Origin of the sequence: Rhodoblastus sp. 17X3, from assembly GCF_030056575.1 — a bacterium.
Taxonomy (GTDB): domain Bacteria; phylum Pseudomonadota; class Alphaproteobacteria; order Rhizobiales; family Beijerinckiaceae; genus Rhodoblastus.
In genome coordinates this window covers 1-177,102 of record NZ_JASHHX010000007.1, presented here as the reverse complement: position 1 = coordinate 177,102, position 177,102 = coordinate 1, and the positions used below count along the sequence as shown (strand labels likewise).

The following is a 177,102-nucleotide window of genomic DNA, read 5'->3' as shown; positions in this document are numbered from 1 at the left end:
GGGCGTTGAGCACGTCGCCGCGCACGCCGAAATCTTCCAGCGTCTTTTCGAGCGCGTCGGCGTTGACCTCAAGCTGGTCCTCCGGCTCTTCCTCGAAGGGCTGGACCGGGGGCATTGCCAGCGTCTCGACCGAAAGCGGCTCATATTGCGTCGCGTCGAAATCGAGCCGTTCGAGGAAGCCATTGGCGGGCTTGACGCGCCTGATGATCCTGGCCGGATCATTCGGCTCCTGAACCCGGACGGGCTCGGGCGCGGCTTCGAGCGGCGCGGCCACGGCTTTTACGCGCAGGCGCATTTTCGTAGGTTTCTCAGTTTCTGCGGCTATCGGGGCTGCGGCGACAGGCTCGGGCGCGGCAGGAGCCGGAGCGGGGGCGGGGGCGGGCGCGGAAATGCCGCCGAAGCCGACGCTGAAGGTGAAGCGCGCGCCCATGGCCCCGAAGGCGCCGAAGCTGGTCAGGTTCTGGGCAGCAACAGGCGCAGCTGACGCCGGCGCCAGAGATTCCGGCGCAGGGGATTCAATCGGTTCGGGTGCCGCGACGATCTCCGCAGCCTTTTCCGGCTCGGGCTGGGGCTTTACGCCATTGCGTTCCTGCATCACCCGGTCCGGCGTGCGGGCATAGCGCACGCGCGGCTTGGGGGCGTCGATGGCGTAGGACTGGGCGAGGCGGCTCTCTTCGAGACGGCGCGCTTGTTCTTCAGCCTTGAGCCGGGCCTCTTCCTCGATGCGGCGGGCTTCTTCCTCGGCGGCGCTGCGCTGCGCCTCCTCCTCGGCGAGGCGCCGGGCGATCGACGCTTGGGGCGTTCGGGTGAAGCGCACATTGGGTTGGTCGGCGCGCCAGAATTTCGGCGCCGGGCCTTCCTGCGGCGAGGCGACCACAATATCGGACTGGAATTGCGGCTCGATCTGGGAGGCGGCCAGAATCTCGCGGGATTTCTGCGCGGCCATGGCTTCGAGCCGGGCGCGGTCGTCCTGCTCGGCGGGGATGAAATGTTGCGGCGGATAGTCTGGCGAGGGCGGCGCGGGCGGCGCCCACTCGGCGGGCGGCAGGGCGACCGGCGCGCGCGGCGCCAAATCCTGGCCCGAATCGACGAAGACGGCGCGTGGGCGGCGGAAATGGGGACGATAGGGCGAGGGCTCCGACTCAGGCTCCTCGTCCCATTCCTGCAATTCAAAATTCGAGTCGATCTGGCGCATCTCCATGCCGTCGAGGCCGAAGGAGGCGCGTTGGGAGAGGGGCGCCGGGCGGTCGGCGCGACGGCCGGCGCCGAAAAAACGGGCCAGCCATTGGTCGAGTGTCATCAGCATGCAGGCATCGCCTTGAATACGCAGTACGACGCCCGCGGCCCGGACGAATCCTTAGCGCAACTTCGGGGGCGTTTCGGCAGCGAGAATGGGGCCTTCACGGTTAACGCCCGGTTTCGGAGCGGGCGACTTGCGCGCCCATCACGCCTGCCTTTCGGCGCCTTGCCAATCGGTAACTTGCGACCCGCCCGCGGATCGCCGATTGTGCCCCGGACAAGGCGCTCCAAAGGCCGCGAGGGACGGGATTCGATGAAATTGGCGAGGGTCTGGCGCGGCTTTTTGCGCGGTTGCGCGCGAATCAGGACCTGGGGGCGAATCAAGAGCTGGGGGCGGCTTTTCCGCACCACCGCCTTCAAACTGGCCATCGCCTATTTCGTCATCGTCGGGCTCGGCTTCACTCTCGTGCTGGAGCATGTCGGCGAAAATGTGCGCGAACTGATCAACGACCAGATGCGCCAGACCATCGACGCCGAGATCAAGGGGCTGGCCGACCAATATGCGGACGGCGGGCTCAATCAGCTCGTCGCGGTCGTCGAGCGACGCTCGCGGGCGCCGGGCGCCTCGATCTACCTCGTCGCCGCGCCCAATGGCGTCGCCGTCGCCGGCAATGTGATCGACCTGCCCGCCGGCGTGTTCAACCAGCCAATAGCGGTCGAGACGACCTATGAGCGCCTCGGCGAGCCCAATATCGCGCGCAGGGCCATCGCCCGCGTTTTCATGCTGCCCGGCAATTTCCGCCTGCTGATCGGCCATGATCTCGAAGACCGCGAGAGGCTGCGCCACATTCTCGGCTCGGCTTTGTTCACGTCGCTGCTGTGGCTGCTGGTGATCGCCACCTTCGGCGGGTTGTTCGTCGCGCGCCGCCTGCTGCGGCGGGTGGACGCCATGAGCGCCAAGGCGGCGACCCTGCTGGAGGAGGACCTGAAAGGTCGCCTGCCGCTGTCCGGCGCCAATGACGAGCTGGACCGCCTGGCGCGAAACCTCAACGCCATGCTCGACCGCATCGCCAGCCTGATGGAAGGCATAAGGCAGGTGTCGGACAATATCGCCCATGATCTGCGCACGCCTCTGACCCGATTGCGCAACAATGCCGAGCAGGCCTTGCAGATCGACAGCGGCGAGCCGGGCTGCCGCGCCGCGCTGGAGCAGGTGATCGAGGAATCCGACGACCTGATTCGCATTTTCAACGCCCTGCTGATGATCGCCCGCGCCGAATCGCAATCCTCGCGGGAGAATTTCACCGATCTCGACGCGGCGGATCTGGTCCGCGACATGGTCGAGCTTTACGAGCCCGCGGCGGAGGAAAAGGGCGTCGCCCTGAGCGTCGAGGCCGCAAACCCGGCGCCGATTCGCGGCCAGCGCGAGCTGATCGGGCAGGCGCTCGCCAATCTGATCGACAACGCCTTGAAATATGGCGCGCCCGAGCTTCCTGGCGCCGCCGCCGAAGTCAGCGTTTCGGTGGCGATCGCCGAAGACAAGGTCGAGATCGCGGTCGCGGATCGCGGGCCGGGCATCCCGGCGCCGGAACGCGCGCGGGTGCTGGAGCGTTTCGTTAGGCTGGAGGCCTCCCGCACAAGGCCGGGCTCCGGCCTCGGCCTCTCGCTCGCCGTCGCCGTCGCGCGGCTTCATGAGGGCGCGTTGCGCGTCGAGGACAATGCGCCGGGCCTGCGCGTCGTGCTGGTTCTGCCGCGTCGCAGGGAGGGGAGCGCGCCATGAAGACAATGAAGAAAACGCCCAACGCCCTGGGCCGCCCCCGTCCGGTCAAGCTGGCCGCCGCCCGCGTCCGGGTCGCGGACATGCTCGCCTCGGCGGGCGAGGATTGCGCTTCGGCTCTGCGCGCCCTGCCGGACTGGCCCAAGGTCGAAGAGGTTCTGGTCGGGATCGCCGACCAGTCGCCTTTCCTGTGGGGGCTGGCGCGGCGCGATCCCGCGCGGCTGTTGCGGATTCGCCAGCAATCCCCGGAGGCCGCGCTGGATGAGGCGCTGCGCCGCCTTTCCGCCTGCAATCTCGCCGATTGCACGGAGGCTCAGGCCAAGAGCCTGCTGCGCAAGGCTAAGCAGGAAACGGCCCTGATCGTCGCCTTGGCCGATCTCGCCGGGGAATGGGACGTTGTCGTCGCGACCAAGGCTTTGTCGCGCGCGGCGGACCGTTTCGTCGCCACGGCCCTGCGCGTCGCCCTGCGGCTTTCCGGCGACAAGCTGGCCCTGGTCGATCCCGCCGAGCCCGAGCACGCCTGCGGTCTCGTCGTGCTGGCGCTCGGCAAGCATGGCGCGATGGAGCTGAACTATTCTTCCGACGTCGATCTTGTCGTTTTTTACGAGTCCCGCTCGCCCGTCCTCGGCGCGGGGCCGGGGGTCAAGGCCAATTCCCTGCGCATTGTCCAGCATCTGGTGAAGCTGCTGCAGGAGCGCACCGGCGACGGCTATGTGCTGCGGGTCGATCTGCGCCTGCGGCCCGATCCCGGCTCGACCGCCGCCGCCGTCTCGCTCGACGCCGCGCGGCATTATTATGAGACGCTCGGCCAGAACTGGGAGCGCGCGGCCATGATCAAGGCGCGCCCCGTGGCGGGCGATCTGGCGCTGGGCATCGACTTCCTCGGTGAAATGGCCGCCTTCATCTGGCGCAAATATTTCGATTACGCGACCATCGCCGACATCCACGCCATGAAGCGGCAGATTCACGCCGCCAAGGGCCATGCCGAGATCGCCGTCGGCGGCCATGACGTCAAGCTGGGGCGCGGCGGCATCCGCGAGATCGAGTTTTTCGTGCAGACCCAGCAATTGATCTTCGGCGGGCGCCGCACGTTTCTGCGCGGCGCCCGCACGCTGGACATGCTGCGGCAATTGCACGCCGACGACTGGATCACCGCGCAGGCCTCGGACGAGCTTTCCGACGCCTATCTTTACCTGCGCGCGGTCGAGCATCGGTTGCAAATGCAGAACGATCAGCAGACCCAGCGCATGCCCGACGACGAGGAGGCGCTGAAACATTTCGCGCGCTTCTGCGGCTATCCCGGCGTCGCGGGATTTTCACGCGATTTGCTGCGCCATTTCCACGCCGTCGAAAAACATTACGCGCGCCTGTTCGAACATGCGCCGGGCCTCGACACCCGCGCCGGCAATCTGGTCTTTACCGGCGCGACCGATGACCCCGAAACGCTGGAGACCTTGCGGGACATGGGGTTTCGCAACCCCGCGCTGGCCGCCGAAACCGTGCGCGGCTGGCATTTCGGCCGCCGTCCGGCCGTGCGCAGCGCCCGCGCCCGCGAAGTCCTGACCGAACTGGTGCCGGCCCTGCTCGAAGCCTTTTCCAAATCCGGCGACGCCGATTCCTGCATGGTGGCCTTCGACGCCGCGCTGGCGCGCATGCCCGCGGCGGCGGAACTGTTCGCGCTGCTGAAGTCGCATGAGCCGATGCTGCAATTCTTCGCCGATATTCTCGGTGGCGCGCCGCGTCTGGCGCAGGTGATCGCGCAGAGCCCGCATGTGCTCGACGTCGCCATTGATCGGGGCGTGGCCGCCGCGCCGATGGATGTCACGGATTTTTCGGGGCGTCTGGCCCGGTTCCATGAGGGCGAGCAGGGGCTTGAAGCCTTCCTCGATGCGGCGCGCGTTTTCGCCAGCGAGGAAAATTTCATGATCGGCCTGCGGCTGTTCGCGGAGCTGATCGAGCCGGACCAGGCGGCGCGCGCCTATTCGTCGCTCGCCGAGGCCGTCGCGCGCGCTTGTCTCGCGCGGGTGCAGGCCAATTTCGCGCTCGAACATGGCGAGGTTCCGGGCGGGCGGTGCGTCGTGCTCGGCCTCGGCAAGCTCGGCTCGCGGGAATTGACCGCGACCTCGGACCTCGACCTCGTCCTGCTTTACGATTTCGACTCCGAGCGCGCCGAATCCGATGGCCGGCGGCCCCTGCACGCCATTGTCTATTACACCCGCCTCACCCAGAGGCTGATCGCGGCGCTGACGGCGCCGACCCGGCGCGGCAAGCTGTTCGAGGTGGACATGCGGCTGCGGCCCTCGGGCAACAAGGGGCCGCTGGCGACGCAGATCGCCTCGTTCCGGTCCTATCAGGCTTCCGAAGCCGAAATTTGGGAACATATGGCGCTGACGCGGGCGCGACCGATCGCGGGCGACGACAGCCTCGCCGCAGAGGCCTCGCAGCTGATCGCCGAAACGCTGTTCCGCCCGCGCGACCTCGCCGAACTTGCCAAGGCCGTGCGCGACATGCGCGCGCTGATCGGCAAGGAAAAGGGCGAGGACAATCCCTGGAACCTGAAGCTCGCCTCGGGCGGCCTGCTTGATGTCGAATTCATCGCGCAATACCTGACTTTGGCCCATGGCGCGGAGGCGCCGGGGCTGCGCGCGGCGGCGACGGCGGATATTCTTAAAGGCGCGGCGGAGGCCGGATTTCTCGATTCCGCGACGGCGGATAGCCTGCTCGGCGCGCTGGCGCTCTATTCGGGGGTCACTCAATGGCTGCGGCTGGCGCTCGACGAGGGCGCCGACCCGCGCCAGGCCGCAGACGGCGTCAAGCGCCGCATCGCCACCGCGACCGGCCTGCCCGATTTCGCCGTGCTGGAGCGCGAATTGACGGCGAAACGCAAGGAAATCCGGCGCATTTTCACTCATTTCCTGTCGCGCGAGGGCAAGGCGCGCAACCACGACGAAGACCATAACTGATGGCGTATGGCGCCGCGATAATGACCGGCGTATAAGGGGGAAACGGCCGAACGCGCGCGTGTGGCGCGCTTGCGACGATGGAAGCTTCGATGACCCGCATTCCCGATTTCTCGACACTCGCCCTCGACAAGGACCAGAGCGCGGCGCCGCCGGCCTTTTCCGCCGAACCCTGGCTGACCCCGGAAGGCATTTCGGTGAAGAGCGTCTATGGCCCCGACGACCTTGATGGGCTGGCTTCCGTCGATTCCTATCCCGGCTCCGCGCCCTTCCTGCGCGGCCCCTATCCGACCATGTATGTGAACCAGCCCTGGACCGTGCGGCAATATGCCGGCTTCTCCACGGCGGAAGATTCCAACGCCTTCTATCGCCGCAATCTGGCGGCGGGCCAGAAGGGCCTGTCGGTGGCCTTCGACCTCGCCACCCATCGCGGCTATGATTCGGATCATCCGCGCGTCGGCGGCGACGTCGGCATGGCGGGCGTCGCCATCGATTCGATCTATGACATGCGCACTCTGTTCTCGGGCATTCCGCTCGACCAGATGTCCGTGTCCATGACGATGAACGGCGCCGTCCTGCCGGTGCTGGCGCTCTATATTGTCGCGGCGGAAGAGCAGGGCGTGCCGGCGGCCAAGCTTTCTGGAACGATCCAGAATGATATTCTCAAAGAATTCATGGTGCGCAACACCTATATCTATCCGCCCAAGGATTCGATGCGCATCATTTCGGACATTTTTGCCTATACGTCGCAGAATATGCCGAAATTCAACTCGATCTCGATCTCCGGCTATCACATGCAGGAGGCCGGGGCGACGCAGGATCTCGAACTCGCCTATACGCTCGCCGATGGCGTCGAATATCTGCGCGCCGGCATCGGCGCCGGCCTGACGGTGGACCAGTTCGCGCCGCGCCTGTCGTTCTTCTGGGCGATCGGCATGAATTTCTTCATGGAAGTGGCCAAGCTGCGCGCCGCGCGGCTGCTCTGGGCCAATCTGGTCAAGACGTTCAATCCGCAATCGGAAAAGAGCCTGCCGCTGCGCACGCATAGCCAGACGTCCGGCTGGTCGCTGACCGCGCAGGACGTGTTCAACAATGTCGTTCGCACCCAGATCGAGGCCATGGCCGCGACTCAGGGCCACACCCAGTCGCTGCACACCAATGCGCTTGACGAGGCCCTCGCCCTGCCAACCGACTTCTCGGCGCGCATCGCCCGCAACACCCAGCTGTTCCTGCAGCAGGAATCGGGCACGACCAAGATCATCGATCCCTGGGGCGGCTCCTATTACGTCGAGAAACTGACCGCCGAGCTGGCCGAAAAGGCCTGGGCGCATATTCAGGAAGTCGAGGCGCTCGGCGGCATGTCCAAGGCCATCGAGGCCGGCATTCCCAAGCTGCGCATCGAGGAGGCGGCCGCCAAGACTCAGGCGCGCATCGATTCAGGCAAGCAGGCGGTGATTGGCGTCAACAAGTTCCGTCCCGAGAACGAACGGCCGATCGACGTGCTGAAGGTCGAGAACGCCGCCGTGCGCGCGCAGCAGATCGAAAAGCTGAAGCGCTTGCGCGCCGAGCGCAACGAGGCCGAGACGCAGGCCGCTCTGGACGCCTTGACCGAGGGCGCCAAAAGCGGCGCCAATCTGCTGGCCTTGTCCATCGAGGCCGCGCGGAAAATGGCGACGGTCGGCGAGATCTCTTTCGCGCTGGAAAAGGTTTTTGGACGTCATCGCGCGGAAATCAAGAGCATTTCCGGCGTCTACAAGCGGGAGGCCGGCGTGAATTCCACTGCGATCGCTTCAGTGCAGGCGCAGGTCGACGCCTTCGTCGAGAACGACGGCCGCCGGCCGCGCATTCTCGTCGCCAAGGTCGGCCAGGATGGCCATGATCGCGGCCAGAAGGTGATCGCCTCGGCCTTCGCCGATCTCGGCTTCGACGTGGATATCGGCCCGCTGTTCGCCACGCCCGAAGAGGCGGCGCGACAGGCGGTCGAGAACGATGTGCATATTATCGGCATTTCCTCGCTGGCGGCGGGCCATTTGACGCTGGTTCCGGAGCTGAAGGCGGCGCTGGAGAAGGAAGGCCGCTCCGACATCATGATCGTGGTCGGCGGCGTGATCCCGCCGCAGGATTTCGATGCGGTCTACAAGGCCGGCGCCTCGGCGATCTTCCCGCCCGGCACGGTGATCGCCGAAGCGGCGGGCAAGCTGATCGACGAGTTGAACAGCCGTCTTGGCTATTCCAAAGCCGCCGCCGAATGATTCAGGCCGAGGCCCAGCGCGCGGACGAGGATGGTTTTCTTGTCGCGACGGAGAACCCGCCAGACGAGCAGACGCAGATCATCCTGCTGAGCGGGCTGGCGAGCTTCAATGAATCGCGCGTCGGGCCGGACCCGGTGCGCGATCCGCGCAATCATCTCTGCGTCGTCGCGCGCGACGCCGCAGGGCGCGTGCGTGGGGGGCTGCAGGGCGTGATCGTGGGGGCCTGGCTGGCGACGGATCTGGTCTGGGTCGAAGAGTCTTACCGCCGCAGAGGCTTGGGCGCGCGCCTGCTCGCCGAGGCCGAGGCCGAAGCCCTGCGGCGCGGCTGCAAATGGGCCATCCTCGCCACATTCGATTACCAGGCCCCGGGCTTCTATTCCCGCCGCGGCTATGTCGAATATGCCCGCATGGAGGATTTTCCCTGGGGCTCGACCCGCTTCCAGCTGAGGAAGACGCTGACGTGAGCGCGTCCGACGCAACCGGGCAGCGCGGCGGGCGGGAGCGCCGCATGAGATGGCGCCGCGCCTTGTCGCGCGCGACAAGCAAGGCGTTGCGCGAACCTATCCGCAAGATTCGCGAGCCCACCCGCCAATTCCTGCTCAAATTCGTTCCCGGCGCTCCCGTCGAGATCGAATCCACGGCATCCCTGCCCGTCGTTCCCTATCAGGGCCAGACGCCCGGGCCGGGGACGCGAAGCCTCGTCTATGGCGAGGCGCGCGTCGCCATTCGCCTTCATCCACTCAGCCGGAATTCCGCCGACACCGACAATTTTCATTATGTCGATCACGAGGTCGTTCCACCGGGCCTGACGCTGGAGAATCCCGGTCCGCATTTCTGGTTTTCCCGGTCCGGCCTGATGCTCTCGCCCGGAGGCGGGATCTGGCCGCATTCCTTCACGGGGCCATTCCGGCCCGATCGTTTGCGGACGGTGAAATGCGTCAGCACATCGGCGCCGGAAAGCGCCGGCGGGACCGGACTGCGGTTCCATCCCGCGCTGCTGAAAGGCGCGCCGCGCATCGCGGACGCGCATCTGATCGTGGCGCAATCCGAGGCGCCGAACTTCGGCCATTACCTGCTGGATGTTGTTCCGCTGGTCCATCTGGGCAAGGAAATCGGCGCGCCCATGCTGTCATGGCCGCTCAAGCTCTGGCAGAAGGATATTCTGGCGCGGCTCGGCGTCGGACCGGGGCGGATTCGCGAGATCCCCTGCAAAACCCATCTGCTGGATCAGCCAGTCGTCAGCAACCGCCTGTCGGGTCTCGGCGCCCATATCGCGCATCCGCAGGCGAAGCGGACTTTCGACACGATCAAGGCCAATGTCCCGATCGAGCGTCACGCCTCCCTGCCGCGTCGTTTTTATCTCGTCCGCGGCCAGGGCCATGGCCGGTCGCTGAAAAACCGGGACGCGCTCGTCGAGGCGCTTGCCGCGCGGGGCGTCGTCGCGGTTCAGCCGGAACTGTTGAGCTTCGACCAGCAGGTGGCGCTTTTCGCGCGCGCGGATCTCGTGGTCGCGGAATTCGGCGCGGCGCTGGCCAATGTGGTGTTCTGCCCGCCCGGCGCGAAAGTCGTCGAGATCATCAGCGAGGGCCAGCACGACCCGTGGTCGTCCCATTTATGCGCCATGCTCGGGCTGGAGCATGTCGTCCAGTTCCAGGCGCTGTCCGAGGAGGAACGTCTTTCGCGCGGGGATCGTTTCGCGCCTTCCCCGGATTTCGCCTTTACTGCGGATGTGGCCGCGATCTGCGGGGCGGTCGATCAATTGGGCTGATGTTTTCGAGCCGCCTGAACGGCGGCGCTCCCAACGATTTTCGGGCCGCCTGAGCGGCGGCGCTCTTAACGATTTTTTCGGGCCGCCTGAGCGGCGGCCCGTTGGTCGCGGAAAATCAGCCGACAGCCTTTTCGTACTGGGCTTCGACATATTCCCAGTTCACCAGATTGGCGAGGACCGCCTTGATGAAGTCGGGACGGCGATTGCGATAGTCGATGTAATAGGCGTGTTCCCAGACGTCGACGGTCAGGATCGGGGTCGCGCCGTGGATTAGCGGGTTTTCGGCGTTCGGAGTCTTGGAGACGGCGACCTTGCCATCCTTGACCGCCAGCCAGGCCCAGCCCGAGCCGAACTGGGTCACGCCGGCGTTGGCCAGCTCTTCAAGGGCCTTTTCGACCGAGCCGAACGCCTCGACGAGCGCCTTCTCGACCTTGCCGGGAACCTTGCCGCCGCCAGCCGGCTTCAGATATTTCCAGAATTCGGCGTGATTCCAGATCTGGGCGACATTATTGAACACGGCCGGATTCTTGCCGAAGGATCCAGTGATGACCTGCTCGATGGGCAGGCCTTCCCATTCCGTGCCCTTGATGAGATTGTTGGCGTTGTTCACATAGGCGGCGTGATGCTTGTCGTGGTGAAACTCAAGCGTTTCAGCGGACATATAAGGCCCCAGCGAATCATAGGCATAAGGCAGGGGATCGAGAACGAAAGACATATATCTCTCCTGAGGAATATTGCGCCGGCAAAGGCGGCGCGGCGACCCGGGAGGGGCGGCGGCCAAAGGTAGAAAGATCGCTCCCGCAGCGCAAGGTTGCAAAAGCGACGAATTGGCCCAAATGATGGAATCAAATTTAAGCAATTTGCTTTTATATTGTTGGTTCAGGGCTCTCGCGGCCTGAACATTGTCTCGCGGAGAAAGGTTTTCCTCAGCGTGAAAGCGGATCGTACGGTCATTGTCTTCGGCGTTTTCCTGTTCCTCGTGGGACTGGCCGTCGCCTGGAACGGATACGGCTATGTTCAGATCGAACGTGGCTGGACCCTCGTCATCTCGGGTACGATCGCCTTTTGCGCGGGCCTGATCCTGATCGCCCTCGGCCTTGCTTTGCGGGAGCTGGCGGCCATTTCCGCCTCTGTCGCGAAATCGGCGCTGTTTCTGGCGAAGGCCCGGAACAATGGCTCGCCCCTGGCCGAGACGACGGAAGCGGCGACCCCCGCCACGCTTGCGCCCGTTCCGGCGCCGGTCGAGCCGGAGCGAGACTCCCATTTGGAGGAAGGGGAGCCCGAACCCGCCGAACCCGCGCCTTATTCTTCCGGGCCTTTCGTGAACGAGACCTTTTCGCCGGAAAGCTGGCGGAAGCCGCCGGCGTCGGAAAGGGCCAAAGCCGAGGAGGCCGCGCCTCTTCCCCGCGAGGAAGCCCTTCCGCCCAAGGCGCCGGTCTGGATGACGCGCGCCGGATCCTATCTCTCCACTTACGCCAGCGCCAGGACGGAGCCGCAGCCGGCCGTTCCGGAAAAGCCTTCCGTCGAGGAAAACGTCGATTGGCTTGAGCAGGCCATCGCGCATGAGGCCGGCGCCGAGAAAGACGCGGTCGAGCCTTCGGAGCATGAAAGCGCGGAACAGAAAACCGCCATCGAGGCCAGGTCGGTTGCCGCGCCCCATTGGCTGGAGCCTGAGGCGGAAGCCGGAGATCGCGAGGCGGAACACGAAGCCGAGCCTTTCGGCGAGAGCCACGAACACCTTCCAGCGCCCGAGCATAGGCCTGAGCCGGCGTTCTGGTCGGAACCGGAAATTGCCCCGGCGCCAGCGCCCGAGCCCGATTTCGCGCCCGAACCCGAACCCGTAGAACCCGAGGCGGAGCCCGAGCCGGAACTTGGTCCAGACCTTGAATATGCGCTGGCGCAAGAGTTCAGCCGGGAGCTTGGGCGAGAGCCCGCGCCAATCGCCGCGCCCGCCAAGCTGGAAGAGTCCGAACCGGAGCCTGCGCCTGCGCCTGAGCCGGCGCCGGAGGTCGAGTTCGAGCCGCGTCCCGCCATCATAGGCAGCTATGAGGCGCATGGGACGCATTACACCATGTATGCCGACGGTTCGATCGACGCGGAAACCGCACATGGCGTCTATCGTTTCGCTTCGATGGACGAATTGAAGCGTTTCATCGAAAAGTCCTGAGGGCGGGCCTTTACCGGCTCGCGTCAGGACTCTCGCCTCGAATGTCGCCGCCGACCGCCGCGACCGCGAAGGCCTGGCGCAGGGCGTCTTCCTCCAGCCCGTCGTAACGGCCTGCCGCGCCGCCATGGCCCGCGTCCATATTGGTCTTGAGCAGGATCGGCCCGCCCCCGGTCATGCGGGCGCGCAATGCCTGCGCCCATTTGGCCGGCTCCCAATAGGTCACGCGTGGATCGGTCAGCCCGGCCTCGATCAGCATGGGCGGATAGGCCTGCGCCTTCACATTGTCATAGGGCGAATAGGACAACAGGCGGCGAAAGACTTCCGCGCTTTCGATCGGATTGCCCCATTCATGCCATTCCGGCGGCGTCAGCGGCAGGCTGGCGTCACAGATCGTGTTGACCACATCGACGAAGGGCACTTCGGCGATGATCCCTCCGAACAGATCAGGGGCGAGATTGGCCACGGCGCCCATCAGCATGCCGCCGGCGCTGCCGCCTTCCGCAACGATCTTGCCCGGCTCGGTCAGGCCGAGCGCGCAGAGATGGCGGGCGCAGGAGATGAAATCCGTGAACGTGTTCGTCTTGTGCTCCAGCTTGCCCGCTTCGTACCAGCGCGAGCCTTTCTCGGTCCCGCCGCGCACATGGGCGATGGCGTAGAGGAAGCCGCGATCGATCAGGCTGAACAGGGTTTCATCGAAGGAATCGGGCAGGGCGGACCCATAGGCGCCGTAGCCATAGAGCAGCACGGGTCCGGGTCCGGGTTTGCGGTCGCGCCGCCAGACCATGGAAATCGGCACCTTTTCGCCATCAGGCGCGGTGGCGAAGTCAAGCCGCGACTCATAGGCCGCCGGGACGTGGCCGCCGGGAACCTTCTGCCGTTTCAGCAAAACGCGCGCGCGCGTGGCGAGATCATAATCGTAGATCTCTTCCGGCTCGGTCAGCGAGGAATAGGAAAGGCGCAGGATCGGCTGTTCGAAATCGAAATTGCGCTGCAGGCGCAGGTGATGGCAGGGCGCGTCGAAATGCAGCTCTTCTTCGGCGCCGTTGCGGCTTTTCGCCATCAGGCGCGGCTTGCAGTCCTCGCGCTCAAGCCAGACCAGCCAGTCGGCGAAAGCCGTGGCGTTGAAGATCATGCGGCCGGGGCGGTGCGGGACCTCCTCGCGCCATTCGCCCCCGTCGAGCGCATCGAGCGCGATGCTCAAGAGCTTGTAATCGAAGGCGCCGTCGGAATTGGTGCGCATGAAGAGGCGGTCGCGTCCCGGCTCTACGTCGTAGCGCAGGCCCTCGCGTCGGGGCAGGACAAGGCGGGCAGGGGATTCGGTCGCGGCGAGATCGACCAGCCAGCACTCGGAGCAATCATGGTCGCTGATCTTGATGACCGCATGGCTGCGCGACCGGGCGGCGCGGAGCCGCACGAACCAGCCGGGATCGGTCTCCGAAAGGATCAGGCGGTCCGTCGCCGGATCGGCTCCCAGCCGGTGCAGGAAGACCTGCGCGGAGCGGAAGTCGTCGTCCATGCGCGTATAGAGAAAGGCCCGGGAATCGCGGGTCCAGACGATGGTTCCGTCGCAATGCTCGACAATATCGGCGCCTTCCGCGCCGCTGGCGAGGTCCCGCCAACGGATCCGGTGCAATTCATTGCCGCGTTCGTCGCAGCTATAGGCCAGCAGTTTGTGGTCCGGCGAATGAAGCGCCTCGCCGAGGTCGAAAAAATCCTTGCCTTCGGCGAGGAGGTCGCCGTCGAGAAGAATGGTCTCGTCGCAGCCGTCGGCCGGCCTGCGGCAAATCAGCTCATGCTGGCCTTCGGCCCGGTAGCGGCGATAATAGAGCCAATCGCCGTCGCGCGCAGGCGGGTCGCTGTCGGTCTCGTCGATGCGCCCCTCCATTTCTTCGTAGATTTTATCGGCGAGCGGCGCGAGATCGGCCAGGACAGAATCGGCATAGGCGTTCTCTGCCTCCAGCAGCGTGCGAATTTCCAGCGGCAGGGCGCTCGGGTCCCGGATCGCATCGCGCCAGTTTTGCGCGCGAATCCAGGCGTAATCGTCGCAGATCTCCACGCCATGTGCGGCGAAACGATGCGGGCGGCGCTCCGCGCGCGGGGGCGTGAAGGAGCTGGCGCGGGCAAAAGGCGGCATGGCGATCGTTTCTCTGGCGGCGGAATGGACGCGGGCAGACAATATTCCCCGCTCGAGCGTTTCGCCAAGTCTTTGGCCCGCGGTCAAGAAAGTCTTGTCCTCGCGGCGCCACAATTACCGCCTTGCGCGTTGCGTCATGACTTGGCCCTTCGCGGCGCGAATAGTCGTCGGCTTCGTCCCGTTGCGCGGCGGCGCCGAATGACGGGACTTGACGCGGTTTTCGGCTGTTTCACGCTGTTTTCATGCAACAAATCATGCCTTCCAGCATTTTGCTGCGCCGCATAATTTCGCCCTTTATTTGCGTCCTGTTCAGATTTCCTGTTGAGCAGACACAGGCAAAACCATGTTTGTGAATAAAATCCGAAATTACCCGTTCGACGATATTGCAAAACACCACTTCTTGCCGTATCTAGAAGCTTAAGGGGCAAATGAATTGCTCCGGGCAGCGTATTCGCTGCGGCAATCGCCGCTGCGCGGGCGTCTTGCAAAATCTATTTAACCGTCTCAAGGAAAGCCTCGAAGCCATGAGCGACGCGGGTGCGCAAAATTACATTGATCTGGCTGCGGATATCGTTTCCGCCTATGTCAGCAATAATTCCGTTCCGGTATCTGACCTTCCGGGTCTCATCAGCGACGTCCACGCCGCCCTTTTGCGCGTGACGAGCGGCGTCGCGCCGACGGTGACGGAAGCGCCCAAGCCTGCGGTTCCGGTCAAGAAATCCATCACCAATGACTACATCATCTGTCTTGAGGATGGAAAACAGTTCAAGTCGCTGAAGCGCCATCTGCGCACGCAGTACAACATGTCGCCGGAAGACTATCGCGAGAAGTGGGGCCTCGGCGCCGACTATCCGATGGTGGCGCCCAACTACGCCAAGGCCCGCTCTCATCTCGCCAAGCAGATGGGGCTCGGCCAGCAGCGTCGCCGCACCCGCGCCAAGTAATCGGTTTTGTAATCGGTTTTGCGGCGCGCCGCGCCGCGACTTTTACATTCGCAAGTTCACAAGGGTCCGGGGCGACACGCCGCCGGACCCTTTTCTTGCAACGGCCCCCTGTGAAACCGCCTCGCGCGCCGGGGCGGCTCTACTTGTCCGCAAGGCGAATTTCACGCCATGCGGGGGCGCGATCGGCCTGGGTCAGGGTGTCGCGGCCTTTGCTCGTGCTCTCGCTCTTGACCGCGCCGGCCGCCTGGACCGCCAACGCCAGGCATTTCGCCGGTTCGGCCTTGCATGTCTTTTGGGCCGCCTGCGCCGCCATCTGCCCAAGCGCGGCGGCCTGGCCGCCAGCGGCGCCCGTCGCCTGGCCGGCGAGCGCGACGGCGGTCGTCCCTTCCAATTGGGCGATCTGGCTGAACGCGAGTCCAAGCCAGAACAGGCAACGCAGCAAGAACATGTCTCAGGCCTTTGCGGCGCATGCCGCTGTTTTCAGAATGATCGCCATCCCGTCGCCAATGTTCGTGGCGGGAGGGCCGTCTGAAAAAAGCCTAGCAGGCGCGCGTCGCAATTGGATCAAAACATTCGGTCAAATGCGGCGCCATGCTTTTAGCCAAATTTAAATCTTTGGCGACACGATGGAAACCAAGCTGAAACCATAACCGGACAATAATGCTTTCGAGAGCCGAATGATTTGCCTGCGTCTTAGAGGTCACTTAACGGGCGAGGCGCAAATTGGTTCGATGAAATGCGTCTTCTGGCGCATGGTTGGTATCGAGTAGAGGCCCATGTCGCACGGTGATGTGCAAAGGCCTGCGCTGGCGGCTTCCGCCGCGCAGCTTGGTGAATTCGAGCGCTGGCGCCGCAATCATTTCATTTCGCTGCGCCTGGCCCTCACCATGCCCTTCATGGCGCTTGCGCCGGTGTTCCTGCTTGTCCGCGGCGCTCCGAGCAGCTGGGACGTTGTGGCTTTCGCCTTTCTGCTGGCGCCGCTGGTTGGCGTCTACGCTCTCCATCGCTATGGCCGTTTCGACATCGCGCAGGCCGTCTGCGTCGGCGCGACCCTGCTGCTTGGCGTCGTGCTGACGCTCGCCAACGGGGCGATCACGATCGGGGCGGTCGCGTGCTTCCTGCTCGGCCCGCTCGAAGCGGCGCTGGGCGACATGCCGCGCTTCGCCAATGTGGGCGCGGTCGCCTCCCTCGCGGCCATGCTGGCGATGATCGCCGCCGCCTATTTCGGCGTGCTCTCGCCCCAAGGCGAAAGCGGCGCCTATGTTGATCTCGCGACAGTCGTTTCCGCCATGATGTATGGCGGGCTTCTGGCCGCCTGGAGCGCGCGCATGGGCGAGATGCGCGACCGCAACGCGCGGGCCAGCATCGCGGCCTATCGGGAACTGACCGAAACCGTCGGCGATCTCGTGGTCCAGCTTGACCGCACCGGCGCGGTGGTCGATTTCATCACCGATCCGGCGAACGCCTTCCGCCCCGCGCGCCGCGATCTTCTCGGCCGGGGCCTGTTCGAGCGCATTCTCGTCGCCGACCGTCCCGCCTTCCTGAAGGCCGTATCCGAAGGCCGGCTCGGCGATCAGATTTCCCAGGCGGAGTTCCGCCTGCGGGTCGAGCGGGAAGCCGGGCACGAGGACGAGCACGCCGCGCCGCGCTATATCTGGGTCGATATGCGCGCGCATCGCTCGCGCGCCGCCGAGGGCGCCGTCATGGCGATCCTGCGCGACGTCACTCCGATGAAGGACGCCCATGCGCTGGCGCAGGAAGCGCGCCAGGAGAGCGAACTGGCCAACGCCTGGCGCGAGCGTTTCCTCGCCAATGTCAGCCATGAGCTGCGCACGCCCCTGAACGCCATCATCGGCTTTTCGGAAATGCTGAACAATCCGGCGATGGCGCCGAAGGATCCGGCGCGCCAGCGCGAATATGCCGGCATCATCCACCAGTCCGGACAGCATCTCCTCAGCCTGGTCAACACCATTCTGGACGTGTCGAAGATCGAGACCGGCAATTTCGAGATCGAGCCGGAACATTTCGACATCGCCGGCCTGATCGATTTCTGCTGCGACGTCGTGAAGCTGAGGGCGGCGGAAAAAAAGATCGCGCTGACCCGTTCCTGCCTCCCGCAGGTCGGCGAGATCGTCGCGGACAAGCGCGCCTGCAAGCAGATTTTGCTCAACCTGCTGTCGAATGCGATCAAATTCACGCAGGAGGGCGGCTGCGTCGCGGTTCAGGTCCGCGCCGACGGGGCCTTCGTCGAAATCGCCGTGTCCGATACCGGCATCGGCGTGACCCAGGCCGATCTCGACCGCCTCGGCGATCCCTTCTTCCAGGCCAAGTCGACCTATGACCGTCCCTATGAGGGCGCGGGGCTGGGCCTGTCCATCGTGCGAGGCCTTGTCGGCCTGCATGGCGGGTCGATGACCTTCGAGAGCGCGCCCACGGAAGGGGCCTGCGTCACCGTGCGGCTGCCGCTCGACTGCCGCGAGGGACGCAAACACGCTGGCAATTATGTGAAAATTGAAACCCTGGCGCGGCGCGGTCGCCCGCTCGCGGCGTCCGACGCCACCCGCCCCAATGACACGGTGAAGAAAATTGCGTGAAATCGCCGCCGCTTCCGATTTCGATTTCGTCGCCCTGGAACCGCGGCGGCCCAGCGCCCGCAAGCGCGGCAAGGGGCAGAAGGCCGCCGCCGAGGCGCATCCGTCGCGGATCGCCGCTTTGTGGCGCTATCGCACGCCGGCGCTCGCCGCCGGCCTGCTTTGCGCACTTCTGGGCGGCATCGCCGTCAACGCCATGTTCCTGCAGCATGGCCGCCATCCCGCGCCGCTGTTCGGCTCGACCGTGAAGATTGAGCCGCCGAGGGCGCCGAGGCCGCCGGTCCGTCCGTCCTCGATCGACGCCCTGCTGACGGAGCGGATTCCGAGCGCGCCGCTACAGCCGGTCAATCCCGCCCAGGGCGCGGCGTTTTCGCCGCCCGCCGTCGACGACCAGCCCGGCGCCGCGCCAGCCAGCGCCGCCGCTGCGCCGCCCGCCGCGGCGCCTGTCAGGAAGATCCGCGACGCGATCGGCGCCCTGATCGCCGGCAATGGCGTCGCGACGTCGGAAGCATCAGGCAAGAGCGTGGCCGCCGCGCAGCGCGCGCTGCAGAAACTTGGCTCGCCGGTGAAGCCCGATGGCGAATATGGCGCGGCGACGCGCAAGGCGGTCGAAGCCTTCCAGCATGACAATCATCTCCCGGTCACGGGCGAACTCAACGCCAAGACCCGCCGGATGCTGTCCGCGCGCGCCGGACTCCCGGTCGATTGAGGTCGAGGGCCCTCTTTCCCGGATCAATCAGAGGTCGAGGCTTGCCTGAACGGCTGGCGCTCATCGCCGCCCATCTTGCGGGCAGGCCGGATCCCCGACGCTCGCCGGCATTGTCTGTGGCGATGGCCGCGTCCGCGGTAACCGTGGCGTAATGGCGCTTTCTACGACAGCTTTTGCCGGCGCGGCAATTGCGGCCATGGGCCAGGATCATGTCGCGCCTTCGGCTTCGTCGCGGAAATAAGCAGCGGGTCGCAGCGTCGCCTTGTTCGGGCCGTCAAGAAGCTCCGAATTCTCCGCAGGAGCGGTCGAAGGCTGAAAGCGTGTCCTCGAGATAGTTCGGCAGCAGCGGCGTCCCAAACAGATAGCCTGCTGAAATCGTCTCCCGTCGCCGTCCGGCTTCGGCAACCGCCGCCCGCCATTCCGCAGGCTCGAAATCGCCGCGCCCAATCGAGACGAGCGCGACGAGGGCGTCCAGTTCGTCAGCGTCGAGGGCGTCGATGAATTGTCGCAATTCCTGCCGGACAGGCCTGTTGGCGGTGTCGGTCAGGGTGATGGTCGAGCCATCGTCGGACGGATAGGACGCATCGGGCCTGACGCCTTCGTCCTCCGACAGGAGTTCGAGCGCCTTGACCACGATGAAGCAGACCTTGCCCGTGTTGATTTCCGGCATGTCTGGTTCGTTGTCGCGCTGCATTCGTGGCTCTTCTTCTCGCGGTTCCGGGCTGGTGAAAATCTTTGGACGCTAGCGAATCCATCACCGGGCGCCGCCGGGGCCGGCGCCGTGGCCAACTACCCAGGGCGTGGCGGCATCGATGTTGATGTGGCGCGCTCCATGCAGCGAAGGGACGGCTTCGCGCCAAATCCCATCCGGCGGCAGCCTCGAAAACTACCCATGCGGCAGATGACAGGCCGGTCGAGATCACGGCGACATCGGGATGACGCGGATTTCATTGCCAGAAAAGAAATTGCTGGGCGAGGGCCGCCAGACGAGCGGTCTGGGCCAACCGGGGGATTGGGCTGGCGCGCCGCGCCGCGGCCGCTATGATGCGCCCATGCGCCTACGCACCGATATCTGGGTCGCGGCCTTTTTGCGCCGTTGCGCCTCTGAAAATGTCCCGGTCTTCCTGCGTCGGCGCGGCGCGGCGGAAGCCGGCGCCATTTTCGTCAAAATCGACCGCCTCGATGGAACCGCCGCCCTTTTCGCGCCCGCGCCGCAGAGTGAGGCGCGCGAGGATGTCGCGCGGCTGTTTCTCCGCGCCCACCGCGACGAATGGATCGCCAGCGCCGACGTCGAGGCGAAGCTCGCAAGGGAAACCGGCTTCGATCCCGATCTGTGGATCGTCGAGGTCGAGGATCGCGCGGGCCGCGTGACGCTGGATCTGGTCTGACGCGCGCAGTCGTCAGGCGGCGCCGTTCTTCCTCAGGTCGCGCTGTGGCGCAGAGGCGCCGCGTTCGGCGTTTTGCGTTTGCGACGCGACATTCGCCGGAGTGGAAACCGGAGTCTTGGAAACTGAAGTCTTGGAAACCGGAGTGTTGGAAACTGAGCGCTCGAAACGCTGGCGCTCGATGCGCTGGCTGCCGGTCGCCGCCTCGATGATCCGCGACGCGACCCGGCGCGGCAAGCGGAACAAGTTCATGTTCCGGCCGAACAGTTCCGACGACAGCGCGACCCTGGGAAACGCGATCAGGAAAATTCGCGCAGCGGCTTCCTGCGGCAGACCGATGGCGATGAAAGCCAGAGTCAGCGCGTCGCCGCTCTCGTCCTTGACGATGCGCCGCGCGCAGAGCGAATCGCATTTGAGCAGGTCGGCGAGAAGCAGGGCGAAGGTCGCGCGCTTCTGGCGCAGCGCCGCCGCCTCAATGCGCGCAGTCGTCTCTTCGTCCAGACCTTCGCTGGCGAGCCGGCCGGTCTGGCCAAGCCCGGCTTCGAGCGCAAGGGCGAGGAGTTTCGCGCGCTCTCCTGCATTGGCCGAAAGATAGAGCGGCAGGCAGTCGAGCGTGAGCGCGCAGCGGTCGAGCAGGGCGCGCGCGAGCGCGGGATCGTCGCGTCCGCGCAGGGCGAGTTGGCGCAGGCTCTCGTTCGTGAGCGGGGCAAGCGAATTGCCGGCGAGCGCGCGGGCGATCTCGCGTTCGGGCCGCGCGGCGAGCAGCCGGACGATCTCGCGGTCGAGATCGCTGCGAGCAGCGACCGCGCTGGCCTGGTCGCAGGGTCCGCTGGCGGCGACATGGCGCAACTCCCTCCATTCGACCTGCGGGTCGGCGAGAAAGATCTCGCGCGCCGCCTCGCCGCCGCGCGCCTTGATCCGGGCGAGGAGGGAGGCTGGCGAGTCGGCGCAGCGCGCCAGCTTGCGGGCGACCAGGGCCAGCGTGGCCTCGTCGGCGGCATCGATCAGCCTGCCCGCCATTTCTTCGTAGAGACGGATTTCCTCCGGCGAATGCTGGGGCTGCAAGGCGAAGAGATCGGTGGTGACGCGCAGAAGCACCGGCCGCATTTCGCTCGGTTTGGCTTCCGCCGAGGCCGCGAGATCGCGCAGGCGGGCGTAAATGTCGGTCGGCATGACAAGGGCCCGGAAAAAGTTCGGATAAAGGGACCCTAGCCAAGCTTTATTGACACATCATTAACCATCGCAAAGGATTAATGAGGGCAGGACATCGGATGTCCGAAATTTTAACAAATGCGCTATTTCATTTTTCACGGTTGGGCGCCCGAGCGATTCGGGGCCGCCGGGCGAGGGCGAGAGCCATGGGCGAGATCCTGCCATTCCGCATTGAATCGAGGCCGCGCGCCGCGACTGTTTCTCCGCAAGGTCCGGCGGAGATCCTGTTTTTCATGGGCGTCCGCTACGAGCGCCATGAGGATGGGACAAGCGGACCGCAGAGCCGCGCGCCCGCGGGAACCGCGCCGCGCCGCCAGCGCCGCCGCAAGCGCGCCTGATTCCGCCGAGCGATCATTCCGGCGCGCCGCATCAGGGCGCAGGCTTCTCAACCGAACATGCGAAGCCGCCGCGCGCCGCCGCCGCCGCTTCATAATCGCCTGCGCGCAGGCTGAGCGTCCGGAACAGGACGAAGCCTCTCGCGCTGGGGGAAACCAGCCGCAATTCATCGTCCCCACCGCCAGACGCGCCCGTCTGGCCGGTATTGTCCTGCGCCGAATCCAGCGCATCGGCCTGCGCCTGGGTCACGACGAGGACATTGAACTTCCCGTTCGGCGTCTGCTTGTCATTTGCGGAATAGATGATCGTGCCGTCCGCCAACCTGACCGAAACGGAGGCGGGATGATCGCCATCGGCTGAGGCGCGCACGCGCAACGGGCCCTGGGCAAGATCGAATCGACACAGGGCAAGCGCGGCGAAGGGATCGGCGAAGGCCGATCCGCCGGAGACCGCGGCCGCGCGCGGCAGAAGCGCCTTTTCGCCGGGGGCGAGAGGCAGCGCGAGCTTGCGGAACGATGCGCCGGGCGCGAGCGCGGGCAGCGACAGCACCGCCAGAAGGTGGATCGCTACGGCGCCGAACAGGGCCGCGACAACCCAGGGGATCAAGCCGATGACGCGGTCGGCTGCCGAGAGGCGCGGGCTCATGAGCAGCCTTCCCGCGTGATCCCGGGAAGGACAAGCCCGTCCAGGGCGCCGGTGACGGCGCTGCTTGTCTGTTGATAGGCGCGCATCACGAGGATGAAGCGGCTCTTGTCCCCGAGCGGGAGCCAATTGCCCGGCTGCGCGTCGCGCGAGGCGTCGACGGTGAAGCCGCCGCCGGAGTCGCGCAGCAATGTGGCCGAGCTCAGGCCATAGCGATTGGCGGCGTTGGGCCTCAGCCGGCCATCGACGTCATAGGCGGCCAGCGTCCAGAAACGCGCGGAGGGGGCGCCGCCGGAAATGCGATAATCGCAGCGCGCGTCCAGCGCCGCGCCAGAGTCGTCCGTCTTGGCGATGAAGGCGAGGCCCTCGCCGGAGCCGAGCGGCAAGGCGCCGCTGGCGGCGAGAACGGCGCGGGCGTAGGGGTCGATTTCGGAATCGCCAACGCGCGGCCAGGTCGTCCACGGCCCGATCTCGACGGCGCCGAAAGGCGGATCGCCTTGCAGGGCCGCCAAGGTCGCCGCCAGGCCGAGGGCCAGGGCGGCGATCGCGGCGAAGGGCAATGCTCTCAATCCGTTCAAGACCCCACCTCTGCCCCGGCGCGCGATTGCGCCGGGCGAAAAATGCGCCGCTCACGCTATGCGAAGGGCGCATTGGTGGCATAAAGCCGGATTGTCTGGCAAGTTGTCTGGCAAGGCTTTCGCGCCCGAAGCGAAGGGCGCGGGCGGCGCCTCCGCGCCAGAGCGCCGGCGGCTCAGCGCCAAACGCCGGCGATCTTTCCGCCGAGGCCCCAGGCCGTTTCGCTCCAGCGGCTGGCGTTTTCCCGCAGGGCGGCGACGCGGTCGCCAAATTCCATCGCGCCGGGAACCGCAACGCCGAAGAGCTTCACGGAACGGTCCGTCGCCGGCTCCGCTGCCGTGGAAGCCGCCATGGGGGCGGGCGCGTGGGCCGCGAGCGGCGAGGAGGCTTTGGCGGCCGGCTCCGCGCGGCGAAGGGGCCGGGCGTCGGGCGCGGGCGCTGACGGATGCGCGGCGCTGGCGGACGCGGACGGATCGGTAAGCCCGGAGTCGGGACCCGGCGTGAAACTCGACAGGCTCCTCAGCGCGGCAAGCTGTTCCGGATAATAGGCCAGGCTCCGCACGCTGGACGCCTCTTTTGCGTGATCTGGCGGCGCAAACGCGCGGGCGGCCGAGGTTTGCGCGGGCGCGGGGGCGGGCCGCAATTCCAGCCCGGCGTCGAGCGCCATCAGCGCAATGGCGCCGGCGGCCAGCACGGCGGCGATCTTCACACGCCCGGGCGGCGGAGAAACTTGATCATTGGAAATTGGATTCATGCGCAGAGCCCCGTCGGCCTGTGCCGGCTCCGGCGCAAAATGCCGGCGCGCTTCTGACATCAGGCAACGCCATTCAACGAAGCCATTGCGGCTAAACCGCGACGGCTTTCCGGCCTTCTGATGTTCGCGGCGGCAGGGCCGAAGGAAAAATCGAGCGGCGCCAGCGGTTCACGCCATATTCAGACTCGCCCGGTCAATCTGCCGCATGGCCAAAATCCGCGCGCTGGCTTCGCTCCTATGCCTTTGCGGGCTGCTCTCCACCCTCGGCGCCGGCGCCGCTTGGGCCGATGGCTATCGCTTTGGCGGCTGGGGTTTCGGCGGCCCGCGATTCTGGGGCCACGGCTTTTCCGGCCCGCGCTACGACGGCCCGCCTGTCTATGACGCCGAACCGCTGCCGGACGACTATCCCGATGAGCGCGCCGGCATGCGTGCGGGGCCGCCGCATGGCCCGCCAAACGCCCCGCCGGGCGCGCCAGTTGGCGCGCCTCCCTCGGGCGCGCCGCCTTTCGGCCCGCGGAAATGCTATACCCCCGCCGAGACGCGCGAGCGCGTGGCCAGCGCCGGCCTCCGCGAGCCGTTCGCCTTGATGCGCAAGGCCTCCGCCATGACCCAGGCCGAGGCGCTGGCGGGAAAATTATGCCGATGGAACGATCTCGATATTTATGACATCAGCCTGCTGCGCGGCGACGGCGCGCTGATCCATGTATACATGAACGCCGCGACCGGCCAGGTCGTCGGCGCGTTGAACGCGCACTGAAAGGATGATCAATTGCGCCTTCTCGTGATAGAGGACGACAAGGACCTCAACCGCCAGCTGGTCGCCGCGCTGGAAGACGCGGGCTACGCCGTCGATGCCGCGACCGACGGCGAGGAGGGCCATTTCCTCGGCGACACCGAGCCTTATGACGCGGTGATCCTCGACATCGGCCTGCCGAAGATGGACGGCATCGCCGTCCTCGCGGCCTGGCGCAAGGCCGAGCGGACCATGCCGGTGCTGATCCTGACCGCCCGCGACGGCTGGTCCGAGAAGGTGAAGGGCTTCGACGCCGGCGCCGACGATTATGTCGCCAAGCCGTTCCACATGGAGGAAATTCTGGCCCGCCTGCGCGCGCTGCTGCGTCGCGCCACCGGCCACGCCAGCAGCGAGCTGACCTGTGGCCCGGTGTCGCTCGACACCCGTTCGGGCCGGGTGCTGGTCTCCGGCGCGCCGGTCAAGCTGACCTCGCATGAATACCGCCTGCTGGCCTATCTGATGCATCATTCCGGGCGGGTGGTTTCGCGCAGCGAGATCGTCGAACATCTCTACGATCAGGATTTCGATCGCGATTCGAACACGATCGAGGTTTTTATCGGGCGGCTGCGCAAGAAGCTCGGCGTGGATGTGCTCCAGACTGTGCGCGGGCTGGGCTATATGCTGGAGCCGGGCGCGGCTCCGGACCACGCCCAGACGCGCTGACATGAGGCGACTCGCCGCCACCTCGATCGCGACGCGGCTGTTCGTCTCCTCGGCGGCGGCCTGCGTGGTGATCCTCACCGTGGCGGGGCTGGTCCTGACAGCCCTGTACCGCGATACGGCCGAGGCGGCGCTCGATGAGCAACTGGGCGTCTATCTGCGCGCTCTCGTCGCCGACATCGCTTCGCCCCATGACGACACGTCCGACGCCGGCCAGCTCGCCGAGCCGCAATTCGAATTGCCGCTTTCGGGCTGGTATTGGCAGATCACCCGGCTCGACGTCAGCCCGACCGACATCCGCGCCTCGCGCTCCCTGTTCGCCTCGCGCCTGCAGCGGCTGCCGGACTCCGCCGCCGAGCCGGGGCAGGAGGGGCGGCGGCGCGGCAATATCGCGGGGCCAGACAACAAGCCGCTGCGGATGCTGGAGCGGGTCATCAACGCCGGCGACCAGGGCCATTTTCTGGTTCAGGTCGCGGCGACGACCCTGACCGTAGACGGGCAGGTCGCACAATTCGAAATCGACATCGGCGTCACTTTCTTCCTGCTCGCGTTGCTGCTGGTCGCGGCCATGGCGTTCCAGGTGCGCTATGGCCTGCGCCCGCTGCGGCAGCTGCGCCGCGATGTCGTCGCCGTGCGGCGTGGACAGGCCGAGGGCGTGGCCGGCGAGTTTCCGCAGGAGATCGCGCCGCTCGCCGAGGAGTTGAACCTGCTGATCGGCGCCAATCGCGAGATCGTCGAACGGGCGCGCATCCAGGTCGGAAATCTCGCCCATGCGCTGAAAACGCCGCTGAGCGTCATCGTCAATGAGGCCGATTCCGAGCAGACGCCGCTGGCGCGCAAGGTTGCCGAACAGGCCGAGGTGATGCGCGATCAGTTGAAATTCTATCTCGATCGCGCCCGCGCCGCGACCCGCGCCGGGGCGATCGGCGCCGCCGCCGATCCCGCGCAGGCTTTGGCCTCCATGGCGCGCGCTTTCGGCAAGATCTATCCGGCGATCGACCTCGCCGTGGATTGTCCCGAGGATTTGCGCTTTCGGGGCGAAAAGCAGGATTTCGACGACATGGCCGGCAATCTCATCGACAACGCCTGCAAATGGGCGAAAAGCGAGGTGCGGGTCGTCGCCGAGGCCTTGCCGTCGAGCGGCAGCGACCGTGTCTTCTTCGAACTGTCCATCGACGACGACGGGCCTGGCCTCGCCGCGGACCAGCGCGACGAGGCTTTGCGGCGCGGACGGCGGATCGACGAGAGCAAGCCGGGTTCGGGGCTGGGCCTGTCCATCGTGGTCGATCTCGCGGGGGCCTATGGCGGCAAGCTGAACCTGAGCGATTCGCCGCTCGGCGGGTTGCGCGCCGTTCTCGTCCTGCCTGCGCTGCCGCAGGACTGAACGCGCGGCGTCCCACGACGATTTTTGTGTCTTTTCGCCTTTCGCCGCGGGAAGGCGGCGTCTAATATGCCGCCAAATTCACGATCGCTATCGTTCTGGAGGTTTGCCGTGATGAATCTGGCCCGCGCCGGCCTGGCCTGCGCGCTCCTCGTGTCCCTGTCGGGTTGCGCGACCACGACGCCCGAGGCGACCGCCCCGGCGGCGGCCGCCGCCGCTGTGGCCCCGCCGCCGCCCTATACGGGGCTGGCCAGCGGCTCGCTCGGCGGCAGCCTTGACGCCGTCAGCAGGACCGCGGCCAATAATGCGGAAATCGCGGCGCTGAATTCCGGCGAACGCAAGACCTGGCGCGGCGACGACGGCGCCTATGGCTATGTGGCGCCCGGCGCCGCGACCGGCGATTGCCGCGAGCTCAGCCATACGATTTACATCAATGGACGGCCGCAAATCGGCAAGGGAACGGCTTGCCGCGCCGCCGGCGGTTGGAAGCTCAATTCCTGATTCCCTTGAGGATCAGCGCGTCTCGATCTTTCCGGGCGGCGGACCAGATGGCTCCGCCGCCTCATTTTTGAGCATTCATTGGCTATTTCTTGTGTTTTTGAGTGATTTAAGCGTCTGTAAGCTGAATTGAACGAGCGGAATCGCATTTTCGACAAGGTTGCGTTAGCTCAAACTGCCTGGATCGCGTAATATTGTGACGGATATCGTCGCGCGGTTGCGTCGCCGGCCCTGAAGACTGGCGTATTTCAGTTCGCGGGTCGGGAATTTCGTTTCCGGGAATTTCTCTTCAAGTCAGGATTTTTAATGCGCCTTCGCATCGGCTATGACATGGCCTATGAAATTTCGGCGGTCACGCCGATCATCTGTCTGCTCAACGTCCATCAGCGCCAGGCCGCGCAACTCGACCAGCCGGATTATCTGCACACCGAGCCGGCCTTGCCGCAGCGGACCTATCTCGACGGCTTCGGCAATCTCTGCACGCGCCTGGTCGCGCCGCCCGGCCTGATCCGCATGAAATCGAACGCCGTGTTTCATGCGAGGCGGACGATCGATCCGGTCAATACCGAGGCGGTCCAGCACGAAATCGCGGACCTGCCGGCGGATACTCTGGAGTTTTTGCTCGGCAGCCGCTATTGCGAGACCGATCTGCTCTCGAACGAAGCCTGGCGGCTGTTCGGCTCCTTCCCGCCGGGCTGGGCGCGCGTCCAGGCGATCTGCGATTTCGTTCATCAGCACATCCGTTTCGGCTACGATCAGGCCAACCCGACCCTTACCGCCTATCAGGCCTATCAGAAACGGACGGGCGTCTGCCGCGACTTCACGCATCTCGCCATAGCGTTCGCGCGCGGGCTGAATATTCCGGCGCGTTATTGCAGCGGCTATATCAGCGACGTCGGCCTGCCGCCGCCCTATGAAGAGCAGGATTTCTGCGCCTGGATGGAAGTGTTTCTCGGCGGCCGCTGGTGGGCGTTCGATCCGCGTAACAATGGGCCGCGCGTCGGCCGGATCCTGATGGCGCAGGGCCGCGACGCCGCCGACACGCCGCTGGTTCATTTCTTCGGCCCGCAAACCCTGCATGAATTTCGCGTCTGGGTCGATGAATTGCCGGACTGAACTTCTGCCGCGCCCGCCGGCTCCGACGCGATCGGTCCTTTTCAGGCGCCGATGGCGTTATTCGCCCAACTGGGCGCGGATCGCCTGCAATTCCTTGCGCCGCGCCTCGCACACCTTCGGGAAGGCGAGATTCAGCGATTCCAGCCGGCCCATAACGATGTGCGAGACAATCAGCCGCGCCGATAATTTGTCATCGGCCGGCACGACGAACCAGGGAGCGTCTTTGGTGCTGGTCGCGGACAGGCATTTCGCATAGGCCTTCTGGTAATCGTCCCAGTAGCCGCGCTCCTCTATGTCGGCCTGCGAGAACTTCCAGTTCTTCTCCGGCTCGTCGATGCGGGCGAGAAAGCGTTTGCGTTGCTCCTCTTTCGAGAGATGGAGGAAAAATTTCAGCACATGGACATTGTTCGAGGCCAGATGGCGTTCGAGATTCGTGATCGAGCGATAGCGCTCGCGCCAGAAGTCGCCGTCAGCCTCGCTGGGATCGAAGCCTTCGGCGCACAGCAATTGCGGATGGACGCGCAGGATCAGGACGCTCTCGTAATAGGAGCGGTTGAAAATGCCGATCATGCCGCGCTCGGGCAATTCGCGCGTCGTACGCCACAGGAAATCATGCTCCAGTTCGACGCCGCTCGGGTGCTTGAACGACGTCACGTGGCAGCCTTGCGGATTGACGCCGGACATGACGTGGCGGATCGCGCCGTCCTTGCCCGCCGCATCCATGGCCTGGAAGATCAGCAGCAGCGAGTCGCGGTCGCGGGCGTAGAGCTTTTGCTGGAGGTCGCTCAGCCGCTCGACATGATTTGCGAGGATCGTGTGGTAATCCTCCCTGGAGCGATGGACGGGATCGACCAGCGTGGGCCAGTCCGCGAGATCGACCTTGTCGCCCTCTTTCACCCGGAATTTCCGGGCGTCGATCACGCATTTTTCCCTCGCCATTTTTCGCTCTCCGGCGTTACGGAACCAGCACGGCGGCGCCGTCGAACGCGCCCGCGCGCAGGTCGGCGAGCGCGGAATTGGCGTCCTTGAGCCGGTAGATCCTGGTGGTGGTCTCGATGCCGAGTTCCGGTGCGAGGCGCAGGAATTCGACGCCGTCGCGGCGGGTGAGATTGGCGACCGAGACGAGCTGCCGCTCCTCCCACAGGATCGAATAGGGAAAGCTCGGAATGTCGCTCATGTGGATGCCGGCGCAGACCACCGCGCCGCCCTTGCGCACGGCGCGCAGGGCGGCGGGGACGAGCGCGCCTACGGGTGCGAAGATGATGGCGGCGTCGAGCTTTTCCGGCGGCGTCTCGTCTGAGCCGCCCGCCCAGGCCGCGCCGATGTTCCGCGCGAAGTCTTGGGTCCCTGTATCGCCGGTCCTGGTGAAGGCGAAGACCTGGTGACCCTGCTTCGCCGCGACCTGCGCCAGAATATGCGCGGCTGCGCCGAAGCCATAGAGGCCGAGCCGCTCGATGCGGCCCGCGCTGCGCCCGGCGATCTTGAAGGCGCGCCAGCCGATCAGCCCGGCGCAGAGCAAGGGCGCGAGCGCGGAGTCCTCGCCGGATTCGCCCAGAGGAAAGGCGAAGCGGGCGTCGGCGATTGTCATGGTCGCATAGCCGCCGTCCCGCGTGAAACCAGTGAATTCTGGATGGTCGCAGAGATTTTCATGGCCGCCGATGCAGGGGCCGCAGGCCTGGCAGGTATGGCCGAGCCAGGGCACGCCTACGCGCTCGCCGATCTCGAATCCGCTGACGCCCGGGCCGATCAGGTCCACCCGGCCGACGATTTCATGGCCGGGAATGATCGGAACGCGGGGATGCGGCAATTCGCCGTCCACGACATGGAGATCGGTGCGGCAGACGCCGCAGGCGGAAACCTTCAGGCGGATTTCGCCGGGGCCGGGCAGGGGATCAGGCCGCTCCGTCCATTCGAGCGGCGCGCCGATGCGGTTCAAAATCATGGCGAACATGGCTGCCATCCAGGGATGCGGCGCTTATAATCCCGACGTCGGCGCGCTGCTGTCAACGTTTTCTGCGATACAAGCCGTTTCGGCCGAGGGGAGAAACGCCGGATTTCTTGCGGGCTGCTTATCTTTGCCTTGACGCAAACGTGCGCGATATCTACGATTGGCGCCATTATACATAGCTGCAATCTTTTCGCCGTTCGCCGGGACATGATTTTTCAAGAATATCGATAGTATTGTCGTATCCGGGTAGCGGGTGTCTCAGACGAATTCCTTTGTCGCAAATTATCGAAGGACGCGCAGGCCAAAAACGAGGTCGAACAATGGCGGCGATCTGGGCCTTTTCCAAAAACGTTCCCCTCAGCGTTTGCGCGGATGCGCGCCTTTTGGGCGGGGGGACAAATTTGCAATATCCGGCAGGGAACGAACACGGTCAGGCCGGATGGGATGCAGGATTTATGTTTAATACTATTGGCGATCTGAGCGAAAAATTGGGGCAAGCCGCAGGACAAGTTGAAGGTGGGATTTCCAGGCTTGCTATTAACGTCCATGGATCCCCCGGTCAAATTGACGCTGACAGTTCGGGGAAAGGATATAATTTCACTGAACTTTGGAGAAAATATAGTTCGCCTTTGGTCTTCATCAACAGGTTGCTGAACGCCGGAGCCCCGGTTCTGATTATGGGTTGCCAAGCAGCTGCTGGAGATGAGGGCGCGTCTTTTCTTTGCGAATTGTCGAGCAGGGCGTTTACCGGTCGCCGGGTCGTTGGATTTACGACCATTGGTGTTTCAATGAGGCAGTATAGAAAAAGCGAGTACTGCACAGAGCCGGGCATGCGCGATTCAAATTACGATATGCCGTCGGAAGGATTGCCCGAAATTCAGAGGCAGCGTGAAAAAGAGGTTCTGACTTTGCCCTGGGCCAGCGAGACTTCGCCTCACGCCAAGATCGCGCTGGACGGCAAGATCATCGCGGGCGCTGAAGCGCCGCCTGATGCTGTCAATTATGCGTTTCAATCCTATTTGCCGGGGACTTGGCTCGCTGTCATCGGCGATTGGAACGGTTATTTTCTTTTCGAAGCGAATGGAAAAGTTTCCTGGATGGACGCTTCAATGCGCCCTCATCGCGGGAAATGGTGGACGATGGCTGGAAGCATCGACTGGAGTTTCTCGGACGATCCGCCCGGATGGGTTCGGCAATTCGAGATTTTGACGCCGATGAAATCCACGATGAATGGCGCAGTCACCATTAATGGCGTCCAGCATGGCTACTTCACGATGTCCAAACAAACCTGAAGCCGCCGGTGCGCGATTGGCCGGGATGATAAAGGCCCGGCGCCTGCGCGGCTAAAGCGAAGCCCAGGCGAAGACCGCGGTTGAGGCGGCGGCAAGGGCGAACAGGCCCCATTCCAGCAGGCCCCAGAAGGTGACGATCTCGCGGGCGTCCGCGTCGGGCTGGGCCGGCGAGGCTGCAAGCAGCCTGTTGTTCAGCGGCACGATGACGAAATAGGTATAGGGCCAGCTCGCCAGGGCCAGCAGCGCGCCGATCAGAAAGCGCACGTCCGAGGCGCGGCCGAAGGCGGCGAGGCCCGACAGGGCCGCGAGTAGAGCGAGGCCGCCAAGCAGCGCGAAGCCGCGCCGGTCGCTCGGCGCCCATTCGCGAATCATGGAGGCGTCGTCGAGGGCGAGGCGGGCCGGTTGCTCGACGAGGTTCAGATAAAGCGCGGCGCCGGCGAAAGCGGAGGCGAAGACCAGAGCGAGCAGACCAAACAGCATGAAAGGGTTCCGATTTTCCGCGCAAGCCGCGTGTTTGCGTCATAGCCCGTTTGCCGCGCGACCGGAAGCCTTTTCGCGCGCGGGCTCCAGCGCGTCGTTAACCGAGCTTTAAGCATGACATTGGCATGATCCATGCTTGGACGAAAGCATGAGAATATCGCCCAAGAATGAGCAGGTCGCGAAAAGCAATCGGGGCGAGGAGGCGGACCAAGGGGTAAACCGGATTGGCGACGATCCGGCCGGCGTGTGCAACACGTTTTACTGAGGACGACCAATGCCGATCACCCGCTGCATCTATTGCAAATTGCCGACGCGGATCCATTTCGCCTGGTGCCAGGAAAGCGGCGTCAAGGGCGAAATGCCGCCGGAAGCCCTGCGCCCCGGAAGCATCGTCATGGAAACGCGCGAATTGCGCTGGTGCAAGCCGGTGGGCGTGAAGAGCCAGCGCTGAACCCGAGCGAATTGATCGCCTCAAATTGATGGCCGCTGACGGGAACGGCCGCTCGTCCGCGCTTCGGCGGGCGGCGGCGTTGCAAAGCGCGCGATTTCGGTCCAGTAGTGACGCCTCTCCGATATCGTCGAAATGGCCTGAAAAATGAAGCGCGCTTTGCCCGTCACCCGCGAAGAGAATTTTCCCGATTGGTATCAGGCCGTGGTCGACCAGGCCGATCTCGCGGAAACCTCGCCGGTGCGCGGCTGCATGATTATCAAACCGTGGGGCTGGGGCATCTGGGAACTGGTCCAGAGCGCGCTCGACAGGCGCATCAAGGAAACCGGACACGAAAACTGCTATTTCCCGCTGTTCATCCCCATGAGCTTCATTGCCCAGGAGGCGAGCCATGTGGAGGGCTTCGCCAAGGAAATGGCGGTGGTCACCCATCACCGGCTCAAGGCGGTCGATGGCAAGCTGGTGGTCGATCCGACGTCCGAGCTGGAAGAACCGCTGGTGGTGCGCCCGACCTCGGAGACGATCATCGGCGACGCCTTCCGGCGCTGGGTCGCCTCCTATCGCGATCTGCCGATCCTCATCAATCAATGGGCCAATGTGGTGCGCTGGGAAATGCGCACCCGCATGTTCCTGCGCACCACTGAATTCCTGTGGCAGGAGGGCCATACGGCCCACGCCACCAGGGAAGACGCGCTCGAAGAGACGCTGAAAATGCTCGAAGTCTATCGCGAACTGGCGGAAGACATTCTGGCGATGCCGGTCGTGGTTGGCGAGAAGCCGGAAAACGAGCGCTTCCCCGGCGCCGATTCGACCTTCTCGATCGAGGCCATGATGCAGGACGGCAAGGCCTTGCAGGCCGGCACCTCGCATTATCTCGGGACCAATTTCGCCAAAGCGCAGAACATCCGCTACCAGTCGGCCACCGGCGAGCTGGAATATTGCCACACCACGTCATGGGGCGTGTCTACGCGTCTCATCGGCGGGGTCATCATGACCCACGGCGACGACGACGGCCTGCGGCTGCCCCCGCGAATCGCGCCCAGGCAGGTCGTGATCGTGCCAATGTTGCGCGACAAGCCCGAGGACGCCGAGCTGCTCGCCTATTGCGAGAAGCTGGAGGCGGAAATTTGCAAGCTTTCCGCTTTCGGCGACCCCTTGCGCGTAAAGCTCGACAAGAAGCCGATCCGCTCCGCCAACAAGCGCTGGGACTGGCTGCGGCGCGGTGCGCCGATCCTGCTCGAAGTCGGCCCGCGTGACATGGCGTCCGACCACGTGACCCTGATCCGCCGCGACAGATTGCGCGATGGCGACAAGGTGATCTCGCAGGGCCTCGCCCGCACTGACTTTCTTCTCCAGGCGCCGGCCTTGCTCGCCGAAATTCAGGCCAATCTCTACTCCGAGGCCAAGGGCCGGCTCGACGCCAATATTCGGACCGATCTGAAGGATTTCGACGCTATCGCGGCTTTTTTCGGCGCCGCTTCGGAGGACGACGACGCCAAATCCGGCTTCAAGGGCTGGGTGCGCGCGCCCTGGGCGCGGCCGACCGGCGCCGAGCTTGAGGCGGTCGAAGCGCGGCTCAAGGCGCTGAAGCTGACCCTGCGCAACATCCCGGTGGGACAGGGCGCCGCTTCCGGCGCCTGCGTCTTCAGCGGCCGCCCGGCGGTCGAGGAAATTTTGATCGCGCGCGCCTATTGAGGCGCGGGCGATCGTTCCGCATTTACATCATCCGCGCGTGCGGCGGGTGGTGAACCGCCCAAAGCTCCGTTGCGGCCGCAAGGACGACCAGCACACCGATAACGTAATGCGCCAGTACAGCGTGCATGACGTTGCCGAAGCCGATGACATAGGGCGAGGCCATGACCGCCAGTCCGACCAGCAGATTGACCCATTCCTCCCATTCCGCGAATTTTATAATCGCGGCGAAGGACAGGACGCCGATGATCAGTCCGCCGGTCCAGGCCGTGCGCGCCGCCATCTCATGGTCGCTGTATCCAAGCGCCCAAGGCGAGATAAAGAGCAGCACGCCGAGGACGAAATTGGCGTAGTCCTGGAATCGTGTTCCCGTGTTTTTGAAGCCAGCGAGGCCAGCCATAGCCGCCTCCCTTATTGTGCGACCGGCGCCATGCCGGCGCTTCTCGTCTTATTCGATGTAATTCGTCGCAAACGCTTTTCAAGCGCGGGCCTCGCTGGCAAAAGGCGCGATTCGCCCCGGCGATTCACGGGCTGCGCCCCGTCTGCGCGGATCGCTGGAGCTATGCTGGAAAATGTGGCACGATTTGCGGCGACCGCGGGAGCGCTGTCGGAGGACGTGATCCGCGCCGATTCGCGTGTGCGCCGGTTTGTTCTGGATCATTTCGGACATTCACGCACTTTACATATTGAGTTCCTGAACCTACGCCTTGTCACAAAAGATTCATCAAGCTGTCATTTTCCGCGGAGGCGCGCATGCTTCGTTGGCTCCAGGCCCTGATGCCGAAAGAGGAAAAGTTTTTCGACCTCTTCGAGCGTCACGCCAAGATCGCGCTCGAGGGCGCCCAGACCTTGCGCGCCGTGCTTGACGGCGGCCACAAGGTTCCAGCCTTGTGCGAGGCGGTGATCCGCATCGAAAATGACGCCGACGAGGTTTCGCGCGAGGTCCTGCTCGCGCTGCGCCGCAGCTTCATCACGCCCTTCGATCGCGGCGACATTCACGGCCTCATCAACGACATGGACGACGCCGTCGACCAGATGCGCCAGACCGTGAAGGCGATCGACCTGTTCGACGTCACGGAATTCGATCCGAACATGGTCCACATCGGCGATCTGATCGTGGAGACAGCGCGGATCGCGCTGGACACGATGCCGCTGTTGCGCGCCATGAACGCCAATGCGCAGAAGATCAACCTGGCCAATGAGCATATCGTCAGGCTGGAGGAAGAATCGGACGTCCTCTACATGAAGGGTCTGAAGGAACTTTATCAGGCGCATAAGGATGACCGTCCGATGGCTTACATCGTCGGAAAGGAAGTCTATTCCCATCTCGAAAAAGTCGTCGATTGTTTCGAGAACGTGGCGAACCGCATGAGCGGCATTCTTCTCGAACATTTGTGAGGACAGCCGATGGATGGGGCCTCCGTCGTTCTCGTCACGCTCATCGCCGTCGCCTTGCTGTTCGATTTCCTGAACGGCCTGCATGACGCGGCCAATTCCATCGCCACCATCGTCTCGACGCGGGTGCTGCGTCCGCAATACGCCGTGTTCTGGGCGGCTTTCTTCAATTTCATCGCCTTCGCCTTTTTCGGCCTGCATGTCGCCAATACGGTCGGCAGCGGCATTGTGGACGCTCATATCGTCGACGACCGGCTGATTTTCGGCGCGCTGACGGGCGCCATCGTCTGGAATGTCGTCACCTGGCTGGTCGGCATCCCGTCCTCCTCGTCGCATGCGCTGATCGGCGGGCTGGTCGGGGCTGGTCTTGCCAAGGCGGGAACCTCGGCCATCGTCTGGGCCGGGCTGAGCAAGACCGGCGCGGCCATCGTCCTGTCGCCGCTGCTCGGCTTTTATCTCGCTTTGCTGCTGATGCTGGCCGTCTCCTGGATTTTCGTCCGGGTCACGCCGATCGCGGTGGATTCGAGCTTCCGCATCCTGCAATTCGTGTCGGCTTCGCTCTATTCGCTCGGTCATGGCGGCAATGACGCGCAGAAGACCATGGGCGTCATCGCGGTCCTGCTGTTCGCCCATGGCGCCGGCGGCGCAACCTTTCATGTGCCGCTCTGGGTCGTGCTCTCCTGCCAATCGGCCATGGCGCTCGGCACCTTGTTCGGCGGTTGGCGCATCGTCCACACGATGGGGTCGAAGATCACGCGGCTGACGCCGATGCAGGGCTTCTGCGCTGAAACGGGGGGCGCAATGACCCTGTTCCTCGCCACGGGCCTCGGCATTCCCGTCTCCACGACCCATACGATCACCGGCGCCATCGTCGGGGTCGGGGCGGCGCGCCGGGTTTCGGCCGTGCGCTGGAACGTGGCGCAGAATATCGTCGTCGCCTGGGTCCTCACCATGCCGGCGGCGGGACTGATCGCGGCTCTGGCCTATGCTGGCGCGGGGTGGCTGGAGCCATGATCGCAAAAACCTCGAAGGGTCGGAAAAAGGCTCGGAAAGCGGCCAAGAGCCTTAAAGCGGTCGCGGTCGGGACGGAGCGGCTGCAATTTGCCGCGCTGCCCTGGCGTGTGGCCGATGGTCTTGAGATCATGCTGGTTTCGTCGCGCGAGACGAAACGATGGATCATTCCGAAGGGATGGCCCATGGCCGGGCGCAGCGGCGCCGCGGCGGCGGCCATCGAGGCGATGGAGGAGGCGGGCCTGCTCGGCGTCATCTCCGACGAGCCGATCGGCCATTTCACTTACGCCAAGCGGTTTTCGCGCGGTGAGGAGCTGTGCCGGGTCGAGGTCTTTTCGCTGCGCGTCGCGCGCCAGCGCGGCCACTGGCCGGAACAGCACGAGCGCGAGACGCAATGGTTCCCGGTCGCCGAGGCCATGGCGCTGGTCTCCGATCCCGAACTGGCGGACGTCATCGCGGCTTTTGCGCGCGATTTCAGCGCCTGACGCCATTGGCCCTTACAAAGGGCCGATAGGATGAGTTGGCGTCAGGCGGTTTTCGCGGCGCGTAAAACCCGGGCCAGCGCCATCAGCGGGAAATAATGGCAATAGAGGCCATAGCGCAGCATGAAGGCGCGCGACAGCTCCGGCCCCTGTTGCAGCCGCTCCGAAAGCAGCGGGTCGTTCAGCTTGATGGTCTGGCCGACGCCATAGCCGGGGAAGCCGGTTCCGGTGAATTCCGGCTCCGGCCAGGTTCCCTCGCTCTGGCGCTCGATCAGGAACTGGCAGCCGCGCGCGATGGCTGCCTGATCCTGCGGGCGATTTGCGGCGACAAGCCCCATCAAGGCCCAAGCCGTCTGCGAGGCGGTCGCGGTCCCGCGTCCGGCGCTTTCGGCCTGCATGTAGGAGGCGCAGCTTTCGCCCCAGCCGCCGTGATCCTGCTGGCGGGATTTCAGCCAGTCGCAGGCCCGGCTGATCGCAGCCTGGCCCATATCCTCGCCGGCGGCGGCGAGCGCCGGCAGCGCCGCGCCGACTCCATAGATGTAATTGACTCCCCAGCGCCCGAACCACGAGCCGTCCGGCTCCTGCTGCGCCCAGAGAAAAGCCAAGGCGCGGGCCATGGCCGGATGATGGCGCGAAATGCCGAGCCTCGCGAAAGCCTCGACGACATGGGCTGTGACGTCCACCGAGGGCGGGTCGAGAGCCTCGCCGAAGTCGCAGAAGGGGATTTTGGTCAGCAGTTGGTTGGTGTTGTCCTTGTCGAAGGCGCCCCAGCCGCCGCCTTCGCTCTGCATGGCGATGAGCCAGTCGACGCCGCGCTGCAGCGCCTCCTCGATTCCCTGCGCTCGCCATTTCGGGTCGTCGCGGAAGGGCGCCAGCGCAATCAGCGCGACGGCGGTGTCGTCGACGTCGGGGTAGGAATTATTGGCGTATTCAAAGGCCCAGCCGCCCGGCTTCACTCCCGGCAGCTTCACCGACCAGTCGCCGGGAACCAGAACCTGACGCTTCAGGACCCAATCCACCGCCTTTTCCACCGTCTCGGATTGCGGGGCGGGCGCGCCGGCGTCGTCGAAGGCGAGCAAAGTGAGGATCGTGTCCCAGACCGGGCTGTTGGTCGCCTGGATGAAGGTGGCGTCGCCGACATCGACGCGCCAGCCGGGATCGTTGAGGCAGTCCAGCCCCTTGGCCATCACGGGATGGTCGAGCGCATAGCCCTCCACATGCAGGGCCATCAGGCTGTAGATCCAGGGCGGCTGGATGCCGCCCCAGCCGCCGTCGGAATCCTGATGGCGGATGATCCATTCCAGCACGTGGCGGACCGCCGCGCCGCGCCATAGACTCAGGCCATGCTTGTGGCCGAACTCCTGCAAGCCGTGCAGTACCGTATCGGTCTTGCGGAAGAACAGGTCCCAGCCGCCGGCGTTCTTCTTGGGCGGCAGGTCAAAGTCGAAATTCTCGCGTCCGCCGGGGAAGAGCGCATCGAGGCGGCGCTGCGGCGGCAGGGGCCGGCTCGGCCGGCGCGCGGACAGCACGGCGATCGGCATCAGCGTCGCCCGCGCCCATTGCGCGAAGTGATAGATGTTGAACGGGAACCAGAGCGGCAGCCAGATCACCTCCGGCGGCAGGTTGGGCGTCTTCTCCCACGGCCATTCGCCGATCAGCGCCAGCCAGTAGCGGGTAAAGACGCGGACATTGCGCAGCCCGCCCTTGGCCTCGATCCAGCGCTGCGCCTTGACCAGAGCCGGATGGTCTTCCGGATAGCCGGAGACGCGGAGGGCCGCATAGGCCTCGACGGTGGTGTTGATGTCGCCATTGGGCGCGGCGTGATAGATCTCCCAGGCGCCGTCCGGGCGCTGCGTGTCGAGCAGCGATTGCGCCAGCCGCGCGCAGAGCGGGTGGTCGTCCAGTCCCAGGAACCACAGGCAGAGACGCCATTGCGCCTCCATGCAGCCATTGGATTCCGCGCGGCCGACCCAATGGCCGTCGGGCTTCTGCCGCGCGAGCAGCCAGTCGATCGCGGCCTGCGCGCTGGAGCGAAGCGCGGCGCGGAAATTGTCCGAGGCGGTTATTTCGGTGTCGCAGATCGTCAAGCCAAGGGTCTCCGCAGTTTCTCGTTGCCGTTTTAAGGACGGCGAGCCGCAAAAGGAAGCCCGGGCTTCGGCGACGCCGCTCAATCGCTCGCGCCGCCGAACAGGATGGCCATGGCCTTGCCCCGCGCGTCGCGGCTGGCGCCGGCCGCGCCGGCTATGCTGGCGTCCGGACCGGAAATGTCAAAACCCGCGTTCCGCAATTGCGCGACAAGAAAATCGACCGGGCGGCCAGTGAGCGGCGCGACGGCGGAGAGGGGCGCTCGCGCGACGGCGTTCATGGCCAGAACCGGCGGCGACGCGCTCTTGGCGCCGCCTGGCGGGACGAACGAAGCGAGCAGGACAACGGCGAACAGGGCGATGACCGCGCGTCCGACAGCGCTGGAGACGAAATAGCGTTTGAAGGCGTTCCAGTTGACCGCGACATGGAGGCCAGCGCCGGCGATGAACACCCAGCCAAGCCATTCATGGGCGATCTTGTTGAGACCGGTGTCGAAATGGAAGAACATCAAGAGGCCGGTGGCGGCCATCAGGCCGAAGGCGCCGATGGTGAAGGGCGTAGCCCAATCGCGTGAGATTTTCATGTCACATGCTCCGATTGCAGCAAGCTTGTCGCCCGCTTGACCTGTACAGGAGATGAACCGGTCCCGTCAGGCGTCGGTTTTTTCGTGGCGCAGATCCTCTCGCTCCCCTCATGGACGCGCCGCGCACAAAGGAGTAGGAGAGGCTCAAATCCCAGACCTCGGACCAGAAACATGCCTCCATATCGCTCACGCACTTCGACCCACGGCCGCAACATGGCGGGCGCGCGCGGCCTGTGGCGCGCCACCGGCATGAAGGACGGCGATTTCGGCAAGCCGATCATCGCGGTGGTCAATTCCTTCACCCAGTTCGTGCCCGGCCATGTCCATCTCAAGGATCTCGGCCAACTGGTCGCCCGAGAGATCGAGGCGGCGGGCGGCGTCGCCAAGGAGTTCAACACCATCGCGGTCGATGACGGCATCGCCATGGGCCATTCCGGGATGCTCTATAGCCTGCCCTCGCGCGAGATCATCGCCGACAGCGTGGAATATATGGCCAACGCCCATTGCGCCGACGCCCTCGTCTGCATCTCCAATTGCGACAAGATCACCCCCGGCATGCTGATGGCGGCGCTGCGGCTTAATATTCCGGCGGTGTTCGTCTCCGGCGGCCCGATGGAGGCCGGCAAGGTCGTGATCGGCGGCAAGACCAGGGCCGTGGACCTGATCGACGCCATGGTCGCGGCGGCGGACGCACATAACAGCGACGAGGACGTCGCCGCCATGGAGCGCTCGGCCTGCCCGACCTGCGGCTCGTGTTCCGGCATGTTCACGGCCAATTCCATGAACTGCCTGACCGAGGCGCTCGGCCTGTCGCTGCCGGGCAATGGCACCATTGTCGCCACCCATTCTGATCGCAAGGAGCTGTTCCTGCAGGCGGGACGCACCGCGGTCGAGCTGTGCCGCCGCTATTACGAGCATGACGACGAGTCCGTGCTGCCGCGCAGCATCGCCACCGTCAAGGCGTTCGAGAACGCCATGACGCTCGATATCGCCATGGGCGGCTCGACCAATACCGTGCTGCATTTGCTCGCCGCCGCCTATGAAGGCGGCGTGGACTTCCAGATGGCGGATATCGACCGCCTGTCGCGCCGTGTCCCGGTGCTGTGCAAGGTGGCGCCCTCCGTGCCGGACGTCCATATCGAGGACGTGCATCGCGCGGGCGGCATTTTCGGCATTCTCGGCGAGCTCGACCGCGCCGGCTTGCTCAACCGCGACGTCCGTTCCGTGCATAGCGCAAGCCTCGAGTCCGCGCTGAAGAAGTGGGACATCAAGCGCAATGACTGCATCGGCCTCAACACCTTCTTCCGCGCCTCGCCCGGCGGCATTCCGACCCAGGTCGCCTTCAGCCAGTCGCGCCGCTACGACGCGCTCGACGACGACCGCGCCAAGGGCGTGATCCGCTCGGCCGAGCACGCCTTCTCCAAGGACGGCGGTCTCGCCGTCCTGTTCGGCAATCTGGCTGAGGAGGGCGCCATCGTGAAGACGGCGGGCGTCGACGACAGTAACCTGACGTTCACCGGCCCCGCGCTGGTGTTCGAGAGCCAGGACGATTCTGTGCAGGCCATTCTGTCCGGCAAGGTCAAGGCGGGCGACGTGGTCGTGATCCGCTATGAAGGGCCGCGCGGCGGGCCGGGCATGCAGGAAATGCTCTATCCGACCTCCTATCTGAAAAGTATGGGCCTCGGCAAAGCCTGCGCGCTCATCACCGACGGGCGCTTCTCCGGCGGCACCTCGGGCCTTTCCATCGGCCATGTCTCGCCGGAGGCGGAGGAGGGCGGCCTGATCGGCCTCGTCGAGACCGGCGACCGCATCGAGATCGACATTCCGAATCGCGTGCTGCGCCTCGACGTCGCTGACGAGGAGCTGGCGCGCCGCCGCGCCGCGATGGAGGCCAAGGGCAAGGACGCCTGGAAGCCCGAAGGCCGCGACCGTCCCCTCAGCACGGCCTTGCGCGCCTATGCCGCCTTGACTACCAGCGCCGCCAAAGGCGCGGTGCGCGTCGTGCCCTGAGCGGGGGGCGCCCTCCGCCTTCACGCGATCCCGCGCCAAGATCTTTTTCCGCCGCGCCGCAGCTCTTTCCGCGGTGCGGCGTTTCTTTTGCGGCGCTTTTAATCGAAGATGTTCGACAAAGTGCTAACTCACTTTGGCGGAGTGGCTGGGTTAGACAAGTCGCAGTGAGCGTATTTCGGTCAAGGTCTCTTCTCGCGTCCAGTCGGGAGCGCCGCGCAGGCGAAAAGAACCAACGAAAACACGCCTCTGGAACTTGGGAGGTGCCGTAATGGCCGCAACTGCATTAGAAATCGAACAAAATCCGAAATTTCAGGAGCTCGTGGCCACGCGCAAGAAGCTCGGCTGGACGCTCAGCCTGGTCATGCTGGCCATTTATTTCGGCTTCATCCTGCTCGTCGCCTTCAACAAGGCGTTTCTCGGCACGCCGATTTCGCCGAATGGCGTCACCACAATCGGCATTCCGATCGGTCTCGGCGTCATCGTTTCCGCTTTCGTCCTCACCGGCTTCTATGTTGTCCGGGCCAACGCCCGCTATGACGAATTGAATCGCCAGATCGTCGAGGAGAGCAAGTGATGTCGCGCTTCAAGTCTCTCATTTTGGCGGCGGCCCTCGCCGCCCTGTCTTCGTCGGCCTACGCCGACGCTATCGCGGGCAAGGTCGAAAAGCAGGAGACCAATTTAACCGCGATCGCCATGTTCGCGATCTTCGTCCTGTTCACGCTGGGCATTACCTATTGGGCGGCCAAGCGCACCAAATCCGCCGCGCAATTCTATACCGCGGGCGGCGGCATCACCGGCTTCCAGAATGGCCTCGCCATCGCTGGCGATTACATGTCGGCGGCGTCCTTCCTCGGTATTTCCGGCCTGGTCTATCTGAACGGCTATGACGGCCTGATCTATTCGGTGGGCTGGCTGGTCGGCTGGCCTATCGTGACCTTCCTGATCGCGGAGCCTCTTCGCAACCTCGGCAAATTCACCTTCGCCGACGTGGCTTCGTTCCGCTTCTCGCAGACGCCGATCCGCATTCTGGCCGCCTGCGGCACGCTGGTCACCGTCGCCTTCTATCTGATCGCGCAGATGGTCGGCGCCGGCGCCCTGATCCAGTTGCTGTTTGGCCTGCCCTATATGTACGCCGTGATCGGTGTCGGCGCGCTGATGATCGTCTATGTGACCTTCGGCGGCATGGTTGCGACGACCTGGGTGCAGATCATCAAGGCCTGCCTGCTGCTCGCCGGCGCGTCCTTCATGGCCTTCATGGTTCTGTCGGCCTATGGCTTCAGCCCCGCGGCGCTGTTCGCCAAGGCGGTCGAAGTGCATCCCAAGCATCTGGCCATCATGGAGCCCGGCACGTTGATCAGCGATCCGATCTCGGCCATATCGCTGGGTCTGGCCCTGATGTTTGGCACCGCCGGCCTGCCGCATATCCTGATGCGCTTCTTCACCGTGGCTGACGCCAAGGCGGCGCGCAAGTCGGTGTTCTACGCGACGGGCTTCATCGGCTATTTCTACATCCTGACCTTCATTATCGGCTTCGGCGCGATCGTGATGGTTTCGACCAATCCGATGTTCCTCTCCGATGCGGCCAAAGGTCTGGCGGGCATCCGGGGCGGCTCGAACATGGCTGCGATTCATCTCGCGGACGCGGTCGGCGGCGACGTCTTCCTGGGCTTCATCTCGGCGGTGGCTTTCGCCACGATCCTTGCGGTCGTGTCGGGCCTGACGCTGGCGGGCGCCTCGGCGATCAGCCACGACCTCTACGCCACCGTCGTCAAGGGCGGCAAGGCCAACGAACAGGACGAAATCCGCGTCTCGAAGATCGCCACCGTCGTTCTCGGTGTCATCGCCGTGATCCTCGGCATCATCTTCGAGAAGCAGAACGTCGCCTTCATGGTCGGTCTGGCCTTCTCGATCGCGGCCTCGTGCAACTTCCCGGTGCTGCTGATGTCGATGATGTGGCGCGGCATGACGACCCGCGGCGCGGTGATCGGCGGCTTCCTGGGCCTCATCTCGGCGCTGGTTGGCGTGATCTTCTCGCCGGCGGTGTGGGAAGCCACCATGGGCTATCCGAAGGGCTCGGCGATGTTCCAGATCAGCAATCCCGCGCTGTTCTCGATGGCCATCGCCTTCGCCGGCATCTGGCTGTTCTCGAAGCTGGACACCAGTGCGCGCGGCGCTCAGGACCGGGCCGGCTTCGACGCCCAGTATGTCCGCTCGCAGACGGGCATTGGGGCCGCCGGCGCGTCGGCCCACTAAGCAAGATCGGGGCGCGGCTGAATCAGCCGCGCCCTTTTTCGTCTTCCCCGAATTTTCACCAATGCGCCGTCGATTTACGGCGATGTGACCATGTCCGTCATACTAGACAATGCGACGGCCCCCTTCGACCGCCTGACTCCCGAAGAAGCCGAATCCCTGCGCGGCGCAATGGATGTCGCCTATTTCCGCCCCAACGAGACGATCATCGCCGAGGGCTCGGCCCCGGAAGGTCTCTATATCGTCATCAAGGGCTGCATCGAGGAGCGCGAGCAGGGCGAACTGGTCGGCCTGCTCGGTCCCAAGGATTTCTTCGACAGTCGCGCCGTCGTTCAGGGCGTCGGAGTCAGCGGCTTCACCGCGCGCGAGGAAACCCTTTGCGCCCTCGCGCCCCGCGCGGACGTGCTGCGCCTGATCAATTCCAATCCGCGCTTCGGCGCCTTCTTCTACAGCGACATATCGCGCAAGCTCGAAGCTCTGGCGCAAAAGGATGAATCGAGTCAGATCGAATCCATGATGCGCGCGCGAGTGAGGGATCTTTACCTGATGCCCGCCGCGATCATCGACTCGTTCCAGAGCATCGCCTCGGCCGGCCGCATCATGCGCGACATCGACTGCAACGCGCTTTTGGTGCGCGACGGCGGGCGCACCGGCGTCATCACCGGAATGAATCTGTCCAAGGCGGTCGTGCTCAAGGGCATGACCATCGAGGAGCCGGTGAAGAGCATCGCGAATTTCGATCTCGTCACCGTCGAGCCGGATGAATTCGTTTCGCAGGTGCTCCTGTTGATGACGAAATACAACAAGCGCCGCATCGTAGTGAAAGAGGGCGACCTTTACATCGGCATCCTCGAAGACATCAATGTGCTGAGCTTTTTCGCCGGCAATTCCCAGCTGGTCGTCGGCCGCATCGATCGCGCCTCGACCCTGCCGGAACTGGGCGCGGCCGCCAAGCAGATCGCCGAGCAGGTGCGGCCCCTGCGCCGGCAGGGCGTGAAATTCGAGGTGGTGGCGGAAATCATCTCGGACCTGAACCGCCGCCTCTTCGCCAAATTGTTCGATCTCCTGTGTCCGCCTGAAATGCGCGACAAGGCCTGCCTCATCGTGATGGGCAGCGAGGGCCGTGGCGAACAGACCATCCGCACCGATCAGGACAATGGCCTGATCCTGTCCGAGCCAATCGACGAGGCGGCGCTGAACCGTTTCCGCGAGCAGTTCTCCGGCGCGCTGGCGGAGTTCGGTTTCCCGCCCTGTCCCGGCCATGTGATGGTCAACAACCCGCTGTGGTCGCGCACGATCGCCGAATATATCTCCGATTTCAGATCCTGGACGACGACGCCCGACGAACAGTCGTCCATGAATATCGCGATCTTTTTCGACGCCGAGGCCGTGGCGGGCGATGCCTCGCTGCTGGCGCGCGCAAAGAAGGATCTCGTCGAAAAGATCGTCAACGAGCGCGTATGCCTCGCGCGATTCGCCAAGGCCATCGAGGCGTTCGAGCCGCCGATCGGCCTGTTCAACACGCTGAAGACCTCGGAAGGCGAGGGTGATGCGCTGGACCTGAAGAAGGGCGGCATTTTCCCGATCGTCCATGGCGTGCGCTCGCTCGCCATCGAGCAGGGGCTGGAGGAGACCAACACCTTCAAGCGCTTGGCGAAACTGGCGGAGCTCGGGCTGATCAAGGAGGACTTCGCGCGCGATCTCGCCCGCGCGCTCGATTATCTCATGACCATCCGCCTCGACGCGCAGATCGACGCGGCCAAGAGCGCCAGCCTGCTGAAGCCGGCGACGCTGACCAGCATGGATCGCGACTTGCTGCGCGATTCCTTCCAGGTCGTGAAGCAATTGCGCGAATTGGTCCGCCGCCGTTTCAACCTGCATATGTTCTAGGGATCCGTCATGGCTCTGCGCTGGCTGATGCGGAAGTTGGATCATGTGACTCTGCGCGACAAGAGCTATGGCTTCTTGTTCGAGCCGGGCCCGCCGGACGAGGTGGTGTCGATCGATTGCGAAACGACCGGCCTCGACCCGAGCCGCGACGAGATCATCTCGGTGGCGGCGATCAAGATCCGGGGCGACCGCATCCTGGCGAGCGAGACGTTCCAGGCTGTGGCGCGGCCGCGCGTGGCCATCGCCGCGGCGGCGATCAAGGTCCATGGCCTGCGCGAGATTGACGTCTGCAATGCGCGCCCCATGATCGAGATCATACCCGATCTGCTGCATTTTATCGGGGGGCGGCCGCTGCTCGGCTATTACGTCGATTTCGACATCGCGATGCTGAACAATGACGTCGCGGAACTGCTGGGCATCCATTTGCCCAATCCGCGCATCGAAGTGTCGGGCCTGTATTACGAGCGCAAATATGGCGACGCGCCGCCCGGCACCCAGATCGACCTGACCTTCGCCAATATTCTGCGCGACCTGAATCTGCCGCTGTTCAACCAGCACGACGCTTTTTCGGACGCGCTGATGACGGCGATGATCTATGTGAACCTGAAGGATTACGCAGCGCGCGACGTCCGCATCGCCCGCCCGCGCATCAAGCCGTCCAGCGATTATCACGGCATGTGAAATCGGGGACCGCCTGCGGTCCCCGATCCGTCTCTTGTCAAACCAGCGGCTTGCCGACGGGCAGGACGTCGCGGCCGAACAGGCTGTGGAAAATGATGTGAAACATCATGTACCAGGCGCACAGCGCGCAGAAAATCAGGACCCAGGACGCGAAAAGCTTCAGTTCCGGATGGCCCCAGTTCACCAGGTCGAGGCTGACGAAGCCGATCATCAGAAGGGTGAAGCACAGGAACATCACCTTGGAGACCTTGATCGAGGCGATCCACAGGCCTGCCGAGAACAAGGTCCAGCCGAACAGGAAGAAGCCGAGGTCGTTTTCGGTCAGCGCGAGCATCTTCACGCCGCTGGTCGACGCAAGCAGATAGGCGCTGAGGGTGATCCAGAAGGCGCCATAACTGGAAAACGCGGCATAGCCGAAATTATTCCCCATCTTCTGTTCCTGGAAGCCCGCGATCATCTGCGCGGCGCCGCCGAAGATGAATCCAAGCCAGATCACTGGCGCGAGGCCGACCCAGCCGAGATTGTGGAATTGCAGCATCATGGTCGTCAGGCCGAAGGCGCCGAGGCCGACCACGGCGGGATTGCCGAGAGCCGGGGCAAGGGCCGGATCCGCCATGGTCGCGTCTTTTTCCTGCCGCTTCTGAAATTGCAGAGTGGCCGGCGCCGGCGCCGTTTCAGCGATCTTCATTTCCATATCTGCGGCCTTTCATAGTCGATTCAGGAATCCGGATGCGATGCGCTGTGACAAAAATCTCAGCGGAGTCTCAATTCCGCGATGCTTATCCGAAAGGCATGGTTCAAGAGACTAAACAATATGCCTAATTCTAAGGCCTATCTGAGGAACTATACTTTAGCATGCGTCAAAACGACCATGGGCGGCTTGCCAGACCACGGTGCCGACGGTTGACCCCAAGGAGCGGGTCGCGCAGCGAAAAGTTGAATAAGCTTTCGGCTCGGCCTATGCCGGGATTAAGGATTTTTCCGCGCGTGGGGAGGCGCCCTGACGTCCCAAGCGCGTGTCAGAGGAGCGCGACATTTGACGGACGTCACCCTGTTCGAGAACCGCGACGGCATCGCGCATTTCATTTTCAACCGCCCGCAAGCGCGCAACGCGCTCACCTTCGAAATGTACGAACATTTGCGCGAGGCCTGCGAAAAGGCGAACGAGGATCGTTCGATCCGCGCGCTGCTGATCTATGGCGCGGGCGACAAGGCCTTCGCCGCGGGCACGGATATTGCGGAATTTCGCGCCCTGCAATCGGCGCAGGACGCCGTCGATTACGAGGTCAAGATCGAGCGCGTGCTGTCCACGCTGGAAAAATGCCGCGCGCCGACCATCGCGGCCATCGCCGGGGCCTGCACCGGCGGCGGCGCGGCCATCGCCGCCTGTTGCGACCTGCGCGTCGCCGCGAGCAACGCCAAATTCGGCTTTCCCATCGCGCGCACGCTCGGCAACTGCCTGTCCGTGGCCAATTACGGCCGTCTTGCGCACATCATCGGCGCGGCGCGGGTCAAGGACCTGCTTTTCACCGCCCGGCTGATCGACGCCGATGAGGCCCGGCTGTTCGGCCTGGTCGGCGAAATCGTCGCGCCCGAGGCGCTGGCGGACCGCGCCGAGGAACTGGCGAAAACCGTGGCGGGCCATGCGCCGCTCACCTTGCGCGCGACCAAGGAGGCTCTGTTGCGACTGCGTCCGCCGATGGAGACGGGCGAGGACCTTGTCGTCATGTGCTATCGCAGCGCCGATTTTCAGGAAGGCATGGAGTCCTTCCTCGCCAAAAGGCCGCCGCAATGGCGGGGGGAATAGGATCGCCGTGACACAGGATCACGACGCTCTGACCGAGCGGCAGTTTGGCGCTCACGCGCGGGCCTATGTCGAAAGCGCCGTCCATGCGGGCGGCGCCGATCTCGCCGCGCTGACCGCGCGCGCAGCGCGCATTGCGCCGGCTCGCGCGCTCGACCTCGGGGCCGGCGGCGGGCACGTCGCTTACGCTCTGGCCGGCGTCTCGGGCGCCGTCGCGGCGGTCGACCTGTCGGCGGATATGCTGGCGGTCGTCGCCGCCGAAGCGGAACGCCGCGGCTGGAGCAATGTCGAAACGTTTCTGGCCTCGGCGGAAAGCCTGCCGTTCCCCGACGCCTCGTTCGACTTTGTCGCCAGCCGTTTCTCCGCCCACCACTGGCGCGACGCGTCCGCTGGTCTGCGGCAGGCCCGCCGCGTGTTGCGCGCGGGCGCCCCGGCAATTTTCATCGACATTGTCTCGCCCGGCGAGCCCGCCCTCGACACCCATCTCCAGGCCGTGGAATTGCTGCGCGACGTCTCGCATGTGCGCGATTACAGCGTCGCGGAATGGCGCGCGATGCTGGCGGATGCAGGCTTTTCCCTCGAGTCCTGCGAGAACTGGCGGTTGCGCATGGATTTCGCCGTCTGGACGAGTCGCATCGGCACGCCGGCCCCGCTGGCGGCGGCGATCCGTCTGTTGCAGCAGAAGGCCAGCGCCGAAACCCGCGCCTATTTCGCGATAGAAGACGACGGCGCCTTCCTGCTCGACGCAGCAATGTTCATCGCCGTCGCCGCTTAACCTTGACGTCTTTGGTCGGAACGACGGGCGGGTGTAAAGCATTGCTTCCGAGAAGCTGTTAAGTATTTAACCTTGTTTGCTTACCTAACGTGATAAAGTGCTTAAATTCATGATTAACGCTTCATTAAGTTGCGTCGGCTCGGCGTTTTTGTAGAATTTTATTTAAATGAAGGCGCATTCCCGTCCGGCCTCCGGAGCGACCTGCAAGGCCGCGAGAAGGGCGCCGGGGAGGGCCGGTTGCGCCATTTCGATTTTGTGAAAAATCCCATGAAGACCTCTAATTTCATTGACCGGCATGTCGGAGCCAGATTGCGTTTCCTGCGGCAGTCCAAGGGGGTGTCGCCGGACGTCCTGTCCCGGATGCTTGCGATTTCGGCCGGCCGCCTGGACGATCTCGAAGAAGGCCGCGAGCGCATTTCCGCCGATCTGATGCGGGTGTTGTCGCGCGTCCTGCGGGCGCCTCCGTCGGCGTTTTTCGACGGGTTCTCGGTGACGGCGGCGGGGTTGGTGCGGCTGACGGACGATGACGCCGGCGCGGCCGATGACGAAGAGCGGTTGTTGCGCGATTTCGCCCGCATTCGGGATCATGAAACGCGCCAACTGGTCCTGACGCTCGTTTCGAGCTACGCCGCTTTCGAGGGCATGGCCAAAGGATGAGCCACCAGGGCTGATTCAGGTCATTTGCCGCGCGGGCGCTGGGGCCGCAAGGCGACCTTCGCCGCCTATAAGGCCAAGGCTACGATGACCATGGCGGAACTGGTCGAGAAATATCGCGCGAGCAAATCCTTCATCGATCGCAGCGCCGTGGTGATGTCGCCGAAGACCCTTACCTCGCTGGACGACCGCGCGCCGGTGATCGCGCAAATGATGTGGGATCGCTGCGGCGTCCTGCCCCGCCACCTCATTTTCGTCGAGGTCACCCACGTCAAGACGCCCTATGTCGAGGACAATCGATACAGGGTGACAATTTTTCACCGCGCGCCGGATGGCGGCGGCATCATGGGCGTCGATCTGCGGTTCGGCTTCATGGAGGAGCCGGATGTGGAAAAATGGCTGGAGGACCTCGCCCGCCACCAGCAGATCGACCTGCCGCCGCAGCACCGGCGCTGGATCGTGCATGTCGCGCATGAAAACCTGCTGCCCGCGCGCAAGATGGACCTGTGGCGGCAGCTGCGCTTCCGCCTGTTTCTGTTCCTGCGCCTCGTTTCGCAGCCGACGTCCTTCTATTACGGCCTTGGCAACAATGTGCAGCTGACGGCGGAGATTTTCCCCGTGCGCGTGGGCTGACTTGAACTATTTCTCCTTGACCGCGACAAGTCGCGGTCAAGGAATCCCTCGCATAAGCTCGGCGGCGCAGTCGCGCCTAACCAAGCCCCACAAGTTTTGCCTGTGGGTCTTGGTATTAATTTCCAGTCAGCAGCACGATCTTGCCGAGATGGGCCGAGGATTCCATCAGCTCATGGGCGGCGCGGGCCTGTTCCAGCGGGAAACGCGCGTGGATCATCGGCTTCACGGCGCCGCTGTCGAGCAGGGGCCAGACCTTGTCCCGCAAGCCGGCGGCGATCGAGGCCTTGGTCGCCAGCGGGCGCGAGCGCAGTGTGGAGCCGGTGAGGGTCAGGCGCTTGAGCATCACGCTCATGAAGTCGAAATCCTTGACCTTGCTGCCCTGCAGGAAGGCGATCTGCACCAGACGGCCATCGGGCGCCAGCGCCGCGACGTTCTTCTGCAGATAGGGGCCGCCGACCATGTCGAGGATCACGTCCACGCCCTTCTTGCCGGTGAGCGCCTTCACTTCGGCGACGAAATCTTGCTCGCGGTAATTGATCGCGACATCCGCGCCGAGGCTCTTGCAGAATTCGACCTTTTCCGCCGATCCCGCCGTGGCGAAAACCCGCGCGCCGAAATGTTTCGCGAGCTGGATCGCGGTCGAGCCGATGCCGCTCGACCCGCCATGGACCAGAAAGGTCTCGCCGGGTTTCAGCGCGCCGCGCGTAAAGACATTGTCATAGACGGTGAAGAAGGTTTCAGGCGCGCCCGCCGCCTCGATCAGGCTCAGAAGCTTCGGCTTGGGCAGGCAGAGCGCGGCGTCGGCGAGGCAGAATTCCGCATAGCCGCCCGAGCCGACCAGCGCGCAGATTTCATCGCCGATCTTTACATTGTCCACGCCTTCGCCGAGCGCGACGACCCGGCCGGCGATTTCAAGGCCGGGGACTTCGCTCTCGCCGGGCGGCGGCGGATAGAGCCCCGCGCGCTGGATGCAGTCGGGGCGGTTGATTCCCGCCGCGACGACCTGGACCAGCACCTTGCCCGGGCCAGGCGCGGGGACCGGCGCCTCGCGCAGTTTGATCACCTCCGGGCCGCCGGCGCCGTCAAAAAAGATTTCGCGCATATTCGCGGGCAAAGCGGACAAGGTGGACATGGCGGCAAACTCCCGGTCAGAAGGCCTTGAGATAGAAGTGCAGGCTCAGCGCGAAGCCGATGAAGATCACAAACAGGCGCACATAAAGCGGCGGAATGCGCGATCCGGCATGGGCGCCCGCGAAGCCGCCGGCGATGGAGCCGGCGGAAAGTATGATCGCCTCCAGCCAATGGATGCGGCCGGAAAACAGGAAGACGCCGGTGGCGGTGGCGTTCATCAGCGTGGCGAGCAGCATTTTCAGGCTGTTCATCAGCACGATGTCCTTCAGTCCGTAAAGCGTCAGCGCCGCCAGCATCAGAATGCCGATGCCGCCGCCGAAATAGCCGCCGTAGATCGCCACGAAACATTGGGCGACCAGCACGCCCGTCGCGCTGAGCAATTGCTTCTCGGCATGCTGGGGCATGACCATGCCCAGAGCGAAGACGAGCGTCGCGCCGAGCAGCAGGAAAGGCACGGCGCGTTCGAAGAATTGTTCGGGCGTCGCGAGCAGCAGGACGGCGCCGAGAAAGCCGCCGACGAGCGAGATGATCGCAAGCATCTTGCCGTCGATGCGCGGGTCTTCCAGCGATTTCTTCAAGCCGCTGCGATAGGCGAAAGTCGTCGCCACCTGCGCGGGAAAGAGCGCGATGGTCGAGGTGGCGTTGGCGTCGATCGCCGGCAGGCCCGCCGCGATCAGCGAGGGAAAAGTGAGGAAGGAGCCGCCTCCCGCCAGGGCGTTGATGAAACCCGCGCCGAAGCCGGCGAGTACGACGACGAGAAACTGCATGGACGGGGATTCCGACGGCGCCGTGAGGGCGTCGGCGCGGCTTCTCCTTTAGCTGTATTCGTCTAAAAGGCCAAACTGTTGTTGAAAGGACAGGCAAATTCGCCGTTCGGCGCGGGTCATGCCGCAGAATTCGCCAAAACTGCACTATCATGGCCGCCTGAAAAGGCCGATTCCCTTTCCGCTCGCCGCCAGATCAAACGCGAAGGCTCAGAATGTTGGCTCCCGCTCCGTCCAGATTCGCCGCGCCCGCGCAACATGGCCTCCTGCGCTTTCTGAGCGCCCTGCTGTTGGTCGGCGCGGTTTGGGCGTCGAGCCAGGGCGCGGCGTCAACCGCTCTTTATGGCGGCGCGATGGGCGCTTTGGCGCTGCTGGGCTTTTCGGTCGCGCTTTCGGGCGCCGGTCGGGGACGGCTCGCCTTTGTCGTCGATTTCCTCGTCCTGTCCGCGCTCGGCCTCGCGGTCGATCCGCACCTCGCGATCTGGGCCGCGCCGCAGAATTATCCCGATATCCTGCGCCTTTCCCCGGTCGGGGGGCTTGTCGCGATCCTGCTCTATTATGCGGCTGCGTTATTGGGCTGGATGACGCGCGGAAAGCGAACCGGCGTCGAAGCCTGCGTCGCCCTGCTGGTGCTGCCTTTCGTGTTCAATCTCCTGCTTGGCCTCGGCTCGCCGTTGCTCGACCGCGCGGCGGGCGCGCTGGCCTTTGGCGCGCCGCTGCCGCTGGCGCGCGTCTTTGTGCGCGGCCTCGTTCTCTTCGTCGTCAACGAGGCCGTGGTCTATGGCGCCTGTCTCGCCATGGGCCGGCGCATGGCCCAAGGCGCGCTGCTTCATGGCGCGCTGCTTCACGGCGTGCTGCTGCTGGCCGCTTTCTGCGCCGCCGCCACGCCGCCGATCGCCGCGGCCGGCTCGACGCCCTTCGTCGCCGCGCTCGTGGCGCCTTTGCGCATCGCGGTTTCCGCTTTCGCCGCGGCGCTCGCGCAGGCAGGGCTTTGGGCCGAGGTTTATCTGGTCACGGCGGTGCTGGGCGACATCCTGCACGATGCGCCGCCGGTCGGGCGCAAGCTCTATGAAATCTGGCGCACGGGCGCCGCCAAGGGCGCCGTTTATGGCGCGGTCTTCATCGGCCTGCTGCTGGCGTTCGACGCCTTCATCGGCCAGCCCGAGGCGGTCTCGCTTTTGCTGCGCTCCGGCTCGATCGGCGCGGCGGTCGCGGGCGCGCTGCTGTTCCCGCTGGCGCGGACCATTCTGGAATCGACCGATTCCACGCCGCCCTTCCACAAGCGCCTCGCCGCGCAATATCATTCCGCGAGCAATTTTTGCGTGGGCGCTATTTGCGGAGTCGGCCTGTTGCAGGCTTTCGGGCGCGAGCTGCCGGCGGCGCCGGGCGACGAGCGCTTCCTGTTCGGCTTCGCGGTGGGCGCGCTCGCCTATGTCGGCGCCTTGCTCTATGGCGATTTCTCGGACATGGCCGGCGGCCTGCGCGCGCGCCTGCGCGGCTGGCGTCCCTACGCCCTTGGCGCTCTGCTTGGCGGGGTGCTCGGCGGCGCGATCTCGTGGTATTTCGACCTTGGCCAGCTCGGCGTTGTGCGCGCCCATTTCTTCGATCACGTCGCGGTCAATTACGGCGCGCTGGGCCATGCCGAAAGCGCTTACGTCATCACGCCCTTCTTCTCGAAATGGGGCGCGACCAATATGGGCATGGTCGAGGGCGGCGTGAAACTGCTCTATCTGGAATCGCTCTCGGGCGTGATCCAGTGGATTTTCGCCGCGCCCTTGTTCAGCATCAACATCTTCTTCCTGACGGCGCTGCTGAAGCGCGATCTCGCGCCGCTGCGCCAGCTGTTCAGCGCTGACGGCGCGCGGGCGCTCGCCGACAACGCCATCGTGGTGCTGCGCTGGGGCCTGTGGATGGCGCCGATCATCTACGCCTTCCTCAAGGTCGCGCCAGATCCGCAATGGTACAATCAGGACGGCCTGATCCGCACGACGGTCGCGACCTATATGAGCGCGGCGCTGCCGCCCTCGCAGTTCCACGACTGGAGCCTCGCCGTCTTCACGGCGCTGCTGACCTATGACTGGCTGCGCGTGCTGATCTGGTTCGACCACATGGGCCTTCGCGTCGCCACTCTGGTCAATCTGTCCTTCGTCGGCGGCGACATGGCGGACGAGCGCGCCGCGCGCTTCCTTGGCGCCAATGCGCGGTCTCGCGTGATCCCGGAAGGCATCCGCCGCTTCGGCACCTGGGCGCCGCTGCTCATTCCCTTCTACATCCCGCGCGGGGCCGAATGGGACAAGGCCTGGAGCGGCGCGGAAGCCGCGGCGAAAGGGCCGGTCTCTCCGCTCTCCAGCCTGCTGATCGGCTATGGCCTGTTCGCGCTTGGCGTCTGCCTCGCACTGACGATCTTCATCCTGACCCGGCCTCGCGCAGGGGCCAAAAGCGCCGCCGCGACAGGCGCGGTCGGCAACGGCCTGCTCACGCTGAATCTGGGGCGCGACGGGCAGGGCTTCTTCCGCGTCGAGACGGCGGCGCGGCGCGGACCGCCGATCGACATGACCCGCGCGGCGGACGATCCGATCCTGCCGCGCGGCGCCTTCCTCTATTTCAGCGAGGCGCAGGATGGCGCCGCGCCGCGCCTGTGGTCGCTCGGAAAGGCGCCGACCGGCGCGGGCTTCGGCGTTTTCGAGAGCGTGTCGAAAGTCCAGGCCCTTTTGCGCGGCGAGCGGGAAGGATTGCGCTGCGAGGCCGTCGTCGAAATGGCGGAAGGCGAGGCCGTCGCGATCTGGCGCGTTCGGCTGACCAACCAGCTCAATATCGCACGCAAGCTGCGCGTCGCCAGCTATCGCGATCTGGTGATGAACGAGGGCGGCGTCGAGCGGCGCGACGCAGCCTATAACGCACTTCATGTCGGGACGTTTTTCGTGCGCCCGCTCGGGGCGATCTTCGCCCGCAACCGCCTGCTGAAGAACCAGGCCGGCGACTTCGCCGACAAGCGCCTTTCGCGCGAGATCGCCTTCCACGCCGCGCTGCCGAATGAAGCGGCGCGGCTGATCGGCTATGAGGATTCGCGCAGCCGTTTCTTCGGCCTCGGCCAGCGCCGCGACCCCGACGTGTTCGCGCAAGGCCTGACCCTGCGCGATCCCGCCGACGAAGGCCTGCTCTATACGTTCGAGCCCTGCGCCGCCCTGATGCTGGAGGTCGATCTGCCCGCCGAGGGCGCGATCGAACTGGTGTTCCTCGATGGCTGGGCCGAAAACGAAACCGTCGCCGCGAAGCTCATCGAGCGGAATGGCGGCGCGACGCTCGCGCCCGACGAACTGGCGGAAACCTTCGCCCGCCGCCGCGCGCTCGCGCCGGCCATCGTTCCCGCCGGGCCGCGCTTCGCCTTCTCGGCCGATGGCCGCGAAGTAAAGACGGCGCCGGGCGCGCCGCGTCCCTTCGCCCATGTGATGGCGGGACCGCATGGTCTCGGCGTCGTCGCCTCGCATGATGGCGATCTGTTCGCCTTCCATCGCAACGCCCGCGCCAACAGCCTGACGCCCTTCCGCATGGGCGAGGGTCGCAACGCCCCGCCCGGACAGGCGATCTATGTGGTCGAAAAGGAAAATGGCGAGGCGCATTGCGCGACCCTGCTGCCCCTGCGCCGCGCCGACACGCGATACGAGGCGGCCTTCGGGCGCGGTTACGCGATCCATCGCAGCGAGAGCCCGCGCCTCGGTCTGGAGTTGACGAGTTTCGTCGCGCCCGACGAGGCGGTTGAAGTGCTTCAGCTCACCTTGCGCAACCACACCGACCGCGAACAATTCTACCGCGTGGTCCCGATGCTGGAGATCATTCTGGCCGAAACCCCGCCCGACGCTCTCGGCGCCGTCCGGACGCAGGCCGACCCGAGCGGAAACGCGCTCTATTTCGCCAATCCGGGCAACGCCTTCGTCGGCGGCTGGGCCTTTGTCGCGACCTCGCTCGACGCCGATTGCAGCGAAACGTCGCGCGCCAAAATCCTTGGCCGCGCCGTGAGCGATCCTCTGCTGCCTTTCCTCGCCGAATTCGGCCATGCCGACGCTGGCGCGGAGGACGACGGGCGCCGCGCCGCAGGCTTCTCCGGCGTGATCGCCGCGCCGCCCCGCGGCGAGGCGCGGGTCTGTGTCGTGCTTGGCGCCGCGCCCACGCTCGAAGCCGCGCAAGTCTTTGCCGCGCGCGCCGCCTCGCTCGATTTCGCGACAGAGAAACTCTCGGCGCTGGAAAAATTCTGGGAGGATCTGCTCGGGACCCTGCGGATCGAAACCAACCGGCCCGAATTCGACCGACTCGTCAACGACTGGCTGCCCTATCAATTGCTGACCGCCCGCCTGTGGGGACGCACCGGCCCGTCGCAGCGCTCGGGCGCCTATGGCTATCGCGATCAATTGCAGGACGTGCTGCCGCTGGTCGCGCTCGCGCCGGAACTGGCGCGCAAGCAGATCCTGCTGCATGGCCGCCAACAGTTCGTCGAGGGCGACGTGCTGAAATGGTGGCATGAGGCGCCGTCAGGCGATGTCGGCATTGGCGAGCGGACCCATGCGTCTGATCCGCATCTCTGGCTGCCCTATGTCACTGCGCGTTATGTCGCGGCGACCGGCGACAGCGCCATTCTTGACGAGATCCTGCCCTTCGTCGAAGCCGAGGACCTGCCGCGCGGCGTCGAGGGCGCGGTGGTCGCGCCGACGCTTTCGCATGAGCGCGCCAGCCTTTTCGACCATTGCCGCCGAGCCATTGCACATTCGCTGGGGAATATGGGGAAGAACGGCCTGCCGCTGATGGGCGCCGGCGATTGGGACGACGGCATGAATCTGGTCGGCTTCCGGGGCAAGGGCGAGAGCGTCTGGGTCGGCTTTTTCCTTTATGACGTCCTCACGCGTTTCGCGCCCATTGCCGAGGCGCGCGGGCAGGCGAAACTCGCCGAGGATTACCGTGACCGCGCGCTGAACTTGCAGGCTGCGCTCGATTCCTGCTGGCGCGGCGACCGCTTCGTGCGCGCCTTCGGCGACGACGGCGCGGAATTCCTGCCGCTCGGCGCCATGTCCTCGGCCTGGCCGACGCTTTCCGGCGCCGTGCAGAGCGAGCGCGGGCGCAAGGCGCTGGAAAACGGCCTCGCCGCCCTCGACAAGGGCGACCGCGTGCTGCTGGTGACGCCGCCCTATGACGAGAACTCCAAGCCCTTCCCGGGCCGCAGCGCGGATTACCCGCCCGGCGTGCGCGAAAACGGCGGCCAATATACCCATGGCTCGTCCTGGTTCGTGGACGCGCTGGTCAGGCTTGCCGAAAAGGCGGCGGCGGAAGGCGATTCCGCGCAGGCGTCGCAGGATCTCGCCCGGGCGTTCCAGGTCTGGGAATCGCTGTCGCCGCTGACCAAGACCAGCCCTGACAAGATCGACCTCTACGGCCTGCCGCCGCATCAGCAGCCGGCGGATGTCTATGACGGGCCGGGCTATGAGGGGCGCGGCGGCTGGGCCTGGTACACCGGCGCCGCCGCCCGCATGACCTCCGCCGCTTACGCCTTGCTGGGCGTTCGCGTCGAGGACGGCGAGCTGAAGCTTCGCGCCGACGCCTTTGAGGACAAGGCGGGGCTGCGCCTCAAGAGCGTGACATTCAAGGGCAAGCGAATTGGGGCCGAAGCCCGGGAGGGCGCCGACGCGTCGTGATCTCCGCCCTCAATCCGGATTGGGCAGGAAGCCCAGCAGCCGCAACAAGGGCGGCATGGTCAGGCCCTGCACGACGATGGAAAAAGCGACCACGGCGAAGGTGACGACGATGATCTCGTCGCGCAGCGGCAAGGCGGCCGGGAGAGACAGGGCCAGCGCGAGGGCGAGCGCCCCGCGCAATCCGCCCCACCACAGGACGTGCTGCTCCGGTAGCGAGACGGCGTTTTTGGCGCCGCGCAAGGCGAAGCTGAGCGGATAGACGGCGGCGGCGCGGGCTGCGAGCGCCAGCGTGATGATAGTGGCGATCACGCCTCGACCGTAATGCTCGTAATGCATGACCGCGACATTGGCGCCGATCAGCAGGAAGATGACGGAATTGGCGAGGAAGGCCGCAAATTCCCAGAAATTGGTCATGGCCTCACGGCCGCGCTGGCTGAGGAAGGACCGCTCGCCCGGGCTGAACACGCCGAAATTGCCCATGATCAACCCGGCCGTGACTGTCGCCAGCACGCCCGAGACATGAAGCTTTTCCGCCGCCAGAAAGGACGCGAAGGCCGCGATGGTGGAGAGCGTCAGCTCGACCAGATGTTCCGACGTGCCGCGCGACAGCAGAATGGCCGCGGCGCCTGCCGCCGCGCCGATTCCAATGCCGCCGCCGACGATGCGCGCGAGCGTCAGCGCCGTCTCGGCCGCGCCCGGGGCGTGTTCGCCGGCCTGGATCCAGGCGAGGACGAGGGCGAACAGCACGGCGGCGGCACCGTCGTTGAACAGGCTCTCGGCCTCGACCAGCAGGCTGAGGCGGCCGTGAAACCTGTTGTCCTTGAACATGGCGATGATCGCCACCGGATCGGTCGCGGAAATCAGCGCGCCGAACACCAGAGCCGGGGCGAGCGGCCAGTCCAGCAGCCAGACCAGCCCCATCGCCACGACCGCCATGGCGAGGATCGTGCCGAGGATTGAGAAGGTCAGGATCGGCGCCAGATCCGCGCGCAGGTCGCGCCAGCGCAGGGCCAGAGCAGCCTCGAACAGCAGCGGCGGCAGGATGAGGTCGAGGATGAGTTCGGAGGTGAGGTCCGGGCCGACGTCGATCCTGGAAAAGGCGAGCAGCGCGCCGACGACGACGAGGCCGATTGTATAGGGCAGCTTGACGCGCCGCGCGGCCATGGCGACCAGCATCGCCACGCTGAGCATGACGAGAATTTCCTGCAGACTTTCACCCATCATGCGTCCGTCCCAAGGTCAGTCCAGCGTCTGGCGGAACCGCAGGACCGCAATGGTCATGGCGGCGAGGGTGAAGGCGCCGAGCGCCGCCGTGTCGGCGGCGAGATCGGCGAAGCCCGCGCCTTTCAGCATCACGCCGCGCACGATGCGCAGATAATGGGTAAGCGGCAGGATCGAGCCGATGTCCTGCGCCCAGTCCGGCATGCCGCGAAAGGGGAACATGAAGCCGGACAGCAGGATGCTCGGCAGGAAGAAGAAAAAGCTCATCTGCATCGCTTGCAGCTGGTTCTTGGCGATGGTCGAGAATGTATAGCCCACGGAGAGATTCGCCACGATGAAAAGCATCGTCAGCGTGACGAATGTGCCGAGATTGCCGACCACCGGCACCTTGAAGATGAAGCGCGCGGCGAAGGCGATGAGGGCCATCTGGAGGAAGCCGACGGCGGCATAGGGAAGGATCTTGCCAAGCATGATCTCGACCGGATTGATCGGCATGGCGAGCAGAGATTCCATCGTGCCGCGCTCGACCTCGCGCGTCACCGAAAGCGCGGTAAAAATCAGCATGGTGAGGGTGAGAATGGTGCCGACGAGGCCCGGCACGATGTTCAGCCGCGTCTCGCCCGCCGGATTGTAGCGCTTCTGCAGGCGCACTTCGTAAGGCGCGGGCTTGGAAGAGAGCCGCTGCAAAGGCCCCAGCAATTCGCGTGTGAAGACCTGCGCGGCCATTCCGTTCAGCGCCATGGCCGCGCCATTGACGGCGGTCGGGTCGGCGGCGTCGGCGACCACGAGAATGGCCGGATTTTCGCCGCGCGCCAGCTTCCGGGCGAAGTCCTGCGGAATCTCGATGGCGAAATTGACATCGCCGGAAAGGAGCAGCGGATCAATCTCCTCGGGAGCGGAGAGCGCGTAGCGGATGTCGAAATAATCCGTGGCCTTCAGCGCCGTGATGAAGAGGCGCGAGAAGGCGCTGTGGTCATTGTCCAGCACGGCGGTCGGCAAGTGCTTGGGGTCTGAATTGATCGCGAAGCCGAACAGGATGAGCTGCATGACCGGAATGGCGATCATGGTGGCGAAGGTCAGCCGGTCGCGCCGCAGCTGGATCAGCTCCTTGACGAAAACGGCATAGAGCCGCTCCAGCGCGGCGGGAAGAAACGAAGCTTTTTCGCGCGCGGCGCTCATGAATAATTGTCCCGCGCGCGGCTCATCATGTCGATGAAGACGTCTTCGAGATTGGGGGCGTCGCGCTCCCAGACGAGGCCCGGCGCCGCGAATTGTTCCGCGACGCGGTCTAGCGCGGCGGCGTCGCGGCCCGCGACATGAAGCTTGGCGCCGAAGGGCGCGACCATGTCCACGCCGGGAGTTTGTTTCAGGATTTCGGCGAGCGCCGCCAGATCGTCGCCGGAGACGACGAAGGTGGAGAGATGCGACTGGGCGATGATTTCGGCCACGGTCCCCCGCGCCAGCAGATGGCCGTAAGCGATATAGGCGATCTCGTGGCAGCGCTCAGCCTCGTCCATGTAATGGGTCGAGACGAGCACGGTCAGGCCCTCGTGGGCGAGCTGGTGAATCTCGTCCCAGAAATCGCGCCGCGCCTTGGGATCGACGCCCGCGGTCGGCTCGTCGAGCAGCAGCAGTTCCGGCCTCGGCATAATGCAGGCGCCGAGCGCGAGGCGCTGTTTCCAGCCGCCTGACAATTCGCTCGCGAGCTGGTTGGCGCGCCCGCCAAGGCCGAGCCGCTCGATCGCCTCGCCCGCGCGAGCGGCGGGGTCGCGCAGGCCATAGACGCGGCCGATGAATTCGAGATTTTCGCGGATCGTGAGATCGGCATAGAGCGAAAAGCGCTGCGTCATATAGCCGGTGCGGCGCTTGATCTCGCGCTGCCGGGTGAGAATGTCGAAGCCGAGGCAGGTTCCTTCGCCGCTGTCGGGCGTCAGCAGCCCGCACAACATGCGGATGGTCGTGGTCTTGCCGCTGCCATTGGGGCCGAGAAAGCCATGAATGCGGCCCCGCCGCACCTGCATCGACAGGTCCTCGACCACCTTCTTGCCGTCGAAGCTCTTGTTGAGTCCGCGCACGTCGATGACGATTTCCGGCGCCTCGCTCATTTCGCAGCCTCCGCCGCGACGAGCCGCGCCGTGACCGGCAGGCCGAGCGGCAGAATGACGGAGGGATCGTCGAGCCGCGCATCGACGCGGAACACCAGCTTGCCGCGCTCCTGCAGCGAGAAGATCACCGGCGGGGTGTACTCCGCCTGCTGGGAGATAAAGGTCACGCGCGCATTGAGGCTCGGCGGGCAATTGTCGCAGGCGACCGCGATCTTCGCGCCGAGGGAAAGGCGCGCGAGCTGCGGCTCGGGAACGAAGAAACGGATCTTGCGGTTCTCGGGCGGCAGCAGGACGAGAATGGGCTGGCCGGCGCCGACGATTTCGCCGGGCCAGAAATAGACGTCTTGCACAATGCCGGAGGCGGGCGCGGAAACAGACTGGCGCGCGATGCGCACGTCGACCTGCTCCAATTGCGCCCGCGCCTGATAGACGGCGGCTTCGGCACCGGCGATTTCCTGGTTGCGCGACGGCAGCAGCCCGGCCTCGATCTGGCGTTCGGCTTCGGCGAGGCTCGCCTTGTCGCGGTCCAGCGCGAATTTCGCCTGGTCGCGCGCGGCGAAGGTGGTCGCGCCCCGGGGCAGCATCGCCTGTTGGCGGTCATATTCCGTTTGCGACAGGACCAGCGACGCCTTGGCGCGCTCCACGCCCGCGCGCAGAACCGCGATCTGCTCCGGCCGTTGCAGCGCCGCCTGAAAATTCTTCAGATTGGCTTCGGCCTGTTCGACGCGCGCCTGAGCCTCGGCGCGCTGCTGGTCAAGCACGGGCGTCGCCATGGTGAAGAGCGCCGCGCCCTTGGCGACCTGCGCCCCGGGCTCGACATTGAGCCGCAGCAGGCGCTCGCCCTCGATAGGGCCGATTTGCACGAGGTCGCCTTCGACATAGCCGGTATAAAGATCCTGCGGCCTGGAGGGCGCGAAGACCTTGCTGGCAAGCCAGACGAGCGCCAGAAGGACGAGGATCGGCGCGATCCATTTGAGCCGGTTTTTCATTTGGTTTTCTGGGTGAGGGCGCGGGTGAGCAGGTCGAAATGGGCTTCGATCAGCGCGCGGGAATCGAGCGGCTCGATAGGGGCGAAGACGACGCTCCAGATCACCGCGACGAGCGCGGGCGCGATGACCAGATGCGGGAAACGCGCGGGCTCGTCGGAGACGAATTCGCCGCTGGCGAGGCCCTTGGCGACAATGGCCCGGATCATCGCCATGCCGCGCGAAATGATCTCGCGATGGTAGAATTCGGCGAGCCCGGGGAAGCGTCCGCCTTCGGAAAGCACCAGATGCAGGACGCGCCTGCGGTCGGGGTCTTGCAGCGCGGCGGCGATGGCTTGACCCACCAGCCTCAGCAGCTGGCTCGCGGGGGCGGGGGAGGCGGCGACGGCCAGCTCGACATTCTGCAAGGTCACGCCGATCGTGCTCTTTACGATGGCTTCGAGCAGGTCGTCCTTGGATTTGAAATAAAGATAGATCGTGCCCTTGGCGACGCCCGCCGCCTTGGCGACGTCTTCGAGCCGCGCGGCGGAAAAGCCCTTGGCCGCGAAAACGTCCAGCGCCGCCGCGCGGATGGCGCGCATGCGGTCTTCGCGGTCGGATTCGGTGCGGGCCTGCCGCGCCATGGTCGCTCCGGGCTTGATTTTATGACTGACCATACAGTCATAATTTATTTCGGGCAATCCCTCGCATTGATCGGCGTCAAGGATTAGCCTCACGCTAGGATTACACTGGTGTCGCGCGGGCGGATGGCGCCGCGCGAGGGGAGGCGATCATGTTTGCGTCCGAAATCATGACGAGCCCGGTCAAGACGATCGGTCCTGACGCGACGATCGAGGAGGCTATCGGGCTCCTGCTGTCGTTGCATGTGTCCGGCCTGCCGGTGACGGACGCCGACGGGCGGCTGGTCGGGCTGGTCAGCGAGGGCGATTTCCTGCATCGCGCCGAACTCGGCACGGCCAAGCGCAAGCCGCGCTGGATCGAATTCTTGCTCGGTCCGGGCGAGGTCGCGGAATCCTATGTGATGAGCCATGGCCGCAAGGTCCATGACGTCATGACCCGCGACGTCGCGACGGTCGGCGAATCCGCCTCCGTCAACGAGGTGGTCGAGGTGATGGAGCGGCGCAAGGTGAAGCGTCTGCCGGTGGTGAGCGGCGATCGCGTCGTCGGCATCATCACCCGGGCCGATCTGCTGCGCACCCTCTCCCTGGCGGTCGCGCCCAAGCCGGCGACCGCTGCCGAGTGCACGGACCAGGCCATTCTCGACCGTCTGCTGAGCGAATTGCGCGAGCAGGGCTTCGCCTCGCCCAAGACCCTCGACGTGACCGTGGATCAGGGCGTTGTCACCCTGACCGGCGAGATCTTCGACGAAAGGCAGCGACCGGCGCTGGTGGTCGCGGCGGAAAACATCCCCGGCGTCAACCGGGTAATCGACAAGCTGGTATGGATCGAGCCTTTCTCCGGCATGACCATCGGCAAGACCGAAGGATTTTAGGCGAACAGCTCCATTGAGACGTGGCGGGCGAGGGCGGCTGCGCGCCACGCCTCGTCGCGGCTGATTGGCCCGCCGATGGCGGCGACCCTGGCGAGCGTCTCCTGCAGGGCCGCCGAGCCTCTCGGCGCGAAAATGTCCAGATTGGCGGCCAGGGCCTGTTCCAGAGCCTGCCGGTCGCCCGGCGTCGCGCCGATATCCGCCGCGAGGAAGAGGGCGAGGGCGGCGGCGAGGCCCGGCGTCGCCGCTGAGGACGGGCGCAGGAAGCGGAACAGGTTGCGCAGGCGTTTTTGCGCGCGCGGGTTATCGCCGGCCAGCGGCGCCAGCGCGTCCACGAGGCTCGATTCGAGCGGCGACAGCGGGGCGTCGAGCGCGGCCAGGGCGAGCGGCGCGTCCGGGCCGCCGGCGTCGAGCCGCAGCGGCAGCTGGACGCGGCGGGCGAGCGCGTCTGGCGCCCCGCGGAAAAGCTGGGCGTCCAGCGCATAGACCGCGATCAGGCCGGGGCGCGCGAGCAGGTCGTTCAGCCGGTCGAGCAGAGGCGCGGGAGCGGCGACGCTCTCGAAGCCGTCGACCGTGACCACGATGCGGCCCGGCGCGCCGGGGAAGCCGCCGCTCGCCAGCAGGGCCGAAACGGATTCGAGGAAGCCCAGCGCGACGTCGCGCTTCCGGGCGGCTTCGTCGGTCTCCATGAACAAGGGCGGGTTCTTGGCGGACCCGGCGGCGGCGGCGCGCCGCTCGGCTTCCTCCGCCTTCTGGGCCAAAGCGTGGGCTTCGCTTCCCAGCATTTCGACATTTCGCGCATGATGGGCGACGCTCTGGTCGATCTCGTGGCGCCTGGCCGCGACGTCCTCGTCAAGCAGTCCGGCGGCCTGGACGAGGGGATGCATGAAGTCGAAGGCGCGCCAGACATTGAGACCGAACAGGGCCAACGCGATCAGGGCGAAACCTTGCGCCGCCATCGGCAGCCAGTCGAGGCGGATTTGCAGGAAATCGGCGGTCTGCGCGCCGATCGAACCGGAGCTGGCGATCACGCCGAGCCAGACCGGCTTGTTGGCGGCGAGCCAGGCCAGGCCCGTGTTCACGGCGAAGCTCGCGGCGGAAAGCAGCAGCAGCCGGATCTGGCCGCGAAATGCGTAAAGGCCCCGCAGCGAGGCGAGCAGCCGCGAGACGAGTCCGCCGCTCTCATTGACGTCGCGGGTCAGGTCCTTGAACACGGCGAGGGGCTCGCCGGCGAAGCCGAACCGGCGCAGGCGCGGCTCGACGGCGCTGCGCATCTTTCGCGCATAGACGTCGACGCGGGTTCCGGGCGTGTCATAGAGCAGCGTTTCCTTGATGGCCGCGCGGCGGGTCTCGGTCTGGGCGAGCGCCTGCTTTTCCTGGCTCAGCTTGCGCCGCAGGGCGTCGAGCCGCTCATGGGCCGCCCGGGCGACGGTGGCGGGATCGGCGCCAAAATGCGCGCCTTCCTGCGCGGCTTCCTGGGCCAGCGCGCCATGGCGCCGCGACAGGGCGCGATAAAGCGCGGCGGCGAGCGAGCGCTCCGGTTCGGCGGCGAGGTCGCCGGCGCGCAGGGAGACGACGACTGTCGCGCCGGGCGCGGCGAGGCTTTCCGTCAGCCAGCCCAGCGCGCTGGATTTGCCTGCGCCGGCGGGAGCGAACAGTCCGGCGGCGAAGGGCGCCGGCGCGTCGGGCCGGCGCAGCAGGTCCGAAAGGCGCTTCAGCAGGGCCTGGGTCTGCGGTGTGAAAGCAGCCTTGTCCGGCCTGGCGGGGGCGTCGGTCTCGAAGGCGCCGCCGGCGACGGGGAGCGGAGCAGGGGCCGCCGCCGGGCCGGTCCACGGCAAGGAAGGCTCGGTCCGGCGGGAATCGGCTCCGGGGAGGCGCTCGGGAATGCGTTGTTCGGGAAGGACTGCGGACAAGGCTGAGCTCCTGTATCGGGCGCGGGCGCCAGTTTAGCCTGAATAATGGAAATCCGAAGCAGCGATAGGGCCAAAAGTGACTTTTTCTGCGGCGCCGCAACGCCGGCCAACGCCAAAAAGGTTTTCTCTTTTCTGCCTCATGCTCTAAAAGACGGCCAGCGAAATTCCCCTCCGCCGGCGCCTGTCGCCGGCCCAATCCTGAAAGCATTCACGCCAATGGCGCGGCAATTCGTTTATCACATGCAGGGCCTCACCAAGACCTGGCCCGGCGGCAAGAAGGTCCTCGACAACGTCCATCTGTCCTTTTATCCGGACGCCAAGATCGGCGTTCTCGGCGTCAATGGCGCGGGTAAATCGACCCTGCTGCGCATCATGGCGGGCATCGACAAGGAATATTCCGGCGAGGGCTTCGTCGCGGAAGGCGCCCGCGTCGGCTATCTGCCGCAGGAGCCCAAGCTCGACGACAGCCTCGACGTGCGCGGCAATGTCATGCTCGGCGTCGCCGACAAGAAGGCCGTGCTCGACCGCTACAACGAACTCGCCATGAATTATTCGGACGAGACGGCGGACGAGATGACCGTTCTGCAGGACGAGATCGAGGCCAAGGGCCTGTGGGATCTCGACAGCCAGGTCGATCAGTCGATGGACGCGCTCGGCTGCCCGCCCGACGACTGGCCCGTGGAGAAGCTTTCGGGCGGCGAGCGCCGCCGCGTCGCCCTGTGCAAATTGCTGCTGGAGCAGCCGGAATTGCTGCTGCTGGATGAGCCGACCAACCATCTCGACGCCGAGACGGTCAACTGGCTCGAAGGCCATTTGCGGACCTATCCGGGCGCGATCCTGATCGTCACCCATGACCGCTACTTCCTCGACAATGTGACCGGCTGGATTCTCGAACTCGATCGCGGCCGCGGCATTCCCTATGAGGGCAATTATTCCAGCTGGCTGAAGCAGAAGCAGAAGCGCCTGACGCAGGAAGGCCGCGAGGACGAGGCGCGCCAGCGCGCCATCGAGGCGGAAAGCGAATGGATCGCGGCCAGCCCCAAGGCGCGCCAGGCCAAGTCCAAGGCGCGTATCCAGCGCTATGAGGACCTCGTCGCCAAGCAGAACGACAAGGCGCCGACGACCGCGCAGATCGTCATTCCGGTGGCCGAGCGGCTGGGCCAGAACGTCATCGAATTCAAGCATCTGTCGAAGGGCTTCGGCGACAAGCTGCTGATCGACGATCTCAGCTTCAAGCTTCCCCCGGGCGGCATTGTCGGAGTCATCGGCCCGAACGGCGCGGGCAAGACCACGCTGTTCCGCATGATCACCGGGCAGGACAAGCCGGATTCCGGCGAGATTTTGATCGGCGAGAGCGTGCAGCTCGGCTATGTCGACCAGTCGCGCGACTCGCTCGACGGCAAGAAGAACGTCTGGGAGGAAATCTCGGGCGGCAATGACATCATCTATCTCGGCAAGCGCGAGATCAATTCGCGCGGCTATTGCTCGACCTTCAACTTCAAGGGCTCCGACCAGCAGAAGAAGGTGGAAATGCTTTCGGGCGGCGAGCGCAACCGCGTGCATCTGGCAAAAATGCTGAAGAAGGGCGCGAATGTCCTGTTGCTCGACGAACCGACCAATGATCTCGACGTCGACACCCTGCGCGCGCTGGAAGACGCCTTGGCGGATTACGCGGGCTGCGCCGTGATCATCAGCCATGACCGCTTCTTCCTCGACCGCGTCGCCACCCACATGCTGGCCTTTGAGGGCGACAGCCATGTGGAATGGTTCGAGGGCAATTTCGCCGATTATGAGGAAGACAAGAAGCGCCGCCTCGGCGTGGACAGCGTCATCCCGCACCGGATGAAATACAAGAAATTCTCGCGCTGATTTTTTACGCGACGGACGATCAAAGCCGGGCCTTGCAGCCCGGCTTTTTCATTTTGGGCAGGCCGGCTCAGCCCCAGGTCTTCCCCAGCGCGCCGAGGTTCGAGCGGGCGAGATCCTCTGGGGTCATGGCGATGCGGAATTCGACATCGGCTTCGAAGGTCAGATACCAGGGTTCGGCAAGGGCCGGGATGGCCGAGGCGTCCTTGACGTCCACCACCAGCGTTCCGCCGCGCTGGCCGGCCATTTCCGTGAAATAGGCCGCCTCGGGTTTGATCGTTTCGAGAATTTTCCCGATTCTCGGCCCCGCGGAGCCGTCGCGCACGAAGCTGTTGAAGGGTTCCGTCGGTAACGTGACAAACATGAGCATGCGCATGGGCGACCTCCCCGATCGTTGCTTTTGCACGCTAGTCCCTTGGGGCGCCGCCGCCAAGGCCGCATTGGGATCGCCTCCGGCTTGAAAGGCGCCCACGTCGAAATTCGCCTCTTGTTCGCGAAGGCGTTGCGCAAAAGTGGTTTCTATATAAACTATCAAAAAAGCTTCGCGGCAAAATTGTTCGGGGGAGGAACGGCGCGTGGAGGAGTTCGATTATCTCGTCCTTGGCGGCGGCTCGGGTGGCTGCGTCGTGGCGGGGCGGCTCAGCGAAGATCCGGCTCTGCGCGTCGCGCTGGTCGAGTCGGGCGACAAGGGCGACAGCTGGGTTGTCAGGACACCGCTCGCGGGCGCGCTGATGGCGCCGGTTCCCTTCCACAACTGGGCCTTTTCCACCGTCCCGCAGCCGGGGTTGGGCGGACGCCGGGGCTATCAGCCGCGCGGCCGGACGCTCGGAGGTTCGTCCGCCATCAATGCGATGGTTTATACGCGAGGGCACGCCAGCGACTATGACCGTTGGGTGGCGCTGGGCAATCCCGGCTGGTCCTTTCAAGACGTGCTGCCTTATTTCCGCAAGTCAGAGCATAACGAGGTCTTCGACGACGCCTTCCACGGGCGCGGCGGCCCGCTCAATGTCGCGGCCTCGCGCACGGACAATCCGTTCCACGATTATTTCCTGGACGCCGCGCGCCAGGTCGGCCACCCCCTCGTGGAAGATTTCAACGGCGCCTCGCAGGAGGGCTGCGGCGTCTATCAGGTTACGCAAATCAATGGCGAGCGGTGCAGCGTGGCCCGCGCCTACATCCATCCGCATCTGGCGACGCGGAAAAACCTTGCCGTGCTGACCGGGGCGCGCGCGCTGCGCCTCCTGTTCGAGGGCAAGCGGGCGGTGGCGGCGGAACTGGCGCTGGCGGGCGGCGAGCGGCGCGTGTTGCGGGCGCGCCGCGAAATCGTGCTGGCGATGGGCGCTTTCGGTACGCCGCACATCCTGATGCTGTCGGGCGTCGGCGACGCCACGCGGCTGGTCGCGGCGGGCGTCGCGCCGATCCATCATCTTCCCGGCGTCGGCGAAAATCTGCACGACCATCCCGATGTCGTTCTGGGCTATCGCTCTGCCTCGCGCGACCTGCTGGGGATATCGCTCGGCGGCGGGGTCCGGCTGGCCCGCGAAATCCTGCGCTACCGGCGCGAGCGGCGCGGCATGGTCGCGTCCAATTTCGCTGAGGCGGGCGGCTTTCTCAAGACGCGGCCCGACCTCGCAGCGCCCGACGTGCAATTGCATTTCGTGGTGGCCATGGTGGACGATCACGCCCGCCGGCAGCATCTCGGCCATGGCATGACCTGCCATGTCTGCGTGCTGCGGCCGAAAAGCCGGGGCGCGCTGCGCCTTGCCGGCCCGGACCCGCTCGCGGCTCCGCTGATCGACCCCAATTTCCTCGGCGATGCGGAAGATCTGGAAACGCTCGTCGCGGGCTTCAAGCTCACGCGGCGGATCATGGAGGCGCCCGCGCTGCGCGCGCATTGGAGCCGCGAAATGTGGAGCGAGGGCCTGCGCGGCGACGGTGACATCCGCGCCTTCCTGCGCCGCCGCGTCGATACGGTCTATCATCCGGTCGGGACCTGCGCGATGGGGCCGGATCGGGCCAACGCGGTCGTCGATGCGCGCCTGCGGGTTCATGGGCTGGAGGGCCTGCGCGTGGCGGACGCCTCGGTCATGCCGGAAATCGTGGCCGGCAACACCAATGCGCCGACCATCATGATCGCTGAAAAAGCCGTCGATTTCATACGCGCCGGATAAGGACCCGCAACAGCTCAGCCTTCGGCGGGCAGCGGCTCTCCGGCGCGCGAGGCCGCGAGCCATTTCTTCAGTTCGGTGACGTGTTCCTGCTCCTCGGCGACGAATTCGGCGGCGAGGGCCTTGATTTCGGGGTCGTCGGTCGTGTCGAGGACGGCCTTGTAATAGGTATGGCCGGCGGTTTCGGCGGCCAGGGCGATCTGCAAAGCCTCTTCCCGGCCAAGCATGGGGTCCGCGCCCCAGACGGCGGCGGCTTCCGGGCTTTCCAGATCCGGCCAGACGAAATCCTCGGGCTTCATCTCGGGCATTTCGCGAAAGCCGGACCGGGCCGTCGCCATCTCCAGATGCAGCCTGGAATAATGCGCCAGACGCCGGAACAGGCGCGCGACCTCGCGATTGCCGCCGCTTTCCATGGCGTCGGCCAATTCGCCGAACCGCGCCGCCGCCTCTCGCTCGAGATGGACCGAATAGGCCAGAAATTCTTCAACCGTCTGCATGTCCCATGCTCCAATTTTTCGCGCAGACCGCGGCGGCTGCGAAGCCGCCGCGCGCAACAGCGTCAGACCGCGTGCGACTTGCTCAGCCATTCCTCGCGGGCGATCCAGGCCTCCAGCACTTTCACGTGATCGGCCTCTTCCTTGACGAATTCCTTCGCCATGGCGACGACGTCGGGCAGCTTCGAGGTTCCGGCGACGGCGTAATAGAATTCATAGCCGCGCTTTTCGCCGGTCAGCGCCGCGCGAAGGGCGTCGAGACGCGACAGGTCGGCGTCGCCGGCGAGCAGCGAGGTGCGCTCCGGCGTGACGTGGTCCGGCCAGACGTAATCCGGCGGAACCTGCGCCGAGAGGTCCTTGCCCTTGGCGCGCGACTTGGCCTCGTTCAGATGCAGGCGGGAATAGCCCGACAGCTGCCGGAAAAGCTTCGCGACTTCGGCGTTGCCGCAAAGCTCCATCGAGGCGGCGAGGCCGTCGAAATGCTGCGCGGCGTCTTCCTCGACCTTGATGGCGTGGGCGAGGAAATCGTCGACGGAGGCGATCTCAATGGCGGCGCCCTTGTAGACCTTGGCGGCGATCGAGAGATGCGGCGGCTGGGCGGGGATGGTCTCGTCGCCCGCGAATTTGACGAGGATGTCCTCGTTGCGCACGAAGCACTGGCAGGCCAGGCGATGCAGCGGCGGGATGTCGTTGACTTCCGCTTCCTTGATCTCGTCCTTGGTGATCTTGCCGAGTTGGCGCAAGGCTTCCTTTTCCTTTTCCGTCAGCGCAACGCCATAGGGCCGCTTTTGGCTGAGGATCTGGACTTCGACGAGGCAGGAGCCGCATTCGCCATCCTGGCAATCGAAGGGAATCGGGATCTTGTTGGCCTTGGCGACGGCGAGGATCGTGCCGCGATCGCCAGCCACGGCGTAAACCGTCACGTCACGCGACAGGGATGGCGATGAAAATGTGATATTGGCCATGCAAATCTCCGGGAATGGCGCTCGCCCCGCGCGGAGGCGGGCGCGTCCGCCGCGGTGTGGCGGCAGGCGGCGTCACCGCTTCGATGCAAAGGCGAATTGGGCTGTCATGACGACGAAATTGTCCGCCGCGCGCCGAAATTGCCGGCGCGCTCTGGGCCAGCACGGTCCATGCCAGCATTCGCGGGTTTCCGGCATGCGGACGGCGAGACAATCGGCGTCGTTTCGCAACAAATATGTCCGCTGACGGACCCGAATGTTCGACAAAAGCCTGTCGAAACAAGCACGCCTTGTCCGGTTTTGCATCGGCAAGGCCGTGGGCAACGGGCGCCGTCCATAAATTGTGACAAAAATTATTCAGCGGCGGCGAGATGTTTTTTGGCGCCGCATAACAATACTTAAGCTCAAGCTGGTCAGAACGCCGACGCGGGGCCGCCAAAGGCCTGAACGGCGGTTAGAAGCCGCGCGGCGCGCGGCGCGAAGGTCCAGAACCGCGCGTCGGGCGAGAGATGCGGCCGCGCCTCGCCCGCGAGATGGAGCGCGCGTCCGCCGGGGAAATCCACGAACAGCAGCGCGGCGCGCGGGTCGTGGAGCAGATTGCCGAAAGTGTTGAAATAATTATTGCCCGGAAAATCGGGGATTTGCAGGACGCCGTCCTGCCCGAGCCGGACGAAGCCGGGCGGGCCGCCGCGATGGGACATATCGACTCCGTCAGGCCCGCGCGAGGCGATGAAAAACACGTCCGCCTTTGTGATCAAGGCGGCCATGGCGTCGCCGCCGACGGGCAATTCGGTCCAGCCGCCGGGATCGTCCGCGCCGGGGAAAAGCGTGCGCGGCGCAATATATTTCGGACAATTGCCAAAAGCTTCCTCGACCGCCAGTTCAAACCCGCCGGCGTGCGCCTCGGCGACGCGCCCATTGACGCGGTTGCGGCGGCGCGCGGCGAAATCGACGCCGATCAGGGCGAAGGCCGCGCCCGCTTGGGCCAGCAGGCGCTCGCCCGAGGGGAGGCGCGCGGCGATCTCCATATGGTGCGGCTCCGGGCACGTCAGGAATCCCGGCGCGCCACGCAGCAGCGACGCGGCGGGATGGCCCGCCTTATCGAGGCCAGCCACGAAAACCAGCGGCAGACGCGCGAAGAAATCGCGCTGCTGCGCGCTGAGAGCGGTCCGTATCACAGGCCCGATCTCCGGCGCGCCGGCCGCGCGCCGCGCCGCTTCTTCGCCCTCGTGCCAAGGACGGCGGTCTGGCAGGGGCCGGTCGGGCAAAGGCGTCGCCATGCCTCAGGCCGCCAACAGACCCGCCTTGGTGGCGGGCATGGGCGCGAAGCCGGGCAATGCTTCGATGCGGCGCAGCCAGGCGCTCAAATGGGCGTGCGGCGTCAGCGCAACTCCGCCCTCCGGCGCATGGGCGATATAGGAATAGAGCGCGACATCGGCGATGGTCGGCCGTTCGTTGACGAGGAAAGTCCTTGCCGCCAGCAGGCCGTCGAGCGTCGCGAACAGCCGCTCCGCGACGGCCTTGGCGCGGGCATGGTCGAAATCCATGCCGAAGACAGTGACGAGCCGCGCGCTGCATGGCCCATTGAACACAGGCCCTTGCGCGACGGAGAGCCAGCGTTGGACCTGTGCCGCGCCTTCGGCGTCGCGCGGCAGCCAAAGCCCGTCCGGGTCATATTTTGTCGCGAGATAGACAAGGATCGCGCAGGAATCCGCGACGACCACGCCGTCATCCTCGATCACGGGGACGGTCCCGAAAGGATTCAGCCGCAAGAACGCCTCGCCGCGCTGCTCGCCGCCCACGAGGTCGATCTGATGAAAATCGAAGGGCAAGTCCAGCAGGCGCAGCATCAGTTCCGCGCGATGAGAATGGCCGGACAAGGGGAAGCCGTGCAGCAGGATCGGCTTTGACGGACGCATGTCTTTCTCCCTGGATCGTTTGGGCCTTTGCGGCCTGATCCGACCAAATTAGTCCTTTTAATTTTCGAGTTAATAAGCAAAATTCTCATCAGACTATTGCGTAAATCGGAACAATCATATGGACCGGCTGGACTCCCTGTCGATCTTCGTCGCCGTCGCGGAACGCGGCGGCTTCATCGCGGCGGCGCGGAAATCGGGGCGCTCCCCGGCCGCCGTCAGCCGGGCCGTGGCGGCGCTGGAGGAAAGCCTCGGGCAGCGCCTGTTCAACCGCACCACCCGGGCCTTGTCCTTGACCGAGGCGGGCGAAAAACTGCTGGAGCGCGGGCGGCGCCTGCTGGCGGATTATGACGATATGTCCGATGCGCTGCAGGGCGGCGACGCGCCCCGGGGCGTTCTCACGCTCACCGCACCAGTCATGTTCGGACGGTTGCATATCATGCCGATCGTGCGCGATTTCCTTCGCGAGCAGCCGGGCGTCGACGTCAACCTGATGCTTCTCGACCGCATCGTGTCGCTGGTGGAGGACGGGATCGATCTCGGCCTGCGCATCGGCAAGCTGCCGGATTCCTCGCTGATCGCCATCCGGGTCGGGGCCGTGCGCCGGGTATTGGTGGCCTCGCCCGATTATCTTGCGCGGGCGGGCGTTCCGGGCGACCCCGCCGGTCTGGCGGATCACGCCTTCATCGCGACAATGGGTGCGGCGCCGCCGCCGAGCCATTGGAGCCTCGGGGCGGAAGAGGACAAGATGATCCGCTTTCGTCCGCGCCTGACAGTCAATTCGGTGGATGCGGCGCTCGACGCCGCTATGGATGGGCTGGGAATCGTGAGGCTGTTTTCCTATCAGGTCGCCGAGGCCGTCGCGCAGGGACGGCTGGTCCGCATATTGCAGGATTACGAGCCGCCCGCCGCGCCGATCCATCTGGTGCGGCCGCCGGGCAGGGCGCCGCGCAAGGTCGTGCTGTTCATCGAAAAGGCTGCGGACGCGCTGCGTGCGAAATTTGGCGCCGTTTAAGGCCGGAAATTGAAGAAAAATGCTTTCCGGCCGGGAAAATAACGCAGTTTCGACTTAGTCGGGATGCTCGGTTGACCGCGAGCGGGAGCGTGGGCAAAGTCTTCCGCTGGGAGAGACGTTCTGGATGCGCAAGCCGTTTGTCGTACTTGCTGCTTCGCTGAGCTTGGGATTGGCGCTGCCGCTGGTCTTTCCGGGCAAGAATTCCGCGCGCCGGTTTCAGGTCGTGAGCGAGGACGTTTGCCGCGGCGCCGCCAGCCTGCCGACGAAAATCAGCGCCTTTCCGAATTTTTCCAAGGCGGTCCGCGAGGAGGGCCGCGTGCGGATCGTCGCCATCGGCTCGTCCTCGACCGAAGGCGTGGGGGCCAGTTCGCCGGCCGCGAATTATCCCTCGCAATTGCGCGACATGCTTGAAAACGCCTTGCCGTCGGAATCGGTCGAGGTCGTCAATCTCGGCATTGGCGGCGAGAAGGCCGCGCAGACCGTCGAACGCATCCGGGGCGAGGTTCCGCGTCTCGGCCCCGATCTTGTGGTCTGGCAGGTCGGCACCAATGACGGGGTTTCGGGCGTGCCGCCGCGCGAATATGAGGCGACGCTGCGCGCGGCGCTGCGCTTCCTGAAACACAGCGAAGCCGATGTGCTGCTGGTTGGCATGCAATGGTCGCGCAAGCTCGCGGCCAATCCCAATTATGGCGCGATCCGCGAGGTCACCGCGCGGATCGCGCGCGAGGAAGGCGTCACGCTGGTTTCCCGCTACGAGGCGATGCGGCAATTGGGCGAGGCCACCGGGCGCGAGGATTTCATCGGGCCGGACAATCTGCACATGAACGATCGCGGCTATCGCTGCCTGGCCGAGCAGATCGCGGCGACCCTTTCCCATTCCTTCGATCAGAAGACGGCGGGTGGCAAGCTCTGAGCCCGGCCGGCGTCAGGATTTAGGCGCGACGGCGGCCCACCATTCGAGCGCGGCCTCGAGCGTGCAGGGCAGGGTTTCGCCAAGATCGCCAGCGAAGGCGCGCCAGCCCGGTTCGCGCATGGCGCCGACGCCGATCAGGGTGGGAACGCCGAGGCTCGCCGCCTCGCCGATTTCCGCAATCAGGCCGCCGCCCTCGATTTCGACGCGTCCGAAACGGGCGAGCAACAGCAGGTCGGGCGGCGAGGCGAGGCTTTGCGCCAGCAGGCCGGCGGCCTCGACAAGGGCGCCGGTGTCGAGCCGGCAGCCTTCCGAGCAGGCGCCGAGATCCTGCGTGAGATTGATGCGCCGGCCGCTGCCAAGTTCCGTCACGAAGATCGAGTCCCCGCAGGGTTCCTGCAGCAGGCCGCCGACGCGAAAGCCTTGCGCGGAAATGATGTCGCGCAGGGCCGCGAAAAGCGGGTCCACCGATTCGCCCTCGCGGTAGATCATGGCCGCCAACGCGGCGCGCGCGCTCATGCGCCAGCCTTCCGGATGACGAAGACCAGCGCCCCATCCGCCCGCGCCTGGCTTTCGAGAAGGTCGCCGGTCTCGCGCACCAGATTGGGCAGGTCGATCGCGCTCAAGGGGTCGGTGCAGGCGACCTCGATCGTCTCGCCCGGGGCGAGGGCGGAGAGGCGCCTGCGCGTTTTCAGAACGGGCAGGGGGCATTTCAATCCGCGCAGGTCGAGCGTCTTCAAGGGCTTCGCCTCAACATTTCCTCGGCTTGGGCGAGGTCTTCCAGCGTGTTCACGTTGAAGAAAGGATCGCGCCCGGTCGCCGGCCATTCGACGACCGTCATATCATAATCGCGCTGGAACTGGCCCACGCCGCGCATGTCTTTTTCCAGCAGGGCGTGGCGCAAATCGTCGCGCAAGCTTAGCGGCCAGAGCGCGATCACCGGATGGACGCGCCCGCCGGAGGCCGCGCAGGCAAGGCCCGAGCGCGTTCTTTTTCGCGTGGCTTCGAGCAGGCGGGAGGCGAGATCGTCCGGCAGGAACGGGCAGTCGCAGGGCAGGGTGAGCAGGAATTCAACGCCCGGCGCATGAGTAGCGGCGAAATCGAGGCCGCCGAGAACGCCCGCGAGCGGACCGAGCCGTCCGGGCGCGGCGTCCGGGGCGACGGGCAGGTTCAAATCCGCGAAAGGCGCCTGCGTCTCAACGTCCAAATCATGGAGATTGAGCGCGATCGCGCCGCCTTGCGCCCGCGCGGCGTCGGCCACGCGGTCGATCAGGCGGCGGCCGCCCAGCGGCAGCAGCGGCTTGGCGCGCCCCTCCATGCGACGGCCGAGGCCTCCGGCGAGGATCAGGGCGAGAAGATTGGCGTGCGGCTCGGTCATGACTTTTGTTTCAGGATCAATCTTTACGTGGGCGCGTCATTTGGCAATGAAGGATTGCGTCGGGCAGGGATGACGTATAAAGATATGTTTATATCCTTCTGGACCATAAATGACCGATCAGCCAGCAACCCTGCACGACGCACTGGCCAGCCTCGCCGCCATAGGCGAGGAATCGCGCCTGCGCCTCTATGTGCTTTTAGCGGAAGCCGAGCTTGCGGTCAGCGAATTGGTGACGATTTTGGGCCAATCGCAGCCGCGCGTGTCGCGGCATCTCAAACTTCTGTTAGAGGCCGGTCTGGTCGAGCGACGCCGCGAGGGCGCCTGGGCCTTCTTCCTTGCGCCGGAAAAGGGCGCCTCCGCCGCGCTGGCGCGGGCGATTCTGGCGCGGCTGGACCTCAATGACAAGGTGCTCGCAGCGGATCGCGCGCGCCTCGCCGAAGTGCGCGCGGCCCGCGCCGCGCAGGCGCAGAAATATTTCGCCGAACACGCGCCGGTTTGGGACGAGACCCGGCGTCTGCACGCGCCGGAGGCCGAGGTCGAGGCCGCGATTCTCGCCGCCGCTCTGGACGGCGCGCCGCGCTGGCGGCGGCTGCTGGACATTGGCTGCGGCGCGGGGCGCTGGCGGCGGCTGCTGGACATTGGCTGCGGCGCGGGGCGCATGCTGGAATTGCTTGCGCCACAGGCCGAGAGCGCGCTCGGCGTCGATCTTTCCGCCGCCATGCTCGGCGTGGCGCGGGCGCGCGTCGAACAGGCCGGGCTGCGCAATGTGCAATTGCGGCAGGGCGACATATACGCGCTGCCGGTGGAGCCGGGATCTGTCGATCTCGCCGTCGTGCATCAGGTCTTGCATTATCTCGACAATCCCGCCCGCGCCCTGCGCGAGGCCGCCCGCGCTCTGGCGCCGGGCGGAAGGCTGATCGTGGTCGATTTCGCGCCGCATCACTGCGAGATGCTGCGCGAAAAACATCAACACCGCCGCCTCGGCTTCTCCGCGGAAGAGGTCGCGGACCACTTGCGGCAGGCGGGGCTGGAGCCCCTGTCGCATCGCGACCTCGCGCCGGGCGATTCCGCTGGCGAGGACAAGCTCACCGTTTCCCTCTGGCTGGCGCGCGATCCGCGCCAAGCGATTCATCAAGCCGCCCACTGAGAGTTTCATGATGCAGGAGCAGAGGCTCAGCCGCCGCAATCACCGGCCGATCGACGTGTCGTTCGAATTCTTCCCGCCCAAGACGCCGGAAATGGAGACGGCGCTGTGGGAGGCGATCTCGCGCCTCGCCCCGCTGGGGCCGAAGTTCATCTCCGTGACCTATGGCGCCGGCGGCTCCACCCGCGAGCGCACCCATTCCACCGTCGCGCGAATCCTGCGCGAAACGGATATCAAGCCCGCGGCCCATCTCACCTGCGTCGGCGCGACGCGCGAGGAGGTCGACGAGGTCGCCCGCGCCTATTGGGACGTCGGCGTGCGCCATATTGTCGCCTTGCGCGGCGACCCGCAGGGCGGGCTTGGCGGCGCCTATGCGCCGACGGCAGGCGGCTACGCCCATTCGACCGATCTCGTGGCTGGCCTGCGCGCCATCGGCGATTTCGAAATCTCGGTCTCGGCCTATCCCGAAAAACATCCCGAGAGCGCGAGCTTCGAGCAGGACATCGACGTGCTGAAGCGCAAGATCGACGCCGGCGCGACCCGCGCGATCACGCAATTCTTCTTCGACAATGACCTCTATTTCCGCTTTCTTGACCGCGTGCGCGCGGCCGGGATCACAATTCCGATCGTGCCGGGCGTAACGGCGGTGCAAAATTTCAAGCAAACGGCGAATTTCGCCAGGCGCGCGGGGGCGAGCGTGCCGGACTGGCTGGGCGAGCGCTTCGAGGGGCTCGACAATGATTTGCCGACGCGGCGCCTGATCGCGGCGGCGGTGGCGGCGGAACAGGTGTTCGACCTGCTGGATCGCGGCGTCGAGCAGTTCCATTTCTATACGATGAACCGCGCCGATCTCGTCTATGCGGTTTGTCATCTGCTCGGCGTGCGCGCGGCGCCGGCGGAAGCGGCGACCTAGCTACGGCTCCTTCTCCCACAAGGGGAGAAGGAAAAGCTCGCGGGAAACTTGCGTCGGTATTCAAGAGGATGAACAGATGACCACGAAAAATCGCTTCGGCGGCAAGACGGCTCTTCAAGCCTTGACGGAAGCGGCGCGCGAAAGAATTCTCGTGCTCGACGGCGCCATGGGCACGATGATCCAGCAGCGCAAATTTTCCGAAGCCGATTTTCGCGGCGACCGTTTCGCCGATTGGCCGCGCGACCTTCGCGGCAACAATGATCTGCTGATCCTGACCCAGCCCGACGCCATTCGTGAAATCCATCTCGCCTATTTTCAGGCGGGCGCGGATATTGTCGAGACCAACACCTTCTCATGCACGACCATCGCCCAGGCCGATTACGGCATGGAATCGCTGGCGCGCGAGCTGAATGTCGCAGGCGCGCGGCTGGCGGTCGAAGCGGCGATCGAGGCCGAGAAGCGCGACGGCAAGACGCGATTCGTCGCGGGCGCGCTGGGGCCGACCAACCGCACCGCCTCGATCTCGCCGGACGTCTCCAATCCGGGCTTTCGCGCCGTGACCTTCGACGAACTGCGCGTGGCTTACAAGGAAACGGCGAGCGGGTTGATCGAGGGCGGAGCGGATATTCTCCTGCTCGAAACCATCTTCGATACGCTCAACGCCAAGGCGGCGCTGTTCGGCATCGACGAGGCCTTCGAGGAAACGGGGGTCACGCTGCCTGTGATGGTTTCCGGCACCATCACGGACCTCTCAGGCCGCACGCTCTCGGGCCAGACTCCCGCTGCGTTCTGGCATTCGCTGCGCCACGCAAAACCCTTTTCCATCGGCCTCAATTGCGCGCTCGGCGCGCGCGAAATGCGCGCCCATATCGCGGAGCTTTCGCGCATTGCCGATGCGTTCGTCTGCGCCTATCCCAACGCCGGACTGCCCAATGAATTCGGCCTCTATGACGAGAGCCCGGAGGCCATGGCCGATCTCGTCGGCGAATTTGCGGATTCGGGATTGGTCAATGTCGTCGGCGGCTGCTGCGGCACCACGCCGGCCCATATCCACGCCATCGCCAAGCGCGTCGTGGGCGTAAAGCCGCGCCCGATCCCCGTCATCGAGCCGCTGTTGCGGCTTTCCGGCCTTGAGCCTTTCACGCTGACGCGGGACCTCAATTTCGTGAATATCGGCGAGCGCGCCAATGTCACTGGCTCGGCGAAATTCCGCAAGCTCATTCAGGCCGGCGATTACGCCGCCGCGCTCGACATCGCGCGCGACCAGGTCGCCAATGGCGCGCAGATCATCGACGTCAACATGGACGAGGGCCTGCTGGATTCGCAGAAGGTCATGGTCGAGTTCCTCAATCTCGTCGCCGCCGAGCCGGATATCGCGCGCGTCCCGGTCATGGTCGATTCCTCGAAATTCGAGGTGATCGAAGCGGGCCTGAAATGCCTGCAAGGCAAGGCCGCCGTGAACTCGATCTCGATGAAGGAGGGCGAGGAAAAATTCATCGAACAAGCGAAGATCGTGCGCCGCCACGGCGCTGCCGCCGTAGTCATGGCCTTCGATGAAAAAGGCCAGGCGGACACCTTCGCCCGCAAGGTCGAAATCTGCGCGCGGGCCTACAAGATCCTGACCGAGAAAGTCGGCTTCCCGCCCGAGGACCTCATCTTCGACCCCAATGTCTTCGCGGTCGCGACGGGCATAGAGGAGCACAATCATTACGGCGTCGATTTCATCGAGGCGGCGCGCGAAATCCGCGAAAAACTGCCGCACGCCCATGTCTCCGGCGGGGTGAGCAATCTCTCCTTCTCGTTCCGCGGCAATGAGCCGGTGCGCGAGGCGATGCACAGCGTGTTCCTCTATCACGCCATCGCCGTTGGCATGGATATGGGGATCGTCAACGCCGGCCAGCTCGCGGTCTATGAGAAGATCGACCCGGAATTGCGCGAGGCCTGCGAGGATGTGGTGCTCGACCGCCGTCCCGACGCCACCGAGCGGCTGCTCACGCTCGCCGAGCAATATCGCGGCAAGGCGGGAGAGATTCGCGAGAAGGACGCCGCCTGGCGCGAGGCGGGCGTCGAGGCGCGGCTCGAATATGCGCTCGTCAATGGCGTGACCGATTTCATCGAGGCTGACGTCGAGGAGGCGCGAAGCCGTTCGACCCGCGCGCTCGACGTCATTGAAGGCCCGCTGATGGCCGGTATGAACAAGGTCGGCGACTTGTTCGGCGCAGGCAAGATGTTCCTGCCGCAGGTGGTGAAATCGGCGCGCGTGATGAAGGCGGCGGTGGCCTATCTGCTGCCCTTTATCGAGGCCGGCAAGGCCGAGGGCGACGAGCGCAAGAACGCCGGAAAGATCCTGCTCGCCACGGTCAAGGGCGACGTGCACGACATTGGCAAGAACATCGTCGGCGTCGTGCTCGCCTGCAATAATTTCGAGATCGTCGATCTCGGCGTGATGGTTCCGGCGCAGCGTATTCTCGACGAGGCGAAAGCGAGACAAGTCGATATCATCGGCCTCTCCGGCCTCATCACGCCCTCGCTCGACGAGATGGCTTTTCTGGCGTCCGAGATGCAGCGCGAGGGCTTCAACGTTCCGCTGCTGATCGGCGGCGCCACCACCAGCCGCGTTCATACGGCGGTGAAGATCGCGCCCAATTATGTGAAGGGCCAGGCGGTCTATGTCACGGACGCCAGCCGCGCGGTCGGCGTGGCGCAATCGCTGCTCGGGGCGGAGAAGGACAAATACCAGCAGGATTTGCGCGCCGAATATCAGCGCGTCGCCGAGGCGCACGCCAAGGCGGAAAGCGAGAAACGGCGCGTGCCGCTGGCCCGCGCGCGCGCCAATGCGTTCAAGATCGACTGGGAAGCCTATGCGCCGCCCAAGCCGAACTTCACCGGAATCCGCATCCTGTCCTCGCTCGATGTGGCGGAGCTGATCCCCTATATCGACTGGACGCCTTTCTTCCAGACCTGGGAATTGAAGGGGCGCTTCCCGAAGATTCTTGACGACGAGAAGCAGGGCGAAGTCGCGCGACAGCTGTTCGAAGATGCGCAGAAAATGCTCAAGCGCATCGTCGATGAACGCTGGTTCAATCCGAAGGCGGTGCTGGGCTTCTGGCCGGCCAACGCCATCGGCGACGATATCGCGCTCTACACCGGCGAGTCGCGGCAGGAGAAGCTGGCGACGCTGCACACCCTGCGCCAGCAGCTCGCCCGCCACGACGGCAAGGCCAATGTCGCTCTGGCCGATTTCGTCGCGCCGCAGGAGAGCGGCAAGGCGGATTATGTCGGCGCCTTTGTCGTGACCGCCGGTCCGGAGGAGGGCAAGATCGCCGACAAGCTCGCCCGCGCCAACGATGATTACGGCTCGATCATGGTCAAGGCCCTGGCCGACCGCATCGCCGAAGCCTTCGCCGAATATCTGCATGAGCGCGTGCGCAAGGAGTTCTGGGCCTATGCGCCGGACGAGGCCTTGAGCGCGGAGTCGCGGATTGCGGAAGATTATCGCGGCATCCGCCCGGCGCCGGGCTATCCGGCCCAGCCCGACCATACCGAGAAGCAGACCATTTTCGATCTGCTCGCGGCGTCGCGGCGCATCGGCGTTTCGCTGACCGAGAGCTGCGCCATGCTGCCGGGCTCCTCGGTCAGCGGTCTCTATCTCGCCAATCCGCTGGCGCATTACTTCGGCGTGGCCAAGGTCGAACGGGATCAGGTCGAAGACTATGCCGCGCGCAAAAACATGAGCGTGGCGGAGGTTGAGCGCTGGCTTGCCCCGGTGCTGAACTATACGCCCATGGGCGCCTGACGGCCGGGGGCGCGACAAGCGCCCCCGTCATGCCTCGCCCGAAGCGCCGTCACCCGGCCGCCTGTCTCGCCAGGGCGACGAGCAGATCGGTCTGGGTGAGCAGGCCAATGACACGGCGCCCGTCGTCCACCACCACGAATTCATGCGCACGTCCGTCAGACAGTTGCGCGACAAAATTCAAGGCGGGGCGATCCGCCTTGGCGACCAGCGCCGGCTTGGCGACGGCGGAGACAAAGACGTCGTCGCCGATCAGGTCGTTCGCCGTCACCATCCCCGCCAGCACGCCGAACCGATCGATCACGGGCAGACGGCGCAGGCGTCGCTCCCGCATGAGTTTGCGCGCCTCTGCGGTCGTCGCGTCGAGGTCGATGCTGATCACATCCTTCGACATGATATCGCCGCAGGCGAGCGGCCCTGTCACACGCTGGAAGACGCGCAATTCCACCTGCTGCACCAGTCGTTCAAGATCATCGCGGTCGATGTCGAAGGCTTCGTGCAAATCCGCCAGAACCGCATCGACATCTTCGGCGCGAACGCCGCCGCGCGTCTGGGGCGGCTCATCCTGCGTCCCGTGCAAACGGCGTGACGGCGCCGCTGCGACATGCGGATAGGAGTGTCGGGTGAACCGATGGAAAATCCAGCCAAGGCCGACCAGAATGAGCGAGTTGGCGCCGACCGGATTGAAAGCATAGAAAAAGTTCGCGCCATGGCTCTGATGCGTCGCCATCACGGTCATCAGGGCCACGGCGCCGCCGGGCGGATGCAGGCAGCGGGTCAGCGACATCACCAGGATGGCGAGGCCGACCGCGACGCCGGTCGCCAAAATCGGATCGCCGACGGATTGGCCGACGGCGACCCCGACCAGCCCGGAAAGGACATTGCCGCCAACGATCGACCAGGGTTGCGCCAGAGGACTGGACGGCACCGCGAACAGCAGCACCGACGAGGCGCCCACCGGCGCGACGATCAAGGGCATCATGCCGGCTTCTGGAATCGCCCGGCTGGAAATGTAGCCCGTGAGCCCAATCCCGAGCAGCGCGCCCAAACCGGCGAAGGCTCTATCAAGCGCCGTAGCGCCCGCGAGCGCCGGCGCCCATTGGCGTTTGCCTTGCGCCATATTTTCCTCGGCGGCTTGCTGATCGAACTGATCATGAATCGGAATGCTTATTTTATAGGCATACTGACGGATGCCGGCAAGTCCGACTCGCTAAGCGCGCAATTCGATGCGCGGTCTGAAACCGATCCGCCGCAGGAATCGTTTTGTTGGGGGCGCGGAGCGCAGGTCTCGGCTTCGACGGGAGAAAATATGCGCGCAAGGGTCAAACGACGCGTCTGGACCGGCGCCTCCGCGCTGATGCTTGCCGCTTCTGCGACGGCGGAAATTCCCACGCCGCCGCCCCGTCCGGACGACATGCCGTCGCCAGTGGTCGAGACGCCCTTGCCGCCGCCCCGTCCGGACGAATTGCAGCCGCCATCTTCCGAGGCTTCTCCGGCTCCGGCGTTTCCGCCGTCGCGTCCGCAAGACCTGCCGCCGCCGCAGGCCGGTTCTCCGCCGGCTGAGCCGCCAATCGCGGCGTCTCCGCCGCTGAATGAGCGGCCGGAAGATCCTGCGGCTTGCGACGCGCTGCTGGCGGGCGGGACGGTCGCCGCGACACGGATCGCGCCGATCTCGGACCAGAACGGCTGCGGCGTTTCGGCGCCGGTTTCGCTGGAGGCGGTGATCCTCGCCGACAAGCGCCGCGTCGATATCGAGCCGCATCCTGTCCTGCGTTGCGACCTCGCGGCGGAAGCGTCGCGCTGGATCGCGCAGGATGTGATCCCCGCCATCGAGGATGGCAAGAGTCGCGTCGCTCGCATCTCCGGCGTCGGCGGCTATGAATGCCGCGCGCGCAACCGGGAGCCGGGCGGTCACCTGTCCGAACATGCGCGCGGCGACGCCATGGACGTCACGACGATCGTCTTCGCCGATGGCCATGTCTTCACGCTGGCGAGCCGGTCCAATGACCTGACGGCGGCAAAAAGCCTGCGCGACTCCGCCTGCGCCCGCTTTTCGACGGTGCTGGGTCCGGGTGCCGACGCCGCGCACGAAAGCCATGTTCACGTCGATCTCGAACCGCGGCGCAATGGCGGCAAAATCTGCCAATGGGATCTGCGCTGAGTCCTGCTGCGGGCGTTGCGTCCGGCGCCCAAAAAGGCGCTTGCGCGCCCCGCGCTGCTGCGGTTTGCTGGGACGGCGCCGTTGGACCGGATGGCGTCGAGGTCATCGGGACCCGTGCGGGAGGAAAAAATGGACCACGCTGCCGAAGTGAAGAAATACGCCCCCAACGCCGATCAGGCCAAGGTAGATTCCCTTTTGAAATATTTGAGCATTGCTTTGCGCAATCCCGATTCGGCGCTGGTCGCCTCGTCGGACCCGGATGAATTGAAGACCGTGCACAACAACTGGGCCAAGAAGAAGCTGGGCGTGACCGACGACGCCGCCATCGACGCCGCGATCAAGACGGTCGTGGAGAAAATGAAGGGCAATAATCACAAATCGCGGGCGGCGTTCTACTATCTGGTCGCCGAAGCGCTGGGCAAGCTGGACGCTGTCTGAGCGTCAGATTGCCGCAGGCAGGGCGTCGAGCAGGGCCTTGAGGGTCTGCAGCGTCGAAAGATCAGCGATTCCGTCGACGCGTTCCGGGCGAAAATGGCGCTGGAAAGCGGCGACGGCGGCGCGCGTGGCGTCGTCGTAAACTCCGCTCGCCGGCGCGTCATAGCCATAGGCGGCGAGCATTTTCTGCAAGGCGCCGACGGGCGGCCCAATCGCGCCCGGCTCATAGGCCGGGCCGGGCCGGATCGGCGCCGGCGCGACCCAATGGCCGACGCCCGCCTCATGCAGCCGGGGCCAGGGAAAAAACTCGCCGGGGTCTTTCTTGCGCGCCGGCGCAATGTCGGAATGGGCGAGAATGCGTTCCGGCCTGATCTTCAGCCGCCGCGAAATGTCCTGGCACAAGGCGATGACGGCGGCGACCTGCGCCTCCGGATAGGGCGGCGAGCCGCCAATATGGCCGGGATGAACGATCTCGACGCCAATCGAGCGCGAATTCAGGTCGGTCTCGCCGGCCCAGTAGCTCATGCCGGCATGCCAGGCGCGCCGCGATTCCGGCGCGAGCTGCCAGATGCGCCCGTCCTCCCAGACCAGATAATGGCAGGAAACCTGCGCCTCGGGGCTGCATAGCAGGTCGAGGGCCGCCTCGCCGGTCGCAACGCCGGTATAATGCAGGATGAGCGCGTCGGTGGGGCCGCGCAGGCGCTCGCCGTGATTGGGCGAGGGCTGGCAATGGGTGGCGAGCGGGCTGTCGGGGCGCATGAGGCTCTGAATCAGGGGCGTCGGAATCGAAAAGGCGGCCCGCACGGGCCGCCTTGAAGGCAAATTGCTCGGGTGGGATTAATACCACGCCACGCAATGACGGCCGCCGTAGGGATCGACCTCGAATTCGGCGCAGCGGCGGCGCGGCGGAGGCGGCGCAGTGTTCGCGCCGATGATGCCGCCCGCGGCGGCGCCCAAGATGCCGCCGGCGACCGCGCCGCCGGCGGTGCCCGAAGCAAGGCCGCCAATGGCCGCGCCGGTTGCGCCGCCAAGAGCCGCGCCGCCGATCGCCCGATCTTGCGGCGTATAACAGCCGGAAAGGCCGAGGCAAGCCGCGAACGCGACCGTCGCCAGAATGGTCTTCTTCATCGAAAATCCTCCGATCCGCCCGGAGCGCTGGCTTCCGGACCCTAATGCTCAGACTGCGGGCCAGAACGGCGCACGGCTTTCCAGCGCCAACGTCGTTCGGAACAGGCGCGAAGCACCAATATCAGGTCGGCTTGGCCGTTCAAGGGCAAAAATACTCTATCCCCCGAAGCCTGTCCGGGCCGTGTCTGGCCGTAGGGATTGTCGAAAAGGCTTGACGCGCGGCCCCCTGCTGTTATGCGAGAGCGGCCAGTCGGCTGGATGGCCGCTGTCCTTCGGGATAGAGGAAAGTCCGGGCTCCACGGAGAAACGGCGCCGGATAACGTCCGGCGGGGGCGACCCCAGGGAAAGCGCCACAGAAAGTAAACCGCCTCCGCCAAGGGAATTTCTCTTCCGGAGGTAAGGGTGAAAGGGTGCGGTAAGAGCGCACCGCGCGGGCGGCAACGTCAGCGGCATGGCAAGCCCCGCCGGGAGCAAAACCGAATAGGGACGACAGGGCGAGGTCCACCGATCTTGTCCACCCTCTCCGGGGCGTCGTCCGGGTTGGTTGCACGAGACGGCCGGCAACGGCCGTCCCAGATGAATGGCCATCGCGCGCCGCAAGGCGCCATACAGAACCCGGCTTACAGGCCGACTGGCTCTTTACCTTGATTTCGGTGGGCTTGGATTTTGGTGGGCTTGGCGGGGATTTCGGCCCGCATGGCGGGCGCCGCCCGGCGGCGATCGCCGCAGCGTCAACAAGTTCTTAACGCTAACGATGCTTTAATGAACGGCAATGCATTTTCCCGAAGGCCATTGCTTCCGCGTTGACGCCCCAGATGCCGCATGTTAGCCGAAATCACACCCCAAGCGGCGCTTCGCCGGCGCCGTTCGGCGGAGGCCGGAGCCTTGGCCATCGCGTGGGCGCGACCGGCGGCGCGCGTCGAAATGCGCCGATTGCGCCGAAAAATCATCAGCCAGGCCGAGATTTTGACCCTTATCTCTTCCGCGCCAGCGGCCACCCTGTTTGCGCGAGGCTGCATATGACTGGAAGACAGCCCGACCCGAAGGCCGATTCGCCCCATCTGCCCGTGATGGCGGAGGAGGCGCTCGCCGCGCTCGCCGTCGCCCCCGGCGGCCTTTATCTCGACGGCACCTTTGGGGCCGGCGGCTACACGCGCCTCATTCTGGCGAAGGGCGGACGCGTTCTGGCGCTCGACCGCGATCCGAGCGCCATCGCGGCCGGCGCGGAGCTGGTCGCCGGGAGCGACGGACGGCTGGTTCTGGCCCAGACCCGATTTTCCCTGATGGAGACTGCGGCGCGCGAACGGGGCTTTACCTCCGAGGGAGACTGCGGCCCTTTCGACGGAATTGTGCTCGACATCGGCGTGTCTTCCATGCAGCTCGACCAGCCGGAACGCGGCTTTTCCTTCCGTTTCGACGGCCCGCTCGACATGCGCATGGAAAAGGCGGGCCGTAGCGCCGCCGATCTCGTCAACGAGCTGGAGGCGGAGCCTCTCGCCAATCTGCTCTATCTCTATGGCGAGGAACGCGCCTCGCGCCGGATCGCCCGCGCCATCGTCGCCGAGCGCGCCAGGGGGCCGATCACGACCACGGCGGCGCTGGCGCAGATTATCGCCCGCGCCAATCCAGGCAAGCCGCAGGACATTCATCCGGCGACCCGCTCCTTTCAAGCGCTGCGAATCGCCGTCAATGAAGAGCTGGACGAATTGACCCGAGCGCTGGAAGCGGCCGAGCGTCTGCTTCGGCCGGGCGGCCATCTCGCGGTGGTCACATTCCATTCGCTCGAAGACCGCATTGTGAAGCAATTCTTCGCATCGCGCTCCGGGCGCGGGCGCGCGGCTTCGCGGCTGCTGCCGGGAGAGACGCCGCCGCCAACGCCGACATTCATCCTGAAGGCCGGGCAGCCGGTCGCCCCGTCTCACGCCGAATGCGCGCGCAACCCGCGCGCCCGCTCCGCGAAACTACGCTGGGCCGAGCGCACGGACGCGCCGCCCACGCCGCACAAGGAGGGCCGCTGACATGTTGCGCATCCTCAACGTCCTCGCGATCATCGTGCTGGTCGGCTCGGCCGTTTACGCCTATTCGATCAAATATGCGACGCTCTATCAGGCCGAGAAAATGGCCGAGCTGAAACGCAAGCTGGCGTCGGAAACCAACTCCCTCGCCACGGTCCGCGCCGAATGGGCTCAGGTCGCCAACCCCGTGCGCGTCGAGGTCCTGGCCGATCAATATCTCGGCGGACAGGTGATGCAATTGTCGCAGATCGCGACGCTCGCCAGCCTGCCGGACAAGGCGTCGCGCGGCGACGAGATCGGCGCGAAACTTCAGGATCTCGGCCTCTCCGAGCCGACCAATACGCCCGGCGCCGCCGCGCCCTCCGCGACGCCCTCCGCCAAACCGTCCGCGACCAGGCCCGGCGCGTCAAGGCCGGCGGCCGTCGCCGGCGCCAAGCCGGGAAGGTGAGCCATGAACGCCGCTTCCGCGCAAATCTATTCCGCTCCCGAACCGGCGCCTGAAATGCATCCGGCGGAGCCAATGACGCCCGAATACGCGCAGCCGGCGGCGGCTGGGATCCCGCCCGCGCCTGCGCCGGCTCCCGCGCCGAAGAAGCCGCGCCGCCCGTTCGAACTGAAAAAGACCCTGCGCGACATCTTCTCGACCCATCCGTCGAAAAGCAGCAGCCGGATCCGCATCACCGCCGTCGCCTTTGGCGCGCTCTTTCTGGTCTTCGTCGGCCGTCTCGCCTATTTCGGCGCCAAGCCCGAGCAGCATTCGATCCGGCGCGAAGCGTCGGAGGCGATCTCCGCCGCGCGGCCGGAACTGGTCGACCGCAATGGCGAAGTGCTGGCGACCGACATCAAGGTCATGTCGGTCTTCGCCGAGCCGCGCAACATCATCGACAAGGACGAGGCGACGGAGCTGATCACGGCGGTGCTGCCTGACGTCAACGCCAGCGAATTGCGCGCCAAGCTCGGCTCGCGCAAGGGCTTCATCTGGATCAAGCGCGGCGTGACTCCGCAGCAGCAGCAGGAAATTTTCCGACTCGGCCTGCCGGGCGTGGGCTTCGTGCCCGAGAACAAGCGCGTCTATCCCAACGGCCCGCTCGGCGCCCACGTGCTCGGCTTCACCAATTCCGACAATAACGGCATCGCGGGCATCGAGAAATATCTCGACGGGCAGGGCCTGTCCGATCTGCACGACGCCGGCTTCAACCTCGCGCCAGAAAATCTGAAGCCGATCGCGCTGTCGCTCGACATGCGCGCCACCCATGCGCTGCGCGACGAACTGGTTCACGGCATGGAGCGTTTCCAGGCCAAGGCCGCCGCCGCCGCGATCATCGAAGTGAACACCGGCGAAGTCATCGCGGAGGCCTCGCTGCCGGACTATGACCCCAACAATCCCACGGACGCGCTCAAGCCCAACAACATCAACCGCCTGACGGTCGGCGTCTATGAAATGGGCTCGACCTTCAAGGCGCTGACCATCGCCATGGCGCTCGACTCGGGCAAGGTCAATCTCAATTCGCGGATCGACGCGCGCGGCGCCCTGCGCGCCGGGCACAGCTTCATTCACGATTACCATCCCGAAAACCGCGCCCTTTCGGTGCCCGAGGTCTTCACCTATTCCTCGAATGTCGGCACGGCGCGCATGGCGCTGATGGTTGGCGTGAACGGCCATAAGGCCTTTCTGCACAAGATGGGCCAGACGGACCGCATGCGCACCGAACTGGCGGAAAGCGCCGAGCCGATCGTGCCGCGCAACTGGAGCGAGGTCTCGACCATGACCATCGCCTTCGGCCATGGTCTGGCGGTCGCGCCGCTGCAGGCGATGATGGCTGTGGCCGCCCTCGTCAATGGCGGCTATCTCATCACGCCGACCTTCCTGAAGCGCCCGGCGGATTTCGACAAGGAGAGCGCGCCGCGCGTGATCCGCCCTGAAACCAGCGAGGCGCTGCGCTACATCATGCGTCTCAACGCCGAAATCGGCACCGCCAAGAAGGCCAATGTTCCGGGCTATTTCGTCGGCGGCAAGACCGGCACGGCGGAAAAAGTGATCGGCGGCCATTACAGCAAGACCAAGCTGTTCACGACCTTCATGGCGCTCGTGCCGTCCGACAAGCCGCGCTATCTGCTGATGACCGTGATGGATGAGCCGCAGGGCCTCGCCCAGGACGGCCATTACGCCACGGCGGCCTATAATTCCGGATATATCACTGGCCGTCTCATCGAGCGCGTCATCCCGCTGCTCGGGCTGGAGCCGCGCCTCGACCTGCCGACCCAGCCGTTCCCGCTGCTGGCGAAGCTCGGCTATGGCTTCGCCAACACGCCCGCCCGCCCCAGCGCCGGAGATCATTGATGCGGCTCGACGCGCTTGTGCCCGAAGCGCCCGCGGCGCTCGCCGCGCTCGATGTTTCGGGCGTGACCGCCGACAGCCGCGCGGTCGCGCCGGGCGCGCTGTTTTTCGCTATCGCCGGAGCCAGGGCCGACGGGATGCGCTTCGCGCCGCAGGCCCTCGCCGCCGGCGCCGTCGCCATCGTCGGCGAGACACCGCCGCAAGGCGAACTGGCGGGCGCCCCCTTTGTGCAGGTGCGCGACGTGCGCAAGAGCCTGTCGCTCGCCGCCGCCGCGCTTTATCCGCGCCAGCCGGAAACCGTCGTCGCCGTCACCGGCACCTCGGGCAAGACCTCGGTCGCGGATTTCACCCGGCAGATTTTCGCCTTTTGCGGGCTGGCCGCCGCCTCGCTCGGCACCATCGGCGTGGTCAAGCCCTCGGGCGCCGTCTATGGTTCGCTGACGACGCCGGACCCCGTGACCTTGCACAAGACCCTCGACGCTCTGGCGGGCGAGGGCGTCACCCATCTCGCGATGGAGGCGTCTTCGCATGGCCTCGACCAGCGCCGCCTGGACGGCGTGCGCCTGACGGCGGGCGGCTTCACCAATCTCTCGCGCGACCATCTCGATTATCATTCCGATCTCGACGATTATCTCGCGGCCAAGCTGCGCCTGTTCAACGATCTGCTCCAGCCGGGGCAGACGGCGGTGATCGCCGCCGATGGCGATTTTTCCGCCCGCGTCATTGAAGCTTGCCGCGCCCGTGGCCTCAAGTTGTTCACCGTCGGCGCGCAGAGCGAGGCGCTGCGGCTGAAGAACTCCCGCGCGGAGGGTTATTCACTGCGGCTCGATCTGGAATTTGAGGGCAGGGACATTGCGGTGAACCTGCCGCTCGCCGGCCTGTTCCAGGCGGAAAATGCGCTGGTCGCGGCGGGCCTCGCGCTCGCGGCGGGCGCGCCGCCCGAAAAAGTCTTTGCGGCGCTCGAATCCCTGCGCGGCGCGCCGGGACGTCTGGAGCGCGTCGGCGATAAAAAGGGCGCGCCGGTCTTCGTCGATTACGCCCACAAGCCGGATGCGCTGGAAAAGGCGCTCGTCGCCTTGCGGCCTTTCGCCAGGGGGCGGCTGATCGTCGTGTTCGGCTGCGGTGGCGACCGCGACGCGGGCAAGCGCCCGATCATGGGCGAGATTGCGACGCGCTGCGCCGATGTCGTCCTCGTCACCGACGACAATCCGCGCAGCGAGGATCCGGCGTCGATCCGCGCGCAGATACTCGCCGCCGCGCCCGGCGCCATCGAGATCGGCGACCGCGCCGAAGCCATTCGCGCCGGCGTCAAGATGCTGGGCGAGGGCGATCTGCTGCTGATCGCGGGCAAGGGTCATGAGACCGGCCAGCTCGTCGGCCAGACGGTGCTGCCCTTCTCCGATCATGACGAAGCGCGCGCCGCGCTCAGGGAGCTGGGGGCATGAGCGATTCTCTGCGGAGCGGCAACCTTTGGAGTGGACTCGGTCTCGTCGCCCCCCTGCGCGCCCGCGTCCTCGGCCTGCCGCCGGAGGGCGTCGGCGGCATTTCCATCGACACCCGCACCTTGCAGCCGGGCGACCTGTTCTTCGCTATCAAGGGCGACAACAGCGACGGCCATGATTACGTCGGCGCGGCCTTCGCGCGCGGCGCGGCGGCGGCGGTGGTGGACGAGGCCCATTGCGACGCGCTGAAACATCTCGGGACGCTCTATATCGTCCATGACGTTCTGAAGGCGATGGAAGGTTTGGGGCGCGCCGCGCGCAAGCGCAGCAAGGCCCGGATCATCGCGGTCACCGGCTCGGTCGGCAAGACCTCGACCAAGGAGGCCCTGCGCAAGGTGCTCTCGGACGCCGGGCCGACCCACGCTTCGGACAAGTCCTACAATAATCATTGGGGCGTGCCGCTGATGCTCGCCCGTCTGCCGGAAGACGCGCGCTACGCCGTCTTCGAGATCGGCATGAACCATCCCGGCGAGATCACGGCGCTGGTCGACATGGTGCGCCCGCATGTCGCCGTGGTGACGAATGTCGCGCCGGTCCATCTTGAACATTTCGCCAATGTCGAGGCGATCGCGCAGGCCAAGGCGGAGATTTTCCCCGGCCTCGTCAAGGGCGGCGTCGCCATCGTCAATCGCGATATCGAGACCTTCCCCATTCTGGAAGAAGCGGCCAAGGCCTCGCCCGCCGCCTATGTCCTGACTTTCGGCGCGGATAGCGCGGCGGACGCGCATCTCGCCCGGTTCGACGCCGAAGAGACTTTTTCGCGCGTGTCGGCGCGTGTGCTGGGCCAGGACGTGACTTTCCGGCTCGGCGCGCCGGGCCGCCACATGGCGATCAACGCCCTCGCCGTGCTGCTGGCCGCCCGGGCCGTCGGGCTCGATTTCACCGCCATCGCGGCCTCGCTGGCCGATGTCGCGCCGGCGCAGGGACGCGGCGCGCGCGAGACGCTCCAGCTCGAGCGCGACGATTCCGAAAGCCGTTTCGTGCTGATCGACGAAAGCTACAACGCCAATCCGGCTTCGATGCGCGCCGCGATCGACCTTCTGGGCGCGGCGAAGCCTTCGGGCGAGGGCCGCCGCATCGCCGTGCTCGGCGACATGCTGGAGCTGGGGCCGGGCGGGCCGGAGCTTCACGAGGCGCTGAAGGACGATCTGCTGCGCAATGAGGTCGATCTGACCTTCGCCGCCGGACCGCTCTCCCGTCATCTTTTCGACGCGCTTCCGTCCGAGAAGCGCGGCGCCTGGGCTGAAAGCGCGGGTGCGCTGGAGCCTCAGGTGGCCGAGGCCCTGCGCCCGGGCGACATCGTGATGGTCAAGGCCTCCAACGGCTCGAAATTGCACGCGCTCGCCGCCGGCCTCAAGGCGCGTTTCGCCGCGCCTGAACTGCAGAAGATCGAGGACTGAAAATGCTTACCTGGCTCGCGGAATTTTCGCATTACCTCAGTCTTCTCAATGTTTTTCGCTACATCACCTTCCGCGCCGCCGGCGCCTCGGCGACCGCCTTGGCTTTCGTCTTCTTCTTCGGTCCCGCGATCATCGCGTCTTTGCGCCTGAAACAGGGCAAGGGCCAGCCGATCCGCACCGACGGACCGCAGTCGCATCTGGCGAAAAAGGGCACGCCGACCATGGGCGGCCTGATGATTCTTTCGGGTCTCGTCGTCTCGACCGTGCTCTGGGCCAATCCCAAGAGCGCCTATGTCTGGATCACGCTTTTCGTGACGCTCGGCTTTGGCGCGATCGGCTTCTATGACGATTATCTCAAGGTCACCAAGCAGAGCCACAAGGGCTTTTCCGGCCGTTCGCGCCTCGCGGGCGAAGCCGGAATCGCCATGCTTGCCGCCTATTTCATGATGTGCGCATCGGCCTCCGGGCCGGTGGCGTCGATCGGCGATTTTTTCCACGCCTTCATCTCGCCCTTTACCGCCGCCTCGCCGGCGACCAAGCTGGCGGCGCCCTTCGTCCATGGCTGGATCGTCGATCTCGCCTGGCTGTTCCTGCCCTTCGCGGCATTCGTCATCGTCGGCTCAGGCAATGCGGTCAATCTCACCGACGGCCTCGACGGCTTGGCGATCGTGCCTGTGATGATCGCCTCCGCGACCTTCGGGATCATCGCCTATCTCGCCGGCAACGACATTTTCGCCCATTATCTCGGCATCAATTACGTGCCGGGCGCCGGCGAACTGACGGTCATGTGCGGCGCGGTCATTGGCGCGGGCCTCGGCTTCCTGTGGTTCAACGCGCCCCCGGCGCAGATCTTCATGGGCGACACAGGTTCTTTGGCTCTTGGAGGCATGCTGGGGTCCATCGCCGTGGCGGTGAAGCACGAGATCGTGCTGGCCATTGTGGGCGGCCTGTTCGTGATGGAGGCCTTCTCCGTCATCGTGCAGGTGGCGTCCTTCAAGATGACCGGCAAGCGCGTGTTCAAGATGGCGCCGATCCATCATCACTTCGAGCAATTGGGCTGGTCCGAACCGCAGGTCGTGGTGCGCTTCTGGATCATCGCTTTCGTTCTGGCCTTGCTGGGCCTCACCACGTTGAAGGTGCGCTGATGATTCCGATCACCTCCCTCGCCGGGCAATCGATCGCTCTGTTCGGCCTCGGCGGCTCCGGCCTCTCCACCGCCAAGGCGCTCGCCGCGGGCGGCGCTTTGGTCAACGCCTGGGACGATTCGCCCGCCGCGCGCGACAAGGCGGCGGCAGAGGGAATCTATCTGTTTGACCTGCGCGACGCCGACTGGTCCGGCTTTGCGGCCTTGGTGCTGGCGCCGGGCGCCCCGCTGACCCATCCGTCCCCGCATTGGAGCGCCGAGAAAGCCAATGAGGCGGGCGTCCCGATCGTCGGCGACATCGAATTGTTCTGCCGCGAGCGCGCGATGGTCGCGCCGGGCGCGCCGCTGGTCGCCATCACCGGCACCAATGGCAAGAGCACGACAACGGCGCTCATCGCCCATATCCTGCGCGAGGCCGGCTTCGACGTGCAGCTTGGCGGAAATATCGGCGTGCCGATCCTCGATCTGGAGCCGCCTGCGCCCGACCGCATCCATGTAATCGAATGTTCGAGCTTCCAGATCGATCTCGCGCCTTCGCTCGATCCGAGCGTCGGCCTCTTGCTCAATCTGACGCCGGACCATCTCGACCGCCACGGCTCGATGGAGAATTACGCCGGCATCAAACAGCGACTGGTCGAGGGCTCGGAATTCGCCATCGTCGGGCGCGACGACGATTGGTGCGAAGCGATCTTCCAATATCTGAAGCGCGCGTCGCATTCCGTCGTCGGCATCGCCAACAGCCGTCCGAATGCGCTCGCCAGCATCTGCTTCGAGGCCGGCCGCCTGCGCCGCGCATTCGCTCTGCCCGCGCTCAAGACGCTGGAAGAGAACCTGTTCGACCTCGCCCGCGCCCCGGCCTTGCGCGGCGCCCATAACGGCCAGAACGCGGCCGCCGCTTTCGCCGCCTGCGAGCGCCTCGGACTGGCGCATGACGAAATCGGCCTCGGCATGCGCTCCTTCCCCGGCCTCGCCCACCGCATGGAGCAGATCGGGCGCAAGGGCGCCGTTCTCTTCGTCAACGACAGCAAGGCGACCAATGCCGACGCCGCCGAAAAGGCGCTGCAAAGCTTCGACGACATTTTCTGGATCATCGGCGGCAAGGCCAAGGCGGGCGGCATCGAGCCGCTGCGGCCTTTGTTCGGCAAGGTCCGCAAGGCCTATCTGATCGGCGAGGCGGCGCCGGATTTCGCCGCCACGCTGGAAGGAGCCGTTCCTTACGAACAATGCGGGACGCTCGAAGTCGCCACGGCGGCGGCGGCGCGCGACGCCGCCGGGAGCGGCGCGGCGGAGGCGGTCGTGCTGCTGTCGCCGGCCTGCGCGTCCTATGACCAGTTCGCCAATTTCGAGAAGCGCGGCGACGCCTTCCGCGAACAGGTTCAAGCTTTGCTGGGTGAGAATGGCGCGCAGGGCGCGTTGTTTTGAGCGTTCATTTTGAGTCTTCGCCGCGTGATCTGAACAGGGCGGATTTCCGCCGCCAAAAAGGAGGTTTCCATGGTCTCTCGCGCGGAGCGCTCCATCGCCGCCGCCTGGTGGTGGACGGTGGACCGCTGGCTTCTCGCCGCCATCGGCGCCGTCATTGTGCTGGGCCTTGTCCTGATCATGGCCGGCAGCCCGCCGGTGGCCGATCGCCTGCATTTGCCGTCGTTCCATTTCGTCAACCGGCAGGTCGAATTCCTGATCCCGTCGATCGCCTTGATGCTGGGGCTTTCCTTCCTGCCGCCGCGGCACGTTCGCCGCGCCGCTCTGCTCCTTTACATCGTCTCGATGGGGCTGGTGTTCGCGGCCCTGCTGTTCGGCCATGAGGTCAAGGGCGCGCGGCGCTGGATCTTCGGCGTGCAGCCGTCGGAATTCCTCAAGCCCGCCTTTGTCATCCTCGCCGCCTGGGCGATCTCCGAAGGCGCCAAGCGCCGCGATGTTCCCGGGAACTGGATCGCAGTCTTCCTGCTGCCCCTGACTGTAGTGCCGCTCGTGCTCCAGCCCGATTTCGGCCAGACCATGCTGATTTGCCTGGTCTGGGGCGTCATGTTCTTCATGGCCGGGCTGCACTGGATCTGGCTCGCGGGGCTGGTCGGCTTCGCCTCCAGCGCGATCATGCTGGCCTATAAATTCGTGCCGCATGTGCGCGCGCGCATCATGCACTTTCTTGAGCCCGGCCAGACCGGCGGCGTCGCCGACACCTTTCAGGTCGACACCGCGCTCGACAGCTTCATTTCCGGCGGTTGGTTCGGCAAGGGGCCGGGCGAGGGCGTGCTGAAGCGCATCCTGCCGGATTCCCACACCGACTTCATCTTCGCCGTGACCGGCGAGGAATTCGGCCTGCTGTTCTGCATGGGCATCGTCGGGCTGTTCGCCTTCATCGTGCTGCGGGCGCTGCTGAAATCCGCCAGGAACGAAGACCCGTTCTGCCGTTTCGCCACGGCAGGGATCGCCCTTCTGTTCGGGTTGCAGGCCTCCATCAACATGGCGGTGAACCTGCATCTCATGCCGGCCAAGGGCATGACCTTGCCCTTCATCTCCTATGGCGGCTCGTCGCTGATCTCGCTGGGCATTTCCATGGGCTTCCTCATCGCCGTCACCCGCAAGAGGCCGAAATCGGAACTGATGTTCGACCGGCGCGGCGACGCGCCGCTCGCGGCGCCGGCGGAATGACCATGGACAATCTTATTCTTGTCGCCGCCGGGGGCACTGGCGGCCATCTCTTTCCCGCGCAGGCGCTTTCCCACGCCCTCGTCGCTCGCGGCGCGCGGGTGCGACTCGCCACCGACGAACGCGCGCTGAAATATGGCGGCGATTTTCCCGCCGAGGAGATTCACGAAATCGCCTCGGCGACGCCGACCTCGGGCGGCGTCCTCGCCAAGGCCGGGGCCGCGCTGACGCTGATGAAGGGCGTGGTCGAGGCCTATGGCCTGCTGGGCCGCATCAAGCCGCGCGTCGTGGTGTCCTTTGGCGGCTATCCGACCGTGCCGCCTGCGCTCGCGGCCTCGCTGCGCGGAATTCCGCTGATCCTGCATGAGCAGAATGCGGTGATGGGCCGCGCCAACCGCTTCCTGAGCCAGCGCGCGCAGGTCATCGCGAGCGGCTTCCCGACGCTCGACGGCCTTTCCGAGGCCTTGCGCGCAAAGGTCGTGCTGGTCGGCAATCCGGTGCGTCCGGCGGTGCTGGAGGCGGCGGCGCTGCCTTTCCCGGATTTCGCCGACGGCAAGCTCCATCTGCTTGTGACGGGCGGGTCGCAGGGCGCCCGCATCATGTCGGACGTCGCGCCCGCCGCCGTCGCCTTGCTGCCGCCCGAACTGCGCGCGCGGCTTGTCATCGTGCAGCAGGCGCGCGGCGAAGATCTCGCCCGGGTGCAGGAAGCCTATACGCGGCTGAACGTGGCCTTCGAGGCGGCGCCTTTCTTCGCGGACCTGCCATTGCGGATCGCCCAATCCCATCTCGTGCTGGGGCGCTCCGGCGCCTCGACGGTGTCGGAGCTGGCGGTGATCGGGCGCCCGTCGATCCTGGTGCCTTTCCCCCATGCGCTGGACGCCGATCAGGCGGCCAACGCCGCCCATCTGGCCAAAACAGGGGCCGCGGAGGTGATGCGCCAGACCGGTTTCACCCCGGACTGGCTGGCCGAGAGGCTCTCGCGGGCGCTCGCCGAGCCAAAAGACTTGACGCGGCGCGCGCAAGCGGCCAAGAGCGCAGGCATTCCCGACGCCGCCGAACGTCTGGCCGATCTGGCGCTCAAAACCGCCGGGCTTTGACGGCGGTCCCCAGCGCGAGCGAGGCCCATGATCGATCCCGGTTATGTCCAGACTTTTGCCGCCTATAACAAATGGCAGAACGCCAGCCTTCTCGCGGCCGCCTCGGGCCTGACCGACGTGCAGAGGCGCGAGGACCGCGGCGCCTTTTTCAAATCGGTCCACGGCAGCCTCAACCACCTGCTCTGGGCGGATGAAATGTGGATGAGCCGTCTCGCTGGCCTGCCGCGCCCTGAAACGCCCTTTCCCGGCGTCGAACACTCGGCCGATTGGGACTTTTTCGTCCAGCGCCGCGCCGAAATGGACGATTCCATCGTCTCATGGGCGGGAGGTCTCGTTCCCGCCGACCTCGCCGGCGACCTCGTCTGGCGCTCCGCCCTGCTGGGCGGCGAAGCCCGCCAACCGCGCTGGATCGCCGTCACTCACATGTTCAACCACCAGGCCCATCATCGCGGACAGGTCCATGCGCTGCTCACCGCCCTTGGCGCGAAGCCGAAGGACACCGACCTGATCCTGATGCCGCGCGTGGTCTGAGCCCAATTCATTGGAGTCGCAAAAATGAAATTGCCGAGCAAACTTGGCCCCATTCATTTCGTCGGAATCGGCGGCATCGGCATGTCGGGCATCGCCGAAGTGCTGCTTAACCTCGGCTATGACGTGCAGGGCTCGGACGCCTCCGACAACGCCAATGTCAAGCGTCTGCGCGACAAGGGCGCGCGCATCTTCCTCGGCCATAACGCCAAAAACCTCGGCGAAGCCGCCGTGGTGGTCGTCTCGACCGCCATCAAGCGCGACAATCCGGAACTGGCCGGAGCGCGCGAAAAGCGCCTGCCAGTGGTGCGCCGCGCCGAAATGCTCGCCGAGCTGATGCGGCTCAAGCAATGCGTCGCGATCGCGGGCACCCATGGCAAGACCACGACGACCTCGCTGGTCGCGACCCTGCTCGACGCCGGCGGCCTTGATCCAACAGTCATCAATGGCGGCATCATCAACGCCTATGGCACCAACGCCCGTCTCGGCGCGGGGGAGTGGATGGTTGTGGAGGCCGACGAGAGCGACGGCACCTTCCTGAAGCTGCCCGCCGATGTCGCCGTCGTCACCAATATCGACCCCGAGCATCTCGATCATTTCAAGACCTTCGACGCCATCAAGGAGGCCTTCCGCTTCTTCGTCGAAAACCTGCCCTTCTATGGCTTCGCGGTGATGTGCCTCGACCATCCGACCGTGCAGGAGCTGGTCGGCAAGATCGAGGACCGCCGCGTCGTCACCTATGGCGAGAACCCGCAGGCCGACGTGCGGCTCTCCAATATCGACCTGACGGGCGGCTTGTCGCGCTTCAATGTCACGCTTCGCGACCGCCAGCAGGGGCGCGAGGAAGTGCTGGCTGATCTGGTCCTGCCCATGCCCGGCCATCACAACGCGCTGAACGCCACGGCGGCGATCGCGGTCGCCTGGCAGCTCGGCGTCAGCATCGAGAACATCACGAAGGGGTTGGCCGCCTTCGGCGGCGTCAAGCGCCGCTTCACCCGCACCGGCGAATGGAAAGGCGCGATCATTTTCGATGATTACGGCCATCACCCGGTCGAAATCGCGGCCGTGCTGCGCGCCGCCCGCGCCTCGACCGAGCACAAGGTGATCGCCGTGGTGCAGCCGCATCGCTACACCCGGTTGCAAAGCCTGTTCGACCAGTTTGCGACCTGTTTCAACGACGCTGATGTCGTCATCGTCGCCGATGTTTATGCAGCCGGCGAGGCGCCGATCGAAGGCGTCAGCAAGGAGGCGCTGGTCTCCGCCATCAAGGCCCACGGCCATCGTCAGGCTCTGGCCCTGCCGCGTCCCGACGACCTGCCCGACATGATCCGCGATCTCGCCGCGCCGGGGGATTATGTCGTGCTGCTTGGCGCCGGCAATATCACGCAATGGGCCTATGCGCTGCCGGATCAGCTGGCGGCGGGAGACGCCTTGTGAGCCGGAGCTGCCTCGTCCTGCGCCATGTCGCGTTCGAGGGCCTTGGCGTGCTCGCGGCGCAACTGCATGCCGGCGGCTTCGTCACCCGCATCTGCGAGGTCGGCGTCGATCCCTTTCCGGGGGAAGAAATCCAGTCCTGCGATCTGCTGGTCGTGCTGGGCGGGCCGATCGGCGTTTACGAAACCGAGGCCTATCCGTTCCTGATCGAGGAGACGGCGGCCATCGGCGCGCGGCTTGCGGCGCAGAAGCCGACGCTCGGCATTTGCCTCGGCGCGCAATTGATGGCGGCGGCGCTCGGCGCCCGGGTCGCGCCAGGGCCGGCCAAGGAAATCGGCTATGCGCCGCTGACCCTGACCGATGAAGGCCGCGCATCGCCGCTCGCCGCGCTGGAGGGCGAAATGGCCCTGCACTGGCACGGCGACGCCTTTGACTTGCCTGCCGGGGCGAAGCGCCTCGCCTTCACCGCCTTTTGCCCCAATCAGGCCTTTGCGCTCGGCTCCCATGCGCTGGGGCTGCAATTCCATGCCGAGGTCGAGCCGTCTATGCTTGAAGCCTGGTTGATCGGCCATGCGGTCGAGTTGGGCAAGGCCGGGATCGATCCGCGCGAGCTGCGCGTTCAGGCGGCGCGATATGGCGCGGCGACGGCGGAAGCGGGCAAGAAGCTCTTCCGCGCCTGGTTCGAAGGAGCCTTCGCATGAGCGTTGAAACGAAGGACCTCGCGGCGGCGCTCGCGGAAAAAATGCCGGAGCTGCGCGGGCGGCTCGCGGCGCGCCAGCCTTTGGCGCCCTTCACCTGGTTTCGCGTCGGCGGCCCGGCCGAAGTCCTGTTCAGCCCGGCGGACGAGGCCGATCTCGCTTATTTTCTGCAAAACCTGCCGCTGGACGTCCCTGTTACAACCATCGGGCTTGGCTCCAATCTGATCGTGCGCGACGGCGGCGTTGAAGGCGTGGTGATCCGTCTTGGCGGCAAGGCCTTTGGCGAAATCTCCATCGAGCCGGGCCATCGCCTGCGGGCGGGCGCCTGCGCGCCGGACATGCGCGTCGCCAAGGCGGCGGCCGATGCGGGCCTTGGCGGGCTGGCCTTTTTGCGCGGCATTCCCGGCGCGATCGGCGGCGCCTTGCGAATGAACGCCGGCGCCCATGGCGGCGAAACCAAGGACGTTCTCGTCTCCGCGCGCGGCGTGGACCGCAGCGGCGCGATCCGTGAATTCCCGGTCGCGGACCTGCACATGACCTATCGCCACAGCGGCGCGCCCGAGGACGTCATCTTCACCAGTGCGCTGTTTCAGGGCCGCCCCGGCGATCCGGCGGAAATTCTGGCGGAAATGGACCGGATCACCGAGGCGCGCGAGCAATCGCAGCCGATCCGCGAAAAGACCGGCGGCTCCACCTTCAAGAACCCGCCCGGCGAGAAGGCGTGGCAGCTGATCGACCGCGCCGGCTGTCGCGGTCTCGTCGTCGGCGACGCGCAGGTGTCGGAAATGCACTGCAACTTCCTGATCAATCGCGGCGCGGCGACCGCCGCCGACATCGAAAACCTCGGCGACGAGGTGCGCGCCCGCGTGAAAGCGGCGACGGGCGTGGATCTGCATTGGGAAATCAAGCGCATCGGCGTGAAAAGCCTGGCGTAACCGTCACGCTCCGTCAGGGCGGGCCGAGCCTCCTCGCTGGGACGGCCGTTGAGAGGACAAGCAAATGACCAAACATGTCGCGGTTCTGATGGGAGGCCTTTCCAGCGAACGCAGCGTCAGCCTGCGCTCCGGCGAGGCCTGCGCCCGGGCGCTCGAGTCGGAAGGTTTCCAGGTCTCGCGCGTCGACGTCTGCCGCGACGTGGCCAGCGTCCTGACCCGGCTGAAGCCCGATGTCGCGCTCAACGCCCTGCACGGGCCGGGCGGCGAAGACGGAATCATCCAGGGCGTGCTGGAGCTGTTGCGCATTCCCTATACCCATTCGGGCGTGCTCGCTTCGGCGCTGGCCGCGAACAAGGACAAGGCCAAGATCGTCATGGCGGCGGCGGGCGTTCCGGTCCCCTCCGGCAAGGTCGTCACGCGGTTCGAGGCGGCGAAGGAGCATGTGCTGCCGCCACCCTATGTGCTGAAGCCGGTGTCGGAAGGCTCGTCCTATGGCGTGTTCATCGTGCAGGAGGGAACCTCCCATCCGCCGCAGGAGCTGCTGCGCGCCGATTGGTCCCATGGCGACCTGATGCTGGCCGAAAAATACATCGCCGGACGGGAGCTGACCTGCGCCGTGATGGGCGATCGGGCGCTTGATGTGATCGAGATCAAGGCCGCTGGTGGAGGCTGGTACGACTTCAATGCGAAATATGCGCCAGGAGGGTCTATTCACGAACTTCCGGCAAAAGTTAAAGAAAATATTTACCAAATCATCCAAGAGTTGGCTTTGAAGGCGCACAGGTCTCTGGGCTGTCGCGGCGTAAGCCGGACCGACTTCCGTTACGACGATCGCCCCGGAGGTACGGGCGAGCTCGTCGTGTTGGAAGTCAACACGCAACCGGGCATGACAGAGACCTCGCTAGCGCCGGAATTGGCCGCATATGCCGGCATTTCGTTCGGTGAGCTTGTGAAATGGATGGTGCACGACGCCTCCTGCGATCGGTAAACGGGCTGGATCCAGCCCTGGCTTCGCCGCGCGCCGCATTTGCCGCCGGGCCGGCGAGCCCGGCGCCTGGCTTCTCCTTGCTGCGTCCGCGCGGCCTGAGCCAGGTCAAGGCTTCCAGGAACAAGACTCCCATGCGCTCGCGCCGGGGACCGCGCGGCGGCGAAGGCAAGCTGGTCGGCTTCTTGCGCCTTCCAGGCCTCGGCTCCAGCCTGGTCATCGCCTTTCTCGCCGGAATCACTTATCTCGGCGCGTCTGCCGGCGGGCAATATCAGGATTTCATCCATGATTACGGCCGGCCGCGCGACATGGCCGCGCGCGCGCTCGGCTTCGGAATCGATTCCGTGACCATTGCGGGCCAGATCGAGCTGACCGAGGCGCAAATCCTGAACGCCGCGGGCGTGGACGCCAAGCAATCGCTGATGTTCCTCGATGTCGACCAGATGCGGAGCAAGCTGCTCGCGCTGCCGCTGGTCAAGAACGTGAGCGTGCGCAAACTGTTCCCTGACCGTCTGGTGATCGACGTGACCGAGCGCCGCCCCTACGGCCTGTGGCAGAAGGACGGCGCCGTCTCGATCATCGCAGCCGACGGCGAGCCGATCGACGCGTTGCGCGACCCCAAATTTGAATCTCTGCCTTTCGTCGTGGGCGAGGGCGCCAACCAGCGCATCGACGAATATCTCGGCCTGCTCGATGCCGCCGGCGATTTGCGAGGCAAGATTCGCGCCGGAATTCTGGTGTCTCAGCGGCGCTGGACGCTGAAAATGGCGTCGGGCGTGGACGTCATGCTGCCTGAAGTCAACGCCAAGGCCGCCGTGGCCCGGCTGGCGCGGCTCGAACAGGAGGCCCGTGTGCTCGAAAAGGACGTCGTCTCGCTCGACCTGCGCATCCCGGGCAAGCTCTACGTCCGCCTCACGGAAGAAGCCGCCGCCGCGCGCGAAGCGGCCAAGTCGCATGGCAAGGGAGCGCATATATGATCGCTTCCGTGCATCTGCCCCGGATCAAGCCGATCTCCACGCGCAAGAGCTCGATCCTTTGCGTGCTCGACGTCGGCGCCTCGAAGGTCGTCTGCCTGATCGCCAAGCTGATCCCGGCCGAGCCGTCCGACATGCTGCGCGGGCGCACGCACCGCACCCGCATCCTCGGTATCGGGCACCAGCGTTCGCGGGGCATCAAGGGCGGCGTGGTCATCGACATGGACGAGGCCGAAGCGGCGGTGCGCCTCGCCGTCGACGCCGCGGAGCGCATGGCCAAGGTCCAGGTCGAAAGCGTCATCGTCGCCAATCACGGCGGGCGCCTCGGCTCCACTTATTACCAGGCCAGCGTGCCGCTGGTGAACGGCGTCTCCGAGACCGATCTCCATCGGGTGCTGGAGGCCACCAGCCTGCGCACGGCCCAGCATGGCCGCGCCATCCTGCATAGCCTGCCCACCGGCTTCTCGCTCGACGGCGCCTCCGGCATCCGCGATCCCAAAGGCATGATCGGCGAAAGGCTGGGCGCGGACCTCCACGTCGTCAGCGCGGACGCCGCGGCCCTCAGCAATCTCCTGCTCGCCATCGAGCGCTGCCATCTGTCGATCGAAGCCGTCGTCGCGACGCCTTATGCGTCCGGCCTCGCCGTGCTGGTCGACGATGAGGCCGTGCTCGGCGCGACCGTCATGGACCTCGGCGGCGGCTCGGTCGGCATGGGCGTGTTCCGCGACGGGCGTCTCGTCCACGGCGACGCGATCGCGGTCGGCGGCAAGCATGTCACGATGGACATCGCGCGCGGCCTCAACACCCGTCTCGCCGACGCCGAACGGCTGAAGACCCTCTATGGCAGCGCGATCTCCTCGCCCTCCGACGACCGCGAGACGCTCGCGGTGCTTCAGGTCGGCGAAGAGGGCGAAAGCCCCATGCATATTCCGAAATCGCAGCTTTCGCGCATCATTCGTCCCCGCGTCGAGGAAATCCTCGAACTGGCGCGCGATCGCCTCAAGGCGGCGGGCTTCCCGGCGACTTCGGGCGGCCGGATCGTCCTGACCGGCGGCACGAGCCAGTTGACGGGCCTGCCGGAAGCCGCTCGCAGAATCCTTGGCGGGCAGATTCGCGTCGGGCGGCCGCTCGGCGTGCAGGGCATGCCGGAATCGGCGAAAAGCCCGGGCTTTTCGGCGGCGGTCGGCCTGCTGGTCTATCCGCAATTCTCCAATGTCGAATATTTCGAGCCGAGCCGTGCGGGGCAGGGGATCGAGCGACAGCAGGCGGGCTATTTCGGCCGGGTCGGCCGATGGCTCAAGGAAAGTTTCTAACGAGTGCAGCTCAGGGCCTGCGTTTTCGGTCCTGAGGTTTCAAAAAAACGGCAAACAGCGCGGGCGTGGCGCCCACAAGACAAGAGGCCATACCATGACGATCAATCTGAAAGCGCCGGAACTGCGCGAACTCAAGCCCCGCATCATGGTGTGCGGCGTGGGCGGCGCGGGCGGCAACGCGGTGAACAACATGATCACCTGCGGCCTGGCCGGCGTCGACTTCATCGTCGCCAACACCGACGCCCAGGCGCTGATGAGCTCGAAGGCGGAGCGCATCATCCAGATGGGCCTGCAGGTCACGGAAGGCCTCGGCGCCGGCTCGCAGCCGGAAGTCGGCCGCGCCTCCGCCGAAGAGGCGATTGAGGAAATCCGCGACCACCTCACCGGAGCGCACATGGTTTTCGTCACCGCCGGCATGGGCGGCGGCACCGGCACCGGCGCCGCGCCGGTCATCGCCCGCACTGCGCGCGAGATGGGCATTCTCACCGTCGGCGTCGTGACCAAGCCGTTCCAGTTCGAGGGCCAGCGCCGCATGCGTCTCGCCGACGGCGGAATCGAGGAGCTGCACAAGTCCGTCGATACCCTGATCGTCATCCCGAACCAGAATCTGTTCCGCGTCGCCAATGAAAAGACGACCTTCGCCGACGCCTTCTCGATGGCCGACCAGGTGCTTTATTCCGGCGTCGCCTGCATCACCGACCTGATGGTGCGCGAAGGCCTGATCAACCTCGACTTCGCCGACGTTCGCGCCATCATGCGCGACATGGGCAAGGCCATGATGGGCACCGGCGAAGCGACCGGCGAGCGCCGCGCGATCCTGGCCGCCGAGGCCGCCATCGCCAATCCGCTGCTCGACGAAGTCTCGATGAAGGGCGCCAAGGGCCTGCTGATCTCGATCACCGGCGGCAACGACCTCACCCTCTATGAAGTCGATGAAGCCGCCAGCCGCATCCGTCAGGAAGTGGACGAGGACGCCAATATCATCCTTGGCGCGACCTTCGATTCGGGTCTGGAAGGCGTGATCCGCGTCTCCGTCGTCGCCACCGGCATCGACAAGCCTGCCGGCGTCGCCGACGTCAACGACCAGCGTCTTGCCGAGGCCGTCGAGCGCATGCGCGCCCAGGCCGCGGCCCGCCAGGCCGAGACGGTCCAGGCCACGGCGCGTCCGGCGGCTCCTGCGCCCGCGCCCGAGACCTATTATTCGCAGGCTCCCGTGAACCAGGCGCCGGCGCAGCAGGCGGCTCCGGCCTACGCCCCGCAGCCCGCCCAGGCCCCGGTCTATGCCCAGCAGGCGCCCCAGGCGCCGGCCTACGCCCAGCAGCCGCGCGCGGTCGCGGAGCAGGCCTATGCGCCGCATCATCCCGATGTGCAGATCAAGCCCGCCTCGGCGCCCCCGGCGGCCTATCACGAGCCGGCGCAGGCCGCGGCGCGCCGCCCCGAACCGCCGATGATGCAGTCGGCCTTTGTTCCGCCGCCGGCTGAACAGCCGCTCCGCGCGCGGGCCATGCCGAACATCGACGAGTTCCCGGTGCCCGCCCAGAACCTGATGCGCGCCGCCGGCCATCAGGCTTCCGCCGCCCCGGCCGCGGAAACCCGCCGCCGCACCCTGCTCGAGCGTCTCGCCACCTTCGGGATGAGCCGCGCCGAAGAGCAGGCCGCTCACGCCGCGCCGCAGATGGCCCCGCAGATGGCGGCGCCCCAGATCGCGCCGCAGATGGCGCCTCCCGCGATCCCGGCTCCGCCGCCTGCTCAGGTCGCCTATGCGCCGCGCCCGGTCCAGCCGTCGCCGGCTCATCCTTCGCCTGCCCATGCCGAATACGCCAAGCGCCCGCCGGCGCAGCGTCCGGCCTCGGCGGTGGACGCCAATGGCCGCGGCTATCCCCGCGCCGAAGAAGACCATCTGGAAATCCCGGCCTTCCTGCGCCGCCAGTCGAACTGACGAATCGGTTCATTTGGACGAAAAAAGCAAAAACCCGCCGAAAGGCGGGTTTTTTGTGGTCTAGAAAGGCCGGCGCAGGCTAAAGGCAAACGTTTGATTAAGGCGAGTGGGACGAAAATGCGGTTAATTTGTAACAGGGCCGTAAGAAAGAGTGATTTGGTATGTCGCGGCCTGCGAGATACCTTCCAGATGTGACGAATCGAGGAAACTTATGGGGCCGCCTTTGGTTCCGGGCCTCCTCAGGAATTTCTTCCTGCCATTCGTTGAACCGCTGTCGGCGACAAAGCCGGTTTCCTGCGGCGAGACAATGGCGAAATTGCAACGATCCCGCCACCCGGCGGGACGAGCAGACGGAAAAAATATGAAGCCGCGCTTCCAGACGACTCTCCGCGACCGCATCGTCCTGTCCGGGGGCATTGGCGTTCATTCCGGCAAGCCCGTCCGTCTGGTCCTGAATCCCGCCGAAGCCGACAGCGGCCTGGTGTTCCTGCGCAGCGGCCTGCCCAATGGCGGCAGCCGCCGCATCGAAGCCAACTGGTCCAAGGTGACCATGACTGAACTCTGCACGGTCATCGGCGATGGCGCGCAGCACATGGTCGCCACCATCGAGCACCTCGTCGCCGCGCTGCGTGGCCTGGGCGTGGATAATTGCCTCGTCGAGGTCGATGGACCGGAAGTGCCGATCATGGACGGTTCGGCCGCCGCCTTCGTCGAGGCGATCGACCGCGTCGGCGTCAGGCAGCTCGGGGCCTCGCGCCGCTATATCAAGATTTTGAAGCCGGTCCGCGTCGAACAGGGCCGCGCCTTCGCCGAACTCCGCCCCGCCGACAGCGGCTTCCGGCTCGACGTCGAAATCGATTTCAAGAGCGAGGCGATCGGCCGCCAGCGTAAAATCCTGGATCTCGATCCCGCGGCCTTCCGCCGCGAACTGGCCGGCGCCCGCACCTTCGGCTTCCTGGCCGACGTCAAGCGCCTCATCGCCGCTGGCTTCGCGCTCGGCGCCTCGCTGGACAATTCGGTGGGCATCGACGACGATCGCGTGATCAATCCCGAGGGCCTGCGCTATTCCGACGAATTCGTGCGTCACAAGATGCTCGACGCCGTTGGCGATCTCGCCTTGGCTGGCGGACCGCTCGTCGGCGAATATCGCTCCTATTGCAGCGGCCACAAGCTGAATGTCGCCATTCTGGCGGCCCTGTTCTCCGACCGCACCGCCTATCGCTTCGTGGACGCCGCGCCGGCGCCGCGCGAAGGCGTTCGCGCCGATCTCGGCCTGGTCGCCTCGCCGGTTTTCATGCCTGAGCGCAGCTGAGGCCGAAAGCCGGAAGCTTTTCAAGGTCGAAACGATTTCTTCGCCCCTCGCGATTCCATCCCGGGGGGCGGCTCCATTCTGGCCCAAGGGCGTCCGATGGGCGGCCCGGCATGGTCGCCGGAACCCTGAAGTCTTAAAATTGCCGTAAAAAATCGCTTTTTCTTTTGCGCGCGCGGCGCTATTCGCGTGGGGGAACTGCGCGCGGGACTGAGGTCTCGAAGCGTTTCCGTCAAAGAATGTCTGAAGCAAGTGTGGGCGGTCAGCGCGCCCGCCTTACCACGAGCGTGTTTGAATGAACCATACGAACCCCAAAAGCCTCAAGACATTGCGCGTCGCCGTCCTGGCGGGCGCGGCCACGATGGCGTTCGTTTCATCCGCGCAGTGTTTTTCGCTGGAGGATCTCAATCCCTTCGGTGGCAGCAAATATGAAATGAAGGTTGATCCGAATGTCCCGGCGGAGCGCTATTACAACGAAGGCCTGATCAAGATCGAGAAACACGATTACGAGACCGCCGCCAAGGACTTCGCAACGCTGCAGAAGCAATACCCGTTCGGCGAATGGGCGCGCAAAGGCCTGGTGATGGAAGTTTACGCCAATTATCTGGCGGGCTCCTATGTCGAGGCGTCGACCGCCGCCGACCGGTTCAACACGCTTTATCCCAACGCCTCCGACGCTCCTTACGTGAATTACATGGCGGGTCAGGCCATGTATGGCGAAATGCCCGACGTGCAGCGCGACCAGGATCGCATGGTCAAGGCGATGAAATATTATCAGACCGTGGTCGATAAATATCCGAAGTCCCAATATGCCGAGGACTCGCGCTACAAGATCCAGATCTGCCGCGACCAGATCGCCGGCCATGAACTGGAAGTCGGCCGCTATTATCTCAAGCGCAAGAACTACACGGCGGCGATCAACCGCTTCCGCGAGGTTCTGTTCAAATACCAGACCACGCGCGAGGCCGAGGAGGCTCTCGAGCGCCTGACCGAGGCCTATCTCGCCATTGGAATCACCAATGAGGCGGAGACCGCAGCGGCCGTGCTCGGCGCGAATTTCCCCAATTCGGTTTGGTACAAGGAAGCCGTCGAGCGTCTGCGCGCGGATGGCCTGACGCCCCAGGATCATCAGGAATCGTGGATTTCCAAGTCCTTTAAAAAGGTCGGATTGAGCTGAGCGGCGTTTCGTCTTATTCCTGCTGACGAGATCATACCCGGGTCGAGGCAGGTTTTATGCTGGTCCAGCTCGCGATTCGCGACATCGTGCTGATCGACAGGCTGGAGCTTGATTTTGGCTCCGGCCTCACCGTGCTGACCGGCGAGACCGGCGCCGGCAAGTCCATTCTTCTCGACGCTTTTTCGCTTGCGCTTGGCGGACGCGGCGATGGCGGGCTGGTGCGCTCCGGCCAGCCGCAGGGGCAGGTGATCGCGGTGTTCGATCCGCCCGCGGACCATCCCGCGCGATTCGCCGCCGCCGAACAGGAGCTTTCCGTAGAGGGCGACCTGATTCTCCGCCGCGTGCAAATGGCCGACGGTCGCAGCCGCGCCTTCGTCAACGACCAGCCCGTCAGCATTCAGGCCCTGCGCGCCATTGGCGACGCTTTGGTGGAAATTCACGGCCAGCATGACGACCGCGCTCTGGTCGATCCCAATGTCCATCGCGCTTTGCTCGACGCCTTCGGCGGCCATGGCGACCTTCTGGCCGCGACGCGCGCCGCTCATTCCGCGCTGAGGGCGGCTGAAAAAGCCCTGCAGGAAGAAAAGGCGGCGGTGGAGGCGGCGCGCAAGGAAGCCGATTATCTTGGCCACGCCCATGAGGAATTGTCGAAGCTCGACCCGCGCGCAGGCGAGGAGGAGGCGCTTTCCACCCAGCGCGCGGCCATGATGCAAGCGGAAAAGGTCGTCGGCGATCTGCGCGACGCGCAGGAAAGCGTTTCCGGCGACGGCTCGCCCATGTCCACGCTCTCGGCGGCCCTGCGTCGGCTGGAGCGCCGGCAGTCCCAGGCCCCGCAGCTGATCGAGCCATCTTTGAAGGCGCTCGATTCGGCGCTTTCGGCGCTCGATGTCGCGCAGCAGGCGATCGATCAGGCCTTGCGCGACGCCGAATTCGACCCCCGCGCGCTGGAGCAGGTCGAGGAGCGGCTGTTCGCCCTGCGCGGCGCCTCGCGCAAATACGCCACCTCCGCCGACAACCTGCCCGTGCTGGCGGAGAAATTCGCGGCCGATCTCGCCGCGCTCGACGCTGGCGAGGCGCGGCTCGTCGCGCTGGGCAAGGCGCGCGAGGCGGCCGACGCGCATTATCGCAAATGCGCCGCCGCGCTGACCACGGCGCGGCTCAAGGCGGTCAAGGGGCTCGACGCCGCCGTGACCGCCGAATTGCCGCCGCTCAAGCTCGAACGCGCCGTCTTCACCGCTCAGGTCGTCACCGACGAATCGCAGATCGGGGCGGAAGGCTCAGAGCGGGTGGAGTTCTGGGTGCAGACCAATCCCGGCGCGCGGCCCGGCCCATTGATGAAGGTGGCCTCGGGCGGCGAATTGTCGCGCTTCATGCTGGCGCTGAAAGTCGTTCTGGCGGATCGCGGCTCGGCGCCGACGCTGGTGTTCGACGAAATCGATTCGGGCGCAGGCGGCGCGGCGGCGGACGCCATCGGGCAGAGGCTGGCGCGGCTCGGCGCGCGGGTGCAGGTGCTCTCCGTCACCCATGCGCCGCAGGTCGCAGCGCGGGCCACCACCCACATGCGGATTTCCAAGGACCTCGCCGACAAGGGCGCGCGCGCCGCCACAACGGTCTCGCCGCTGTTCGACGAGCATCGCCGCGAGGAGATCGCCCGAATGCTGGCCGGCGCGACCATTACCGAGGAAGCCCGCGCCGCCGCCGCGCGCCTGATCGAAAACGCGCAATAACGCGCTGTCAGACGTCGCCTCGGTAAAAAAATTCCGCTAATTCTTGGGCATGAGCAAGAGCGACGAATTTTCGCGTGCGCGCGAGGAACACCGGCAGCTCGGCGAGGAAATCGCCGCGCATGACCGCGCCTATTACCAGAACGACGCGCCGGTGGTTTCCGACGCCGAATATGATTCCCTGCGCCGCCGCTACGAGGCGCTGGAAGCGCAGTTTCCCGAACTCGCGGGCGAGGATTCGCTCAGCAAGAAGGTCGGCGCGGCGCCGGCGGAGAAATTCGCCAAGATCACGCATGCTGTGCCCATGCTTTCGCTCGGCAATATTTTTTCCGATGACGAGTTGGAGGACTTCGTCGCCCGCGTGAAGCGCTTCCTCGGCCTCTCGGCGGAGGCGGAGGTCGCCTTTACCGCCGAGCCGAAGATCGACGGCCTGTCCTGCTCGCTGCGTTACGAAAACGGGCTGCTGGTCAGTGCGGCGACGCGCGGGGACGGACTTGTCGGCGAAGACGTCACGGCCAATGTCCGCACCATCGCCGATATTCCGCACCGCCTCGCGGGCGCGACGCCGCAAATCCTCGACGTGCGCGGTGAGGTCTATATGGGCCACGCGGATTTCGCGGCGCTCAACGCGCGGCAGGCGGCGGCGGAAAAGCCCTTGTTCGCCAATCCGCGCAATGCGGCGGCGGGCTCCCTGCGCCAGCTCGACGCCAAGGTGACGGCGTCGCGCCCGTTGAGGTTTTTCGCCTATGCCTGGGGCGCAACGGAGCCTCGGCCGCCCGCCGACACTCAACTGGGTGTGGTCGAGGCGTTCGGCGCCTATGGCTTCACGGTCAATCCGCTGACTGTTCTGTGCCGTTCGGCGGCGGCCATGCTGGCGCATTTCCGCGATATCGAGGGCCGGCGCGCTTCGCTCGGCTATGACATCGACGGGGTGGTCTACAAGGTCAATGAACTCGCCTTGCAGCAAAGGCTGGGCTTCGTCTCGCGCGCGCCGCGCTGGGCCGTGGCGCATAAATTCCCGGCGGAAAAGGCGACCTCGGTCCTGCGCGGCATCGAGATCCAGGTCGGCCGCACCGGCGTGTTGACGCCTGTCGCGCGACTGGACCCTGTCACGGTCGGAGGCGTGGTCGTCTCCAACGCCACCCTGCATAACGAGGACGAGATCGCGCGCAAGGACATTCGCATCGGCGACACGGTGATCGTGCAACGCGCGGGCGACGTCATTCCGCAGATTCTCGGCGTGGTGGCGGAGAAACGCCCGGCGGACGCCAAGCCATACACGATGCCGGACGTCTGCCCCGCCTGCGGTTCGGCGGCCCTGCGCGAGATCGATCCCAAGACCGGCGAGGCCGACGTCGCCCGCCGCTGCACCGGCGCTTTGGTCTGCCCGGCGCAGGCGGTGGAGAAACTACGCCATTTCTGCTCGCGCAACGCCTTCGATATCGAGGGGCTCGGCGACAAGCAGATCGCGTTTTTCTTTGAGAGAGGGCTGATCAAGACGCCAGCCGACATCTTCACACTTCAGGAGCGCGACAGCAAAAGCCTGACCCGGATCGAGAATTTCGACGGCTTCGGCAAGGTCTCGACCCGAAAATTGTTCGACGCCATCGAGGCGCAGCGCGAGATCGTGCTGAACCGCTTCATCTTCGCTCTGGGCATCCGCCATGTCGGGGAGACCAACGCCATCAGGCTGGCGCGCTCTTTCGAGACCTTCGAGGCCTTGCGCGAGGTCGCGCGTCAGGCGGCGCCGGACAGCGAGGCGCGAAAGAGGATCAACGATATCGACGGGATCGGCGAGGTGGTCGCCGAGGCGGTCGCGGATTTCTTCACCGAGCCGCATAATGAGCAGGCTTTGGACGCGCTGCTCGCGGAAGTGCGCATCGTTCCGATGGAGGCGGTGAAAAGCGATAGCCCAGTGGCTGGCAAAACCGTGGTCTTCACCGGCGCGCTGCAAAAAATGACCCGCGACGAGGCCAAGGCCATGGCCGAGCGCCTCGGCGCCAAGGTTTCCAGCTCGATTTCCAAAAAGACCGATCTGCTGGTTGCAGGCGCCGATGCGGGTTCGAAACTGGCAAAGGCGCGCGAGCTGGGCGTCGAGACCATTGACGAGGACGGCTGGCTCAAGCTGGTTGGCGCGGAGCAGGCCTGACCATCAAGCTCTGGCTTTTTGATGATTGGTTGATATATAAACTATCCTGTTTGCGATTCCGGTTTGAGCGCCGGCCCGATAGATCGGACGGGCGCTCAAGTTTTTCGCTTTTGCGCGTTTTCTTCACGCGAACCGGTATCCACTTCGCTTGAAAACGCTCTTGACGCCGGGAAGGGGGAGGATGGACATGATTCAGCAGCGTTTCGACGAAGTGGTCGCCAGGATCAAGGCGCTGCCGCCCGAGGGGCAGGCGCAGCCGTCGAATGAATTGAAGCTCAGGCTTTACGGCCTTTTCCGACAGGCGCGGGACGGCGACGCCCATGGCGAAAAGCCGGGCGTGTTCGATCTTGTCGGCAAGTTCAAATATGACGCCTGGTCCAAGAACCAAGGCGTGGCGAAGGACGAGGCGATGCGCCAATATGTGGCCCTGGCGGAAGGCTTCGCGCGCGAAAACGGCGTCGAGATCTGAACGCCCTCGTGCGCCGCGTCTTGCGGGCGCGCCCTCGGCGTTCTATCTGAGGAGCGGGCCGCGCGCCCTGTGAGACGCCATGTTTGACGATATTTACAACCAGAAGATCCTTGAACTCGCGGCCAATATTCCACGGCTCGGCCGGCTGCCGGCGCCGCAGGCTTCAGCCTCGGCGCATTCGCGGCTATGCGGCTCCTCCATCACGATAGATCTTTCGCTCGCAGACGGCCGCGTTTCCGATTACGCGCAGGACGTGAAGGCCTGCGCGCTGGGGCAAGCGGCGTCTTCCGTGATGGGGCGGCACATCATTGGCGCCGCGCCCGCGGAATTACGATCCTTGCGCGAAGATATGCGCAAGATGCTGAAGGAGAACGGCCCGCCGCCGCAGGGCCGCTTCGCGGACGCCGGGGTGCTGGAGCCCGCACGCGACTACAAGGCGCGCCACGCCTCGATCCTGCTGGTTTTCGACGCTGTCGCCGAGGCCCTGGACAAGATCGAGCAGGGCGCCCCCGCCGAGACGCGTCAATGATCCCGGTCAATGCATTTTTCGGCGATTAGATTATATTGGCTGACGTAGCGAGGGATTGCGCCCTTTACGCAAGTCGAGCGTCGTCCTTCGTTGTGGCGCCCCGCGAAGATGCGAGCTTCAGGCTCGCGGGCTGCGGGGCGGATAGGAGGCTGTCATGAAAACCCTGCTTCCGGATCTCTGGACGCGCGAATTTATGACAGATCCCTTCCGCACTCTTCAAAGGGATCTGTTGGGGCGCGAGCTTCCGAAAATGTTTGAAGTTCCCGAGATGAAAGAGGGCATGCCGCAAGTTCCGGCGATGAATATCGCCGAGACCGAGACGGCGATCGAGGCGACGCTGGAAATCCCGGGCGTCGATGAGAAGGACATCAAGGTTCGCGTCGAGGGCGACCGTCTGATCGTCTCCGGCGAGAAGACTATGGAAACCAGACGCGAGGAGAAAGATTGGCATGTGACCGAGCGCCGTTTCGGCTCGTTCTATCGCGCAATCGGACTGCCGTTCGAACCTGCGGCGGATGCGATCGCCGCCCATTATGACAAGGGCGTCCTGCATCTGACTGTTCAGAAACCCGCCGCCAAGGTAACGGCCGCCAAGACCATCCCGGTCATGACTGGCGCGCCGAAAGCCGAAGAACTGCCGACCGCGCATTGAGCGCGAACCGGCGCAAACAAAGTGAACATCAAAGCTTCTGGCCGGCCCCCTCTCGGGGGCCGGAGCTTTTGAGGGTCAGTCCCGCAAATCCACGCGGATCGGCACATGGTCCGAGGGCTTGTCTTTCGCGCGCATGTCCCTGTCGATCATCACGCTCTCCAGCCGGTCGGCGGACTGCGGTGACAGCAGCAGATGGTCGATCCGCAGCCCGTTGTTCTTCTGCCAGGCGCCGGCCTGATAATCCCAGAAGGTATATTGCTTAGGCGCGTCGGTGGTCGCGCGCAGGGCGTCGGTGAAGCCGAGCGCCAGCAGTTCGCGGAATTTTTCGCGCGTCGGCGGCGCAAAGAGCGCGTCGCCGAGCCAGGCGGCGGGGTCATAAACGTCGCGGGCTTCGGGGATGACATTGTAATCCCCGCACAGCACCAGCCGCTCTTCGAGGGCGAGCAGCTTTTTGGCGTGGGCGATCAGCCTTTCCATCCAGGCGAGTTTGTAGGGATATTTCTCCGTGCCGAGCGGGTTGCCATTGGGCAGGTAAAGGCAGCCGACGCGCAGCACGGTCGCGCCCCAGGGGATCACCGCCTCGATATAGCGCGATTGCTCGTCGCTTTCGTCGCCGGGCAGGCCCACGGCGATTTCCATCGGGACCTTGGAGAGAATGGCGACGCCATTATAGGATTTCTGGCCGTGGATCGCGACGTTGTAGCCCGCCGCCTCCACCTCCAGCCGGGGAAACTGCTCCTCCTGGCATTTCAGCTCCTGCAGGCACAGGACGTCCGGCTGGACCTCGTTCAGATAGGCCAGCAGCGCCTCGGCGCGCTGGCGCACGGAGTTCACGTTCCAGGTTGCAATGCGCAAAAGTCAGGCCTCTCTGGCGGCAGGGCGGCGGACCGGCGGGCGGGCGCGCATGAGTTTCGGCGTCGGGCCGTGCGGCGTCACGCCTTCGCGCATCAGCGCGCGGCGCAGCGGGCCGAAGGCCGAGAAGAAGGTCAGCGCGAAGGCGCGGGCGAAATCCACCGGCAGGGCGTGGATCAGCAGCGAGCGGTTAAGAATGTCAATGCCGTTGATGCGCAGGCCGATGTCGCGCGCGCGCTGGCGTTCGTAAGTTTCCAGCGCGCGGGCGATCTCGTCCGGCTCGTCGAGGTTCACGCCTTCGAGGCAATCGACCAGATTGGCGATGTCGCGCAGGCTCAGGTTGAGCCCCTGCGCGCCGATCGGCGGAAACAGATGGGCGGATTCGCCGATCAGGGCCATGCGCGTTCCGGTGACGCGCGAGGTTTTCATCGCGCCCATCGGAAAGGCGCCGAGCGGGCCGTCGAGCCGGATGGCGCCGAGCAGGCCGTGGGCTTCATCCTCGATTTCGGCGGCGAGCATGTCCGGGGGCAGGGCCTGAAGGCGCAGGGCGTCGCGCGGCGAAACCAGCCAGACCAGGCTGGAGCGATGCGGCGCGCCCTCGCGGCCGCGCAATGGCACGAAGGTAAAGGGGCCGGAGCGCTTGTGGAACTCGGTCGAAATATTGTGGTGCGGCTTGTCATGCGCCAGCAGCGCGGTCAAGGCGATCTGTGGATAGGACCAGGTCTGGACCGTGATGCCCGCGATCTGGCGAGCCTGCGAATTGCGGCCCTCGCCGGCGACGATGAATTTCGCCTCGATCCGCCCGCCTGACGCCAGTCGCGCCCGCGCGCCGGAGAAATTCAGCTCGAAGGAGTCGATCAGGTCCTCGATCAGCGTGATGGCGGGGTTTTCCCGCGCCGCCTGCGCGAGCTCCGCGACGAGGGCGTTGTTCTCGATATTCTCGCCGAAAGCGTCGAGATCGATTTCGCGCGAGCGGAATTCCTTGGGCGAGGTCGGGAAGATCGAACCGGTGTCGTCGATCATCCGAATCCCTTCCATGGGATTGGCGTGATCGGCGCAGCGCGGCCACAGGCCCAGCGTGCGGTAAAAACGTAGCGAGCCTTCGAACAAAGCCACGGTGCGCCCGGCGAGATGTGTCTCGACCTTGCCGACGACCACGACCTTGCGGCCCTGCGCCGCGAAGGCGTGCGCGGCGGAGAGGCCAGCCGAGCCGGCCCCGGCGACGAGCACGTCGCATGCGATCGGATGCGGCTCCGCGATTTTTGCGTTCGCCTGGCTCATGGTGCGATCCTCTCCTTAACCAGACTCACTTTAAGGCCCGCAGTTTTAGAACGGCAAGCCGCCTTTGGCGACAAGACGATATGCCGCGCCAACGCGGCGTTAACGCCCATGCGCCAGAGTCCGCGCATGAACGCAAAAGACCATCCCGACGCCCACCGCCGCGCGCTCCTTTTTGGTGCGGCTATTCTCGGCACCGGCGCGACCGGCGCCGGGCTCTGGCAGGCGCGCCGCCACGGCTTGTGGGAGCGGCTGCTCAACCCTTTCGCCGCCGATCATTTCGACCTGCCGGCGCTCGCGGGCCTGACCGACGCCTCCGGCGCGCCCATTCCGGGCTTTTCCTCTGCCGGGATTGCGGGGCAGGCCGTCTATGTCAACGCCTTCGCCTCGTGGTGCCCCACCTGCCGCGAGGAGCATCCCGCCTTGATGGAATTCGCTCGGTCCGGCGTGAAAATCCTTGGCGTAGCTTCGCTCGACGAGCCCGCCAAAACGCTCGCCTTCCTGCGTGAGCAGGGAAATCCCTTCGTCAAGGTTGGCGTGGATCGCAAGGGCTATCTCTTCCGCGCGCTGGGCGCGCGCGGCGTCCCGGCGCATTTCGTATTCGCGCCCGCGCCGAAGCTGACCTTCGCGGCGCAAGGCCCGATGGATTTCGCGCAATTGCGCGAACGCATTGCGCCGTTCCTTGCCGGCCCCAAAGCGTGACGCGCCATCGCAGGGCGTCCGATCGCAAATGATAGCGGGGCGACCTTTTATCGCCCCGAATATTCATTTCACCGGGATCATCAGGTGCTCGTATGGCGTATCCGGCCACATCACATAGGGCCTCGTCGGGTCCGCGTCGAGCGTGCGCGGATAGCCTGGCATCGACTTGGCGCTCGCGCCCAGGATCATGACATGCGGTCCGGTCTTGACCCAATGATTGTCCGGGGTCCGCGCCAAGGCCCCAGGCGCCGCATTGCTCGTCCCATTGTCGCCGGCGAGCATATACATGAAGCCGATCTGGTCTGGCGGCGCCGCTTTGGTCATTAACGCATGGACCCAGGCCATTCCGGCCGCATCCGTGCACATCGGCACGCCGTCGGGCATGATCATGCAGGTCCATTCGTTGGAGCCCTTGTGCAGAACGCGCATGGAGGCGCCCTCCATGGCGGAGACGGTGGCTCCCTTGGCGACCGCCTTGGGCGCGGCCGTCATCGCTTTGGCGATATAATTCGCATCGCTCATTTTTGGCTGTTCCGCTTGGACGGCGGTCGCGAGCGCGATCGTCGCGGCGGATGCAAGAAGTCCGCGCCATCCTGTCGTCATGGTTTTTTTCCTCCCTTGATTTCCTCCTCGCAAAAAAAAAGTCGCGCGCCGGTCAAGCCGCGAAGACGAACGCCGTGCCGGTATAGCCACGCAGTAGCTTGGTCGGCATTTCGGCCTTCATGATTTCGAAGAACGGTTCGCCACTGCAATGCAGCGGGATGACGAAGTCGGGGTTCAGCGCGCCCAGAGCTTTGACGGTCTCGCGGAGGTAGTCCTCCTTGTGAGGCGCCAGATGGAAGCCTCCGACGACCGCATGGACCTTATCCACGCCAGAAGCCGCCTGCGCCTGCTTGACGACGTTCACCACGCCGCGGTGGCTGCATGACGTCAGCACGATCAGGCCTCTCCCCTTGAGATTGAACGCCGTGCCGATTTCGTGACGGAACTGGTCGGGAATGACGCCCTTTTGGCGTTCTTCTTCGGTGAACTCCTCCGGGTAGCAGCCGAAAGCGCCGCTCCGGCCAATCTTCATCGCGCTCGGCGAAAGAACTTTCTCGAAGGATGTCAGGTCGATCCGGCCTGTCGTGAAGCCGTGATCGGCGACTTTCGCCGGTCCGGGGGAGGACATGATCGACAATCTGGCGTCTTTCAGCGCATCGCGGTTGATCGCGCCGAAATCGCCCTTCATGGGCGGCGCAAGCCATTGCCGGGCGCAAAAGCACTCTTCGCCGCCGAAATAAAATGGAAGGTCCGGCTTCAGTTTGCCGCTCGTGGCTTGCAGGAATCCCGCGAGCCCACCGAAATGGTCGTAATGGCCGTGCGAAAGCACGAGGGCGTCAATGGCGCCGGGATCGACACCAAGAAGCTCCAGATTGTTGAGCAGCGTCTGTGGCGTATAGCCAAAATCCACGAGGACGTTTCGCTGTTGCGACCCAATCATCGAGGACGCATGCATCGAGAGTCCGAACTCGCTCAGGATGGCCTTGCTGGGCGGATGATCGCCGACAGCGAAGCCAAAACGCTTGATTTCGACATTGCCGACCCTGGCGTTCTGCGCCGTCGCCATCTGATATGAGTCGGTCACGATCCGCAGGACCAGTTGATCGATTTCGGGCGCGCCGCCCTGCAGCGGAGCCGCCAGCACCCGCGATGCTCCAGAAAAGAGCAAGGATGTCAAAGCGCCAAATGAAAGTCTGGCGCCGCCTCGCATGACGTCGCGGCGATCTGGAAATGACAGGTGATTGGAAAAAGCCATAGCTCGCTCCCCTCACGCCTCAGCTGCCGGGAAGCGTCGAGATGGGGGTCGAATTACGGAAGCGCCGAAGTGCGTTTTGCGGCGCTTGGCAGGCCGCAGTTGAAAGCAAAAAACGAATATTTGCGGCACAACGCCTGCGCCGCCTATTCGTTCCAGTCTCGGCCCGCGCGCCGCGAAGGGAATGAAAAAAATCAGTCTCCGCGCGAGGCGATGGCGATTTTCGCCGGATTGCCGAGGCGCTTGTCGAGATAGAGCCCGACCTTGCCGATCAGGTCGTCGACGCGGTCCTCGAAGAAATGATTGGCGCCCTCGACCACCGCATGTTCGATCTGGATGCCCTTCTGGGTCTTCAGCTTCTCGATGAGGCCGGTGACTTCCTTGATCGGCGCGACGCGGTCCTGGTCGCCATGGACGAACAGGCCCGAGGACGGGCAGGGCGCGAGGAAGCTGAAGTCGAAGCGATTGGCCGGCGGGGCGATGGAGATGAAGCCCTCGATTTCCGGTCGGCGCATCAGCAATTGCATGCCAATCCACGAGCCGAAGGAGACGCCCGCGATCCAGCAGGCGCGCGCCTCGGGGCTGATCGCCTGCGCCCAGTCGAGCGCGGCGGCCGCATCCGACAATTCGCCCTGGCCGTGGTCGAAGGAGCCTTGCGAACGGCCTACGCCGCGAAAATTGAAGCGCAGGACGGAAAATCCGCGCTCGGCGAAGGCATAATAAAGATGATAGACAATCTGGTTATTCATCGTTCCGCCGAATTGCGGATGCGGATGAAGAATGATCGCGATCGGCGCCCCACGCTGTTTGGACGGATGGAAGCGCCCTTCGAGACGACCGGCGGGTCCGTTGAAAATAACCTCGGGCATGGGCTTGGTCTCGGATGAAGGATTAAGAGGGGCCTTCTTACCGAAGCGCGGGGTCGCAAAGCAAACTTTTTCGTCATTTTCTCATGGAGTATCTCGTGCTGCTGGCCTTTCGCGTCTTCTGGCTGACGCTTTTCGCAGCCTTCGCGCATTTCTCGGACGGCCTCGCCTATCCGACGCTGGCGCTTGCGGCGCTGATCGGCTGGCAAGGATGGCGGCCGTGGTGGGCGCTGCCGCTGATCGTGATCCCGGCGGTTTACGCCTCTGACCTCTATTCGCACGCGAGTGGCGGCGGAAAGCTGCCCGGGGCGATGAGCAATGTGTTTTTCCAGCTCGGCGCCTTCGCGCTGCTGGCGCTGATCGGCTTTCTCGTCGGCTGGCTGGTCCGGCGGCATGGGCTCCGTCGGGCGCCGAAAGCTTAGGGAAAATCCGCGTTCCGGCCAAAGGCGCGATTGCCCAATCGGGCGCCGCGCGCTATCGAAAGCCATGGTTCAGACAAAGCCCCATCCGCCCTTGGCCTTCGTCAACGCGCGCCTGATCGATCCCGAAAGCGGCGCCGAGACGCGCGGCGGCGTCCTCGTCGAGGACGGCAGGATCAAGGATTTCGGCGCGGAGATCACGGCCGCGAACCTGCCGCGCGAGATCGCCTTGATCGATTGCGGCGGCGACGTCGTCTGCCCCGGTCTGATCGACCTGCGCGCCTTCGTCGGCGAACCCGGCGCCGAACACCGCGAATCCATCGCCACGGCCACGGCGGCGGCGGCGGTTGGCGGCGTCACCACGCTCGTCGCCAGCCCGGAGACCAGCCCGCCGGTGGACGATCCGGCGGTGGTCGATTTTCTCAAGCGCCGCGCCCGCGACCATGGCAGGGTGCGCGTTCTGCCCATGGCCGCCATTTCCAAGGGTCTGGAAGGGCAGGAGATCGCCGAGTTCGGCCTGCTGCGCGAGGCGGGCGCCGCCGCCTTCACCGATGGCTCGCGCTCGATCCGCAACAGCCAGGCCCTTCGCCGCGCCATGACCTATGCGCGCGATTTCGACGCCCTCATCGTCCATTTTCCGGAAGACCGCGACCTCGCCGGCTCCGGCGTGATGAATGCGGGCGAACTGGCGACCCGGCTCGGCCTTTCCGGCGTGCCGCGCGAGGCCGAGGCCATCGCGCTCGACCGCGACATCCGTCTGGTCCGCATGACCGGCGCGCGCTATTGCGCCGCGCCCATTTCCACCACGCTGGCGCTGGAGGTCATCGCCAAGGCCAAGGCTGAAGGCCTGCCGGTGTCCTGCGGCGTCACCATCAATCATCTCACCCTCAACGAGAACGACATCGGCTCCTACCGCACCTTCCTCAAACTCAAGCCGCCGCTGCGGCGCGAGGAGGAGCGGTTGGCGCTGGTCGAGGCGGTCGCCAGCGGCCTGATCGATGTGATCTTCTCGGACCATAATCCGCAGGACGTCGAGACCAAGCGCCTGCCCTTCGGCGAGGCGGATTTTGGCGCCGTGGGGCTGGAAACCCTGCTCTCGGCGGGATTGCGGCTGGTCCATGCCGGCCAGATTCCGCTCGCCAACCTGCTGCGCGCCATGACCACGCGCCCGGCCGACATCCTGCGGCTGGAGCAGGGGCGCCTGAAGCGCGGCGCGCCGGCCGACCTCATCCGCTTCGACCCCGACGAGCCCTATGTGCTGAACAAGGCCGACCTGAAATCGCGCTGCAAGAACACGCCTTTCGACGAGGCGCGGCTGCAGGGCGTGGTGAAGGCCACCATGGTCGGCGGCCAGATCGTCCATGGCGTGGTCGCGACGATGGAGCGCGCGTGATGGTCCTGCCTTCCCTGCAACTCGCGCTCGCCGCTCTCGTCGTCGGCTACGGTCTCGGCTCGATCCCCTTCGGCTTGCTGCTCACCAAGGCGGCCGGGCTTGGCGACGTGCGCTCGATCGGCTCCGGCAATATTGGCGCGACCAATGTGCTGCGCACCGGCCGCAAGGACATCGCCGCTGCGACCTTGCTGCTCGACGCGCTCAAGGCCACGGCGGCGGCGCTGATCATGTCCGCCTTCTCGCCGGAGGCCGGCGCTCTCGCAGGCTTCGGCGCCTTTCTGGGCCATATTTTCCCGGTCTGGCTGAAGTTCAAGGGCGGCAAGGGCGTCGCGACCTTTCTGGGCAGCTTGCTCGGGATCGCCTGGCCGGCAGGTCTGGTTTTCATCGCGACCTGGCTCTCCGTCGCCTACCTGTCGCGCTATTCCTCGCTCGCCGCTCTGGTCGCCAGCGCCGTTTCGCCTGTCGCGCTTTTGCTGATGGGGCTGCCGGGTCAGGCGATGTTGCTGGCCGTCATGGCTGCGATCCTGTGGTGGAAGCATGGCGAAAATATCGCCCGCCTGCGCGCCGGGACGGAGGGAAAGATCGGCCAGAAATCATGAAGCAAGGGGCGGAATCCCGGCGCCTCAGGGAGGAGCAGAAGCTCGACTGGCTGCATCTCATCCGCTGCGAAAATATCGGCCCGCGCACCTTTTCCGCCCTGATCCAACGCTATGGCGACGCCGGCGCGGCCTTGCGCGCGCTGCCCGGTCTGATCGCGCAGGGCAAGGGCCGTCCCGTCGTCATCGCCTCCCGCGAAGCCGTCCTGCGCGAATGGGAACAGGCCGAACGCCTTGGCGCGCGCCTGATCGCGCGCTGCGAGCCGGATTATCCGCCTTCCTTGCGCGCCATCGACTCCCCGCCGCCGCTGATTTTTGTGCGCGGCGACGTCGCGCTGTTGCAAAAGCCGATGGTTGCGCTGGTCGGCTCGCGCAACGCCTCCGCCGCCGGTCTCGCCATGACCGAAAGGCTGGCGCGAGGGCTAGGCGCTGCGGGCTATGTCGTCGTTTCGGGCCTCGCGCGCGGCATCGACGCCTGCGCCCATCGCGCCTCGCTGGCGACCGGCGCGGTCGGCGTGCTGGCGGGCGGTCTCGACAAGCCCTATCCGCCGGAAAATGTCGTTTTGTGCGACCGATGGCCGAACGCGGCGCCGTGATTTCGGAAATGCCGTTCGGCTGCGAGCCGCGCGGGCGCGACTTCCCGCGCCGTAATCGCATCGTTTCCGGCCTGTCGCTGGCGACCGTGGTGGTCGAGGCGGCGCGGCGCTCCGGTTCGCTCATCACCGCGAAATTCGCCCAGGACCAGGGTCGCGAGGTTTTTGCGGTGCCCGGCTCGCCGCTCGACCCGCGCGCGGAAGGAACCAATGACCTGATCCGCGACGGCGCGCTGCTCTGCGCCAGCGTTCAGGATGTCGTCGACGTGGTCGCGCCCCTGGCCGCGCGCGGCGCGACGCGTTACGATCTGCTGTTCGAGCCCGATCCCGCGCCCTATGGCGAGACCTTGTGGGACGAATGGGACGAGGAACTCGCGCCCTCCGCCCAGGCGGAAGCTGCCGCCGCGGCTCCGCGCGAACCGGCGCAAGCCCCGGAAGGGGTCACGCCGCACGAAAAAGTCGAGCGCCTGCTCGGGCCGGCGCCGGTCGCCGTGGACGATCTCGCCCGCGCCATCGGCTGTTCGATTGGAGAAATCCGCTTGATTCTGCAGGAGCTGGAGATCGAAGGGCGGATCGAGCGCCAAAGCGGCGACCGCGTGGCGCTGATTTCCTGAGGAGGACCTCAGTCGTCGTCGAGCGGGGTTTCGCTCTGGCGCGCCTGCATCTCGGCCTCGACCCGCGCCATGTCGAGCAGATAGCTCAGCAGGTCGAACCTGGCTTCGCGCGCAATATAGGCGAGGGACGCGATCATGTCGGCGATGTAGCGGGCCGTGTCTTCCGCGGAATCCGTCTCGATCTCGCCGTCGTCGTCGTCGTCGTCGTCGTTGTAGCTGAAATCCTGTCCGTAGGTGAAATCCTGCCCGGCCGGGGCGACGGGCCTGTCCTGTTCGGGCGCAACTTCCGAAAGGGCTGCGGGATCTCCCACGCCGCCTTTGGATTTCTTGAGCATAAATCACCGCAATTCACAAAAGAATGAAAATCGGAGGCCGGACTTGTTGGCCCGAAACGTTTCGCCGCGTCCTACCCGCTCCCGCGCAAATTAAAAAAACGAGCAAAATTAGATTCAGGCGCGGTCGAAAATTCCGCTCCCGATTCCGTTCCGCCTTTGCGGGCCAGCGTCGAAATTTGCTTCACGAAGGACATTTGTGCGACGGAAATCATTGAAGAAAGCTACATTTGGGTCGGCTAAAAGAAAAGAGGCGCCGACAAAATTTCGCCGCTTTGTCCTTCAGCCAAGACGGCGCAGCCGGTCGAGCGCGCCCTGCAAAATATAGGCCGCCGCCATGCGGTCCACGACTTCCGCGCGCTTTCCGCGCGAGACGTCCTGCGCGATCAGCTCCCTCGTGACAGCGGCGGTCGAGAGCCGCTCGTCCCAGAAAATAAAGGGCCGCCGGGCCAGAGGCGCGGTTTGCCGGACGAAGGCGCGGGTGGATTGCGCGCGCGGCCCCTCGGTGCCGTCCATGTTGAGCGGCAGGCCGATCACGAAGGCGGCGACATCATGCTTGTCCGCCAGCGCCAGCATTCTCTCGACATCGGGCGTGTATTTGACCCGCTTGATCGTCTCCAGCGGCGTGGCGAGGCTGCGCTCAACGTCCGACAAGGCGAGGCCAATCGTCTTCGTGCCGAGGTCGATCCCCATCAGCCGGTCGTTGCGACGCAGCAGGCCGGACAAAGCCTCCAGCGTAACGGTCGCCTCGAATTTCTGCTCTTTAGGCTGCTCTTCGCTCATGTTTTTGGCTAGCATGGGCAGAGGCCGAAAACCAGCGCCGAAGCCCCGGCGCGATATATGGCTCCGCACCTGAGGCCCATCCCATGAAAATTACCTGGCTCGGCCATTCGGCCTTTCGCGTCGATCTGCGACAGTCCCATATCCTCATCGACCCTTTCCTCACCGGCAATCCGAAATTCACGGGCAGCCTCGACGAGGCGTCGGCGGGGATCACCCATGTCGTGCTGACGCACGGCCATGATGATCACATCGGCGATACGGTCGAGATCGTCCGCAAGACGGGCGCGCAGGTCGTCGCCAATTTCGAGATCTGCATGTTTCTGAGCGGGCAGGGCGCCGAAAACATCAATCCCGGCAATACCGGCGGAGTGATTCCCTGCGGCGATTTCTCGGTCGCGCTCACGCCGGCCCTGCATTCTTCGGGCGCGGTCGTGGACGGAAGGTCGATCTATCTGGGCAATCCCAATGGCGTCGTCCTGCTGCCCGAAGACGGCCCGCGCGTCTATCATTTCGGCGACACCGCGATCTTCGGCGACATGGAGCTGATCCGGGAATTATACAAGCCGGAAATCGGCCTCGTGCCGGTCGGCGACCGCTTCACCATGGACGGTCCGACGGCGGCCCTGGCGGCGCGGCGGTATTTCGACTTCAGCCATGTCATTCCGATGCATTACGGCACTTTCCCGATCATCGACCAGACTCCGGAATCCTTCGTCCTCGCCATGCAGGGCGGGCGCGCGAAGGTCCATGTGCCTGCGATCGGCGAGGCCCTTCAGTTTTGATCCATCGCCATTCCGGAAAGGCGTTTCAATGAAATTTGAGTTCTGGAAATTTGCATTCTGGCCGTCCTTCGGCCTCGCGCTGGCGTGGGCGGGCTCAGGCGCGGCATTGGCGCAGGCGGACAAACCCTCGGCTCCCGTCGAGAGCCAGGCCGGCTGCGCGACGCCTGTCCGTGCCGGCGAAAGCGCCAAGGATCTGTCGCGGCGCTTCGGCGGCGACGCCAGGATAGAGGAGGTCGACGGCGCCGAGGGCGAAAAGGTCAAGGCCTTCGTGCTGTTTCCAGAAGACAAGGCCCGGCGCGTCGAGGTGTCGTTCGATGACAACGCCATGGCCAGGGCCACGGGCCTGCGGTGGTCCGGTCAGGGCAGCAAATGGCATGTGGCGGGCGTCGCGGTCGGAAGCGACGTGAAAGCCGTTCGCGCGGCCAATGGCGCACCGTTTTCAATCAATGGCTTCGGCTGGGATTATGGCGGCTATGCCGCGAATTTCCGCGCCGGCAAGCTCGGGAAACTGCCGGGCGGATGCACGGTTTCGCTCCGCTTCGACCATGAAGGCAAGGATCCGCCCGCCGCCCTGAGCGGCGATGGGGTTCATATCTCATCCGATGACGCAAAGCTCGCCGCCTTCGCGCCTGTGGTCACGGAAATCGCAATCAATTTTCATTGAAACGCGAACACGCTCAACGGGGCGGGAGCGCGCGGATTGTTGCGCCCCGCCGCCTTGGGCTGTATAGGCTGAACACGTCCCTTTCCCCACGGAGTCCCCATGTCGGTCGATCTGGCGACGGTGCGGCGCATCGCCCATCTCGCGCGCATCCGCGTGAGCGAAGAAGAAGCGCCCTATCTGCAGAATGAGATCAATTCCATCCTCAGCTTCGTCGAGGAGCTGAATGCGGTCGATGTCGAAGGCGTCGAGCCCATGACCTCGGTGCTGCCGATGACCATGAAGAAACGCGTCGACGTCGTCTCCGACGGCGAAATCGTGGACAAGGTTCTCGCCAACGCCCCCGCGCGCGAGGACGGCTTCTTCGTCGTGCCGAAAGTGATCGAATAAGGCTCCGGAGCGTTTTCATGTCCGATCTGACCCGCCTGACGCTCGCCGATGCGCGCGAAGGCCTCGCCGCCAAGACGTTTTCGGCGGTGGAATTGACCCAGGCCCATCTCGACGCCATGGCGCGCGCGAAGGGTCTCAACGCTTATATCGTCGAGACGCCGGACAAGGCTCTGGCCATGGCCCGCGCAAGCGACGCGAAGATCGCCAAAGGCGAGGCCGGCCCGCTGGAAGGCATTCCGCTCGGGATCAAGGACCTCTACGCCACCGAAGGCGTGCAGACCACCGCCGCCAGCCATATTCTCGAAGGCTTCATTCCGCCTTACGAATCCACCGTCACATCCAATCTGTGGCGCGACGGCGCGACCATGCTGGGGAAGCTCAATCTCGACGAATTCGCCATGGGCTCGTCGAACGAGACCTCTTATTTCGGCCCTGTCGTTTCGCCCTGGCGGCGCAATGGTTCTGACGCCAAGATCGTTCCCGGCGGCTCGTCGGGCGGTTCGGCGGCGGCGGTCGCGGCGCGGCTGTGCCTCGGCGCCACGGCGACCGACACCGGCGGCTCGATCCGCCAGCCGGCGGCCTTCACCGGCACGGTTGGCATCAAGCCGACCTATGGCCGCTGCTCGCGCTTCGGCGTCGTCGCCTTCGCCTCTTCGCTCGATCAGGCCGGCCCCATCGCCAAGACTGTGCGCGACACGGCGATCCTGCTGCGCTCCATGGCGGGCCATGACCCGAAGGACACCACCAGCGTCGATGCGCCGGTGCCGGATTACGAAAAGGCCGTCGGCGCCTCGATCAGGGGCAAGGTGATCGGCATTCCGAAGGAATATCGCCTTGACGGCCTCTCCGCCGAGATCGCCAGCCTGTGGGACCAGGGCGTGGCGTGGCTGCGCGCGGCGGGCGCGGAAATCCGCGAGATTTCCCTGCCGCATACGCGCCATGCGCTGCCGGCCTATTACATCGTCGCCCCGGCGGAGGCTTCGTCCAATCTCGCGCGCTATGACGGTGTGCGTTACGGCTTGCGCAAGACCGGCAAGGACATTGTCGATCTTTACGAACTGACCCGCGCCGAAGGGTTTGGCAAGGAAGTGCGCCGCCGCATCATGATCGGCACTTACGTGCTTTCGGCCGGCTATTACGACGCCTATTACCTGCGCGCCCAGAAAATCCGCTCGCTGATCAAGCGCGATTTCGATCTCGCCTATCAGTCCGGCGTGGACGCCATCCTCACGCCCGCCACGCCGTCGCCCGCTTTCGCGCTCGGCGAAAAGGGCTCGGCCGATCCGGTGGAAATGTATCTCAACGACGTCTTCACCGTGACGGTGAACATGGCCGGCCTGCCGGGCCTTGTGCTGCCCGGCGGATTGTCGTCGGACGGCCTGCCGCTTGGCCTGCAATTGATCGGCCGGCCGTTCGAGGAGGAAAGCCTCTTCTCGCTCGCGCAGGTCATCGAGGAAGCCGCGCCGAAGATCGGCCTGCCCGAGAGCTGGTGGGGTTGAGGCGGAGCGCGAAGCGATGAGCGGGACCGGCGAGGCCGACGGAGCGACCAATGCGGAAATGGCCGCCTTGCGGGCGAGGATCGACTCGCTCGACGCCGCTCTGGTGGAACTTCTCGCCGACCGCCAGCGGCAGATCGAAGCCGCCGCCGAAATCAAGAGCCGCATCGGCTGGCCCGCCCGTATCCAGCCGCGCGTGGACGAAGTTCTGTCCCGCGTCGCGGCCCGCGCCACGGAAAAGAATCTCGATCCCGATCTCGCTCGGTCGCTGTGGACCGCGCTCGTCGAATGGTCGATTGGCTATGAAGAGCGTCTGATGAAAAAACCGTCGGACGGAAAGATGGATCCCGCATGAGCACGCACGTCAATTCGTCCAAACTGATTCCGGGCGCGACCGGCGAATGGGAAGTCGTCATCGGTCTCGAAATTCACGCCCAGGTCACGAGCAAATCGAAGCTCTTTTCCGGCGCCTCGACGGAGTTCGGCGGCGCGCCGAACAGCCATGTCTCGCTGGTGGACGCGGCCATGCCGGGCATGTTGCCGGTGATCAACGAGGAATGCGTCAAGCAGGCGATCCGCACCGGCCTCGGCCTCAAGGCGCAGATCAACCTGCGCTCGGTGTTCGACCGCAAGAATTATTTCTATCCCGACCTGCCGCAGGGCTATCAGATCAGCCAGTACAAATACCCCATCGTCGGCGAAGGCGTGGTGCTGGTCGATCTCTCGCCGACCGAGCAGATTTCCGTCGGCATCGAGCGCCTGCATCTCGAGCAGGACGCCGGCAAGTCGCTGCACGATCTCGGCGCCAATGACTCGCATGTCGATCTCAACCGCTCCGGCGTCGCGCTGATGGAGATCGTCTCCAAGCCCGACATGCGCTCGGCCGACGAGGCCAAGGCCTATGTCACCAAGCTGCGCACGATCCTGCGCTATATCGGCAGCTGCGACGGCAACATGGAGCAGGGTTCCCTGCGCGCCGACGTGAACGTTTCCGTGCGCAAGCCCGGCGCGCCGTTCGGTACGCGCTGCGAGATCAAGAACGTCAATTCGATCCGCTTCATCGGCCAGGCCATCGACGTCGAGGCGCGCCGCCAGATCGGCATTCTCGAAGACGGCGGCAAGATCGATCAGGAGACCCGGCTCTACGATCCCAACAAGGGCGAGACGCGGTCGATGCGCTCGAAGGAAGAAGCGCATGACTATCGCTATTTCCCCGATCCGGACCTGCTGCCGCTCGAATTCGATCAGGCTTTTGTCGATGAACTCGGCGCGCATCTGCCGGAATTGCCCGACGAGAAAAAGGCGCGTTTCGTTTCACAATATGGCCTCTCGCCATATGACGCGGGCGTGCTCGTTCTGGAGCGCGCGTCCGCCGATTATTTCGAGGCGGCGGCGAAGGGCCGCGACGCCAAGCTCGTCGCGAACTGGGTCATCAACGAATTGTTCGGCCGCCTGAACAAGGAAGGCAAGAGCATCGAAACCTCGCCGGTTTCCGCCGCGCAGATCGGCGGCATTGTCGATCTCATCGCCAGCAATGTGATTTCCGGCAAGCTCGCCAAGGATCTGTTTGAAATCGTCTGGACGGAAGGCGGCGACCCCGCACAGATCGTCGAGGCGCGCGGCATGAAACAGGTCACGGATGCCGCTGCCATTGAAGCCACCGTGGACGAGATCATCGCGAAAAATCCCGACAAGGTCGCGCAGGCGCAGGCTAAGCCGACCATGCTCGGCTGGTTTGTCGGGCAGGTGATGAAGGGCACGGGCGGCAAGGCCAATCCGCAGACGGTCAACGAGATCCTGAAGAGCAAGTTGGGAATTTGAGCGTCGGTTTTTTTGCGACCCCATGCAATTTTGAAAAACGCGCCGCCATTTCGCGGCGCGTTTTTACTTTGGCGGAAATTTTTTTCGTGTTGGCGGCGCGCGTCCGTTGCGCGCATTTCGTCGCCGCTGTGCCCATGCTTTTTTGCTGGGCAACGAGCGATCTGACAGATTTTCGCTGCGCGCCGCGAAGGGCCGGATCGGCGCGCCGCGCCGAGGCGACGTAAAACTGCGCGCGAAATAAACCTATGTTTTCAATTCAGAATTTTGCCCGCTTTCGCTCGTCGCGCGGCGCGAGATCCATCGCGTCTCGCACGTTCGGCTGACGCTTTTGCGTTCGACGCTGCAACGGCGCGATGGCCTTGCTGCGAACAGCGAGCGGCGAAAAACTTCTACCGTGGCGCCGTCACGAATCACTCCAACCGCGCGCGGCGCGACATAAAGCGCCGCGCGCTCTCTTGCAAGAGTTTTCAACAGGTTTAGGCTGCTCGCGCCAAATCCGGCCGGGCAAGCGCCGGCGACGCATGGGGGTAGAAATGGCGCAATCACCGACGAAGAAATCCGCCGCGAAAAAATCCGCTGAACCGAAGGCGAAAGCCGAAGCCGAGGCCGTCGAAAAAAAGCCGCGCGGGACCAGGGCCAAGAGCGCTGCCGGCAAGAGCGCCGCCCCCAAAAGCGCCGCCGCCGCGACGACTGCGGCCAAGACAACTGCGGCCAAGACGACTGTCGCCAGGACGAGCAAGGCAGCCAAGACCGGCGCCAAGTCGGCGAGCAAATCCGCGGCGAAGTCGGAGCCGGTTGCGAAGAAAAACGTGAAAAAGGCCGAGGCGAAAAAACCTGCGACCGGGAGCGCGACCAAAGCGGCGGCAAAAAGCGCGACGAAGAGCGCGGCCGAAAAGGCCGGCAAGACGTCCGAGACAAAGTCCGCCAAAAAATCGGCGCCAGCCAAATCCGCGCGCGAGGCCAAAGCTGCGACGAACAAAGCCGCCGCGACGAAGCCGACCGCGACCAAGTCGTCAGCGGCGAGGTCTGGCGCGGCAAAAAAGACAGCCGCTGCGAAAACCGCCTCCGTGAAGTCCGCAGGCGCCAGGACGGCGACGAAAGCCGCAGCCAAGGCGGCGGCCAAGACCTCGGCCAAGACGGCGGCCAAGAGCTCGGCCAAGACCGCTGCGAAGGAAGCCGCCACGACGGCGAAGAAGAGCGCAGCGAAGGCGGCGGAGCCCAAGAAATCAGCGAGCGCGAAAAAGACATCGGCGAAAACGGCGTCCGAAAAGCCGGCTGTCCGCAGGGCCTCCGACAAGCACTCAGCAGAGAAGAAATCAGCGGCGAAGAAATCCGCCGCCAAGGAAACCGCAGCCGCCAAATCCGCCGCGAAAAAGCCCGCCGCGAAGCCCGCCAACACGAAGAAAAGCGCGGCCAAATCTTCAGCGACCGAGAATGCGCGATCGAAGGCCGGAGCGCCGAAGGCGCGCGCCGGATCGAAGAAAGCGGCCGCGTCCAAGGACGCCGTCAAGGCGGATGCAGCCAGGACGGATGCAGCCAAGACGGGGGCGGAAAAGAAAGCCGCCGGGAAGAAGGCGGCGGCCGCGAAAGCTTCCGCGCCGACAAAGGCGGCCGCGAAGCCGCGCGCCAAGCCTGTGGCGCGCACGGCGGCGGCCTCGCGCCGCGTCACCGGGAAGGTTGCGGCGGAGGCTGTCGCCGTTCCCGCGCCTGTCGCGGGAAAGGCGGAGGCCGCGCCGGGCAAAACCAGGGCCAAGCGCAGCGCGCCGCGCAAGCCCAAAGCCGCTCGCGCCGAACCGCAGCCCGCCGCCACGGAAGCTCCCGCGCCGGCAGCCCAGCCGACAGAAGGACAAAGCTGAACCAAGCGCGTTTTCGCACGCCTTCGGCGTTCTCGATGACGGGATGCTGAAGGCGGGCTCAGTCCTGCCCGGGCAGGCATTTCTCGGCGAATGAGCGCCAGGTCAGGCCGGCGCTTTTTCCCGCCATCTTGAGGTCGCGCCAGCGCTCGCCACACAGGCGCATGCGCTGCCGCGAGGCGGGCGGCAAATTATAAGGCTGCAATTTTTCGGGATCGATATCGACCGGAGCGCGCTGGGGAGCGAGCGCCGGACTGGCGCCTTGCGAATCGGGCGCAGGTGGCGCCGGCTGTTGCGCCGGGGGGGCTGCGTCCTGCGCCGGCGGCTTCGTCGGGACGGCGGGCTTGGCCGGCTTCGCCGGCTTGACCGGGCTGGAGCGCTTGGCGGGCGCGGAGGCCTTCGCGGGCTTGGCCTGTGTGGCGGGAGCGGGCTGAGGCTCCGTCCTCGCGCTTAAGGAGGCGCCGCCGAGAAGAAAGGCGGGGACGAGGAACGCCGCCAATCTTGCGCACAGCGCCGCGCGGCGACAAAGACGCCAAAATCCAGCGGTGGTTGAAATTGGAAGGCCTCGCGAAAATCGCCGCATTGACATCTCGCGCAGTGCCCCAGCGCCCGAGCCCTCGTACGGGTGCGGATAATGGCGGAGACGGAGTCCGCCAAACCAGTGTTTTCCCTTGTCCGCTTCCATCTACAAAAACCCTAGAAAACAAGGCTACTTAGAGCCATCCCGTCTTGCGTCGTCCGAAACCGTCCGCCATAATCCGTGTCGAAATGTAAGACCAATTGTTTTCAGTCTTACAGGAGGGCGTCATGGGCAAGCTGACAACACGAGCGGCGGCGACAACAAAGCCGGGGCGATACGGCGACGGCGACGGTCTTTATCTTGTAGTGTCCGCGACAGGCGCCAGCAAATGGGTTTTTCGCTATTCGTGGCGCGGAAAGGTGACGGAAGCCGGGTTGGGTAGCCGCGATCTGGTCGGCTTGGCCGAAGCGAGGGCGAAGGCGCTTGAAGCCCGTAAAATGGTCGCGGAAGGCAAAAGCCCCTCGCTCGAAAGAAAGGCTGCGCGGGAAGCCTTTCTGAACCGTCCGACCTTCGGACAGATAGCCGACTCACTCATTGCGGCCAAGTCGGCGGAATGGCGGAACGACAAACACACGGCGCAATGGACGATGACGCTGGGCGAAACTTATTGCGCCAGCATTCGTAACCTTCCGGTGGAAGAAATCGACACGGAAGCGGTCTTGGGCGTGCTGCAACCGATCTGGCTCGAAAAGCCGGAAACCGCGTCACGGTTGCGCGGGCGGATCGAAGCGGTTTTGGATGCGGCGCGCGCGAAAGGTCACATTCCGCGCAATGAGGCTAATCCGGCGCGCTGGCGTGGCCATCTCGACAAGCTCTTGCCGAAACGTCAGAAGCTCACGCGCGGCCATCATGCGGCAATGCCTTATTCCGAGGTTCCGGCCTTTTTGGCGCGATTGCGCGAGCGCGATGCAACGGCGGCGCTGGCGCTGGAATTCACGATCCTGAGCGCGGCGAGGTCGGGCGAGGTCCGGGGCGCGCGGTGGTCCGAATTCGATCTGGAAAAGAAAATCTGGACGATCCCGGCGGAGCGGATGAAGGCGCAACGCGCGCATCGCGCCCCGCTTTCGGATCGCGCAGCGGAAATCGTCAAGACGCTGGAAAAGGCGAAAACCTGCGAATTTATCTTTGCCGGCGCCAAAGGCGACAAGCCGCTTTCGGTCATGGCGATGGACATGCTTTTGCGCCGGATGGACGTGGACGTGACGGTTCACGGTTTCCGGTCAGCTTTCCGCGATTGGGCGGGCAATGAAACCCAATTCGCGCGCGAGGTCGCGGAAGCCGCTCTCGCTCACGTCATTGGCGACAAGGCCGAACAGGCTTACCGGCGCTCTGACGCGCTCGAAAAGCGTCGTTCTCTCATGGCGGCGTGGGCGAAATATTGCGATCCGGGCTTGGCGTCGAATGTCGTTTCCATCGGCAAGGCCGCACAATGAATGAGGTTTGCGCTTTCCCTGATCGGCGCGACGCTAGACCTGCACAGCGCCGTCCCTCAGGCGCTGGCGGGCGCGTCCTGCAATTCCCTGAGCGGCTTCCTATCGCCTATGCGGCCTATGTCGTCCGCGAGGGGCGCAAGCGTCGAAGCTGGGTTTGCGTGATTCATCGCGCGGGCGAAGATCCTTACGAATTGCCCGCCAGGACCGAAAAGGACGCGCGCTATATCGCCGGGCTGATGCTCAAGGGGTTTGCGGAAGATCGGGCATTGGAGCGCGATCCAGTCGCGCACTGGATCAAGATGGCGTTCGCCATGCCGGAAGAAATTCGCCACGCGATTGGACGGCGGTTTCTGGGGATAAGGGAAGAATAGAGAATGAACCCAGTCGAGACCCTCATCATTGATTGGTTGAAAGACAGAAACCCAATCCAAAGAACCATTTCCAAGACGGCGGCGGGCAAGCAGTTGGTTGTCAGCGAAGCCGATCTTTCGGGCGGGCAAGCTGCTTTGGTCGCGCTTCTTGATTCGGACGCGCCAATCTCGCGCGAAATTCGCAACGCACTGGCGAGCGCTTTGGAGCCGATAGGGTCTTCTCTCCTGCAATTGGTGAAAAGGCCGAGCCGCGCTCCGGGGCGCCCCTCCAAAAGCGATACAGTTCGCGGGGCCGTGCGAGAGGTTTACGATGCTTATAGTCTTCCCGCTGAACTGGATCGCCTCGCCAGCAAAAAGCCGATCCCTGCCGCTGGGGAAAAGCGAAAAAAGGTCACAAATTCCGATCTAGCCCAGTCCGAAGGTGTTTCGGGGTCAACGATAGATCGCCGAAAACGCAAACTTAAAGATATGAAAAACAACAAAAAATAATTGCCGCAATATTTGATGCGGAGCTTTCGCCAGCGGCGAAAAACTATGGATAATGCAGCACCATCGCAACCCCATAGGGACGGTGGAACAATGCAATCGAAAACCGAAAAGCGGGCCTATCGCGTCACAGAGGCCTGCGCGGCTTATGGCCTATCGAGATCGACGATTTACAAGCTGATGAAGGCGGGCAAGCTTAAGACCGTCCTCGTCGGCGGGCGCCGGCTAATCCCCGTAGAAGCGGCGGAAGCTCTGATTGCAGGAGGCGCGAAATGACCGGCGCCCCGGAAATGCGAAGTCGCCCGGCCCGCGCTCTGGCAAGCGGATTGGACCGGGCGGAAGTCGTTCGCAACGAGACCATTCTTACCATCGCCAGCCCGAACGCGGAAGCCGATTTTGCTGCGCTGTTCATTGCCCGGCGCTATCGCCTCGCCATGCCTCTGGCGCAAGCGGTTGCCGCTCTTGCTGGCCTGGGGAGGGTTATCGGATGACCCACGCCCTCGAAGCTAAAGACCGGGTGGCGGTTACCGGCCTGATCGCCGGCGATGGCATCATGGCTGCCGCGCGGTTGATCGGAATTAATGGCCTCTTGGCCGAAGGCGCGATGCAGCGCGGCGACTGCGCCGAAGCCTTCTCCAAATTGCGTCTTGTCGCGGATGCGTTGGAAGAGGCGCGGGAAATCGTGCGGCTGGTGGAAAGGATCGTGAAGTGACCGACCTTTCCGACTTTGACAGTTGGTCGCCCGAAAAGCGCAACGCCTATTTCGCCAAAGCCAATCTCGATTGGGTGAGCCAAAACAACGACGGGCGCGGGCAAGCTTCGGCCCCGTCCTTCGCTGCCAGCCCGGCTATGGCGCCGGCGCGGGACCATTGGCCGGACCCTAAACCGCTTCCCGATGGCCTCTTGCCCGTCGCGCCGTTCGACTATGCCTATTTGCCGGACTGTCTCGCGCCCTGGGTGCGGGACATTGCGGAGCGGATGCAATGCCCGCCTGATTTTGTCGCCGTGGCGGCAATGGTCGCGCTTGGCGCCGCCATCGGGCGCAAGATTGGCGTTCGCCCGCAACGCAAGACCGATTGGCTTGAAGTCCCGAACCTATGGGCCTGCATTATCGGACGGCCCGGCGCGATGAAGTCGCCAGCGATGGCGGAAGCGTTAAAGCCGCTTAACCGGCTCGACGCGCAAGTCAGAGAGGAAAACGACAAGGCGGCGAAGGCTTTTGCCATTGAAGCCGAAGCGCACAAGCTGGCGAAGGAAGACGCGGCGAAGAATGTTCGGGCGGCGCTCAAGAGGGGCGAAAAGCAGGTTTCGGCCTTGCTCGAATTGCCGGAACCGGAAGAACCCAAGGCCCGGCGCTATGTCGTCAATGATTGCACCTATGAGGCCCTTGGCGCGATCATGGCGGACAACCCGAACGGCGTTCTGGCTTTCCGCGATGAACTGGTCTCGCTGCTGAAAACTCTCGACCGGGAAGACAGCGCGGCGGCGCGCGGCTTCTTTCTCACGGCATGGAATGGAACGGGCGGTTATACGTTCGACCGGATCATTCGAGGCCGGACGCATATCGAGGCGGCTTGCCTGAGCCTGCTTGGCTCGACGCAACCGGGGCGCATTGCCGAATATATTCGACGCGCCAGCGGCGGCGCCGGCGACGATGGTCTGATTCAACGGTTCGGCCTGCTGGTTTGGCCGGATCAAAGCCCGGACTGGCGCAATGTGGATCGCTATCCCGATAGCGCGGCCCGCACGGCGGCTTTCGAGACGTTCACGCGGCTCGACGCTCTGGACCCGGACGCCATCGGATGCGAGCGCGACCCATTCGAGCAATTGCCCTTCCTGCGCTTCGACAATGCGGCGCAAGGGCTTTTCGAGGAATGGCGGGCGGGCCTTGAAGCCCGGCTGCGCTCCAATGATCTTTCGCCCGCGCTGGAAAGCCACCTGTCCAAATATCGAAAGCTTGTTCCCGGTCTGGCGTTGATCGGCCATCTTGCGGACGGCGCCGGCGCGATTGGAGAGGCGGCGCTGTTGCGGGCGCTGGCCTTTGCCGAATATCTGGAAACCCACGCGCGGCGGGCCTATGGCGCCGCCAGCGAAGCGGAAACCGCCAGCGCAAAGGCCATCCTGTCCCGGATCCAGCGCGGCGAATTGTCGGACGGCTTCACGGCGCGCGACATTTACCGGCGCGCATGGGCGCATCTGTCCGACCGGGAACAGGTGCAGGCCGGTCTTGATCTGCTGACGGATTGCGATTGGCTGGAATTGCGGACGGTTCCGACCGGCGGGCGCACGCGGGCAAGCTACGCCATCAATCCGAAGTGGGCGCGCGCATGAGCTACCTTGCCCGATTGAAGGCCAGAATTGCCGAAACGCCCCTACCGGACAAACTGACAGAACTGACAAAAGGGGCTTCTGTCAGTTTTGTCAGTCCCCAAGGTGGGGGATTTTGCCGGAACGCGCCGGGCAATGACGCCTTGGCCGAATTCGTGCGGGACGCAATCGAGGAACGCGCGGCGCTTTGCGCTGGCGTAATCCCGGCGCCCTATCTCGACGCTTGGGCGCGGCTGAACCATCAAAAGCCGATGCGGGTTTCGGATGACGACTGGCGCCGGGCGCTGGACGATGGCGGGCGCTTTTTCGACGGCTGGGGCTGGGTATCGGAAAGCGAATGGGCTTGGACGGCTGGCGAGCTTTTCGATGTTCCGCGCGCCGGCATTCCCGGCGGCCTGGTCTGGCGGTTGCAAGGCACGCCGGTAGAAGCATACGGGCCGGACCATGTGCGCTTGAGCGATGGCCGGATTATCGAACGAAATGAAATGGGCATGAACGATGGCGCGTGATCGCTGGCGGGCGCGGTTGGAGGATGGCCTTAAGCTCGACCTGAACAAACTTATTCGCGATGGCGTATTGCGGCCCGGCTCGACCTGCCGGGCCTCGATCCGGTGGGCCAATGTCTATTCAAGCGATGAAAGTGCGGCAGGCGTCATGACCGCGCATATGTGCGGCAAAAGCTATGGCTGGCTCGAATTGGAAGTGGACGGGCGCCGGCAAGAAATCGCGCTCGAAAGCCAGTCACGCCATTTCGGCGGGCGGCAATGGTATTTTGTTTGCCCAAGGCTGCATTGCCTTGTTTCGGTTCTCTGGCGGCCCTATGGCGCAAGCGCATTCGCCAGCCGGCAAGCCTGGGGGCGGCGTGTCGCATATGGCTCGCAATTTGAGACATGGCATGATCGCGCGATAACACAAGCGCGGCACGTCCGGCGCAAGTTAGGCGGCGAGGATTGGGAGCTTTCGTACGGCGATCCCATGCCTGAAAAGCCAAAGGGGATGCATTGGCGAACTTACGAAAGAAAAATCAAAAGAATAAATCGCTACGAATCTATTTGCAATCAACAACTTATTATGTGTTTGGCGCGATTTTTGAGGTAATTTTGCCAACTGTTTTCGATTGCAGGCTGTAGCTAAGCCTTGCAACTAGTGGTTAAAATCTAACACTTGGTTCCCGCCAGCGAACGACGCAAAACGGCGGGAAGCCGTCACAGGCCGAAGGGCAAGGATGGGTAGAAATCCGATCGTAGGCCGAATGTCGGGCGAAAGGGCGCCAAGCAGGCATGGCTTGGTTTCGATGGATAAAATTAACTCTATATCAGACAGATGGTTTGAGTTTCGGCAGCCTATGATAGCGTATATTTGTTCATGCGACTCCTGATCTAACTAAAAAAGCAAACACCCACCTCTGCTCGGATGGTGGGTGTTTTTTAATTCATACACATGTATTATCATTAGATAATAATATACTACTCGTTAACCACCGCATAACGAAAAGATTCGGTCGCATAATATTAGCTTACAACTTAACGAGCTAGAAAGCTAGGCAAGCTACGTTGGGTCTATCGCGGTCGAATGCGAGCACATCTCGGCGCGAAGAACAGAACTCAAGGAGCAAAAAATGAAGTCGCTTTTCACCCGTTTCGTGAAGGATCAGTCCGGCGCCACCGCAATTGAATACGGTTTGATCGCCGCGCTGATCTCGGTCGTCTGCATCACTGTCCTGACCTCGGTCGGCACCAAGCTCAACACCAAGTTCGCGTCGGTCTCCAACGCCCTGAACTGATACTCGAAGCTCCTGGCCCTGACCTGCAGACGGAATAGCACCCGCCCCTGAATCAGTGGGCGGGCGTTTCTTATACAATCGTTCCTTCCCGAGCGCCGTTGCGGCTCCCGTCTGGAAGCGAAGCAACCGAGTTATCGCCCTTTCCGCAACGGTCAACTTGGGACGATCGCGGTCATCGCATCGTGGTGCCAAGCGTGTGATTTTCACCACTAGCTGGATTGCGTCGATTAATCGCCACGTTGACGCGAGACGGGCGCAACTTGGCGCAAAACATCGCCAGAATTTTCGATGGGCTTAGTTGCAAACCATCTGTGTCGTCGGGCCTACCGTCTGAGAGTTGCAATAGACGGGAGCGCTATAAGCCGGCGCCACAGGGCGAGCGGCGGCGGCTGAATAAGAAGCGCCAGCCTGCGTCATGCCGTCCGCCACGCCTGACAAGGCGGCTGCCGCAGCCGCACGCTTGCGGTTGCGCGTGTTCACCTCATATTGCGCTTCGATCTTCGTGCAATTGTCGAATTCTGGTGAGCTTGGCGCTGTCTGCTTCGCGCATCTCGCCTTGATCTCGTCCGCGAGCTGGTGAATTTCGGCATAATTCATTTGGTCAACGGGCTTGGCGCATCCCGACAGGGCGAACGCCGACGCGATCAAAAACGCCTTTTTCATTGCAATTCCCTAAAAACATTCTTTGCGGATCGCAACATCGTCCGCATTAAAGCCCGATACAACTGGCGGCATGAAAAAACGGAAAAAACCAAACGGCGGCCTTGGCGATCGTGTGCGCTTGTACGCCTCGATCCACCCTAAGCCGCGTCGAATTGTAAGACTTATTGTAAGGCCACTCAGCGGTTAGTTGCCGAAAACAGCGCTAAAACAAAGCGATACATCGTGATAATGGCGGAGACGGAGGGATTCGAACCCTCGATAGGGCTTTACAACCCTATAACGGTTTAGCAAACCGCCGCCTTCAGCCTCTCGGCCACGTCTCCAGCCGGCGCTCCGCTGGGCGGCCGACTGGCCGCAGCGGAGCGCGTGGCGCAGACATATGCCCGACCGGGAGCCGATTGGCAAGCGCTTCCCGCAGTTCCCCGGACAGCTTTCGCGGGGAGACAGGGCGATGGCGTGATCGGGCCGGCGCCGCTAGTCTCTGACGGATCGCGGTGGAGGAGCAATCATGCGTTGGCCAGGGATTTGGTGGATGGGCCTGGCGCCAGTTCTGGCGCTCTCGCTTGCCCTGATCCAGCTCGAAACCGGGCCTTTCGAGCAGGGGCTGGCCGGGCGCGCCGACGCTGTCCTGCGCGAGCGCCTGGGCGAAGGGGCCTCCGCTATGGCGAATGGCCGCGATGTCACGGTTAGCGGGATGATTTTCGACGAATCGAGGCGTTCCGCCGCGCTGGCGGAGGTCGCCGCGCTTCCGGGCGTGCGGCGCGTCGCCGATGCGCTGGTTCCGCCGCCGCCGCTCGCGCCTTTTGCCTGGCGCGCGGTCCGGGATGGCGCGACAGTGGTTCTATCCGGCGGCGTTCCTTCACCCAAAGTCCGCGCCGCGCTGGTCGCGGCGGCGCGAGAGGGAGCGCCGCAGGCGCGAATCGTCGATGAGATGGCCTATGCGTCAGGCGCGCCTGACGGCTTTGCAGAAAAGGCCGCCGCCGCCCTGCCGCTTCTGGGCCGTTTGCAAAGCGGCGAGGCGCAATGGCGCGACGGCGAGTTGACGCTGGCGGGTCAGGCTGCGACGCCGGAAGACTATCAGGCCGCGCTTGCCCTCGCCGGGCCGTCGGGCGCGGCCAAAGCCCGAATTGCGCCGCCGCGCGCACAAAACCTCGCCTTCGCGGCGGAGAATGACGGCAGGGTTTTGCGCCTTTCCGGGCAGGTCGGCTCCGAGGCTGAGCGCGCCGCTCTGCTGGCGCAGGCGCGCAAATTATTCCCTGATGTCAAGGTTGCGGACGCGCTGCAGGCGGGTTCCGGCGCGTCGCGCTTCGCGGCCGAGGCGGGTTTCGCCTTGCGCGCCTTGGCGCAGTTGAAGAACGGCAAGGTCGCTCTGGACGCAGGCCGGGCGCGGCTGTCGGGCGTCGCGCGCGCGGGAATGGATTCCGCGGCGGTGATCGCGGCCGTGGCCCCGGAGCCGGGCCTTGCGCTGGACGCCAGCGGCGTGGCGGCGGGCGGCATATCGCCCTATGTCTTCAGCGCCGAGAAAGACGACAAGGCGCTGACGCTCGCCGGGTTCTGCGGCGACGAGGACGCCTGCGCGAAAATCCGTGCGGCGGCGCAGGAAAAGTTCGGGGGTCTGACGCTCGCCGATACAATGCGGCGGGGAACGGGCGCGCCGAAGGGCTTTTTGACGGCGGCCCTGGGAGGGCTGGAGCAGCTCGCCCGCTTGCGCGTCGGCCGCTACGGCTCGCGGGACGCCTCCGCCCAATTGCGCGGCGACGCCGTCCGCGCAACGGAGGCCGAGGCGGTCAAGACCGCTTTCGTGGCCGCCATGCCGGAGGGCTTCGCCGTTCAGGCCGATGTCACCGGCGCCGAGCGCGAAGAGCCGGGGCCGGCGCCCGCCCCGCCGCCGGCCCCGTCGACGCTTGCGCCTCTTGCTCCGGCGCCGCCTGCGCCTGCGGCGCCCTCCGCTGCTGGGCCTATTCCTCTATCGCCGCCCGCGCCCCCGTCGCTTCCGCCGTCGACGCCGCTCAAAGCCGCCGAATCCTGCACACGGCGTCTGGCCGAGCGGGCGCGCGCGTCCGTGATCTGGTTCGATTATGCCAGCGCGGACATTTCGCCCGAAGGCTTCGCGCTGCTGGACGCGCTGGCGTCGGAGGCAGTAAAATGCCCGCAGGCGTCACTGGAAATTTTCGGCCATTCCGACGACGTCGGCAGCATTTCTCACAATTTTGCATGGTCCTGGCGCCGCGCCGAAACGGTGGCCGCCTTCCTGCTTGCGGCCGGCGTTGCGAGGGATCATCTGACAATCCAGGGCCTGGGCGAGACGCTGCCGCTGGCGCCCAATGACAGCGACGAGAACCGGGCGAAAAATCGCCGCATCGAGATCCAGGTGAAGTAAGGGAGGGGCGATGCTGTTTCTGCTGCAGAGTCTTTTCCCTTGGACCCTGGCCGCGCTGGCGCTTGGCCTGGCGTTCGGCACGCTCGCCTGCGGGGCGGAGCGGGGGCCGCGCTGGAGCGGATGGAGCGCGCTGCTGCTCCTGGCCTTTCTGGCGGGGGGCGGCGCTGCTGCGCTGCAAATCGCGCCGGGCCGCTGGGGCCTTCAGCTTGAAACCGTGCTGGCGATCTTCGGCGCTTATGGGCTGGGCGGGCTGTGCGGCTGCGGCTTGCGTCTTCTGTTCCGCAGGCGCGAGGCCGCGCCGGCGCCGGACTGGATCGCGGCGGCGCAAGACTTCCTGCGCCAGGCGGAGGCCTTTTCCTCCGCCGCGCCTCACGCGCTCTCCGCGCTCGCGGCGGCGTCCGGCCTGATTGTTTCGAGCGGAAGTCGTCCATCGGCGGAGCCCGCGCCGCCCCAGGGCGATTCAGGCGAAGCGCCCCAAGCGGTCGCGGCTGCGCCTCCCGATCCGGGGGCCGCCAAACCAGAACCGGCCAAGCCAGAACCGGTCAAGCCCGAATTTGCGAGCACCGTCGAGGCCGAATTGCTCGAGTCCGAATTCGCCTGCGATCAGGATGGTCTGGCGCTGATTCACGGGCTGAGCCGCGCCGACGCGCGGCTCTTGCGCAATCATGGCCTTTCCAGCCTCGCCAGTCTCGCGCGACTGACCAGCAAAGATCAGGCTGAGACCGCGGCTCGGCTGGGGCGGGGCCGAGCCGTCGTCGCTTATTGGGTGGCGCAGGCGCGGCTGTTGGTCCATGGGGTTGAGACGGATTATGCGCGCGAGCGGTCGGCCTATGCCGGAGCGAGCGAGGAACATGCGCGCGAGCGGTCTGCGCGCGCCACGGCCAGCGACGACGTTTCCGGCGGGGGCGAGACGCCGGAGCCTCTTCTTGACGAGGGAACCGCTGAATTCCTGAGCGCGAGCCTGCCACAGGTTGTCGCGGCCCAGGCCAATGACCGGCTCTATCCCGGTGAAAGGCCGCTCGGGCTGCTGGCCCCGCCGCTCGGCGAAGGCGACGATTTCCAGCGGATGGCGGGCGTCGGCGTCGTGACCGCCAAGAGGCTGAACCAGCTTGGGATCTGGACGTTCCGCCAGATCGCGGCCTGGTCTCCCGACAATGAACGCTGGGTCGATTCCTATCTCGCTTCTCCCGGCCGGGTCGCACGGGAGCAGTGGCGCGAGCAGGCTGCGACCCTCGCGGGCTTGACGCGGGGAAGCTCCGAATCCTGATGCTGCGCCGCGAAATCTTACCCCCTGCAAGTCATCTGGGCCTCTTGTCCGTCTCTTGTGAAAATTTATGTGGGATAATCTTGTCGACGCAAAAAACGGCTAGGAACGCCGATCTTGGATGCTATCCTTAATCAAGTGATTCTCAGTTCGTTCGGACACAAGATTCGGGGCCGGCCAACGGTCCGAGAACGGGCAATAGCAATTAGATCGGGAGCCGCTTCATTGGGCGCCAGAGAACACATTGGAAATTCGCAGGATTTCGAAACTGGCCCGGCCCATGACGCCGCCGCCGAGGTGATCGAGGTCCGGGGTCGCATCAAATGGTTCGACATGGCCAAGGGCTTTGGCTTTATCGTCCCCGATAATGGTCTCGCGGATGTCCTGCTCCATGTCACGGTGCTGCGACGCGACGGCTATCAGACAGCGCCGGAAGGCGCGGAGGTGGTCTGCCAGGCGCAAAACCGGTCGCGCGGTCTGCAGGTGTTCCGCATCCTGTCCATGGACGAATCGACCGCCGTGCATCCCGCGCAATTGCCGATGGCCCGAACCCATTGCGCGGCGGAATCGGTCGGCGGATTTGAAATTGTCGTCGTCAAATGGTTCAATCGCGTGAAGGGCTTCGGCTTCCTCACGCGCGGCGAGGGCACCGAGGACATTTTCATCCACATGGAGACGCTGCGCCGCTATGGCATAGCCGATCTGAAGCCCGGCGATTCCCTTCTGGCGCGGTTCGGGCCGGGGCCGAAGGGGCTCATGGCCGCCGAGGTCCGGGTTCTGGAGACGCGGATTCCGAGCGCCCATTGAGGGTTTCGCGGCCGCGGCGGCTTGCTCTGCCGGGGCCGGGAATTTTGTGAGAGGTCGTGATGGCGCGTCTGTTCGGGTCTGCCGCCCTGATTTCCCTGCGTGCGTATTTCCGCCCCGCGCGCGCAATGGCGCTGCTTCTGGCGCTTTGCGCCGCCGCGCCCTTTTTCTTTCCCCAATTCGCCGTTGCGCTCGAATCCGGCGCCGCCGTGGCCCTGGAGCCCTTGACTCTCGTCACGGACCCCAAGGGCGCGCATCCGATCGACCACGCCTTGGCGGTCGAGGTCATGCGCACGGAGGCCGAGCGCGAGCACGGCCTGATGGACCGGCGCTATTTGCCCGCCGATCGCGGCATGCTTTTCCAGTTCGACAAGGTTCAAGGCGTCCTGATGTGGATGAAGGACACCTATATTCCGCTCGACATGATCTTCATCTCGCGCGACGGGGTGGTGACCCATATCCATGAAAACGCCGAACCGATGTCCGAGGCCATTATTTCGTCGAACGGCCCGGTCTATGGCGTGCTGGAGGTCAATGCCGGCTACGCCCGGAAAATCGGGTTGAAGCCGGGCGATCTCGTGCGACATTCCCTTTTCAAGCCATGACGGCGGACGGCTTGTCGGGAAGCGCCGCTCATGATAGCGAAACGACGGCGCTGTCGGGGTATAGCGCAGCCTGGTAGCGCGGAAGTTTTGGGTACTTCAGGTCGCAGGTTCGAATCCTGCTGCCCCGACCACCGGCCCGCTGAAGGCGTTCGGTCCGCCGTCATCGCGGCGCGGCTTACGGATGGGAGATTGGAACGGTCATGACGGCTCGCATTTATCGTCCTTCGAAGAACGCCACCCAGTCGGGCATGGGCAAGACCAAGCTTTGGCGACTGGATTATCTGCCGGAAAGCCCGCGCACGATCGAGCCGCTGATGGGCTGGACCTCATCGAGCGACATGAACAGCCAGATTCGCCTGGACTTCGAGACCCGGGAAGAGGCCGTCGCCTATGCCGAGCGCAACGGCATCGCCTATCGCGTCGAGGAGCCCAAGAAGGCCCACCGCCGCACCGTCTCCTATTCGGATAATTTCCGGAACAATCGCGTCGCGCCCTGGACGCACTGAAGGCTCGCTCGGCCGGCCCAAGCCTCCGGACCGACCGGGCTGTGGGCCCCGTAGCTCAGCCGGATAGAGCAACTGCCTTCTAAGCAGTAGGTCGCTGGTTCGAATCCAGCCGGGGTCGCCAATAAAATCAAGAACTTATGGTGGAAAATTCCTGGCTGAAACGCCGGGTTTTTTTGTTGGGGCAACTGTTGGGGTAGCGAATTCGGCCTGTCTTGAAATTTTCGAAACCATGCGCAAGCCTGATAATCGCCCCTATGATCCCATGACGATCGCCAACGCGGCCGAACTCGGCTTAACGGGGGTGATTCTCTATTGTCGAAAATGTCATCGCGAGGGCGCCGTCAGCTTTGACGCCCTGGCGCTGCCGCGAGAGACGCCGGCGCCGACGATCGCTCGCGCTCGGCGGTTTGTCTGTTCGGACTGTGGAGGGCGCTCTGTGGTCTCCCTGCCGGATTGGGCGGCCTATAAGGCGCCATGCGCGGGCGGTATGGCGGGCGGCGAGCGCACTTAAAGCATTCGGGCGCAATAACCGCTTGAACGAGCGAGACTCGGGCTAAGCGCGATTCGGCGACTTCCTGCTCGAAGCTGACATCCATTGTTCACTAGCGCCGGACCTCGACATTCCAAGGAAAAAGCCAAGCGCGCTAAGCAGGTGGAAAATAATCCTGAAGGAACAAGGTCGGATCTCTGCACGTTAACATAACGGCAAAAAGGGAGTACTCGAAATGCCAAATCACATGTCAAATCGCATGGCTATCGCACTTGTGATTTTCATGATGGTGCAGGCTGTCGTTTTCGGGATTGGCGCGGTTCTGGTTTTGGCGACGCCGCTTGCGGACCTCGCCATGACGTTGATGCCTTTCGTGGTCGCGGCGTCCTTAGCTGTGTCGGCGCCAGTTTCGTGGTGGCTGGCGCCTTTCGCGCGCGCCGCCCATGAGCGCATGCTGAACACTCGGGAGCCAGGGCGTTCAGTTGATGATCAACCGGATCACGGTTATCACGGGATGGCCTGATCAAGGCTGACGCGTGTAGGGCTGAAACAGCCGGAGCGATTGCGGAGAGAACTCGGACCGTAATCGTATGCTGGGCGGGTTGGAAGGCTCGCTCCCCGCCGAAAGGCGCCGGTAGCGCCGCGGACCGAGCGTTGCTTTCGCGGTCGACTTCAGCGTTTCTCAGGAGATGAAAATCAAAAACGCCCGCCAGTGCATCCGTGGCGGGCGTTTCCGTTTTCCTCGGCCCTCGGGAAGATGCCGAATTGATCTCAAGTTGAGGGGCGACAGTGACGTTTTCAAGGCCCGCCTACAGCTCTTCCGGATCGCGCTCGTCGATCGGTTCAAGATCGGCGTCGCCGTCGATCTCGTCCAGGAGCAGGATCAGCGCCTCGATGGCGTCCTGAGTTCTGGTGATGCTGTAGAGATTGCATGCCAGGATTATGCCCCGCCAATGGGTATCCGTCGATCTGTCGAGCTTGACTCAGGATGTCTCAGGGCGCCGATCGATCCGCCTTCGGAACTCACGCGTCTGGCGAGCGTTGATTTCGCAAAGTAGGCGTCATCCAGAAGTCTGGATTAGCTAAATTTAGGCGGAGACGCCTCGACGATTGAGCAAGTAATTGGGGAGTCGTCGAAATCCTCTGTACAGGGAGATCGGGCCATGGAAAGCAAGATTGCCGGAATGATCGGCGCCGCCGCCTTGGCTGCCGTGGGATCAACGCAAGTTGCCGCCGCGCCTGATCCGGAAGAGGTCTTACAGGCCAAGAGCTTTGCCGAATTGCTCCAGCCGATCCCCAACGCCAAAGCCGTTCTCGCGGCGGTCGAAGCAGCGGGCCGCTCAGGCTCTGGACCGGCGACCGAGGCCGGGGGCCAGCAGGTCGCCCAGTATTACCCCCGCTACTATCACCATCACCACCACCATCATCATCACGGGTGGTGGCGCCGCCGCTGGAATCATCACCATCATCACCACCATCACTATTATTGGTGAGGCCGCGGGAGTCATTTTGATGGATCCTGCTCCTTGTCCCGCGCCTTGGCCGCGCGCAGCATGAAGCGATAGGTGCCGTCGAAAACTGTTTCAGTGCGCGATAGCCAGCGCGAGCCTTCCGACAGACGGTCGCGGCTAGCGTGGATTCTTTGCGCCTGCAATTCGCGCTCCGCCGCCTCTTCCTCGCCCATTTCTACCAGTTCGAAGGGCGCTTCCTCCGGAATGACGATGATCTGCGCGAAAGGCTCGCCGGGCCGGAAAATATGAGTTCGGCCTTCGGCGGGCGATTTGAACACCACGAAAAACAGCATCGGCCACCAATCGCGGATCAGGGCCGGCACGGCGATCGGGCAAGTGTCGGTCCGGTCTGTGTAAAAACGTGGATGCGGCTCGGTGCGGATGGCGAAGCCGCGCTCGACCCGCAAATCCAGCAGGATTTGATAGGTGTAGTAATTATCGCCGAAATTGCGGAACGGCGGCCATTGCAGCCCTTCTTCCGGGCAAGGGCCGAAATCGCCACCGAGCTTCAGCTCGCCATTTATCGTGCTGACGACGAGTTCGTTATCAAAAGGGTAGAACAATTCAATGCCGTATTGCGCGCTTTCCGAAAAGGGCGTGCAGTGCCAGGCGTATTCCTGAGAGCCGTCCGCGCGGGGCTCGCGTTCGCCCGCCCAGCCCGGAATTTCGAGCTTCGTACGACGCGGCGCCAGGCGACGTTCGCGAGTGCGAAATTTCACCACTTTCATGTTGCGGCTCTCTTTTGCAGCCCAATTTCACGCGGTCGGGATCGCGCCATCGTCCATAAAACCCGAGGTGAAAACTAAGGGCGCGCGGCGATGTTCCAACGTTGAACGGCGGAGCAAAAAAATTGCAAAGCCGGGATGATGTTGGTGAAATCCGCTTCCGAGCCCCATTCCATCCGTGTGAACATCGGCTTGGATCGAAAGATCGCGGAGCGTCTTCGGGCTCTCCCTGGCGTCTATCGTCACCGCCCCCGAAGCCGCCGGCGTCGAGTTCATCCAGGAGAACCGAGGCGGGGCGGGCGTCAGGTTGAAGAAATAGCCATGCCCATAGGCGCGCAAATCCGTCTGAGCCAACTTGTCGGCGGCGCGGCAAGTCCGCAAATCCAAAGTCGCAGCCCGTAATTCTAGCGCGCGACCGGTTGGGAGACGGTATAGCCGCGCTCCAGCATACAATCGGAATAGACCGCGTCATATCGATTTTGCCGATCGAGATGACCGGCGACATTGACGGCTGTTCCTGCTGCGGCCTGGGCGCGCTCCCGACATGCGACTACGTCGCCGGCGAATTTCTGTTCAGTGACCTTCGGCCCGGCGACCACCGTCATGCTCGGTCCGGCCGGCGGAATGCTGTCGCAGGCGCCAAGTGCAAAACAGATTGCGAACGCGGCTATTCCGGCAAATTTCATCGGACCTCTCGTCTACAGAATGAGCGCTCCAAATTTGCATTTAACAAAAGCCGAACCTCTAAACGCCACTGGATGAACCTTCAGTGGCAGGTCATTGCGACGGCAATTTGGCAAGCGCGTCTATCTCGACGCCCTTATCCAGGCTTGTCCCTTCGATGACCTTGAGAACGTCGCCAAGGGCTTCGCCACGGCTTGCAGCGCGGCGCACGGTGCGCACGTCCTTGCCGGTGGCGTCGGCTGTCGTTGATGTGAACGCTCCCTCATCCGTTCGGACAAATTGTCCGTTCGGTCCAGAATTACCGCCCCGCTTCGTCTCCGGGTGCAGCGTCGTGTCGCTCGAAAAGTGCTGCCTTCTAAGCAGTAGGCCGCTGGTTCGAATCCAGCCGGGGCCGCCAATTTTTTCAATGATTTTAACAAGAGCGGTGGAAACGCGCCCAATGGTGCAGCTTGATTGATTCCGCCGGCATTTGAAAAACAAACAAAAACGCCCGCCAGTACATCCGTGGCGGGCGTTTCCGTTTTTCCTCAGCCTCTGGGAGGAAGCTGAATTGCCGTCAGCGTGCGGGCCGACCGTGACATTTTCAAGGCCGGCCGATGCGCAAACTTCAGCTCGGCCTGCGCGCCAATTCACTCGACGCGGGACACTCAATCCAAAAATCCTGAGAGCAATGGGGATGGGGATCGGCGAGCGATACGCTGTAGGCGGCGACACAAGCGAGATTTTGCCGGAAGCAGGCGACTGCCCCGGCGCGCCCTTTTGCAGCCCCTGATCCACCGCATTCGCGCGCTTCCGACGCTCGCCGTTCCGACCGGGACCGACATTCACAGTTCCAGTATCTTCGCGCGGCTTCAGCCTTCACCCGATTGTGATCCTTGCGTCACCTTCCCCCGCTACCCATCGAGAACTAGGGTGACCCGTGTTCGGACGCGCTCAGGCCGTCCCAGGTGTACATAGCCTGGGCGCAATGACGCAATGAGGGGAGTAATTACAATGACTTATACTATTTGGAGTGGCTCTACCAACACCACCGTCGGCAACGCTTTCAACATGGCCGCTGGCGACCAGTTGCAGACGATCGCTGGTTCGCTGCTCGCAACTTCGGGGGGTAACGGCATCAATGCGACGGGCTCGGCGTTGATCGAAGTTGGCGGGACCGTCGGCGGGTTGAACAATGGCATTTATGTCGGCACCGCCTCCGCCTCCGACAGCGCCTATATCGTGATCGAGAAAACTGGAAACGTGTTCTCGGGCCCAAGCACTCAGGGCATCCAGGTCAACGGGGCGGGATCTCACACCATCCTGAACGCCGGCAGCATTCAGTCCTTCGGCAGCGTCGGGTATGGAGTGCTAACCTGGGGGGCCGGCCAGATCGTCAACCAGGCTGGCGGATTGATACAGGGTGGTGAAGGCGTGGTCGACGACGACAGCACAGCCACCGACGTGAGTTCCTTCGTCAATTACGGAACTGTCACCGGCACTACATATGCCTATCGTGGTTCGGGCCAGGGAGACATACAAATCGTCGACAATGAAGGTGCGATGGTCGGACTCGTCTATATGGGAACGAACGCCGCGGACCTGGTCTACAATCGCGGAACGATGGATGCGACGGGCGCCAATGGGACCGGCTTTTCCCTTGTCGACAGCGTTCTCAACAATGCCGGCCTGATGTACGAGTCCCTCTCGACCGCTTCGGCGGTCAACATGATCACCTTCGGCAATCATGCGGGCGATTACTTCACCAATTCGGGCGTCGTCGCCGAAATCCATGCCGCCGCGGGATCCCGTGCCGTGTCTTTTGGCAATGGCGCAGGCGATATCCTCAGCAATGAGTCCTCGGGCGTGATTTATGGCGATGTCAGCTTCGGGTCCGGGGCCGGCGACGCCGTTGTCAATAATGGCGCCATCTACGGCAACGTGATCCTGGGCAATGGCGCCGGCGACGCCTATTACGGCCAGCACGGCCATCTCAATGGCAATGTTGTCTGCGGCTCCGGCGGCGACATCGTCTATTCCGGCTCCGGCTATGAAACGGCCACCGCCGGTCTTGGCAACGATTCGTTCTATTCCGCTTCCGGCGGCGGGCTCGTGATCGCCGAAACCGTGGCGGCGCAGCAGGCCAACGCCCTCGACGTGGTCAATAATTTCCAGGTCGCCACCGGCGAGCTTGGCAAGGGCACTTATCTGCATCTCGGCGCGGCCCTGTCATCGACCACGCTCTTCATGAGCGACGGGAACGGCGGAACCTGGATCGCCATGGGCCTCGGCGGCGGCGCCTATTCCTATATCGACGTGATCGGCGTCGGAGTCTCGACCGTGCACGCCCAGACCTATTTCGCCTGAGCGGCGTTCGATCAAGCGAACGAAATGGAGCGCGCCGGTGCATCCCGGCGCGCCTGCGACAGCTGCGACGTGATGTCGCACCAGGCCTCGATTCGGCCTCCAATGTCATTTTCCTCTGTCTGTTTACAGTCGAAGGAGTAATCTCAGGCCCAAAAAGGGTCTGAAACGCCTCTTGAGACGCGTTTCAGCGTCAAAAAGAGGAGGCAGCCATGACCTTCAACGTCATTTCCACCGCCATCATCGGTTCGGGCGCAGGGTTGACCCTGACCAGTGGCGATCAGCTGCAAATCCTTCCGGGCGGGAGCCTCGTCAGCACCGCAAATTATGGCGTCATCTCTTCGGGCAATAGCTCCATCCAGATTGCCGGATCTTTGGGCGGAGCGTCCGGGGCCTATTCCGGCATGGCGCTTGCCGGCTATTACAACAATATCACGATCGCAAAGACGGGCTATCTGTTCGCGGGCGCCGGCTCCAACGGGATCTATATTTACGGCGCGGGAACCCACCAGATTTTCAACGCGGGCTCCATCCAGCTGACGGGCGCCGCCGCCTTGGGAATCTGGACTTCCGGCGCGGGCGCGATCGTCAATGACGCAAGCGGCCTCATCAGCGCGGGGCAGGCCTTCGTCGACACCAACCTTTATGCGGCCGACGTCTATTCGGTCCTCAATCTCGGCAGCGTCGTCGGAAGCTCATACGCGTTCTACGGTAGCGCCGCCCTCGACGTGGAAATTCTCGACAACGCCGGAACAATGATCGGCGGCGTCCAGATGGGCTCGAATTCGGCGAATGTCCTCTTCAATCGGGGGGTGATGGACTCGAGCAATTCCGCCAATGGTTTCAATCTCGCCGATACGACGCTGAGCAATACGGGCCAGATCTACCAGACCGTTTCGTCCTCCTCGGCCGTGGACATGATCACGATCGCGAACCATGCGGGCGACACGATCTACAATGCGGGCGTGATCGCGCAGATCCATGGGTCGGCGAGTTCGAATGCGGTCGCCTTCGGCAATGGCGCCGGCGACGTGCTGAGCAATGATTTCGGCGGAGTCATCATTGGCAATGTGAAATTCGGCTCGGGCGCGGGCGACAGCGTGCTGAACGACGGGATCATCAATGGCAATGTCGCGTTGGGCGCGGGCGCGGGCGACGCCTATTACGGACAGAACGGCCATCTCTACGGAACCGTGATCTGCGGCGACGGCGGAGACTACGTCTATTCGGGCTCGGGCTATGAATCGGCTGCGGCCGGCAAGGGCAACGACGTCTTCTATTCCGGCGATGGCGGCGGGCTGCTGATCAGCGAGACGGCTGCGGCGCAACAGGCCAATGCGCTCGATACGGTGAGCAATTTCCAGGTCGCCGGCGGCGTCGGCACGGGCACTTATCTGCATTTCGACGCCTCGATGGCGTCGAGCACCTTTTTCATGAGCGACGGAAGCGGCGGCACATGGATCGCCATGGGCCTCGGCGGCGGCGCCTATTCCTATGTCGACGTGATCGGCGTCGGGGTCTCGACGGTGCAATCCCAGAGCTATTTCGCCTGAGCCGGCGAAACAGGCGCCACAAGGACAAAGGCGGAGCAGCACGGGCCTCGATAAAAGAGGTCGTGGGCGCTCCGCCCTTTACCCGATGCTCCACCGTGCTAAAAGGCGCCGGTCGCCACTTTTCGCGGGGAGTTCGCCTTGAACTGGGATTTTGCCCGCCTTGAGGCAGGCGCCGCCGCCGTGCGGGCCGAGGCGGTCCGCGCCGCGCGCGACTTCATCACGCATTGGCGCCGCCCGGCTGCGCCGGTCATGAAGCTTTGGCCGCTTTGGGTCGCGCTGGCGACGCTCGCCGTGTCCGCGCTGCTTTTCGTAGGCGTTTATTTCGATGTCTGCCTCGCGCGCGCCGCCACGAAACTTGATCCGCGCCTCGTGTCTTTCTTCGATTACGTCACGCAGGCGGGCAAGTCGAACTGGCTGTTCGCGCTGTCCATCTTGACGATTTTGTTTGCGCTTTACCGTCGCGCGCAGGCGCCCGGCGCGCGTTTGCGCGCGGCCTGGGGGCTGGTCGCCTCGCGCGCCTTCTATATTTTCGCGGTGCTGTCCGTTTCCGGGCTCGCGTCGCAGGCGATCAAGCATCTCGTCGGCCGGGCGCGGCCGAGGCTGATCGACCTCCAGGGGTCATTTCATTTCGACATGTTCTCGCTCAAGGCCGTGCTGGCGAGTTTTCCTTCCGGCCACACCACGACCGTGTTCGCGGTTTTTGGCGCGCTGAGCCTGCTGGCGCCGCGCCTCGGCCTCGCGTCCTTGCTGCTGGCGATCCCCGTCGCGGCGTCGCGGATCATCGTCGGCGCGCATTATCCCAGCGACGTCGGCGGCGGTCTGTTCCTCGGACTCGCCTCGGCCCTTATCGTGGCGCGTGTCCTTGGGCGGCGGAACATCGCCTTCACCCTCGCGGCTGACGCGCTACTGCCTACGCCACGCGGCAAAGGGCTGATCGGCAAACTCCTGCTGAACCGTCAGGCCTGAGCGCGCAGTCGCGCAAAGCCCTTGTCGAGATCCTCCTTGAGGTCCTCGATGTCTTCGAGCCCGACCGAGAAGCGCAGAGCGGGGCCTTCCGGGTTCCAGACGGTCGCGGTGCGATAGGTCCGGCAATCGAAGGGAATGACAAGGCTCTCATAGCCGCCCCAGCTATAGCCCAGCCCAAACAACTCCAGCCCGTCGAGAAGGGCGGCGATGGCCGCTTTCGAGGCGGGCTTCAGGATCACCGAGAACAGGCCGGAAGAGCCGGAAAAGTCCCGCTTCCAGATATTGTGGCCGGGGTCGTCCTCCAGCGCCGGATGCAACACCCGCGACACTTCGGGGCGCGCGCTGAGCCAGCGGGCGAGAGCGAGGCCCTGCCGCTCCGCCTCGCGCAGGCGCAAATCCATGCTGCGCAACCCGCGCAGGCCCAGAAAGACATCCTCCGGCCCCGCGCACATGGCGAAATAATCGAAGGTCTGGCGCAGGGGCTTGAGCCATTGGTCATTGGCCGAGACGAGGCCGAGCAGCAGATCGGAATGGCCGGAGAGATATTTCGTGCCCGCCTCGACCGCGAGATCGACGCCGCGCTCATGCGGCGGGAAGAACAGGGGCGTCGCCCAGGTATTGTCCATCACCACGCAGGCGCCGCGCGCATGGGCGACCTCGGCGATGGCCGGAATATCCTGCATCTCGAAGCTTTGTGAGCCGGGCGCCTCGACCAGAACCGCCGTGGTGTTGGACCGCATCAAGGCCTCGATCCCGGCGCCGATCAGAGGATCGTAATAGGTCGTCTCGACGCCCATGCGGCGCAAAAAGCCGTCGCAGAAGGTGCGCGTCGGCAGATAGGCGGAATCGCTGACGAGCAGATGGTCGCCCGCCTTCAGCGCCGCGAGCAGGGCCACCGTCACGGCGGCGAGGCCGGAGGGAGTCAGCACGGTTCCGGTGGCGCCAGCGATTTCCGACCACGCCTTTTCCAGCGCTTCCGTCGTCGGCGTGCCATGGGTGGCGTAGGTGAAGCGTTTGGTATGCCGCGCCTCGAGATCGGCAAGCGTCGGCTGCAACACGGTCGAGCCGCGATAGATTGGCGTATTGACGAAGCCGAATTGTTCGGACGGATCGCGCCCCGCATGGACGAGTTTGGTGCGCGCGCGCATGTCCTTGCGCGATTGCGGGGTCGATTTGGTCATTCCGGGGCCCTTCCTTTCCTGTTTTTTGGCGGGCGTCGCAGGGCGCCGTCAAGGGCGAAAGCGTGGCGGGCCGAATTTGCCGAAACAGGGCCCTGCCGCTTGACCCGGCCCGCCAAACAAAAAGATAATTCGCGTCGGCTTTTCGACGCGAAGGGCGCCCGGGTGGAAATGAACTGTTTCGGCGGCTTGTCTCGGTCGCTTGCGCTTGGCTTCTCCCTTGGCCTCGTCCTTTACGGCGCCGTCGCGCGCGCCGACACGCTCGATGACGTGCACCGGCGCGGTTATCTCGTCTGCGGCGTCAATACCGGCCTCGCCGGCTTCGGCCTGCCCGACGACCGCGGGACGTGGCGCGGCTTCGATATCGATTATTGCCGCGCTGTCGCGGCGACCATCTTCGACGACCCCGACAAGGTCAAATTCATCCCGCTTTCCGGCAAGGATCGCTTCACCGCCCTGCAATCGGGCGAGGTGGACATGCTCTCGCGCAACACCACCTGGACGCAATCGCGCGAGGCGGGGCAGGGGCTGCTGTTCGCGGGGATCAATTATTTCGACGGCCAGGGTTTTCTGGTCCGCAAGAGCCTCGGCCTCGATTCGGCGATGAAGCTCAACGGCGCTTCGATCTGCGCCCAGCAGGGCACGACCACCGAGCTCAATCTCGCCGATTATTTCCGCGCGCATGGCCTGAAGGCCGAGACGGTGGTGTTCTCGACCTCCGACGAGGCGATCAAGGCCTATGATTCGGGCCGCTGCGACGCCTATACGACCGACGGCTCCGCGCTCTATCCGCAGCGCCTGAAGCTGACAAGCCCCGACGACCATGTCGTGCTGGCCGACACAATTTCGAAGGAGCCTTTCGGTCCCGTGGTGCGTCAGGGCGACGACCGCTGGTTCAATCTGGTGAAATGGACCCATTTCGCTCTGCTCGACGCCGAGGAGCTCGGCGCGACTTCACAAAATCTTGCCGCGATGCGCCAATCCGACAATCCCGAGATCCGCCGGCTGCTCGGCGTCGAGGGCGATTATGGCGCCGGCCTCGGCCTGACGCCGGACTGGGCCGCGCGGATCCTGAAAGCCGTGGGCAATTACGGCGAAATCTTCGAGCGCAATCTCGGCGCGGGCTCGCCCCTGAAAATTCCGCGCGGCCGCAATGCGCTGTGGCGGGAGGGCGGGCTGCACTACGCCCCGCCGGTGCGGTGAGGGCGGCCATGAAGGCGAGCGCCCTGCGCCGATGGGCGATTCAGGCCGCATTGCTGCTGGCGGTCGGCGCGCTATTCGCCCTCGCCATCGCCAATGCGCGCGCCAATCTGCTCGCGCGCGGCATTCCGACCTCCTTCGCCTTCCTCAACCAGGTCGCGGGCTTCAGCCTCAACCAGAGCGTCATTCCCTTCACGCCGCTGTCGTCCTATGGCCGCGCGCTGTTGGTAGGCCTGCTCAACACCTTGCTCGTCTCGGCGCTCGCGGGGGCGCTGGCGACCTTCATCGGCTTCGCGGCGGGCTTCGCGAGGTTGTCGCGCAATTGGGCATTGGCGCGGCTGGCGGGGCTCTATGTCGAGACGATCCGCAACCTGCCGCTGCTGCTGCAGATCCTGTTCTGGTATGTCGCCATTCTCTCGCCGCTGCCGGCGCCGGAGCACGCGCATCAATTCGCAGGCTTTTTCCTGAGCAATCGCGGGTTGACGATGCCGGCGCTGTCTTTCGCGCAGGGCTGGCCGGCGATCGACTGGCCGTTCTTCGACCCGTCCGTGAACCGCTACAATGTGGAGGGCGGGTTGCGCCTGCCGCCCGAGGCCTGCGCCCTGATCCTCGCGCTGGCGCTCTATACGGGCTCCTATATTGCCGAGATCGTGCGGGCGGGCGTGCAGGCGGTGCCGCGCGGGCAGAGCGAAGCGGCGGCGGCTCTGGGCCTGAGCGCGGCGCAGGCGCGGCGGCGGGTGGTCCGGCCGCAGGCGATGCGGGTGATCACGCCGCCGCTCATCAGCCAATATCTGGCGTTGACGAAAAACTCCTCGCTGGCGGCCTTCGTCGGCTTCGCCGACCTGATGCAGGTTTCGGGCACCATCCTCAACCAGACCGGCGCGGCCTTGCAGGTCATCGCCATCGACATGGCGCTTTATCTCAGCCTGTCGCTGGCCACGCTTGCGCTCATGCGCCTCTATGAGCGCCGCCTGCGCTGGGGAGGGCGGGGATGACGGACCGCTTCATCCGCGCCGAGCCCGCGCCCCAGAGGCCGCCGCCGAAATTGGCGCCGCCCTTCCTGACGCTCGCGCGCGAAAATCTGTTCGGCGACGCCTCGTCGAGCCTTATCACGATCGGGATCGTCGCGCTGATCATCCTTGCCGCGCCGCCCTTGTGGCGTTTCCTGATCGCCAACGCGGTCTGGAGCGCGCCCGATGGCGCGCTGTGCCGCGCGCCGGGAGCGGGGGCCTGCTGGGCTTACATTGCCGCCAAGACGCCGTTTTTCATCTATGGCTCCTATCCGCCCGACCAACGCTGGCGGGTCGATCTGGCCTTCGTTCTGGCGGCGGGGCTGATCGTCTGGCTGTTGTGGCCGCGCGCGCCGCGCAAGGGCGTTGCGGCTTTCGGATTTTTCGTCTTGCTGCCCTTCGTCGGCTTCGCCCTGCTCAGCGGCGCGCCGTCGCTCGGCCTGCCGCGCGTCGGGACCAATCTCTGGGGCGGCGCGATGGTGTCGCTGCTGGTGGCGCTGGCGGGGATCGTCGTCGCTCTTCCGGGCGGCGTCCTGCTCGCGCTTGGCCGGCGTTCGGACCTGCCCGCGCTGCGTTGGGTCTGCGCGGGGCTGATCGAATTCGTGAGGGGCGTGCCGCTGATCGCCGTGCTGTTCATGGCCAACGCCATGCTGCCGATCTTCCTGCCGCCGGACTGGTCGCCAGACCGCCTGTTGCGGCCGATGTTCGGCATCGCATTGTTCGCTTCCGCCTATATGGCCGAGGTGGCGCGCGCCGGCCTGAACTCCATTCCAGGCGGACAGGCGGAGGCCGCTCAGGCGCTTGGCCTCGGCCGGGTGGCGACCTTGCGCTTCGTGGTCCTGCCGCAGGCGTTGGCGGCGGTGATCCCGGCCATCGTCAATAATTTCGTGGCCCTGTTCAAGGATACGACGCTGGTGGCGATTGTCGGCATTTTCGACTTTCTGCACACGGTGGACGCCGCGCGGCTCGATCCGAATTGGGCGGGGCCGACCATAGCCGCGACCGGCTATGTCTTCGCGGGCCTGTTCTATCTCATCTTCTGCCTCGCCATGTCGTCCTATGCCCGGGGCGTCGAGCGCCGTCTCGCGGCCGGCCGTCGTCAGGACTCCATCTAGACAGGGGGAACAGGCCGGCGCCAAGGGCTTCGCGGCGGAGCAGTGTGAAAAGTCACTAGGCTCGGACTTCACGATGGTTAAGATCACGTGGCCGTTCCGGCTTTTGGGGAGCTGACATATGAAAAAATATATTGCGGAAGCAATCGGAACCGGGGCGTTGGTCTTTTTGGGCTGCGGCTCGGTGACGTTCGCCGGCATGGGCGCGGTGCTCGGTTCGGGAACGCCCTTCGCCCCGCTTGGCGTCGTCGCGATTGCGATGGCGTTCGGCTTCACTGTGACGGCCATGGCCTATGGCATTGGCCCTGTTTCGGGCTGCCACGTCAATCCGGCGGTTTCTGTCGGCGCCTGGGCGGCTGGCCGTCTCTCGACTGGCGACCTCATCGGCTATATTGTCTCGCAATGCATCGGCGCCGTCATTGGCGCGGGCGTGCTCTATCTGATCCTGTCGGGCCATCAGGGCGGCTGGGACCTCGCGAAGGACGGCCTCGGCCAGAATGGCTGGTCCGAATATTCGACCGCGTCGGCCTTCGTCGCCGAATTTGTCGGAACCTTCCTGTTTCTGGTTGTGATCCTTGGCTCGACCTCGGAAAAGGGCGCGACCACGGTCGCGGGCGTCGCCATCGGCGTAGCCTTGCTGGTCGTTCACATCAACCTCATCCGCGTCACCGGCACGTCGGTCAATCCCGCGCGTTCGCTTGGCCCGGCGCTGTTCGTCGGCGGCAAGGCGCTGTCCCAGCTCTGGCTGTTCTTCGTCGCGCCCGTGCTCGGCGCCCTTGCGGCGGGCGCCCTGTTCCGCACGAAGATTCTTGAGCCGTAAAGCATTGGAGCCCTAAGGATTTGGAACCATAAGAGGATTGCGGCGCGCGGCCTGGCTCGCGCGCTTGCCCTCGGGGGGCGCCGCGTCTATAAGCGCGGCGCCCCCTCCTTTTTACGGAATCCCGCTCCATGGCGATCGAACGCACATTCTCCATCATCAAGCCCGACGCGACCCGCCGCAATCTCACCGGCGCGATCAACGCCAAGATCGAGGCGGCCGGCCTGCGCATCGTCGCCCAGAAGCGGGTGCACATGACCCGCGCCCAGGCCGAGACTTTCTACGCCGTCCACAAGGAGCGCCCCTTCTTCGGCGAGCTGGTCGAGCAGATGTCTGCCGAGCCGGTCGTGGTCCAGGTTCTGGAAGGCGAAGACGCCATCAAGCGCTATCGCGAAGTGATGGGCGCGACCAATCCGGAAAAGGCCGACGCCGGCACGATCCGCAAGGATTTCGCGCTGAACATGGGCGAGAACTCGGTGCACGGCTCCGACGCTCCCGAGACCGCCGCGCAGGAAATCGCGCAATGGTTCGCGGGCAACGAAATCGTCGGCTGAATTTGACGGAAAGATTTCAATTCTGTGACGCCGGGCCGCAAGCCCGGCGTTTTTGTTTGTGCGCAGGGTGTTTGTTGCGGCGCAGTAAAATAAACATATGAGTCGTTACTTAAGGAACGTGTGTGTAAGTCGGCATTTATTTACGAGTATAATGCGTATTGTAATGGTTCAGATTGGAACGTATAACATTTATTACTTATATATAGTTGTCGTATAGAAAATCAAAGAAATCATACTATGTGCGTATAGCAATCAATACGCTGAATATTGCATGCTTAATATGGTCATTTTTCTGCCTGATTTGTGAATGCATGTTCCTTCATCATCAACAATATGGAGGTGGATGCATTGAAGAAGTTAGCTGTTGCGTGCGCGTTTCTTAGTTTTTCATTCCTTTCGTCGCCTATTCAGGCTCAGACCTGGTCCGGCGCGGCGTCATACTATTCGGGCAAGGGCCGTACCGCCAGCGGCGGTCATGTCGGCGCCATGACGGCGGCGCATCGGTCGCTGCCCTTCGGCACCAAGGTGCTTGTCACAAATCTCAATAATGGCCGTTCGGCCACGGTCACGATCAACGATCGCGGCCCCTTCATTCGCGGCCGCATCATCGACGTGTCGTCGGGCGCGGCGAATGTGCTGGGCATGCGCCAATCCGGCGTGGCCCGCGTTCGCGTTTCGAAGCTCTGATCTCGGAAAAAATCAAAAAAGACTGCGAGATATCCACCAGAACTGCAAAGGGCCGCCCCGAAGGCGGCCCTTTTTTTGCTGCGCCCGGCATTCGTTCAGGCGCGCGGCGGGAAATAAGACGCTTCCATCCGCCGGGCATAGGCGGCGAGATTGGGCAGTTTTTCGATTTCGTCGCGCGTCGCGCCGGTGAAATGCGGGCAGAGCGCGGCGAGCGTGAAGGCGCCGAGCGTGGCGTCGGCGCCATGCGGCTGATCGCCGAAGAGGAAGGACTTGTCGCCGAGCAGGCCGGCCGCGGCTTCGAGATCGCGCCGCGCCAGCTCCCGCCGCTCGTCCGGCGAATGGCGGAACAGGCCCTGGCCGCGCAAAGCCTGGCGCACCTTGCCGCGGATCATCGCGCGGACGAAGGGGCGCATCGGCGCGGGGAGGGAATCGAAGAAACGCGCCGGCCCTTTGGCGAAATTGGAATCGTCCATCCAGCGCTCGGCCAGGACCAGCCAGTAGAGATGATCCTCGAACAATTTCTCCAGCGCCCAGCCAATGGCCTTTTGCTCGGGCGTCAGGCCTGAATCGTAATCGAAGCCGTATTTTTGTTCGATGTGGCGACGGATGAAGGTCGTATCGGCGATGATGACGCCCGCGTCGTCGATGAAAGGCAGCTTGCCCTTGGGCGCCTTGAAGGGCGCCGTGGGCTGGGCCTTGAAGTCGAGGCCGGCCATTTTCAGCAGCAGCATGCCCTTCATCACGAAGGGGCTGCCGTCGGGCAGGCCGAAGAACGGTCCAAATGTATAGAGCGTGATCATGTCGCCTCCCAGGCCACGGTCAGGGTGGCCCGGGCGAAGCGCGACGTCAAATCGCCCAGGGGGCTTCGGTCAGACCGCGGGCCAGAGCAGGGCGTCGGGCGCGGGCGCCGCGCCATCGATCAGAACGCGCACGCCTTCGACCCGCGCGGCGCCGCCCGCGACGAGTTTCAGCGCCAGCGGATAGATGCGATGCTCCTGCGCCAGCACGCGGGCGGCGAGGGCGTCCGGCGTATCGTCCTGCAGCACCGGCACTGCGGCCTGGGCGACGATGGGGCCGGCGTCCATTTCCGGCGCGACGAAATGAACCGTGGCGCCATGGATCTTCACGCCGTCGGCCAGGGCGCGCTCATGGGTGTGGAGGCCGCGATAGGAGGGCAGCAGCGCCGGGTGGATATTGAGCATCCGGTCGCGCCATTGCCCGACGAACCAAGGCGTCAGCAACCGCATGAAACCGGCGAGGCAGATCAGGTCGATTTCCTGCGCGAGCAAGGTCTCCTGAATCGCGCGCTCGAATTTTTCGCGGTTCGAGAAAATCTTGTGGTCGACGACCGCCGTGGCGACGCCCTGCGTCCGGGCGAAGTCCAGTCCCTGCGCGTCGGCGATATTGGAGATGACCAGGGCGATCTCCGCCGGGAAATCCGGAGCGCGGGCGGCCTCGACCAGCGATCGCATGTTGGAGCCGCGCCCGGAAATGAGAATGGCGACGCGCTTGCGTTTTGCCGTCACAGGGCGAGCTTTCCGTCAAAGGTCACGCGTTCGCCGGATTGCGCCACCACCTGCCCCAGCCGCACGGGGTCCTCGCCCGATTCGCGCAAGGCTTCCTCGGCTTCCGCCGCGCGCGAGAAATCGGCGACGACGACCATGCCGATCCCGCAATTGAACGCGCGCAGCATTTCGCGCTCCGCGACGCCGCCGGCGGCCGCCAGCCATTTGAATACCGGCAGCACCGGGATGGAACCGAGCTGGATCTGGGCGCCGAGACCCTTTGGCAGCACGCGCGGAATATTCTCCGGATAGCCGCCGCCGGTGATATGGGCGAAGGCCTTGATCGCCTGGGTCTTCCGCAACGCGGTGAGTAGCGGCTTCACATAAATGCGGGTCGGCTCCAGCAGCGCCTCGGCGAGGCTTTTGCCAGGCGCGAAGGGGGCGGAATCCGTCCATTTCAGGCCGGCGCGCGCGACGATCTTGCGCACCAGCGAAAAACCGTTGGAATGGACGCCCGATGAGCGCAGGCCGAACAGCACGTCGCCGGCGGCGATATTGTTGCGGGGCAGCAGGTCGCCGCGCTCGGCGGCGCCGACGGCGAAGCCCGCGAGGTCGTAATCGGATTCCGCATAGACGCCGGGCATTTCGGCGGTCTCGCCGCCGATCAGGGCCGCGCCCGCTTCGAGGCAGCCCGCGGCGATGCCGCCGACGATCTCGGCGCCGATCACGGGGTCGAGCTTGCCGGTGGCGAAATAATCAAGGAAGAACAAAGGCTCAGCGCCCTGAACGACGAGATCGTTGACGCACATGGCGACGAGGTCGATCCCGACCGTGCCGTGAATGCCGCTCTCGACGGCGATCTTCACCTTGGTGCCGACGCCGTCATTGGCCGCAACGAGGATCGGATCGGAAAAGCCGGCCGCCTTGAGATCGAACAATCCGCCGAAACCGCCGATTTCCGCGTCAGCGCCGCGGCGCCGGGTCGCGCGCACCAGCGGCTTGATGAGATCGACCATGCGGGCGCCCGCGTCGATGTCCACGCCGGCTTGCGCATAGGTCAGTCCCGCAGTCTTTTCGTCTGGCTGCGCCATGCAAAATCCTTCCGTTCCGCAGGTTGCTCTAGCCGCTCGCGCCTGCGCTGGCAAGACTTGCGGTCCTGGCCGCACGGCGGTCTTGCGGCCTTTCCGGCCCAAGCCCTATAATCCTCGCCCGGCCGCGCTCCAGCGAATCTCCCTCATGTACAGAAAATGGTTCGCCTTCCTGCCCAATCTGATCAGTCTCGGGCGGCTGATTCTGGTTCCCGTCAGCGTGGACATGATCGCGTCGCGGCGCTGGCCCGAGGCTCTGGCCATTTTTCTGATCGCCGGCATCTCCGACGGGCTGGACGGCTGGATCGCGCGCCGCTTCGACCTGCGCACGGAACTCGGCGCCTATCTCGACGCCATCGCCGACAAGGCGCTGCTGGTCTGCGATTACGTCACGCTGGCGATCGTGGGCGTCCTGCCGCTTTGGCTCGCCTTGCTGGTGGTGTCCCGCGACCTGATGATCGTCGGCGCGGTCATCCTGTGCTGGCTGCTCGAACGCCCGATGGAAATCAAGCCGCACTGGCTTTCCAAGGCCAATACATTCGGCCAGCTCGGCTTCGTCGCCGCCGTGCTCGCGGCTCTGGCCTTCTCTGTGCCGCTGGGAAGCTGGGCGGTGGCCGGGCAATGGCTCGTCGCGGCATTGACCTTGGCCTCGCTCGCGGCCTATTTCAGACGCTGGGTGACGCATATGAGCGTCTGACCCCGGGGAATGCCGCCGATGCGCATGGAATTGCAGATCGCTTTCTGGCTTCTGATGCTGATTCTGTTCGGCTTCGCCTGCTTTCTCTTCTCCGGCGTCCTGGCGCCTTTCGTCGCCTCCCTCGCTCTTGGCTATGTGCTCGACCCGGTGGTGACGCGAATGCAGCGGATGGGCCTGAGCCGCCTCGCGGCGACGCTGGTGATCCTGTTCGTCTTTCTGGTCCTGCTGGTGATCCTGTTCTTCGGCCTCGGCCCGATCCTCGGCCGGCAATTGGTCGGTTTCGTCGAATCCTTGCCTGATTACGTCAACAAGCTGCAGGCCCTGATCTCCGACGAACTGGCCGGCCTGCTCCAGAGCTATGGCGGCGAGTGGCTCAAGAAGCTCGGCTTCGACGCGCCTTCGACCGCCGACGGGCTGCAGAAATCGCTCGGCAATTTCATCGGGCAGGGCGCGCAATATCTCGGCAATTTCCTGAAGTCGCTCTGGTCAGGCGGCACGGCGCTGGTTGGAATCATCGCGCTGGCCGTGGTTACGCCGGTCGTGACCTTCTATCTGCTGATTTCCTGGCCGGAGATGGTTGCGACCATCCGCAGCCTGATCCCGCCGCGTTATCGGCCGACCGTTTTGGAGATTTCCGGCGAGATCGATCGCGCTCTCGCCGGCTTTTTGCGCGGCCAGTCGATCGTCTGCCTCTTCCTCGGCGTCTGGTATGGCGTCGGCCTGACGCTGATCGGCCTGAACTTCGGCTTCTTCATCGGCCTGTCGGCGGGCTTTCTCAGCTTTATTCCCTATGTCGGATCGACCACGGCGCTGGTCTTTTCGGTGATCGTGGCGCTGGTGCAGGGCTGGCCGAATCTCGGCCTGCTCGGCCTCGCCATTCTGGTGGTGGAAAGCGGCCAGTTCCTCGAAGGCAATGTGCTGTCGCCCAAGCTGGTCGGCGGCTCGGTCGGTCTGCATCCGGTCTGGCTGATCTTCGCCCTGTTCGCCTTCGGCAGCCTGATGGGATTCACCGGCATGATCCTCGCGGTGCCGCTGGCGGCGGCGATCGGCGTGCTGATCCGTTTCGCGATCAAGCGCTACAAGCAGAGCGCCCTGTTCCACGACCTGGGCCCCGACGTCGCATGATCGGGCAATTGCCGCTCGACCTTCCGCATCGGCCGAGCGACGCCGAGGAGGATTTTCTCGCGGCGCCCTCGAACGAACAGGCGCTGGCGCTGCTGCGGCTCTGGCCCGACTGGCCACACAAGCTGCTGCTGCTGGTCGGTCCCGAGGGCGCGGGCAAGAGCCATCTCGGCGCGATCTGGGCGCGGAGGGCCGGCGCGCGCGTCGTTACGGCCTCCTGCCTCGAAATCGAGGCCTTGCCCGAACTGGCTTCAGCGCCCGCCCTCCTGGTCGAAGACGCCGACCGTCCGCCGCTGCGGGAAAAAGAGCTGTTTCATCTCATCAATCTGGCGATGGAGCGCGGCGTCTTCCTGCTCGTCACCGCGCGCAAAAATCCGGACGCCTGGGGGCTGGCCACGAAAGACCTGCTATCGCGCCTGCGCCGCGCCCCGGCCGTGGCTATCGAACAGCCCGACGAGGCTTTCCTGCGCGTCATTCTGGGCAAATTATTCCACGATCGGCAGATCAAGGTGGAGCCGAGCCTGATCGATTATCTGGCCTTGCGTCTGGAGCGCTCCTTCGAGGCCGCGCAGCACATCGTCTCGGCGCTCGATCGTGAGGGGCTGGCGCGGGGGCGGGCGGTCACGCGGGCGCTGGCTGCCGAACTGCTCGCCGCCTCCCCGGGCCTGGCGGCGGCGGATGATGAGGATGCGGCTGAAACCGATGCAAATGACGACGATCATTGACGGCCAGTTCTGGCTCCGCTGGGATATGTCACATAAGCTTCATACGAACGGGCCGAAAATAAGCGGGCGGGAAACATGACCGAGGCGAGGAAAGCGATGGTTGAGGTTCAGGAATTGCGGCCGGAGAACGAGACGGCCCTGAACGGAGAAGCTTTGCGCCATTCGCCGAAGCGTTTCATCAATCGCGAATTGTCGTGGCTGGAATTCAACCGCCGCGTCCTGCTCGAAGCCGCCAACCCGGCGCATCCGCTGCTGGAACGCGTGCGCTTCGTCTCGATCTCGGCCAATAATCTCGACGAATTCTTCATGGTTCGCGTCGCGGGCATTCGCGGCCAGTTGCGCAGCGGCGTCGAGACGCCCTCCGAGGACGGACTGACGCCCGCCGAGCAATTGCCGCTCATCAATGCGCGAGTCTCGGAGCTCGCCGAAGAGCAAGTGCGGCTGTGGCGGCAATTGCAGGACGAATTGAAGACCGAGCATATCGTCTTCGTCGACCCCGCCGAGCTGAGCAAAACCGAAAAGCTGTGGCTGGACGATCATTTTTTCCTGCATATCTTCCCGGTCCTGACGCCGCTCGCCGTTGATCCGGCCCATCCTTTCCCCTTCATTCCAAATCTCGGCCTGACGCTCGGGCTGGACCTCCTTCATATGGGCACTGGCGCCCGGATGAAGGCGCTGGTGCGCATGCCGAGCAAGATCGACCGCTTCATCCGCCTGCCGGAGGCGCCCTCCGGCGGCGCGCGGCTGGTGCTGCTCGATTCCATCATTTTCACCCATATCCAGAAATTGTTTCCCGGCTACAGCGTCAAGGCGCAGGGGTCGTTCCGCGTGATCCGCGACAGCGATCTCGAAGTCGAGGAAGAGGCCGAAGATCTCGTGCGGCTGTTCGAGACGGCGCTGAAACGCCGCCGTCGCGGTTCGGTGATCCGTCTTGAGACTGACACGCACATGCCGGCCGATCTGCGCGCCTTTGTCGCCGAGGAACTGGACGTTCAATCCGAAGAGGAAATCATCGCGCTGGACGGCATGCTGGCCATGAAGGACCTGTCCGAGGTCGTTGGCCTGCCGCGCCCCGATCTCAAGTTCACTTCCTATACGGCCCGCTTCCCCGAGCGCGTGCGCGACAATGGCGGCGATTGCTTCCTCGCCATCAAGCAGAAAGACCTCGTCGTCCAGCACCCCTATGAAAGCTTCGACGTGGTGGTGCAGTTCCTGATGCAGGCGGCTCGCGATCCCAATGTGCTGGCGATCAAGCAGACGCTCTATCGCACCTCCTCGGACAGCCCGATCGTCCGGGCCCTGATCGAAGCCGCAGAGGCGGGCAAGTCGGTCACGGCGCTGGTCGAGCTGAAGGCGCGCTTCGACGAAGAGGCGAATATCCGCTGGGCGCGCGATCTGGAGCGGGCCGGCGCGCAGGTGGTTTTCGGCTTCATCGAGCTGAAGACCCACGCCAAATTGTCGATGGTCGTGCGCCGCGAAGGCGGCTCGCTGGTGACCTATTGCCATGTCGGCACCGGCAATTACCATCCGATCACCGCCAAGGTTTACACCGATATTTCGCTGTTCACCGCCGATCCGGCGGTCGGGCGCGATGTGTCGCGCATCTTCAATTTCATCACAGGCTACGCCGAGCCGGCGGGGCTCGAGCGCATGGCGGTTTCGCCGATCTCGCTCAAGCAGAAACTGCTCGACCATGTCGCGCAGGAGATCGCCCACGCCAAGGCGGGGCGCCCCGCCGCGATCTGGGGCAAGTGCAACGCCCTGGTCGATCCTGAAATCATCGACGCCTTCTACGAGGCGAGCCAGGCCGGGGTCTCGATCGACCTCGTCATCCGCGGCATCTGCTGTCTGCGTCCCGGCGTGCCGGGACTGTCGGACAATATCCGCGTAAAATCGGTGATCGGACGCTATCTCGAACACGCTCGCATCTACGCCTTCGGCAATGGCCACGGCCTGCCGCACCCCAAGGCGGTGGTCTATATTTCCTCGGCCGATCTCATGCAGCGCAATCTCGACCGCCGCGTCGAATCGCTGCTGCCGGTGACCAATCCGACCACCCATGAACAGGTTCTGGAGCAGATTTTCGTCGCCAATCTGATCGACAACCAGCAATCCTATCGCTTCCTGCCCGATGGTTCGAGCGTGCGCATCGAATGCGGCCCGAACGAGGAGCCTTTCAACGTGCACAAATATTTCATGACCAATCCCTCGCTGTCGGGACGCGGCAAGTCGCTCAGTGAATCCAGCCCGAAGAGTCTTCTCAAGCGGTCGGGTCGGAATTGACATGAACAAGGCGCAAGGCAGGCTGCGGGGCGCGCGTCCCACGGCCATCGTCGACATTGGCTCCAATTCCGTCCGCCTCGTCGCCTATGAAGGCCTGACGCGCGCGCCGACGTCCCTGTTCAATGAAAAGGCCATGTGCGCGCTCGGCAAGGGCGTCGCCACCACTGGCGAACTGGCCGAGGAGGGGATGAACAAGGCGCTCGAAGCTCTGCGCCGCTTCCGCAAGCTCTGCGAATTCATGCAGATCGAGGATATTCGCCCGGTCGCCACGGCGGCGGCGCGCGACGCCCGCAACGGCCTGCAATTTCTCGCCGCGGCGCGCGAGGCCATCGGGCGCCCGATCGAGCTGATCTCCGGCAAGCGTGAGGCGGAGCTATCGGGCCTCGGCGTGATCTCGACCTTCCATCAGGCCGACGGCGTGGTGGGCGATCTCGGCGGCGGTTCGCTCGAGCTGATCGACGTCAGGAACGGCGCGGTGGGCGCGGGCGTGTCGCTCAAGCTCGGTTCGCTGGCGCTGATGGACGCTTCCGGCCGCTCGCCGAAGAACGCCATGCGCATCGCCAAGGAGCAATTGGCGCAGGCGGGGCCGCTGGACCATTTGCGTGGACGCACCTTTTACGCGGTCGGGGGCACCTGGCGTTCGCTCGGCAAGCTGCATATGGCGCAGCGCAACTATCCGCTCGACGTCATGCATGGCTATGTCATTCCTGCGCGCGACGCCGCCGATTTCGCCTCGCTGGTGGAGCGCGTCGATACGGAATCGCTCGTCGCGGTCGGCGCTATTTCCGAGCAGCGCCGCCCGGCGCTGGCCTATGGCGCGGTGGTGCTTGAGGAAATCATCCGGCGCGGCAAGCCGGGCAAGGTGGTGATCTCGACCGGCGGCCTGCGCGAGGGCCTTCTCTATGAAAAGCTCAGCGAGGACTTGCGGGCGCGCGATCCGCTGCTGGAAGGCGCGCATGAATATAACATCCTGCGGTCGCGCGCGCCGGGCCACGGCGAAGACCTGATTCAATGGAGCGACGTGTTCATGGCGTCCAGCCATATCGACGAGACGGCCGAGGAACGGCGCTTGCGCCACGCCGCCTGCCTTTATGGCGACATCGGCTGGCGCACGTCGCCAGACTACCGCTCCGACCTGGCGCTGAACCTGCTCGCCAATTCGCCTATCGTCGGCGTCGATCATCCTGGCCGGGCCTATCTCGGCATGGCGGTGGCCTATCGCCATCTCGGCACGGGCGAGGACATCGATCCCCAGATCCGCAGCCTGGCGACGCCGCGCCTGATGGACCGCGCCCGCATCCTCGGCGCGGTCCAGCGCGTCGGCTATATCGTTTCGGCCTCGGTCCCCGGCATTCTGCCGCGGACGAAACTGCGCTGCGTGAAGGGCAAGGTCGTGCTGACCCTGCCGCGCGATCTCGCAGATCTCGCCAATGACCGCCTGAACGCAAGGCTGAAGCAACTGGGCAAGCTGATCGGCCGCACGCCCTCCATCGTGATCGAATGAGCGCGCGGGCGCCGCGTGCGGAAGGCGGCGCCCTGCCGCCGCGCGAGATCGCGCTCGCCGTGCTGATCGCAGCGCTGTGGGGCGCGAGCTTCGTCGCCATCAAGGCCGGAGTGGCGCAGGCGCCGCCGCTGTTTCTCACCGCCCTGCGCTTCTTCCTCGCGGCCTTTCCAGCCTTGTTATTCATACCCCGGCCCAAGGTGAAGCTGGGCGATCTCGCCGGCTATGGGTTGTGCATCGGGGTCGGGCAGTTCGGCCTGCTGTTTCTCGCCATCCGCAATGGCATGCCGGCGGGGCTGGCGTCGCTGGTGATCCAGACGCAGGCCATCTTCACCATGGCGCTCGCCCATGTCCTGCTGGGCCAGAAGACCCGCCCGCGTCAGGTTCTGGGCGCGCTCGTCGCCCTGTCCGGCGTCGCGATCATCGGCTTTGCGCGCGGCGGCTCGACGCCGCTCACGCCCTTTCTGGCGGTGCTGGCGGCCGCGATCTTCTGGAGCGCGGGCAATCTGTTCTCGATCCGCGCGGGGCGGGCGAACATGCTCGCCTTCATCGTCTGGTCCAGCGCCTTTGCGCCGCTGCCGCTGCTGGCGCTGTCCTTCCTGCTGGAGGATCACGCCGCGATCCGGGCGGCGCTGACGCATCCGAGCGTCGCTGTCTGGGGCGGCGCGGCATTCCTCGCCTATGGCGCGACCATGGTCGGCTTCGGGCTGTGGAGCCATCTGCTGAGCCGCTATCCGGCGGCTCAGGTCGCGCCGTTTTCGCTGCTGGTGCCGGTGTTCGGCATGGCTGCGACCGCTCTGGTCTTCGGTGAAACGCTCGGCGCCGGCGTGCTGGCGGGGGCCGCGGTCGTCCTGACCGGGCTGGCCCTCGCAGTCACGCAGGGGCGGCGCTCATAGCGCCCGCTCAGGCGCCGCTTTCAGCCTGGCCTTCGGCCCCGTCCTGCGCCTCATGCCATTCCAGCGTGACCACGCGGTTGTTCTCCACCGTCAGAGCGAGGCGGCCATGCTTGAGCTGGACCGCCTTGGCCCCGAACAGCTCGCGCCGCCAGCCCTTCAGCGCCGGAATATCGGCCTTGTCGTCGGCGGCGAGGGTTTCAAGCTCATCGGTGGTGGCGATCATCTTTGCCGCCACGCCCTGCTTTTCCGCGACCTGACGCAGCAGAACCTTCAGCAGCTCGACGGTGGCGCCGCCATTGCCGCCGCGCCGCTCGCGCTCGAATTTGGGCAGGGTCTTGGGGTCGCGCTCGAGGCCGCGCTCGATCGCGGCGAGGATCTCGGCGCCGGCGCGCGAACGCTCCATGCCCCGGGGAAAGGCGCGCAGATCGCCCAGAGCCTCGGCGGTGCGCGGGGCGGCGAGGGCGACCTCGGTGAGAATGTCGTCCTTGAGGACGCGCGAGCGCGGCACGTCGCGGCTTTGCGCCTCATGCTCACGCCATGCCGCCAGTTCCATCAGCACGGCGAGGTCGCGCGGCTTGCGGGCGCGGTGGGCGTAGCGCTCCCAGGCGCGGTCCGGGCGCTGCTCATAGGTCTCGAAATTGCAAAGCGTGCCCATCTCGTCGGCCAGCCAGTTCAGGCGGCCGGTCTTTTCCAGCTTCTGGCGAAGGGCCTTGTAGATGTCGCGCAGATGGGTGACATCGGCGATGGCGTAATCGATCTGGGCGTCGCTGAGCGGGCGGCGCGACCAGTCGGTGAAGCGCGAGCTTTTGTCGAGCGTCACCTTGCAGATGCTCTGCGCCAGTTCGCCATAGGCGATCTGATCGCCATAGCCACAGACCATGGCGGCGACCTGCGTGTCGAACAAGGGCGCGGGAATCATCTTGGCCAGATGCCAGACGATTTCGAGATCCTGCCGCGCGGCGTGGAACACCTTGACCACGTCCCGATTGGCCATCAGCTCGAAAAAGGGCGTCAGATCAAGCCCCTCCGCGATGGCGTCGATAGCGACCGCCTGATCCTCGCACGCAAGCTGGATCACGCAGACTTTTGGCCAGAAGGTCGTCTCACGCAAAAATTCGGTGTCGACCGTGACGTAGGGATATTTTGCGAAGGTCTGGCAGATGGCGGCCAGATCGCTGGAATCTGTGACAAGGCTCATGAAATCTACATAATCCAAGGCTTTCGCGGCGGCTAGGGCCTTCCGTCAAAAACCCGCCCCCTTCACGCGAGGGCAAAATTCCGCTAGGCAGCGCGCAACGCTTTTTCCGTCTGGATTCCCATGCACGCCTATCGCACACACACCTGCGGCCAGCTCCGCGAAGAAAACATCGGCCAGACCGTCCGCCTGTCCGGCTGGTGCCACCGCATCCGCGACCATGGCGGCGTGCTGTTCATCGACTTGCGCGACCATTACGGCCTGACGCAATGCGTGGTCGATCCCGATTCTGCCGCGTTCAAGCTGGCCGAGACTTTCCGCTCGGAATGGGTGGTGCGGCTCGACGGCGAAGTGCGCCGCCGCCCCCAGGTCGAGGGCAAGAGCACCGATAATGACGACATGGCCACCGGCCGGATCGAGATCTATGTCCGCGACGCGCAGGTGCTCGGCCAGGCCGCCGAACTGCCGCTCCCCGTTTTCGGCGAGCAGGACTATCCCGAGGAAACCCGCCTCAAGTACCGTTTCCTGGACCTGCGCCGCGAGCGCATCCACAACAACATCATGCTGCGCGGGCAGGTGGTCGATTCGATGCGCTCGCGCATGAAGGCGGCGGGCTTCAATGAATTCCAGACGCCGATCCTGACCGCCTCCTCGCCCGAGGGCGCGCGCGACTTTCTGGTGCCCTCGCGCATCCATGCCGGCAAGTTCTATGCGCTGCCGCAGGCGCCGCAGCAATATAAGCAGCTGCTGATGATGGCCGGCTTCGACCGCTATTTCCAGATCGCGCCCTGTTTCCGCGACGAGGACCCGCGCGCCGACCGGCTGCCGGGCGAGTTCTACCAGCTCGACGTTGAAATGAGCTTCATCACGCAGGAAGATGTGTTTCAGGCCATCGAGCCGATCATCACCGGCATTTTCGAGCAGTTCGGTGGCGGCAAGCCGGTCACGAAGAACTGGCCGCGCATCCCCTATGCCGAGGCCATGCGGAAATATGGCTCGGACAAGCCCGACCTGCGCAACCCGATCGTCATGCAGGAGGTTTCCGAGCACTTCCGTGGCTCCGGCTTCAAGATTTTCGCGCGTCTGCTGGAATCTCCAAAGAACGAAGTCTGGGCGATTCCCGCGCCGGGCGGCGGCCAGCGCACCTTTGCCGACCGCATGAACAGCTGGGCGCAGAGCGAAGGTCAGCCGGGCCTCGGCTATATTCTGTTCTTCGACCGCTCCAAGGACGAAACCAGCCTGAAAGCCGACGCCAACGCCAGCGGCGTCGGCGGGCGTGGGCCGCTCGCCAATAATATCGGGCCGGAGCGCGTCGAGGCGATCCGCGTCCAGTTGGGCCTGAACGCCGGCGACGCCGCGTTCTTCGTGGCTGGCGACCCCGACAAATTCGCCAAATTCGCGGGCGCCGCGCGCATCAAGGTCGGCGAGGATCTGAACCTCGTCGATACCGAGCGGTTCGAACTGGCCTGGGTCGTCGACTTCCCGATGTATGAATATAACGAGGACGAGAAGAAGATCGACTTCGGCCACAACCCCTTCTCCATGCCGCAGGGCGGGCTGGAGGCCCTGCAGACGCAGGACCCGCTGACAATCAAGGCCTTCCAGTACGACATCGCCTGCAACGGCTTCGAGATCGCCTCGGGCGGCATCCGCAACCATCGCCCGGAATCCATGGTCAAGGCTTTCGAGATCGCCGGCTATGGCGAGGAGACGGTGATCGAGCGCTTCGGCGGCATGTATCGCGCCTTCCAGTATGGCGCGCCGCCGCATGGCGGCATGGCGGCTGGAGTGGACCGCATCATCATGCTGCTCGCAGGCGAGCAGAACCTGCGCGAAGTTTCGCTGTTTCCGATGAACCAGCGCGCGGAAGACATCCTGATGGGCGCCCCGTCGCCCGCCACGCCGAAGCAGCTCCGCGAGCTGCATTTGCGTGTCTTTGAGGCCGACAAGTAAGAGGGGCGCAAGCTCCCTCTTGCATCCTCGCCCTGAGCCGCGCATTGCCGCAGCGGTCCCAAGCGCCTAGATTTGCTCCAAACGGAGGAAATCCATGGTCAAGGCGATCCGCGTGCATGAAACCGGCGGCCCCGAGGCGCTGCTTTACCAGGATTACGATCTGCCCGCGCCCGGTCCGGGCGAGGTGCAGATCAAGCAGCACGCCGTCGGCGTGAATTTCATCGACGTCTATTTCCGCACCGGCGCCTATCCGGCGGCGACCAAGCCTTTCATTCCGGGCAATGAGGGCGCGGGCGAGATCGTCGCGCTCGGCGAGGGCGTCGCCAAGTTCAAGCTGGGCGACCGCGTCGCCTATGCCGGAACGCTCGGAGCCTATGCCGCCACGCGCAATATCGAGGCGAAATTCGTCGTGCCGCTGCCGGAAAACGTCTCCTACGAGACGGCGGCGGCGATGATGCTCAAGGGCCTCACAGCCGAATATCTGTTGTTCCGCTCCTATCCGGTGAAAGCGGGCGACACCATCCTTATCCATGCGGCGGCGGGCGGCGTCGGCCTCATCATGTGCCAATGGGCGAAACTGCTCGGCGCGACGGTGATTGGCACTGTGGGGAGCGAGGAAAAGGCCAAGCTGGCGCGCGAAGCCGGCGCGGACCACACCATTCTCTACCGCAGCGAGGATTTCGTCGCCCGCGTCAAGGAGATCACCGGCGGCAAGCTGTGCGCCGCGGTCTATGACAGCGTGGGCAAGACCACTTTCCCGGGCTCGCTCGATTGTCTGCGGCCTTTCGGCTCGTTCATCAGCTTCGGCGCGTCCTCCGGTCCGATCGAGCCCTTCAGCATCGGCCTGCTGGCCCAAAAAGGATCGCTCTATGCGCAGCGGCCGAGCCTGTTCGCGTATATCGCAGACGAGGCGCGGCTCGGAGAAATGGCGGGGCGGCTGATGGCAGTCGTCGGCTCAGGCAAGGTCAAGATCGCGATCAACGCCCGTTACAAGCTGGCGGAAGCTGCTGCGGCGCATATCGCGCTGGAAGGCCGCGAAACCACCGGCGCGACCGTGCTGCTCCCCTAAACTGCCGTCCCGTGAAGGTCGTAAGCCTCGGCGCGGTCGATCTTCACGGTGACGATGTCGCCGACGCGCAGGGGACGCCGCGAGGCCACAAAGACCTTGCCGTCGATCTCCGGCGCGTCGGCTTTGCTGCGGCCCTCGCCGCCGCCGGGGGAGACCTTGTCGAGAATGACGGCGAGGCGCTGGCCGACCTTGGCCTTCTGGCGCGCGGCGGAAATCTTTTGCTGCTTTTCCATGAAGCGACGCCAGCGGTTCTGCTGGACCTCGGGCGGGACTAGCTCAAGGCCGAGTTCATTGGCCACGGCGCCGGCGACCGGCTCATATTTGAAGGCGCCGACGCGGTCGAGCCTGGCCTCGTCGAGCCAGTCGAGCAGGATCTGGAAATCCTCCTCCGTCTCGCCGGGGAAGCCGACGATGAAGGTCGAGCGCAGGGTAAGATCGGGGCAGATGGCACGCCAGGCGTGGATGCGGTCGAGCGTCTTCTCGACATTGCCGGGGCGCTTCATCGCGCGCAGCACATTGGGCGCGGCGTGCTGGAAGGGTATGTCGAGATAGGGCAGGATCTTGCCCTCGGCCATCAGGGGCAGCACGTCGTCCACATGCGGGTAGGGATAGACATAATGCAGGCGAGTCCAGACGCCGAAGCGTCCCAGTTCCTCGGCGAGGTCGTAGAAGCGAGCGCGCACCTCGCGTCCGTCATATTCGCTTGAGGCGTAGCGCAGGTCCTGGCCATAGGCGGAGGTGTCCTGCGAGACGACGAGCAGCTCCTTCACCCCGGCCTTGACCAGCTTCTCCGCCTCGCGCAGCACCTCAGCCGCCGGGCGCGAGACGAGATCGCCGCGCAATTTCGGAATGATGCAGAAGGTGCAACTATTGTGGCAACCTTCTGAAATCTTGAGATAAGCGTAATGACGTGGCGTAAGCTTAACGCCCTGCGGCGGCACGAGATCCACGAAAGGATGCGGCGCGGGCGGCGCGGCCTTATGCACGGCTTCCATGACGCTTTGATAGTCCTGCGGGCCTGTGATGGCGGCGATATTGGGATAAGCGTCGAGGATCGGGCCGGGCTCGGCGCCCATGCAGCCGGTGACGATAACCTTGCCGTTCTCCTTGAGCGCCTCGCCAATGGCGGCAAGCGATTCCGCCTTGGCGCTGTCGAGAAAGCCGCAGGTGTTGACGATCACTGCGTCTGCGCCGTGATGGTTGCGGCTGATGGCGTAGCCCTCTGCGCGCAGGCGTGTCAGAATCCGCTCGGAATCGACCAGCGCCTTCGGGCAGCCGAGCGAAACGAAGGAAATCGTGCGGCTCTCGCCCGCGTTCGGGTCCATGGTCGTGTCGGCGCTGTCGTTCATCTCTGGGGCAATGGTCCTGGCTGGGGCGGCATGGGCCTTTTGTTAAGCGTTTCGCGCGGAAATAGAAAGGCGATGCGGCTTTAATGAGACCGCGCGCGAACTGCTACTTAGATCTTGCCTTTCCCGCGCGGAGAGGCCAGAAGGCGGATCGCTGAAGGAAGGGTGGCCGAGTGGTTTAAGGCAGCGGTCTTGAAAACCGCCGTGGGTGCAAGCCCACCGTGGGTTCGAATCCCACCCCTTCCGCCAGCCAAGCCTGTATTGAGCTGATATAAAAAGATATTTTATGAACTTCCGCGTAGGGCTCCACTTTAGGCCCCACTTCAGGCGTGAAATTTGTTGGGTGGCCCGCCATTGACGCGGGCGAGCAATTCTTCGGAAATAGTTCAAACAACAGGCTTCAACTGTCGGGCCGCAGCTCAGTGCGATGCTGGCAAGGCGGAGGAGTTGCCGGACGTCGCCCAAATGCCAAAAAAGCGTCTACGCTAGCTTGTGGCCTTTATGTCGGCGCCTTCGACGGCAGCCTTGATCGCGTCGATCCGGCAACGAATTTCATCGATAGCGAAAATCTGCCCCGCGGACTTCGCCTTGGTCATCGTCGCCCCCTAAATTCGCGAAAGAGAAAAAAAGAGCGCCGCTTCCAATTCGGCGTGAATAAATTGCGCTATGCAAAGACACGAAATAATCGCCGCGCTCCCCGACTTCCCGCATGGTCTGCTGGCGACGGGAGCAGAGATCTGGCAGGACGTCTCTTGTGACGCGTCCAGTTGAGTATATTCGGCGCAAAAGGCGCAAAAACGCAGGTGCTCGGCTTCACACGGTCGTCAAAGCCACTCAGTTCATTGACGGTCTTATGCGCAACACGCATATCGGTCTTGCACTCAGCACTGAAATAATCACCACGGCGATATAAGAAGCGCCGTGCTCCGGCTGAAAGCGGGGCTCAGCGCGCCGGGGAGATACGGGCGAATTTTATGTTGCAAATCAGCCACGTTCTCCGCCAATCTACCGCACAATCTCAAAAGCGCCAACGAATCCTCCGCCTTTGGTAAGGAGGCGATTGCGCTGTGCCTATAGGTAAGCTCTATATGTGGCGCTCGATGACATCGGGTGTTTCGCGGGGGCGATTACCTTGTTTGGCAACGGAAAAAGCGCTCTCGCAGCGCAGCGGATGTTTTGTGCGTCGGTCGCCTGGGGGGCATCTGCTCGCTCCATTCGCGCGCTTTTGGCGAGCTTGTTGCTCCTGCTCGGATTGTCTTTCGCCGAAGCGGCGAGGGCGCAGACCCTGACAGTCAGCGTCAGCCCGACTACTTTTTCGTCATCTGGCCAGGTCCTTCATTTCACTTACACGTTCAATTCGGGCAATTACGTCATTACGAGCCTGTCGATCACCACCGCTCTCGGCATTGCGGTAAGTTGTCCTGGTCCTTTCACAAATAACACCAATCAGACGACGACCTGCACCGGGTCCTACACGACGAAGCCCACCGACGTGGGCGTCGGCGTTCTGGACGTCGCGCAATTCAATTTGATGGCCTTCGCCACGCCGGTCAGCGGCACCCAGCAGAACAATTCGACGTGGGTCCCCTATGTTGCGGCGGTACTGCCGCAACCGAGCGTCTCTGTCACTTCTTCGGCCGACCCTTCCGTGATAGGCCAGAGCGTCACGTTTACGGCGCACGTCGCTGCGGTGGCTCCGGCCGTCGGCACGCCGACGGGAACGGTGACCTTCCTCGACGGCGGAACGACGATCGGCACGGGCTCGCTTGCCGGCGGGGTCGCGACTTTCACCACGTCCACCCTTTCCGGGGGAAATCATACGATCACGGCGTCCTATGGCGGCGACAGCAATTTCAGCAGCGCCACGGGCAGCCTCGCAAGCAATCCGCAGGTCGTGAACAAGGGCGCGACGACCACAACTTTGTT

General features: G+C 64.8%; 165 protein-coding genes, 5 tRNA genes, 1 other RNA gene and 2 pseudogenes. 118 read left to right on the top strand and 55 right to left on the bottom strand.

Annotated features, from left to right (window positions below):
* A pseudogene (locus QM467_RS09390) lies at positions 1-1,306 on the bottom strand (hypothetical protein); the annotation flags it as partial.
* A 246-nt stretch (positions 1,307-1,552) separates the two neighbouring features.
* Here QM467_RS09390 and QM467_RS09385 point away from each other — a divergent pair.
* From QM467_RS09385 to QM467_RS09365, 5 genes are all read left to right on the top strand, one after another.
* On the top strand, positions 1,553-3,019 hold the full coding sequence (locus QM467_RS09385; protein ID WP_283366047.1) for a sensor histidine kinase: 1,467 nt from the start codon (positions 1,553-1,555) through the stop codon (positions 3,017-3,019).
* Positions 3,016-5,979: a bifunctional [glutamine synthetase] adenylyltransferase/[glutamine synthetase]-adenylyl-L-tyrosine phosphorylase gene (locus tag QM467_RS09380; protein ID WP_283366046.1), complete on the top strand. Its 2,964-nt coding sequence runs from the start codon at positions 3,016-3,018 to the stop codon at positions 5,977-5,979. Before QM467_RS09385 ends, QM467_RS09380 begins: the two co-directional genes overlap by 4 nt.
* An 89-nt stretch (positions 5,980-6,068) precedes the next feature.
* Positions 6,069-8,228 carry a methylmalonyl-CoA mutase gene (gene scpA / locus QM467_RS09375; protein ID WP_283366045.1) on the top strand — a complete coding sequence of 720 codons (2,160 nt, stop codon included), beginning with the start codon at positions 6,069-6,071 and terminating at the stop codon, positions 8,226-8,228.
* Positions 8,225-8,692: a GNAT family N-acetyltransferase gene (locus QM467_RS09370; protein WP_283366044.1), complete on the top strand. Its 468-nt coding sequence runs from the start codon at positions 8,225-8,227 to the stop codon at positions 8,690-8,692. The genes scpA and QM467_RS09370 overlap by 4 nt, the downstream gene beginning before the upstream one ends.
* 44 nt (positions 8,693-8,736) lie before the next feature.
* The gene (locus tag QM467_RS09365) at positions 8,737-9,996 is read left to right on the top strand and encodes a glycosyltransferase family 61 protein (protein ID WP_283366043.1); all 1,260 of its coding nucleotides are present in this window, start codon (positions 8,737-8,739) and stop codon (positions 9,994-9,996) included.
* A gap of 115 nt (positions 9,997-10,111) precedes the next feature.
* Here the strand turns inward: QM467_RS09365 and QM467_RS09360 are convergent, their stop codons facing one another.
* Positions 10,112-10,711, bottom strand: a complete 600-nt coding sequence (locus tag QM467_RS09360; protein ID WP_283366042.1) for a superoxide dismutase — start codon at positions 10,709-10,711, stop codon at positions 10,112-10,114.
* A 216-nt stretch (positions 10,712-10,927) separates the two neighbouring features.
* Here QM467_RS09360 and QM467_RS09355 point away from each other — a divergent pair, with 216 nt between their 5' ends.
* Entirely contained in the window at positions 10,928-12,163 is a 1,236-nt protein-coding gene (locus QM467_RS09355; protein WP_283366041.1) for a hypothetical protein, read from the top strand.
* Between the two features lie 10 nt (positions 12,164-12,173).
* Here QM467_RS09355 and QM467_RS09350 read toward each other — a convergent pair whose 3' ends face one another.
* Positions 12,174-14,297 carry a S9 family peptidase gene (locus QM467_RS09350; RefSeq protein WP_283366040.1) on the bottom strand — a complete coding sequence of 708 codons (2,124 nt, stop codon included), beginning with the start codon at positions 14,295-14,297 and terminating at the stop codon, positions 12,174-12,176.
* A 524-nt stretch (positions 14,298-14,821) separates the two neighbouring features.
* Between QM467_RS09350 and QM467_RS09345 the strand changes: the two genes are divergently transcribed.
* Positions 14,822-15,241, top strand: coding sequence for a MucR family transcriptional regulator (locus QM467_RS09345; RefSeq protein WP_283366039.1), 420 nt, complete (start codon positions 14,822-14,824; stop codon positions 15,239-15,241).
* Positions 15,242-15,380: 139 nt separating this feature from the next.
* Here QM467_RS09345 and QM467_RS09340 read toward each other — a convergent pair whose 3' ends face one another.
* On the bottom strand, positions 15,381-15,689 hold the full coding sequence (locus tag QM467_RS09340; protein WP_283366038.1) for a hypothetical protein: 309 nt from the start codon (positions 15,687-15,689) through the stop codon (positions 15,381-15,383).
* Positions 15,690-16,017: 328 nt separating this feature from the next.
* Here QM467_RS09340 and QM467_RS09335 point away from each other — a divergent pair, with 328 nt between their 5' ends.
* Together QM467_RS09335 and QM467_RS09330 are read left to right on the top strand one after the other, a co-directional pair.
* Complete coding sequence (locus QM467_RS09335; protein ID WP_283366037.1) at positions 16,018-17,835, top strand: sensor histidine kinase; 1,818 nt, start codon at positions 16,018-16,020, stop codon at positions 17,833-17,835.
* The gene (locus QM467_RS09330) at positions 17,828-18,541 is read left to right on the top strand and encodes a peptidoglycan-binding domain-containing protein (RefSeq protein WP_283366036.1); all 714 of its coding nucleotides are present in this window, start codon (positions 17,828-17,830) and stop codon (positions 18,539-18,541) included. The genes QM467_RS09335 and QM467_RS09330 overlap by 8 nt, the downstream gene beginning before the upstream one ends.
* A gap of 274 nt (positions 18,542-18,815) precedes the next feature.
* Here QM467_RS09330 and QM467_RS09325 read toward each other — a convergent pair whose 3' ends face one another.
* Entirely contained in the window at positions 18,816-19,235 is a 420-nt protein-coding gene (locus tag QM467_RS09325) for a DUF3775 domain-containing protein (protein ID WP_283366035.1), read from the bottom strand.
* 358 nt (positions 19,236-19,593) lie between these two features.
* Between QM467_RS09325 and QM467_RS09320 the strand changes: the two genes are divergently transcribed.
* The gene (locus QM467_RS09320) at positions 19,594-19,929 is read left to right on the top strand and encodes a DUF1491 family protein (RefSeq protein WP_283366034.1); all 336 of its coding nucleotides are present in this window, start codon (positions 19,594-19,596) and stop codon (positions 19,927-19,929) included.
* A 12-nt stretch (positions 19,930-19,941) separates the two neighbouring features.
* Here the strand turns inward: QM467_RS09320 and QM467_RS09315 are convergent, their stop codons facing one another.
* On the bottom strand, positions 19,942-21,099 hold the full coding sequence (locus QM467_RS09315) for a DUF2336 domain-containing protein (protein ID WP_283366033.1): 1,158 nt from the start codon (positions 21,097-21,099) through the stop codon (positions 19,942-19,944).
* 185 nt (positions 21,100-21,284) lie between these two features.
* Between QM467_RS09315 and QM467_RS09310 the strand changes: the two genes are divergently transcribed.
* The gene (locus QM467_RS09310; protein WP_283366032.1) at positions 21,285-21,476 is read left to right on the top strand and encodes a hypothetical protein; all 192 of its coding nucleotides are present in this window, start codon (positions 21,285-21,287) and stop codon (positions 21,474-21,476) included.
* 31 nt (positions 21,477-21,507) lie between these two features.
* On the opposite strand, the gene QM467_RS09305 is transcribed toward QM467_RS09310, so the two are convergent.
* The 3 genes from QM467_RS09305 to QM467_RS09295 all read right to left on the bottom strand — a co-directional run bounded on the left by QM467_RS09305 (position 21,508) and on the right by QM467_RS09295 (position 23,446).
* Positions 21,508-22,119 carry a hypothetical protein gene (locus QM467_RS09305; protein WP_283366031.1) on the bottom strand — a complete coding sequence of 204 codons (612 nt, stop codon included), beginning with the start codon at positions 22,117-22,119 and terminating at the stop codon, positions 21,508-21,510.
* Positions 22,116-22,694 carry a DUF1214 domain-containing protein gene (locus QM467_RS09300; protein WP_283366030.1) on the bottom strand — a complete coding sequence of 193 codons (579 nt, stop codon included), beginning with the start codon at positions 22,692-22,694 and terminating at the stop codon, positions 22,116-22,118. The genes QM467_RS09305 and QM467_RS09300 overlap by 4 nt, the downstream gene beginning before the upstream one ends.
* A 173-nt stretch (positions 22,695-22,867) precedes the next feature.
* Entirely contained in the window at positions 22,868-23,446 is a 579-nt protein-coding gene (locus QM467_RS09295) for a hypothetical protein (RefSeq protein WP_283366029.1), read from the bottom strand.
* A 205-nt stretch (positions 23,447-23,651) separates the two neighbouring features.
* Here QM467_RS09295 and QM467_RS09290 point away from each other — a divergent pair, with 205 nt between their 5' ends.
* The 5 genes from QM467_RS09290 to QM467_RS09270 all read left to right on the top strand — a co-directional run bounded on the left by QM467_RS09290 (position 23,652) and on the right by QM467_RS09270 (position 27,894).
* On the top strand, positions 23,652-24,203 hold the full coding sequence (locus QM467_RS09290) for a PepSY domain-containing protein (protein ID WP_283366028.1): 552 nt from the start codon (positions 23,652-23,654) through the stop codon (positions 24,201-24,203).
* Positions 24,204-24,215: 12 nt separating this feature from the next.
* Complete coding sequence (locus QM467_RS09285) at positions 24,216-24,902, top strand: response regulator transcription factor (RefSeq protein WP_283366027.1); 687 nt, start codon at positions 24,216-24,218, stop codon at positions 24,900-24,902.
* A gap of 1 nt (position 24,903) precedes the next feature.
* On the top strand, positions 24,904-26,283 hold the full coding sequence (locus QM467_RS09280) for a sensor histidine kinase (RefSeq protein WP_283366026.1): 1,380 nt from the start codon (positions 24,904-24,906) through the stop codon (positions 26,281-26,283).
* A gap of 108 nt (positions 26,284-26,391) precedes the next feature.
* The gene (locus QM467_RS09275; protein ID WP_446737754.1) at positions 26,392-26,781 is read left to right on the top strand and encodes a hypothetical protein; all 390 of its coding nucleotides are present in this window, start codon (positions 26,392-26,394) and stop codon (positions 26,779-26,781) included.
* Between the two features lie 303 nt (positions 26,782-27,084).
* On the top strand, positions 27,085-27,894 hold the full coding sequence (locus QM467_RS09270) for a transglutaminase-like domain-containing protein (RefSeq protein ID WP_283366025.1): 810 nt from the start codon (positions 27,085-27,087) through the stop codon (positions 27,892-27,894).
* A 57-nt stretch (positions 27,895-27,951) separates the two neighbouring features.
* Here QM467_RS09270 and QM467_RS09265 read toward each other — a convergent pair whose 3' ends face one another.
* Together QM467_RS09265 and QM467_RS09260 are read right to left on the bottom strand one after the other, a co-directional pair.
* The gene (locus tag QM467_RS09265) at positions 27,952-28,833 is read right to left on the bottom strand and encodes an ADP-polyphosphate phosphotransferase (protein WP_283366024.1); all 882 of its coding nucleotides are present in this window, start codon (positions 28,831-28,833) and stop codon (positions 27,952-27,954) included.
* A 16-nt stretch (positions 28,834-28,849) separates the two neighbouring features.
* The gene (locus QM467_RS09260; RefSeq protein ID WP_283366023.1) at positions 28,850-29,845 is read right to left on the bottom strand and encodes a zinc-dependent alcohol dehydrogenase family protein; all 996 of its coding nucleotides are present in this window, start codon (positions 29,843-29,845) and stop codon (positions 28,850-28,852) included.
* A 317-nt stretch (positions 29,846-30,162) separates the two neighbouring features.
* Between QM467_RS09260 and QM467_RS09255 the strand changes: the two genes are divergently transcribed.
* On the top strand, positions 30,163-31,134 hold the full coding sequence (locus QM467_RS09255) for a DUF4347 domain-containing protein (RefSeq protein ID WP_283366022.1): 972 nt from the start codon (positions 30,163-30,165) through the stop codon (positions 31,132-31,134).
* Between the two features lie 51 nt (positions 31,135-31,185).
* Here the strand turns inward: QM467_RS09255 and QM467_RS09250 are convergent, their stop codons facing one another.
* A complete protein-coding gene (locus QM467_RS09250) occupies positions 31,186-31,614 on the bottom strand; it encodes a DUF1772 domain-containing protein (protein ID WP_283366021.1) in 429 nt (142 codons plus the stop codon).
* A 274-nt stretch (positions 31,615-31,888) separates the two neighbouring features.
* Between QM467_RS09250 and QM467_RS09245 the strand changes: the two genes are divergently transcribed.
* Both QM467_RS09245 and proS read left to right on the top strand, forming a co-directional pair.
* A complete protein-coding gene (locus QM467_RS09245) occupies positions 31,889-32,065 on the top strand; it encodes a hypothetical protein (RefSeq protein ID WP_283366020.1) in 177 nt (58 codons plus the stop codon).
* A gap of 144 nt (positions 32,066-32,209) precedes the next feature.
* Positions 32,210-33,757 (top strand): proline--tRNA ligase, encoded by a 1,548-nt coding sequence (proS, locus tag QM467_RS09240; protein ID WP_283366019.1) that lies wholly within the window; start codon positions 32,210-32,212, stop codon positions 33,755-33,757.
* A gap of 22 nt (positions 33,758-33,779) precedes the next feature.
* Here proS and QM467_RS09235 read toward each other — a convergent pair whose 3' ends face one another.
* Positions 33,780-34,154, bottom strand: coding sequence for an SPW repeat protein (locus QM467_RS09235; protein WP_283366018.1), 375 nt, complete (start codon positions 34,152-34,154; stop codon positions 33,780-33,782).
* 353 nt (positions 34,155-34,507) lie between these two features.
* Here QM467_RS09235 and QM467_RS09230 point away from each other — a divergent pair, with 353 nt between their 5' ends.
* From QM467_RS09230 to QM467_RS09220, 3 genes are read left to right on the top strand one after another with little or no spacing between them, the layout of a single operon-like run.
* On the top strand, positions 34,508-35,152 hold the full coding sequence (locus tag QM467_RS09230; protein WP_283366017.1) for a DUF47 domain-containing protein: 645 nt from the start codon (positions 34,508-34,510) through the stop codon (positions 35,150-35,152).
* Positions 35,153-35,161: 9 nt separating this feature from the next.
* Positions 35,162-36,163: an inorganic phosphate transporter gene (locus tag QM467_RS09225; RefSeq protein WP_283366016.1), complete on the top strand. Its 1,002-nt coding sequence runs from the start codon at positions 35,162-35,164 to the stop codon at positions 36,161-36,163.
* Complete coding sequence (locus QM467_RS09220) at positions 36,160-36,645, top strand: NUDIX hydrolase (protein WP_283366015.1); 486 nt, start codon at positions 36,160-36,162, stop codon at positions 36,643-36,645. Before QM467_RS09225 ends, QM467_RS09220 begins: the two co-directional genes overlap by 4 nt.
* A 41-nt stretch (positions 36,646-36,686) precedes the next feature.
* Here the strand turns inward: QM467_RS09220 and shc are convergent, their stop codons facing one another.
* Both shc and QM467_RS09210 read right to left on the bottom strand, forming a co-directional pair.
* Entirely contained in the window at positions 36,687-38,729 is a 2,043-nt protein-coding gene (gene shc, locus QM467_RS09215; protein WP_283366014.1) for a squalene--hopene cyclase, read from the bottom strand.
* 80 nt (positions 38,730-38,809) lie between these two features.
* On the bottom strand, positions 38,810-39,310 hold the full coding sequence (locus tag QM467_RS09210) for a DUF4405 domain-containing protein (protein WP_283366013.1): 501 nt from the start codon (positions 39,308-39,310) through the stop codon (positions 38,810-38,812).
* Between the two features lie 171 nt (positions 39,311-39,481).
* Here QM467_RS09210 and ilvD point away from each other — a divergent pair, with 171 nt between their 5' ends.
* From ilvD to QM467_RS09185, 5 genes are all read left to right on the top strand, one after another.
* Positions 39,482-41,320 (top strand): dihydroxy-acid dehydratase, encoded by a 1,839-nt coding sequence (gene ilvD / locus QM467_RS09205; RefSeq protein ID WP_283366012.1) that lies wholly within the window; start codon positions 39,482-39,484, stop codon positions 41,318-41,320.
* 268 nt (positions 41,321-41,588) lie between these two features.
* The gene (locus QM467_RS09200; protein ID WP_283366011.1) at positions 41,589-41,894 is read left to right on the top strand and encodes a DUF485 domain-containing protein; all 306 of its coding nucleotides are present in this window, start codon (positions 41,589-41,591) and stop codon (positions 41,892-41,894) included.
* Complete coding sequence (locus tag QM467_RS09195; RefSeq protein WP_283366010.1) at positions 41,894-43,573, top strand: cation acetate symporter; 1,680 nt, start codon at positions 41,894-41,896, stop codon at positions 43,571-43,573. The genes QM467_RS09200 and QM467_RS09195 overlap by 1 nt, the downstream gene beginning before the upstream one ends.
* 90 nt (positions 43,574-43,663) lie before the next feature.
* Entirely contained in the window at positions 43,664-45,460 is a 1,797-nt protein-coding gene (locus QM467_RS09190; protein WP_283366009.1) for a putative nucleotidyltransferase substrate binding domain-containing protein, read from the top strand.
* Positions 45,461-45,469: 9 nt separating this feature from the next.
* Entirely contained in the window at positions 45,470-46,141 is a 672-nt protein-coding gene (locus QM467_RS09185) for a 3'-5' exonuclease (RefSeq protein ID WP_283366008.1), read from the top strand.
* Between the two features lie 37 nt (positions 46,142-46,178).
* Here QM467_RS09185 and QM467_RS09180 read toward each other — a convergent pair whose 3' ends face one another.
* On the bottom strand, positions 46,179-46,829 hold the full coding sequence (locus QM467_RS09180) for an acetate uptake transporter (RefSeq protein ID WP_283366007.1): 651 nt from the start codon (positions 46,827-46,829) through the stop codon (positions 46,179-46,181).
* 348 nt (positions 46,830-47,177) lie between these two features.
* Here QM467_RS09180 and QM467_RS09175 point away from each other — a divergent pair, with 348 nt between their 5' ends.
* From QM467_RS09175 to QM467_RS09160, 4 genes are all read left to right on the top strand, one after another.
* On the top strand, positions 47,178-47,948 hold the full coding sequence (locus QM467_RS09175; protein ID WP_283366006.1) for an enoyl-CoA hydratase: 771 nt from the start codon (positions 47,178-47,180) through the stop codon (positions 47,946-47,948).
* A 1-nt stretch (position 47,949) separates the two neighbouring features.
* Entirely contained in the window at positions 47,950-48,720 is a 771-nt protein-coding gene (locus QM467_RS09170; RefSeq protein WP_446737755.1) for a class I SAM-dependent methyltransferase, read from the top strand.
* Between the two features lie 267 nt (positions 48,721-48,987).
* Positions 48,988-49,377 carry a helix-turn-helix domain-containing protein gene (locus tag QM467_RS09165; RefSeq protein WP_283366004.1) on the top strand — a complete coding sequence of 130 codons (390 nt, stop codon included), beginning with the start codon at positions 48,988-48,990 and terminating at the stop codon, positions 49,375-49,377.
* Between the two features lie 24 nt (positions 49,378-49,401).
* Positions 49,402-50,007 (top strand): KUP/HAK/KT family potassium transporter, encoded by a 606-nt coding sequence (locus tag QM467_RS09160; RefSeq protein ID WP_283366003.1) that lies wholly within the window; start codon positions 49,402-49,404, stop codon positions 50,005-50,007.
* Positions 50,008-50,122: 115 nt separating this feature from the next.
* Here QM467_RS09160 and QM467_RS09155 read toward each other — a convergent pair whose 3' ends face one another.
* The gene (locus QM467_RS09155) at positions 50,123-51,139 is read right to left on the bottom strand and encodes an NAD(P)H-quinone oxidoreductase (protein ID WP_283366002.1); all 1,017 of its coding nucleotides are present in this window, start codon (positions 51,137-51,139) and stop codon (positions 50,123-50,125) included.
* 16 nt (positions 51,140-51,155) lie between these two features.
* Positions 51,156-51,905 carry a sulfite exporter TauE/SafE family protein gene (locus tag QM467_RS09150; RefSeq protein ID WP_283366001.1) on the bottom strand — a complete coding sequence of 250 codons (750 nt, stop codon included), beginning with the start codon at positions 51,903-51,905 and terminating at the stop codon, positions 51,156-51,158.
* A gap of 212 nt (positions 51,906-52,117) precedes the next feature.
* On the opposite strand from QM467_RS09150, the gene QM467_RS09145 reads away from it, so the two are divergent.
* Positions 52,118-57,583 carry a GH36-type glycosyl hydrolase domain-containing protein gene (locus QM467_RS09145; protein ID WP_283366000.1) on the top strand — a complete coding sequence of 1,822 codons (5,466 nt, stop codon included), beginning with the start codon at positions 52,118-52,120 and terminating at the stop codon, positions 57,581-57,583.
* Positions 57,584-57,592: 9 nt separating this feature from the next.
* Here the strand turns inward: QM467_RS09145 and QM467_RS09140 are convergent, their stop codons facing one another.
* From QM467_RS09140 to QM467_RS09120, 5 genes are read right to left on the bottom strand one after another with little or no spacing between them, the layout of a single operon-like run.
* The gene (locus tag QM467_RS09140; protein ID WP_283365999.1) at positions 57,593-58,807 is read right to left on the bottom strand and encodes a cation:proton antiporter; all 1,215 of its coding nucleotides are present in this window, start codon (positions 58,805-58,807) and stop codon (positions 57,593-57,595) included.
* A 15-nt stretch (positions 58,808-58,822) separates the two neighbouring features.
* Positions 58,823-59,983 carry an ABC transporter permease gene (locus QM467_RS09135; RefSeq protein WP_283365998.1) on the bottom strand — a complete coding sequence of 387 codons (1,161 nt, stop codon included), beginning with the start codon at positions 59,981-59,983 and terminating at the stop codon, positions 58,823-58,825.
* A complete protein-coding gene (locus tag QM467_RS09130) occupies positions 59,980-60,909 on the bottom strand; it encodes an ABC transporter ATP-binding protein (protein WP_283365997.1) in 930 nt (309 codons plus the stop codon). The genes QM467_RS09135 and QM467_RS09130 overlap by 4 nt, the downstream gene beginning before the upstream one ends.
* The gene (locus tag QM467_RS09125) at positions 60,906-61,898 is read right to left on the bottom strand and encodes an HlyD family secretion protein (RefSeq protein ID WP_283365996.1); all 993 of its coding nucleotides are present in this window, start codon (positions 61,896-61,898) and stop codon (positions 60,906-60,908) included. Before QM467_RS09125 ends, QM467_RS09130 begins: the two co-directional genes overlap by 4 nt.
* Positions 61,895-62,518 carry a TetR/AcrR family transcriptional regulator gene (locus tag QM467_RS09120; RefSeq protein WP_283365995.1) on the bottom strand — a complete coding sequence of 208 codons (624 nt, stop codon included), beginning with the start codon at positions 62,516-62,518 and terminating at the stop codon, positions 61,895-61,897. The genes QM467_RS09125 and QM467_RS09120 overlap by 4 nt, the downstream gene beginning before the upstream one ends.
* A 149-nt stretch (positions 62,519-62,667) precedes the next feature.
* Between QM467_RS09120 and QM467_RS09115 the strand changes: the two genes are divergently transcribed.
* Positions 62,668-63,387, top strand: coding sequence for a CBS domain-containing protein (locus tag QM467_RS09115; RefSeq protein ID WP_283365994.1), 720 nt, complete (start codon positions 62,668-62,670; stop codon positions 63,385-63,387).
* Here QM467_RS09115 and QM467_RS09110 read toward each other — a convergent pair.
* Positions 63,384-65,297, bottom strand: coding sequence for a hypothetical protein (locus tag QM467_RS09110; protein ID WP_283365993.1), 1,914 nt, complete (start codon positions 65,295-65,297; stop codon positions 63,384-63,386). The genes QM467_RS09115 and QM467_RS09110 overlap by 4 nt on opposite strands.
* A 216-nt stretch (positions 65,298-65,513) precedes the next feature.
* Between QM467_RS09110 and ettA the strand changes: the two genes are divergently transcribed.
* Positions 65,514-67,166, top strand: coding sequence for an energy-dependent translational throttle protein EttA (ettA, locus tag QM467_RS09105; RefSeq protein WP_283365992.1), 1,653 nt, complete (start codon positions 65,514-65,516; stop codon positions 67,164-67,166).
* A 67-nt stretch (positions 67,167-67,233) separates the two neighbouring features.
* On the opposite strand, the gene QM467_RS09100 is transcribed toward ettA, so the two are convergent.
* A complete protein-coding gene (locus tag QM467_RS09100; RefSeq protein WP_283365991.1) occupies positions 67,234-67,539 on the bottom strand; it encodes a hypothetical protein in 306 nt (101 codons plus the stop codon).
* A 199-nt stretch (positions 67,540-67,738) separates the two neighbouring features.
* Between QM467_RS09100 and QM467_RS09095 the strand changes: the two genes are divergently transcribed.
* Complete coding sequence (locus tag QM467_RS09095) at positions 67,739-69,334, top strand: GMC family oxidoreductase (protein WP_283365990.1); 1,596 nt, start codon at positions 67,739-67,741, stop codon at positions 69,332-69,334.
* A gap of 14 nt (positions 69,335-69,348) precedes the next feature.
* Here the strand turns inward: QM467_RS09095 and QM467_RS09090 are convergent, their stop codons facing one another.
* The 4 genes from QM467_RS09090 to QM467_RS09075 all read right to left on the bottom strand — a co-directional run bounded on the left by QM467_RS09090 (position 69,349) and on the right by QM467_RS09075 (position 72,706).
* Positions 69,349-69,828, bottom strand: a complete 480-nt coding sequence (locus tag QM467_RS09090; RefSeq protein WP_283365989.1) for a ferritin-like domain-containing protein — start codon at positions 69,826-69,828, stop codon at positions 69,349-69,351.
* Between the two features lie 62 nt (positions 69,829-69,890).
* Positions 69,891-70,790, bottom strand: coding sequence for a 2Fe-2S iron-sulfur cluster-binding protein (locus QM467_RS09085; RefSeq protein ID WP_283365988.1), 900 nt, complete (start codon positions 70,788-70,790; stop codon positions 69,891-69,893).
* Positions 70,791-71,200: 410 nt separating this feature from the next.
* On the bottom strand, positions 71,201-72,067 hold the full coding sequence (locus tag QM467_RS09080; protein ID WP_283365987.1) for a pyridoxamine 5'-phosphate oxidase family protein: 867 nt from the start codon (positions 72,065-72,067) through the stop codon (positions 71,201-71,203).
* Between the two features lie 3 nt (positions 72,068-72,070).
* Positions 72,071-72,706, bottom strand: a complete 636-nt coding sequence (locus QM467_RS09075) for a glutathione S-transferase family protein (RefSeq protein ID WP_283365986.1) — start codon at positions 72,704-72,706, stop codon at positions 72,071-72,073.
* Positions 72,707-72,824: 118 nt separating this feature from the next.
* On the opposite strand from QM467_RS09075, the gene QM467_RS09070 reads away from it, so the two are divergent.
* Together QM467_RS09070 and QM467_RS09065 are read left to right on the top strand one after the other, a co-directional pair.
* On the top strand, positions 72,825-73,718 hold the full coding sequence (locus tag QM467_RS09070) for a LysR family transcriptional regulator (RefSeq protein WP_283365985.1): 894 nt from the start codon (positions 72,825-72,827) through the stop codon (positions 73,716-73,718).
* Positions 73,719-73,842: 124 nt separating this feature from the next.
* On the top strand, positions 73,843-74,631 hold the full coding sequence (locus QM467_RS09065) for an SGNH/GDSL hydrolase family protein (protein WP_283365984.1): 789 nt from the start codon (positions 73,843-73,845) through the stop codon (positions 74,629-74,631).
* A gap of 12 nt (positions 74,632-74,643) precedes the next feature.
* Here the strand turns inward: QM467_RS09065 and QM467_RS09060 are convergent, their stop codons facing one another.
* Genes QM467_RS09060 through mobA form a run of 3 tightly spaced genes read right to left on the bottom strand, consistent with a single transcriptional unit; the run spans position 74,644 to position 76,006 of the window.
* Positions 74,644-75,147, bottom strand: a complete 504-nt coding sequence (locus QM467_RS09060) for a DUF2478 domain-containing protein (protein WP_283365983.1) — start codon at positions 75,145-75,147, stop codon at positions 74,644-74,646.
* On the bottom strand, positions 75,144-75,368 hold the full coding sequence (locus tag QM467_RS09055) for a sulfurtransferase TusA family protein (protein WP_283365982.1): 225 nt from the start codon (positions 75,366-75,368) through the stop codon (positions 75,144-75,146). The genes QM467_RS09060 and QM467_RS09055 overlap by 4 nt, the downstream gene beginning before the upstream one ends.
* Positions 75,365-76,006: a molybdenum cofactor guanylyltransferase MobA gene (gene mobA / locus QM467_RS09050; RefSeq protein WP_283365981.1), complete on the bottom strand. Its 642-nt coding sequence runs from the start codon at positions 76,004-76,006 to the stop codon at positions 75,365-75,367. Before mobA ends, QM467_RS09055 begins: the two co-directional genes overlap by 4 nt.
* A gap of 109 nt (positions 76,007-76,115) precedes the next feature.
* On the opposite strand from mobA, the gene QM467_RS09045 reads away from it, so the two are divergent.
* The 3 genes from QM467_RS09045 to metH all read left to right on the top strand — a co-directional run bounded on the left by QM467_RS09045 (position 76,116) and on the right by metH (position 81,859).
* Complete coding sequence (locus QM467_RS09045) at positions 76,116-77,153, top strand: ArsR/SmtB family transcription factor (protein ID WP_283365980.1); 1,038 nt, start codon at positions 76,116-76,118, stop codon at positions 77,151-77,153.
* A 7-nt stretch (positions 77,154-77,160) separates the two neighbouring features.
* Entirely contained in the window at positions 77,161-78,063 is a 903-nt protein-coding gene (metF, locus tag QM467_RS09040) for a methylenetetrahydrofolate reductase [NAD(P)H] (RefSeq protein ID WP_283365979.1), read from the top strand.
* Positions 78,064-78,139: 76 nt separating this feature from the next.
* The gene (metH, locus tag QM467_RS09035; protein WP_283365978.1) at positions 78,140-81,859 is read left to right on the top strand and encodes a methionine synthase; all 3,720 of its coding nucleotides are present in this window, start codon (positions 78,140-78,142) and stop codon (positions 81,857-81,859) included.
* 49 nt (positions 81,860-81,908) lie between these two features.
* Here metH and QM467_RS09030 read toward each other — a convergent pair whose 3' ends face one another.
* The gene (locus QM467_RS09030) at positions 81,909-82,976 is read right to left on the bottom strand and encodes an HPP family protein (RefSeq protein ID WP_283365977.1); all 1,068 of its coding nucleotides are present in this window, start codon (positions 82,974-82,976) and stop codon (positions 81,909-81,911) included.
* 189 nt (positions 82,977-83,165) lie between these two features.
* On the opposite strand from QM467_RS09030, the gene QM467_RS09025 reads away from it, so the two are divergent.
* Entirely contained in the window at positions 83,166-84,017 is an 852-nt protein-coding gene (locus QM467_RS09025) for an extensin-like domain-containing protein (protein ID WP_283365976.1), read from the top strand.
* Between the two features lie 129 nt (positions 84,018-84,146).
* Positions 84,147-84,455, top strand: coding sequence for a DUF2853 family protein (locus QM467_RS09020; protein WP_283365975.1), 309 nt, complete (start codon positions 84,147-84,149; stop codon positions 84,453-84,455).
* 3 nt (positions 84,456-84,458) lie between these two features.
* Here the strand turns inward: QM467_RS09020 and QM467_RS09015 are convergent, their stop codons facing one another.
* Positions 84,459-85,211 carry an N-acetylmuramoyl-L-alanine amidase gene (locus QM467_RS09015; protein ID WP_283365974.1) on the bottom strand — a complete coding sequence of 251 codons (753 nt, stop codon included), beginning with the start codon at positions 85,209-85,211 and terminating at the stop codon, positions 84,459-84,461.
* A 78-nt stretch (positions 85,212-85,289) separates the two neighbouring features.
* The gene (locus QM467_RS09010; protein ID WP_283365973.1) at positions 85,290-85,580 is read right to left on the bottom strand and encodes a hypothetical protein; all 291 of its coding nucleotides are present in this window, start codon (positions 85,578-85,580) and stop codon (positions 85,290-85,292) included.
* 246 nt (positions 85,581-85,826) lie between these two features.
* On the opposite strand from QM467_RS09010, the gene rnpB reads away from it, so the two are divergent.
* From rnpB to QM467_RS08885, 25 genes are all read left to right on the top strand, one after another.
* Positions 85,827-86,219, top strand: an RNA gene (rnpB, locus tag QM467_RS09005) — RNase P RNA component class A.
* Between the two features lie 380 nt (positions 86,220-86,599).
* Positions 86,600-87,598 (top strand): 16S rRNA (cytosine(1402)-N(4))-methyltransferase RsmH, encoded by a 999-nt coding sequence (gene rsmH / locus QM467_RS09000; RefSeq protein ID WP_283365972.1) that lies wholly within the window; start codon positions 86,600-86,602, stop codon positions 87,596-87,598.
* Between the two features lies 1 nt (position 87,599).
* Positions 87,600-88,043, top strand: coding sequence for a cell division protein FtsL (ftsL, locus tag QM467_RS08995; protein ID WP_283365971.1), 444 nt, complete (start codon positions 87,600-87,602; stop codon positions 88,041-88,043).
* Positions 88,044-88,046: 3 nt separating this feature from the next.
* Positions 88,047-89,936, top strand: coding sequence for a peptidoglycan D,D-transpeptidase FtsI family protein (locus QM467_RS08990; RefSeq protein WP_283365970.1), 1,890 nt, complete (start codon positions 88,047-88,049; stop codon positions 89,934-89,936).
* Positions 89,936-91,378: a UDP-N-acetylmuramoyl-L-alanyl-D-glutamate--2,6-diaminopimelate ligase gene (locus QM467_RS08985; RefSeq protein ID WP_283365969.1), complete on the top strand. Its 1,443-nt coding sequence runs from the start codon at positions 89,936-89,938 to the stop codon at positions 91,376-91,378. The genes QM467_RS08990 and QM467_RS08985 overlap by 1 nt, the downstream gene beginning before the upstream one ends.
* Positions 91,375-92,835, top strand: a complete 1,461-nt coding sequence (locus QM467_RS08980; protein ID WP_283365968.1) for a UDP-N-acetylmuramoylalanyl-D-glutamyl-2,6-diaminopimelate--D-alanyl-D-alanine ligase — start codon at positions 91,375-91,377, stop codon at positions 92,833-92,835. Before QM467_RS08985 ends, QM467_RS08980 begins: the two co-directional genes overlap by 4 nt.
* A gap of 2 nt (positions 92,836-92,837) precedes the next feature.
* Positions 92,838-93,980 carry a phospho-N-acetylmuramoyl-pentapeptide-transferase gene (gene mraY, locus QM467_RS08975; RefSeq protein WP_283365967.1) on the top strand — a complete coding sequence of 381 codons (1,143 nt, stop codon included), beginning with the start codon at positions 92,838-92,840 and terminating at the stop codon, positions 93,978-93,980.
* Positions 93,980-95,401, top strand: a complete 1,422-nt coding sequence (gene murD / locus QM467_RS08970; RefSeq protein ID WP_283365966.1) for a UDP-N-acetylmuramoyl-L-alanine--D-glutamate ligase — start codon at positions 93,980-93,982, stop codon at positions 95,399-95,401. The genes mraY and murD overlap by 1 nt, the downstream gene beginning before the upstream one ends.
* Positions 95,402-95,470: 69 nt before the next feature.
* Positions 95,471-96,628, top strand: coding sequence for an FtsW/RodA/SpoVE family cell cycle protein (locus QM467_RS08965; RefSeq protein ID WP_283365965.1), 1,158 nt, complete (start codon positions 95,471-95,473; stop codon positions 96,626-96,628).
* A gap of 2 nt (positions 96,629-96,630) precedes the next feature.
* Positions 96,631-97,722 carry an undecaprenyldiphospho-muramoylpentapeptide beta-N-acetylglucosaminyltransferase gene (murG, locus tag QM467_RS08960; RefSeq protein ID WP_283365964.1) on the top strand — a complete coding sequence of 364 codons (1,092 nt, stop codon included), beginning with the start codon at positions 96,631-96,633 and terminating at the stop codon, positions 97,720-97,722.
* Between the two features lie 27 nt (positions 97,723-97,749).
* Positions 97,750-98,253: a DinB family protein gene (locus QM467_RS08955; RefSeq protein ID WP_283365963.1), complete on the top strand. Its 504-nt coding sequence runs from the start codon at positions 97,750-97,752 to the stop codon at positions 98,251-98,253.
* Between the two features lie 24 nt (positions 98,254-98,277).
* Positions 98,278-99,687: a UDP-N-acetylmuramate--L-alanine ligase gene (gene murC / locus QM467_RS08950; RefSeq protein ID WP_283365962.1), complete on the top strand. Its 1,410-nt coding sequence runs from the start codon at positions 98,278-98,280 to the stop codon at positions 99,685-99,687.
* A complete protein-coding gene (locus tag QM467_RS08945; protein ID WP_283365961.1) occupies positions 99,684-100,385 on the top strand; it encodes a glutamine amidotransferase in 702 nt (233 codons plus the stop codon). The genes murC and QM467_RS08945 overlap by 4 nt, the downstream gene beginning before the upstream one ends.
* Positions 100,382-101,317: a UDP-N-acetylmuramate dehydrogenase gene (murB, locus tag QM467_RS08940; RefSeq protein ID WP_283365960.1), complete on the top strand. Its 936-nt coding sequence runs from the start codon at positions 100,382-100,384 to the stop codon at positions 101,315-101,317. The genes QM467_RS08945 and murB overlap by 4 nt, the downstream gene beginning before the upstream one ends.
* 64 nt (positions 101,318-101,381) lie before the next feature.
* On the top strand, positions 101,382-102,305 hold the full coding sequence (locus tag QM467_RS08935) for a D-alanine--D-alanine ligase (protein WP_283365959.1): 924 nt from the start codon (positions 101,382-101,384) through the stop codon (positions 102,303-102,305).
* A 77-nt stretch (positions 102,306-102,382) separates the two neighbouring features.
* Positions 102,383-103,279 carry a cell division protein FtsQ/DivIB gene (locus tag QM467_RS08930; RefSeq protein ID WP_283365958.1) on the top strand — a complete coding sequence of 299 codons (897 nt, stop codon included), beginning with the start codon at positions 102,383-102,385 and terminating at the stop codon, positions 103,277-103,279.
* Complete coding sequence (gene ftsA / locus QM467_RS08925) at positions 103,276-104,589, top strand: cell division protein FtsA (protein ID WP_283365957.1); 1,314 nt, start codon at positions 103,276-103,278, stop codon at positions 104,587-104,589. Before QM467_RS08930 ends, ftsA begins: the two co-directional genes overlap by 4 nt.
* Before the next feature lie 94 nt (positions 104,590-104,683).
* On the top strand, positions 104,684-106,528 hold the full coding sequence (gene ftsZ / locus QM467_RS08920; RefSeq protein WP_283365956.1) for a cell division protein FtsZ: 1,845 nt from the start codon (positions 104,684-104,686) through the stop codon (positions 106,526-106,528).
* Positions 106,529-106,889: 361 nt separating this feature from the next.
* A complete protein-coding gene (lpxC, locus tag QM467_RS08915) occupies positions 106,890-107,840 on the top strand; it encodes a UDP-3-O-acyl-N-acetylglucosamine deacetylase (protein WP_283365955.1) in 951 nt (316 codons plus the stop codon).
* A gap of 292 nt (positions 107,841-108,132) precedes the next feature.
* A complete protein-coding gene (locus QM467_RS08910; RefSeq protein ID WP_283365954.1) occupies positions 108,133-109,014 on the top strand; it encodes an outer membrane protein assembly factor BamD in 882 nt (293 codons plus the stop codon).
* A gap of 56 nt (positions 109,015-109,070) precedes the next feature.
* Positions 109,071-110,741: a DNA repair protein RecN gene (gene recN / locus QM467_RS08905; protein WP_283365953.1), complete on the top strand. Its 1,671-nt coding sequence runs from the start codon at positions 109,071-109,073 to the stop codon at positions 110,739-110,741.
* Positions 110,742-110,790: 49 nt separating this feature from the next.
* Complete coding sequence (gene ligA / locus QM467_RS08900) at positions 110,791-112,887, top strand: NAD-dependent DNA ligase LigA (protein WP_283365952.1); 2,097 nt, start codon at positions 110,791-110,793, stop codon at positions 112,885-112,887.
* 187 nt (positions 112,888-113,074) lie between these two features.
* Entirely contained in the window at positions 113,075-113,356 is a 282-nt protein-coding gene (locus tag QM467_RS08895; RefSeq protein ID WP_283365951.1) for an acyl-CoA-binding protein, read from the top strand.
* A gap of 79 nt (positions 113,357-113,435) precedes the next feature.
* Positions 113,436-113,885: an iron-sulfur cluster assembly scaffold protein gene (locus QM467_RS08890; protein ID WP_283365950.1), complete on the top strand. Its 450-nt coding sequence runs from the start codon at positions 113,436-113,438 to the stop codon at positions 113,883-113,885.
* Between the two features lie 154 nt (positions 113,886-114,039).
* Positions 114,040-114,537: an Hsp20/alpha crystallin family protein gene (locus tag QM467_RS08885; protein WP_283365949.1), complete on the top strand. Its 498-nt coding sequence runs from the start codon at positions 114,040-114,042 to the stop codon at positions 114,535-114,537.
* A 75-nt stretch (positions 114,538-114,612) separates the two neighbouring features.
* On the opposite strand, the gene xth is transcribed toward QM467_RS08885, so the two are convergent.
* Both xth and QM467_RS08875 read right to left on the bottom strand, forming a co-directional pair.
* Positions 114,613-115,392 carry an exodeoxyribonuclease III gene (gene xth / locus QM467_RS08880; RefSeq protein WP_283365948.1) on the bottom strand — a complete coding sequence of 260 codons (780 nt, stop codon included), beginning with the start codon at positions 115,390-115,392 and terminating at the stop codon, positions 114,613-114,615.
* Positions 115,393-115,395: 3 nt separating this feature from the next.
* A complete protein-coding gene (locus tag QM467_RS08875) occupies positions 115,396-116,670 on the bottom strand; it encodes an FAD-dependent monooxygenase (protein WP_283365947.1) in 1,275 nt (424 codons plus the stop codon).
* Between the two features lie 126 nt (positions 116,671-116,796).
* Between QM467_RS08875 and QM467_RS08870 the strand changes: the two genes are divergently transcribed.
* Positions 116,797-117,369 carry a redoxin family protein gene (locus QM467_RS08870; RefSeq protein WP_283365946.1) on the top strand — a complete coding sequence of 191 codons (573 nt, stop codon included), beginning with the start codon at positions 116,797-116,799 and terminating at the stop codon, positions 117,367-117,369.
* A 63-nt stretch (positions 117,370-117,432) separates the two neighbouring features.
* Here the strand turns inward: QM467_RS08870 and QM467_RS08865 are convergent, their stop codons facing one another.
* From QM467_RS08865 to QM467_RS08855, 3 genes are all read right to left on the bottom strand, one after another.
* On the bottom strand, positions 117,433-117,891 hold the full coding sequence (locus tag QM467_RS08865) for a hypothetical protein (RefSeq protein ID WP_283365945.1): 459 nt from the start codon (positions 117,889-117,891) through the stop codon (positions 117,433-117,435).
* 133 nt (positions 117,892-118,024) lie between these two features.
* The gene (locus tag QM467_RS08860) at positions 118,025-119,056 is read right to left on the bottom strand and encodes an MBL fold metallo-hydrolase (protein WP_283365944.1); all 1,032 of its coding nucleotides are present in this window, start codon (positions 119,054-119,056) and stop codon (positions 118,025-118,027) included.
* Positions 119,057-119,358: 302 nt separating this feature from the next.
* Complete coding sequence (locus QM467_RS08855; RefSeq protein ID WP_283365943.1) at positions 119,359-120,033, bottom strand: alpha/beta hydrolase; 675 nt, start codon at positions 120,031-120,033, stop codon at positions 119,359-119,361.
* A gap of 95 nt (positions 120,034-120,128) precedes the next feature.
* On the opposite strand from QM467_RS08855, the gene QM467_RS08850 reads away from it, so the two are divergent.
* The 4 genes and pseudogenes from QM467_RS08850 (at position 120,129) to dprA (ending at position 123,645) form a co-directional block, all read left to right on the top strand.
* On the top strand, positions 120,129-120,452 hold the full coding sequence (locus QM467_RS08850; protein WP_283365942.1) for a hypothetical protein: 324 nt from the start codon (positions 120,129-120,131) through the stop codon (positions 120,450-120,452).
* A gap of 64 nt (positions 120,453-120,516) precedes the next feature.
* Complete coding sequence (pyrC, locus tag QM467_RS08845) at positions 120,517-121,842, top strand: dihydroorotase (RefSeq protein ID WP_283365941.1); 1,326 nt, start codon at positions 120,517-120,519, stop codon at positions 121,840-121,842.
* On the top strand, positions 121,842-122,441 hold the full coding sequence (plsY, locus tag QM467_RS08840) for a glycerol-3-phosphate 1-O-acyltransferase PlsY (RefSeq protein WP_283365940.1): 600 nt from the start codon (positions 121,842-121,844) through the stop codon (positions 122,439-122,441). The genes pyrC and plsY overlap by 1 nt, the downstream gene beginning before the upstream one ends.
* A pseudogene (dprA, locus tag QM467_RS08835) lies at positions 122,438-123,645 on the top strand (DNA-processing protein DprA). Before plsY ends, dprA begins: the two are co-directional and overlap by 4 nt.
* Before the next feature lie 8 nt (positions 123,646-123,653).
* Here the strand turns inward: dprA and QM467_RS08830 are convergent.
* Positions 123,654-123,980, bottom strand: coding sequence for a hypothetical protein (locus tag QM467_RS08830; RefSeq protein WP_283365939.1), 327 nt, complete (start codon positions 123,978-123,980; stop codon positions 123,654-123,656).
* Between the two features lie 279 nt (positions 123,981-124,259).
* Positions 124,260-124,670 carry a Holliday junction resolvase RuvX gene (gene ruvX, locus QM467_RS08825; RefSeq protein WP_283366050.1) on the bottom strand — a complete coding sequence of 137 codons (411 nt, stop codon included), beginning with the start codon at positions 124,668-124,670 and terminating at the stop codon, positions 124,260-124,262.
* Between the two features lie 173 nt (positions 124,671-124,843).
* Here ruvX and QM467_RS08820 point away from each other — a divergent pair, with 173 nt between their 5' ends.
* The 6 genes from QM467_RS08820 to gatB all read left to right on the top strand — a co-directional run bounded on the left by QM467_RS08820 (position 124,844) and on the right by gatB (position 129,910).
* Positions 124,844-125,542: a metal-dependent hydrolase gene (locus QM467_RS08820; RefSeq protein WP_283365938.1), complete on the top strand. Its 699-nt coding sequence runs from the start codon at positions 124,844-124,846 to the stop codon at positions 125,540-125,542.
* A 28-nt stretch (positions 125,543-125,570) separates the two neighbouring features.
* Positions 125,571-126,206 carry a hypothetical protein gene (locus QM467_RS08815; RefSeq protein ID WP_283365937.1) on the top strand — a complete coding sequence of 212 codons (636 nt, stop codon included), beginning with the start codon at positions 125,571-125,573 and terminating at the stop codon, positions 126,204-126,206.
* Positions 126,207-126,305: 99 nt separating this feature from the next.
* Positions 126,306-126,593 carry an Asp-tRNA(Asn)/Glu-tRNA(Gln) amidotransferase subunit GatC gene (gatC, locus tag QM467_RS08810; RefSeq protein ID WP_283365936.1) on the top strand — a complete coding sequence of 96 codons (288 nt, stop codon included), beginning with the start codon at positions 126,306-126,308 and terminating at the stop codon, positions 126,591-126,593.
* A 17-nt stretch (positions 126,594-126,610) separates the two neighbouring features.
* Positions 126,611-128,092, top strand: a complete 1,482-nt coding sequence (gatA, locus tag QM467_RS08805; protein WP_283365935.1) for an Asp-tRNA(Asn)/Glu-tRNA(Gln) amidotransferase subunit GatA — start codon at positions 126,611-126,613, stop codon at positions 128,090-128,092.
* Between the two features lie 16 nt (positions 128,093-128,108).
* Positions 128,109-128,444 (top strand): chorismate mutase, encoded by a 336-nt coding sequence (locus QM467_RS08800; protein WP_283365934.1) that lies wholly within the window; start codon positions 128,109-128,111, stop codon positions 128,442-128,444.
* Positions 128,441-129,910 carry an Asp-tRNA(Asn)/Glu-tRNA(Gln) amidotransferase subunit GatB gene (gene gatB / locus QM467_RS08795; RefSeq protein WP_283365933.1) on the top strand — a complete coding sequence of 490 codons (1,470 nt, stop codon included), beginning with the start codon at positions 128,441-128,443 and terminating at the stop codon, positions 129,908-129,910. Before QM467_RS08800 ends, gatB begins: the two co-directional genes overlap by 4 nt.
* Before the next feature lie 403 nt (positions 129,911-130,313).
* Here the strand turns inward: gatB and QM467_RS08790 are convergent, their stop codons facing one another.
* Positions 130,314-131,720, bottom strand: coding sequence for a hypothetical protein (locus QM467_RS08790; RefSeq protein ID WP_283365932.1), 1,407 nt, complete (start codon positions 131,718-131,720; stop codon positions 130,314-130,316).
* 104 nt (positions 131,721-131,824) lie between these two features.
* A complete protein-coding gene (locus QM467_RS08785) occupies positions 131,825-132,262 on the bottom strand; it encodes a hypothetical protein (RefSeq protein ID WP_283365931.1) in 438 nt (145 codons plus the stop codon).
* A gap of 308 nt (positions 132,263-132,570) precedes the next feature.
* On the opposite strand from QM467_RS08785, the gene QM467_RS08780 reads away from it, so the two are divergent.
* The 10 genes from QM467_RS08780 (at position 132,571) to QM467_RS08735 (ending at position 138,744) form a co-directional block, all read left to right on the top strand.
* On the top strand, positions 132,571-133,776 hold the full coding sequence (locus QM467_RS08780; protein WP_283365930.1) for a tyrosine-type recombinase/integrase: 1,206 nt from the start codon (positions 132,571-132,573) through the stop codon (positions 133,774-133,776).
* Positions 133,773-134,147 (top strand): hypothetical protein, encoded by a 375-nt coding sequence (locus tag QM467_RS08775; protein WP_283365929.1) that lies wholly within the window; start codon positions 133,773-133,775, stop codon positions 134,145-134,147. The genes QM467_RS08780 and QM467_RS08775 overlap by 4 nt, the downstream gene beginning before the upstream one ends.
* 3 nt (positions 134,148-134,150) lie before the next feature.
* Entirely contained in the window at positions 134,151-134,636 is a 486-nt protein-coding gene (locus tag QM467_RS08770) for a hypothetical protein (protein ID WP_283365928.1), read from the top strand.
* Positions 134,637-134,726: 90 nt separating this feature from the next.
* Complete coding sequence (locus tag QM467_RS08765) at positions 134,727-134,909, top strand: helix-turn-helix transcriptional regulator (RefSeq protein WP_283365927.1); 183 nt, start codon at positions 134,727-134,729, stop codon at positions 134,907-134,909.
* A complete protein-coding gene (locus QM467_RS08760; protein ID WP_283365926.1) occupies positions 134,906-135,124 on the top strand; it encodes a hypothetical protein in 219 nt (72 codons plus the stop codon). Before QM467_RS08765 ends, QM467_RS08760 begins: the two co-directional genes overlap by 4 nt.
* Positions 135,121-135,345, top strand: coding sequence for a hypothetical protein (locus tag QM467_RS08755; RefSeq protein WP_283365925.1), 225 nt, complete (start codon positions 135,121-135,123; stop codon positions 135,343-135,345). Before QM467_RS08760 ends, QM467_RS08755 begins: the two co-directional genes overlap by 4 nt.
* A complete protein-coding gene (locus tag QM467_RS08750) occupies positions 135,342-136,964 on the top strand; it encodes a YfjI family protein (RefSeq protein WP_283365924.1) in 1,623 nt (540 codons plus the stop codon). Before QM467_RS08755 ends, QM467_RS08750 begins: the two co-directional genes overlap by 4 nt.
* Positions 136,965-137,104: 140 nt before the next feature.
* Positions 137,105-137,470, top strand: coding sequence for a hypothetical protein (locus QM467_RS08745; protein WP_283365923.1), 366 nt, complete (start codon positions 137,105-137,107; stop codon positions 137,468-137,470).
* Entirely contained in the window at positions 137,460-138,059 is a 600-nt protein-coding gene (locus QM467_RS08740; protein ID WP_283365922.1) for a hypothetical protein, read from the top strand. Before QM467_RS08745 ends, QM467_RS08740 begins: the two co-directional genes overlap by 11 nt.
* 520 nt (positions 138,060-138,579) lie before the next feature.
* Positions 138,580-138,744 carry a Flp family type IVb pilin gene (locus QM467_RS08735; RefSeq protein ID WP_283365921.1) on the top strand — a complete coding sequence of 55 codons (165 nt, stop codon included), beginning with the start codon at positions 138,580-138,582 and terminating at the stop codon, positions 138,742-138,744.
* A gap of 294 nt (positions 138,745-139,038) precedes the next feature.
* On the opposite strand, the gene QM467_RS08730 is transcribed toward QM467_RS08735, so the two are convergent.
* Both QM467_RS08730 and QM467_RS08725 read right to left on the bottom strand, forming a co-directional pair.
* The gene (locus QM467_RS08730; protein WP_283365920.1) at positions 139,039-139,407 is read right to left on the bottom strand and encodes a hypothetical protein; all 369 of its coding nucleotides are present in this window, start codon (positions 139,405-139,407) and stop codon (positions 139,039-139,041) included.
* Positions 139,408-139,636: 229 nt separating this feature from the next.
* Positions 139,637-139,730 (bottom strand) — tRNA-Ser (locus tag QM467_RS08725).
* A 209-nt stretch (positions 139,731-139,939) separates the two neighbouring features.
* Here QM467_RS08725 and QM467_RS08720 point away from each other — a divergent pair.
* From QM467_RS08720 to QM467_RS08675, 10 genes are all read left to right on the top strand, one after another.
* A complete protein-coding gene (locus QM467_RS08720; protein ID WP_283365919.1) occupies positions 139,940-141,787 on the top strand; it encodes an OmpA family protein in 1,848 nt (615 codons plus the stop codon).
* Between the two features lie 10 nt (positions 141,788-141,797).
* On the top strand, positions 141,798-143,054 hold the full coding sequence (locus QM467_RS08715) for a hypothetical protein (protein ID WP_283365918.1): 1,257 nt from the start codon (positions 141,798-141,800) through the stop codon (positions 143,052-143,054).
* Between the two features lie 222 nt (positions 143,055-143,276).
* Positions 143,277-143,858 carry a cold-shock protein gene (locus QM467_RS08710; protein ID WP_446737753.1) on the top strand — a complete coding sequence of 194 codons (582 nt, stop codon included), beginning with the start codon at positions 143,277-143,279 and terminating at the stop codon, positions 143,856-143,858.
* A 59-nt stretch (positions 143,859-143,917) separates the two neighbouring features.
* Entirely contained in the window at positions 143,918-144,460 is a 543-nt protein-coding gene (locus tag QM467_RS08705; RefSeq protein ID WP_283365917.1) for a DUF192 domain-containing protein, read from the top strand.
* 54 nt (positions 144,461-144,514) lie between these two features.
* Positions 144,515-144,591, top strand: a tRNA-Pro gene (locus QM467_RS08700).
* A gap of 69 nt (positions 144,592-144,660) precedes the next feature.
* Entirely contained in the window at positions 144,661-144,966 is a 306-nt protein-coding gene (locus QM467_RS08695; protein ID WP_283365916.1) for an ETC complex I subunit, read from the top strand.
* Positions 144,967-145,010: 44 nt separating this feature from the next.
* A tRNA-Arg gene (locus tag QM467_RS08690) sits at positions 145,011-145,087 on the top strand.
* A 628-nt stretch (positions 145,088-145,715) separates the two neighbouring features.
* Entirely contained in the window at positions 145,716-145,979 is a 264-nt protein-coding gene (locus QM467_RS08685) for a hypothetical protein (RefSeq protein ID WP_283365915.1), read from the top strand.
* A gap of 166 nt (positions 145,980-146,145) precedes the next feature.
* Positions 146,146-146,514, top strand: a complete 369-nt coding sequence (locus tag QM467_RS08680; protein WP_283365914.1) for a hypothetical protein — start codon at positions 146,146-146,148, stop codon at positions 146,512-146,514.
* Positions 146,515-146,619: 105 nt separating this feature from the next.
* The gene (locus tag QM467_RS08675) at positions 146,620-146,949 is read left to right on the top strand and encodes a hypothetical protein (RefSeq protein ID WP_283365913.1); all 330 of its coding nucleotides are present in this window, start codon (positions 146,620-146,622) and stop codon (positions 146,947-146,949) included.
* Positions 146,950-146,960: 11 nt separating this feature from the next.
* Here QM467_RS08675 and QM467_RS08670 read toward each other — a convergent pair whose 3' ends face one another.
* From QM467_RS08670 to QM467_RS08660, 3 genes are read right to left on the bottom strand one after another with little or no spacing between them, the layout of a single operon-like run.
* A complete protein-coding gene (locus QM467_RS08670) occupies positions 146,961-147,695 on the bottom strand; it encodes a hypothetical protein (protein ID WP_283365912.1) in 735 nt (244 codons plus the stop codon).
* A 27-nt stretch (positions 147,696-147,722) separates the two neighbouring features.
* Positions 147,723-148,046 (bottom strand): hypothetical protein, encoded by a 324-nt coding sequence (locus QM467_RS08665; protein WP_283365911.1) that lies wholly within the window; start codon positions 148,044-148,046, stop codon positions 147,723-147,725.
* A 50-nt stretch (positions 148,047-148,096) separates the two neighbouring features.
* Positions 148,097-148,297 (bottom strand): hypothetical protein, encoded by a 201-nt coding sequence (locus QM467_RS08660; RefSeq protein ID WP_283365910.1) that lies wholly within the window; start codon positions 148,295-148,297, stop codon positions 148,097-148,099.
* A gap of 392 nt (positions 148,298-148,689) precedes the next feature.
* Between QM467_RS08660 and QM467_RS08655 the strand changes: the two genes are divergently transcribed.
* The 4 genes from QM467_RS08655 to QM467_RS08640 all read left to right on the top strand — a co-directional run bounded on the left by QM467_RS08655 (position 148,690) and on the right by QM467_RS08640 (position 153,238).
* A tRNA-Arg gene (locus QM467_RS08655) sits at positions 148,690-148,773 on the top strand.
* Between the two features lie 596 nt (positions 148,774-149,369).
* Positions 149,370-150,722, top strand: a complete 1,353-nt coding sequence (locus QM467_RS08650) for a hypothetical protein (protein WP_283365909.1) — start codon at positions 149,370-149,372, stop codon at positions 150,720-150,722.
* A gap of 209 nt (positions 150,723-150,931) precedes the next feature.
* Positions 150,932-152,272 carry a hypothetical protein gene (locus QM467_RS08645; protein ID WP_283365908.1) on the top strand — a complete coding sequence of 447 codons (1,341 nt, stop codon included), beginning with the start codon at positions 150,932-150,934 and terminating at the stop codon, positions 152,270-152,272.
* A gap of 138 nt (positions 152,273-152,410) precedes the next feature.
* The gene (locus tag QM467_RS08640; RefSeq protein ID WP_283365907.1) at positions 152,411-153,238 is read left to right on the top strand and encodes a phosphatase PAP2 family protein; all 828 of its coding nucleotides are present in this window, start codon (positions 152,411-152,413) and stop codon (positions 153,236-153,238) included.
* Here QM467_RS08640 and metC read toward each other — a convergent pair.
* Positions 153,229-154,419 carry a cystathionine beta-lyase gene (gene metC / locus QM467_RS08635; RefSeq protein WP_283365906.1) on the bottom strand — a complete coding sequence of 397 codons (1,191 nt, stop codon included), beginning with the start codon at positions 154,417-154,419 and terminating at the stop codon, positions 153,229-153,231. The two genes, QM467_RS08640 and metC, sit on opposite strands and share 10 nt — an antisense overlap.
* 168 nt (positions 154,420-154,587) lie before the next feature.
* On the opposite strand from metC, the gene QM467_RS08630 reads away from it, so the two are divergent.
* The 6 genes from QM467_RS08630 (at position 154,588) to QM467_RS08605 (ending at position 159,796) form a co-directional block, all read left to right on the top strand.
* Positions 154,588-155,619, top strand: a complete 1,032-nt coding sequence (locus QM467_RS08630) for an amino acid ABC transporter substrate-binding protein (RefSeq protein WP_283365905.1) — start codon at positions 154,588-154,590, stop codon at positions 155,617-155,619.
* Between the two features lie 8 nt (positions 155,620-155,627).
* Positions 155,628-156,611 carry an ABC transporter permease subunit gene (locus tag QM467_RS08625; protein WP_283365904.1) on the top strand — a complete coding sequence of 328 codons (984 nt, stop codon included), beginning with the start codon at positions 155,628-155,630 and terminating at the stop codon, positions 156,609-156,611.
* A complete protein-coding gene (locus QM467_RS08620) occupies positions 156,608-157,741 on the top strand; it encodes an amino acid ABC transporter permease (RefSeq protein ID WP_283365903.1) in 1,134 nt (377 codons plus the stop codon). The genes QM467_RS08625 and QM467_RS08620 overlap by 4 nt, the downstream gene beginning before the upstream one ends.
* A gap of 118 nt (positions 157,742-157,859) precedes the next feature.
* On the top strand, positions 157,860-158,558 hold the full coding sequence (locus QM467_RS08615) for an aquaporin (protein ID WP_283365902.1): 699 nt from the start codon (positions 157,860-157,862) through the stop codon (positions 158,556-158,558).
* A 128-nt stretch (positions 158,559-158,686) separates the two neighbouring features.
* On the top strand, positions 158,687-159,109 hold the full coding sequence (gene ndk / locus QM467_RS08610) for a nucleoside-diphosphate kinase (RefSeq protein ID WP_283365901.1): 423 nt from the start codon (positions 158,687-158,689) through the stop codon (positions 159,107-159,109).
* Positions 159,110-159,442: 333 nt separating this feature from the next.
* Entirely contained in the window at positions 159,443-159,796 is a 354-nt protein-coding gene (locus QM467_RS08605; protein ID WP_342395115.1) for a septal ring lytic transglycosylase RlpA family protein, read from the top strand.
* A 95-nt stretch (positions 159,797-159,891) separates the two neighbouring features.
* Here QM467_RS08605 and QM467_RS08600 read toward each other — a convergent pair whose 3' ends face one another.
* The 3 genes from QM467_RS08600 to purM all read right to left on the bottom strand — a co-directional run bounded on the left by QM467_RS08600 (position 159,892) and on the right by purM (position 162,392).
* Positions 159,892-160,596, bottom strand: coding sequence for a glutathione S-transferase family protein (locus tag QM467_RS08600; RefSeq protein WP_283365899.1), 705 nt, complete (start codon positions 160,594-160,596; stop codon positions 159,892-159,894).
* Between the two features lie 69 nt (positions 160,597-160,665).
* Positions 160,666-161,322 carry a phosphoribosylglycinamide formyltransferase gene (gene purN / locus QM467_RS08595; RefSeq protein ID WP_283365898.1) on the bottom strand — a complete coding sequence of 219 codons (657 nt, stop codon included), beginning with the start codon at positions 161,320-161,322 and terminating at the stop codon, positions 160,666-160,668.
* Entirely contained in the window at positions 161,319-162,392 is a 1,074-nt protein-coding gene (purM, locus tag QM467_RS08590; RefSeq protein ID WP_283365897.1) for a phosphoribosylformylglycinamidine cyclo-ligase, read from the bottom strand. Before purM ends, purN begins: the two co-directional genes overlap by 4 nt.
* Before the next feature lie 145 nt (positions 162,393-162,537).
* Here purM and QM467_RS08585 point away from each other — a divergent pair, with 145 nt between their 5' ends.
* The 6 genes from QM467_RS08585 to QM467_RS08560 all read left to right on the top strand — a co-directional run bounded on the left by QM467_RS08585 (position 162,538) and on the right by QM467_RS08560 (position 169,613).
* Positions 162,538-163,086, top strand: a complete 549-nt coding sequence (locus tag QM467_RS08585) for a CDP-alcohol phosphatidyltransferase family protein (RefSeq protein ID WP_283365896.1) — start codon at positions 162,538-162,540, stop codon at positions 163,084-163,086.
* Positions 163,087-163,104: 18 nt separating this feature from the next.
* Entirely contained in the window at positions 163,105-164,211 is a 1,107-nt protein-coding gene (locus tag QM467_RS08580) for an AI-2E family transporter (protein ID WP_283365895.1), read from the top strand.
* The gene (locus QM467_RS08575) at positions 164,208-164,933 is read left to right on the top strand and encodes a DnaA ATPase domain-containing protein (RefSeq protein WP_283365894.1); all 726 of its coding nucleotides are present in this window, start codon (positions 164,208-164,210) and stop codon (positions 164,931-164,933) included. Before QM467_RS08580 ends, QM467_RS08575 begins: the two co-directional genes overlap by 4 nt.
* A gap of 75 nt (positions 164,934-165,008) precedes the next feature.
* On the top strand, positions 165,009-167,216 hold the full coding sequence (locus QM467_RS08570; RefSeq protein ID WP_446737752.1) for an RNA degradosome polyphosphate kinase: 2,208 nt from the start codon (positions 165,009-165,011) through the stop codon (positions 167,214-167,216).
* Position 167,217: 1 nt separating this feature from the next.
* Positions 167,218-168,720, top strand: a complete 1,503-nt coding sequence (ppx, locus tag QM467_RS08565; protein WP_283365893.1) for an exopolyphosphatase — start codon at positions 167,218-167,220, stop codon at positions 168,718-168,720.
* The gene (locus tag QM467_RS08560; RefSeq protein ID WP_283365892.1) at positions 168,717-169,613 is read left to right on the top strand and encodes an EamA family transporter; all 897 of its coding nucleotides are present in this window, start codon (positions 168,717-168,719) and stop codon (positions 169,611-169,613) included. Before ppx ends, QM467_RS08560 begins: the two co-directional genes overlap by 4 nt.
* A gap of 7 nt (positions 169,614-169,620) precedes the next feature.
* Here the strand turns inward: QM467_RS08560 and rnd are convergent, their stop codons facing one another.
* Positions 169,621-170,811 (bottom strand): ribonuclease D, encoded by a 1,191-nt coding sequence (gene rnd, locus QM467_RS08555; RefSeq protein ID WP_283365891.1) that lies wholly within the window; start codon positions 170,809-170,811, stop codon positions 169,621-169,623.
* A 120-nt stretch (positions 170,812-170,931) separates the two neighbouring features.
* Between rnd and aspS the strand changes: the two genes are divergently transcribed.
* Together aspS and QM467_RS08545 are read left to right on the top strand one after the other, a co-directional pair.
* Positions 170,932-172,761 carry an aspartate--tRNA ligase gene (aspS, locus tag QM467_RS08550; RefSeq protein ID WP_283365890.1) on the top strand — a complete coding sequence of 610 codons (1,830 nt, stop codon included), beginning with the start codon at positions 170,932-170,934 and terminating at the stop codon, positions 172,759-172,761.
* Positions 172,762-172,855: 94 nt separating this feature from the next.
* On the top strand, positions 172,856-173,830 hold the full coding sequence (locus QM467_RS08545; RefSeq protein ID WP_283365889.1) for a quinone oxidoreductase family protein: 975 nt from the start codon (positions 172,856-172,858) through the stop codon (positions 173,828-173,830).
* Here QM467_RS08545 and rimO read toward each other — a convergent pair.
* Positions 173,827-175,179, bottom strand: a complete 1,353-nt coding sequence (gene rimO / locus QM467_RS08540; protein WP_283365888.1) for a 30S ribosomal protein S12 methylthiotransferase RimO — start codon at positions 175,177-175,179, stop codon at positions 173,827-173,829. The genes QM467_RS08545 and rimO overlap by 4 nt on opposite strands.
* Before the next feature lie 156 nt (positions 175,180-175,335).
* Here rimO and QM467_RS08535 point away from each other — a divergent pair.
* Positions 175,336-175,425: transfer RNA gene (locus tag QM467_RS08535), tRNA-Ser, on the top strand.
* 988 nt (positions 175,426-176,413) lie between these two features.
* Positions 176,414-177,102: Ig-like domain-containing protein (locus QM467_RS08530; protein WP_283365887.1), on the top strand; the 689-nt coding region annotated here is incomplete at its 3' end.

What these genes read in the sequence shown, in the direction of transcription:
- mobA (WP_283365981.1), bottom strand. Translation starts at nt 76,006, where the DNA reads ATGACCGAGCCGCACGCCAATCTTCTCGCCCTGATCCTCGCCGGAGGC.
- pyrC (WP_283365941.1), top strand. Translation starts at nt 120,517, where the DNA reads ATGGTTCAGACAAAGCCCCATCCGCCCTTGGCCTTCGTCAACGCGCGC.
- metC (WP_283365906.1), bottom strand. Translation starts at nt 154,419, where the DNA reads ATGACCAAATCGACCCCGCAATCGCGCAAGGACATGCGCGCGCGCACC.
- QM467_RS08820 (WP_283365938.1), top strand. Translation starts at nt 124,844, where the DNA reads ATGAAAATTACCTGGCTCGGCCATTCGGCCTTTCGCGTCGATCTGCGA.
- QM467_RS09225 (WP_283366016.1), top strand. Translation starts at nt 35,162, where the DNA reads ATGGATGGGGCCTCCGTCGTTCTCGTCACGCTCATCGCCGTCGCCTTG.
- QM467_RS09245 (WP_283366020.1), top strand. Translation starts at nt 31,889, where the DNA reads ATGCCGATCACCCGCTGCATCTATTGCAAATTGCCGACGCGGATCCAT.
- ligA (WP_283365952.1), top strand. Translation starts at nt 110,791, where the DNA reads ATGAGCAAGAGCGACGAATTTTCGCGTGCGCGCGAGGAACACCGGCAG.
- QM467_RS09325 (WP_283366035.1), bottom strand. Translation starts at nt 19,235, where the DNA reads ATGCAGCGCGACAACGAACCAGACATGCCGGAAATCAACACGGGCAAG.
- QM467_RS09345 (WP_283366039.1), top strand. Translation starts at nt 14,822, where the DNA reads ATGAGCGACGCGGGTGCGCAAAATTACATTGATCTGGCTGCGGATATC.
- QM467_RS08885 (WP_283365949.1), top strand. Translation starts at nt 114,040, where the DNA reads ATGAAAACCCTGCTTCCGGATCTCTGGACGCGCGAATTTATGACAGAT.
- QM467_RS09385 (WP_283366047.1), top strand. Translation starts at nt 1,553, where the DNA reads ATGAAATTGGCGAGGGTCTGGCGCGGCTTTTTGCGCGGTTGCGCGCGA.
- QM467_RS09060 (WP_283365983.1), bottom strand. Translation starts at nt 75,147, where the DNA reads ATGAGCGCGCGCGCCGCGTTGGCGGCCATGATCTACCGCGAGGGCGAA.
- QM467_RS09360 (WP_283366042.1), bottom strand. Translation starts at nt 10,711, where the DNA reads ATGTCTTTCGTTCTCGATCCCCTGCCTTATGCCTATGATTCGCTGGGG.
- QM467_RS08780 (WP_283365930.1), top strand. Translation starts at nt 132,571, where the DNA reads ATGGGCAAGCTGACAACACGAGCGGCGGCGACAACAAAGCCGGGGCGA.
- QM467_RS09010 (WP_283365973.1), bottom strand. Translation starts at nt 85,580, where the DNA reads ATGAAGAAGACCATTCTGGCGACGGTCGCGTTCGCGGCTTGCCTCGGC.
- QM467_RS09125 (WP_283365996.1), bottom strand. Translation starts at nt 61,898, where the DNA reads ATGAAAAACCGGCTCAAATGGATCGCGCCGATCCTCGTCCTTCTGGCG.
- QM467_RS09305 (WP_283366031.1), bottom strand. Translation starts at nt 22,119, where the DNA reads ATGAGCCCGCGCCTCTCGGCAGCCGACCGCGTCATCGGCTTGATCCCC.
- QM467_RS09255 (WP_283366022.1), top strand. Translation starts at nt 30,163, where the DNA reads ATGGCGGCGATCTGGGCCTTTTCCAAAAACGTTCCCCTCAGCGTTTGC.
- QM467_RS08895 (WP_283365951.1), top strand. Translation starts at nt 113,075, where the DNA reads ATGATTCAGCAGCGTTTCGACGAAGTGGTCGCCAGGATCAAGGCGCTG.
- QM467_RS09350 (WP_283366040.1), bottom strand. Translation starts at nt 14,297, where the DNA reads ATGCCGCCTTTTGCCCGCGCCAGCTCCTTCACGCCCCCGCGCGCGGAG.
- QM467_RS09080 (WP_283365987.1), bottom strand. Translation starts at nt 72,067, where the DNA reads ATGGCGACGCCTTTGCCCGACCGGCCCCTGCCAGACCGCCGTCCTTGG.
- QM467_RS09145 (WP_283366000.1), top strand. Translation starts at nt 52,118, where the DNA reads ATGTTGGCTCCCGCTCCGTCCAGATTCGCCGCGCCCGCGCAACATGGC.
- QM467_RS08855 (WP_283365943.1), bottom strand. Translation starts at nt 120,033, where the DNA reads ATGCCCGAGGTTATTTTCAACGGACCCGCCGGTCGTCTCGAAGGGCGC.
- QM467_RS08910 (WP_283365954.1), top strand. Translation starts at nt 108,133, where the DNA reads ATGAACCATACGAACCCCAAAAGCCTCAAGACATTGCGCGTCGCCGTC.
- QM467_RS08670 (WP_283365912.1), bottom strand. Translation starts at nt 147,695, where the DNA reads ATGAAAGTGGTGAAATTTCGCACTCGCGAACGTCGCCTGGCGCCGCGT.
- QM467_RS09100 (WP_283365991.1), bottom strand. Translation starts at nt 67,539, where the DNA reads ATGCGCATGCTCATGTTTGTCACGTTACCGACGGAACCCTTCAACAGC.
- QM467_RS08600 (WP_283365899.1), bottom strand. Translation starts at nt 160,596, where the DNA reads ATGATCACGCTCTATACATTTGGACCGTTCTTCGGCCTGCCCGACGGC.
- QM467_RS08560 (WP_283365892.1), top strand. Translation starts at nt 168,717, where the DNA reads ATGAGCGCGCGGGCGCCGCGTGCGGAAGGCGGCGCCCTGCCGCCGCGC.
- ftsA (WP_283365957.1), top strand. Translation starts at nt 103,276, where the DNA reads ATGATCGCTTCCGTGCATCTGCCCCGGATCAAGCCGATCTCCACGCGC.
- purM (WP_283365897.1), bottom strand. Translation starts at nt 162,392, where the DNA reads ATGGCGCAGCCAGACGAAAAGACTGCGGGACTGACCTATGCGCAAGCC.
- QM467_RS09135 (WP_283365998.1), bottom strand. Translation starts at nt 59,983, where the DNA reads ATGAGCGCCGCGCGCGAAAAAGCTTCGTTTCTTCCCGCCGCGCTGGAG.
- QM467_RS08660 (WP_283365910.1), bottom strand. Translation starts at nt 148,297, where the DNA reads ATGACGGTGGTCGCCGGGCCGAAGGTCACTGAACAGAAATTCGCCGGC.
- QM467_RS09250 (WP_283366021.1), bottom strand. Translation starts at nt 31,614, where the DNA reads ATGCTGTTTGGTCTGCTCGCTCTGGTCTTCGCCTCCGCTTTCGCCGGC.
- QM467_RS08580 (WP_283365895.1), top strand. Translation starts at nt 163,105, where the DNA reads ATGCGCATGGAATTGCAGATCGCTTTCTGGCTTCTGATGCTGATTCTG.
- QM467_RS08695 (WP_283365916.1), top strand. Translation starts at nt 144,661, where the DNA reads ATGACGGCTCGCATTTATCGTCCTTCGAAGAACGCCACCCAGTCGGGC.
- ilvD (WP_283366012.1), top strand. Translation starts at nt 39,482, where the DNA reads ATGCCTCCATATCGCTCACGCACTTCGACCCACGGCCGCAACATGGCG.
- ndk (WP_283365901.1), top strand. Translation starts at nt 158,687, where the DNA reads ATGGCGATCGAACGCACATTCTCCATCATCAAGCCCGACGCGACCCGC.
- QM467_RS09315 (WP_283366033.1), bottom strand. Translation starts at nt 21,099, where the DNA reads ATGCCGACCGACATTTACGCCCGCCTGCGCGATCTCGCGGCCTCGGCG.
- proS (WP_283366019.1), top strand. Translation starts at nt 32,210, where the DNA reads ATGAAGCGCGCTTTGCCCGTCACCCGCGAAGAGAATTTTCCCGATTGG.
- QM467_RS09210 (WP_283366013.1), bottom strand. Translation starts at nt 39,310, where the DNA reads ATGAAAATCTCACGCGATTGGGCTACGCCCTTCACCATCGGCGCCTTC.
- QM467_RS08680 (WP_283365914.1), top strand. Translation starts at nt 146,146, where the DNA reads ATGAAAATCAAAAACGCCCGCCAGTGCATCCGTGGCGGGCGTTTCCGT.
- QM467_RS08705 (WP_283365917.1), top strand. Translation starts at nt 143,918, where the DNA reads ATGGCGCGTCTGTTCGGGTCTGCCGCCCTGATTTCCCTGCGTGCGTAT.
- QM467_RS08755 (WP_283365925.1), top strand. Translation starts at nt 135,121, where the DNA reads ATGACCCACGCCCTCGAAGCTAAAGACCGGGTGGCGGTTACCGGCCTG.
- QM467_RS09075 (WP_283365986.1), bottom strand. Translation starts at nt 72,706, where the DNA reads ATGCGTCCGTCAAAGCCGATCCTGCTGCACGGCTTCCCCTTGTCCGGC.
- QM467_RS09195 (WP_283366010.1), top strand. Translation starts at nt 41,894, where the DNA reads ATGTCGCGCTTCAAGTCTCTCATTTTGGCGGCGGCCCTCGCCGCCCTG.
- metF (WP_283365979.1), top strand. Translation starts at nt 77,161, where the DNA reads ATGATGCAGGAGCAGAGGCTCAGCCGCCGCAATCACCGGCCGATCGAC.
- QM467_RS08575 (WP_283365894.1), top strand. Translation starts at nt 164,208, where the DNA reads ATGATCGGGCAATTGCCGCTCGACCTTCCGCATCGGCCGAGCGACGCC.
- QM467_RS08720 (WP_283365919.1), top strand. Translation starts at nt 139,940, where the DNA reads ATGGGCCTGGCGCCAGTTCTGGCGCTCTCGCTTGCCCTGATCCAGCTC.
- QM467_RS09335 (WP_283366037.1), top strand. Translation starts at nt 16,018, where the DNA reads ATGTCGCACGGTGATGTGCAAAGGCCTGCGCTGGCGGCTTCCGCCGCG.
- ruvX (WP_283366050.1), bottom strand. Translation starts at nt 124,670, where the DNA reads ATGGGGATCGACCTCGGCACGAAGACGATTGGCCTCGCCTTGTCGGAC.
- QM467_RS08615 (WP_283365902.1), top strand. Translation starts at nt 157,860, where the DNA reads ATGAAAAAATATATTGCGGAAGCAATCGGAACCGGGGCGTTGGTCTTT.
- QM467_RS09030 (WP_283365977.1), bottom strand. Translation starts at nt 82,976, where the DNA reads ATGGCGCAAGGCAAACGCCAATGGGCGCCGGCGCTCGCGGGCGCTACG.
- QM467_RS09365 (WP_283366043.1), top strand. Translation starts at nt 8,737, where the DNA reads ATGAGATGGCGCCGCGCCTTGTCGCGCGCGACAAGCAAGGCGTTGCGC.
- QM467_RS09065 (WP_283365984.1), top strand. Translation starts at nt 73,843, where the DNA reads ATGCGCAAGCCGTTTGTCGTACTTGCTGCTTCGCTGAGCTTGGGATTG.
- QM467_RS08775 (WP_283365929.1), top strand. Translation starts at nt 133,773, where the DNA reads ATGAATGAGGTTTGCGCTTTCCCTGATCGGCGCGACGCTAGACCTGCA.
- murC (WP_283365962.1), top strand. Translation starts at nt 98,278, where the DNA reads ATGAAATTGCCGAGCAAACTTGGCCCCATTCATTTCGTCGGAATCGGC.
- QM467_RS08870 (WP_283365946.1), top strand. Translation starts at nt 116,797, where the DNA reads ATGAACGCAAAAGACCATCCCGACGCCCACCGCCGCGCGCTCCTTTTT.
- QM467_RS09235 (WP_283366018.1), bottom strand. Translation starts at nt 34,154, where the DNA reads ATGGCTGGCCTCGCTGGCTTCAAAAACACGGGAACACGATTCCAGGAC.
- QM467_RS08865 (WP_283365945.1), bottom strand. Translation starts at nt 117,891, where the DNA reads ATGAGCGATGCGAATTATATCGCCAAAGCGATGACGGCCGCGCCCAAG.
- plsY (WP_283365940.1), top strand. Translation starts at nt 121,842, where the DNA reads ATGGTCCTGCCTTCCCTGCAACTCGCGCTCGCCGCTCTCGTCGTCGGC.
- QM467_RS09130 (WP_283365997.1), bottom strand. Translation starts at nt 60,909, where the DNA reads ATGAGCGAGGCGCCGGAAATCGTCATCGACGTGCGCGGACTCAACAAG.
- QM467_RS08770 (WP_283365928.1), top strand. Translation starts at nt 134,151, where the DNA reads ATGAACCCAGTCGAGACCCTCATCATTGATTGGTTGAAAGACAGAAAC.
- QM467_RS09320 (WP_283366034.1), top strand. Translation starts at nt 19,594, where the DNA reads ATGCGCCTACGCACCGATATCTGGGTCGCGGCCTTTTTGCGCCGTTGC.
- rsmH (WP_283365972.1), top strand. Translation starts at nt 86,600, where the DNA reads ATGACTGGAAGACAGCCCGACCCGAAGGCCGATTCGCCCCATCTGCCC.
- QM467_RS08980 (WP_283365968.1), top strand. Translation starts at nt 91,375, where the DNA reads ATGAGCGATTCTCTGCGGAGCGGCAACCTTTGGAGTGGACTCGGTCTC.
- QM467_RS08760 (WP_283365926.1), top strand. Translation starts at nt 134,906, where the DNA reads ATGACCGGCGCCCCGGAAATGCGAAGTCGCCCGGCCCGCGCTCTGGCA.
- murG (WP_283365964.1), top strand. Translation starts at nt 96,631, where the DNA reads ATGGACAATCTTATTCTTGTCGCCGCCGGGGGCACTGGCGGCCATCTC.
- QM467_RS09115 (WP_283365994.1), top strand. Translation starts at nt 62,668, where the DNA reads ATGTTTGCGTCCGAAATCATGACGAGCCCGGTCAAGACGATCGGTCCT.
- rnd (WP_283365891.1), bottom strand. Translation starts at nt 170,811, where the DNA reads ATGAGCCTTGTCACAGATTCCAGCGATCTGGCCGCCATCTGCCAGACC.
- QM467_RS08800 (WP_283365934.1), top strand. Translation starts at nt 128,109, where the DNA reads ATGAGCGGGACCGGCGAGGCCGACGGAGCGACCAATGCGGAAATGGCC.
- gatC (WP_283365936.1), top strand. Translation starts at nt 126,306, where the DNA reads ATGTCGGTCGATCTGGCGACGGTGCGGCGCATCGCCCATCTCGCGCGC.
- QM467_RS09370 (WP_283366044.1), top strand. Translation starts at nt 8,225, where the DNA reads ATGATTCAGGCCGAGGCCCAGCGCGCGGACGAGGATGGTTTTCTTGTC.
- QM467_RS08830 (WP_283365939.1), bottom strand. Translation starts at nt 123,980, where the DNA reads ATGCTCAAGAAATCCAAAGGCGGCGTGGGAGATCCCGCAGCCCTTTCG.
- QM467_RS08545 (WP_283365889.1), top strand. Translation starts at nt 172,856, where the DNA reads ATGGTCAAGGCGATCCGCGTGCATGAAACCGGCGGCCCCGAGGCGCTG.
- QM467_RS09045 (WP_283365980.1), top strand. Translation starts at nt 76,116, where the DNA reads ATGACCGATCAGCCAGCAACCCTGCACGACGCACTGGCCAGCCTCGCC.
- QM467_RS08990 (WP_283365970.1), top strand. Translation starts at nt 88,047, where the DNA reads ATGAACGCCGCTTCCGCGCAAATCTATTCCGCTCCCGAACCGGCGCCT.
- gatB (WP_283365933.1), top strand. Translation starts at nt 128,441, where the DNA reads ATGAGCACGCACGTCAATTCGTCCAAACTGATTCCGGGCGCGACCGGC.
- QM467_RS09165 (WP_283366004.1), top strand. Translation starts at nt 48,988, where the DNA reads ATGAAGACCTCTAATTTCATTGACCGGCATGTCGGAGCCAGATTGCGT.
- QM467_RS08935 (WP_283365959.1), top strand. Translation starts at nt 101,382, where the DNA reads ATGACCAAACATGTCGCGGTTCTGATGGGAGGCCTTTCCAGCGAACGC.
- QM467_RS09185 (WP_283366008.1), top strand. Translation starts at nt 45,470, where the DNA reads ATGGCTCTGCGCTGGCTGATGCGGAAGTTGGATCATGTGACTCTGCGC.
- QM467_RS08740 (WP_283365922.1), top strand. Translation starts at nt 137,460, where the DNA reads ATGGCGCGTGATCGCTGGCGGGCGCGGTTGGAGGATGGCCTTAAGCTC.
- QM467_RS08625 (WP_283365904.1), top strand. Translation starts at nt 155,628, where the DNA reads ATGAAGGCGAGCGCCCTGCGCCGATGGGCGATTCAGGCCGCATTGCTG.
- QM467_RS09085 (WP_283365988.1), bottom strand. Translation starts at nt 70,790, where the DNA reads ATGGCCAATATCACATTTTCATCGCCATCCCTGTCGCGTGACGTGACG.
- QM467_RS09025 (WP_283365976.1), top strand. Translation starts at nt 83,166, where the DNA reads ATGCGCGCAAGGGTCAAACGACGCGTCTGGACCGGCGCCTCCGCGCTG.
- murB (WP_283365960.1), top strand. Translation starts at nt 100,382, where the DNA reads ATGAGCGTTGAAACGAAGGACCTCGCGGCGGCGCTCGCGGAAAAAATG.
- QM467_RS09280 (WP_283366026.1), top strand. Translation starts at nt 24,904, where the DNA reads ATGAGGCGACTCGCCGCCACCTCGATCGCGACGCGGCTGTTCGTCTCC.
- aspS (WP_283365890.1), top strand. Translation starts at nt 170,932, where the DNA reads ATGCACGCCTATCGCACACACACCTGCGGCCAGCTCCGCGAAGAAAAC.
- QM467_RS09265 (WP_283366024.1), bottom strand. Translation starts at nt 28,833, where the DNA reads ATGGCGAGGGAAAAATGCGTGATCGACGCCCGGAAATTCCGGGTGAAA.
- QM467_RS09015 (WP_283365974.1), bottom strand. Translation starts at nt 85,211, where the DNA reads ATGCGCCCCGACAGCCCGCTCGCCACCCATTGCCAGCCCTCGCCCAAT.
- QM467_RS08735 (WP_283365921.1), top strand. Translation starts at nt 138,580, where the DNA reads ATGAAGTCGCTTTTCACCCGTTTCGTGAAGGATCAGTCCGGCGCCACC.
- QM467_RS09230 (WP_283366017.1), top strand. Translation starts at nt 34,508, where the DNA reads ATGCTTCGTTGGCTCCAGGCCCTGATGCCGAAAGAGGAAAAGTTTTTC.
- QM467_RS09120 (WP_283365995.1), bottom strand. Translation starts at nt 62,518, where the DNA reads ATGGCGCGGCAGGCCCGCACCGAATCCGACCGCGAAGACCGCATGCGC.
- QM467_RS09290 (WP_283366028.1), top strand. Translation starts at nt 23,652, where the DNA reads ATGGCCAAAATCCGCGCGCTGGCTTCGCTCCTATGCCTTTGCGGGCTG.
- QM467_RS09140 (WP_283365999.1), bottom strand. Translation starts at nt 58,807, where the DNA reads ATGATGGGTGAAAGTCTGCAGGAAATTCTCGTCATGCTCAGCGTGGCG.
- metH (WP_283365978.1), top strand. Translation starts at nt 78,140, where the DNA reads ATGACCACGAAAAATCGCTTCGGCGGCAAGACGGCTCTTCAAGCCTTG.
- QM467_RS09150 (WP_283366001.1), bottom strand. Translation starts at nt 51,905, where the DNA reads ATGCAGTTTCTCGTCGTCGTACTCGCCGGCTTCGGCGCGGGTTTCATC.
- QM467_RS09295 (WP_283366029.1), bottom strand. Translation starts at nt 23,446, where the DNA reads ATGAATCCAATTTCCAATGATCAAGTTTCTCCGCCGCCCGGGCGTGTG.
- QM467_RS08985 (WP_283365969.1), top strand. Translation starts at nt 89,936, where the DNA reads ATGCGGCTCGACGCGCTTGTGCCCGAAGCGCCCGCGGCGCTCGCCGCG.
- QM467_RS09220 (WP_283366015.1), top strand. Translation starts at nt 36,160, where the DNA reads ATGATCGCAAAAACCTCGAAGGGTCGGAAAAAGGCTCGGAAAGCGGCC.
- ppx (WP_283365893.1), top strand. Translation starts at nt 167,218, where the DNA reads ATGAACAAGGCGCAAGGCAGGCTGCGGGGCGCGCGTCCCACGGCCATC.
- QM467_RS09090 (WP_283365989.1), bottom strand. Translation starts at nt 69,828, where the DNA reads ATGCAGACGGTTGAAGAATTTCTGGCCTATTCGGTCCATCTCGAGCGA.
- QM467_RS08955 (WP_283365963.1), top strand. Translation starts at nt 97,750, where the DNA reads ATGATCGATCCCGGTTATGTCCAGACTTTTGCCGCCTATAACAAATGG.
- murD (WP_283365966.1), top strand. Translation starts at nt 93,980, where the DNA reads ATGATTCCGATCACCTCCCTCGCCGGGCAATCGATCGCTCTGTTCGGC.
- QM467_RS08645 (WP_283365908.1), top strand. Translation starts at nt 150,932, where the DNA reads ATGACCTTCAACGTCATTTCCACCGCCATCATCGGTTCGGGCGCAGGG.
- ettA (WP_283365992.1), top strand. Translation starts at nt 65,514, where the DNA reads ATGGCGCGGCAATTCGTTTATCACATGCAGGGCCTCACCAAGACCTGG.
- QM467_RS09200 (WP_283366011.1), top strand. Translation starts at nt 41,589, where the DNA reads ATGGCCGCAACTGCATTAGAAATCGAACAAAATCCGAAATTTCAGGAG.
- QM467_RS08685 (WP_283365915.1), top strand. Translation starts at nt 145,716, where the DNA reads ATGGCTATCGCACTTGTGATTTTCATGATGGTGCAGGCTGTCGTTTTC.
- QM467_RS08570 (WP_446737752.1), top strand. Translation starts at nt 165,009, where the DNA reads ATGACCGAGGCGAGGAAAGCGATGGTTGAGGTTCAGGAATTGCGGCCG.
- QM467_RS09260 (WP_283366023.1), bottom strand. Translation starts at nt 29,845, where the DNA reads ATGTTCGCCATGATTTTGAACCGCATCGGCGCGCCGCTCGAATGGACG.
- QM467_RS09180 (WP_283366007.1), bottom strand. Translation starts at nt 46,829, where the DNA reads ATGAAGATCGCTGAAACGGCGCCGGCGCCGGCCACTCTGCAATTTCAG.
- QM467_RS09340 (WP_283366038.1), bottom strand. Translation starts at nt 15,689, where the DNA reads ATGTTCTTGCTGCGTTGCCTGTTCTGGCTTGGACTCGCGTTCAGCCAG.
- QM467_RS08875 (WP_283365947.1), bottom strand. Translation starts at nt 116,670, where the DNA reads ATGAGCCAGGCGAACGCAAAAATCGCGGAGCCGCATCCGATCGCATGC.
- recN (WP_283365953.1), top strand. Translation starts at nt 109,071, where the DNA reads ATGCTGGTCCAGCTCGCGATTCGCGACATCGTGCTGATCGACAGGCTG.
- QM467_RS09190 (WP_283366009.1), top strand. Translation starts at nt 43,664, where the DNA reads ATGTCCGTCATACTAGACAATGCGACGGCCCCCTTCGACCGCCTGACT.
- lpxC (WP_283365955.1), top strand. Translation starts at nt 106,890, where the DNA reads ATGAAGCCGCGCTTCCAGACGACTCTCCGCGACCGCATCGTCCTGTCC.
- QM467_RS08715 (WP_283365918.1), top strand. Translation starts at nt 141,798, where the DNA reads ATGCTGTTTCTGCTGCAGAGTCTTTTCCCTTGGACCCTGGCCGCGCTG.
- ftsL (WP_283365971.1), top strand. Translation starts at nt 87,600, where the DNA reads ATGTTGCGCATCCTCAACGTCCTCGCGATCATCGTGCTGGTCGGCTCG.
- gatA (WP_283365935.1), top strand. Translation starts at nt 126,611, where the DNA reads ATGTCCGATCTGACCCGCCTGACGCTCGCCGATGCGCGCGAAGGCCTC.
- QM467_RS08765 (WP_283365927.1), top strand. Translation starts at nt 134,727, where the DNA reads ATGCAATCGAAAACCGAAAAGCGGGCCTATCGCGTCACAGAGGCCTGC.
- QM467_RS09155 (WP_283366002.1), bottom strand. Translation starts at nt 51,139, where the DNA reads ATGTCCACCTTGTCCGCTTTGCCCGCGAATATGCGCGAAATCTTTTTT.
- QM467_RS08605 (WP_342395115.1), top strand. Translation starts at nt 159,443, where the DNA reads ATGGAGGTGGATGCATTGAAGAAGTTAGCTGTTGCGTGCGCGTTTCTT.
- mraY (WP_283365967.1), top strand. Translation starts at nt 92,838, where the DNA reads ATGCTTACCTGGCTCGCGGAATTTTCGCATTACCTCAGTCTTCTCAAT.
- QM467_RS08585 (WP_283365896.1), top strand. Translation starts at nt 162,538, where the DNA reads ATGTACAGAAAATGGTTCGCCTTCCTGCCCAATCTGATCAGTCTCGGG.
- QM467_RS09020 (WP_283365975.1), top strand. Translation starts at nt 84,147, where the DNA reads ATGGACCACGCTGCCGAAGTGAAGAAATACGCCCCCAACGCCGATCAG.
- QM467_RS08675 (WP_283365913.1), top strand. Translation starts at nt 146,620, where the DNA reads ATGGAAAGCAAGATTGCCGGAATGATCGGCGCCGCCGCCTTGGCTGCC.
- QM467_RS08730 (WP_283365920.1), bottom strand. Translation starts at nt 139,407, where the DNA reads ATGAAAAAGGCGTTTTTGATCGCGTCGGCGTTCGCCCTGTCGGGATGC.
- rimO (WP_283365888.1), bottom strand. Translation starts at nt 175,179, where the DNA reads ATGAACGACAGCGCCGACACGACCATGGACCCGAACGCGGGCGAGAGC.
- QM467_RS08815 (WP_283365937.1), top strand. Translation starts at nt 125,571, where the DNA reads ATGAAATTTGAGTTCTGGAAATTTGCATTCTGGCCGTCCTTCGGCCTC.
- scpA (WP_283366045.1), top strand. Translation starts at nt 6,069, where the DNA reads ATGACCCGCATTCCCGATTTCTCGACACTCGCCCTCGACAAGGACCAG.
- QM467_RS08650 (WP_283365909.1), top strand. Translation starts at nt 149,370, where the DNA reads ATGACTTATACTATTTGGAGTGGCTCTACCAACACCACCGTCGGCAAC.
- QM467_RS09310 (WP_283366032.1), top strand. Translation starts at nt 21,285, where the DNA reads ATGGGCGAGATCCTGCCATTCCGCATTGAATCGAGGCCGCGCGCCGCG.
- QM467_RS09270 (WP_283366025.1), top strand. Translation starts at nt 27,085, where the DNA reads ATGCGCCTTCGCATCGGCTATGACATGGCCTATGAAATTTCGGCGGTC.
- QM467_RS08965 (WP_283365965.1), top strand. Translation starts at nt 95,471, where the DNA reads ATGGTCTCTCGCGCGGAGCGCTCCATCGCCGCCGCCTGGTGGTGGACG.
- QM467_RS09070 (WP_283365985.1), top strand. Translation starts at nt 72,825, where the DNA reads ATGGACCGGCTGGACTCCCTGTCGATCTTCGTCGCCGTCGCGGAACGC.
- QM467_RS08630 (WP_283365905.1), top strand. Translation starts at nt 154,588, where the DNA reads ATGAACTGTTTCGGCGGCTTGTCTCGGTCGCTTGCGCTTGGCTTCTCC.
- QM467_RS08890 (WP_283365950.1), top strand. Translation starts at nt 113,436, where the DNA reads ATGTTTGACGATATTTACAACCAGAAGATCCTTGAACTCGCGGCCAAT.
- QM467_RS09380 (WP_283366046.1), top strand. Translation starts at nt 3,016, where the DNA reads ATGAAGACAATGAAGAAAACGCCCAACGCCCTGGGCCGCCCCCGTCCG.
- QM467_RS08620 (WP_283365903.1), top strand. Translation starts at nt 156,608, where the DNA reads ATGACGGACCGCTTCATCCGCGCCGAGCCCGCGCCCCAGAGGCCGCCG.
- ftsZ (WP_283365956.1), top strand. Translation starts at nt 104,684, where the DNA reads ATGACGATCAATCTGAAAGCGCCGGAACTGCGCGAACTCAAGCCCCGC.